This window comes from Arenibacter echinorum (assembly GCF_003259375.1).
Classification (GTDB): domain Bacteria; phylum Bacteroidota; class Bacteroidia; order Flavobacteriales; family Flavobacteriaceae; genus Arenibacter; species Arenibacter echinorum.
In genome coordinates this window covers 1-230,686 of the sequence record NZ_QLLN01000005.1, presented here as the reverse complement: position 1 = coordinate 230,686, position 230,686 = coordinate 1, and the positions used below count along the sequence as shown (strand labels likewise).

Annotated in this window: 212 protein-coding genes, 1 pseudogene and 1 riboswitch (1 of these 214 cut by a window edge); of the genes and pseudogenes, 133 read left to right on the top strand and 80 right to left on the bottom strand. The window is 39.8% G+C overall.

Annotated features, from left to right (window positions below):
* The 22 genes from LV92_RS14310 to LV92_RS14200 all read left to right on the top strand — a co-directional run.
* Positions 1-533 carry the end of a HEPN domain-containing protein gene (locus LV92_RS14310; RefSeq protein ID WP_111624321.1) on the top strand. 1,558 nt of this gene lie to the left of the window's left edge, so 533 of the gene's 2,091 nt are visible here — the last part of the coding sequence; its start codon lies off the left edge, out of view; it ends in the stop codon at positions 531-533.
* A 2-nt stretch (positions 534-535) separates the two neighbouring features.
* A complete protein-coding gene (gene cobA / locus LV92_RS14305) occupies positions 536-1,369 on the top strand; it encodes a uroporphyrinogen-III C-methyltransferase (protein ID WP_111624320.1) in 834 nt (277 codons plus the stop codon).
* A gap of 78 nt (positions 1,370-1,447) precedes the next feature.
* A complete protein-coding gene (locus tag LV92_RS14300) occupies positions 1,448-2,512 on the top strand; it encodes an NAD(P)/FAD-dependent oxidoreductase (protein ID WP_111624319.1) in 1,065 nt (354 codons plus the stop codon).
* Positions 2,513-2,683: 171 nt separating this feature from the next.
* A riboswitch (SAM riboswitch) is annotated at positions 2,684-2,837 on the top strand.
* A gap of 187 nt (positions 2,838-3,024) precedes the next feature.
* Positions 3,025-4,038 (top strand): homocysteine S-methyltransferase family protein, encoded by a 1,014-nt coding sequence (locus tag LV92_RS14295; RefSeq protein WP_111624318.1) that lies wholly within the window; start codon positions 3,025-3,027, stop codon positions 4,036-4,038.
* Positions 4,035-4,976, top strand: coding sequence for a pyridoxal-phosphate dependent enzyme (locus LV92_RS14290; protein ID WP_111624317.1), 942 nt, complete (start codon positions 4,035-4,037; stop codon positions 4,974-4,976). The genes LV92_RS14295 and LV92_RS14290 overlap by 4 nt, the downstream gene beginning before the upstream one ends.
* Before the next feature lie 44 nt (positions 4,977-5,020).
* Positions 5,021-7,735, top strand: coding sequence for a methionine synthase (metH, locus tag LV92_RS14285; RefSeq protein WP_111624316.1), 2,715 nt, complete (start codon positions 5,021-5,023; stop codon positions 7,733-7,735).
* 284 nt (positions 7,736-8,019) lie between these two features.
* Positions 8,020-8,973 carry a methylenetetrahydrofolate reductase [NAD(P)H] gene (gene metF / locus LV92_RS14280; RefSeq protein WP_111624315.1) on the top strand — a complete coding sequence of 318 codons (954 nt, stop codon included), beginning with the start codon at positions 8,020-8,022 and terminating at the stop codon, positions 8,971-8,973.
* A 113-nt stretch (positions 8,974-9,086) separates the two neighbouring features.
* Positions 9,087-10,184 (top strand): acyloxyacyl hydrolase, encoded by a 1,098-nt coding sequence (locus tag LV92_RS14275; protein ID WP_111624314.1) that lies wholly within the window; start codon positions 9,087-9,089, stop codon positions 10,182-10,184.
* A gap of 44 nt (positions 10,185-10,228) precedes the next feature.
* Positions 10,229-11,038 carry a head GIN domain-containing protein gene (locus LV92_RS14270; protein ID WP_245946388.1) on the top strand — a complete coding sequence of 270 codons (810 nt, stop codon included), beginning with the start codon at positions 10,229-10,231 and terminating at the stop codon, positions 11,036-11,038.
* Between the two features lie 68 nt (positions 11,039-11,106).
* Positions 11,107-12,183, top strand: a complete 1,077-nt coding sequence (locus LV92_RS14265; protein WP_111624313.1) for a serine hydrolase domain-containing protein — start codon at positions 11,107-11,109, stop codon at positions 12,181-12,183.
* Between the two features lie 211 nt (positions 12,184-12,394).
* Entirely contained in the window at positions 12,395-12,751 is a 357-nt protein-coding gene (locus tag LV92_RS14260) for a hypothetical protein (RefSeq protein ID WP_111624312.1), read from the top strand.
* Positions 12,752-13,634: 883 nt separating this feature from the next.
* Complete coding sequence (locus tag LV92_RS14250; protein WP_111624310.1) at positions 13,635-14,099, top strand: hypothetical protein; 465 nt, start codon at positions 13,635-13,637, stop codon at positions 14,097-14,099.
* A gap of 37 nt (positions 14,100-14,136) precedes the next feature.
* Positions 14,137-14,487: a hypothetical protein gene (locus tag LV92_RS14245; protein WP_111624309.1), complete on the top strand. Its 351-nt coding sequence runs from the start codon at positions 14,137-14,139 to the stop codon at positions 14,485-14,487.
* A gap of 78 nt (positions 14,488-14,565) precedes the next feature.
* Positions 14,566-15,054: a VOC family protein gene (locus LV92_RS14240; RefSeq protein ID WP_111624308.1), complete on the top strand. Its 489-nt coding sequence runs from the start codon at positions 14,566-14,568 to the stop codon at positions 15,052-15,054.
* 89 nt (positions 15,055-15,143) lie between these two features.
* The gene (locus LV92_RS14235) at positions 15,144-15,944 is read left to right on the top strand and encodes a 3-keto-disaccharide hydrolase (RefSeq protein ID WP_111624307.1); all 801 of its coding nucleotides are present in this window, start codon (positions 15,144-15,146) and stop codon (positions 15,942-15,944) included.
* A gap of 52 nt (positions 15,945-15,996) precedes the next feature.
* Entirely contained in the window at positions 15,997-17,334 is a 1,338-nt protein-coding gene (locus tag LV92_RS14230) for a Gfo/Idh/MocA family protein (protein WP_111624306.1), read from the top strand.
* Positions 17,335-17,488: 154 nt separating this feature from the next.
* The gene (gene radC, locus LV92_RS14225) at positions 17,489-18,187 is read left to right on the top strand and encodes a RadC family protein (RefSeq protein ID WP_111624305.1); all 699 of its coding nucleotides are present in this window, start codon (positions 17,489-17,491) and stop codon (positions 18,185-18,187) included.
* 135 nt (positions 18,188-18,322) lie between these two features.
* The gene (locus LV92_RS14220) at positions 18,323-19,570 is read left to right on the top strand and encodes a polysaccharide deacetylase family protein (RefSeq protein WP_394336267.1); all 1,248 of its coding nucleotides are present in this window, start codon (positions 18,323-18,325) and stop codon (positions 19,568-19,570) included.
* Positions 19,563-20,252 (top strand): YjjG family noncanonical pyrimidine nucleotidase, encoded by a 690-nt coding sequence (locus tag LV92_RS14215; RefSeq protein ID WP_111624303.1) that lies wholly within the window; start codon positions 19,563-19,565, stop codon positions 20,250-20,252. Before LV92_RS14220 ends, LV92_RS14215 begins: the two co-directional genes overlap by 8 nt.
* A gap of 63 nt (positions 20,253-20,315) precedes the next feature.
* Positions 20,316-20,858 carry a hypothetical protein gene (locus LV92_RS14210; RefSeq protein WP_245946387.1) on the top strand — a complete coding sequence of 181 codons (543 nt, stop codon included), beginning with the start codon at positions 20,316-20,318 and terminating at the stop codon, positions 20,856-20,858.
* Entirely contained in the window at positions 20,855-22,291 is a 1,437-nt protein-coding gene (locus LV92_RS14205) for a DUF5723 family protein (RefSeq protein WP_111624301.1), read from the top strand. Before LV92_RS14210 ends, LV92_RS14205 begins: the two co-directional genes overlap by 4 nt.
* Positions 22,292-22,517: 226 nt before the next feature.
* On the top strand, positions 22,518-23,405 hold the full coding sequence (locus LV92_RS14200) for a hypothetical protein (protein WP_111624300.1): 888 nt from the start codon (positions 22,518-22,520) through the stop codon (positions 23,403-23,405).
* Here the strand turns inward: LV92_RS14200 and LV92_RS14195 are convergent.
* The gene (locus tag LV92_RS14195) at positions 23,402-24,679 is read right to left on the bottom strand and encodes a replication-associated recombination protein A (protein ID WP_111624299.1); all 1,278 of its coding nucleotides are present in this window, start codon (positions 24,677-24,679) and stop codon (positions 23,402-23,404) included. The two genes, LV92_RS14200 and LV92_RS14195, sit on opposite strands and share 4 nt — an antisense overlap.
* A 378-nt stretch (positions 24,680-25,057) precedes the next feature.
* Between LV92_RS14195 and LV92_RS14190 the strand changes: the two genes are divergently transcribed.
* Positions 25,058-25,798 (top strand): rhomboid family intramembrane serine protease, encoded by a 741-nt coding sequence (locus tag LV92_RS14190; protein WP_111624298.1) that lies wholly within the window; start codon positions 25,058-25,060, stop codon positions 25,796-25,798.
* A 107-nt stretch (positions 25,799-25,905) separates the two neighbouring features.
* On the opposite strand, the gene rlmB is transcribed toward LV92_RS14190, so the two are convergent.
* From rlmB to LV92_RS14165, 5 genes are all read right to left on the bottom strand, one after another.
* Positions 25,906-26,646 (bottom strand): 23S rRNA (guanosine(2251)-2'-O)-methyltransferase RlmB, encoded by a 741-nt coding sequence (gene rlmB, locus LV92_RS14185; RefSeq protein ID WP_111624297.1) that lies wholly within the window; start codon positions 26,644-26,646, stop codon positions 25,906-25,908.
* 61 nt (positions 26,647-26,707) lie between these two features.
* Complete coding sequence (locus tag LV92_RS14180; protein ID WP_111624296.1) at positions 26,708-28,171, bottom strand: aryl-sulfate sulfotransferase; 1,464 nt, start codon at positions 28,169-28,171, stop codon at positions 26,708-26,710.
* A gap of 116 nt (positions 28,172-28,287) precedes the next feature.
* On the bottom strand, positions 28,288-29,208 hold the full coding sequence (locus LV92_RS14175; protein ID WP_111624295.1) for a hypothetical protein: 921 nt from the start codon (positions 29,206-29,208) through the stop codon (positions 28,288-28,290).
* Between the two features lie 17 nt (positions 29,209-29,225).
* Positions 29,226-30,926, bottom strand: a complete 1,701-nt coding sequence (locus LV92_RS14170) for a SusD/RagB family nutrient-binding outer membrane lipoprotein (RefSeq protein ID WP_111624294.1) — start codon at positions 30,924-30,926, stop codon at positions 29,226-29,228.
* A gap of 11 nt (positions 30,927-30,937) precedes the next feature.
* Positions 30,938-34,099, bottom strand: a complete 3,162-nt coding sequence (locus LV92_RS14165) for a SusC/RagA family TonB-linked outer membrane protein (RefSeq protein ID WP_111624293.1) — start codon at positions 34,097-34,099, stop codon at positions 30,938-30,940.
* A 572-nt stretch (positions 34,100-34,671) separates the two neighbouring features.
* Here LV92_RS14165 and rpsL point away from each other — a divergent pair.
* The 38 genes from rpsL (at position 34,672) to ctlX (ending at position 59,670) form a co-directional block, all read left to right on the top strand.
* A complete protein-coding gene (rpsL, locus tag LV92_RS14160; RefSeq protein ID WP_031445118.1) occupies positions 34,672-35,046 on the top strand; it encodes a 30S ribosomal protein S12 in 375 nt (124 codons plus the stop codon).
* A gap of 77 nt (positions 35,047-35,123) precedes the next feature.
* The gene (rpsG, locus tag LV92_RS14155; protein WP_111624292.1) at positions 35,124-35,600 is read left to right on the top strand and encodes a 30S ribosomal protein S7; all 477 of its coding nucleotides are present in this window, start codon (positions 35,124-35,126) and stop codon (positions 35,598-35,600) included.
* A gap of 9 nt (positions 35,601-35,609) precedes the next feature.
* Positions 35,610-37,742 (top strand): elongation factor G, encoded by a 2,133-nt coding sequence (gene fusA / locus LV92_RS14150; protein WP_111624291.1) that lies wholly within the window; start codon positions 35,610-35,612, stop codon positions 37,740-37,742.
* A gap of 11 nt (positions 37,743-37,753) precedes the next feature.
* Positions 37,754-38,059 carry a 30S ribosomal protein S10 gene (gene rpsJ / locus LV92_RS14145; protein WP_010230113.1) on the top strand — a complete coding sequence of 102 codons (306 nt, stop codon included), beginning with the start codon at positions 37,754-37,756 and terminating at the stop codon, positions 38,057-38,059.
* A 159-nt stretch (positions 38,060-38,218) separates the two neighbouring features.
* Positions 38,219-38,839: a 50S ribosomal protein L3 gene (gene rplC / locus LV92_RS14140; protein WP_111624290.1), complete on the top strand. Its 621-nt coding sequence runs from the start codon at positions 38,219-38,221 to the stop codon at positions 38,837-38,839.
* Positions 38,839-39,468, top strand: coding sequence for a 50S ribosomal protein L4 (gene rplD / locus LV92_RS14135; protein WP_031445114.1), 630 nt, complete (start codon positions 38,839-38,841; stop codon positions 39,466-39,468). The genes rplC and rplD overlap by 1 nt, the downstream gene beginning before the upstream one ends.
* Positions 39,469-39,475: 7 nt before the next feature.
* Positions 39,476-39,766: a 50S ribosomal protein L23 gene (gene rplW / locus LV92_RS14130; RefSeq protein ID WP_103440715.1), complete on the top strand. Its 291-nt coding sequence runs from the start codon at positions 39,476-39,478 to the stop codon at positions 39,764-39,766.
* Between the two features lie 9 nt (positions 39,767-39,775).
* Positions 39,776-40,600 carry a 50S ribosomal protein L2 gene (gene rplB / locus LV92_RS14125; protein ID WP_111624289.1) on the top strand — a complete coding sequence of 275 codons (825 nt, stop codon included), beginning with the start codon at positions 39,776-39,778 and terminating at the stop codon, positions 40,598-40,600.
* A gap of 13 nt (positions 40,601-40,613) precedes the next feature.
* The gene (gene rpsS / locus LV92_RS14120) at positions 40,614-40,892 is read left to right on the top strand and encodes a 30S ribosomal protein S19 (protein WP_103440713.1); all 279 of its coding nucleotides are present in this window, start codon (positions 40,614-40,616) and stop codon (positions 40,890-40,892) included.
* A gap of 3 nt (positions 40,893-40,895) precedes the next feature.
* Complete coding sequence (gene rplV, locus LV92_RS14115) at positions 40,896-41,303, top strand: 50S ribosomal protein L22 (RefSeq protein ID WP_103440712.1); 408 nt, start codon at positions 40,896-40,898, stop codon at positions 41,301-41,303.
* 10 nt (positions 41,304-41,313) lie between these two features.
* Positions 41,314-42,036, top strand: coding sequence for a 30S ribosomal protein S3 (rpsC, locus tag LV92_RS14110; protein WP_031445110.1), 723 nt, complete (start codon positions 41,314-41,316; stop codon positions 42,034-42,036).
* A gap of 20 nt (positions 42,037-42,056) precedes the next feature.
* A complete protein-coding gene (gene rplP, locus LV92_RS14105) occupies positions 42,057-42,476 on the top strand; it encodes a 50S ribosomal protein L16 (protein WP_103440710.1) in 420 nt (139 codons plus the stop codon).
* 17 nt (positions 42,477-42,493) lie between these two features.
* On the top strand, positions 42,494-42,685 hold the full coding sequence (rpmC, locus tag LV92_RS14100; RefSeq protein ID WP_111624288.1) for a 50S ribosomal protein L29: 192 nt from the start codon (positions 42,494-42,496) through the stop codon (positions 42,683-42,685).
* Between the two features lie 13 nt (positions 42,686-42,698).
* Complete coding sequence (gene rpsQ / locus LV92_RS14095; protein ID WP_031445107.1) at positions 42,699-42,956, top strand: 30S ribosomal protein S17; 258 nt, start codon at positions 42,699-42,701, stop codon at positions 42,954-42,956.
* Between the two features lie 2 nt (positions 42,957-42,958).
* A complete protein-coding gene (rplN, locus tag LV92_RS14090) occupies positions 42,959-43,327 on the top strand; it encodes a 50S ribosomal protein L14 (protein WP_111624287.1) in 369 nt (122 codons plus the stop codon).
* Positions 43,328-43,340: 13 nt separating this feature from the next.
* Positions 43,341-43,655, top strand: a complete 315-nt coding sequence (gene rplX, locus LV92_RS14085) for a 50S ribosomal protein L24 (RefSeq protein WP_111624286.1) — start codon at positions 43,341-43,343, stop codon at positions 43,653-43,655.
* Positions 43,656-43,657: 2 nt separating this feature from the next.
* Positions 43,658-44,209 carry a 50S ribosomal protein L5 gene (gene rplE / locus LV92_RS14080; RefSeq protein WP_111624285.1) on the top strand — a complete coding sequence of 184 codons (552 nt, stop codon included), beginning with the start codon at positions 43,658-43,660 and terminating at the stop codon, positions 44,207-44,209.
* Position 44,210: 1 nt separating this feature from the next.
* Positions 44,211-44,480 carry a 30S ribosomal protein S14 gene (gene rpsN / locus LV92_RS14075; protein ID WP_111624284.1) on the top strand — a complete coding sequence of 90 codons (270 nt, stop codon included), beginning with the start codon at positions 44,211-44,213 and terminating at the stop codon, positions 44,478-44,480.
* A gap of 67 nt (positions 44,481-44,547) precedes the next feature.
* The gene (rpsH, locus tag LV92_RS14070) at positions 44,548-44,946 is read left to right on the top strand and encodes a 30S ribosomal protein S8 (RefSeq protein ID WP_103440704.1); all 399 of its coding nucleotides are present in this window, start codon (positions 44,548-44,550) and stop codon (positions 44,944-44,946) included.
* 20 nt (positions 44,947-44,966) lie between these two features.
* Positions 44,967-45,509, top strand: coding sequence for a 50S ribosomal protein L6 (gene rplF, locus LV92_RS14065; RefSeq protein WP_111624283.1), 543 nt, complete (start codon positions 44,967-44,969; stop codon positions 45,507-45,509).
* Between the two features lie 11 nt (positions 45,510-45,520).
* A complete protein-coding gene (rplR, locus tag LV92_RS14060) occupies positions 45,521-45,877 on the top strand; it encodes a 50S ribosomal protein L18 (RefSeq protein WP_111624282.1) in 357 nt (118 codons plus the stop codon).
* A 7-nt stretch (positions 45,878-45,884) separates the two neighbouring features.
* Positions 45,885-46,409 (top strand): 30S ribosomal protein S5, encoded by a 525-nt coding sequence (gene rpsE / locus LV92_RS14055; protein WP_031445099.1) that lies wholly within the window; start codon positions 45,885-45,887, stop codon positions 46,407-46,409.
* A gap of 13 nt (positions 46,410-46,422) precedes the next feature.
* Positions 46,423-46,602, top strand: a complete 180-nt coding sequence (rpmD, locus tag LV92_RS14050) for a 50S ribosomal protein L30 (RefSeq protein WP_031445098.1) — start codon at positions 46,423-46,425, stop codon at positions 46,600-46,602.
* Between the two features lie 15 nt (positions 46,603-46,617).
* On the top strand, positions 46,618-47,070 hold the full coding sequence (gene rplO / locus LV92_RS14045) for a 50S ribosomal protein L15 (RefSeq protein WP_111624281.1): 453 nt from the start codon (positions 46,618-46,620) through the stop codon (positions 47,068-47,070).
* Positions 47,071-47,082: 12 nt separating this feature from the next.
* On the top strand, positions 47,083-48,426 hold the full coding sequence (gene secY, locus LV92_RS14040; protein WP_031445096.1) for a preprotein translocase subunit SecY: 1,344 nt from the start codon (positions 47,083-47,085) through the stop codon (positions 48,424-48,426).
* A 3-nt stretch (positions 48,427-48,429) separates the two neighbouring features.
* Positions 48,430-48,645 (top strand): translation initiation factor IF-1, encoded by a 216-nt coding sequence (infA, locus tag LV92_RS14035; protein WP_013549436.1) that lies wholly within the window; start codon positions 48,430-48,432, stop codon positions 48,643-48,645.
* A gap of 9 nt (positions 48,646-48,654) precedes the next feature.
* On the top strand, positions 48,655-48,771 hold the full coding sequence (gene ykgO / locus LV92_RS14030) for a type B 50S ribosomal protein L36 (RefSeq protein WP_013621733.1): 117 nt from the start codon (positions 48,655-48,657) through the stop codon (positions 48,769-48,771).
* A 2-nt stretch (positions 48,772-48,773) separates the two neighbouring features.
* Positions 48,774-49,148, top strand: coding sequence for a 30S ribosomal protein S13 (gene rpsM, locus LV92_RS14025; protein WP_111624280.1), 375 nt, complete (start codon positions 48,774-48,776; stop codon positions 49,146-49,148).
* A gap of 13 nt (positions 49,149-49,161) precedes the next feature.
* On the top strand, positions 49,162-49,554 hold the full coding sequence (gene rpsK / locus LV92_RS14020; RefSeq protein WP_031445094.1) for a 30S ribosomal protein S11: 393 nt from the start codon (positions 49,162-49,164) through the stop codon (positions 49,552-49,554).
* Between the two features lie 103 nt (positions 49,555-49,657).
* Positions 49,658-50,263: a 30S ribosomal protein S4 gene (gene rpsD, locus LV92_RS14015; protein ID WP_111624279.1), complete on the top strand. Its 606-nt coding sequence runs from the start codon at positions 49,658-49,660 to the stop codon at positions 50,261-50,263.
* A gap of 18 nt (positions 50,264-50,281) precedes the next feature.
* Positions 50,282-51,274 carry a DNA-directed RNA polymerase subunit alpha gene (locus LV92_RS14010; protein WP_031445092.1) on the top strand — a complete coding sequence of 331 codons (993 nt, stop codon included), beginning with the start codon at positions 50,282-50,284 and terminating at the stop codon, positions 51,272-51,274.
* A 57-nt stretch (positions 51,275-51,331) separates the two neighbouring features.
* Positions 51,332-51,889, top strand: a complete 558-nt coding sequence (gene rplQ, locus LV92_RS14005; protein WP_111624278.1) for a 50S ribosomal protein L17 — start codon at positions 51,332-51,334, stop codon at positions 51,887-51,889.
* A gap of 97 nt (positions 51,890-51,986) precedes the next feature.
* The gene (gene carA, locus LV92_RS14000) at positions 51,987-53,099 is read left to right on the top strand and encodes a glutamine-hydrolyzing carbamoyl-phosphate synthase small subunit (protein ID WP_111624277.1); all 1,113 of its coding nucleotides are present in this window, start codon (positions 51,987-51,989) and stop codon (positions 53,097-53,099) included.
* A gap of 120 nt (positions 53,100-53,219) precedes the next feature.
* On the top strand, positions 53,220-54,512 hold the full coding sequence (gene eno, locus LV92_RS13995; RefSeq protein ID WP_031445089.1) for a phosphopyruvate hydratase: 1,293 nt from the start codon (positions 53,220-53,222) through the stop codon (positions 54,510-54,512).
* Between the two features lie 150 nt (positions 54,513-54,662).
* Positions 54,663-56,204: a glycogen synthase gene (locus LV92_RS13990; RefSeq protein WP_111624276.1), complete on the top strand. Its 1,542-nt coding sequence runs from the start codon at positions 54,663-54,665 to the stop codon at positions 56,202-56,204.
* A 126-nt stretch (positions 56,205-56,330) separates the two neighbouring features.
* The gene (locus tag LV92_RS13985) at positions 56,331-57,614 is read left to right on the top strand and encodes a citrate synthase (RefSeq protein ID WP_111624275.1); all 1,284 of its coding nucleotides are present in this window, start codon (positions 56,331-56,333) and stop codon (positions 57,612-57,614) included.
* A 101-nt stretch (positions 57,615-57,715) separates the two neighbouring features.
* On the top strand, positions 57,716-58,630 hold the full coding sequence (locus LV92_RS13980; RefSeq protein ID WP_111624514.1) for a dimethylarginine dimethylaminohydrolase family protein: 915 nt from the start codon (positions 57,716-57,718) through the stop codon (positions 58,628-58,630).
* 110 nt (positions 58,631-58,740) lie between these two features.
* The gene (ctlX, locus tag LV92_RS13975) at positions 58,741-59,670 is read left to right on the top strand and encodes a citrulline utilization hydrolase CtlX (RefSeq protein ID WP_111624274.1); all 930 of its coding nucleotides are present in this window, start codon (positions 58,741-58,743) and stop codon (positions 59,668-59,670) included.
* 7 nt (positions 59,671-59,677) lie between these two features.
* On the opposite strand, the gene LV92_RS13970 is transcribed toward ctlX, so the two are convergent.
* Together LV92_RS13970 and LV92_RS13965 are read right to left on the bottom strand one after the other, a co-directional pair.
* Positions 59,678-61,162 carry a BCCT family transporter gene (locus LV92_RS13970; protein ID WP_262511302.1) on the bottom strand — a complete coding sequence of 495 codons (1,485 nt, stop codon included), beginning with the start codon at positions 61,160-61,162 and terminating at the stop codon, positions 59,678-59,680.
* 109 nt (positions 61,163-61,271) lie between these two features.
* On the bottom strand, positions 61,272-61,697 hold the full coding sequence (locus tag LV92_RS13965; protein ID WP_111624272.1) for a hypothetical protein: 426 nt from the start codon (positions 61,695-61,697) through the stop codon (positions 61,272-61,274).
* A gap of 162 nt (positions 61,698-61,859) precedes the next feature.
* On the opposite strand from LV92_RS13965, the gene argS reads away from it, so the two are divergent.
* The 4 genes from argS (at position 61,860) to LV92_RS13945 (ending at position 70,959) form a co-directional block, all read left to right on the top strand.
* Positions 61,860-63,644 carry an arginine--tRNA ligase gene (gene argS / locus LV92_RS13960; RefSeq protein WP_111624271.1) on the top strand — a complete coding sequence of 595 codons (1,785 nt, stop codon included), beginning with the start codon at positions 61,860-61,862 and terminating at the stop codon, positions 63,642-63,644.
* Positions 63,645-63,838: 194 nt separating this feature from the next.
* Entirely contained in the window at positions 63,839-66,124 is a 2,286-nt protein-coding gene (locus tag LV92_RS13955; protein ID WP_146613550.1) for a LamG domain-containing protein, read from the top strand.
* Positions 66,125-66,268: 144 nt separating this feature from the next.
* On the top strand, positions 66,269-67,537 hold the full coding sequence (locus LV92_RS13950) for a Gfo/Idh/MocA family oxidoreductase (protein WP_111624269.1): 1,269 nt from the start codon (positions 66,269-66,271) through the stop codon (positions 67,535-67,537).
* A 20-nt stretch (positions 67,538-67,557) separates the two neighbouring features.
* Positions 67,558-70,959 (top strand): DUF1080 domain-containing protein, encoded by a 3,402-nt coding sequence (locus LV92_RS13945; protein WP_111624268.1) that lies wholly within the window; start codon positions 67,558-67,560, stop codon positions 70,957-70,959.
* Between the two features lie 140 nt (positions 70,960-71,099).
* Here the strand turns inward: LV92_RS13945 and LV92_RS13940 are convergent, their stop codons facing one another.
* The 3 genes from LV92_RS13940 to LV92_RS13930 form a co-directional block, all read right to left on the bottom strand.
* Positions 71,100-73,664 carry a TonB-dependent receptor gene (locus LV92_RS13940; protein ID WP_111624267.1) on the bottom strand — a complete coding sequence of 855 codons (2,565 nt, stop codon included), beginning with the start codon at positions 73,662-73,664 and terminating at the stop codon, positions 71,100-71,102.
* Positions 73,648-74,556, bottom strand: a complete 909-nt coding sequence (locus LV92_RS13935) for a FecR family protein (protein ID WP_111624266.1) — start codon at positions 74,554-74,556, stop codon at positions 73,648-73,650. Before LV92_RS13935 ends, LV92_RS13940 begins: the two co-directional genes overlap by 17 nt.
* A gap of 209 nt (positions 74,557-74,765) precedes the next feature.
* Positions 74,766-75,278: an RNA polymerase sigma factor gene (locus LV92_RS13930; protein WP_111624265.1), complete on the bottom strand. Its 513-nt coding sequence runs from the start codon at positions 75,276-75,278 to the stop codon at positions 74,766-74,768.
* Between the two features lie 114 nt (positions 75,279-75,392).
* On the opposite strand from LV92_RS13930, the gene LV92_RS13925 reads away from it, so the two are divergent.
* The 5 genes from LV92_RS13925 to LV92_RS13905 all read left to right on the top strand — a co-directional run bounded on the left by LV92_RS13925 (position 75,393) and on the right by LV92_RS13905 (position 81,238).
* Positions 75,393-77,147 carry a hypothetical protein gene (locus LV92_RS13925; RefSeq protein ID WP_111624264.1) on the top strand — a complete coding sequence of 585 codons (1,755 nt, stop codon included), beginning with the start codon at positions 75,393-75,395 and terminating at the stop codon, positions 77,145-77,147.
* A 138-nt stretch (positions 77,148-77,285) separates the two neighbouring features.
* Positions 77,286-78,623 carry a signal recognition particle protein gene (ffh, locus tag LV92_RS13920; RefSeq protein WP_111624263.1) on the top strand — a complete coding sequence of 446 codons (1,338 nt, stop codon included), beginning with the start codon at positions 77,286-77,288 and terminating at the stop codon, positions 78,621-78,623.
* Between the two features lie 77 nt (positions 78,624-78,700).
* Entirely contained in the window at positions 78,701-79,063 is a 363-nt protein-coding gene (locus LV92_RS13915) for a four helix bundle protein (RefSeq protein WP_111624262.1), read from the top strand.
* Positions 79,064-79,101: 38 nt separating this feature from the next.
* On the top strand, positions 79,102-79,986 hold the full coding sequence (locus LV92_RS13910) for a bifunctional 5,10-methylenetetrahydrofolate dehydrogenase/5,10-methenyltetrahydrofolate cyclohydrolase (RefSeq protein ID WP_111624261.1): 885 nt from the start codon (positions 79,102-79,104) through the stop codon (positions 79,984-79,986).
* A gap of 184 nt (positions 79,987-80,170) precedes the next feature.
* Positions 80,171-81,238 carry a sensor histidine kinase gene (locus LV92_RS13905; protein ID WP_111624260.1) on the top strand — a complete coding sequence of 356 codons (1,068 nt, stop codon included), beginning with the start codon at positions 80,171-80,173 and terminating at the stop codon, positions 81,236-81,238.
* A gap of 98 nt (positions 81,239-81,336) precedes the next feature.
* On the opposite strand, the gene LV92_RS21810 is transcribed toward LV92_RS13905, so the two are convergent.
* Positions 81,337-81,486, bottom strand: coding sequence for a hypothetical protein (locus LV92_RS21810; RefSeq protein WP_170126331.1), 150 nt, complete (start codon positions 81,484-81,486; stop codon positions 81,337-81,339).
* Between the two features lie 206 nt (positions 81,487-81,692).
* Between LV92_RS21810 and LV92_RS13900 the strand changes: the two genes are divergently transcribed.
* From LV92_RS13900 to LV92_RS13880, 5 genes are all read left to right on the top strand, one after another.
* A complete protein-coding gene (locus tag LV92_RS13900; RefSeq protein WP_111624259.1) occupies positions 81,693-82,856 on the top strand; it encodes a dipeptidase in 1,164 nt (387 codons plus the stop codon).
* 162 nt (positions 82,857-83,018) lie between these two features.
* Positions 83,019-84,206, top strand: coding sequence for an enoyl-ACP reductase FabV (fabV, locus tag LV92_RS13895; RefSeq protein WP_111624258.1), 1,188 nt, complete (start codon positions 83,019-83,021; stop codon positions 84,204-84,206).
* Between the two features lie 59 nt (positions 84,207-84,265).
* A complete protein-coding gene (locus LV92_RS13890) occupies positions 84,266-85,126 on the top strand; it encodes an alpha/beta hydrolase (RefSeq protein WP_170126330.1) in 861 nt (286 codons plus the stop codon).
* A 52-nt stretch (positions 85,127-85,178) separates the two neighbouring features.
* Entirely contained in the window at positions 85,179-86,150 is a 972-nt protein-coding gene (locus tag LV92_RS13885; RefSeq protein ID WP_111624256.1) for an aldo/keto reductase, read from the top strand.
* A gap of 15 nt (positions 86,151-86,165) precedes the next feature.
* Complete coding sequence (locus tag LV92_RS13880) at positions 86,166-87,002, top strand: sugar phosphate isomerase/epimerase family protein (RefSeq protein WP_111624255.1); 837 nt, start codon at positions 86,166-86,168, stop codon at positions 87,000-87,002.
* Between the two features lie 54 nt (positions 87,003-87,056).
* Here the strand turns inward: LV92_RS13880 and LV92_RS13875 are convergent, their stop codons facing one another.
* The 9 genes from LV92_RS13875 to LV92_RS13835 all read right to left on the bottom strand — a co-directional run bounded on the left by LV92_RS13875 (position 87,057) and on the right by LV92_RS13835 (position 95,263).
* Positions 87,057-87,482 (bottom strand): VOC family protein, encoded by a 426-nt coding sequence (locus tag LV92_RS13875; protein WP_111624254.1) that lies wholly within the window; start codon positions 87,480-87,482, stop codon positions 87,057-87,059.
* A 102-nt stretch (positions 87,483-87,584) separates the two neighbouring features.
* On the bottom strand, positions 87,585-88,424 hold the full coding sequence (locus tag LV92_RS13870) for an alpha/beta fold hydrolase (RefSeq protein WP_111624253.1): 840 nt from the start codon (positions 88,422-88,424) through the stop codon (positions 87,585-87,587).
* A gap of 13 nt (positions 88,425-88,437) precedes the next feature.
* Positions 88,438-88,986, bottom strand: coding sequence for a hypothetical protein (locus LV92_RS13865; protein ID WP_111624252.1), 549 nt, complete (start codon positions 88,984-88,986; stop codon positions 88,438-88,440).
* A 65-nt stretch (positions 88,987-89,051) separates the two neighbouring features.
* On the bottom strand, positions 89,052-90,566 hold the full coding sequence (locus LV92_RS13860) for a helicase HerA-like domain-containing protein (protein ID WP_111624251.1): 1,515 nt from the start codon (positions 90,564-90,566) through the stop codon (positions 89,052-89,054).
* Positions 90,567-90,809: 243 nt separating this feature from the next.
* Positions 90,810-93,182: a S9 family peptidase gene (locus tag LV92_RS13855; RefSeq protein WP_111624250.1), complete on the bottom strand. Its 2,373-nt coding sequence runs from the start codon at positions 93,180-93,182 to the stop codon at positions 90,810-90,812.
* A gap of 187 nt (positions 93,183-93,369) precedes the next feature.
* A complete protein-coding gene (locus tag LV92_RS13850) occupies positions 93,370-93,978 on the bottom strand; it encodes a MarR family winged helix-turn-helix transcriptional regulator (protein ID WP_111624249.1) in 609 nt (202 codons plus the stop codon).
* A gap of 54 nt (positions 93,979-94,032) precedes the next feature.
* A complete protein-coding gene (locus LV92_RS13845) occupies positions 94,033-94,296 on the bottom strand; it encodes a DUF2024 family protein (RefSeq protein ID WP_111624248.1) in 264 nt (87 codons plus the stop codon).
* Between the two features lie 58 nt (positions 94,297-94,354).
* The gene (locus LV92_RS13840; RefSeq protein WP_111624247.1) at positions 94,355-94,588 is read right to left on the bottom strand and encodes a thioredoxin domain-containing protein; all 234 of its coding nucleotides are present in this window, start codon (positions 94,586-94,588) and stop codon (positions 94,355-94,357) included.
* Positions 94,589-94,783: 195 nt separating this feature from the next.
* The gene (locus LV92_RS13835) at positions 94,784-95,263 is read right to left on the bottom strand and encodes a GNAT family N-acetyltransferase (RefSeq protein WP_111624246.1); all 480 of its coding nucleotides are present in this window, start codon (positions 95,261-95,263) and stop codon (positions 94,784-94,786) included.
* A gap of 416 nt (positions 95,264-95,679) precedes the next feature.
* Here LV92_RS13835 and LV92_RS13830 point away from each other — a divergent pair, with 416 nt between their 5' ends.
* Positions 95,680-97,017 (top strand): Gfo/Idh/MocA family protein, encoded by a 1,338-nt coding sequence (locus tag LV92_RS13830; protein ID WP_111624245.1) that lies wholly within the window; start codon positions 95,680-95,682, stop codon positions 97,015-97,017.
* Between the two features lie 138 nt (positions 97,018-97,155).
* Here LV92_RS13830 and LV92_RS13825 read toward each other — a convergent pair whose 3' ends face one another.
* The 5 genes from LV92_RS13825 to dcm all read right to left on the bottom strand — a co-directional run bounded on the left by LV92_RS13825 (position 97,156) and on the right by dcm (position 101,578).
* Positions 97,156-97,740, bottom strand: coding sequence for a YdeI/OmpD-associated family protein (locus tag LV92_RS13825; protein ID WP_111624244.1), 585 nt, complete (start codon positions 97,738-97,740; stop codon positions 97,156-97,158).
* A gap of 51 nt (positions 97,741-97,791) precedes the next feature.
* Positions 97,792-98,391 carry a DUF502 domain-containing protein gene (locus tag LV92_RS13820; RefSeq protein ID WP_111624243.1) on the bottom strand — a complete coding sequence of 200 codons (600 nt, stop codon included), beginning with the start codon at positions 98,389-98,391 and terminating at the stop codon, positions 97,792-97,794.
* A 4-nt stretch (positions 98,392-98,395) separates the two neighbouring features.
* Entirely contained in the window at positions 98,396-98,974 is a 579-nt protein-coding gene (locus tag LV92_RS13815) for a GNAT family N-acetyltransferase (protein WP_111624242.1), read from the bottom strand.
* 95 nt (positions 98,975-99,069) lie between these two features.
* Complete coding sequence (locus tag LV92_RS13810; protein WP_111624241.1) at positions 99,070-100,380, bottom strand: MvaI/BcnI family restriction endonuclease; 1,311 nt, start codon at positions 100,378-100,380, stop codon at positions 99,070-99,072.
* Entirely contained in the window at positions 100,343-101,578 is a 1,236-nt protein-coding gene (gene dcm / locus LV92_RS13805) for a DNA (cytosine-5-)-methyltransferase (RefSeq protein ID WP_111624513.1), read from the bottom strand. Before dcm ends, LV92_RS13810 begins: the two co-directional genes overlap by 38 nt.
* Positions 101,579-102,167: 589 nt before the next feature.
* Between dcm and LV92_RS13800 the strand changes: the two genes are divergently transcribed.
* Positions 102,168-102,800, top strand: coding sequence for a 7-carboxy-7-deazaguanine synthase QueE (locus LV92_RS13800; RefSeq protein WP_031445035.1), 633 nt, complete (start codon positions 102,168-102,170; stop codon positions 102,798-102,800).
* A 213-nt stretch (positions 102,801-103,013) separates the two neighbouring features.
* Here the strand turns inward: LV92_RS13800 and LV92_RS13795 are convergent, their stop codons facing one another.
* From LV92_RS13795 to LV92_RS13770, 6 genes are all read right to left on the bottom strand, one after another.
* The gene (locus LV92_RS13795) at positions 103,014-104,228 is read right to left on the bottom strand and encodes a DNA polymerase Y family protein (RefSeq protein WP_111624240.1); all 1,215 of its coding nucleotides are present in this window, start codon (positions 104,226-104,228) and stop codon (positions 103,014-103,016) included.
* A gap of 383 nt (positions 104,229-104,611) precedes the next feature.
* Positions 104,612-104,782 carry a DUF6747 family protein gene (locus LV92_RS21805; RefSeq protein ID WP_170126329.1) on the bottom strand — a complete coding sequence of 57 codons (171 nt, stop codon included), beginning with the start codon at positions 104,780-104,782 and terminating at the stop codon, positions 104,612-104,614.
* A gap of 383 nt (positions 104,783-105,165) precedes the next feature.
* Positions 105,166-106,032 carry an acyl-CoA thioesterase gene (locus tag LV92_RS13785; protein WP_111624238.1) on the bottom strand — a complete coding sequence of 289 codons (867 nt, stop codon included), beginning with the start codon at positions 106,030-106,032 and terminating at the stop codon, positions 105,166-105,168.
* Between the two features lie 44 nt (positions 106,033-106,076).
* Positions 106,077-107,618, bottom strand: coding sequence for an acyl-CoA carboxylase subunit beta (locus LV92_RS13780; RefSeq protein ID WP_111624237.1), 1,542 nt, complete (start codon positions 107,616-107,618; stop codon positions 106,077-106,079).
* 45 nt (positions 107,619-107,663) lie between these two features.
* Positions 107,664-109,142, bottom strand: a complete 1,479-nt coding sequence (gene accC, locus LV92_RS13775) for an acetyl-CoA carboxylase biotin carboxylase subunit (protein WP_111624512.1) — start codon at positions 109,140-109,142, stop codon at positions 107,664-107,666.
* Positions 109,143-109,155: 13 nt separating this feature from the next.
* On the bottom strand, positions 109,156-109,674 hold the full coding sequence (locus LV92_RS13770) for an acetyl-CoA carboxylase biotin carboxyl carrier protein subunit (protein ID WP_170126328.1): 519 nt from the start codon (positions 109,672-109,674) through the stop codon (positions 109,156-109,158).
* Positions 109,675-110,243: 569 nt separating this feature from the next.
* On the opposite strand from LV92_RS13770, the gene LV92_RS13765 reads away from it, so the two are divergent.
* The 10 genes from LV92_RS13765 (at position 110,244) to LV92_RS13720 (ending at position 118,945) form a co-directional block, all read left to right on the top strand.
* Complete coding sequence (locus LV92_RS13765; protein ID WP_111624235.1) at positions 110,244-110,750, top strand: c-type cytochrome; 507 nt, start codon at positions 110,244-110,246, stop codon at positions 110,748-110,750.
* A gap of 18 nt (positions 110,751-110,768) precedes the next feature.
* Entirely contained in the window at positions 110,769-111,350 is a 582-nt protein-coding gene (locus LV92_RS13760; RefSeq protein WP_111624234.1) for a fasciclin domain-containing protein, read from the top strand.
* Between the two features lie 34 nt (positions 111,351-111,384).
* Complete coding sequence (gene nosZ / locus LV92_RS13755; protein ID WP_111624233.1) at positions 111,385-113,346, top strand: Sec-dependent nitrous-oxide reductase; 1,962 nt, start codon at positions 111,385-111,387, stop codon at positions 113,344-113,346.
* 133 nt (positions 113,347-113,479) lie between these two features.
* On the top strand, positions 113,480-114,124 hold the full coding sequence (locus tag LV92_RS13750) for a hypothetical protein (protein WP_111624232.1): 645 nt from the start codon (positions 113,480-113,482) through the stop codon (positions 114,122-114,124).
* Between the two features lie 9 nt (positions 114,125-114,133).
* Positions 114,134-114,568 (top strand): nitrous oxide reductase accessory protein NosL, encoded by a 435-nt coding sequence (locus tag LV92_RS13745; protein ID WP_111624231.1) that lies wholly within the window; start codon positions 114,134-114,136, stop codon positions 114,566-114,568.
* Positions 114,569-114,682: 114 nt separating this feature from the next.
* A complete protein-coding gene (locus tag LV92_RS13740; protein WP_111624230.1) occupies positions 114,683-114,976 on the top strand; it encodes a cupin domain-containing protein in 294 nt (97 codons plus the stop codon).
* Positions 114,976-116,214 carry a nitrous oxide reductase family maturation protein NosD gene (locus tag LV92_RS13735; protein WP_111624229.1) on the top strand — a complete coding sequence of 413 codons (1,239 nt, stop codon included), beginning with the start codon at positions 114,976-114,978 and terminating at the stop codon, positions 116,212-116,214. The genes LV92_RS13740 and LV92_RS13735 overlap by 1 nt, the downstream gene beginning before the upstream one ends.
* The gene (locus tag LV92_RS13730; RefSeq protein ID WP_111624228.1) at positions 116,211-116,921 is read left to right on the top strand and encodes an ABC transporter ATP-binding protein; all 711 of its coding nucleotides are present in this window, start codon (positions 116,211-116,213) and stop codon (positions 116,919-116,921) included. The genes LV92_RS13735 and LV92_RS13730 overlap by 4 nt, the downstream gene beginning before the upstream one ends.
* Entirely contained in the window at positions 116,914-117,696 is a 783-nt protein-coding gene (locus LV92_RS13725; protein ID WP_111624227.1) for an ABC transporter permease, read from the top strand. The genes LV92_RS13730 and LV92_RS13725 overlap by 8 nt, the downstream gene beginning before the upstream one ends.
* A gap of 31 nt (positions 117,697-117,727) precedes the next feature.
* The gene (locus tag LV92_RS13720; RefSeq protein WP_111624226.1) at positions 117,728-118,945 is read left to right on the top strand and encodes a hypothetical protein; all 1,218 of its coding nucleotides are present in this window, start codon (positions 117,728-117,730) and stop codon (positions 118,943-118,945) included.
* Here LV92_RS13720 and LV92_RS13715 read toward each other — a convergent pair.
* The 10 genes from LV92_RS13715 to LV92_RS13670 form a co-directional block, all read right to left on the bottom strand.
* Complete coding sequence (locus LV92_RS13715; RefSeq protein WP_394336266.1) at positions 118,942-119,340, bottom strand: group III truncated hemoglobin; 399 nt, start codon at positions 119,338-119,340, stop codon at positions 118,942-118,944. The genes LV92_RS13720 and LV92_RS13715 overlap by 4 nt on opposite strands.
* Positions 119,341-119,492: 152 nt before the next feature.
* The gene (locus LV92_RS13710) at positions 119,493-119,738 is read right to left on the bottom strand and encodes a 2Fe-2S iron-sulfur cluster-binding protein (RefSeq protein ID WP_111624225.1); all 246 of its coding nucleotides are present in this window, start codon (positions 119,736-119,738) and stop codon (positions 119,493-119,495) included.
* Positions 119,739-119,834: 96 nt separating this feature from the next.
* On the bottom strand, positions 119,835-120,119 hold the full coding sequence (locus LV92_RS13705; protein WP_245946385.1) for a hypothetical protein: 285 nt from the start codon (positions 120,117-120,119) through the stop codon (positions 119,835-119,837).
* A gap of 18 nt (positions 120,120-120,137) precedes the next feature.
* The gene (locus tag LV92_RS13700) at positions 120,138-120,599 is read right to left on the bottom strand and encodes a hemerythrin domain-containing protein (RefSeq protein WP_111624223.1); all 462 of its coding nucleotides are present in this window, start codon (positions 120,597-120,599) and stop codon (positions 120,138-120,140) included.
* 187 nt (positions 120,600-120,786) lie between these two features.
* A complete protein-coding gene (ric, locus tag LV92_RS13695; protein ID WP_111624222.1) occupies positions 120,787-121,512 on the bottom strand; it encodes an iron-sulfur cluster repair di-iron protein in 726 nt (241 codons plus the stop codon).
* Between the two features lie 5 nt (positions 121,513-121,517).
* Positions 121,518-121,814, bottom strand: a complete 297-nt coding sequence (locus tag LV92_RS13690; protein WP_111624221.1) for a cupin domain-containing protein — start codon at positions 121,812-121,814, stop codon at positions 121,518-121,520.
* Positions 121,777-122,730: a tryptophan 2,3-dioxygenase family protein gene (locus tag LV92_RS13685; RefSeq protein WP_111624220.1), complete on the bottom strand. Its 954-nt coding sequence runs from the start codon at positions 122,728-122,730 to the stop codon at positions 121,777-121,779. Before LV92_RS13685 ends, LV92_RS13690 begins: the two co-directional genes overlap by 38 nt.
* Positions 122,731-122,836: 106 nt before the next feature.
* Entirely contained in the window at positions 122,837-123,271 is a 435-nt protein-coding gene (locus tag LV92_RS13680; RefSeq protein WP_111624219.1) for an RrF2 family transcriptional regulator, read from the bottom strand.
* 112 nt (positions 123,272-123,383) lie between these two features.
* The gene (gene cydB, locus LV92_RS13675) at positions 123,384-124,460 is read right to left on the bottom strand and encodes a cytochrome d ubiquinol oxidase subunit II (RefSeq protein WP_111624218.1); all 1,077 of its coding nucleotides are present in this window, start codon (positions 124,458-124,460) and stop codon (positions 123,384-123,386) included.
* A gap of 2 nt (positions 124,461-124,462) precedes the next feature.
* Complete coding sequence (locus LV92_RS13670) at positions 124,463-125,794, bottom strand: cytochrome ubiquinol oxidase subunit I (RefSeq protein ID WP_111624217.1); 1,332 nt, start codon at positions 125,792-125,794, stop codon at positions 124,463-124,465.
* Between the two features lie 221 nt (positions 125,795-126,015).
* Here LV92_RS13670 and LV92_RS13665 point away from each other — a divergent pair, with 221 nt between their 5' ends.
* The 3 genes from LV92_RS13665 (at position 126,016) to LV92_RS13655 (ending at position 129,412) form a co-directional block, all read left to right on the top strand.
* Positions 126,016-126,390 (top strand): hypothetical protein, encoded by a 375-nt coding sequence (locus tag LV92_RS13665; protein WP_146613549.1) that lies wholly within the window; start codon positions 126,016-126,018, stop codon positions 126,388-126,390.
* Between the two features lie 80 nt (positions 126,391-126,470).
* Positions 126,471-128,534 (top strand): TonB-copper family protein, encoded by a 2,064-nt coding sequence (locus LV92_RS13660; protein WP_111624215.1) that lies wholly within the window; start codon positions 126,471-126,473, stop codon positions 128,532-128,534.
* A 14-nt stretch (positions 128,535-128,548) separates the two neighbouring features.
* Entirely contained in the window at positions 128,549-129,412 is an 864-nt protein-coding gene (locus tag LV92_RS13655; RefSeq protein ID WP_111624214.1) for a hypothetical protein, read from the top strand.
* Positions 129,413-129,483: 71 nt separating this feature from the next.
* On the opposite strand, the gene nagB is transcribed toward LV92_RS13655, so the two are convergent.
* A complete protein-coding gene (gene nagB, locus LV92_RS13650; RefSeq protein WP_111624213.1) occupies positions 129,484-131,412 on the bottom strand; it encodes a glucosamine-6-phosphate deaminase in 1,929 nt (642 codons plus the stop codon).
* Positions 131,413-131,678: 266 nt separating this feature from the next.
* Here nagB and uxuA point away from each other — a divergent pair, with 266 nt between their 5' ends.
* A complete protein-coding gene (gene uxuA / locus LV92_RS13645; RefSeq protein ID WP_211322986.1) occupies positions 131,679-132,866 on the top strand; it encodes a mannonate dehydratase in 1,188 nt (395 codons plus the stop codon).
* Between the two features lie 125 nt (positions 132,867-132,991).
* On the opposite strand, the gene LV92_RS13640 is transcribed toward uxuA, so the two are convergent.
* Complete coding sequence (locus LV92_RS13640) at positions 132,992-133,660, bottom strand: bifunctional 4-hydroxy-2-oxoglutarate aldolase/2-dehydro-3-deoxy-phosphogluconate aldolase (protein WP_111624212.1); 669 nt, start codon at positions 133,658-133,660, stop codon at positions 132,992-132,994.
* Positions 133,661-133,674: 14 nt separating this feature from the next.
* A complete protein-coding gene (locus LV92_RS13635; protein WP_111624211.1) occupies positions 133,675-134,697 on the bottom strand; it encodes a sugar kinase in 1,023 nt (340 codons plus the stop codon).
* Positions 134,698-134,971: 274 nt separating this feature from the next.
* Between LV92_RS13635 and LV92_RS13630 the strand changes: the two genes are divergently transcribed.
* The 8 genes from LV92_RS13630 to LV92_RS13595 all read left to right on the top strand — a co-directional run bounded on the left by LV92_RS13630 (position 134,972) and on the right by LV92_RS13595 (position 145,097).
* The gene (locus LV92_RS13630; RefSeq protein WP_111624210.1) at positions 134,972-135,703 is read left to right on the top strand and encodes a carboxylesterase family protein; all 732 of its coding nucleotides are present in this window, start codon (positions 134,972-134,974) and stop codon (positions 135,701-135,703) included.
* Positions 135,704-135,847: 144 nt separating this feature from the next.
* A complete protein-coding gene (locus LV92_RS13625) occupies positions 135,848-137,902 on the top strand; it encodes a thioredoxin domain-containing protein (RefSeq protein WP_245946384.1) in 2,055 nt (684 codons plus the stop codon).
* Between the two features lie 219 nt (positions 137,903-138,121).
* On the top strand, positions 138,122-139,840 hold the full coding sequence (locus tag LV92_RS13620) for a GMC family oxidoreductase (protein ID WP_111624208.1): 1,719 nt from the start codon (positions 138,122-138,124) through the stop codon (positions 139,838-139,840).
* Positions 139,841-139,844: 4 nt separating this feature from the next.
* Positions 139,845-140,552 carry a gluconate 2-dehydrogenase subunit 3 family protein gene (locus LV92_RS13615; RefSeq protein WP_111624207.1) on the top strand — a complete coding sequence of 236 codons (708 nt, stop codon included), beginning with the start codon at positions 139,845-139,847 and terminating at the stop codon, positions 140,550-140,552.
* Positions 140,553-140,595: 43 nt separating this feature from the next.
* Complete coding sequence (locus LV92_RS13610; RefSeq protein ID WP_111624206.1) at positions 140,596-141,429, top strand: sugar phosphate isomerase/epimerase family protein; 834 nt, start codon at positions 140,596-140,598, stop codon at positions 141,427-141,429.
* Positions 141,430-141,744: 315 nt separating this feature from the next.
* Positions 141,745-143,466, top strand: a complete 1,722-nt coding sequence (locus tag LV92_RS13605) for a GMC family oxidoreductase (protein ID WP_111624205.1) — start codon at positions 141,745-141,747, stop codon at positions 143,464-143,466.
* Positions 143,467-143,469: 3 nt separating this feature from the next.
* Entirely contained in the window at positions 143,470-144,189 is a 720-nt protein-coding gene (locus tag LV92_RS13600) for a gluconate 2-dehydrogenase subunit 3 family protein (protein WP_111624204.1), read from the top strand.
* Between the two features lie 161 nt (positions 144,190-144,350).
* On the top strand, positions 144,351-145,097 hold the full coding sequence (locus tag LV92_RS13595; RefSeq protein WP_245946383.1) for a M15 family metallopeptidase: 747 nt from the start codon (positions 144,351-144,353) through the stop codon (positions 145,095-145,097).
* Between the two features lie 147 nt (positions 145,098-145,244).
* On the opposite strand, the gene LV92_RS13590 is transcribed toward LV92_RS13595, so the two are convergent.
* The 6 genes from LV92_RS13590 to tsaD all read right to left on the bottom strand — a co-directional run bounded on the left by LV92_RS13590 (position 145,245) and on the right by tsaD (position 150,524).
* On the bottom strand, positions 145,245-146,423 hold the full coding sequence (locus tag LV92_RS13590) for a THUMP-like domain-containing protein (protein ID WP_111624203.1): 1,179 nt from the start codon (positions 146,421-146,423) through the stop codon (positions 145,245-145,247).
* A 7-nt stretch (positions 146,424-146,430) separates the two neighbouring features.
* Entirely contained in the window at positions 146,431-147,519 is a 1,089-nt protein-coding gene (locus LV92_RS13585) for an AI-2E family transporter (RefSeq protein WP_111624202.1), read from the bottom strand.
* Between the two features lie 3 nt (positions 147,520-147,522).
* Positions 147,523-148,173, bottom strand: coding sequence for a DUF4159 domain-containing protein (locus LV92_RS13580; RefSeq protein WP_111624201.1), 651 nt, complete (start codon positions 148,171-148,173; stop codon positions 147,523-147,525).
* Positions 148,174-148,304: 131 nt separating this feature from the next.
* The gene (locus LV92_RS13575) at positions 148,305-149,009 is read right to left on the bottom strand and encodes a 16S rRNA (uracil(1498)-N(3))-methyltransferase (RefSeq protein WP_111624200.1); all 705 of its coding nucleotides are present in this window, start codon (positions 149,007-149,009) and stop codon (positions 148,305-148,307) included.
* Between the two features lie 16 nt (positions 149,010-149,025).
* Positions 149,026-149,373, bottom strand: a complete 348-nt coding sequence (locus tag LV92_RS13570) for a TfoX/Sxy family protein (RefSeq protein ID WP_111624199.1) — start codon at positions 149,371-149,373, stop codon at positions 149,026-149,028.
* 125 nt (positions 149,374-149,498) lie between these two features.
* Positions 149,499-150,524: a tRNA (adenosine(37)-N6)-threonylcarbamoyltransferase complex transferase subunit TsaD gene (gene tsaD, locus LV92_RS13565; RefSeq protein ID WP_111624198.1), complete on the bottom strand. Its 1,026-nt coding sequence runs from the start codon at positions 150,522-150,524 to the stop codon at positions 149,499-149,501.
* Between the two features lie 108 nt (positions 150,525-150,632).
* Between tsaD and LV92_RS13560 the strand changes: the two genes are divergently transcribed.
* The 4 genes from LV92_RS13560 to LV92_RS13545 all read left to right on the top strand — a co-directional run bounded on the left by LV92_RS13560 (position 150,633) and on the right by LV92_RS13545 (position 158,081).
* Positions 150,633-154,937 carry a translocation/assembly module TamB domain-containing protein gene (locus LV92_RS13560; protein WP_245946382.1) on the top strand — a complete coding sequence of 1,435 codons (4,305 nt, stop codon included), beginning with the start codon at positions 150,633-150,635 and terminating at the stop codon, positions 154,935-154,937.
* Positions 154,938-155,132: 195 nt separating this feature from the next.
* Entirely contained in the window at positions 155,133-156,119 is a 987-nt protein-coding gene (gene pfkA, locus LV92_RS13555; protein ID WP_111624197.1) for a 6-phosphofructokinase, read from the top strand.
* 24 nt (positions 156,120-156,143) lie between these two features.
* Complete coding sequence (gene gap / locus LV92_RS13550; RefSeq protein WP_093976896.1) at positions 156,144-157,145, top strand: type I glyceraldehyde-3-phosphate dehydrogenase; 1,002 nt, start codon at positions 156,144-156,146, stop codon at positions 157,143-157,145.
* 84 nt (positions 157,146-157,229) lie between these two features.
* Complete coding sequence (locus LV92_RS13545; RefSeq protein WP_111624196.1) at positions 157,230-158,081, top strand: N-acetylglucosamine kinase; 852 nt, start codon at positions 157,230-157,232, stop codon at positions 158,079-158,081.
* Here LV92_RS13545 and LV92_RS13540 read toward each other — a convergent pair.
* The 3 genes from LV92_RS13540 to LV92_RS13530 are packed head-to-tail and all read right to left on the bottom strand — an operon-like array spanning position 158,074 to position 160,035.
* The gene (locus tag LV92_RS13540; RefSeq protein ID WP_111624195.1) at positions 158,074-158,454 is read right to left on the bottom strand and encodes a RidA family protein; all 381 of its coding nucleotides are present in this window, start codon (positions 158,452-158,454) and stop codon (positions 158,074-158,076) included. The two genes, LV92_RS13545 and LV92_RS13540, sit on opposite strands and share 8 nt — an antisense overlap.
* Before the next feature lie 27 nt (positions 158,455-158,481).
* Positions 158,482-159,261 carry a hypothetical protein gene (locus LV92_RS13535; protein ID WP_111624194.1) on the bottom strand — a complete coding sequence of 260 codons (780 nt, stop codon included), beginning with the start codon at positions 159,259-159,261 and terminating at the stop codon, positions 158,482-158,484.
* A gap of 60 nt (positions 159,262-159,321) precedes the next feature.
* On the bottom strand, positions 159,322-160,035 hold the full coding sequence (locus LV92_RS13530; RefSeq protein WP_111624193.1) for a class I SAM-dependent methyltransferase: 714 nt from the start codon (positions 160,033-160,035) through the stop codon (positions 159,322-159,324).
* A gap of 62 nt (positions 160,036-160,097) precedes the next feature.
* Between LV92_RS13530 and LV92_RS13525 the strand changes: the two genes are divergently transcribed.
* Both LV92_RS13525 and LV92_RS13520 read left to right on the top strand, forming a co-directional pair.
* Positions 160,098-160,595 (top strand): YkgJ family cysteine cluster protein, encoded by a 498-nt coding sequence (locus tag LV92_RS13525; protein ID WP_111624192.1) that lies wholly within the window; start codon positions 160,098-160,100, stop codon positions 160,593-160,595.
* Positions 160,596-160,692: 97 nt separating this feature from the next.
* Positions 160,693-161,544: a sterol desaturase family protein gene (locus LV92_RS13520; RefSeq protein ID WP_111624191.1), complete on the top strand. Its 852-nt coding sequence runs from the start codon at positions 160,693-160,695 to the stop codon at positions 161,542-161,544.
* Here the strand turns inward: LV92_RS13520 and LV92_RS13515 are convergent.
* Positions 161,535-162,782, bottom strand: a complete 1,248-nt coding sequence (locus LV92_RS13515; protein WP_111624190.1) for an exo-beta-N-acetylmuramidase NamZ family protein — start codon at positions 162,780-162,782, stop codon at positions 161,535-161,537. The genes LV92_RS13520 and LV92_RS13515 overlap by 10 nt on opposite strands.
* A gap of 3 nt (positions 162,783-162,785) precedes the next feature.
* On the opposite strand from LV92_RS13515, the gene LV92_RS13510 reads away from it, so the two are divergent.
* The 4 genes from LV92_RS13510 (at position 162,786) to LV92_RS13495 (ending at position 166,775) form a co-directional block, all read left to right on the top strand.
* On the top strand, positions 162,786-164,027 hold the full coding sequence (locus LV92_RS13510; RefSeq protein ID WP_111624189.1) for an ABC transporter permease: 1,242 nt from the start codon (positions 162,786-162,788) through the stop codon (positions 164,025-164,027).
* 70 nt (positions 164,028-164,097) lie between these two features.
* Entirely contained in the window at positions 164,098-164,877 is a 780-nt protein-coding gene (locus tag LV92_RS13505; RefSeq protein ID WP_111624188.1) for an aldose epimerase family protein, read from the top strand.
* A gap of 10 nt (positions 164,878-164,887) precedes the next feature.
* Complete coding sequence (locus LV92_RS13500; RefSeq protein WP_111624187.1) at positions 164,888-165,520, top strand: Crp/Fnr family transcriptional regulator; 633 nt, start codon at positions 164,888-164,890, stop codon at positions 165,518-165,520.
* A gap of 70 nt (positions 165,521-165,590) precedes the next feature.
* Positions 165,591-166,775, top strand: a complete 1,185-nt coding sequence (locus tag LV92_RS13495; RefSeq protein ID WP_111624186.1) for a cytochrome-c peroxidase — start codon at positions 165,591-165,593, stop codon at positions 166,773-166,775.
* 18 nt (positions 166,776-166,793) lie between these two features.
* On the opposite strand, the gene LV92_RS13490 is transcribed toward LV92_RS13495, so the two are convergent.
* The gene (locus LV92_RS13490) at positions 166,794-167,672 is read right to left on the bottom strand and encodes a 3-keto-disaccharide hydrolase (protein ID WP_111624185.1); all 879 of its coding nucleotides are present in this window, start codon (positions 167,670-167,672) and stop codon (positions 166,794-166,796) included.
* 147 nt (positions 167,673-167,819) lie between these two features.
* Here LV92_RS13490 and LV92_RS13485 point away from each other — a divergent pair, with 147 nt between their 5' ends.
* The 3 genes from LV92_RS13485 (at position 167,820) to LV92_RS22085 (ending at position 171,365) form a co-directional block, all read left to right on the top strand.
* Positions 167,820-169,544, top strand: a complete 1,725-nt coding sequence (locus LV92_RS13485; protein ID WP_111624184.1) for a SulP family inorganic anion transporter — start codon at positions 167,820-167,822, stop codon at positions 169,542-169,544.
* Between the two features lie 212 nt (positions 169,545-169,756).
* Positions 169,757-171,166 carry an MBL fold metallo-hydrolase gene (locus LV92_RS13480; RefSeq protein WP_111624183.1) on the top strand — a complete coding sequence of 470 codons (1,410 nt, stop codon included), beginning with the start codon at positions 169,757-169,759 and terminating at the stop codon, positions 171,164-171,166.
* A gap of 70 nt (positions 171,167-171,236) precedes the next feature.
* On the top strand, positions 171,237-171,365 hold the full coding sequence (locus tag LV92_RS22085) for a hypothetical protein (RefSeq protein WP_258364839.1): 129 nt from the start codon (positions 171,237-171,239) through the stop codon (positions 171,363-171,365).
* A gap of 41 nt (positions 171,366-171,406) precedes the next feature.
* Here the strand turns inward: LV92_RS22085 and LV92_RS13475 are convergent, their stop codons facing one another.
* From LV92_RS13475 to LV92_RS13415, 13 genes are all read right to left on the bottom strand, one after another.
* Entirely contained in the window at positions 171,407-172,786 is a 1,380-nt protein-coding gene (locus tag LV92_RS13475) for an exonuclease domain-containing protein (protein WP_111624182.1), read from the bottom strand.
* A gap of 104 nt (positions 172,787-172,890) precedes the next feature.
* Positions 172,891-174,456 carry a hypothetical protein gene (locus tag LV92_RS13470; protein ID WP_111624181.1) on the bottom strand — a complete coding sequence of 522 codons (1,566 nt, stop codon included), beginning with the start codon at positions 174,454-174,456 and terminating at the stop codon, positions 172,891-172,893.
* An 11-nt stretch (positions 174,457-174,467) separates the two neighbouring features.
* Complete coding sequence (locus LV92_RS13465; protein WP_111624180.1) at positions 174,468-175,868, bottom strand: neutral/alkaline non-lysosomal ceramidase N-terminal domain-containing protein; 1,401 nt, start codon at positions 175,866-175,868, stop codon at positions 174,468-174,470.
* Between the two features lie 9 nt (positions 175,869-175,877).
* Entirely contained in the window at positions 175,878-176,957 is a 1,080-nt protein-coding gene (locus tag LV92_RS13460; RefSeq protein WP_211322985.1) for a sialidase family protein, read from the bottom strand.
* Positions 176,954-179,320 carry a GH92 family glycosyl hydrolase gene (locus LV92_RS13455; RefSeq protein ID WP_111624178.1) on the bottom strand — a complete coding sequence of 789 codons (2,367 nt, stop codon included), beginning with the start codon at positions 179,318-179,320 and terminating at the stop codon, positions 176,954-176,956. Before LV92_RS13455 ends, LV92_RS13460 begins: the two co-directional genes overlap by 4 nt.
* 15 nt (positions 179,321-179,335) lie before the next feature.
* Positions 179,336-180,292, bottom strand: coding sequence for an alpha/beta hydrolase (locus LV92_RS13450; RefSeq protein WP_111624177.1), 957 nt, complete (start codon positions 180,290-180,292; stop codon positions 179,336-179,338).
* Positions 180,289-181,236, bottom strand: a complete 948-nt coding sequence (locus LV92_RS13445; RefSeq protein ID WP_170126327.1) for an alpha/beta hydrolase — start codon at positions 181,234-181,236, stop codon at positions 180,289-180,291. The genes LV92_RS13450 and LV92_RS13445 overlap by 4 nt, the downstream gene beginning before the upstream one ends.
* Before the next feature lie 18 nt (positions 181,237-181,254).
* Positions 181,255-182,535, bottom strand: a complete 1,281-nt coding sequence (locus LV92_RS13440; RefSeq protein ID WP_111624175.1) for a sugar MFS transporter — start codon at positions 182,533-182,535, stop codon at positions 181,255-181,257.
* A 15-nt stretch (positions 182,536-182,550) separates the two neighbouring features.
* Positions 182,551-183,441, bottom strand: coding sequence for a bile acid:sodium symporter family protein (locus LV92_RS13435; RefSeq protein ID WP_111624174.1), 891 nt, complete (start codon positions 183,439-183,441; stop codon positions 182,551-182,553).
* Between the two features lie 307 nt (positions 183,442-183,748).
* The gene (locus LV92_RS13430; RefSeq protein WP_170126326.1) at positions 183,749-184,777 is read right to left on the bottom strand and encodes a polysaccharide deacetylase family protein; all 1,029 of its coding nucleotides are present in this window, start codon (positions 184,775-184,777) and stop codon (positions 183,749-183,751) included.
* Positions 184,778-184,796: 19 nt separating this feature from the next.
* A complete protein-coding gene (locus tag LV92_RS13425; RefSeq protein WP_111624173.1) occupies positions 184,797-185,717 on the bottom strand; it encodes an alpha/beta hydrolase in 921 nt (306 codons plus the stop codon).
* The gene (locus LV92_RS13420; protein ID WP_111624172.1) at positions 185,701-187,086 is read right to left on the bottom strand and encodes a PhoPQ-activated pathogenicity-related family protein; all 1,386 of its coding nucleotides are present in this window, start codon (positions 187,084-187,086) and stop codon (positions 185,701-185,703) included. The genes LV92_RS13425 and LV92_RS13420 overlap by 17 nt, the downstream gene beginning before the upstream one ends.
* A 33-nt stretch (positions 187,087-187,119) precedes the next feature.
* Positions 187,120-188,406 (bottom strand): hypothetical protein, encoded by a 1,287-nt coding sequence (locus LV92_RS13415; RefSeq protein ID WP_111624171.1) that lies wholly within the window; start codon positions 188,404-188,406, stop codon positions 187,120-187,122.
* Positions 188,407-188,710: 304 nt separating this feature from the next.
* On the opposite strand from LV92_RS13415, the gene LV92_RS22080 reads away from it, so the two are divergent.
* From LV92_RS22080 to LV92_RS13370, 9 genes are all read left to right on the top strand, one after another.
* A complete protein-coding gene (locus LV92_RS22080) occupies positions 188,711-189,661 on the top strand; it encodes a PKD domain-containing protein (RefSeq protein WP_111624170.1) in 951 nt (316 codons plus the stop codon).
* Positions 189,662-189,704: 43 nt separating this feature from the next.
* Positions 189,705-193,109 (top strand): SusC/RagA family TonB-linked outer membrane protein, encoded by a 3,405-nt coding sequence (locus LV92_RS13405; protein ID WP_111624506.1) that lies wholly within the window; start codon positions 189,705-189,707, stop codon positions 193,107-193,109.
* 23 nt (positions 193,110-193,132) lie between these two features.
* Positions 193,133-194,794 (top strand): SusD/RagB family nutrient-binding outer membrane lipoprotein, encoded by a 1,662-nt coding sequence (locus tag LV92_RS13400; RefSeq protein WP_111624169.1) that lies wholly within the window; start codon positions 193,133-193,135, stop codon positions 194,792-194,794.
* Positions 194,795-195,067: 273 nt separating this feature from the next.
* Positions 195,068-196,189 carry a metallophosphoesterase family protein gene (locus LV92_RS13395; protein ID WP_170126325.1) on the top strand — a complete coding sequence of 374 codons (1,122 nt, stop codon included), beginning with the start codon at positions 195,068-195,070 and terminating at the stop codon, positions 196,187-196,189.
* Positions 196,190-196,203: 14 nt separating this feature from the next.
* Positions 196,204-197,475: a hypothetical protein gene (locus LV92_RS13390; RefSeq protein ID WP_111624167.1), complete on the top strand. Its 1,272-nt coding sequence runs from the start codon at positions 196,204-196,206 to the stop codon at positions 197,473-197,475.
* A 17-nt stretch (positions 197,476-197,492) separates the two neighbouring features.
* Positions 197,493-198,152 (top strand): hypothetical protein, encoded by a 660-nt coding sequence (locus LV92_RS13385; protein ID WP_111624166.1) that lies wholly within the window; start codon positions 197,493-197,495, stop codon positions 198,150-198,152.
* 310 nt (positions 198,153-198,462) lie between these two features.
* The gene (locus LV92_RS13380) at positions 198,463-201,591 is read left to right on the top strand and encodes a SusC/RagA family TonB-linked outer membrane protein (protein ID WP_111624165.1); all 3,129 of its coding nucleotides are present in this window, start codon (positions 198,463-198,465) and stop codon (positions 201,589-201,591) included.
* Positions 201,592-201,636: 45 nt separating this feature from the next.
* On the top strand, positions 201,637-203,082 hold the full coding sequence (locus LV92_RS13375; RefSeq protein ID WP_111624164.1) for a RagB/SusD family nutrient uptake outer membrane protein: 1,446 nt from the start codon (positions 201,637-201,639) through the stop codon (positions 203,080-203,082).
* Positions 203,083-203,431: 349 nt separating this feature from the next.
* The gene (locus LV92_RS13370; protein ID WP_111624163.1) at positions 203,432-206,839 is read left to right on the top strand and encodes a VCBS repeat-containing protein; all 3,408 of its coding nucleotides are present in this window, start codon (positions 203,432-203,434) and stop codon (positions 206,837-206,839) included.
* Positions 206,840-206,987: 148 nt separating this feature from the next.
* Here LV92_RS13370 and LV92_RS13365 read toward each other — a convergent pair whose 3' ends face one another.
* The gene (locus LV92_RS13365; protein WP_111624162.1) at positions 206,988-207,836 is read right to left on the bottom strand and encodes an AraC family transcriptional regulator; all 849 of its coding nucleotides are present in this window, start codon (positions 207,834-207,836) and stop codon (positions 206,988-206,990) included.
* A 308-nt stretch (positions 207,837-208,144) separates the two neighbouring features.
* Here LV92_RS13365 and LV92_RS13360 point away from each other — a divergent pair, with 308 nt between their 5' ends.
* From LV92_RS13360 to LV92_RS13350, 3 genes are all read left to right on the top strand, one after another.
* Positions 208,145-209,068 carry a dihydrodipicolinate synthase family protein gene (locus LV92_RS13360; RefSeq protein WP_111624161.1) on the top strand — a complete coding sequence of 308 codons (924 nt, stop codon included), beginning with the start codon at positions 208,145-208,147 and terminating at the stop codon, positions 209,066-209,068.
* 86 nt (positions 209,069-209,154) lie between these two features.
* Entirely contained in the window at positions 209,155-210,603 is a 1,449-nt protein-coding gene (locus LV92_RS13355; RefSeq protein WP_111624160.1) for a PHP domain-containing protein, read from the top strand.
* Positions 210,600-212,375 carry a TIM-barrel domain-containing protein gene (locus LV92_RS13350; RefSeq protein WP_211322984.1) on the top strand — a complete coding sequence of 592 codons (1,776 nt, stop codon included), beginning with the start codon at positions 210,600-210,602 and terminating at the stop codon, positions 212,373-212,375. The genes LV92_RS13355 and LV92_RS13350 overlap by 4 nt, the downstream gene beginning before the upstream one ends.
* Positions 212,376-212,411: 36 nt before the next feature.
* On the opposite strand, the gene LV92_RS13345 is transcribed toward LV92_RS13350, so the two are convergent.
* Complete coding sequence (locus LV92_RS13345) at positions 212,412-213,287, bottom strand: glycerophosphodiester phosphodiesterase family protein (protein WP_111624159.1); 876 nt, start codon at positions 213,285-213,287, stop codon at positions 212,412-212,414.
* A gap of 226 nt (positions 213,288-213,513) precedes the next feature.
* Positions 213,514-214,758: a type IX secretion system plug protein gene (locus tag LV92_RS13340; protein WP_111624158.1), complete on the bottom strand. Its 1,245-nt coding sequence runs from the start codon at positions 214,756-214,758 to the stop codon at positions 213,514-213,516.
* A 149-nt stretch (positions 214,759-214,907) separates the two neighbouring features.
* Here LV92_RS13340 and LV92_RS13335 point away from each other — a divergent pair, with 149 nt between their 5' ends.
* The 8 genes from LV92_RS13335 (at position 214,908) to LV92_RS13300 (ending at position 222,522) form a co-directional block, all read left to right on the top strand.
* Positions 214,908-216,260, top strand: a complete 1,353-nt coding sequence (locus tag LV92_RS13335) for a Na(+)-translocating NADH-quinone reductase subunit A (RefSeq protein WP_111624157.1) — start codon at positions 214,908-214,910, stop codon at positions 216,258-216,260.
* A 3-nt stretch (positions 216,261-216,263) separates the two neighbouring features.
* Entirely contained in the window at positions 216,264-217,532 is a 1,269-nt protein-coding gene (locus LV92_RS13330; protein WP_111624156.1) for an NADH:ubiquinone reductase (Na(+)-transporting) subunit B, read from the top strand.
* 2 nt (positions 217,533-217,534) lie between these two features.
* Positions 217,535-218,287 (top strand): Na(+)-translocating NADH-quinone reductase subunit C, encoded by a 753-nt coding sequence (locus LV92_RS13325; RefSeq protein ID WP_111624155.1) that lies wholly within the window; start codon positions 217,535-217,537, stop codon positions 218,285-218,287.
* Positions 218,288-218,290: 3 nt separating this feature from the next.
* Complete coding sequence (locus LV92_RS13320) at positions 218,291-218,938, top strand: NADH:ubiquinone reductase (Na(+)-transporting) subunit D (RefSeq protein ID WP_072863479.1); 648 nt, start codon at positions 218,291-218,293, stop codon at positions 218,936-218,938.
* Positions 218,939-218,962: 24 nt separating this feature from the next.
* Complete coding sequence (nqrE, locus tag LV92_RS13315; protein ID WP_111624154.1) at positions 218,963-219,700, top strand: NADH:ubiquinone reductase (Na(+)-transporting) subunit E; 738 nt, start codon at positions 218,963-218,965, stop codon at positions 219,698-219,700.
* 2 nt (positions 219,701-219,702) lie between these two features.
* Complete coding sequence (nqrF, locus tag LV92_RS13310) at positions 219,703-221,010, top strand: NADH:ubiquinone reductase (Na(+)-transporting) subunit F (protein ID WP_111624153.1); 1,308 nt, start codon at positions 219,703-219,705, stop codon at positions 221,008-221,010.
* Between the two features lie 143 nt (positions 221,011-221,153).
* Entirely contained in the window at positions 221,154-221,513 is a 360-nt protein-coding gene (locus LV92_RS13305) for a Na(+)-translocating NADH-quinone reductase subunit F (protein ID WP_111624152.1), read from the top strand.
* A complete protein-coding gene (locus tag LV92_RS13300; protein WP_111624151.1) occupies positions 221,491-222,522 on the top strand; it encodes an FAD:protein FMN transferase in 1,032 nt (343 codons plus the stop codon). Before LV92_RS13305 ends, LV92_RS13300 begins: the two co-directional genes overlap by 23 nt.
* Here LV92_RS13300 and LV92_RS13295 read toward each other — a convergent pair whose 3' ends face one another.
* The 3 genes from LV92_RS13295 to gpmI all read right to left on the bottom strand — a co-directional run bounded on the left by LV92_RS13295 (position 222,523) and on the right by gpmI (position 225,869).
* Positions 222,523-223,287 (bottom strand): class I SAM-dependent methyltransferase, encoded by a 765-nt coding sequence (locus LV92_RS13295; RefSeq protein ID WP_111624150.1) that lies wholly within the window; start codon positions 223,285-223,287, stop codon positions 222,523-222,525.
* A gap of 168 nt (positions 223,288-223,455) precedes the next feature.
* Positions 223,456-224,274: a type I methionyl aminopeptidase gene (gene map, locus LV92_RS13290; RefSeq protein WP_111624149.1), complete on the bottom strand. Its 819-nt coding sequence runs from the start codon at positions 224,272-224,274 to the stop codon at positions 223,456-223,458.
* 77 nt (positions 224,275-224,351) lie between these two features.
* On the bottom strand, positions 224,352-225,869 hold the full coding sequence (gene gpmI, locus LV92_RS13285; protein WP_111624148.1) for a 2,3-bisphosphoglycerate-independent phosphoglycerate mutase: 1,518 nt from the start codon (positions 225,867-225,869) through the stop codon (positions 224,352-224,354).
* A 226-nt stretch (positions 225,870-226,095) separates the two neighbouring features.
* Between gpmI and LV92_RS13280 the strand changes: the two genes are divergently transcribed.
* Positions 226,096-226,494 carry an ankyrin repeat domain-containing protein gene (locus LV92_RS13280; RefSeq protein ID WP_111624147.1) on the top strand — a complete coding sequence of 133 codons (399 nt, stop codon included), beginning with the start codon at positions 226,096-226,098 and terminating at the stop codon, positions 226,492-226,494.
* 109 nt (positions 226,495-226,603) lie between these two features.
* On the opposite strand, the gene LV92_RS21800 is transcribed toward LV92_RS13280, so the two are convergent.
* The 5 genes and pseudogenes from LV92_RS21800 to LV92_RS13260 all read right to left on the bottom strand — a co-directional run.
* Positions 226,604-226,771, bottom strand: coding sequence for a DUF6747 family protein (locus tag LV92_RS21800; protein WP_170126324.1), 168 nt, complete (start codon positions 226,769-226,771; stop codon positions 226,604-226,606).
* A 125-nt stretch (positions 226,772-226,896) separates the two neighbouring features.
* Positions 226,897-227,664 (bottom strand): M48 family metalloprotease, encoded by a 768-nt coding sequence (locus tag LV92_RS13275; RefSeq protein WP_111624146.1) that lies wholly within the window; start codon positions 227,662-227,664, stop codon positions 226,897-226,899.
* A gap of 40 nt (positions 227,665-227,704) precedes the next feature.
* A complete protein-coding gene (locus tag LV92_RS13270; RefSeq protein ID WP_111624145.1) occupies positions 227,705-228,439 on the bottom strand; it encodes a M15 family metallopeptidase in 735 nt (244 codons plus the stop codon).
* A gap of 290 nt (positions 228,440-228,729) precedes the next feature.
* On the bottom strand, positions 228,730-229,884 hold the full coding sequence (locus LV92_RS13265) for a gliding motility-associated C-terminal domain-containing protein (RefSeq protein WP_245946381.1): 1,155 nt from the start codon (positions 229,882-229,884) through the stop codon (positions 228,730-228,732).
* Positions 229,885-229,986: 102 nt separating this feature from the next.
* A pseudogene (locus tag LV92_RS13260) lies at positions 229,987-230,686 on the bottom strand (hypothetical protein); the annotation flags it as partial.

Sequence of the window (230,686 nt, the reverse complement as noted above, 5' to 3'; positions counted from 1 at the left end):
GAAAGCCTTTTGTAGAATATTATGAGGAAAAGGGTCAAATGTATTTCTATGATTTTCTAAAGCCCTTGTCAGATGTGGATAACCTAACGGCATCCGATTTTATTGATTGGGGTACTTCGGAAAAATATGAACAAGCCATTGGTGTAGGAGAATGTGCCGGGGTGGTAATCGATTTAATAGCCACTTTGTTGTTTGACAGTGAGGAAAAAATCGAAACAGCAAAACTGAATTTGGAAGAGGAGAAATGGGCAGCCAGTATCTATCATTCCTATTCATCTATGGTAAATACGGCCAAGGCTTTATTGACTGCCGAAAATACCAAGGTAAATACCCATATCAGCATCATAAAGGATTTTGATGAGTTGTTTGTGGCGTCCGGAAAATTTAATTTGGATCAAAGCTTTGAGAAAATGGTGCTTCAATTAAATCAGAATGCCCCTACCGAAGCCTTTGCAAAAGCTTATGTAAAGGATGCCGAGGAGTTTTTGGCCAATGTGGAAGCTTACAGAAAATTAGAATTGACAAACGTATAATAATGATAAATAAGGTAAATGATATTCACGTTGGTGCCGCAGTGGTAATTCCTGATTCCAATCAGGAAACCATTAACCATGGACAGTTGACCGTTGTAGGAGCTGGACCTGGCGATGTGGAGTTGATAACGCTAAAGGCTATTAAAGCCTTGCAGGCGGCTGACGTGGTATTGTATGATGCCCTTGTGGACGTTGCCTTATTGGACTATGCACCTAATGCCGAACATATATTTGTTGGTAAAAGAAAAGGATGCTATGCCTATCAGCAAGAGCAAATAAACGATCTTATTGTTAGTAGGGCCAAAACCCACGGGCATGTAGTCCGATTAAAAGGCGGGGATCCCTTTGTTTTTGGAAGAGGGGCGGAAGAAATGGAATATGCGGCCAGTAAAGGCATAAAAGTAGCCATGGTTCCAGGGATTTCATCCTCCGTTGCTGTGCCGGCTTCTCAAAACATCCCAGTCACCAAAAGGGGTGCGGCGGAAAGTTTTTGGGTGATTACCGGGACCACCAAAGATCATAAATTATCTTCTGATGTAGCTTTAGCAGCTAAATCCAATGCCACCATAGTAATATTGATGGGGATGGGAAAACTAGCGGAGATAGTTGAGCTATTTAAGCAGGAAGGTAAGGCGGATATGCCCATTGCGATTATTCAAAACGGTACTCGTCAAGATGAAAAGTTGGGTATTGGTACCATAGGTACCATAGAACAAATAGTGGTCCAGTGCCAATTGAGCAACCCCGCTATTATTGTTGTAGGAGAAGTTGTTAATCACAGATCGGCAGTATTGAATTATGCCGAGATATTACAAGTACACCAGGAGGTGTTATAAATAATAAAGAAAAGTGCCTATCTAAGCTAGTTTAGGATTCAAGGGTGCAATTATAAATTAGGAATTAATCAAAGTAGTATGATAAAGACAGATATACTTATTATTGGAGCGGGTCCAACAGGGTTGTTCACGGTTTTTGAAGCGGGATTGTTGAAATTGAAGACGCATCTTATAGATGCTTTGCCTCAACCTGGGGGCCAATGTTCGGAAATTTATCCTAAGAAGCCTATTTATGATATTCCAGCATTCCCGGAAATTCTTGCCGGCGATTTGGTTAAAAATCTGATGCAACAAATTCAGCCCTTCGAACCAGGGTTCACCTTGGGAGAGAGGGCCGAAACTTTGGATAAACTGGATGATGGATCCTTCGTGGTAACTACAAATAGAGGGACAAAACATCATGCTCCGGTGGTAGTTATTGCCGGTGGATTGGGATCTTTTGAGCCTAGAAAACCATTGATTCCCAATTTGGTAGATTTTGAGGATAAGGGTGTAGCTTATATTATTAAAGATCCTGAGGTTTATAGGGATAAGAAAGTGGTTATTTCCGGAGGTGGGGATTCTGCCTTGGATTGGGCAATATTCCTTTCCGACGTGGCTGCTGAAGTATCTTTGGTACACAGAAGAAATGAATTTAGGGGAGCTTTGGATTCAGTAGAAAAAGCCGCTGACTTGGCCAAACTGGGTAAGATTAAATTGTTTACCGAAGCTGAGGTGGTCAGGTTGTACGGAGACGATAATTTGGAAGCTGTTGTGGTAAAGCATAATGATGAGACCAAAGGCGAAAGCTATGTGGAAGCGGATAATTTTATTCCATTGTTCGGACTTTCCCCAAAGTTAGGTCCAATCGGCGATTGGGGACTTGAAATAGAGAAAAATGCTATTAAAGTTAACAATGCCTACGATTATCAGACCAATATTCCTGGGGTTTATGCTATTGGGGATGTAAACACCTATCCCGGAAAGCTTAAATTAATATTGTCCGGGTTCCATGAAGCTGCTGTGATGTGTCAGAGTGCATATCAGTTGATCAATCCTGGAAAACGTTATGTAATGAAATATACCACTGTTGGTGGTGTGGAAGGATTTGACGGTAGCAAGAAGGAAGCTAAAAAAGAAGTAGTTCAAAGTATTTTGGCTTAATAACCATTTTAGACCAATCTTTATAGCCTGCCAGGTCTTAAAATCTGGCAGGTTTCATATTTACAAAAGATTCCTGAATTTCAAATTTTAGAATATTAAAATAAAGTAGTGTTTCCTTGCTTTTAAGGGCACTGATGCGTTACTTTGCAGACAGTTCATTATCAATTTGAAACGTTATCAAGAAAGGCGGAGGGACTAGACCCGATGAAGCCTTAGCAACCCTTTTTCGAAGTCGGTCACTATCGCGAAGAATAAAGAAGGTGCTACGTTCTAATCCTATGTTTTATTCTGTTTATCTGGAATTTCATTTGGGAATAGATAACATAAAGAAAGACGCAGGTCCAAAACTTTTCCTTACTTGATTTTATTTATTTTTTTGATACCGATAACTGGGTTGTTATACTTTGTTTTCGGGTGTCAATTTTCTAATTTTGTGGTCCCAAATAGTTTGGGGACATATGTGATGGTATCTTTGTTTGTTCTATAGGGAGCAAACATTTTTGAAAAGTAATATGAAGAATATTCAGGACGTACTCAAGGAAAGGATTTTGGTGTTGGATGGTGCTATGGGGACCATGCTTCAACGGCATAAGTTTACTGAGGAAGATTTTAGGGGAGATCGATTTAAGGATTGGGAACATCCCCTACAGGGAAATAATGACCTATTGTCCCTTACCCAGCCGGAAGCTATAGCCGAGGTGCACCGCCTGTATTTTGCCGCTGGGGCCGACATTGTTGAAACCAATACTTTTTCCAGTACTACCATTGCGATGGCAGACTATCATATGGAAGGTTTGGTCTACGAATTAAATTATGAGTCGGCTAAAATAGCAAAAGCGGTAGCGGACGAGTTTACTGCCAAAGAACCCAATAAGCCGCGTTTTGTAGCTGGGAGTATTGGGCCTACCAACAAAACGGCCAGTATGTCTCCGGACGTAAATGATCCGGGCTTCAGAGGGGTATCTTTTGATGAATTACGATTAGCTTATAAACAACAGGTGGAAGCCCTTGTGGACGGAGGGGTGGATATTTTGTTGGTGGAAACAGTTTTTGATACCTTGAATGCCAAGGCTGCATTATTTGCCATTGAAGAGGTGAAGGAAGAACGAAATATAGATATTCCAATTATGGTAAGCGGTACTATAACCGATGCTTCGGGTAGAACCTTATCCGGCCAAACTGCTGAAGCCTTTTTAATATCCATAAGCCATATACCCATTTTGTCCGTAGGATTCAACTGTGCCTTAGGGGCTAGTCAGTTAGTGCCACATTTAGAGGTGCTCTCCAGTAAAACGGAGCACGCCGTTTCTGCCCATCCCAATGCGGGTTTGCCCAATGCTTTTGGGGAATATGATGAAACACCGGAGGAAATGGCAGCACAGATAAAGGAATATGCCGAAAAAGGCTTGGTGAATATAGTTGGTGGATGTTGTGGGACCACTCCCGAACATATAAAGGCAATGGCCGATGTGGTTAAAGATTATTCGCCTAGAATTCTAAATAGCTTAGAAGCGTATAGCCAATGATACCTAGCAGGCAGATTGTTCTTGAGGCAGGGAACAGGGTTGCACCCTTTGTTCATAGAACACCGGTGCTCACCTCCCGTTTGCTGAATGAATTAGCTGGGGCGGAGGTTTTCTTTAAATGTGAGAACCTTCAAAAAATGGGTGCTTTTAAAATGCGGGGTGCTATCAATGCCATCCAACAATTAAGTGAGGCCCAGAAAAAGGCTGGGGTGGTAACCCATTCGTCCGGAAATTTTGGTCAGGCCTTGGCTTTGGCGGCCAAGAATTTGGGGGTGAATGCCTATATAGTAATGCCCTCAAGTGCCCCGGCCGTAAAAATTGAGGCCGTGAAAGCTTATGGAGGGTTGGTTACCATTACGGAACCTACCTTGGAAGCCAGGGAAAAATCGGCAGCAAACATTGTTGCGGAAAAAGGAGCTGTTTTTTTACATCCGTCCAATGACCTGAACGTGATTTTGGGGCAAGGTACAGCGGCCTTGGAACTTTTACAGGACCAACCTGTTCTGGAATATATTATGAGTCCGGTAGGAGGTGGTGGACTCCTTGCGGGTACGGCATTGGCCGCCCATTATTTAGGGGATAATTGCAGGGTCGTAGGTGGTGAGCCAATGGAAGTGGATGACGCCTATAGAGCCTTTAAGAGCGGGAAAATAGAGTACAATATATCAGCGAACACTATAGCGGACGGACTTAAAACTAACTTAGGGGATATAAATTTTCCCATTATCAAGGAATTGGTCTCTGATATCATTAGGGTTGAGGAGGACGAAATTATTGCTGCCATGAAATTAATTTGGGAGCGGATGAAATTGGTGATAGAGCCATCTAGTGCAGTACCCTTTGCTGCCTTGTTAAAGGAAAGGGAAAAGTTTAAAAATAAAAAGGTGGGGGTCATTCTCTCAGGAGGCAATGTGGAACTATCAAATTTGCCATTTTAAAGACGCAGTTTGGTGTTTATAATGTCTAGGTCAATATAAAAATAATGAGCAATATAACGGATAAGGAACAACATATTACAAAACGGTTTTTAAAACTCTCCGGATTGGAACCTTTGGTGATTACCCCAGAAAGCAATTTCGTAAATGTAGGGGAACGCACCAATGTGGCGGGTTCCAAAAAATTCCTTCGACTGATTAAAGAAGAGAAGTTTGAGGAGGCATTGGATATAGCTCGCGAACAGGTAGAAGGCGGAGCTCAGATCATTGATGTCAATATGGACGATGGTCTTATTGATGGAAAAGAGGTTATGGTAAAGTTCTTGAACCTTATTGTGGCCGAACCGGATATTGCTCGGGTACCTATCATGATTGATAGCTCTAAATGGGATATTATTGAGGCAGGTCTACAGGTAGTCCAAGGAAAATGTGTGGTGAATTCCATAAGTCTCAAGGAAGGGGAGGAAGAGTTTATTAAGCACGCCAAATTAATTAGGCGTTACGGGGCTGCCGTCATAGTTATGGCTTTTGACGAGGTAGGGCAGGCAGATAATTACGAAAGGCGATTGGAAATCACCAAACGCTCCTATAATATTTTGGTGGATAAGGTAGGATTTCCCCCAGAGGATATAATATTCGATTTGAATATTTTTCCCGTAGCCACGGGAATGGACGAGCATAAGTTAAACGCGCTCGACTTTATAAAGGCCACCGCATGGGTAAAGAAAAATTTGCCTTTTTGTAGTGTAAGTGGAGGGGTAAGTAATGTGTCCTTTAGTTTTAGAGGGAATAATCCCGTACGGGAAGCTATGCATTCCGTGTTTCTTTATCACGCCATAAAGGCGGGGATGAATATGGGAATTGTAAACCCGAGTATGTTGGAGGTCTATGATGATATTCCAAAAGACCTTTTAGAGCATGTAGAGGATGTAATCCTCAACCGAAGGGAAGACGCCACGGAGCGATTATTGGACTTTGCAGAAACCGTAATTGGTAAGGAGAAGGAAAATAAGATAGATCTTTCCTGGAGGGAAGAACCCTTACAAAATAGGATTACCCGTGCCTTGGTCAAGGGAATAGATCAATATATTGTAGAGGATGTAGAAGCGGCCCGTTTAAGTGTTAAAGCACCTATAGAAGTTATAGAAGGGCATTTGATGACCGGAATGAACGTGGTAGGGGATCTTTTTCAAAGTGGTAAGATGTTCTTGCCCCAGGTGGTAAAATCGGCCAGGGTCATGAAAAAGGCTGTGGCTTATCTATTGCCATTTATTGAAGAGGAGAAGCTTAAAAACCCCCAGCCGGAAGGAAGCAGCTCGTCTGCAGGTAAAATTCTAATGGCGACCGTAAAAGGAGATGTTCACGATATAGGAAAAAATATTGTTAGTGTGGTCCTGGCCTGTAACAATTACGAGATAGTAGATTTGGGAGTAATGGTACCCCCGGAGAAGATTATTAATGCCGCCAAGGAGGAAAAAGTGGATATCATAGGGCTGAGCGGTCTTATAACCCCATCCTTGGACGAGATGGTCTTTTTGGCCAAGGAAATGGAGCGACAAAATTTTACGGTTCCCTTGCTTATCGGGGGTGCCACCACCAGTAAGGCACATACAGCGGTTAAAATAGACCCTCAGTATAAGAGTGCCGTGGTGCATGTAAACGATGCTTCCAGGGCAGTTACAGTGGTGGGCGACCTTTTACAAAAGGAATCGTCCAATAGGTATAAGGAAAACATTAAATTGGACTATGCCGACTTTAGGCAAAAATTCCTGAATAGGGGCAAGCACAAGGAGTATTTAACCCTTGAGGCGGCCAGGAAAAATAAATATCAATTGGATTGGTCAAAGGCCGAAATTGTAAAGCCTAAGACCTTGGGAATTCAAATGATCGAGGATTTTGACCTGAACGAATTAGTGCCATATATAGATTGGTCTCCCTTCTTTAGAAGTTGGGAGCTGCATGGCAAGTATCCGGATATTTTAGAAGATGAGGTAGTTGGCAAACAGGCAACCGAGCTTTTTGCAGATGCCAAGGCAATGATGCAGAAGATTTTGGATGGTAAGCTATTTAAGGCAAAGGCTATTTTTGGGCTGTTTCCCGCGAATACTATTAATGATGATGATATTGCCCTTTCCCATAATGGGGAAGAGTTTATTTTTAGGACTTTGCGCCAACAGGCCAAAAAATATGTGGGGAAACCTAATTTTGCACTGTCCGATTTTATTGCCCCCAAAGAAGGTGGTTTGCAGGATTACATAGGTTGTTTTTGCGTATCCACAGGCTTTGGCACTGATGAATTGGCAGATGGTTACCGCAAAAATTTGGACGACTATAACAGTATAATGGTCAAAGCACTCGCAGACCGTTTCGCCGAGGCTTTCGCGGAATATTTACATAGGGAAGTAAGGATCAATCATTGGGGTTATGCCGCTGATGAGGGACTTAGCAATGAGGAGCTGATCAAGGAATCCTATTTAGGGATACGGCCTGCGCCCGGTTATCCTGCATGTCCGGACCACTTGGAAAAATTGACATTGTGGGAATTGATGGAGGTAAAGGAAAAGATTGGGGTAGAATTGACAGAGAGTTTGGCCATGTGGCCGGCGGCCAGTGTAAGTGGTTATTATTTTGGCAATCCAGAAGCTCGTTATTTTGGGGTAGGTAAAATAAAAGAAGACCAAGTGGCCAACTTTGCAGCGAGAAAAGGGATGCCCTTGGAAGAGGCAACAAGATGGTTGGCCCCGAATATTGCGGATGATTAGGGAAAGGGCAGGTCTAGGTCTAGACAAAAGAAGAAAGAATATGTAAAGTTGGGTTGAAGTTGGATATTTCTTGCAGCAGGGATAGGAACGATATCTTTTTTATGACTTTGGAATAAAAAAATTAAGTGTATAGCCCGGCCACAAACCGATAGAAAGGAGCGTTTGTGGGCTGCCATAATAAAAATGAAAGAGAAAATAAGATTTAAGAAAAGCCCCAGTGCAGGGAAATAAATAAAATAATCGCTAATGAGCCTTTTCTTTAAGAAAGGATATAGGGAGAAATTATGAAAGTAACGGAACATATTAAAAAAGCGGAGGGGAAGACATTGTTTTCCTTCGAAATCATACCACCGGTCAAAGGAAGAAGTATTCAGGAATTATACGATAATATTGACCCATTAATGGAGTTTAATCCCCCTTTCATTGATGTAACTACATCCAGGGAGGAGTACGTGTACATAGATAGGGATGGCTTGTTGGATAAAAGATTGACCCGTATGAGGCCTGGAACTGTGGGTATTTGCGCCTCTATACAGCACAAATACGGTGTTGATACCGTTCCACATGTACTTTGTGGAGGTTTTACCAAGGAGGAAACCGAATATGTGTTGGTAGATTGTCAATATTTGGGTATACAAAATGTGATGGCGCTTCGTGGCGATGCACGGAAAGAGGAGCAGTATTTTAATCCTACCAAGGGCGGACATGCCTATGCTTCGGAGCTGGTGAAACAGATCCACGCCTTAAATCACGGTAATTATTTACATGACAAGGTAGAGACGGTGCATAGTGCCGATTTTTGTATTGGCGTTGCTGGGTATCCGGAAAAACACTTAGAGGCACCATCCTTGATTACGGATTTGAAACGATTGCAAGAAAAGGTAGAAGCTGGAGCCGATTATGTGGTGACGCAAATGTTTTTTGATAACCAGAAGTTTTTCGAGTTTGTAGAGGCTGCAAAGAAAATGGGAATCAATGTGCCCATTATTCCTGGAATTAAGCCAATTGCTGTAAAGCGGCATTTGCAATTATTGCCACAGGTCTTTAAAATAGATCTGCCGCAGGACTTAATAGATGCGGTGGACGATTGTTCCACTAACGCGGACGTACGTCAGGTAGGTATAGAGTGGGCCATTCAGCAATCCAAGGAGCTGAAGGCGGCGGGCGTACCTGTATTGCACTATTATTCCATGGGTAAATCCGATAATATTGAGGCTATAGCCAAAGAGCTGTTCTAAAGAGATCCCTAACTTGGCTTTCCACGAATTATTTTCCAGGGTTTAGTGAAGTAAAGCTGGCATTGTTAAGTTTTAGAAAACGTATTTTTAATTTTTCATTACATTTGCTCCCCATGAACCTAAGGCTATTTCTTATAGGCTGTCTGTCGACAGCTTTTTGCTTTTCACAAAACCGGAAAGAAACCAAGAGGTACACCTTGGATGTTAGTCAATACTATGGTTCGGTGCTCTTGCACAATACTGATATTTCACATTTGATTACCAATCATCCTGGGGGTATTATCCTAGGATACAATAGGAAGACTTATGGGGATGAGGAATGGCAGCAACTCTACAATTATCCGGATACGGGTTTTTCGTTTGTTTATCAGAATATGAACAACATTACTTTGGGGGAGAATTATGGACTATATGCCCATTATAATTTCTATTTTTTTAGAAGAAACCTTCAATTTCGGTTGGGGCAGGGCATAGCCTATAATACCAATCCCTTTGATAAGAACGAAAATTTTAGGAACAACGCCTATGGTTCGCATTTCTTAAGCTCTACCTATTTGATGTTCAACTATCACAAGGAAAATTTATTTAAAGGCTTGGGGCTCAAGGCCGGGCTTTCCCTTATTCATTACTCCAATGCCAACGTTACCGCACCCAATACCTCTACCAATACCATGGCCCTAAACGTGGGGTTGACCTATGATCTGGATGGGGGCCAGGAACGGGAATATATTAGAGCCGAAAAATTGAAGGTTTCAGAACCTATTAAACTTAATCTCGCCTTTAGGTCCGGAATAAATGAGAGTGATGTAGTGGATTCTGGCCAATATGCTTTTTATATTTTTTCTGCCTATTTAGACAAGCGCTTTACTAGAAGAAGTGCCCTACAGCTAGGTACAGATGTGTATTTTTCCAACTTTTTAAAGGAACTTATACGCTATCAGTCGGTAGCATTTCCTGAATATGGGGTACAACCGGATGACGATTATAAGCGTGTTGGTGTGTTTTTGGGTCATGAACTTTTTATTAATAAAATGTCCGTTATTGCCCAGTTGGGGTATTATGTGTACTATCCTTTCGATTTTGAAGGAAAGGTCTATAATAGGATTGGCTTGAAGCGATATTTTTCGGATAAGGTCTATGGGGCCATAAGTTTAAAATCGCATGGTGCAAAAGCCGAAGCCGTAGAATTTGGGGTTGGAGTTAGGCTATAGAATCAATTAATTGAGCAGATGGTCTGCTCAAATAATATAATATAATGAACTATTTTATTTTGAAGATAAGATTAGGGTGTAAGAGCACTGCGACAATTGTTGCCAGAAACGGCATGTTATTGGCGATAATGTTGGTGCTTGTGAATTGCAATAGTGAGAATGCGCCCGATTGCTTTCAAAATGCCGGGGATATTAGCAGGGAAATCGTGGAAGTGCCTAATTTCACTACGATTACGGTCTATGAAAATGTACAATTGACCTTAAGACAGGGAAGTCCCTTGAAGGTAGAAGTGGAAACAGGGGAATATTTGCGGGACGAAGTTGAGGTAAAGGTTGTGGATGACCGACTTTTGCTACGCGATACCAATGATTGTAATTTTACACGAAAATACGGACTTACCAAGGTTTTTGTTACGGCTCCCGATATTACGGAGATTAGGAGTAGTACGGGACTCGATGTCCTGAGTGATGGCGTTTTGGCGTATCCTAGTTTAACCTTAATTTCCGAGAGCTTCAACGACCCGGATGCCGGGTATACCAGTGGGGAGTTCAATTTGAAATTGGACACCCAAAGTTTGGCCATTGTTTCCAACGGAATTTCGTTTTATAATTTAAGGGGCAAAACCATTAATTTTAGTATAGTCTTTGCTTCAGGGGATTCCCGTTTGGAGGCCGAGGCCCTAATTGCGGAAAACATTAGCTTTAACCACAGGGGATCCAACGATATGCGCTTAAGTCCACAGGAATCGCTTAAAGGTACTTTGCGTGGCACTGGGGATGTGGTTAGTTTTAATAGACCAGCCGTAGTGGAGGTAGAGCAATTGTATAAAGGAGAACTTATTTTTATTGATTAGCACCAAAGTCTACGGTCGCAGTCCAATCTCTATTTTTCATAACTTAAAAGTAGTTTACTATTAGACCGATGAATCCTATTATAAAATATCTGAAGAATTTATTTGCCTCCCAACGGGTCATTGGTGGGGATAAGGAATTATTGGGCAAGATCCAAGCGGATCAAATCTTGCAAAAGCTTATAGATGAACAGCGGGTTCCGGGCCTGGCCATTACCGTTCGCAAAAACAATGAAGTGTACTTTGAGAAAGGCTATGGATTTACAGATGTGGAAGAACAAAGCACCGTGGACCCCCAGAACACTATCTTTAGAATTGCAAGTGTGTCCAAGCCCATTGCCGCCGCCGGTTTGGCTACTATGGTGGAGGAGGGTCTGTTGGATTTGGACGCTTCCATTTATAAATATGTTCCTTATTTTCCCCAAAAAGAGTTTGATTTTACATTGAGGCAATTGGCGGGACATACCGCAGGAATTAGAGGGTATCGCGGTGGGGAATATGGCTTGAACAAGCCCTTGGGAATAAAGGAGTCGCTTGTTCTTTTCCAGGATGACGACCTTCTTTTTGAACCAGGGAAAAGATTTCAGTATACCAGTTTTGACTGGGTATTGATATCGTTGGCAATGCAGGAGGTAAGTGATATACCCTTTGCGGACTATGTTCGGGAAAAAATATTAAAACCTTATGGTTTAAAAAATACCTTCCCGGAAGTCCCGGGGAATCTTCCTCCAAACTGCACTACTTTTTATTCTAAGGGCAGATTGGGGTTTAGGAAGGCAATTCCGGTTAATAATGCTTACAAATTGGCAGGAGGGGGCTATTTGTCCACTGCCTCGGATATTGCCCGTTTTGGGCAGGTATATTTGGATTCCAAGTTTCGGGAGAATAAAATTCAGTCCCAATTTCTCACCTCTGGGATCATTAATGGTACTCCTACCTACTATGGTCTAGGTTGGCAGGTTACCCAGGATAAGTTGGGGAGGACCTATTATGGCCATGTAGGCAATGGGGTAGGGGGATATGCCGTATTCTATGTGTATCCAAAGCAGGATATGGTCTTCTCTATCTTGATGAATTGTACCAACCCTGGGGTATTGGATACTTTGGAAGAGGTAATTGGCCTTTTTCTCGGAGAGGTTGTTGCATAACCGCTTTTGAGCAAAACCCTGGTAGATTACTCAATATAATTAGGATTGATTCGTTTATACAGTACAATTTTGGAAGATGCTGAATAACTGATTTTCTACTTAATTGTTAGACCCAAAATGCCGATATTTAACACTGGGGACAAATCATGAAAGGAAGATTAGTTATTTCATAGAATCTAAAAGGAGAAATTAAATTGAAAAAACATCATCAATGAAAAAAGATATTATTCCTTTGTTGTTGGCTATAATTTTGGTTCTTATTTCAATAGGAATGAATTTATTTGTCGATATTGAACTTGACGGTGCATTATACATAGGGATTGGATGGTTAAGCGTGGCATCATTTTTTTACTTTGTGGATAAGAGGATTTATTTATTTGCTTTTGGCGCAACTTTATTGGCTGGATTATTTAGTTTGATCGATATATATTATGTTTCACTAAAGTTCCAAATTGGCTTCTTTTTGGTAAATCCAATTTTTATCCTTTTAATTTTTGGCTTTATTTTTCTCAATTGGGATGAATTAAAAACGCTATTGGCTGAGGTGCCAAAATTGAAGGGTAAGTAATACTCTTTGTAGTCCTAATATTTTCAACTGGACCTTTACTCCCTAGTATTTCTGATTGAGTGTACTAATAAGGACCCAAGTAAATTTTATAAGTTTCCGATATTGATATATGGTATTTGTTCCTGTTATTTGATACCTTTTTATTCAATTTGGATAGCCTTGAAAATTAATGGGGTCATCCTCAAAATGGGTGTAAGTTAGAAAAAGATAATATAAATTATCGCAGTATTCGTGTCCTGTTCATTTTTTGCATCGCCCAAAAAACGAACCAAAAAACGCTAGGCTGATTTTAAATTTCTTTAAATCTACGCACTTTCCACGGCCGCACCGCCCAGGCCGCTTTCACTTGGGTGAAATGCTCTATGGACGGCTTCCGCCATCCAATGCGAAAACCACTTGATTTAAGACGAAATTGAAAATAGGCCGTTCCTTTGTTACATTTATCCAATAGTGTCGATAGATCATTGTTTTTTATCGAATACCACCATAAATTTCCTTTGAAGTTTGTTGTTGGGTCGGTCTTCTTCCGTGGTGGAGATGTCATAGCCGTAAAGAATTATTGAAGCCTTGGAAATAATTTAGGCCATGGTATCGGTCCTTAAAATCTCGAGATTTTAGGGACCACATAGTGAAGAAGTGTCTTTTCTTTTGTTTCGTTTTCTTTGGACAAGCAAAGAAAATGAAAGAAGAAGGTATTCATGAATCCCTTTGGTCGATTTCATTGAACTATTAAGCATGATCCAATTAATGGGTTTCTAATAGACCTTAAATAATTTACGCAACCAAATATCATTATAAACATCTTACCATCAGTATTTTAATTGGCGATACGTCTCCAAAGGGAATTCTTTGGAACAAGCTTAATTTTTAACAGAGGTAACCAATGAAAAAGAGCGCATTTCTTTTATTTATAATCGGCCTATTGCTTTCTTGCGAAAAAAATGAAGTGAATTCATCCGATATAAAGCAGTTGGGTTATGGCACTTCCTTTGGCATGTGTGTTGGCTATTGTAAGAACGACATGTTGCTAAAGGCGGGCACTGTAATTTATTCCCGTTCAGGATGGAATAATCAGGTAGAAGCCATTGATTGTATAGAAAACTTGACCCAATTGAGTTGGGACTCTATTAAAAAAGCAGTAGATTTAAATGAATTTTTTTTGTTACCACAAATCGTGGGATGTCCGGATTGTGCAGATGGCGGGGCCGAGTGGCTGGAGATTGAAAATTTTTCCGGCAAGAAATCCAAGGTCACCTTTGAGTACGGCAAGGCGCCTGAGGAATTGGAAACTATAATTACCGCCTTAAGGACGCAAATAGAAAAGGGTATTAATTGCGAGGAGTTTTAAAGAACTTCACTTGTGTTATGCCCACAAAAAGTATAAAATGAAATATTTCACCTTTTTTTGTGCAGTATGGTTTTTAATGGGCAGTAGTTTAAATGCCCAGCAAAGCCCAATACCTTCTTTAGATAACGACGCATTGGTAACGGATTGGAGCGAGCATGAGGCCAATGCATTTAAAAGAAAGGGGAAGGGATCAACGGATTCCCTTGTTTTTGACTTTAATTATAAAGATCGGCTTAGTAGTTTGATGGACAATCATAAGTCCAATAACATTTCTTCAAAGAAAAAGACCGTGGAAATGCCCATTGTTAAGCCTTCAGGCAGTTATCCCATGACTATTTATTGCATTGACAGCAGCAACACCTACGCTGCAAGAATTTATAAGTATTGATGATATCCGTTCTAGTGGCTGCACAAAATTTCAGGGCAGTAATTAAAGATCGATTTTCACGTCGAAATCACTCCAATAATGGAAAATGAATATACTATTCCTGCACAGGCCCGAATTGGGCACGTACATTTAAAGGTGGCAGACCTGGAACGGTCGTTGGATTTTTATTGTAATCTATTGGGCTTTGAAGTGACCACTATGTACGGGAGTCAGGCCGCCTTTATCTCCGCTGGGGGGTACCACCATCATATTGGTTTAAATACATGGCATAGTAAAGGCATGTCTCCTGCACCTATTAATAGTGTGGGCCTGTTCCATACGGCAATAGTATATCCTACCAGAAAAGATCTTGCCAGCATATACCTGCGTTTGCTTAAGGCAGATTATCCATTAACAGGAGCAAGTGATCATGGTGTTTCGGAAGCTATTTATTTGGATGACCCCGACAAAAACGGAGTGGAACTTTATTGGGATCGCCCAAAAAGTCTTTGGACCTATAAGCCGGATGGATCCTTGACAATGTTTACAAAGCCATTGAATATGGAGAATTTGTTACAGGAGTTGTAATCCGTTTAAATTACACTTCACTACCTTAGGTCTGTTGTGATTTTTTTTTATCTTCATGTTTTTATAAATACTTCAGAAAAAGTAAATACATGAAACTCTTAATTGCCCTTTTTTCCTTTGCATTGGTACTATCTTCCTGCAAGACCAAAACTGATAACAAACCAGAAGCTGAAGCTAATGCTGACATTCCAGCAGAAACCGAAAATTGGATATACTTGTTCGATGGAGTAACTACCAACGGATGGAGAGCTTACAACGGGGATACATTGCCTCCGGGCTGGGTTGTTAAGGACAGCGTATTGACATTTGATACCGAGTTGGGTCTGGAGCAGGATTATACAGGTGGAAAGGATATAATCTACGGTTTGGAAGAGTTTGATAATTTTGAGTTTTATGTGGAATGGAAATTGCCCATAGGCGGCAATAGTGGAATTTTTTACCACCTAAAGGAGGATATACCCAATGCCGGGCCACCAAATATTTCTCCTGAGTATCAGTTGATCGATGATGAAAACTATGCAAAAATCCATGATCTTACGGACTACAACCTTAGTCTTGGACATAACGAAAATCCTGCGGCACTCCAACCCTTACAGCAAACCGCCTCGGATTATGCCATGCATGTGGCCGATCCCGAACAAAAAATATTGAATCCTGTTGGTGAATGGAACTCTTCTAAAATAGTATTCACACCAGAGCAGGTGGAGCACTGGCTCAACGGGAAAAAAGTACTATCTTTTGTGCCTTGGTCCAAAGATTGGTATGAAAGAAAGAATTCCGGGAAATGGAAGAATGAGGAAAATTATGGTCGCTTTAAAACTGGATATATCGGCTTTCAGGATCACTCAAGTCCCATTTGGTTCAGAAATATAAAAATTAGAAAATTATAGCACTTAATTCTTTCGGTTTAGTTTGACCGTTAAAAACAATAAAAACTTACTTATGAAAAAAAGAGACTTTCTAAAAAGTACTGCAGCCTTGGGTTTAACGGCACTACTGCCAACCTCTGTTTGGGCCTTATCCAAAAATGGACGCTTAAGAACTGCCCATATCGGCGTTAGTAATATGGGTGGGGCCGACCTTAAGTCCATATCCTCACATGAACTGGTGGATGTGGTGGCACTTTGCGATGTAGATTCCAAGGCATTGGCAGAGGCCAAAAAATTGCACCCCAATGCTGTAGTCTACAAGGATTATAGGGTGATGCTCAAAGAAATGAAGAGTGATATAGATGCTGTAATAATCTCGACCCCGGATCATACCCATGCTCCTGCTTCCATGATGGCCATGGAGATCGGTAAACCGGTATATTGTCAAAAACCCCTTACGCATCACGTGGTGGAAGCCAGAGCGATGCGCAAAATGGCCAAAGAAAAAAACTTGGTGACCCAAATGGGAATTCAGGTACATTCTTTCTATGATTACAAATTGGCCACCTTATTGATCCAATCTGGAATTATAGGGAAGGTAAGTACGGTTAGGGCATGGTCTCCCAAGAACTGGGGTTTTGATGGTCCAGAGCCTGAAGGGTCGGATCCGGTACCTGAGAATTTGGATTGGAACCTGTGGTTGGGAACTTCTGCTGAAAGACCTTATAAGGAGGGATATTACCATCCGGCCAATTGGAGAAAATTATTGGACTACGGTTGTGGTACCTTGGGCGATATGGGTGTACATATCTTTGATACCCCTTACAACGCCCTTAAATTGGACGTGCCCATGACTATAAAGAACCAATGTAGAAAACCAACAGGATTTGGATTTCCTGAAAAAAACACCGTCACCTATACCTTTCCCGGTACTGAATATACGGCCGATACCTTGAAGTGGATCTGGTACGATGGCAAAGGGGCCCCGGAGAAACATAAAGACTTGGTACTTCCCAATAAGGAGAAACTACCTGGACAAGGGGCAATGTTTATAGGCGAAAAAGGGCGACTTTTATTGCCACATTTTATGGAATTGCCAAGACTCATTGTAGATGGTAAATATCAGGAACTGGATTTGTCCATAATTAAGGATCAAGAGTCCATTGGCGAACCGGTCAGGGACTATGATTCCGAAGGAAATAAGCACTACCATCAGTTTGTGGATGCCTGTTTGGGCAAAGCCGAAACCACGGCTCCCTTTGAATATTCGGCACGACTTACAGAAACTATATTGTTGGGGGTTATAGCAGGCCGCTTTCCAAATAAGACCTTGCATTGGGACAACGCCACCGCTAGATTTTCGGAACCTGAGGCCAATAAATTCTTGGACGCACCGTATAGGGATTTCTAAAATTTAATACTCAACGTAACTCATAAGAGCCCATCGGCCATTTTTTATCGGAATGGCGGATGGGCTTTTTTTATGGATTAATTGATGTTGCTAGCCATCAGTAATATTTGAATTTGTGATTATGATAAAACCATAAGATTCTTATCTTTAGGTTATGCAACAAAAGCCATCTTCTTTCTCTATTAAAAACTGGTCCGATGATGATAAGCCTCGAGAGAAATTGGTGCAAAAAGGAAAATCCGTTCTCTCCGATGCAGAATTGATAGCCATACTAATTGGCTCAGGAAGTCGCAATGAAAGTGCCGTGGAGCTTTCGAAACGTATTTTGGCCTCGGTAAACAACAACTTGAACGAATTGGGGAAATTGTCCATTAAACAGCTAATGCAATTTAAGGGAATAGGGGAGGCCAAGGCTGTTTCTATCGCTGCTGCCCTGGAAATAGGGAGGAGACGCAGGGGAGAAGGGGCTCAAAAGATAACCAAAATCAACAGCAGTAAAAATGTCTTTGAACTTTTGCAACCCAAAATGGGCGAGCTGCCACATGAGGAATTTTGGATAGTTTTTCTCAATAATTCCAACGCGGTGCTGCACGCTGGGCAACTTAGCAAGGGAGGTATTACAGGGACATTGGTAGATGTTCGCTTGGTTTTGAAACAGGCATTGGAGTTAGGTGCAGTTGGCTTGATTTTGGCCCATAACCACCCTTCAGGTACTTTAAGGCCAAGTGAGGCCGATAAGCAGATTACAAGAAAACTAAAAGTAGCTGCAGAGGCCTTGGATATAAAAGTTTTGGACCATATCATCATCACACAGAAAGAATACTTTAGTTTTGCAGATGAAAATATCCTTTAAAATAGAGCTTGTGATCTATGGTTTTCGGCAAAGACTTCCGATATCAAAAAAATGCAGGACTTTTTTAAAAGGAATAAGTAAATAGTTATGTTGCTCATCTATACCCATAAAATTACACATCGCTTCAGTTATATTATGCGGCATATATTCACAACTATTTTGGGAATAGAGGTTACCTACACTACCAAAGTTGAGGATTTTATTAAACATACCGGGCCAAAGATAACATACACCAAACAACCTTTGCAGAACGAATTCTTTGTACGGAGCAACGACCTGTTGTTTGAACAAGGAATTAACGATATACAGATCTATTTAGCGGATTGGGAGGGTACACCTTGTTTTTTTGCTACTGGGGACCGAAGCAATCTGCCTTTCGATATTTTTTCTGCAAGTTTTTATTTGTTAAGTAGGTATGAGGAGTATTTGCCCCACGTAAAGGACATGCATGGTAGGTTTTCACCTAAGGATAGTTTGGCCTTTCAGAACGATTTTCTGGAAAAGCCACTGGTAGACATGTGGGCGCAAAAACTATTGTCCGCGCTAAAAGAAAAATTCAAGGATCTTAAACACAAGCCAAGAAATTATAGTTATACCTCCATCATAGATGTTTCCAGTTCCCATTGTTTTGCCCATAGAGGTTTTGTCCGCGGTATGTCGGGATTTCTTTTCGATTTGGCTTCCCTTAAGATCCGTAGGGTTTTTGATAGGGTTTCGGTATCGGTCAATTTAAAAAAGGACCCCTATGACAATTTTTTCGAACTAATAGAATTGCACAGGAAAAACAAGGTAAAAGGCATGTTTTTTTTCCAGTTTGCAGAGTATTCCACTTACGACAAAAATGTATCTCCCAACAATAATAAATTTAAGCACCTAATTAAATCGGTTGCGGACTATGATAAGGTTTCTTTGTCCTGTTCCTATAGTTCCTTTAATGATATAGCCTTGCTCAAGGAAGAGAAAAAAAATCTAGCCAATGTAATCAATAGGCCTGTTGGTAGTTCCCGTATGCGCTATAATAGGGTAGACATTCCTGAAACATATCGGAATTTGATCGAAGCAGGTTTTACGGACGACTATACCATGGGATATACCCATGAAATTGGATTTAGGGCAGGTACCTGTACACCTTTTTATTTTTACGATATCCCTTTGGAAGTTCAGCAGCCCATTAAGATACATCCTTTTGCGGTGCACGACTATGGCTTGTTAAAATACAGGAATAGGACGGAGGCATTTTCAGCTGTTGAAAGGCTTTATTTGGAAACAAAAAAGGTAAACGGAAAGTTTATAACCGTTTTTTCAAATGAATTGATTGGAGGTGAAAGTAAACTGAATTGGAAAAAATTATATAGTAATATCCTAAAACGAGTAAATGTTTAAGAACGTTGTTACAGATATTTTTTTTGATTTGGATCATACGCTATGGGATTTTGAAAAAAACTCCGCTCTGACATTTCAAAAAATTCTTACTGAGAACTCTGTCAGTATAGAGCTCAACGATTTTTTAAAAGTATATATTCCCATAAATTTTGAATTTTGGAAGCGTTACCGGGAAGGGAAAATAAACAAAAATGAATTGAGGTTCCAAAGATTGAAAATTACCTTTGATACGCTCGGGCATCCCATATCCAATGAATTAATTGATGTTTTATCCGATCAATATATTGAGTATTTGTCTTCCTACAACCATCTTTTCCCTAACGCAACTGAGGTTTTGGACTATTTGAAGCCCAATTATAAATTACATATCATTACTAACGGCTTTCAGGAAATACAGTACAAAAAATTACAAAGCTCCAATATTCATAATTATTTTGAGCATATAATCAATTCGGAGATGGCCGGTGTTAAAAAACCAAACCCGATTATCTTTAGATTGGCACTTGAAAAGGCCAAAGCGTTGCCCCATAAATCCTTGATGATCGGTGACAGTTTGGAGGCGGATATTTTGGGAGCAAAGTCGGTAGGGCTGCATACCCTTCATTTCAACGCCAATAATGAACCAAAGCACGAATATTGCGACATGATTCACGATTTAAGTGAAATAAAATCTTATTTATAGAGTTATAATTTAGAGTAACACTAAAGCAACACGGTACCAGTAGTTGTTCTTGGAATGTTTGGTATGAAAAATAGAATTTTGCTTCCCACCATTATTTTGCTTGCGCTCTATTCCTGTATAGAAACGCAAAACTTCGATCAATATGATGATTTGGAAATTACCCCTACAGTAGAGGCAAGTATATTGTATATAGAATCGCCGGAAAGAATCATAAATGAGGCTAGTGGGCAATATTATTACAGTCAAGATTTTAATTTTGATGGCTTAAGTGTGGATGCCTTTGCCGATAGGGTTATAGAGGGCTCTATCTTTTTTGAAATTGAAAACACAACAAGCAAGGAGTTTAAGCCTACTGTAGAATTTTTGGATGAGGGTGGCAATACAATTGATACGATAGATTTTCCGGTACAACAACCTTACCAAATCCTACCTTATTACTTACAAGTGCCTTATGGCCCAGGAAAGCAAAGAAGCATAGAAATCATAAAAAACACATCAAGTATAAAAGTCAGTGTTCTTATAGAGGACAACAGCAGTGTTTCCGACCTCCCCGATCCAAAAATAATTTTTAGGTCTAACGGTAAATTCAGGCTTCGTTTAAAATGAGGCAAGTTAAACTCGTTTTATGGATCTGGATTCTGGGCTGTGCTACTCTTACGGCACAGAACAAACAAATTCTGTACGATTTTACGGAGATCCCCCAAGCGTTGATGATCAATCCCGGAATGTCCACAGACTTTCAATGGTATGCCGGAATCCCGGTATTATCAGGAATTTCATTTCAGGCCGGAAGTAGTGGGCTTACTGTAAACGATCTGTTTGCGGACGACGGAGTGGATTTTAACGTGAAGGTCAGGGAGCGGGCCATATATGGTATGAGTACCCGTGACGAACTTAGCGGTACTTATCAGGTAGAGTTGTTCAATGGAGGATTTCGCGGCCGTAATCGTGATAATTTCTATTCTTTTGGGATTTATAATGAAGGTGATGCTATAGGTTATTGGTTTAAGGACTATGCCATTTTGGCTTTTGAGGGCAATGCAGATCAATTGGGAAGAAAGTTTGACCTCGGGCATTTAAAAACTCGTGGAGAGATGCTCAATGTGTTTCATTTCGGACTAAACAAAAGAGTAAATGGGGCCCTTACCCTTGGCGGGAGGGCAAAAATTTACTCTAGTGCCTTTAATTTTTCGTCCACTAAAAACAAGGGCTATTTTGTAACCAATCAGGGACAAAACAATATCTTAGCCAATACCATTGATGCCGACCTGGAGCTAAGGTCCTCTGGTCTTAATGAAATTGAGGATGCCATTGACAATGATAGTTCCCTATTACCTGGAATCTTGACCAGAAGACTGTTTTTTGGGGGAGATTTAGGATTTGGTATAGATCTGGGATTTACTTATAAACTTAACAAGCAAACCGTGATAACAGGAAGTTTGTTGGACTTGGGGTTCATATATAGTTCCACCGACGTTAAAAATTATACCATAAAAGGCAATGCCACAGTGGAGGGAATAGAAGTTATTTTACCTGATGCATTTTCCAATTCCAATACGGATTTTTGGCAAGATTTAATAGATGAGGTAGATGCATTGGTTCCCCATGGGACCAATAATAACAGCTATATTTATTTTAGGCCTACCAAACTGTATGGGTCCATACGTTATAACTGGGGAGAACCCTCTAATAACAATATGGATTGCGATTGTAATTATATGGTGTCCAAAAGAAAGGACTACACCAAATACGCCAATGGTGTTGGCGGACAATTGTATATGATCAATAGGCCCAGAGGGCCACAGGCCGCGCTTACTGCTTTTTATTTACGAAGATTTGGAAGGGCTTTGGCACTAAAAACAACCTACACCGTAGATAAGTTTTCCTGGAGCAATATTGGTTTGGGACTTAATCTACAGGCCGGTCCCGTAAATATCTATGTTATGGCGGACAACTTATTGGCCTATAAGAACCTAGCGGATAGTCATTACTCCTCTTTTCAATTAGGATTAAATATTATATCTTGGGGGAAGAAATAATATAGGAACTATAAAACCAACATCAATATATTTAAATGCTCCTTTTTTGGAAATATAATTCAAAGTGTTTAATGTATAAAGGGCGTATTGGTTTAGTTTTTGCTCTCATTATTATTTAAGTCTATAAATTTTCGCCCGTGAATAGGTCTTAAAAGGATGGAGTTGCCTTTTTATTTTATACAATATGAAATTCAAAGGGCACCGGGCGGCATTATCAACACTAACAATGAAATTTGAAATGATGAAAAACTTTATTTTACCCCTTATTTTAATGTGTGGCTTTTATGGCATGTCACAAGCCGAATTAAACAAATACAAGTACATTATAGTTCCGACCAAATTTGAAGCTTTTAAAAATGAAAATCAGTATCAGACTAGTACTATGATCAAATATAATCTTGTCGAAAATGGCTTTACAGCCGTTTATGACAATGATATGCCCGCGGATCTGGTTGCCAACAGATGTCTTGGCCTGCTTTTGAACCTTAAGGATGATTCATCCATGTTTACTACCAAGGTAACCCTAGTACTCAAGGATTGTCAATCTAACGTGGTTTACACTACGTTGGAAGGTAGTAGCAAGGAGAAAGATTATAAGTCTGCCTTTTCAGAGGCAATAAAGGAATGTTTTAAGTCTTTGTCGGGGGTTGGTTACAAATTTGAGCCTTCAGAAAATAATGTACCTCCCAGCGTGAGCTTTAAAAATGATGTTAAAAGAATTGAAGAGAAGGCCAGTGTAGCGCCAAAACAAAATATACCTAACCCGGTAGTGGAACAAAAGGCCACCTTGGAGGAGCAGTCCTACAAAAGCATGGAACCGGTTCAGTCCAATATTACCAAGGCAGAAAATAATCCTGCTATGGCATTGCCGAATGTAGATTATAAAACAGAAGAGGCTGGGGTGTTATATGCGCAGGTTATTGCAAACGGATTTCAATTGGTAGACAGTACACCTAAAATAACATTGAGGATGTACGCTACCTCACAGGCCAATTTCTTTATTGGCGAAGGAGATGTACACAATGGTGTGGTTTTGAAAAAGGGGGACAAATGGTACTTTGAATATTACGAAGGTGATAAATTAATGGGGCAGGAGCTGAACATTAAATTTTAGAGGTCATATTTATCTTTCCACCGTTTTTTTAGGAAATCCTTTATGGCATTTTCACGTTGATTGTTGCCTGGGCGGTAAAAGCTTGTTTTGGCTACTTCCTTGGGCATGAATTCTTCAGCTATAAAATTATTCTCATAATCATGGGCATATTTATAATCTTCCCCGTAACCCAAATCTTTCATTAGTTTGGTGGGCGCGTTGCGCAAAGCCAAGGGTACGGATAGGTCTCCTGTTTGTTTTACGGTTTGCTGGGCCTTGTTGATGGCCATATAACTGGCATTGCTTTTTGGCGATGTGGCCAGATAGATGACACACTGACTCAATATAATCCTAGCTTCAGGATATCCTATGGTAGTAACGGCTTGGAAAGTAGTATTCGCCATCACCAGGGCTGTAGGATTGGCATTGCCAATGTCTTCGGAGGCTAAAATAAGTAGGCGCCTTGCAATAAACTTTACATCCTCGCCGCCTTCTATCATCCTGGCCAACCAATATACCGCAGCATTGGGGTCGCTTCCCCTTATCGATTTTATAAAAGCAGAGATAATGTCGTAATGTTGCTCACCGGTTTTATCATAAAGAACTGTGTTCTTCTGAATTTTACTCAAAACCAGATCATCGGTAATGGTTATAGTATCCGTTTCTTCCGAATTGATGATAAGCTCAAAGATGTTTAGCAATTTTCTTCCATCACCACCAGAGAGACGCAGTAAGGCTTCGGTTTCCTTGAGTTTAATTTTTTTGGTTTTCAAATATTTATCCTCTGCCATGGCCCTATGGAGCATAGCTTCAAGATCTTCCTTTCCAAAAGGGTTTAGAATATAAACCTGACACCGGGATAGTAAGGCCGGAATTACCTCGAAGCTCGGGTTTTCGGTGGTGGCACCGATAAGGGTGACCCAACCTTTTTCCACGGCCCCCAATAGGGAATCCTGCTGTGATTTGCTAAAGCGATGTATTTCATCAATAAAAAGTATCGGGTTTTTGGTAGTGAACAGGCCTCCGCTTTGCTTCGCCTTTTCTATAACTTCCCGTACATCTTTAACACCGCTACTAATGGCACTCAGGGTATAAAAAGGACGGCCACTTGTCTCGGCAATAATATTGGCCAAAGTGGTTTTCCCCGTACCAGGAGGCCCCCATAGAATCAATGATGGTAGGATTCCTTTTTTTATTTGATGGGTCAATGACCCATTTTCTCCCACCAAATGATTTTGGCTAATATAATCCTCCAAGGTTTTGGGGCGTACCCTTTCTGCTAATGGCTCGTTCATAGGACAAAAATAAGACATTTATGGGGATGACAATTTATCCGAAAATGGATTCTTGGCCAGACTATTGAATTAAGTTTTATATTTCTATTGATTTTAATAAGGTTGAAATATAGCATCAAATAAGTTCCCCTCTTGAGAGGGGAGCTGAATGTAGCTTTATGTATTTTGTGACGGACAAGTGGGTCCTATTTTTATAAAGTCTTGGTATTGGTTATTTTGTGTTTTCACAAAGTTCCAACTAAGTACCATTGTCCATTGGTTTTAAAAATGTTGAAATGTGGCATCGAATAAGTTCCCCTCTCAAGAGGGGAGCTAAAAGTAACTTTATGTTTTAAGGAGCATTAGAAGGACTATTAAATTAAGTTTTATTTTTCAGTTATGACAGAGAGCAATTATTTCAAATTTTCAAACTGGGTAATGGTATTTCCATTGTTGGCGGTACTTTCTATCTGGACCGTGTATTGGTTTGAAATTCGGTTTCAGGTCAATTTTAATGATTATGGTATTTATCCAAGGACCTTAAAGGGACTTAGAGGTATTGTCTTTAGTCCGTTTATACATTCGTCCGTAGAACATCTTTATAATAATACCATTCCAATTGCCATACTTACGGCATCCCTTTCTTATTTCTATAGGAATATAGCCCTTGAAGTATTGTTGTGGGGAATTCTGTTATCGGGTGCTATAACCTGGCTCATAGGAAGGCCATCCTATCATATTGGAGTCAGTGGATTGATTTATGTATTGGTGAGTTTTATTTTTTTTAAAGGAATTCTATCCAAGCATTACCGCTTGGTAGCCCTATCCTTGATGGTGGTTTTTATCTATGGTAGTTTGTTGTGGTATATTTTTCCTGTTGAGGATGGTATTTCTTGGGAAGGTCATTTGGGTGGATTTCTCACGGGTATATTTTTAGCCTTTGCCATGAAGGTCCCGCTTCCAAAATTGAAAAAATATGATTGGGAGAAGGAGGATTATAATGAGGAAGAGGATGAATTTCTAAAACATTTTGATGAACACGGGAATTTTATTGAGAGCAGGCCTCCTGTCCAAGAGGAAGATATTGTAATTAAATATCATTTCAAAAAAGATTCAGGAGAAGAGAAAGAAGATTATTAGACAAATTAGTGAATTTCCCACCAAGAAAGAAATTGAACATTTTACAGTTCAGATCTTTTTGAATTTGGAATAACTTCTGAGGCTTTTGACGTGCTTATTGGTTAATTCTACAATTCCTGTCGCTGCCTTACCGCTTCGTAAAGGAAAACTCCACAAGCTACCGAGACATTAAGGGAACCTATCTCTCCCAATAAAGGTAGCTTTGCCATATGGTCCGCGGCCTTTAGAATGGATGGGGAGATGCCTACATCCTCGGAGCCCATAATAATGGCACAAGGTTCCTTAAAGGAAACCTCATATATGGTGTTATCTGTTTTTTCGGTTGCGGCAATAACCTTTATTCCGGAAGCCTGTAAATAGAATACGGCATCCTTTATGTGGTCTATCTTGGCAATAGGTACGCGAAAAGCCGCTCCTGCAGAGGTTTTAATGGTATCTGCAGTCACCGGGGCAGCCCCTTTTTTCTGAATTATGATTCCGTCTACTCCTGTACATTCTGCCGTTCTGATGATGGCTCCAAAGTTGCGCACATCTGAAAGTTGGTCCAATAATAGGAAAAGGGGAGTTGTCTTTGTCTCCAAAGTCTTTTCAACCAATTCTTCCACGGTTAAAAAAGTGATGGGGGATATATTGGCAACAACGCCCTGATGGTTACTCTTTGTAAGTCTGTTTAATTTTTCAATGGGCACATAGGAAGCGGTAATACCGTTTTTGCGGATCAGTGTTTCCATATCCTTGGACAGATCTCCCTTTAATCCTTTCTGTATAAAAACCTTGTCTATTGGTTCATTGGATTTTATGGCTTCTATTACGGCTCTGATGCCATAAATTTGTTCGGTGTTCTTCATGGGGTAAAGGTAGAAAAAAAGGACATCCTACAATGTCTTTTTGTTTTTGTAATTAGAAAATCTATTGACTACAGTTCCCAATATTAAAATTAAGCTCAATAGGATCGCCCGGTGCAATATTTTTATTTGAAAATCCAGGGAAATTCTCACTGTATTTAAGAGCCATAAATATATTGCTGATGGGTTCTTCGCCTTGATGTAATATCTGGCCCGAATTTGTTTCCGGGTTAATGTATTCCCATACAATTTCATTGTTGGAATTAATCTCAAAAATTTTACCTTTGGTTCCCTCACAAATCAAAGTGTTGCCGTTTGGTAACCTTTGTACACTAGATAATATTTTGGAAAAAAAATCCCCTTTATTGGGTGCTTTATAGGACCATTCAGGCTGTATTGGTCCAAAAGAGGATTCTTCATCATAGATGTAATTTCCAAAAGAATCAACGGGTGGTATAATGATATCAATAGACGAATGATTGGGGTTTCTACCGGTACCGTTGTTGAATAAAATAATTTTATCTTGATCTTTAAGGCCTTTGTCAATCCATTGTGCATTGTGCTGTCCAAACAATAATTGGTTCATTTCCGAACCTTGATTGTAGGCTATGGGATTCCCCCATCTATATAAAATATCTCCTCCTTTGCCCATCCTTCCTCCATTGTTTGTAGCGGCTTCTTCCTTTGAGGTAGAATGGTCAATTATATATATTTCATTCAATTTTTGTGAACTTAATATAATTTGATCCAAAGACTCGTTAAATTGTAAGGAGTTAAAATGAAGCCAATCTTTTTCTCCCGTCGAAATCCCTAAAAAATTAATATTGATCAATTGAGGATTTAATGAAATACTGCCAAAGTTTTCTTTGGTGCTATCAAGGTCTTGTATTAAATGATCCCAAGCATTCCATTCCCAAACAATATTGCCGCCGTTATTACCTTGAGGTTCTATTTCTATGACCTGTTCATTATATAATTCACCTTCGGTTATATATTGTGGGTCCCGGCCTGCTGCAATAGCCTCTTCATATGTTTTCCTTGTCGCGGCCAATAATAAGATATTGCCATTTTCCATGGGGTAAAGTCCGTGGTGTTGGCTATATAGGGAGGTAGAGTAGATATATTGCCACGTTTTGTCTCCATTCCAATCAAATTTTTCTATTATTCCGCCCAACCCGCCATAGGTGATATTTGGATTGTCGTATTTCCCTGCTCTAAGCAAGGAACCGTCCTCTAGTAAATAATAAGCACCACCTCTATCATAATCGCTGATCCAATGATTAATAACTTGCCCGCAGTTGTTTATTAAATAGGTGTCCTTGTGGATAGTGAATAAGGTGTATCCAGCGTAAACTTCAGAGCTGTATTTAATAGTTCCTAGAGTGTTATTGTTTGGAATTTTAATAGTGTCTATAGCTGTGATAGGATCTGGTTCTGGAGTATTGGTGTTAGTTGGTCCTTCATTAGAACATCCCATTATAAACAAGAAAAACACAGAAATTAGTATGGAGCCAATAAACTTTGACATTAGTGAAAATTTCGTTTTTAATAAAAATATTAATTTTTTACAGATCAATTATTTAGACAATAGGAATGAAATAAAAAAAAGCGGCCACTAAGGCCGCTTTTTAATTTTATACTGAGTTACCTGGTAAATAATTGCGGCCAATCCAATCCGCCTTCCCTAGTAATTACAACTGTGCCAGAATCTCCATAGTCATTAGTCCATGTCATGGTTAACTCAGGACCGGTTACATCCGTAATTACCCAGATGTATTCTAGACCATATTGGTCGAGGCCTCCGGAAATGATTTCACCACAAACCTCGCTAAAAGTGGCTCCACCACTTGTGGCTGGGCCATCGTTCCAGCATGATGATTCGTATTGGCCAAAACCTAGGTCGGAAGTGAGGTAAGTACCTCCACCCTGGTCGGTCCATGTAACAGTTCCAGTGACCTCTCCGGTAGGACAGGCTGTAGGACTGTTGGCTGCTTGCAGATTGGTCGTAACGTATGTATGGGTTCCTCCCAAATTTGATTTACAGGATACAACATAATCCAATTTGACTGTGAAATTCGTGTAAGCGTTGAAATCTGCAGCATAATAATTTGGTTCTCCTTTACTATTAAGAACTTCAAGTTTGGAGCCATCTTTAAAGGTATAGGATGTAAAAAATTTAAGGACATCTCCTACTTGTATGTCAGCAGCACTATTTAGTTCTGAAAAGGCACCTATTATTTGGGTCCCAGTAATTGAATACTCCTTAGGGTATTCGGTAACCCCGGCATCCAAGGTAATTGGTCCGTACAAATCACCATCTACAGTAAGGTAGTACGCCTTTAGGTCAAAGGATGTAGGTTCTCCTACACCTACACCAACTGTGAACTGTAGGTTTAGATTAGTTATTCCTGTAAGATCAATAAAATCAGGGCTTCCAGCTACCATTTTAAAATCGGGTAGGGCACCATTGGTCGTAGTGATTGCCGAAGTGCCTCCGTCATCATCACAAGACGTATTTAGCACAAATAGGGCTAAAAAAAGGCTTAATATATATATGTTTTTCATGTTATGAATTTTATCTATTAATTATCCCAAAATATTTTATAGGTCGTAGCATCCTTCTGGGCAGGTGCATTCTCATTAACGTTCAATTCGGCTTGTGGCCAGAATAGGGAAACCTGGTACGGTCTTGTCAATGTTGTTTCACTGTCATTTAATGGCCAAGCATCTCCATTGTCCAATTGGTATTCAGGAGAGGGTCCATTGGGGTTAGCCAAAATAGGGTAGCCTGTTCTTCTGTAATCATTGTACTGATCGTAGGGGTCACCAAAGGTGGACACCCATTTTTGGGTCATGATAATTTCCATTTTCTTTGCATCGGAAGCCGCATCAAATTCGACCAAAATGCCATCGATAAAATTAGATACTCCAGTAGAGCCGATAAGTTTTGGGACAGATTGACTTGTTTCTGAATTGCTGACTACCTGATCTACTTTTGCAAAAGCAGCGGTCATGGCTTCTTCCAATTTTGCCTTCGCATCCCCAGCGATCAAGCTTGCCTGAATTAATTCGGCCTGAATAAATAAAAATTCATGATATGTTAGCATTCTGTGGGGAGCAGCACCTGTCCCTGCATTGGTATCGGCGGCTCCACCTTGACCATCATCGTATTTACCCCCTGCAGGATATATTCCTGGATAGGTCGAAGAATTTCTGGAAGCAAAATCCCTATTGGCACTTACGCTACCAAATCTAATGGTATGGAATCCTGTATTTTTATCCCAATAATCGGCTTTTGGATCACCTGTTGTTGGATCCCCAACATCTGGAGGCAATTGTCCAGGGGTTAATTGATTAAAGAAATAGTAGGGCAATCTTGGATCAGCCACTCCATTGTGAATGTTTGGGTTCCACCCTTTTAAGATCTCATAGAACCAAGGACTGGCATAATGCGTAGCCTGTCCAGCCAAATAAGAATCAGTGTATAGGGGATTTCTTTCGTCAGAAGGGGATTGTGTTGTTGAATATGGATATTCAAAATCATCTGCAATTCCGGACATGAAATTATCTGCTGCGACCAAGGCGCTCAGCTTACCGGCATCAAACATGCTTGACAATCTAATTTCATTATAGAGCTTTAGTTTAAGGGTATTGGCAAACCTAGTCCATTGAGTTATGCTACCACCATAAAATAGATCTTGGGTACCAGGATTTATACCTTGGCCACTATTGATGTTCGCAATGCCTTCGTCGATCAATGTTAGGGCATTTTGGTAGATATCTTCTTGTTTATCGAATACAGGGCTCACTAAACCATCGGCTAATTGAGCCGCCTCAGTAAATGGAGCATCACCCCATATGTTTACAATAATGGTTGCGGTATATGCTTTGATAATTTTCGCCATACCTACCATGATCATTTCATTTTCCTCGGTCCCTTGGTTAATGATGATGTCTGTTTCGCCAAATACGGAATAGGCATTGTCCCATGTATTCTGTATATTGGAATTATCTTGCCTTGTTCCGTATTGATCTTGTTCTTCACGGTACGTAAATTGGTGTACATAGGCAGAAAGTATTTCTGCCGAAAAAAGTTCAAATTCAGTGATATCGTTAAAATTAGTTTCAATATTGGTCAATAACTGATCCAAGGGTGCTACCGTAGGGTTATTGGGATCTGTATTCACATCCAAATAGTCACTACAATTATAGAAAAGTAAGGATACCAATGCTGCGGCGAACATGGTACGGCCTTTCAGATTTATTTTGAATATATTTTTCATAGTTCTTTTTATTAAAATGTTACATTAATCTTAAAACCATATCTTTTGGAACTTGGCGCAGATTGAGTTTCAATGCCTTGTAGGTTGGATGCTCCATAGGCAGTTACGTCTGGGTCGTAATTGGTATACTTAGGTACGTTTGGTGCAAAATACCAAAGATTATTACCAATTAGGGCGATGGATAAAGAACCAATAAATGTTTTCTCAAGAAACCTTTTTGGTAGATCGTATGCCAAGGCAACTTCTCTTAACCTAAACACGGTACCATCATAAATGGTGCCCTCATCTACTGTGTTAATACCAAAAGTATTACCACTGGTGGTAGGCGAGAAATATAGGTTGTTCATTGTAATTTGTGTGGTGTTCGGAATTTTGTTTCCTGAACCGTCCAAAATAGGTTCTCCCGTAGTTGGGTTTCCATAAAAACCAGGTATTATAAAGGTGCGTTCCCGATCTTCGGTATCCTTGGTTACCCCTCTACCCAATAATGCAGCCAAACCTGATGAGGAAAAATCCCCTCCTTCTTTCCAATCAACCTGAGCTCTCAGGCTTAGAGTTTTATATTTAAAAGTGTTGGTGAACCCAATTTTAAAATCGGGTGTCGGGTCTCCTACAACCGCATCTGATGTAGCTTGTAGAATACCACCGCTCCCTTCTTCAATAAGATAGTTGCCCTCTTCATCCCTGGCGAAAGCCGTGCCATAAAAAACACCATATGGCTGTCCTTTTTGAACATAGGCAATCTGGTTAACATCAATGGGAAATCTTTCCAATCCATCAATCAAATCTTTAACTTCATTTTTGTTTTTGGTAAATGAAGTAAAGGACGTCCAGCTAAAGTTTTCGGTTCTTACGGGTATCAGTGTCAATCCAACTTCAACTCCCTTGTTTTCCATTTCACCTATATTGGTCAAGAATGAGGTGTAACCTGTAGATGTCGGAACATTTACTTCAGAAATCAAGTCGGTCGTCGTCTTCTGGTACCAAGTGAAATCAATCATAACACGTCTATTGAAAAACTCTAGATCAGCACCAATTTCGAATTCCTCTGTGTTTTCAGGAACCAAGTCGGGATTCCCCAAGGTGGTTGGTACAAATACAACAGGTTGTCCGGCATATACGTCGCCTAGGCCAAATACTTTGTTGATTTGGTATGCATCGGCATCACGGCCAACGTTGGCCCATCCCCCTCTAATTTTACCGTAGTTAAGTATATCGCCACCAATGTCAAAGGCATCGGTAAAAATAAATGATGAGGAAACGGATGGATATAAGAAACTGTTGCCATTTTTCGGTAAGGTTGAAGACCAGTCATTTCTGGCAGTGGCATTTAAGAATAAATAATCCTTATAGCTTAGCCCCATATCACCAAAAACACCCACTATTCTTTTTCTCGTAGTATCATTAAAGTCTGCCGTTACGTTGGCAGTATTTTTAATGGTAAATATATCATCAGCGATAAGGCCTGTACCGGTATATCCAACGTCGTGTGTGGATTTTTGGTTAACATTGTTCCCCACCAATAAGTTTAGGTTCAGATCTTGGGCCAAATCATAATTAAAGGTTAATAGGAATGTAGATTCAATTTCTTCACTGTCGTAATCTTGGGTTCTTACTTGGCCTATACCAGCAGCTGCCCTAGAACCTTTGTCAGTGATTTCAACCCTACCCAAGTCATACTTGTTTATACCTAATTGATATCTCGCATTAATGTGGTCGTTAAAATCATAAGAAAAATTCACATTGGCAACAGTTCTATTAACACTACTTATGATCTGGTTGTGTTTCCATGACCATAAAGGGTGGTCATAACCGCCATTTGGAACTACAGGTGCACCGGTCACTGGGTGCTCATAGGGTAAGTTGAAATCCCATGTCCTTCCAAGCACCATTGTTCTTGCAAAGGAGGAAGCTGCTCCGGCAAATTGATTTTCCCCAAAGAAAGCACCTACTTGTTCACTATCGGAATAACTTAAATTGGCTCCGACCCTTAAACCATTTTCCAATTTAAAATTACCCCCTGTGGAAATATTGGTCCTTTTGTATGTGTTATAAGGGATATATCCTTCTTGATCAAGATTAGAAAGTGTCAGGCTAAAATTGGAATTTTCGTTTGCCGTGCTTACGTTAATTGAATTATCACGGACAATACCGGTCCTGAACAAATCCTTCACATTGTTCGGTTGTGCTACATAGGGAACAGTTGGTCCAAATAAATCTGGGAAAGCAGCTAAAAGCGGTCCCCAGGTGGGAATAGTTTCTAGGGAGTCAAATCTAGCACCCCAAGAACCGTTGGCATTATTGTAATTGAAGTTAGTACCGTTACCGTATGTATTTTGGTATTCTGGAAGGTTGGCTATTTTTTCAAAATAAAGCCCGCTATTCAGGGAGACTTCAAATTTCTTATTTGAAAATCCGCCCGACTGACCCGATTTTGTTGTGATAACAATAACCCCGTTAACGGCTCTGGAACCGTATAGTGCCGCAGCCACAGCGCCTTTTAGCACTTCAACATTGGCAATGTCATTTGGGTCCAAAGAGGATATCCCAGATTCATAGCTACCACCACTATCGGTAACCTGATCGGAGGTTTCCAGTTCATCATTACTATAAGGAGTACCATCTACAACAAATAATGGTTGGTTTCCTCCTTGAAATGAAGTTGTTCCACGAATATTGATTTTGTTAGCAGCTCCGGCAACCCCTGTTGAAACGTTAACATCAACTCCAGGTACTTTACCGTTAAGGGAACGTATAAGATCTGGTTCGGAATTCTCTGTTATATCTTCCGATTTTACGGATGCAACCGAATACCCTAAGGATTTTGGCTTTCTTTTAATCCCGAATGCCGTAACAACCACTTCTTCCAATGCCTGTGCATCTTCCTCCATTTGCACGTCTATGGTATTGCTGGCGCCTATGGTCATTCTAACATTTTTCTGGCCTATATATGAGAATACCAAAACCTCGCCCACGCTAGCATTGATGGAATAAAGTCCATCAAAATCGGATTGGGTTCCTGTCGTCGTACCTTCTACCAGGATATTCACTCCAGGTAGAGGCAGACCGTCTTGGTCCGTAACCGTACCTGAAACCGTTTTTTCTTGTGCAAAGGATAATTGCACAATCAACGCTAGAAACAGCGTTAGGATTCCACTTAACTTTGTTTTCATTTTATGTTTATTTGAATTAGCAACTGCAAAAATCTTAAATCCCTGTTAATAAAACAACTTTTCGGATCAGTTTATTATGCACGCATAATAAAAAAGTGTTAAAAATGGCAGTTTAGGCGTTAAAGAATGCATTTTTAACACATAAATACGTGATAATTTTACATTTAAAACATTGCTCTGACTTTTTTGTAGGATTTTTTTTCAATAAATAAGTTAATATATTGACAATTTCGCAATAATCACAATTTTGGAGGGTTATTTGGGCTTTGGATTGAGTTATCTTTTATGATTAATCGATTAAGCTGATAATCTGTTAAAACATCGATAGTTTTTATGGTAAATATTCTTGGTTTTAAACGTGTTTTGATTCAAATTTCGCAATCCCAATTATTCATTTTTGGTTCTTTTGAATCTTTATTAAAAGGTGCAATTGGATCTAATTCTGAGCTAGTGAATATGTTGCGGATAAAAAATATAAAAAATAAATAGCGTAGGGTTTGAATTATTGTGAATAATTACTACATTTGCCAGCCCTTAAAAGAGGGGTTAAGTTTTTATTATACAAAAATAGTATGCCAACAATTTCACAATTAGTACGAAAAGGAAGAGTCACGATTACTAAGAAGAGTAAATCGGCTGCTTTGGATTCGTGTCCTCAAAGAAGAGGTGTATGTACACGTGTTTATACTACCACTCCTAAGAAACCAAACTCTGCAATGCGTAAAGTTGCAAGGGTAAGGTTGACCAACGGGAAGGAAGTTAACGCTTACATACCAGGTGAGGGTCACAATTTACAAGAGCACTCGATAGTATTAGTAAGAGGCGGAAGGGTAAAGGATTTGCCAGGAGTTAGGTATCATATCGTTAGAGGTGCCTTGGATACAGCAGGTGTTGCTGGAAGGACACAACGTAGATCTAAATACGGAGCAAAACGCCCTAAGAAGTAAAAATTTGTTAAAGGTTGCATATTAAATGCTAAGTGCTTTTAATATATGACTATTGACCATTAACTCAAAAAGAAGAAATGAGAAAAAAGCAGGCAAAAAAGAGACCACTTTTACCAGATCCAAGGTTTAATGACCAATTGGTGACCCGTTTTGTTAATATGATGATGTGGGATGGTAAGAAGTCCATAGCCTTTAAAGTTTTTTACGATGCTATTGATATCGTAGAAGAGAAAAAGACAGACGAAGAAAAAACCGCATTGGAACTTTGGAAAGATGCATTGTCCAATGTTATGCCTCATGTTGAGGTAAGAAGTAGAAGGGTAGGTGGTGCTACATTTCAGATTCCTATGCAGATCAGACCAGATCGTAAGATTTCAACCGCTATGAAATGGCTTATTAGTTATGCTCGTAAGAGAAACGAAAAGGCAATGTCGCAAAAATTAGCAGGAGAAATTTTGGCTGCAGCAAAAGAAGAAGGTGCTGCGGTTAAGAAAAGAACAGATACCCATAAAATGGCAGAAGCGAACAAAGCATTCTCCCACTTTAGATTTTAATAAGCAGAAATGGCAAGAGATTTAAAATTAACAAGAAATATTGGGATTGCTGCTCATATCGATGCAGGTAAAACAACTACGACAGAACGTATCTTGTTTTATACTGGTGTGAGTCATAAAATTGGTGAGGTTCATGATGGTGCTGCCACAATGGACTGGATGGAGCAAGAGCAGGAGCGTGGTATTACGATTACTTCGGCTGCTACGACTTGTGAGTGGATTTTTCCTATGGAGAATGCGGAGCCAACAGCAGATGCGCAATCCTACCACTTTAATGTAATAGATACCCCAGGTCACGTGGATTTCACGGTTGAAGTAAACCGTTCTCTGCGTGTATTGGATGGCTTGGTATTCTTGTTCAGTGCGGTTGATGGTGTTGAGCCACAATCTGAAACGAACTGGAGATTGGCCGATAATTATAAAGTTCCTCGTATTGGTTTTGTTAACAAAATGGACCGTCAGGGGGCTGACTTCCTAATGGTCAACAAACAAGTTAAGACCATGTTGGGATCCAATGCAGTGCCTATTGTTTTGCCTATCGGAGACGAGGCTGACTTTAAAGGTATTGTGGATTTGGTGAAAAACAGGGCTATTGTATGGCATGAGGATAATTTCGGAGCAACTTTTGATGTTGTTGCTATTCCGGAAGATATGAAAGAAGAGGTTAGGGCGCGCAGAGCTGAATTAATAGAAGCTGTTGCTGAGTATGACGAAACTTTAATGGAAAAATTCTTCGAAGATGAGGATTCCATTACCGAAGATGAAGTTCATGCTGCCTTGAGAGCTGCTGTTATGGATATGAGTATCATACCTATGATATGTGGTTCCTCATTTAAAAATAAAGGAGTTCAATTTTTATTGGATGCCGTTTGTCGCTATTTGCCTTCTCCATTGGATAAGGATGCGATTACAGGTACTAACCCTGACACTGAGAAACCAGAGTCTAGAAAGCCAAGTGTTAAGGAGCCGTTTGCTGCTTTGGCATTTAAGATTGCTACCGATCCATTTGTTGGTCGTTTGGCATTCTTTAGAGCATATTCAGGTAGATTGGATGCAGGTTCTTATGTGTTGAACAATCGTTCAGGTAACAAAGAGCGTATTTCCAGAATTTACCAAATGCACGCCAATAAGCAAAATGCGGTAGATTTTATTGAAGCTGGGGATATAGGTGCAGCTGTAGGTTTTAAGGATATTAAGACAGGGGATACTTTGTCGGATGAAAAACATCCAATAGTATTGGAAAGTATGAATTTTCCTGACCCGGTAATTGGTATTGCTGTTGAGCCTAAAACTAAGGTGGATGTGGATAAATTAGGTATGGCTTTGGCTAAATTGGCTGAAGAAGATCCTACTTTCCAGGTAAAAACTGATGAAGCTTCAGGCCAGACTATTATCTCTGGTATGGGTGAGCTTCACTTGGACATTATTGTTGACCGTTTAAGACGTGAGTTTAAGGTTGAGGTAAATCAAGGAGAGCCACAAGTTGAATACAAGGAGGCGTTAACGAAAACTGCTGCACATAGGGAGGTTTATAAAAAGCAATCCGGTGGTCGTGGTAAATTTGGTGATATCGTCTTTGAGATGGGGCCTGCTGATGATGATTTTGTTGGTACTGGTTTACAGTTTGTTGATGAAATTAAAGGTGGTCGTATTCCAAAAGAATTTGTAGGTCCTGTTCAAAAAGGATTTGCTGCCGCTATGAAGAATGGTCCATTGGCCGGTTTTGAAATGGATAGAATGAAGGTGATTTTAAAGGATGGATCTTTCCACCCTGTGGATTCCGATGCACTATCTTTTGAATTGGCTGCGAAAATGGGTTATAAAGCTGCTGGTAAGGCTGCTGGAGCAATAATAATGGAACCGATCATGAAAATGGAGGTTCTAACTCCAGAAGAAAACATGGGAGATATCGTAGGAGATCTTAACCGTAGAAGGGGAGTTGTTACCAATATGGATGATAGAGCCGGAGCCAAAGTAATTAAGGGTGAAGTGCCTTTATCCGAAATGTTTGGATATGTTACTTCTTTAAGAACTTTGTCTTCAGGTAGAGCAACTTCAACAATGGAATTTTCACATTATGCTGAGACTCCTTCCAATATTTCGGAAGCGGTTATCAAAAAAGCAAAAGGATTAACAGCTTAAATCGTACTAAGATGAGTCAAAAAATTAGAATTAAATTAAAGTCGTACGACCATAACTTGGTAGATAAATCTGCTGAGAAGATCGTAAAAACGGTAAAGACTACAGGTGCGGTGGTAACTGGACCAATTCCTTTGCCAACACATAAGAAAATATTTACGGTTTTGCGTTCACCGCACGTAAATAAGAAAGCAAGAGAGCAGTTCCAATTAAGTTCTTACAAAAGACTTTTGGATATTTACAGCTCTTCATCAAAGACTATCGATGCCTTAATGAAGTTGGAACTTCCTAGTGGTGTTGAGGTTGAGATCAAGGTTTAGTTCTGATTTCGGAATTCATAATTCGAAATTATGAAAGACATGTCCCGAGCGTTTCGCGAAGGAAAAACGGAAAAAAATATATTCAGGGTTGAATTATTTTTTGACCCTGTTTTTTTGTCGATAATTTAAATAGTAATTAATTAATAATCAATTATAAATATGTCTGGGTTAATAGGTAGAAAAATAGGTATGACCAGCATTTTCGATGAAAATGGAAAGAATATTCCATGTACAGTAATCGAAGCTGGACCATGCGTAGTTACCCAAGTCAGAACCGCAGAGGTCGACGGGTACAATGCCCTTCAGCTTGGTTTCGATGACAAGGCAGAAAAACGTGCTAATAAAGCGGCTACAGGTCACTTTAAAAAAGCAGGAGCTTCTCCTAAGAAAAAAGTCATGGAATTCAGGTATTTTGAAGAAGGTGCGCACAAATTAGGGGATACTCTTGGAGTAGATCTTTTTGTAGAAGGAGAATTTGTTGATGTAATCGGTACCTCAAAAGGTAAAGGTTTTCAAGGTGTTGTTAAAAGACACGGCTTTGCCGGTGTTGGTCAATCAACCCACGGTCAGCACAATAGGTTAAGAGCTCCAGGTTCCATTGGTGCTGCTTCATATCCTGCAAGAGTTTTTAAGGGAATGAAAATGGCTGGTAGAATGGGTACTGATAGAGTTACCGTTCAGAACTTGAGAGTATTGAAAATTGTTCCAGAAAAGAACCTTTTAGTAGTAAAAGGTTGTGTTCCTGGTCATAAGAACGCTTACGTAACTATTGAGAAGTAATGAAGGTAGCAGTTTTAGATATTAAGGGAAAAGAAACAGGTAGAAAGGTTGAGCTTTCGGACGCTGTATTCGCAATAGAACCAAACAATCATGCTGTTTATTTGGATGTTAAACAATATTTGGCACACCAAAGACAGGGTACGCACAAATCAAAAGAGCGTGCTGAAATAGCAGGTAGTACAAGAAAGATCAAAAAACAAAAGGGTACAGGTACTGCTCGTGCGGGTAGTATTAAGTCTCCGGTGTTTAGAGGTGGTGGACGTATATTTGGACCAAGACCAAAGGATTATAAGCAAAAATTGAACAAAAATGTTAAGCGTTTGGCCAGAAGGTCTGCCTTAACATTGAAGTCAAAAGATAATGCTATAATGGTGGTTGAGGACTTTAATTTTGAAGCCCCAAAAACTAAGGATTTTAAGCAATTTTTAAAGTCTTTGGGCTTGGAGAATAAAAAATCCTTAATTGTGTTGGGTGATTCAAATAATAACGTATATTTGTCCTCACGCAATTTAGAGCGTTCTGAGGTTATAACTAACTCAGAATTAAGCACTTACAAAATATTAAATGCTAACAACCTAGTGTTGTTGGAAGGTTCTTTGGAAGGAATCGAATCGAACTTAATTAAATAAGCGAACCATGGGTGTGTTGATAAAGCCAATTATTACGGAAAAAATGACTGCTGATAGCGAGTTACACAATCGTTATGGTTTTCTTGTTGATCCAAAAGCCAACAAGATTCAGGTCAAGGAAGCGGTAGAAGCTACTTATGGTGTTTCTGTTGAGAAAGTTCGAACAATGAATTATGGTCCTTCGCGCAAGTCGCGTTACACCAAGACCGGTGTACAGCACGGAAAGACAAGTGGTTTCAAAAAAGCCATTGTTGATGTAGCAGAAGGAGATATTATTGATTTTTACAGTAATCTATAAAGACAAAAAATGTCAGTTAGAAAATTAAAACCAATCACTCCTGGGCAGCGTTTTAGAGTAGTAAACGGATTTGACGCCATTACTACTGATAAGCCGGAAAAAAGCTTGCTTGCTCCGTTAAAAAAGTCGGGAGGTAGAAACAGTCAAGGAAAAATGACCATACGCCAAAAAGGTGGAGGTCATAAAAGAAGGTATCGTGTAATTGATTTCAAAAGGGATAAGCAAGATGTTGCTGCCACTGTCGAATCAATTCAGTACGATCCCAACAGAACAGCTTTTATAGCTTTATTGGCGTATGCTGATGGTGAAAAGAGATATATTATTGCTCCTAATGGTTTACAAGTAGGGCAAGAAGTATCTTCTGGTGCCGGGGTTGCTCCAGAAATCGGGAATGCACTTCCTTTGAGTGAAATACCTTTGGGTACTATCATATCTGGAATTGAATTACGTCCTGGTCAGGGAGCTGTAATGGCAAGAAGTGCTGGTACATTTGCCCAGTTAATGGCGAAGGACGGTAAGTTTGTTACCATTAAATTGCCATCGGGTGAAACCAGATTGGTTTTAGCGGATTGTTTGGCCACTATAGGTGCCGTATCTAACTCTGATCACCAATTATTGGTGTCAGGTAAGGCTGGTAGAAGTAGATGGTTGGGAAGAAGGCCAAGAACAAGACCAGTTGCAATGAACCCTGTTGATCACCCCATGGGTGGTGGAGAAGGTAGGGCTTCTGGAGGTCATCCTAGATCTAGAAACGGAATTCCTGCTAAAGGATATAGGACCCGTTCCAAGACCAAGAGTACCAACAAATATATTTTAGAACGTAGAAAGAAATAAAAAGTAGAAAGAAATGGCACGTTCATTAAAGAAAGGACCTTACGTTCACTATAGTTTGGATAAAAAAGTCCAAAACAACGTTGAATCTGGTAAAAAGGCAGTCATTAAGACATGGTCTAGAGCTTCTATGATTACTCCTGATTTTGTAGGTCAGACAATAGCGGTTCACAATGGAAAGCAATTTGTACCTGTTTTTGTAACAGAAAACATGGTGGGTCACAAATTAGGTGAATTTTCTCCAACAAGATCTTTTAGGGGTCATGCCGGAGCAAAAAATAAAGGTAAAAAGTAAGCTATGGGAGTTCGTAAAAAACAAATGGCCGAAAGAATTAAGGCAGAAAAACAGCAAATAGCGTTTGCAAAATTGAATAATTGCCCTACTTCCCCTAGAAAAATGCGCTTGGTAGCGGATTTGGTTAGAGGTGTAAAAGTGGAAAAAGCGCTTGCTATTTTGAAATTCAACTCAAAGGAATCATCACGTAGATTGGAGAAGTTATTGTTATCTGCAATAGCCAACTGGCAAGCTAAGAATGAGGATGCAAGTGTTGAGGAAGCTGAACTTTTTGTTAAGGAAATCAGAGTGGATGGTGGAAGTATGTTGAAAAGACTACGTCCTGCTCCACAAGGAAGAGCACATAGAATTAGAAAACGTTCCAACCACGTTACCTTGGTTTTGGGATCTAACAATAACACACAAAGCTAGAGCATTTAGTATGGGACAGAAAACAAATCCAATCGGAAATCGTCTAGGAATTATCAGAGGATGGGAATCTAACTGGTACGGTGGAAACGATTATGGTGATAAACTTGCCGAAGACGATAAGATCAGAAAATATGTTCATGCACGTTTGGCGAAAGCAAGTGTGTCTAGAATTATTATTGAGCGTACTCTAAAGTTGATTACGGTTACCATTACTACTGCTAGACCAGGTATTATCATTGGTAAAGGTGGTCAAGAGGTAGATAAATTAAAAGAGGAGCTTAAAAAGATTACGGACAAGGAAGTTCAGATCAATATTTTTGAGATAAAAAGACCTGAATTGGACGCTAATCTTGTTGCTGCCAGTGTAGCGCGTCAGATTGAAAGTAGAATTTCTTTTAGAAGAGCTATAAAAATGGCAATCGCAGCGGCCATGAGAATGAACGCTGAGGGAATTAAAATTCAGATATCTGGACGTTTGAACGGAGCTGAAATGGCAAGATCCGAATCTTATAAAGATGGTAGGATTCCCTTGTCTACTTTTAGAGCTGATATAGATTATGCTTTGCATGAAGCTCATACTACCTACGGAAGATTAGGGATAAAGGTGTGGATCATGAAAGGTGAGGTTTATGGAAAGAGAGAGCTTTCTCCATTGGTTGGTATGGCTAAGAGCCAGGCGCCAGGTAAAGGTGGTAAGCAAGAAGGACCGAAGAAACAACGTCGTAGAAAGTAATTTTTTAAAGAAGTAAAGAAATGTTACAGCCAAAAAGGACTAAGTTCCGAAAAATGCAGAAAGGTCGTATGAAAGGGATCTCTGGAAGGGGTCATCAGCTTTCAAACGGTATGTTCGGTATTAAATCAATGGATACCTCTTTTATAACATCGCGCCAAATTGAAGCAGCTCGTATTGCGGCAACTAGGTACATGAAGAGAGAAGGCCAATTATGGATCAAAATATTCCCGGACAAGCCTATCACCAAGAAACCTTTGGAGGTACGTATGGGTAAAGGTAAAGGTGCTCCAGAGTATTTCGTAGCTGTGGTATTACCAGGAAGGGTTATGTTCGAGATTGCCGGTGTGTCTCTTGATATTGCAAAAGAGGCTTTGCGTCTTGCGGCACAGAAACTACCAGTAAAAACGAAATTTATTATTGCTAGGGACTATTCTGCTTAATATAATTGCAAGGTATCATGAAACAATCAGAAATAAAAGAATTATCAGTTGAGGGGTTAAAGGAAAAGAGTGCTGAATTTAAAAAGCAGCATTCTGATTTAAAATTGGCTCATTCGGTTACACCATTGGAAAACCCTTTACTTATAAGAAAAGTGAGAAGAACGGTGGCTAGATTGGCAACTGAATTAACTAAAAGGGAATTACAATAATTGGTTCTGCTTTATGGAAAAAAGGAATTTAAGAAAAGAGAGAATAGGAGTTGTCACTAGCAACAAAATGGAGAAATCAGTAGTGGTTTCAGAAGTTAAACGTGTTAAGCACCCTATGTACGGTAAGTTCGTGTTGAAGACTAAGAAATATGTTGCGCACGATGAAAAGAACGATTGCAATATTGGCGATACGGTTAAGATAATGGAGACTCGTCCATTGAGTAAGACCAAATGTTGGAGATTAGTGGAAATCATTGAAAGAGCTAAATAATTATGTTACAGCAAGAATCTAGACTAAAAGTAGCGGACAATACGGGGGCAAAAGAAGTTTTGACCATTCGTGTGTTGGGAGGTACAAAAAGAAGATATGCTTCTGTTGGGGATAAAATTGTAGTTGCCGTTAAGGAAGCTACTCCAAACGGAGCTATTAAAAAAGGTGCGGTTTCCACAGCAGTTGTTGTAAGAACAAAGAAAGAAGTTAGAAGACCTGATGGTTCTTATATTCGTTTCGATGATAATGCCTGTGTACTTTTGAACCCAACCGGGGAAATGAGAGGTACACGTGTTTTTGGACCGGTGGCCAGGGAACTTCGTGATAAGCAGTTCATGAAAATTGTATCATTGGCTCCAGAGGTGCTTTAATAAAAATAGCAAAATGGGAAAATTAAAAATCAAAACAGGGGATACTGTTAGAATTATTGCCGGAGACCACAAAGGGGTAGAGGGTAAGGTTGTAACTGTAGACCGTGAAAAAAACAAGGCGATCGTTGAAGGAGCCAATATGGTGTCCAAACACGAAAAGCCAAGTGCTAGCAATCCTCAAGGAGGGATTGTTAAGAAAGAGGCTCCCTTACAGATATCCAATCTGTCTTTGATCGATCCAAAATCTGGAGAGACCACTAGAGTTGGATTTGAGGTAAGAGATGGTAAGAAAGTAAGATTTTCTAAGAAATCTAAAGAAGTAATTTAGTTATGGCTTACGTTCCAAGATTAAAACAGGAATATAAAGAAAGAGTTGTTAAGGCTCTTAAGGAGGAGTTTGGTTACAAAAATGTAATGCAGGTTCCTAAATTAGAAAAAATTGTTGTTAGTAGAGGTGTTGGTGCCGCTGTAGCGGATAAGAAACTTATAGACCATGCGGTAGATGAGTTGACCAATATCACTGGCCAAAGAGCAATTTCAACGATGTCTAAAAAGGATGTTGCTGCATTTAAATTACGTAAAGGAATGCCAATTGGGGCAAAAGTAACCTTACGTGGAGAGAGAATGTACGAATTCTTGGATAGATTGGTGACAACTGCATTACCTAGGGTAAGGGATTTCCAAGGAATTAAGGCCACTGGTTTTGATGGAAGAGGGAATTATAATCTTGGTATTACGGAACAAATCATATTTCCGGAAATAAACATTGATAAAATTAACAGAATCAATGGGATGGATATTACATTTGTAACCTCTGCGGAGACAGATAAAGAAGCTCAATCATTATTAACCGAATTAGGACTACCTTTTAAAAAGAATTAGTATGGCTAAAGAATCCATGAAGGCCCGTGAGGTCAAAAGAGAAAAGACTGTAGCTAAATATGCTGAGAAGAGAAAGGCCTTGAAAGAGGCTGGTGATTATGAGGCGTTACAGAAATTACCTAAAAATGCTTCTCCTGTTCGTTTGCACAACCGTTGCAAGCTAACTGGTAGACCAAAGGGTTACATGAGAACTTTCGGTATATCTAGGGTTACCTTTAGGGAAATGGCCAATAATGGTCTTATACCTGGAGTAAGAAAAGCTAGCTGGTAATAAAAGAGTATAAACTGGTTTCAGGTTTAACAATTGTGTTAAAAACCGTTACCGTAAATCAATAATTATGTTTACAGATCCAATTGCGGATTATTTAACGAGAATTAGAAATGCAAGTAGCGCCGGCCACAGGGTGGTTGAGATTCCTGCCTCTAATTTAAAGAAAGAAATTACTAAAATATTATTCGATCAAGGATATATTTTAAGCTACAAATTTGAAGATAACGCGGTTCAAGGGACTATTAAAATAGCCTTGAAATATGACAAATTCACAAAAGAGCCGGTTATAAAGAAAATTAAAAGAGTTAGTACACCAGGACTTAGAAAATATGCTAACTCAGAGGAGTTGCCAAGAGTATTAAACGGTCTTGGTATTGCTATTATTTCTACTTCCCATGGTGTAATGACCAGTAAGCAAGCAAAGCTTGAAAATGCAGGTGGGGAAGTATTATGTTATGTTTATTAATACTATAAAGATTTAGAATAATGTCTAGAACAGGTAATAATCCAATAGCAATTCCAGAAGGAGTAACCGTAGAGGTTAAGGAAGATGTTATTACCGTAAAAGGTAAGTTGGGAGAACTCTCCCAAGAATTTTCTGGTGCTGCTGTTAAGGTTGAGGATGGTCAAGTTTTTGTTACAAGACCTTCAGATTCCAAGGAGCATAAAGCGAAACATGGTCTTTATAGATCATTGTTCTTTAATATGATCGAAGGAGTTTCTAAAGGATGGGTAAAGGAATTGGAATTGGTAGGGGTAGGATATCGTGCCAGCAACCAAGGACAAACATTGGACCTAGCTTTAGGGTTTTCACACAACATCGTTTTGGATGTGGCTTCAGAGGTAAAAGTGGAGACTGTATCCGAAAAAGGAAAGAATCCAATTATAAAGCTAAGTTCGCATGATAAGCAATTAGTGGGGCAGATTGCTGCTAAGATTAGATCTTTCCGTAAGCCAGAGCCTTACAAAGGAAAAGGAATTAAGTTCGTTGGTGAACAATTAAGAAGAAAAGCTGGTAAATCGGCTTAATAATTAGCATTATGGGATTAACGAAGACTGAAAGAAGACTACGTATCAGAAGGAGGATTAGAAAAATATCCTCAGGTACTGCAGAAAGGCCAAGGCTTGCTGTTTTTAGAAGCAATACTGGGATATACGCTCAAATTATTGATGATGTGGCCGGAACAACTTTAGTGTCCGCTTCCTCAAGGGATAAGGCGTTGGCTAAGGCTAAAGGGACTAAAACAGAAGTGGCTAACCTAGTAGGGAAGGCTATTGCCGAAAAGGCAAAGGAAGCTGGAATAGAAGCTGTTGCTTTTGATAGAGGTGGTAATTTATACCATGGAAGAGTTAAATCATTAGCCGAGGGCGCTAGGGAAGCAGGATTAAAATTCTAAGAATATTATGTATCAGAAATACAAAAACGTAGAGACTGTTAAGCCGGGAGGTTTAGAATTAAAAGATAGATTGGTTGGGGTACAACGTGTTACCAAAGTTACGAAAGGTGGTAGAGCGTTCGGTTTCTCTGCTATCGTTGTGGTAGGTGATGAAAATGGTGTTGTAGGTCATGGTCTAGGTAAGTCTAAGGAAGTTGCTACGGCAATTGCCAAGGCTATAGAAGATGCTAAAAAGAATCTTATTAGAATTCCTTTGAACAAAGGTACTTTGCCTCATGAACAAAAAGGTAAATTCGGTGGAGCTAGAGTTTATATCCAGCCAGCATCACACGGTACCGGAGTAATTGCAGGAGGTGCGGTTAGAGCGGTATTGGAAGCAGTAGGTGTTCATGATGTATTATCCAAATCACAAGGTTCTTCCAACCCTCACAACGTAGTAAAAGCTACTTTTGATGCGCTTTTACAACTTAGAGGTGCAAAGACAGTTGCAAACCAAAGAGGTATTTCTTTAGAAAAAGTTTTTAAAGGATAAAACCAAGAATATAATGGGAAAGATTAAAGTTAAACAGGTAAAGAGCAGTATTAAAAGAGCTCAAAATCAAAAGAGAACATTAGAGGCTCTTGGTTTACGAAGAATAGGACAGGTTGTAGAACATGATGCTACCTCAAGTATTCTTGGAATGATAAATAAAGTTAAACACTTAGTTTCCACAGAGGAGGCTTAATATAATTTTAGTGTTATGAATTTAAGTAATTTAAAACCAGCGGAAGGTGCTGTCCAAAAAGCCGGTAAAGTCATAGGTAGAGGTCAGGGTTCCGGTAAGGGAGGTACTGCTACCAGAGGGCATAAAGGTGCTAAATCCAGATCTGGTTATTCTAAGAAAATTGGTTTCGAAGGTGGACAAATGCCATTGCAGAGACGTGTGCCAAAATTTGGTTTCACGAATATCAATAGAAAGGATTACGCTGGGATCAATCTAGAAAAATTGCAGGAATTGGTAGATAAAGGAGCCGTTAAGGATACGGTTACTTTGGATATGCTTGTAGAAAACGGATTGGTTGGTAAAAACGATTTGGTTAAGATTCTTGGTAATGGAGAGCTAAAAGCCTCCCTTAAAGTTTCTGTACATAAATTTACAGCTACCGCAAAGGCCGCAATTGAGGCTGCAGGTGGTGAAGCTATAAGTTTATAAGCAAAGAATACTATGAAGAAATTTTTCGAGACATTATCAAATATTTGGAAGATTGAAGAACTAAAGGGTAGGATAATCGTTACCCTTGGTTTGCTTTTGGTGTATCGTTTTGGTGCGCAGGTAGTTCTTCCAGGTATTGATTCTACCCAGTTAGCTGGTTTGGCCTCCAGTACTGATAGTGGTATTTTGGGTATATTGAATGCCTTTACCGGAGGAGCATTGTCCAATGCCTCGGTTTTTGCGTTGGGAATTATGCCCTATATTTCTGCTTCTATTGTAGTGCAGTTAATGGGTATAGCCATTCCTTATCTTCAAAAATTACAAAAGGAAGGAGAAAGCGGAAGAAAAACAATCAATCAAATTACCAGATGGCTTACTATCGGTATTTGTATTGTTCAGGCTCCTGCTTATTTGTACAGTTTGGGAGCTTTGGGAGTTCCTGACAGTGCCTTCGTTTTTGGTAAGGGACTTGATTTTGTGATCCCATCGGTAATAATTTTGGTTGCAGGAACTATTTTTGCAATGTGGTTGGGAGAAAAAATTACCGATAAAGGTATCGGAAATGGTATATCCCTTCTGATCATGATCGGGATTATAGCTACGATGCCTCAGAATTTTGTACAGGAATTTATATCGAGGACAGCAAATAATAATGGTGGACTTATGTTCATGCTTATTGAAGTTATTATTTGGTTTATTGTGATTTTGCTATGTGTATTGTTGGTAATGGCTACTCGCCAGATACCGGTTCAATATGCTAGAAGGACTGCTTCCGGTGGATATGAAAAGAATATCATGGGATCTAGACAGTATATTCCCTTAAAGTTGAATGCTTCTGGAGTAATGCCTATTATATTTGCACAGGCCATTATGTTTGCACCTGGATTGTTGGGCAAAACCTTTAACAATACCGCGGTAGGACAGTGGATGGAAGTTCAATTCCAAGATATATTTGGATTGGCCTATAATCTTTTGTTCGGGTTCTTGATTATTGTTTTCACCTATTTTTATACGGCGATTACAGTACCTACCAATAAAATGGCCGATGATCTGAAAAGAAGTGGTGGTTTTATTCCTGGAATTAGACCTGGAAAGGAAACTGGGGATTTTTTGGATAAAATAATGTCATTGATTACATTACCTGGATCTGTTTTCCTTGCTTTATTGGCGGTATTGCCGGCAGTTATTGTGAAGATTATGGATGTACAGGCTGGTTGGGCATTATTTTACGGAGGAACATCATTGTTGATCATGGTAGGTGTAGCGATCGATACAGTGCAACAAGTAAATTCTTATTTGTTGAACAGACATTATGACGGTTTGATGAAATCAGGAAAAAATAGAAAGGTAGCATAGATTATGGCTAAACAATCAGCAATAGAGCAAGATGGAAGCATAATTGAGGCATTGTCAAATGCCATGTTTCGCGTGGAGTTGGAAAACGGTCACGTGGTAACGGCGCATATCTCTGGAAAAATGCGTATGCATTATATTAAGTTACTTCCAGGGGATAAGGTTAAGCTCGAAATGAGCCCTTACGATTTAAGTAAAGCAAGAATTACATATAGATATTAAGTAAATAGGATGAAAGTTAGAGCATCAATTAAGAAAAGAAGTGCCGAGTGCAAGATTGTGCGTAGAAAAGGCAGATTGTACGTAATTAATAAAAAGAATCCTAGATTTAAACAAAGACAAGGGTAATTATGGCAAGAATTGCAGGTGTAGACATACCAAAACAGAAAAGAGGGGTAATAGCCCTGACCTATATCTTTGGTATAGGTAAAAGTAGGGCAAAGGAGATTTTATCTACGGCCCAAGTAAGTGAGGATACCAAAGTATCTGAATGGAACGATGATGAGATTGGTCGTATTCGTGAGGCAGTTTCTTCTTTGACTATTGAAGGGGAATTGCGTTCTGAAAACCAATTGAACATTAAGCGTTTAATGGATATAGGTTGTTATAGAGGTATTCGCCATAGATCTGGTCTGCCTTTAAGAGGTCAGCGTACCAAAAACAACTCTAGGACAAGAAAAGGTAAGAGGAAAACAGTTGCTAACAAGAAGAAGGCAACTAAATAATAATTAGGATATTATGGCAAAGGCAAATGCAAAAGCGGCAAAGAAGCGTAAAGTTATAGTAGAGTCTGTGGGCGAAGCCCATGTTACTGCTTCTTTTAATAATATTATTATTTCTTTAACCAACAAGAAGGGTGATGTAATTTCTTGGTCTTCAGCGGGTAAAATGGGTTTCAGAGGTTCTAAAAAGAACACTCCTTATGCAGCTCAAATAGCTTCTGAGGATTGTGCTAAAGTTGCTCATGAAGCTGGTTTAAGAAAAGTAAAGGTTTATGTAAAAGGACCGGGAAATGGTAGGGAATCTGCTATCCGTTCTATACATAACTCAGGAATTGAGGTTACAGAGATTATCGATGTAACTCCAATGCCGCACAATGGTTGTAGACCACCAAAAAGAAGAAGAGTATAATTAATAGTAATCAATTGCCCCAATGGGGTGTTTCAAGGAAATGTAGTTACGATTATCGAAGGATAAGCCTTAATTCATGATCACGTTTCCAAACTAAAAGAAAATGGCAAGATATACAGGACCAAAAACAAAGATCGCCCGTAAATTCGGTGAAGCGATTTTCGGAGATGATAAATCTTTTGAGAAAAGAAATTATCCTCCAGGACAACACGGTAATAACAGACGTCGTGGTAAAAAGTCTGAATATGCTATCCAGTTAATGGAAAAGCAAAAAGCGAAATACACATACGGTATTTTGGAAAAACAATTCCGAAACATATTTGCAAAAGCAAATAGAAGTAAAGGAGTAACCGGTGAGGTATTACTTCAATTGTGTGAATCGCGTCTAGACAACGTTGTTTACAGAATGGGTATTTCCCCTTCTAGAAGTGGAGCAAGACAATTGGTTTCACATAGACATATTACGGTAAACGGAGAGTTGGTTAACATTCCATCCTATTCCTTGAAAGCTGGTGATGTTGTTGGCGTAAGGGAAAAATCAAAGTCTTTAAAAGCGATCGATGACGCTCTTTCTGCAAATAGCAGTGTGTACGAGTGGATCACTTGGAATTCAGAAAAAATGGAAGGGAATTTTGTTTCCGTTCCAGAAAGAATGCAAATTCCAGAGAATATCAAAGAACAATTAATAGTCGAGTTATACTCTAAATAAAACAACACTGATCCAATTATGGCATTATTAAATTTTCAGAAGCCCGATAAAGTTATAATGATTGATTCCTCCGATTTCGAAGGCAAATTCGAATTTCGTCCGTTGGAACCAGGTTATGGCTTAACTGTTGGGAACGCATTAAGAAGAGTTTTGCTTTCGTCCTTGGAAGGTTTTGCTATCACTTCTGTTAGAATTGATAAGGTGGAACATGAGTTCTCTGTAATTTCCGGTGTTGTGGAAGATGTTACCGAAATCATTCTAAATCTTAAACAAGTTCGATTCAAAAGACAGATAGACGATGTTGATAGTGAGACAGTATCTATCTCTGTTAGCGGAAAGGAACAATTGACTGCAGGTGATTTTCAAAAATTTATTTCTGGTTACCAAGTATTGAACCCAGATTTAGTTATTTGTAACATGGATCCCAAGGTTAGCATTAATATGGAGATTACCATAGATAAAGGTAGGGGATATGTGCCTGCTGAGGAGAATAAAAAATCCAATGCACCACTAGGTACCATAGCCGTAGATTCTATCTTTACTCCTATTAAAAATGTAAAGTACAGTATAGAAAACTTTCGTGTAGAGCAAAAGACCGATTATGAAAAATTGGTTTTTGAAATCGCAACCGATGGTTCAATTCATCCAAAAGAGGCATTGACCGAAGGTGCAAAGGTTCTAATACACCACTTTATGTTGTTCTCCGATGAGCGTATTACCTTAGAGGCGGACGAGATTGCACAGACAGAGACCTATGATGAGGAATCATTACATATGCGTCAGCTATTGAAGACCAAATTGGTCGATATGGATCTTTCTGTAAGAGCATTGAACTGTTTGAAAGCTGCGGAAGTTGATACACTTGGAGATCTGGTTTCTTTTAACAAGAACGATTTGATGAAGTTTAGAAACTTTGGTAAAAAATCCTTGACCGAATTGGAAGAATTGGTCATCAACAAAGGTTTGAGCTTTGGAATGGATTTGTCAAAATATAAATTGGATAAAGATTAATTGAACTTTCATGGGAATTGGGAATACCAAAACCAGGAAAGACTATAGAAAAGAACAATGAGACACGGTAAGAAAGTTAATCATTTAGGAAGAAAGGCGGCCCATAGAAAATCTATGTTGGCAAACATGGCCTGTTCATTAATAGAGCACAAGAGAATTAATACAACTGTTGCAAAAGCAAAAGCTTTAAAGCAGTTTGTAGAGCCTTTGATTACCAAATCAAAAACTGAGAATAATCAAACAGTTGAGAAGGGTACTCATAACAGACGTATTGTTTTTAAAAGCCTTCGAGACAAGTATGCGGTTACCGAGCTTTTCAGCAGTGTTGCTGAAAAGGTAGCTGACAGACCAGGAGGATATACCAGAATTATCAAATTAGGTAATCGTCTTGGGGATAATGCTGACATGGCAATGATAGAGCTAGTAGATTTCAATGAAATTTACAATGCTGGCAAGCCTAAGAAGCAAAAGACTACAAGAAGGGGTAGAACCAAAAAAGCAGATGATGCTACCGCGGTTGTTGAAGAAACACCAAAAGCAGAAAGTGCAAAGGCCGAAGAACCGAAAGTAGAAGAGCCAAAGGCAGAAAAAAAAGCAGATGATGCTCAAGAGTAAAATTGTTATTAAATATTAATAATTGTAAAAGGATAAGCCTAAAAGCTTATCCTTTTTTTATGTTATTTTGCAAAACGAAAAATTGTAACGCCAAAAAATGAAGTATCAAACAAGAAAAAAAGCAATATTGCTGCTTGCCGATGGGACTATTTTTCACGGTAAGGCTGTAGGGGACAAAGAAGGAACTGCCTTTGGAGAGGCTTGTTTTAACACCGGAATGACCGGTTATCAGGAGATATTTACAGATCCGTCCTATTTTGGACAAATCATGGTAACCACAAATGCCCATATTGGGAATTATGGGGCAAATGATGAAGAAGTTGAATCTGATTCTGTGAAGATATCAGGCTTGGTTTGTAAAAATTTTAGTTACCATTATTCCAGGCCCAATGCCGACTTAAGTTTACAGGAATTTTTGGATAAAAATAATCTGTTGGCCATTTCCGACGTGGATACTAGGGCCTTGGTGGGGTACATCCGGGATAATGGGGCCATGAATGCTGTAATATCTACAGATGTGGATAATATTGAGGAATTAAAAAAGAAATTGGCAGAAGTGCCAAGCATGGAAGGCTTGGAGCTTTCTTCCAAAGTTTCTACAAAAGAAGCCTATTACTATGGGGATAAGGATGCAAAATATAAAGTATCTGCCCTGGATATAGGAATCAAGAAAAATATTCTTCGAAACTTGGCCAAAAGGGGTGCCTACATAAAGGTATTTCCGTACAATGCGACTTTTGAGGAAATGAGCTCTTGGAATCCTGATGGATATTTTATTTCCAATGGCCCAGGGGATCCGGACCCATTGCATGAGGCAATAGCATCTGCCAAGGAAATGATAAAATCGGACAAACCATTGTTCGGTATATGTCTAGGGCATCAGGTGTTGGCTTTGGCCAACGGGGTTTCTACCTATAAAATGCACAATGGGCATAGGGGTATAAATCACCCTGTAATGAATTTAATTACGGGAAAAGGTGAGATCACTTCCCAAAATCACGGTTTTGCCATTAATAGGGAAGAGACCGAAGCTAATCCCGATTTGGAGATAACCCATCTTCATCTTAATGACAATACGGTGGCCGGAATTAGAATGAAGGATAAGAATGTGTTTTCTGTTCAATACCATCCAGAAGCAAGTCCGGGACCACATGATGCAGAGTATCTGTTCGACCAATTTTTCGAAATGATCCAATCCACGGTAAACTAAAACGTTATAGTTTTATTTTATTGTTATCAAAGGGTCATTAAAGCCAATAATAGTGGGGTTGAAAGCGCTTCCTTTGCTATATTTGCATAATAAATTAACTAAAAAATAAAAGATAGACATATGAGTATCATCCTAAGTGTTCATGCACGACAAATTTTGGATTCAAGAGGTAATCCAACAGTAGAGGTAGACGTAATTACCGAAAATGGAGTAATGGGGAGGGCAGCAGTTCCTTCAGGAGCTTCTACAGGTGAGCATGAGGCAGTTGAGCTTCGTGATGGAGGAAAAACCTTCATGGGTAAAGGAGTAGGAAAGGCCGTTAACAACGTAAATACAGTTATTGCCGAGGAGATTCTGGGTATGTCCGTTTTTGAACAAAATTTGGTTGATCAAACTATGATAGATTTGGATGGTACGCCCAATAAATCGAAATTGGGTGCCAATGCCATTTTAGGTGTTTCCCTGGCAGTTGCCAAGGCTGCTGCCAATGAATTGGGATTGTCCCTGTTCAGGTATGTGGGCGGTGTTAGTGCCAATACCTTGCCAGTACCAATGATGAATATTATTAATGGAGGTTCGCATTCCGATGCTCCCATTGCCTTTCAAGAATTTATGGTGATGCCGGTAAAGGCTAATAATTTTTCGCATGCCATGCAAATGGGAACGGAAATATTCCATAACCTGAAGAAAGTATTGCACGATAGGGGGCTAAGTACAGCTGTTGGGGATGAAGGTGGATTTGCTCCAAATCTTGCAGGCGGTACAGAGGATGCATTGGATACCATTGCAAAAGCTGTTGAAAAGGCAGGTTACAAATTAGGGGACGATGTAATGATTGCCCTGGATTGTGCTGCTGCAGAGTTTTATGTGAATGGAAAATACGATTATACCAAATTTGAAGGAGATAAAGGAGTAGTTAGAACTTCTGAGGAACAGGCTCAATATTTGGCAGATTTAAGTGCCAAATATCCTATTATTTCCATTGAGGATGGAATGGATGAAAACGATTGGAAAGGCTGGAAAGCTTTGACAGATAAAATTGGGGATAAAGTTCAATTGGTAGGTGACGATTTATTTGTGACCAATGTTGAACGTTTGTCCAGAGGAATAAAAGAGGGTATTGCCAATTCCATCTTGATCAAAGTTAACCAGATAGGAACTCTAACGGAAACAATAGCAGCTGTTAATATGGCCAAAAATGCGGGATATACATCTGTTATGTCGCACCGTTCTGGAGAAACTGAGGATAACACCATTGCCGATTTGGCAGTTGCCCTAAATACGGGTCAAATTAAAACCGGCTCGGCTTCCAGATCTGATAGGATGGCGAAATATAACCAATTGTTAAGGATAGAAGAAGAATTGGGGAGCACTGCATATTACCCCGGAGTACAAGCCTTCAAAATAAAATAATACAAAATTACAGTCCTAAAAAAAGCCATTCTATGTAGAATGGCTTTTTTTTTTAAATATCATGGAGGTTTGTTTACTTATCAGAAATAAATAATTATATTATCCTACTTTTATCAATATACCAATATATATAATAAAATTCTAGATTAAATGAATAACTTTCTATTTGTTGCTGCTGAGAATGACGGTATTCCAAAGTGTAAGGCCGGCGGGATGGGTGATGTGGTTAGGGATGTTCCTCGGCAGATTTCCGAGAGGGGGGACATGGCGCACGTAGTAGTGCCCTCCTATTCAAGATTACATCAAAATGGAACCTTCATTACCAATCTTAATCTTAACCTAAGGGGAACGGTCTATGTTGCCGAGCTGTATGAAGTGGCTCCCAAAAAGGAGTTTGCAAATTTACATCATTATGTAATACATCATCCGGAGATTACAGCTGGGGAAATAGGACATATATACCACGACGATCCTGAAGAAGCTTTTTATACGGATAACATTAAGTTTACCATTTTTTGTACCGGTGTAGCTGAGGCTATTAAAGTTGGGGCTTTCGGCGATTTGGATATTGTACATATGCACGATTGGCATTCCAGCCTATTGTTGTTTTTAAAGACGTACCATCCAGAGTACCAGTCTTTAAAGAAAATGCGCTTTGTATATACCATCCATAATCTGGCCATTCAAGGGATACGTCCGTTTTACAATAATTACTCATCAATTGGGAATTGGTTTCCCACTGTGCCTATAGATACGCAGAGGTTAATGGACAAGAGGTATCAGGATTGTATTAACCTTATGGCCGTTGGTATAAGGTTAGCAGATGCCGTTCATACAGTTTCCCCTTCCTATAAGGAAGATGTTTTAAGGCCCAGTACTCCACCTGAATTCATAGGCGGGGAGAGTTTGGAATTGGACCTGCAGGAAGCCAATAATCAAGGGCGATTGTTTGGGATACTTAATGGCTCCAATTATAAGAATATTAGAGTTGCAGAAAAAGGCCTATTGTATCGTAATACCGTAAAGGCCTTATTCAGATGGTTACAAGAGGAATCCAAGAAATATAAGGCCGATTTTCTGGCGCATACCGGGGAAAAGGTGATGGAATATGTTACCGATAGACCTAAATTCATAGTTTCCAGTGTGGCCCGTTTAACGGAGCAAAAGTTCTATTTCTTTAAACGATCACCGGAAGCATTTGTAGAAATATTGAACCGACTTAAGAAAGTCGATGGAATTTTTATGCTCTTGGGCACGGGTGCACCTGAGTACGAGGAACTTTTTCGTCAATTGAGCTATGAGCATAAAAACTTTATTTTCACCAACGGTCAATCTGAGGATTTGATCGATTCCATATATTTGGAGACCGACCTGTATTTTATGCCCAGTTTATTTGAACCCTGTGGCATTAGCCAAATGTTGGCCATGCGAAACGGCAACCCATGTCTGGTGCACAATACGGGAGGCTTAAGAGATACTGTGGAGCATATGAAAACTGGATTCAGTTTTGATGGCAAGACCTATGACGATAAAATTAAAAATATGATCCTGGTACTTGACCAAGCTTTGGATGTTTTTGTAAATGACAAGCCAAAGTGGAAGGAAATTCAGGATAATGCCAAAAAGATGAGGTTCACTTGGGAAAAATCGGTAGATGATTACTACAAATATCTATATTCCATTAACCAGTAGAAATATATTTATTTCAGGTTTTCAAAATATTTCATAATTATTCTATAAATAACAAAATCTTCAATTGTTAACCTTAGGTGTTTTTAGTATTTTTACGAACAATCGAATAAAACAGGAATTTAAGAAATGGCGAATAAGGCAACAATAGAATACAACGGAAAGAAATTTGAATTTCCAGTTATAGAAGGTACCGAAAATGAATTGGCTATAGATATTAAAACTATGAGGGCCGATTCAGGAATGATAACGATAGACCCTGGGTTTAAGAATACCGGCTCCTGCGAGAGTGCCATTACTTTTTTGGATGGTGAAAAAGGAGTTTTAAGGTATCGAGGATATTCTATTGAGGAATTGGCAGAAAAGGCCGAATTCTTGGAAGTTGCCTATTTGTTGATTTTTGGAGCCTTGCCAAATAAAGGGCAATTGGATAAATTCCATCAGGATATAAAAGCTGAGTCCCATGTAGATGAGGAGATGAAGAAGATTTTGGATGGTTTTCCAAAATCAGCACATCCAATGGGTGTACTGTCAAGTTTAACCAGTGCACTTATAGCCTTTAATCCAACTTCTGTAAACGTGTCCTCAGAAAAGGAAATGTATTGGGCCATTGTTAGGATCTTGGCTAAATTTCCTGTTTTAGTGGCATGGACCTTAAGAAAGAAAAAGGGATTGCCCTTGGATTATGGTGACGACTCTTTAGGTTATGTTGAGAATATTCATAAAATGATGTTCAAAAAGCCCAACCAGGAATACAAAAAGAATAAGATCGTTATAGAGGCCTTGGATAAATTATTGATCTTGCATGCAGATCATGAACAAAACTGTTCTACTTCTACCGTTCGTATTGTAGGTTCTTCGCATGCTGGTTTATTTGCATCTATTTCTGCAGGTATCTGTGCGCTTTGGGGACCTCTACATGGAGGAGCCAATCAGGCCGTTTTGGAAATGCTGGAGGCTATTGAGGCCGATGGTGGGGATACCAAAAAATACATGGCCAAGGCCAAAGACAAGAGTGATCCTTTTCGCTTAATGGGCTTTGGGCACAGGGTGTACAAGAATTTTGATCCCAGGGCAAAGATTATTAAGCAGGCGGCAGAGGAAGTTTTGGGAGATCTGGGTATAGATGATCCAATTTTGGATATAGCAAAGGGCTTGGCTAAGGAGGCCTTGGAGGATAAATATTTTGTAGACAGAAAATTATATCCCAACGTAGATTTTTACTCAGGAATAATATATAGGGCATTGGGTATACCTACCGAAATGTTCACCGTTATGTTTGCTTTGGGACGCCTACCGGGCTGGATTGCCCAATGGAGGGAAATGAGATTGAAAAATGAGCCTATCGGTAGACCAAGACAGGTATATATAGGGGAAACTAGTAGATCTTTTGTTCCTTTGGACAAGAGATAGATATAAAATGAATAATTTTTGACTGCCCTTTGTATTTAATATACAAAGGGCAGTTTTTATTTATCAAAATAAGTATTTCTATCTTTACCCAAAAAGCAGCCATGCTAAAGTTGAATGTACAGGATGAAACTTCAAGGTTAAGATCGGTGGTTCTGGGAACAGCCAAAAGCTGTGGACCTATTCCAAAACCTGAAGAGGCCTATGATCCCAAATCATTGGAACATATATTGGCCGGTACCTATCCAATCGAGGCGGATATGGTAAGGGAAATGGACGGGTTTGCCAAAGTATTTGCCAAATACGATGTTCAAGTCTTCAGACCAAGGGTCTTAAAGGATTGTAATCAAATATTTTCTAGGGATATTGCTTTTGTCATAGGGGATAAACTCGTGAAAGCGAATATTCTTCCGGATAGAGAAAAGGAATTTCAGGCTATTAAATATGTCCTTAGTAAAATAGATGAAGATCAGATAATTTACCCTCCAAAAGAGGTTCATATAGAAGGGGGAGATGTTATGCCTTGGGGAGAGTATATTTTTATGGGAACTTATACGGGGGCGGACTACGCCGATTATATTACGGCCCGTACCAATCAGGAGGCAGTAGATTTTATTGCTGATCAATTCCCAAATAAAAAGGTTAAGGCTTTTGAGCTTAGAAAGTCGAATACCAATGCCAAGGAAAATGCCTTGCATTTGGATTGTTGTTTTCAGCCAGTTGGGACAAATAAAGCCATTTTGCATAAGAATGGATTCTTAAGGGAAGAGGAGTATCAATGGTTTTTGGATTATTTTGGGAGCGACAATGTTTTTGAGATCAGCAAGGAAGAGATGTATAATATGGTGAGCAATGTTTTTTCCATATCCCCCAATGTAGTGGTCTCCGAGCGTAATTTTACCAGATTGAACAACTGGTTGCGGGAACACGGTTTTACGGTAGAGGAAATAGCCTATGCCGAGATAGCTAAACAAGAAGGTCTTTTAAGGTGTAGTACCTTGCCCTTGGTAAGGGACTAATGTATTTCTAATTTTTCCATTTGTCTGTACCAAGAAATAAATGAACTAATTTTGCTCAAATTTAAAGCGGGAACGCTTTGTAATACACAATTTGAAAAGTGACTAATAAGATGCAAATTACCAATACAATTTTGATGGTGCGCCCAGTGAATTTTCGAATGAACGAGCAAACCGCAGTAAATAACTATTTTCAGGAGGACCTTGATCTAAAAAACCAGGTAATTAATGTGAAGGCACAGGAGGAGTTTGATGCTTTTGTACTGGTATTAAGGGAAAAGGGTATAAATGTTATCGTTGTTGATGACAAGAAGGATTTGGATACCCCAGATTCCATTTTCCCCAATAATTGGGTTTCCTTCCATGCCGATGGAACAGTGGGGCTTTATCCTATGTTCGCCGAGAATAGACGAAATGAACGAAGAGAAGACATTCTTGCCCTGTTGGAGCAGAGGGGGTTTGTTATAGAAAATGTAATGGATTATACCTCGGCAGAGGAAGAGGGCTTTTTTTTGGAAGGCACAGGTAGTGTTGTGTTGGATAGGGTAAATGAGAAAGCCTATTGTGCCCTTTCGGATAGGGCGGATGAGGATTTGTTTATAGAATTTTGTGAAGATTTTGAATATACTCCTATTGTATTCACGGCCAATCAATCCGTGGCAGGCACCCGAAAACCTATTTATCATACCAATGTAATGATGTGCTTGGCAGAAACTTTTGTAGTAATCTGTTTGGATTCGATCGACGATAAAAAGGAAAAAAAGAATGTAGTGAACCACTTAAAACAGGATGGTAAGGAGATTATAGCTATTTCTGAAAAGCAAATGCACCATTTTGCCGGGAATATGCTACAAGTCTTGGGAATGGGTGAAAAACGATATTTGGTAATGAGTACAGCGGCATACAATAGTTTAAAACCACAACAGATTCAAACTATAGAGAAGCATTGTGCCATTATCCATAGTTCTTTGGATACCATTGAAACCTGTGGTGGTGGAAGTGCACGTTGCATGATGGCCGAGGTATTTCTGCCTAAAAACTAATAGTTTTTTATTTTTTGTCGATCTCAGGATAACTCTTATTGTACCTCAATAGCTCCTTGAGAAATACTATGGCCATAAATACCATGAAAAAGGCAAAGGGCAGCGATGTAATAATCAATAACTTTTGGGCGGCAACCAATATATCTACCTCTGGTTTGGCATTGCCCAATAGAATTAGGGCAATTGTGGCCAGAAAGATAAACAGGGACCAAATTAAGCGATGCTTTTTGCTGGGGTCTTTTTTGCCTCTGTCAGAGAACATGCTCAGTACAAAAACAGCCGAGTCCACGGAGGTTACCAAAAACCCTATAAGCAATAGTATGGTAGTTATATTTAGGAAAGTGGCGAAGGGGTAGTTTCCAAAAAACACAAAGATGGAGGAAAACACTCCGTTAAATTCGTTGTTATAGCTTCCCCATCCCTCAATAAGTTGGAAGGCCGAGGTGCCAAATACTGAAAACCAAAAAAAGGTGCCCAAACTGGGGATGATAAGTACTCCCAATAGTAACTGCCTTAGGCTACGCCCTTTGGAAATCCTTGCAATAAAAATCCCGGTAAAGGGAGCCCATGCCAACCAAAAGGCCCAATAGTAGAAAGTCCAATCGGTAAGAAAAGTTATTCCCGGGTCGTAACTGCCATAGGCCAGGCTCATGGGTATGAAGTCCACTATATAATGAAGGGTGGCATATAGAAAATTACCGACTACCTTAAGAATATCACTTTGGAAAAAAGTAAAAAATAATACGGCCAGGGTAATAAGGATATTGATTTTTGAAAGTACCTGAATACCTTTGTCAACTCCTTTCCATGCAGAATAAAATGCCAATGCCGAAATAAGGGTAGTTAGAAATAAAGTAGTGGCCAGGCCAAAATTGGAGGAAGTAATGTGGATAAGGCCGCCGTTAATTTGGGTTGTCCCTAGGCCAATTGCCGCAACCAAGCCAAAAACCGTGGTCATAATAGTAAGCACATCAATACCTGTTCTAGCTGCTTTATTGTGCAATATATTTTCAATAGTTGAGCTGATCAATACTTTTTTCTTTCTAATAAAAAGATAATAACCTATGGTCATGGCAAAAAGTCCATAAAAAGCCCAAGCCGTAAACCCCCATTGATAAAAGGTAAATTCCAAGGCAAGGATATCTGAAGGTAAATCTGAAAAGTAGGGAGGATTTTGCTGCATAAAAACGGGTTCCTGTACTGCTCGGAGTAAAATTCCTGCTCCCATTCCTGCACTATAGAGCATGGCTGTCCATGCCCAAATTGTAAATTCGGGTTTTTCATTTTTTGTGCCCAGCTTTATTTTTCCTAAAGGGGATAATGCAATGGCCAACAAAAAAAGAACACATCCCAGTCCAAGATACAAATAGAAATATCCAAAATAGTTCCTTACCCAAATGGAGGCCATTTCAATAGCGTCATAGGTTTCCTCTGTAGCGAAAAAAACAATCAATGTGGATATCAAAAGGATTCCGATAGAAACGGAAAGCAATGGATTTTTACGATAAGAATTAAATATTTTGATAATACCGATTTTAAAACAAGGTAACGAAAAGCTTCATAGTTTTATGGGTGCCGGTGGGTAATTATACCGTAACCTATTATAGGTCCTCTATATTGGTAGGGGCATTGTCTGCCCTATACCCCAATAATTTTGTGAAAAATTTCTGAATGGCCTTGGTGTCCGATTTTATTTTGATAAAATACTGGTCCCTGTATATAGTATATAGGCCTAGATCGGTCTTGTATAGGGTAAACTTGTAGTATGGAATAATAAGTCCAAAGGTTTCCAGTAGGGATCTAAAACGAATTATGATGCCTTTTGGCCGTAATTCAATATTACAAGTGTTGGTATTATTGTCCAAGATCAATAAATTTTTAATTTCTACACTACTGTCAACAATGAATAATTTTGGAGATCCAATTCCGTCCAAGGCAAAGCGTTCCTTTAAGGTAAAAGGCTTGCCAACTTCTTCATCTATTTTTCTTGTAATTTCTTTATTGTTATAGGAAACGTTCAGCAACATAATTTTTATGGATATCCAGATTAAATCATCATACTAGGGCACTTCGTACCACATTGGATTATAAAGTTAAAAAAATCTTCCTTCTTTGTGGTCTACTTATCCCTAACAATAAGGGGAAAGAATAAAAAATGCTTAATTTTGCAGCCGTAAACACCGAAATTAATGAACATTCAAGAAGTCCTCGCGCAAAAGGTAAAAGAAGCCGTTACCTCTATTTTTAAAGTTGAATTGCCAACGGTAGAATTTCAACCTACACGAAAAGATTTTGCGGGCGATATTACTGCGGTTATCTTTCCTATGTTGCGATATGTAAAGGGAAATCCGGTACAAATAGGTGGGCAAATAGGGCAGTTCCTAAAAGAGGAAGTAGATGATGTGACCGATTTCAATGTGGTCAAAGGATTTTTGAATATTACCATTAGCAATGAATATTACCTCGATTTTTTTGAAGGAATAAGGAATCTGCAAGATTTTGGTTTTGTTTCCCAAAGTTCTAAGGATGCCATAATGGTGGAATATTCGTCACCTAATACCAATAAACCTCTGCATTTGGGCCATGTCCGAAACAATTTGTTGGGCTATTCAGTAGCAGAAATACTAAAGGCTTCCGGGAAGAAGGTCTATAAGACCCAGATTATTAACGACAGGGGGATACACATTTGTAAAAGCATGCTTGCTTGGCAACGTTTTGGTAATGGGGAAACACCAGAGAGTACAGGGCTTAAGGGTGATAAATTAGTGGGGAATTATTACGTAGCTTTTGATAAGGCATATAAGGCCGAAATTGCTACTTTGGTTTCTAATGGGATAGATGAAAAAGTAGCAGAAAAAGAGGCGCCAATCCTATTGGAAGCTCAGGAAATGCTTAGAAAATGGGAGGCCGGCGATGAAGAGGTGGTAGGTCTTTGGAAGACCATGAACCAATGGGTTTATGATGGTTTTGAGATAACCTACAAAAACATGGGGGTCGACTTTGATCAACTCTATTACGAAAGCAATACCTATTTGTTGGGAAAGGATTTTGTAGAGGACGGATTGCAAAGGGGGGTCTTTTATAAAAAGGAAGATGGTAGTGTGTGGATAGACCTAACGGACGATGGTCTGGATGAGAAAATTGTTCTCCGTTCAGATGGTACTGCAGTGTATATGACCCAAGATATTGGCACGGCCATACAAAGGGTAAAAGATAATCCTGATGTTAAAGGCATGGTCTATACAGTTGGCAATGAACAGGATTATCACTTTAAGGTATTGTTCCTCATATTGCAAAAGTTGGGCTTTGCCTGGGCAGAAAGACTGTATCACTTAAGTTATGGAATGGTGGACCTGCCCAGTGGGAAAATGAAGAGTAGGGAAGGTACCGTAGTGGATGCCGATGAATTAATGGATGATATGACCCAAACTGCTGCTGATATTTCCGAGGAATTGGGCAAGCTGGAAGATTACTCTCAAGAAGAGAAACAAGAGCTGTATAAGATTATAGGACTGGGAGCCCTAAAGTATTACATCCTTAAGGTGGATCCAAAAAAGAGAATCCTGTTCAATCCGGAGGAGTCCGTAGATTTTCAAGGAAATACCGGGCCTTTTATTCAGTATACTTATGCCAGGATCCAATCTATTTTGAGAAAGGCGGAAGAATTGGAGCAGAACCTGAACAGTTCTCAAAAGTTGACGGATTTACATGAGAAGGAGAAAGAGTTGCTAAAACAATTGCAGTTGTTTCCAGAAACTATCCAATTGGCGGCCGAAAACTATAGTCCGGCATTAATTGCCAATTACACGTATGATTTGGTTAAGGAATTCAATTCCTTTTATCAAAATGTTTCCATATTAGGGGAGCAGGATCAGAACAAAAAAATATTCAGGGTGCAATTGGCAAAAAAGGTTAGCGAGGTTATAAAGTCGGCCTTTGAACTTTTGGGGATACAGGTGCCAGATAGGATGTAGGCAAATCTTAGCCTTTCTCAGGGATAGCATTTCCAGGCGTTAAATTCAATTGTTTGGTACAGATATACTTCAGGTAATATCCGCCTGCGAAATTTTATTTATTCTTAGTAAATTGCGTAGTTAATAGAAATGCCCTATGCGGGATTATTAAGTATATATTGCTAAGAAGAATTCCATTTTCTAAATTTTGTTTGTTGTTTTTGCTTCTATTGTTGAAAGTAGGAACCGCACAGGAATTTCGACTTCTTTCTGAAGAGGATAAATGGGATATACGTCTACAGTCCCATGTTTTAATAGATATTGATCAAATAACAAGTAGTAATTTACCTGTTCTTCTTAATGGTAGAACTTCAATAGCCCTCTATATTTTAGACTATCAGGAAAATTACGATACTATTTTGGAGCAATTAATGGTAAAAAATGATTCGCTCATCCTGGTGACCGAAAACATTTTTAGCAAAGATCTTTTGTCCCAATCCTGGGTTCCACAGATATCTATGCAAAAGATAGAGGCTATTACATTGGATGCCTTGCCCAATGGTGAGGATGCCCTCGAATTTGATACTGTCAGGGAATTCGGCGTAGTTCGTGTGTTGGATAAGGAATTTCTTAATGATAGTGTTTTTGTAGATATTTGGAGGCGTTCTGGGAAAATGCCCAATTTCATTCAAATTGATCCCGAGTTGTTCCCTAAAGCAGATAGCCTTGTCTTCGACCTAAATATGGAGAGCAGGGTATTTGGAACAGTAAGGTCCAAATCTGGATTGTTGAACGGGGTAAGCTTCAAAAACCATCGGAACCTTATTGTAAACGGACATTTTAGTCTTCCAATAGATCCAATGGAAAGCTTACCGGTATTTATTCCGCACAAGGCCGGTTATTATTTCTCTCCCGATATTATCTATACAACCCCGGAAAATAGAGGTAATCTTAAAGAGTTTATTGGCTTTCCCTTAGATTTTGAATACGGTCTAACAGATCATTTTACTTTTGGCCCTACCATTAAAAATGCTATTAGAAAAAACGATAAGGAGCTTATCGTTAATAGCGTAAAGATTCAACAAGATGAGGTGCATGGAAAGGTGGGCCATTTTGATAAGGGGGCTTATGTAGATGCCGGATTGGATAGTAGAACGGCCTTGGAGGGAAGTTTTACCATCTCGTCATGGGTTAGGCCTACCGTCCTAACCAGTAACAACAGTATACTGGGAAAAGGGGATAATTTTGTCCTAAAGTTGCACGAAGGATTACTGACCTTTACCATGGCCGATATTAAGGACTACATATCACAGACGTCCCCAGTGCCATTAAATGAATGGACCCATGTGGCTTTAGTACATTCCAAGGTGAACAACGAACTGTTATTTTTTGTGAATGGGGTACAGACGGATAAGATTAAACTCATTGAGAACTATGATACCTCCGACTATAATATTGTAATAGGAAGTAATTTGTGGCAAGAATTTTTTATCGGATACTTGACAAATATTAAAATATGGAAACGTGAACTTAATGCTAATGAAATTGCCAAGGAATACCAAAAAATAGAAGTGAACGATGCGGACGTATCATCCCTTTATATAAAAATAGGAATAGCCATTGCTGCATTTTTGCTTATTTTCTTGGCGTTTAAGTTTTGGAAGAAAGGAACAATCAGGGCAAAGTTGTCGCCGGCACCAGAAAGACCGGTAAAGAAGTATCCCAGCAGGGACCAAAAGAGTTTAATCAATGCAGCTGAAAAAATACTTTGTTTTGGGTCTCTGCGAATCATAAATTCTGAAGGTTTTGATATTGCCAAAAAATTGTCCCCCAAGTTAAAACAGCTATTTGTTATTGTCTTGTTGCACAGCATTGGTGATAAGGATGGGATTAGCACCAAAAAACTTACCGAGGCACTTTGGCCTGGGATGAGCCCAAAGAATGCAAAGAATACGAGAGGGACCAATATACAGAACCTTAGGGCTATTTTGTCCGAAGCCAAGGAAATGAATTTGATTTTTCTGGACAAAAGTTGGTTTCTGGAAATCGGAAATAATTGTTTTTGTGATTATCAGGAGGTTTTAAATTATTTGAATGATTTGGGCAGAAGTGGTGTAACGGTCGCTTATTTGGAAGAACAATTGCCCCAACTGTTCTCTATTTTAAAGGCAGATCGGTTTTTTGTGAATATGAGCGATTCATGGTTGGATCCCATTGTTGAAAATATGAGCAATAGGATTATAGAATTCTGTTATGATATTTCAAAAATACTGGACATGGATAAGCATAGCGTTTTAATGTACGACTTGGCATCCGTCATGAATATCTACGATGATTTAAATGAACATGCGCTACAGATCAAATTGCAAATTCTTATAAGGCAGGGAAAATTAAGTTTGGCGCATACGGCCTACGACAATTTTGCCAAGCTTTATGAAAAAATTTATGGTGAGATGTATACCGTTAAATTTGAGGATATGGCGGTAAGTAATCCCCTATAGTAGCCATCAATATTTGAAAAAATTTATGCAAAACACTTTTTTTCAATATTGTTACCCCAAATATTACCCCTTTTTTTACGCATTACAGTTTTACTTTGTGGGTTTAAATATTGAAACTTCAATTAATTAATAGAATAAGTATAGATGGAGAAAAAATCAACCAGCCGTAGGGATTTTGTTAGAAAGTCACTAGTGGCAGCTGCAGGAATCAGTATAATTCCAAGACATGTCATGGGAGGGACGAATTTTATTCCGCCAAGTGATCAATTGACCAAGGCCGTAATTGGTGTTGGGGGCATGGGCCAAGGACATTTGGATTATGAAGGAACTAGACTTTTAGCTATTTGTGACGCTGATGCCAATCATCTGTCCAGCACCCTTCAAAAAGTGGGAAGTGGTGTAAAGGGATACCGTGACTTTAGGGAAGTTTTGCAGAGACCTGATGTGGATATTGTGCATATAGCCACTCCACCACATTGGCATGGTCTTATGTCTATTATGGCTGCGGAAGCAGGTAAGGATGTTTGGTGCGAAAAGCCAATGACAAGGACAATAGGTGAAGGTAAAAAAGTAGTGGAGGCTATGCAGCAGCACGGGAAAATGTTCCGCTTAAATACATGGTTCCGTTTTAAGGATAATTTTTACGGGATGGGTACTCCGGTAAAGAAGTTGAAAAAGGTAGTGGATAGTGGTGCTCTGGGATGGCCGTTAAAGGTCACCATTAGTGGGGTTACTGGATTTAACTGGAAATTTTACTGGGTGGGCAAGGAAAATCTTGCGCCACAACCTGTACCAGGAGAGTTGGATTATAATATGTGGCTAGGGCCAGCCCCGGAAAAGCCTTATCATCCACATAGGGTTCACGGTACCTTTAGGGGATATTGGGATTACGATGGCGGTGGATTGGGTGATATGGGCCAGCACTATATTGATCCTGTACAATACTTTTTAGGAAAGGATAACACCAGTCCAGTTAAGGTTGAGGTGGATGCACCAGAGCAACACTATGATGCCATAGGTACCTGGAGAAGAATTACCTATACCTATGCAGATGGTTGTCAAATTATCTTGGATGGCGAAAACAGGGATAAGGATGCTGCTTATATTGAAGGGCCTAATGGGAAAATATATAACGGATTTAAATCTACCATCCCCAATATAGAGGGCTTAATCAATAGTATACCAGATCCCGAGGAGCAGATTACCGTATTCTCGGAATCGGTAAAAACCAGACAGAAATTTGCCCTTAACGAGGAGAACGGTCACCGTTCCGCCACCGTTGTGAACATGGGCATTATCGCTTTGAGATTGGGGCGTACATTGGAGTTTGATCCGGTAAAACAGGAGTTTATCAATGATGAGGAAGCCAATAGATTAATAGATCAACCAATGAGGTCCTCTTGGGCTTATTAACCAAATACTAGAATTATAAAATGAATACATTATATAAAAACATAGGTGTGCTAATGCTATTTGTGGGCACACTTGCCATTAGCGCACAGGACAATAGAACCTTGGACACCAAGGTAGCCGATATTTTGATGCAATTGCCAACGGAAGACCTGGGTCATTCAGATCGCTTAATGCAGGAAATAATCGACTTGGGTGAGGATGGGATCCTAAAAATTACTGATAAGCTAGTTCCTCTAGGAACTGGGGATGATACCAAGGCAAGGTATGCCATACAGAGTGTGGCTATCTATAGTGGAGGGGAAGAATCCAAAATACAGAACGGTGTAGTTGAAAATGCCCTGTTAAATGCACTGGGGTCGGCCTCCAACAATGAGGTAAAGACCTTTTTAATGGATCGACTAATTTATGTTGGAACAGATGTAAGCGTTCCGGCATTAAGCAAGTATCTTTCCAATAACGACCTGTTTAAGCCTGCATTGGCCGCTTTAACGGCCATAGGTACAACTGATGCTTCATTGGCTATTCTAGAGGCTACAGAGGTAGGGGACGTAAATAAACAAGCTGCTTTTATAGAGGCTTTGGGAGCCTTACAATTTATTCCTGCAGAAGAAGTTTTGAAAGCTAGGGTAAATTCATCCTCAAAAATCGTTCAACAAAGAGCCTTGATGGCGTTGGCCGAAATAGGGAGTCCAACTTCTTATGAGGTATTGGAAAAGGCAGTTGAGAGCTCCAATTATCAAATGGATGATACTAAAAGTATTATAGCCTTTATCCACTATGGCAATAAACTGCAAAAGAAAGGCAATAAAGGCTTGAGTAACACTGTGGCCAACGCTTTGCTTAAGAATTGCAGGATGGACGACCAATTGCATTATCGCTCTGCAGGAATACATATATTGAGTGCCAATGAAGGCACTGCCTTTACCAAGACTTTGTTAAAGGAATCCAAGAACAGCAATAAGAATTATGTTGGAGCCGTATTGGATGCAGCCGGTTCCGACCTTTCGTCCACTGAGGTTGCGCTTTGGGCAAAACAGTATAAGAAGTCATCTTCTGAAATTAAGCCACTTATAATTCGAATGCTTGGCAAAAGCGATGAAACGGTTGTTTTTGATAAGGTTATTTTGAACGCGGTGGAAGACAAGGATGTTTCTGTGCGTGAAGCCGGAATAAAATCTTTGTCTTATCAAGATAAGAACAAGGCCTTGCCGGTATTGTTCAACAATTTAAAATTGGCTACTACCCCTGAGGAATATAGTGCCATTGAGGAAACCTTGTTGAGATTGTGCGATGCCAAGGATAGTGGGTTATTAGCTGGCCAGCTCCCCAATGTAAATGAGGCGGGCAAGGAAGTGTTGGTAAATGTCTTGGCGGCCAGGAATGCTACGGATCAATTTGATACCCTAGTGGGCTATATTGGTTCAGGAAGTGAAAATGTTACTGCTGTGGTCTACAAGGCTTTGCCGTCTATTTCATTGGACAAGGATTTTTCAACATTAATAAATCTATTGAACAAGACCGATAAGTCGGACAACATGAAAAATGCACAGCTGGCCATTTTAAACATTCTTGACGAAAGTAATGGCACATTTGCGGACGCGGTGTTAAAGGAATATAAGGAGGCTGCGGATAAGTCAAAATTATTGCCGGTGTTAGCTTCATTAAGTAACCAAGAAGCGTTGGAATTGGTATCCCAAATACTTTCTACAGGTAATGATAAAGAGAAAATGATTGCCTTGGATGCCTTGTCCAGTTGGAAAAACAATGATGCTTTGCCATCTCTTTTTAAAACGGCAACAACTAGCTCTGATGATGCCATAAGAAAAAATGCTTTTGATAACTATCTTTCCAAGGTAAGAGGATCGGATTATCCAGATGATCAGAAGTTGTTACTAGTCAGGAAATTAATGCCGGAGGCCAAAACCCTAGCTGAAAAGAAGCAGGTGCTTTCTGCAACAAGGAATGTAAAAACCTTTCTTTCCTTAATTTTTGTTTCCGAATATTTAAATGACAAGGACCTTTTGACAACAGCTTCAAATGTAGCAATTGCCATTGCCTTGCCAACTCCAGGTAAGCAGGATGGTCTAAGTGGTGAATTGGTCAGGGATATAGTCTCTAGAAGTATCGATAATCTTACAGGGCCGGATAGTCAGTATATTAAAATTGATGTAAAGGAGTTTTTAGATAAAATGCCCACAGATAAAGGCTTTGAATCGATCTTTAATGGCAAGGACTTCACAGGATGGGAAGGATTGGTGCAAAACCCAATTGCACGTTCCAAAATGTCCGCAAGAAAATTGGCGGCCGAACAGGCCAAAGCCAATGAGCAAATGATGAAGGATTGGTATATTGAAAACGGTGTTATCGGTTTTAAAGGAGAAGGTTATAATAATATCTGTACCGTTAAGGATTATGGCGATTTTGAAATGTTAGTGGATTGGAAGATTACCAATGGTGGTGACAGTGGTATTTATTTGAGGGGCACACCTCAGGTTCAAATTTGGGACATTGCCCGGGTAGATGCTGGTGCCCAAGTGGGTTCAGGCGGATTGTACAACAATCAGAAGCATGAGAGCAAGCCGTTACAAGTGGCGGATAACCCTATTGATGAATGGAATACCTTTAGAATAAAAATGGTGGGTGAACGTGTTACCGTACACTTAAATGGAGTTTTGGTTACAGACAATGTGGTCCTGGAGAACTATTGGGATCGCAAACAGGCTATTTTTGCCAAAGAGGCTATTGAGCTGCAGGCCCATGGGGAAGATTTGGGCTTTAGGAATATTTATGTGAGGGAAATTGGTTCTGGTGATGACCAGTTGACGGAAGAAGAAAAAAAGGAGGGTTTTAAATCCTTGTTGAATGGAAAGGATCTTGACCATTGGGTAGGAAATAAGACCGACTATATCATGGAAAATAATGAGCTTTTGGTACGACCTAAAAGAGGTGGACATGGCAACTTGTTTACAGCTGAGGAATATTCGGATTTCATTTTTAGGTTCGATTTTAAATTGACACCTGGCGCCAATAATGGTTTGGGTATCCATGCACCATTGGAAGGGGATGCTGCCTATGAGGGTAAGGAATTGCAGATTTTGGACGATACGGCCGAGATTTATGCCAATTTACAACCTTACCAGTACCATGGGTCCGTATACGGAATTATTGCTGCCAAAAGAGGGGCTCTGAACCCGGTAGGGGAGTGGAATTCACAAGAGGTAATCGTTAAGGGGAATCACGTTAAAATTACCTTGAATGGCACCGTCATTGTGGATGGAGATTGGAAAGAAGCATCCAAGAACGGGACGGCGGACCATAAGGAACACCCAGGATTGGAAAGGAATACAGGTCATATTGGTTTCTTGGGACATGGTGCCGAACTGGCCTTTAGGAATATTAGGATTAAGGATTTGAGCAACTAATTTGATTGATTATTTATTTATATGCCGGGAGTTTTGGATAGGTTCTATCATAAAGCTTCCGGTTTTTTATGACATATATCCAAGGCCATTATTTTTAGGTAAGTTGGTTGGTGATAATAGTGAAAATAGCTTGAGATCCACTAGAAGCTCATTCGGAAACTAAAGTTGGGGGTAATGCCTAGGGAAACCCTTTCTATGGTTTCAATTTCGTTCTGTTCATTTATCCTGTAATATATGTTCAGGATATTTTTTTTGTTCAATAGGTTCAAAACGGAAGCCCCTAACGAGGATTTTATACCTTGGCCAATCTTGAAGTTATAGATAAACGAGGCATCTGCCCTTAAGTATGCCGGGAGTCTACTGCTGTTGGGTTCCTCGTAATTGATTTGGTTGGGGAAAACATTCAGGATTATAGAATTGTTGCCCTCCTGTGGCTTGGTGTATGGTCTTCCCGTATGATAATTGGCGCCAAGTCCCATTCTAAAACTCTTATAAGTATAGGTGCCTGCAAAGGTTATAGTGTGCCTAATGTCCAAATTGTTGGGGAATTGGTTGGGTGTTATATTCTCAAAAGTGTAATTATTGGTGTTATAAGCATAACTGAACCATGTGCTATAGGTTGCTGTTTTTTTGTTGATCAAGAATTCTATTCCCGATACATCGTACTTACCTATTTCGCCGCTAAATTGATCTTGGTTTTGGAATCCCTGTGTAGCTGTACTTATACCGTCCACTTTTTTATAGAACCCTTCCACACCTACATAAAGCGTATTTTTATCATAGTTTAGCCCAAGGGAAATTTGTTTACTTTTTGTAATGGGCAATAAATCGTTGTCCGAAAGTATCCATCGCCTTTTCTCAATCCCCAGAAAATTTTGTTCCAGATCGATGATTTGATTGGTGGTCTGACTTTTAAATTCTCCCAGTAATTCGGTCTTAAGTCCGTCTGTCAAAGTATAATTTAAGTTTAATCTAGGTTCTAGAATAACCTCATCAAAAGTTTTAAAGGTCTTTAAGTTTTTGATGTAATTCAGTCTAAGTCCGCCTCTGGCATTGAATTTTTCATTTTTCGAGCTGTAATCCAATTCGGAAAATAGGGAATGGGTCATTATTACCCCTTTTATATTGCTTTTATAGGCGGGTTGGGTAACTTGTGTAAAGTTGGTAATGCCTACCTCATTAAGTTGATATCCATTCAACCAATTAAGGTGCTGTCCCAAATTGTAATTGGTGTTCAGCTTTATTGCCTTTTCCAGTACCTGGTTGCTTTGAAAAAGCTGTTGGGATTGGGATGGGATGTTTTGGGAATCCAAATTATAACGGGTGTAATACAGGTTTAAATGGGTGCTCCATTTGCGGGTCCATTTACTTTCCAAGCTCCCGCCGAAGGAAAGATTGGTCTGGTCCAATAAACTGTTGGCAGTGCCATCCTCTGTTTTTTCAGTGTATTTAAGGTGGTTGTTGGTATTGATAAAACTTAATCGGGCCTTTTGGTTTTTATTGATGTCGTAAAGCAGTTTGCCCGTAAAGTCATAAAAATAAAAATTTTCGTCCCTAACTGTGTTTTCGGGATTGGAGGAGTTACCATTTTCCTTTACCTCACTGTCCTGAAACACTTTATCAAAATACCGATTGTAAGTTGGGGTATTTATAAAATCCGTGGTGGATCGCCTTCCTGAAAACTGAACGGAAACTTTCTCCGAGAGAGGTAGCTGTCCAAAAACATCGCCACTTAATAAATTAAATCCTGCCCCTCCCGCAAATGAATCGCTGATCTTGTTTCTGGTATTTATATTTATTACACTGCTCACTCCATCGCCATATTGTACGCTGGTCCCATTTTTTATAATGTTCACATTTTCGATTAAATAGGGATTAAAGGCGGAAATCAAACCAAAAAAATGTCCGGAATGATACATTTTTATACCATCCCATAAGACTAAATTTTGATCGTTGGTGCCACCCCTGACATTAATATCGGACACGGTCTCATCTACACTCTTAATTCCAGGCAATGCCTGTATGGTCTGTAGAACATCGGGTTCTATAAGTCCGGGCAAAATCCCGAATTTGTCCGTATTGAGCTCAATGCTGGCATCTGGTTCTTTGGTAATACCAGTGGTAAGAAATTGATATACAACAACTTCTTCCAGTTCCTGGTAATTTGGAGATAATAAAATAGTCTTGCAGGGATTGTTGCCAGTTAGTTCTTCCGCGCTAAAATATTTGGTCTTAAAGCCCAGGTGTTTGATCGCGATATTGGCATTTCTTGGCACTTCCTTTAAGGAGAACTGTCCTTCCAAATCGGTAATCTGGGATATATTGCTGCCCAAAACCTCCACAGTTGCATTCATGATGGTACTGTTCTCAAAGTTGTCTACCACATTGGCGCAGATATCCACATACTTGCTTTTGGATATGGCAAAATAGCGGTCATTGAGTTTAGTAATGTCCAATAGGGTCTGTTTGTGGAGCTCTTCCAGTATTTGGGGTAGTGAATCGGTATCCGGAATAGAAAACTGTAACTGCCCCAAGTCCTCATCCACATATGAGAACTTAATGTTATGCTCCCGTTCCAGTTCTTCCAAATAGCTAATTAAATTTACTTTTTGAGCACCATTTTCTTGTGCCCAATTGGAATAAGGAACTAGTAGAAATACATATAGGGCAATAAGAAATACAATGTATTTATGGTGTTTCAGCATAGAATAGCACTTTATTCCCCTCTAATTTAAACTTGATCTGAGAAGGAGTACTTATACTTTGCAACGCTAATTCCTTGTTGGTATTGCTAAAGGATCCTGTAAATAATTGATTGGTATCTATATTTTCGGTAGCGACCTCAATATTAAATTGTCTTTGAAATTCATCCAAAACAAATTTCAATGGAATACTCTTAAAGCTACTTTCATTCCTAATCCAGGATGGTTCCTTGGTATTTGGTATTTTCAAGGCCTGTAATTCACCATTTATAACCACCAAAGAATTACCAGCGGGAAGTTTAACCTCCTCCTTGTTGTAGATGACACTTACTAAACCCTCGTAACAGGCTACTTCGAAATAGCCTTTTCTATTTTCTACATTAAATTGAGTACCCAGAACGGTTACGGTTCCATTTTCTGTTGTTACGGTAAAACGCTTGCCCTTGGCAACCTTAAAAAAAGCTTCTCCGTTCAGTGCTATATCTCTTTTTTTTGCCCAATTTTTTTTGCTGTACGAAATTTGGGAATCGGCATTTAGTTGAACCTCCGATGCATCCGGGAGCACTATTTGGGCCCTTTCGGCATATTGCGTACTTATTTCTTCGTTTAAATTGCCATAGTACAAAAAGGAGGCAACAAAAATCAAGGCTATAGCAGCAGCGATGCCCATGTATTTTTTATAGGGATTAAGTTTAATTACTTTGCTCTTAGTGGAAGCCTTGTGTTTGTTGAGGTCTTCAAAAGCCTTGGCCATGTCAAAGTCTGGCGCTGCCAAATTATTGGTGGCTTCCCGTAGTTTTAAATACGAGGCATACTCTTTGGTCTCCTTAAATTTAACCAACTCCTCTTTCGTGAGTTCGTTATTGAGCCATTTTGCCAAATAATTTTCTTGCATGGTTTCTAGCTTTATATAGGTATAACAATCAAAAAAGAAAATACCCTACTTTTTAATTAAATATTTAATATTGGTACTGAGATCCTAGTATTGAGTATTGGGATTGGGACTGCCGAATAAGCAGAATAAAATGAAAATTTTATAACCTTAAACAGCATAAAACAATCCAATAGCTCATTTACTCATTACTATATACTCAATTCTTTGTCTTATATACCTTCAATCTGTTCCCTAAGTGTTTTTAGGGCCAGATGCATTCTTTTTTCAATGGCTTTTACACTTACACCTTCCATCTCCGCTATTTCTGCATATTTCTTTCCATCGATCCTATTCAATAAAAAGGTAGTACGTTGGTTTTCGGGTAAAGCCGCCAACGCCCGTTCCAATTTTTCTTTATATTCCTGTTCTTCCAATAAAAAGTCCGGTGACTCATTTACAACAGTATTGGTCTCCGGCGCGTATTTTAATCTTACTTTTTCCGCCTTTAAAACATTCAGGTATAAATTGTTGGCAATGGTATATACATATGACTTTGCTTTATCCGGAGCAACCTTGGAACAATTTTCCCATAATTTTATAAATGCTTCCTGTACAACGTCATACGCTTTTTCCTCGTTGCCAAACTTATAATATATATAGTTAAAGACCGTTTTGGAATAAGTGCTGAAGATTGTGGCGTAAACGTCATCCTTGCATACATGTTCTTCTTTGATAGCTTTCAACCCTGGTCGTTTTTAATTTTTTCAAAGATATTTTAAAAAAAACGAAAAATTGGGTAGGGTATTTTAAAAGTGAGTTGTTTTAGAGATATACGAACAAATAAAAACCAAATCGTTATGAAAAAGTTTATGTCATATTTAATGTTCTCGAGCCTACTTCTTGTGGCATTAAGTTTTACTTCCTGCCAGGAAGAATTTGAAGAATTGCCTGGTGAGGATAGTCAGGAAGCCATATTGGCAAGTTCCAGTACGGCACAATTAATAAAAAGAACTTCCTCTAAAGATGGTTCCTATGACAATATTGTGGATGGGGCAAGTTGTTTTGCAATCAACTTTCCTTATGTGGTAAACGTAAATGGCCTAGATATTAATATAGATGCTGTTGAAGATTTAAAGTTGATTAAGCAACTTTTTAATGAGGTAGAAGTAGATGATGATATTTTGGAAATTATTTTTCCCATACAGATAACCTTGTCGGATTATACGGAAATAACTATAAGCAACAAGGAACAACTTCGTGAAAAGGTCGAGCAATGTATTGAAGGTGGGGATGACGATGATATAGAATGTATAGATTTTGTGTATCCAATAGTGGTATATTCCTTTGATATTAATCTGCAGCAAACCGGTAATGTAACCGTAGAAAATGATATGCAGCTAAGACGCTATTTTGCGGAACGTGGTGATGATGACCTACTGAGTTTTGATTTCCCCATTACATTGGAGCTATATGATGATACCACGGTTAGCGTAAGTAATAATGCCGAATTGGCCAATGCTATTGAAACTGCCAAAAGTAAATGTGATGACGATGATGATGACGATTATGACGATGACTTTACACAAGAGCGTTTGGAAGAATATCTTGTTGCCTGTCCTTGGTTGGTAAATGAAGTAATAAGGGCCAATGTAGACAATACAGGTCAGTATTTTGACTACGTAATGAATTTTACCGAAGACGGAAACGTAGTAATGAAAGATAGGGTAGGTAACAGTTTAATGGGTACTTGGAGCACCAGAATTGGAGAGAACAGGGTGTTGTTGAAGTTAGAGTTTGAAGCCTTGGCCGATTTTGATCTGGAGTGGTTTGTTTATGATCTGGAAGATGGTAAAATTAAATTGTATGCCGGTGAAGGAGAGAGGATAATAATGAAAAAGGCATGTGGTATCGTAGATAATACACCAGATACCTTGAGGGAAATTTTGAAGGAATGTAGCTGGGTCATAAAAAAAGTGAAGTTGAACAACGAAGATGTTGATAGGCTGTTGGGATACGAGTTTAGTTTTCAAGCTGAAGGAGTGGTAACTTTAAGTAACGAGTCCACTATTTCCGAAGGAACATGGGCCATTACTACCAATGCCCAAGGACGTTTGGTAATGGCCATTACCATGGGAGACGAGCCAGGGGTTAGCTTTGAATGGTTGTTGTCCGACCTTAGGGACAAACGCTTAGGGTTTAGTATTGAGGATTCCAACTATGAGCTTATTTTGGAAAGGGTTTGTGATAATAATTCCGATGATGACGATGTTGCCGAGATTAGAAATATTATGATGGGTGGCGAATGGATGATTGCAAAATATATGGAGGGTGATAATGATGAAACCCAAAATTATGCCGCATTTACCTTTGCCTTTCAGGCCGAACTTGCCGTTAATGTTACAACAGGGGAAACCGGACCTACCTACCCAGGACTTTGGAGAATAATCAGGGATAGCGAAGGGGAATTGAAATGTTATCTTAATTTTGGCTTGGCGACTGCTATGCAAGTTTTAATGGATGACTGGAAAATTGTCTCCATTACCAATGAACGTATAGAGTTGAAGATGATTAATGAGAACAGCCTAGAGGTTTTGGTCTTCGAAAAGAAATAAAAATTTTGCCCCAATTTTTGGAAAAGGGTGGCTTCTTACGGAAGCTGCCCTTTTTTTACATTTATATTTTTCATCCCAAGCTTCACACTTACGGCAGTTATTCTTAAATTTGCGCTTTCCTGATAATACAGTAAGACTATGTTTGATAATTTAAGTGAAAAGTTGGATAAGGCGTTACATGTTCTAAAAGGACATGGGCAAATTACAGAGATCAATGTTGCGGAAACCTTAAAGGAAGTGCGAAGGGCACTTTTGGATGCGGATGTCAACTTTAAAATTGCCAAGGAGTTTACCAATAAGGTTAAGGAAAAGGCAATGGGACAGGATGTGTTGACCTCCCTTCAACCTGGCCAGTTAATGGTAAAATTGGTGAAGGACGAGCTTACGGAGCTTATGGGCGGAGACGCAGAGGGCATCAATTTGTCCGGTGCGCCTTCCATAATCCTAATGTCCGGTTTACAAGGTTCCGGTAAAACTACCTTTTCAGGAAAATTAGCCAATTATCTTAAAACCAAAAAGACAAAGAAGCCATTGTTGGTGGCTTGTGATGTATATAGACCTGCGGCAATAGACCAACTTCATGTTGTAGGGGAACAGATCGGGGTTGAGGTTTTTTCGGACCGGGGAAATAATGATCCCGTTGCCATCTCAAAAGCGGGTATTGCCCATGCAAAGGCCAATGGTTTTAATGTAGTTATTATAGATACGGCAGGTCGTTTGGCTGTGGATGAGCAAATGATGAAAGAAATTGCCAATATCCATAAAGCTATTCAGCCTCAGGAAACCCTGTTTGTGGTCGATTCCATGACTGGGCAGGATGCTGTTAATACTGCCAAATCATTTAACGACATTCTTAATTTTGACGGGGTTATACTCACAAAATTGGATGGGGATACCCGTGGTGGTGCAGCTATTTCCATTAAGTCGGTCGTAAACAAACCCATTAAGTTTATAGGAACCGGAGAAAAGATGGATGCCATAGATGTCTTTTATCCTTCGCGCATGGCCGAGAGAATTCTTGGTATGGGTGATGTGGTTTCTTTGGTGGAAAGGGCCCAGGAACAGTTTGATGAGGAAGAGGCCAGGAAAATCCAGAAGAAGATAGCCAAGAACAAATTTGGTTTCGATGACTTCTTAAGCCAGATCCAGCAGATTAAAAAAATGGGTAGCCTTAAAGACCTTATGGGAATGATTCCAGGAGCAGGAAAGGCTTTAAAGGGATTGGATATAGATGATGACGCCTTTAAACATATAGAGGCCATAATACATTCCATGACCCCTGATGAACGTTCTACCCCGGCCAAATTAAATGCTAGCCGTAAAAAACGAATAGCCAAAGGCAGTGGTACCAGCATTCAGGAAATAAACCAATTGTTAAAGCAGTTTGATCAAATGAGCAAAATGATGAAAATGATGCAAGGCGGTGGCGGTAAAAAGATGATGCAAATGATGGGGGCCATGAAGGGGATGAAATAATATTATCCTTAAATGGTTGACAGTTTTCAGTGACAGTTGGCAGTTAATTTAAGAAGCAGGATTGCAAATTATAGGGCATGGGATACAAAAAATTGTTGGCCTATCAAAAAGGATTTCATTTGGCAATGGATATTTTTGAAGTGTCAAAATCCTTTCCTAAAGAAGAAACCTATGCTTTGACCGACCAAATTAGAAGATCATCCCGTTCTGTATGTGCCAATATTGGGGAGGCCTACAGAAAAAGGAGATATGAAAAACATTTTATTAGCAAGTTGACAGATGCTGATAGTGAAAACTCGGAAACTCAGGTTTGGTTGGAATTTGCCGAATCTTGTCAATACATATCAGCGGATGACAAACGGGACCTTATTGAAGGAAGTTTGGAAATAGGAAGATTATTACAATACATGATTAACAACCCGGGCAAGTTTGGTGTGTAAGGGACTGCCAACTGCCACAGGGAACTGAATACTAAAAAATGGAATTACTGGACGGTAAAAAAGTATCGAATCAAATTAAGGAGGAAATAGCCGCTGAGGTGGCTAAAATGAGGGAGCGTGGAGAAAAAGTGCCACATTTGGCAGCGGTTATCGTTGGGAACGACGGTGCCAGTCTTACCTATGTAGGCAGCAAGGTAAGATCTTGTGAGAAAGTAGGATTCGAGTCTACCTTGGTACAGTTGCCGAGTACTACCTCGGAACAGGAGTTGTTGAACAAGATAGAAGAGCTTAACCAAAATGATGATATAGACGGATTTATTGTTCAATTGCCTTTGCCTGAGCAGATCAATACACAACGTGTTCTGTTGGCGGTGGATCCCGATAAGGATGTGGACGGATTTCATCCTACCAATTTTGGAAAAATGGCCTTGGATATGAGTACTTTTATTCCTGCCACACCTTTTGGTATATTGGAGCTTCTGGAAAGGTATAAGGTAGAGACCAAAGGGAAACATACTGTTGTTATAGGTCGTAGCCATATAGTGGGTAGGCCTATGAGCATACTCATGGGAAGAAAAGGTTGGCCTGGAAATTCCACGGTAACCCTTACCCATAGCCATACCAAAAACATTACCCAGATAATTTCACAGGCCGATATAGTTATTTCTGCATTAGGGGTACCCAACTTTTTAAAAGCCGAAATGGTGAAGGATGATGCCGTAATCATCGATGTGGGCATTACCAGAGTGCCGGATGACACCAAGGAAAAGGGTTATTATATCACCGGGGATGTGGATTTTGAAAATGTGAGCAAGAAGGCCTCTTATATTACTCCGGTTCCTGGAGGTGTGGGACCAATGACTATTGCCATGTTGCTAAAAAATACCTTGTTGGCAAGGGAAAGGCATAGAAGCCAAAAATAATATTGAAAGACCGCAGATTAAACGATTTGCGGTTTTTTTATTTTTTCTAAGTTTTGATATGATATATACTGTATAAATTTATGTTTAACTTTAAATACATTTGTGTCCGGTTTTGGGAGGTTTAGGTTGATCGTAAACAGCTTTTTGATTAAAAACCGTATATTACCCTTATCTTATCAGCAGTATGCAAAAAACAAAAAACCTTAGCCTGGAACCCTTTTTTAATCTTTCTATGGATTTATTATGTATAGCCGGTTATGATGGCTATTTCAAAAAAGTAAATCCCGCTGTGGTGAAACTTTTGGGCTACTCGGAAGAAGAATTATTTTCCAAGCCAATTAGAGAATTTATCCATGTGGAAGACAGGGATCTAACGGCTAGATACAGGGAAAATTTGAAGAATAATGTTCCTTTGGTGAATTATGAAAACAGATACGTCTGTAAATCAGGAGAGATTATTTGGTTGCACTGGACTTCCATACCCTTGGAAGATGAGAAATTAGTATATGCTATTGCCAAAAATATTACCCACAAAAAGAAATTGGAAAAAGAGCGGATAGAACATCTGATAAACTTAGTGGATAAAAACCAAGAATTAAAACAGCTCAATTATACCACATCCCATGATTTAAGATCTCCAGTAAACAATTTACTGTCCATATTCGGGTTTTTGGATTTTAGTAAAATTGATGACGATGAAGTATTGGAAACCTTGGATTATATGAAGTTGGCCACCGAGGGGCTCAATAAATCCCTAAACAACTATGTGGACCTTTTAAGCAAGAAAGACCAATTGAACATTGAGTTGGAAGAAGTAGATTTTGAAATAACACTTAAACTGGTCAAGTCATCTATCAGTTCTCTTTTAGGTAATGCCAATGTTACTTTTAAGATCGATTTTTCCGCCTTAAGGGGTGTAAGGCATAATACCAATAATATGGAAAGTATTTTTCTGAACCTGTTGACCAATTCCATTAAATACGCCAGGCCAGATGTTCCACCTGTAATTTCTATAAAATCACAAGTTGAAGGGGAAAAAAAACAGCTGATATATTCAGATAATGGTCTTGGTTTTGACATGGAAAAATTTGGGAGTAAAATTTTTGGACTCAATCAAAAATTCCATATTAAGGGAGATAGTAAAGGGGTTGGACTTTACCTGGTATATAATCATATTAATAGTCTAGGGGGTACTATTGCGGTGGAAAGTGAAGTTAATAAAGGGGCAACCTTTACCATTACCTTTAAATGATTGGGAGGCAACTTTGAAAGGGCTTGTTAAGGAAGTAAAATGATAATATAAAGGTCGGTTTAGAGCATGATATTCTCCAAACCGACCTTTTTTTATGCCTATTCCGTTGGTTCAAAAATCTCTAGAGATTTTTGGGTACTGTCGGTAGGCGTTAGAACATCAATTTTTTCCTCATCTTCGTCGTTGGTACAACTGCTGATGGTTAGCGAGCAAAATAGGAATGTGGCTAAGTAGATTATTTTTTTCATGAGTTCAGATTTTAGTAGGTTTGTCCAAATTCAATTTAATGTAATAACGTTTAATTTTCATTTTTGTTTTGTGACCTTTATGTTTTTGGGGAACACCAAAAAGATACCTGCTCAATTGGGGTTTTAAAATTTATAAATCAATATACTTTATAGCGGTTTTTAATTTATTTTGATTAATTTTTAGCTCGTTAAACAGGCGAAATTGCATGAAAAAATTTCTTAGGTACGCTTTGGCCATTGTCCTCCTACTATATTTCTTGGCAACGTTTATTGTGTCTCCCATCTTGGATAAGCAGATGAACCTTGTTGAATATAGCGATCCCAGGCAACTGGGAGCCGAAGCAAAAGAATTGTATAGGTCACTGGAGTTTATTGCTGATTTGCACTGCGACGCCTTGTTATGGGATAGGGACTTGACAAAAAAACTGGATTATGCACATTTGGATTTTCCGCGAATGCAGCAGGCAAATATGAGCTTGCAGGCTTTTACCATTGTAACCAAATCTCCCAAAGGACAGAATTTTAAGCAGAATAGTGCGGACGCCTTCGATAAAATTACCATGTTGAATTTCGTACAAGGCCGACTACCGGATAAGTGGTTTGGTTTGTATAAACGGGCCGAGTACCAGGCAAGAGCTTTACAGGACTACCAAAAGAAGTTTGCCGGTAAATTCTTATTGGTGAAATCGCGCCAAGATTTAAAAAATTTGATAAAATTAAAGAAAACAGACCCAGAGGTAATTGGTGGTTTCTTGGGAATTGAAGGTGCACATTGCTTGGAGGGGAATTTGGATAATGTGCAGAATCTTTATTACGAAGGGGTTAGAATGATGGCCCCCACGCATTTTTTCGATAATGAACTTGGTGGGTCTGCACATGGTATTTCGGGGGCAGGGCTTACCGATTTCGGTAGGGAGGTAATCCATGAGATGAACCGTTTGGGAATCATAATCGATTTGGCACATGTCTCCCCAAAAATGATAGATGAAATTCTTGACCAAACCACCCGCCCAGTCCTGGTTTCGCACACTGGGGTCAAGGGGACCAAGGATAGCCCCCGGAACATATCGGATCGTCATATAAACAGAATTGCAGCATCGGGCGGACTAATTGGTATAGGGTTTTTTAGGGGAGCCATTAAAGGGGAGATCAAGCACATTGTGGAAGCTATGAAGTATGTCCGTGATTTGGTCGGCATTGAGCATGTGGCGCTAGGCTCCGATTTTGATGGGGCGGCCACGACTCCTATAGATGTAACAGGCCTGCCCTTTATTGTTCAGGAATTAATGAACCAAGGATTTTCGGAAATGGAGATCAGAGCCGTTATGGGCGAGAATGTCAAGCGGTTTTTAATGGAACAATTGCCTTAGCATTGGGATAGTTTTATCTAAATCCGGATTATAGGGTGCAATTTTGTCCACTTCAACTTTATCTTTTGAATCTTTTATATATCTTCGATAATTGGGAAAATTATAAATAAAATGCACCGTTATACAACCCATATTGGGAAAGTGCAGAAAATAAATTAAGAAATGATAATAGAGCCTAGAACACGCGGATTTATATGCCTTACCTCCCATCCTAAAGGATGTGAACAAAATGTTATTGATCAAATTGAATATATAAAGTCCAAGGGAGCCATCGATGGAGCAAAAAAAGTGCTCGTAATAGGAGCTTCTACTGGATTTGGTTTGGCTTCCAGAATTACCAGTGCCTTTGGTTCAGGAGCTTCTACAATAGGGGTGTTTTTTGAAAAACCACCTTCCGAGGGACGACCGGCCTCACCGGGCTGGTACAACAGTGCGGCCTTTGAAAAAGAGGCGCATAAGGCAGGATTGTACGCTAAAAGCATCAACGGGGACGCCTTTTCCAATGAAATTAAAAAACAAACCTTAGACTTGATCAAAGCCGATTTGGCCCAAATAGATATGGTTATTTACAGTTTGGCTTCACCAGTAAGGACGCATCCGGATACTGGGGTAAAATATAAATCGGTATTAAAACCAATAGGAGCCAAATTTCAAAACAAAACAGTGGACTTTCATACCGGGGTAGTATCCGAAGTATCCATAGAACCGGCCGAAGGTGATGATATTGAGAATACAGTGGCCGTCATGGGAGGTGAAGATTGGAAAATGTGGATAGATGATTTGAAAAGTGAAGGATTGCTTTCAGAAGGATTTACTACTATAGCCTACTCCTATATTGGCCCGTCACTTACAGAAGCAGTTTATAGAAAAGGAACCATTGGTCGTGCCAAGGATGATTTGGAAGCTACTGCTTTTACTATATCGGACAGTTTAAAAGCATTAAAAGGAAAGGCTTATGTTTCGGTTAATAAGGCATTGGTAACCCAGGCAAGCTCTGCAATACCGGTAATTCCACTATATATATCCCTATTGTACAAGGTAATGAAAGCGGAAGGAATACACGAAGGGTGTATAGAGCAAATTCAACGCTTGTTCCAAGATCGTTTGTATTCAGCTAAGACACCTATAGATGATAAAGGGAGAATACGTATAGATGATTGGGAAATGCGCGCCGATGTGCAGGCCAGGGTAGCGGAACTTTGGAAGGAGGCCACTACGGAAACTTTGCCAAAGATTGGAGATCTTAAGGGCTATGAGAAAGATTTCTTCAATCTGTTCGGCTTTATGGTAGAAGGGGTGGACTATGATAAGGACGTTAACGAAATAGTGGAAATTCCTGGGCTACAATAAATAAAGTCAGCCCATTCCGAATCAAAAATTTATGCCGCCATCGGTAAAACCTCATATATATGCGAATCAATCTATTGTTACTATGCGCGCTAGTGTGTCTGGCAACTGCTAATGCGCAGACCGGAAAGGTATTTGACGCACTCAGCATGAAGAGTGAAATCCTAAAGAGTGAAAGGAAATTTGCGGTATACCTTCCGCCGGATTATGAAACTTCCAATAGGAGTTACCCAGTGTTGTATTTGCTTCATGGCGCTGGTGACGATCAAACGGGTTGGGTGCAATTTGGTGAGGTGTTGCGTATTACGGATAATGCTATTAAAGAAGGTAAGGCTACTCCAATGATTATTGTTATGCCAGATGCCAATACGGGAACTAGGGGTTATTTTAATTCCGTAAAAGGGGACTGGAGGTATGAGGATTTCTTTTTTCAGGAATTAATGCCCTATGTAGAGAAGAAGTATCGCATTAAGGGAGAGAAGCGCTACAGGGCCATAGCTGGACTTTCCATGGGTGGCGGTGGAACGTTCATGTATGCCTTACGCCACCCTGAGCTGTTTTCATCGGCCTGTCCTTTAAGTGCCTATATAGGAGCCCTAAGTTTGGACGATTTTAAACAAAGACTAAAAGGTAATAATGAGAGCTATGAAGATAGCCTTGTAAGTGCCTATTATGAAAAGCACAATGCCCTATCCCTTATCCAGGCTTCATCCCTTGAAGATATGAAATCGGTTAGATGGTTCATAGACTGTGGGGACGATGATTTTCTTTATGAAGGAAATAGTTTAGTGCATATTGCCATGAAAAAGAAAGAGGTGCCCCATGAATATAGGGTAAGGGAAGGTCGCCATAGCTGGACCTATTGGCGGGAATCCCTGCCCGTGGTATTGGAGTTTGTTTCCGATGCTTTCCATCAGTATTGATCAATAAATAGGGTCCGGGATTTTTAAGAGTGAAAAGTATTAGGTTAGAGTTATGGTTATAAGAAAATTTGGTAGAACCCAGTGGGATGTTAGTGAAATAGGATACGGAATGTGGGGCATGGGAGGATGGACCGAGTCCGACGACCTATTGTCTGCCAAGTCACTGGATCTGGCTGTGGAAAATGGAGTTAATTTTTTCGATACCGCTTGGGCCTATGGTCATGGGCACAGTGAAAAATTACTGGGCGATCTATTGCGAAGGTTTCCCAATAAAAAGCTATTTACCGCCAGCAAGATCCCAGCTAAAAATTTTAAATGGCCGGCAAAACCGGAATATAGTTTAGAGGAATCCTATCCTATGTCCCATATTGTGGATTATACGGAAAAGACCCTGAAGAATTTACGCTCGGAGCAATTGGATTTAATGCAGTTCCATACTTGGGACGACAGTTGGTCCGATCGTGAGGAGTGGCAAAGGGCGGTTGAAGATTTAAAAAAGTCAGGGAAGGTAGCGGCCATGGGTATCAGTGTAAACCGTTGGGAGCCAGAAAATGGTATTAAGGCCCTTAAGACAGGAGCGTTCGATGCGGTACAGGTTATTTACAATATTTTTGACCAAGCTCCGGAGGATGTCCTTTTTCCATTATGTGAAGAGTTGGATATTGCTGTCATTGCAAGGGTGCCTTTTGACGAAGGCACCTTGACCGGGAATATAACCAAAGAGACCAAGTTTCCGGAAGGGGATTGGAGGGGGACGTATTTTGTGCCCGAGAATTTAATTGCCAGTGCGGAAAGGGCAGACCTATTGAGACCAGTGGTTCCGGAAGGTATGACCATGGCGGAAATGGCTTTGCGCTTTATTACTATGAACAAAACGGTAAGTACCATAATTCCTGGAATGCGCAAGGAAAGGAACGTTTTAATGAATACGGCCTTAAGTGATGGCAAAGGCTTGCCAATGGAGTTATATCAAGAATTAAAAGGCCATAGATGGGATAGAAAACCAACCTCATGGTCACAATAATCTAAAGGATAGAAAATGACAACGAGAAAAGAATTTTTAATGCAGTCAGGAATGTTGGCAGCAGGAGTGGTTTTATTGCCATCCTTTACTTTGCCCTATAAGAATCCAAAAAAGAATTTAGGGGTTCAATTGTATACCTTTCGCAAGGAGATGTTGGAAGATGCTGTTGGTACTTTAAAGAGAATAGCGGCCTTGGGAATTAAACAAATTGAATCGGCAAGAAGTACCAAGGGACTATATTACGGTCTGAAGCCGAAAGAAATGAAAGATGTTTGTGAAGATCTTGGGATGACCCTCAGGAGCGGACATGTAGCCCTGGACGAACATTGGAAAGAGACTATGGATCAGGCGGCCGAGGCCGGACAGGAATATCTAATTTGTTCCTCCATGCCTACGGAAGGACAAACAGCGGACAACTATAAGGCCGTAGCCGAGGCCTTTAATAAGGCGGGGGAAGAATGTAAGGCTAGAAATATAAAATTCGGATACCATAATCACGAATATGAATTTGAATCCGAAAACGGGGAGGTGTTTTATGATACCCTATTGAAAAATACCCAAGCGGACCTGGTGCATATGGAACTTGATCTGGGTTGGGTAGTGGTTGCCGGGAAGGATCCTTTGGATTATTTTAGAAAATATGAAGGAAGGTTTCCATTATGGCATTTGAAGGATATGGACATGGCGAAAAAGGAAAGCACCGAGTTTGGAAAAGGAGGTTTGGACATAGCCCAAATGCTGAAATATAAAAAAGAATCCGGACTTAAGTATATATTTATAGAACAAGAGGAGTATGCCAGTACCCCTTTTGAGAGTATGACGCACAATATGAAGTTCATGAAAAACCTATAAAGGTTTTCATGAACCTAAAGTTAAGGGTTGGTTGAAGTTTAGGTATTGGATTGGTTATTTGGCAAACAATTGTCCCATATCCTTAAAGGCCTTGAATTCTAGGGCATTCCCTGCAGGGTCCAGAAAGAACATGGTGGCCTGTTCGCCAACCTCTCCCTTAAAACGGATATAGGGCTCAATAACAAAGCGTACCCCTTTTGCAATAAGTTCTTCGGAAAAGGATTTAAAGGTGTCCCAAGGGAGCACAACACCGTAATGAGGTACTGGAACATCCTTGCCATCTACTGGGTTAACGTGCAATTCTTCGTCCTTGGCCTTGGGTTTGTAATGGATTACCAATTGGTGACCGAACAGATTAAAGTCTACCCAATGATCACTGCTTCTTCCTTCTTCACAATTTAATATCTCTCCGTAAAAAGTACGGCATTCAGCCAAATTATGGACAGGAATGGCAATATGGAAGGGGGTAATTTCAGGCATAGTTCTAAATTTTTAATTTACGGAATACAGGACAGAAAACTTTCTAAAAATAAGCATATTTTAAAAAGGAAATAGGTTGGGGTATAAAATAGCGCTAAAAATTTAAGACAATAGAAAGTCCACTATCTGCAAGTTGATCTCTTCTTGGTGAAGGGAGTGGCCAAGTCCGGTGGTTTTTATTAAGCTGCTGTTTTTCCAGTTTTGGTGAAGACGTTCGGAAGCGTTGAACGGGGTTATTGTATCCCATTCGTCATGTATGATCAGCCCTTTCTGGGTAATATTTTTGGCAAACTTAGGGGTAGAGATGTCGTGAATTCGAAAGTTGAAATTTTCATACACGTGCCTATCCAAGGCCTCAAGTACCTTCTTGTTGAACCTTACCAGGTTTTGGTAATGTGCCATTAGCTCGGAGAGTTCGGCCGGAGCTCCCAAAGTCACTATTTTTTCAATGGAAGTGTTTGGATTTTGATATTGATTATGAAGGGTAGCGAGTCCCCCCATGGAATGCCCAATAATATGTTTGGGTCGGTATAGGTCTATGAGCTGCCGAGCACTGTCCGCATAGGTGACCACATTTAACCTATTTCCTTCTGAATGTCCATGGCCCGGCGCATCAAAGGCAATGATATTGAATTCCTTTTCCTGTAATTTTTCAATGAGATATCGCCACCTAAAAGCATTACTTTCCCAACCGTGCATCAAAAGAACGGTTTCCCCAGTTCCAGGCCATTCATAGGTCTGCAGCCCAGTGTTGTTCACTGTAATCCTTTTGCCCAAATACTCTTGTAGATATTCTTGTTGAACCGGTAATATCCTGCCCTTTCTTGGGGTAGTAAAGGTTTTGAACGCCTTTTTTCCCGCTTCCTTTTCAGAGAAAAGAGCGGTGGAATTAAAGTAGGCACCGTAGGATAGTGCTAAAGTGCGGTATAATAGTTTTCGCATAGAATCGTTGCTGTTATTCCCAGCCCACCATCATGTATTTAATCTTTGCCTTGTCCGGTATCTGAACAGCTTCAATATCACTGTTGTTGCCATATTGAAGGTTGCTGGGAAGTTCGGTCTTGGCAATGGTGAAATAGGCGTCGGAGTCCTTTAGGAAGATCACCACATTGTTGAGAGCGGTTATAATTTTTTTAATACTGTGTTTGTCCTTGATATCCTTAAAGGTACTATTGAGTCCAACGCCTTTTTCAGTTGCATATCTTGGATCGTAAATACGGATAATTTCTATTTTGGGAATACTGTCCATATTAGGGGTGAGGGTAAGTAAATGCTTGCCTCCCTTTTCATAAATGTTGATTTTTTTTACTGCTGCACCAATTCTGGTAATTGCCGTATCCCTAACTATGGAATCACTGGCAAACACAGTTTCAATGTCATCAATGGTGTTGGATTTCATCAATTTGCCTACTTGGTCCTTGGCAATTACAAAATCTGTATTGGTGTTACATTGTATAAAGAGTAGCGCGCTTAATACTACGGCAAAAATCGATTTTCTTATCATTTTAAAAGTAAAAGTTATTTTTAAAAATTAATTTTTTTGGTCCTGTTTTGTAATAATCCAAAGGACTATCTCATAACTTTCTTCAATACGCCCAGGACTCCCCTTATAAAAGTTGCACTGGTCAATACTTTTATTACAGGATTTTGGCGTGTACTGGTCCTTCTGGAGCTAGATCGGGTTGATCTGCTGCTGGAAGAGGCCTTTTCCTCTTCAGCCAGTTTTTCCGCCCGTTCAATCTTATCGTTCAGAAGTTCATAGGCGCTTTCCCTATCTATGGTTTCGTTGTATTTTCCAACCAATTTGGATTTGTCTATTACCTCCTTAAGTTCACTATCGGTAAGTATATCCATCCGGCTCATAGGAGCCCTTAACATAGTGGCCGCAAGGGGGGTTGGTCTTCCTTTTTCATCAAGGGCGCTGATCAATGCTTCCCCTATTCCCAGGGAAGTTAAAACTTCCTTGGTATCATAAAATTCTGAAATGGGGTAGTTTTCCGCAGTAAGTTTTATCGCCTTCCTGTCTTTTGCCGTAAATGCACGTAAAGCATGTTGCACTTTCAGACCCAATTGGGAAAGGACGGCATCTGGCACGTCGGTAGGATTTTGGGTTACAAAATACACCCCAATTCCTTTGGAACGTATCAACTTTACGATATTCTCAATCTGATTCAATAGTGCTTTTGAAGCCTCGTTGAAAATAAGGTGTGCCTCGTCTATAAAAAGAACTAATTCCGGTCTCCCGGTATCACCTTGCTCAGGAAAAGTATCGTAAATTTCTGCCAATAGGCTCAGCATAAAGGTTGAAAACAATTTAGGTCTGTCCTGTATATCCGTTAAGCGAAGAATATTGATATAACCCCTGCCATTTTCATCGATACGGGTAAGGTCCTCCACATCAAAAGATTTTTCCCCGAAAAACAGTTCGGCACCTTGCTGTTCAAGTTCTATTATTTTTCTAAGAATGGTCCCGGTAGAACTGGTCGAGATACGGCCATAGGAATCGGAAAATTCTTTTTTGCCCTCTTCCGTAGCGTATTGTAGTACTTTTTTAAAATCTTTAAGATCTAACAACGGAAGCTTATTGTCATCACAATATTTGAAAACTACCGCTACAATGCCCTCTTGGGTTACGGAAAGGTCTAAGATCCGGCTTAAAAGAACCGGTCCAAATTCTGAAACCGTAGCCCTCAATTTTACACCATCCTGCTCGGAGAGCGAAAGTATTTCCACCGGAAAAGCGCTAGGTGCAAATGGTATACCTATTTTGGCGTGCCGTTCATCAATTTTTGGATGCCCAGGACTGGGTTGTGCCAAACCACTGAGGTCACCTTTAAGGTCCATCAGCAAAACAGGAATACCTTTGTCCGATAAATTTTCGGCTATTATCTGTAGCGTTTTGGTTTTACCTGTACCGGTGGCCCCGGCGATCAAACCATGTCTGTTAAGGGTCTTTAATGGGATTTTTACGAGCGCATTGGTTATGGTCTCCCCATTTAGCATGGCTGCTCCCATAGTGATAAAGTCCCCTTTTGTGGTATATCCTTCCTCTATATGTGCAAAGAATTTGTCTTTGATGTCCATTGGGCTAATTTTTGATAAAAATAGGCTAATTTTAGTCAAAAGAAAAGTTGTTGATTTTTAAGTTATTCATTAAAACCTAAAACCTATCTGCTTATTTCAAATGAAACTTCATGTCGTTTTGAATGGAAGTAAGTTATAAAAGGGTCTATGATTAGGCAGCCGTATGGTATAATTATTTTACATGTCCTTTATAAGCTAGCCTATTTATAGGGATAACTCTCTTAAAGTGAAAGTCCTCTGGAGCTACTTCTTATCCAACAAACTTTTTTGGAACAACTTAAAGATCCGGGTGTATTCATCTGTCCAACTACTGGGTTCCTCAAAGCTGTGCCGTTCTAAGGGGTAGACTGCCATTTCCCAATTGTGTTTCTCCAATTCTATCAAGCGTTGGGATAATCGCACCATATCCTGAAAATGCACATTGTCGTCTATCATCCCGTGCAATATCAACAGGTCGCCCTTTAAGCCTTCGGCAAAATAAATGGGGGAGCTTCTTCGGTAGGCCAAGCTATCGGTAACCGGGGTGTTTAGTATACGGGCCGTATAACCATGGCTGTAAGCGGCCCAATCGCCCACAGATCTGATGGCGGCACCCGCCTTAAAGATGTCAGGGGCGTTGAACATTGCCATTAGGGTTATAAATCCACCATAGGAGCCACCATAGATGCCAATTTTATCCTGATCTATGCCAAGTTCATTTATAAGATAATTAGCCCCGTCCACTTGGTCGGACAAGTCCTTTCCACCCATGTGTCGGTATATTCCGGTTCTCCAGTCCCTGCCGTAACCGGCACTGCCCCTATAATCTATGTCCAATACGGTGAAACCATTGTCCACTAAGAGATTGTGGAACATATACTCTCTAAAATAGGTACTCCACCATTTATGTGCGTTTTGCAAATATCCCGCTCCATGTACAAAAATAACGGCAGCCTTATTTTTTATGTCGGAATTGGGTTTGTATAGCCGAGCGTGTACTGCCTCGCCATCTTCGGCCTTGAAAGTAATTATTTGAGGATCGCGCCACTGGTACCCATCAAAATCTTTGGTGGTGGAAAAGGTTATGCGTTTTGCATCGGCCTTGGATTTTCCCCAAATAGGATTGTCCTGTAGGTAAAGTTCCGTAGGCTTGTTGGTGTACGAATGCAAAATGGCCATTTTGCGCTCATCAGGGGACAGGGTAACCTCATTGGCTCCGGTCATCTGGGTAAGTTGCTGTAGTTGCCCACCGCCAATGGGCATGCTAAAGAACTGTCGGTCCCCAGGATGGTTTTTGTTGGCCGTGAAATACCAGCGTTTTTTATCCTTTGAAATTTGTGGGTCGTAAATTTCAAATTCGCCCGAAGTCAGTGTCTTTGTTTTTTTGGTAGTTACATCAATGAGATAGAGATGTGAATAGCCTGTTTTTTCGGATTGGAACCAGATACTTTTTCCATCGGGCATCCAGCCCTTTTCGCCACCATCGTACTCTCCAATGCCTGGGCCGGCTATCCAAGCTTCGTCATGCTGATGGTCCAAAAGCGAAACACTGCCGTCTTTGGGATCAAGGAGTACAATCCACCGGTCCTTATAGTCGTTGCTATATATGTCCAGCACCGCATATTTACCATCCTCGCTCCAAAGTGGCCCATCAATATAGCCTAGCCTGTTTTTATTTTCATAAGTCTTATCCGGATAGTCCTTGGTGTACTCAGGTACGTAATCCAACCCCTCCAGACTGTCCAAAACCACTGGATAGGCCTTTTTGTTGGCAATGTCGTAAACGAACAATTCATATTCGTAAGGTTCGTTGCCTACCTTGGATCTTGTATCTTCATCTTCGGTATACCCGGACTCTGTAACATAATGGGGAACAATAGTGGCCTTATTGGTAGGCGATTCTGTAGCTAAGTAAGTAATGTAATTTCCAATGGGATTTATCCTTGGATTGTATATTGATTTGCCTTCAGGGTCAATAGGGAGGGGTCCCATGGCCTCAAATAGTTTTTTGGCTTGCTCTGTTTTGTCCTTTTTGTCCTTACGTTCGCGAAGTACCTCAAATAGTCCCAATTGATCTTCGAATAGCCATTGGTCTTTCTTGCTTTTTTCATCATCTTTTTTAGCAGACTTAATTTTGGTTAGCTGTACCGTACTCCCGGTGGCTATATCCCAGCTAAAAAGATTGTTGCCCTGCCTGTAGGCTACCTTGGTGCCATTATCGGTAAAATGGGGAGCACTTTCGTATTCTTCTGTCCTGGTTATTTGAATTAAGGCTTGGGTCTTAAGGTTTAATAGAAATATGTCGCCCCGTTTGGAATATAATTTTAAGGTTCTATCCTGGTTAAAAACTCCTCTGTTACTGGGAAGGGAGTAGGAGGTTTCAAAATCGGTTTTGATAGTTTTGGCCGATTTTAAATGGTAGGCATACAGGGAATCGTTTTGGGCTTGTTCCGGATTCCAATCAAAATACAGGGTCTGGCTGTCCAAGGACCATTGGGGATTGGAAGGAAGATGGCCCACAAAGTCATCGCCCTGCATAATTTCTTTGATAGATAAGCTGGATTTATTCCCTTGCTGGGCAGAGCTAATGGAAAGGGACAATAGAAATGCACCATAGAGAAGCCAATTGTTTTTCATGTTCTATTTTTTATATGCACTAAGCGATCTTAGTTTTGGTTTGCCTGTGTTCTCCAAATATTGAAGTGGTAAATATCCAAAAACTTAATAACTCTCCCAAGATTGAGGGTAAAAGATGTAATGTGCATGTATTTTTATGGAAAGACTGTTCTCGCATATGGACAGTTGTGTTGTCCTAAGGAACTCATTAGGTGTGCTTTACTTCAAATTCTGGACAGTCCAAACGGATGTCCTTATTCAGCAATTCTTTGTTGAGCAAGTTGCAATAATCCTGGTTACTTTCTTTGCTGTAGAATTTACAGCCATAGCAGGTTCTTTGTACACTAAGGATCCCACTTGTGTTCAGTTGATAGATGAGTTTGCTCAAAGTACCAAAAAGCGATTCCAATTCGGAATCCCCAACGGTATTAAGCTGCATCTTTAAGGGGTTGGCAAAATCTGAAATTTGTCCTATGGTCTCTGTTCCAGTTTCCGAGAGGCCAATGGAATAGCTTCTACTATCGCTGGAAGAATATTCCTTGGTGATCAGCCCTTTTTTGTCCAAGACCCTGATAGCATCGCTTATGGTGGGCTTGGTTATATTGAATTCTTTGGCCAAGTGGCTAACATTGCAAATTTCATTTTTATGGTAAGCAATGAATATTAGGATTTGGATTTGGATGGGACTTAAACCCAACAATTTGGCCTTATCCCAAAGCAGGACCTTGAAGGCTTCGGAAACGCGCTCAAGTCCGGCTATAATTTTGCTGGTAACATCTTTTTCTTGATGGTCCGGGTTAAAAATACTCTTGTCCATATAAAAAGCCTGCCGGGAATTGCCCGACAGGCAAAGTTAGTTATCCTAATTAAATTATTCGCAATTTTCCATTTCTATGATGTAATACCCTTTTTTACTGATAATGTCCGCTACGGCATCCGGAGCCTGTTCCATATGGCAGAACTTGCATTCCTTGGAAGATAGCTCATCTGTTTGGAACGGTTTTGTGGATAGAAATTCACGACCATAGCCAAAAATGGTGTCTATAACCTTCAAGTTATTGGGTACCAGTATATCGAAATGCATGGTCTTGCCGTCTTCACGGGCCACATAGGTGTCCCAAACCGATATTTTCATGGCGTTCACTGTTGAAATTATAAAATATTAGGAATCCTAACTTTTAGGGTTGAATTTTTTAACCCTTTACATCTGCCATGGAGGCGCCAAAGTTAATGTGCAGTACATTTCCAGTAGGGGTAACCAAAGCTGGAACCGATTTAACGCCGGCTTTTTCGGCCTCGGGAATGCGCGATTTGCTGGTTCCGAAATGTACAATTTCCACATTGTCCTTTCCTACTAGTTCTAAGATCTCATGTTCCGCGCTAAGGCATACGGGACATCCTGCGTGATAAAAAACAGATTTTTTCATTGTTCTAAAATTTAGGTTATAGCACTATTGCCATACAAATATAGTAAGGAATCCTAACTAAACAAATTATTATGAATATTTTAATATGAAATAGACCTAATTTGAAAGGGGTATTGGTTCTAGTTGGATTAGATTTTTCTTGAGAGCTGTTCCTGAATGCACCTGTAAAACCGGGCTTCCGGTTTCTTAAAACGATTACTCTTTAAGGTTTAATTCAAAATACTTGGCCGATTCGTGGGGATTATGGCGATAGGCAGAAATTTCTTTAAAACCATGATCAGTATATAATTTTATGGCCGATTTCATAAAGTCGGCCGTGTCCAATTTTACACTGTCGTATTGTAGTTTTCTGGCGGTATCCAGGCATTGCTTCAATAACAGTTGCCCTATGCCCAAGCCTCTGCTATTGGGTTTTACATACATTCTTTTAACTTCGCAATCCTGCTGGTTGAATCTACGTATCCCAGCGATGCCAACAGCCTCCCCGTTTATATAGGCAATATATAATCCCCCATCCTCAGGATTGTACATTTGGGGCAGACCCGCCATTTCCTTATCAAAATTTTGAAAGGACAGATCAATGCCCAACCAGGCTACATATTCCAAAATCAACTCTTTTGCCGCTAAATAGTCGGTCGTTGTTTGGGCCAGTTTTATTTCAATCTTGTTTTTCATGCGGGATTAAATTACAATAATTTTTTAAGTGTGAGCTTTGCTAATTTTGAGTTGTGCAAATAATCAATTGACCTTGTGATCGGTCTTTAGCCGCAAACTTGTCGGGACCTACAATTTGAATAGGGACAAGTAATGGATAAATGAAATTAATCCAAAAAAAGTATGATATATGTTGTAAACAACAACTAAAGTTGAAAAATTAACAAAAAACTACCGCTGTTAACGTTAACGAATAAAAAAATAATGCTAACTTTCATTGCAAAAGTGGATAAGGTGTCTTTTACATGAATTGTAAAGGTTGGTCCCCAACGCAAAAATGACCAGTAGGCAGTTGGTTGCTTAAAGGATTAAATAGAGAAAATGGAGTTTTAGTAAAACTAGCGTATAATTATAGTTAATGTAAATATAAAGTCAAAATGAAATCAACGAGAAGATCTTTTATTAAAAGAACGGGTTTGGCCAGTTCCGCTGTTATTGCGGCACCGACCATTATATCTTCTACCGTCTTTGGGGCCAACGACCGAATCAATGCGGCAGTTTTGGGCGTCAATGGACGTGGGAAAAGCCATATTAAAAGCCTAATGGTTCAAAAGAATGTTCAGGTTACCACCTTGTGTGACCCGGATATGAACCTGCTACGAGAGCGCCAAAAATCCTTTAAGGAAACCTATAATAAAGATGTGGCCTTGGAGCAGGATCTTCGTAGGGTAATGGATAATAAGGATATAGACGTTGTTAGTATTGCAACTCCAAACCATTGGCATGCCCTTTCCGTAATTTGGGCCTGTCAGGCTGGGAAGGATGTCTATGTAGAAAAACCAGGGTCTCATAATATCTGGGAAGGTCGTAAAATGGTTGAGGCCGCTGAAAAATACAATCGTATTGTACAACACGGGGTACAGTTAAGAAGTTCCCCTGCGGTTAATGAAGCTATCAATTTAATGCGCGATGGATACATAGGAAGGGTTTATATGGCCAGAGGTATTGTTTTTCGTTGGAGAGGTGATATCGGGGACAAAGGTTTCTCTCCAGTGCCAGCAGGAATTGACTATGATATGTGGACAGGACCAGCTCCTAAGCGTCCATTTACAAGAAATTTAGTGCACTACAATTGGCACTGGCATTGGGATTATGGCAATGGGGATGTGGGCAACCAAGGTATTCATGAAACCGATCTATGTATGTGGGGATTGGATGTAGGGCTTCCAACAAAGATTACCTCCATGGGCGGTAAGTTCCTTTGGGACGATTGCAAGGAAGTACCAGAAGTACTTACCTCTGTATATAACTACCCAGAAGAAAGAAAGATCATACAGTTTGAAGTGCGACCTTGGTGCACCAATACCGAAGAAGGTGCCACTGTAGGTAATATTTTCTATGGCGATAAGGGTATTTTGGTCGTAGATGGTTATGATAAGTATAAAACATATTTGGGACAGGATAGGACCCCAGGTAAATCTGGCGAAGATGGTGGTAAATCAGGGTCGGAAATGGACCGCGGAGACGGTGGTACTGACGGACATTTTGCCAATTTTATAGAGGCAGTGCGCAAGCGTGATAAAACTATTTTGAACGGCCCAGTGGAAACAGCACACCTTTCCTCTGGTTTGGCACATTTGGGCAATATAGCCTATAGATTGGATCGTGTTCTGACCTTCAATCCTAAATCCGAGTCGTTCGTAAACGATGCGGAAGCCGATAAAATGTTAAGACGGGATTATCGTGAAGGATTTGAAGTTCCTGAAAATGTATAAAAGGAGGTAGCTCCAGATAATAGCCATTATAACCAAATGGTTCGTTGGAGTAAAAGCAATGCCCAGAGTCTTGGATTCTGGGCATTGTTTATTTATAATAAGTTTTACGTTGTAGGGATATGTTAATTTTCCTCACTTTCACAGGTCATTTAACCCTTTGCTCTCGAGAATTTTAGGGGTATATTTTTCAACTCTGTTGGCTCTTGTGGCCGATTGCTTGGCTTGTGAGAAATACAGCAAATACCCCCTTTGTCTTCCCGGTGTTAAGCCTTGGAAGGCAGCTTTTAAATCGGGGTCATTATCCAAGGCCACTTTAAATTCATCTGGCATTTTAAATTCGGAAGTCTTTTTCATGGGCACTTCCAATCCCGCTTTTTCTACTTCAATGGCCTCAAAAATATAGGCTTTAATGGTAGATTTTAGATCAAGGATTTCCTGCAAGCCTGTAAATCGTATTTGACGAGCGGATTGTACGTTCTCTGTCTGTTGGATTAAAATCTTGTCACTGTCCTTTAGCAAAACTCCTTTATGAAAAAGAAGGGCACAATATTCTTTAAAATCATGAATTAAAACAACATTTTTCCCTTGAAACGTATAACAAGGGTGCATCCATTTAAATTCCTCGGTGAGGCCACAATCCAGACAGATTTCCCTTAATAATTTCATTTCCTGGTTCCATTTTTTGGCCCTGTCTAAAAATCTATCTACAACTTTTGGGTTCATAAGGTATGATTTTGTAGCCTTCCAAAAAGTGGAGACTTACGTCAAATTTTTCTATTCAATATCATTGCCGATTTCTCTTTCTTCATAGATACCGGAAACACCACCTGATATAATAAATTTCATAACGTCCGAAGGATTTACATCGATTAACCTTACTTGGTTTTTAGGTACTATGAACAACTCTCCGGAAAAATTATAGGAATGTGGGAAATAGACGGCCACTTTTTCCTTTTCATCAAGTATGCTTAAATCTTCTTCGGTCAAGAAACCTAACTTCTCTAAATTCGATATAGGGTTCACCAAAACAATAACAGGTTGGTTAAACTTCTTTTCCTTGCCAACAAAAGCTGAAAAAAGGTCATTCAAAGCCGAAAATATCAGCTTAAGCAAAGGAGCTTTTTCAATAATTCGTTTAAAAAGTATTTTAAATGGTCGGGCAAATATACTTTGTCCGATTATCCCAACTAAAACGAGAAATATAAAAATTATTGCCAATCCCAATCCAGGAATATCAATATTAAAAATTTTCTCAAGTTTATCAGCCAATATATTATCTATAAAATTGAATATTAAATAAACAATGTAAGCCGTGATTCCCAAGGGGGCTATATATAATAAGCCTTGTAGAAAGTAATTAACTAATCTTTTCATCTATTTAAAAATTTTTATTTATCCGAATGTAACCTTCCCCTTTTTGGGACAACTGTGAGTTTTGGGATCCATATTCTAGGTACATAATGTGATTGGGGTTGGAGTGAGTTTCCGATATTTTAAAATTATACTCCCCCACAATCTTAAACCCTGATTTCGTATAAAAACGTATGGCTTTTTGGTTCTCTTTCCAAACCGCCAACCAAATACCGTTCTCATGGTTTTGTTTAGATAATTCGATAATAAGATCGACTAGCTTTGCACCTAAATTTTTTCCATAAAATTCTTTTAAAAGATAAAGCCTGTCCAGTTTTGTTATGTTTGAATCCTTAATATTAATGTTGGAAGTGTTTAATTCTATTTTTGAAAACCCTGCAATTTTATCATTGAAAGAGACCAGATGGTATAGGATATTTGTATTCTCAAATTCCTTATTAATGGCCGCCTTGTTATAGGTTTTAGCAATAAAGCTGTTAATATCTTCTTTTGAAGCGCTGTGCCCGTGAGATTCCCAAAAGGCCTGTTTTCCTAATTCGGCAATTAATTGGGAGTGCTCCCTATTTGCCTGTGTTATTTTAATCATTGGGTTTGCTTACTTTTTTTTGGAGGTAACGCAATACTCTAAGTGTCTCGCTTGTCTGTCGAATAAGGCAGGTTGGCGCCAGCATGTGTTTGAAATTATTCAGTCAGATTTATTATTTCATTCTTTTTGTACAAATTAGATAGGAATTTTGATTTAATTCTAAACTGACTTCTTTTTTTGATCTTTGGATTATGTGACATATTTTCTAATTTAATTCCTGGGTCGTAATAAATATTTCCATTAGCCATTTGTCCGAGAAAAAGCTGAAAGTCAGTCCCAGTACCTAAAATTACGTTGTTCCCATATTTGTATTTTCTATCTCCTTTCGTGTCTGACAATGACGGAACGTAGCAAGCCTTGTCATGTTTTCTGTTCCAATGTAAAAGCATTGATGAAAAACTCCAAGAAGCAGCTTCATTTCCTTGTTGGTCAATTAATGAAATACTCCCATTTGAATTTCTGATTTTTCCGCTTTCTTGGTCAAAACCGATTATTTTCATTTCCAGTTTAGTTGTTGGGTGTAATTCTCCAGCTTTATGAACTCCTCCAAAATTCATTCTGTCTGGACGACCTAATTTGTCTGGATAACCGTAAGTTTTTATAAAATATTCCGTTCCTTCAGATTTGTAAAGCCCATCTGTTGGTTCAGGTGTCATTAGTGTTATTACAGACGAATTTATGTTCTCGAAATTTTTCACACCAAATTGCTTTATTTCCCAACCCATAAAATCGGGTTCGGAATATCCATTTGGTTTTACGCCTAATTCTGCTTCAAGTGTATAACCACCACAATTTGATGCACGACAAGGTAAAATATTACTGCCTGAATCTAAACGTTTCGAATTTATCCAACCTAGATTATGTATTCGTGCTAGTTCTTGCAATAATATTAAACGATTATTAGCTGTTTGAGGTAATTCAATAACAGAAAATACACCATATTCTTCCAAGTTCTTTTCTTGAGCAAATTCTTTTGCTATTTCAGAATTTGGATGGGTAGCATAGCCTAAAACGGTCCCACTTTTACTTACACCTATAAATAATAGTCTATTTGCGAGTCTTTGGGTCATTAATTTTGAAGGGGCTCCCTTAGACCCAAGTAAAAAACCTGAAAACCTTATTTCTGGGTATTTTGGATAAAGTATAAGTTGAGAATGAGGAGCGGGAAAAATATTACCATCATCTGATATCCAAGAAAAATCAATCTTTGCTTTAAAACGTTCCTTTTCCCATTCTCCAGCTTCGTCTACAGTTATTTCTTTAATGGGGAGTATATTCAATAATTCCCAACTTCCATAAGCGAGATACACTTGATTCTTGGAATTATCATTGGGAGAAAGTTTTTTTACATAAATTTCATCACAACCATTATTGATGAACAGCGTCTTTAGATTTTTTAGGTTCATTGATTTTTAAAAGTTCTTTTACAATGTTCTTTCCGACAGCTTGTATTAATGGCATTGCTACAGAATTGCCAAATTGTTTATATGCTTGATTGTTAGAAACAGGAATAATGAAATTGTCAGGAAAACCTTGAATTCTTGCACATTCTCTTGGCGTAAGTCTTCTTGGGCTTTTTCCTCTTTGTGGTATTAATATTTCGGCACCATCTTTGTAATATCTTGCACTCAAAGTACGTGATACGCCGTTTAAGTCAGTTAAGCCAAAACCAAATCCGTTTCCTTTAGCTTGATGTTTTTTCTTGTATTCTTGAAGATAATTCCAAAGCTTATCGGATAAAGTGTATTTGTCATCAACTTTCTTTTCCAAAATCTCTCTTAATGCAAGTTCAACATCTGGTGGTTTTGGGAACTCAAAATTTTCTTGTTCGTTGAAAACAGATTTATTAAACCCAACAATTATTATTCTTTCTCTGTGTTGAGGGACATAATATTTTGCATCCAAAACTTTGTAATGAAGCGAATAACCTAATTCGGTTAAGGTTTCGGTAATTACTTTGAAAGTTTTTTTCTTATCGTGAGAAACAAGATTTTTTACATTTTCTAACATAAAAACCTTTGGTTTTTTATGTTCTATTATTCTTGCAATATCAAAAAATAATGTTCCTTGAGTTTTGTCTAAAAATCCATGTTGTCTTCCCAATGAATTTTTCTTTGAAACTCCAGCAATTGAAAATGGTTGGCAAGGAAAACCACCAAGCAAAATATCATGGTCTGGAATTTCTTTTTCTGATATTTCGGTTATATCTCCAAATGGAACTTCTCCAAAGTTGGCTTCATAGGTTTTTTTTGCAAAGGAATCCCATTCGCTTGTAAAAACACATTTTCCTCCATTGTTTTGAAATGCAAGTCGAATTCCACCAATTCCAGCGAATAAGTCAATAAATTTAAATTTAGGATTTTCAAGTGGTGGAAATGGTACGTCCCATTTTATTGGTAGATAATATTGAAAATCTGGCTCTTGAACTATTTCCAAATTTTCATGCAATTCCGCTAAATATTCTTTCGCGGTTGGTCCATAATATTGAGAAACTCCGTTTTTATAATTTTGAAAATAGTGTGTTAAATGAGCCATTTCGTTGGTAGTTTTCTTGTCTACAACGATTTTTAATTTTTCTCTTATGTCCGAATAATTTTTGCTCATTTTCATATGTCAAATATCCGAAGAATATAGCTTTTTTTGTTCAATTTTTGTTTAATTTCTTAACAATTTTTTTAACGAGTTGAGATTTCAGCCTTAGCAAAAAATAGCACATTTGGGTCTTTCAGCGCCTGATTTTGTTGTTATAGAAAACCAAATGTGCTGTTTGTGTAACTGGATTCAACTTGGTGGTAACCTATTTGTTTTGGATTAATGGCAATATTCAAGCGCCTAATTTAGCAATTACAAACCGAATAGAAAATCCGTCCTGCCACCTATTTTGCCACTAGGGAATTTTCTTAAGTAAGCTTGCCTGGCAATTAGGTTTAATTGTTATTGTAGTACGCTATTTTTTTAAACAAATTTTGGATTCACTTTAATTTGTCCCTCAATTGCTTTTGCTATAGCACAATTGCGTTGATTACATCAGCATTATCTCCTTCTTTTTACAAACGCAAACCTAAGGTTCATTCTTCGGGCAGTTATAAAAATTTAATTTACAATTTTATTGGAAAAGCAGGGATTAGGGCTTGCCGAAATATCTTTTTCTTAATTAGTAGTGCCAGAGCGGGGTATTTTCTATCTTTGCGCCATGGTAAAAGAAGATGTTTTAGCGTTGGTAGATCAAGGCCTTATGCTGCCTTTAATGGAGGAGTTTTACACTATTCAGGGCGAAGGTTTCCATAAGGGGACCGCGGCTTATTTTATTCGTGTGGGTGGTTGCGATGTGGGTTGCCATTGGTGCGATGTAAAGGAAAGTTGGAATGCGGAAACCCACCCTCCAACAGGAATAGACCATATTGTAACCAATGCGGCCAAATATTCCGATACCATAGTCATTACTGGGGGAGAACCCCTTACCTGGGATATGGGGCCCCTAACGGAAGCCCTAAAGGCCAAGAACCTAAAGACCCATATAGAGACTTCCGGAGCCTATCCGCTTTCCGGAACCTGGGACTGGATCTGTCTTTCCCCTAAAAAGAACAAGTTGCCAGAAGGGATTATCTATGATAAGGCGCACGAACTAAAGATGATCGTGTACAATAAGCACGACTTTATTTTTGCAGAGGAACAGGCGGCCAAGACCAATAAGGATTGTATTTTGTACCTGCAGCCGGAATGGAGCGTAAGGGACAAGGTAGTTCCCTGGATCGTAGAGTATGTAATGCAAAATCCCAAGTGGAAAGTGTCTCTACAGACCCATAAGTATTTGAATATTCCCTAAACGTAAGTTGAATGTTCAAAGTTGGAAAGTTTAAAGTTAAAGATCTTTGAATGCTGGATGTTAACTGCTCAATACTGATTGCCAATAACTGTGTACGGGAGCCACTATAATAAACAGATTGCCACAATTTGCCTAGCTGTCGTTAGCAAATCTCGCAATGACGGAAACGACTTTGAACCTTGAACTTTCCAACTTTGAACTTTAGGCACAGCCTCACTGTTTCCTATGAGCCAATACAATAGGGGGTTGTCCGTTGAACGGATTCTGCATTCTGCCAATGGTCTTGGCGTCCATGCCGGAGGCCCTTATAACGCTCTTGTCCCCATAGCGTTCCCTAATCTTGTCCAAGGCGTTGTATAGGTTTAATATTTCCTCGGTATCATCAAATAGATCTATCTGGTAGTTGCCCTGAACCAGATGACTGAAACGAATGCCGATAAGCCTAATCAACAGCCTTTTGTTGTACAATGTGTTGAAGAGGTCCAAAATCTTGGGAATCAGGATATGGTCCGCACTGGTATACGGAATCTTTAATTGTTTGGAATAGGTATTAAAATCCGAATAGCGAATTTTTACGGCAATGCAGGCGGTTAGTTTTTTCCCCCTCCGCAACTGATAGGCCAGATTCTCGGTCATGGCAATAAGGATCCCCCTTAGTTTAATGACATCTATGGTATCCCTCTCAAAAGTACGTTCGGTGGAAATGGATTTACGTTCGGAAAAGGGGATAACAGGGGTGTTGTCTATACCATTGGCCCGTTTCCATATTACGCCCCCATTGGCACCCAATACCCGCTGCATCATATCCATGGGCATTTCTTGGATGGTTTTTATTTGCCGCAACCCCAAATTTCTTAGGGTCTGATAGGTCTTGTCACCTACCATAGGTATTTTTTTTATGGATAAGGGCGCTAAAAAAGGTTTCTCGTGGCCTATATCTATCTTCAGTTCATTGTTGGGTTTGGCCTCATTGGTGGCTACTTTGGATACTACCTTGTTTACCGACATGCCAAAGGAAATGGGAAGTCCGGTTTCCTTGATAATTTTATGGCGCAGTTCGGTGGAGAATTGGTGACAACCATAAAAACGGTCCATTCCCGTAAGATCTGCATAAAATTCATCTATGCTGGATTTTTCGAAGACCGGTACCTGCTCTTTGATAATATCGGTTACGATATCCGAATGTTTGCTGTAGGTTCCTGCGTTCCCTTTTATGATAATGGCTTCCGGACAGAGTTCCTTGGCCATTTTCATAGGCATGCCGGAATGCACTCCAAAACCTCTGGTCTCGTAGCTACATGCGGCCACCACGCCTCTGTCGCTAACGCCACCAACGAGTATGGGCCTATGCTCCAATTTACTGTCCTGAAGTCGCTCTACGGATACAAAAAAGGTATCCAAATCCAAATGAAGTATTGTCTTGTTCATTGCACACCAAAAAAAGGTATGCTAAATTATGGAATATTTCCAATATTTTGGATAATATCCATAATTTATTTAAAAGCAACTTATCATTGGATCAACATCAAAAAAACATCTGTCAAGGTTATATTGTTCAAGTGGGGGAACTACATAACATTAAAAAAAATAGTGTAAAATTGAAAGTTTGCAGAACCTAATGTTTTTGCAACAAAATAATACTATTCAAAGGTATATAGCAGGATCGAGAACAAGGCAAGGAAAAAGCAAAGGAAGACCAAGATCAATAACAATTTTAGTGTCATTGGAACCTCGATTCCATCACTTTTTCCTACCAATAATTCCCTTAAATACTGCATGCCTTTCATATTAATTAATGCATTTCTTCTTAATTAGTCCCAAGCAAATCCGGTTACCAGTCTAAAAATGAAAGCGTACAATACTACGGCAAACATAGCTACACTGAACCATAAGAAAGCTTTGAAATAATTTCTGACAATAATGCTTCCTAGGTTTTTGAATCCTTCGGCATAAATTTCTTTAACGAGTAATAATGTCTTCATATCTTTTATTTAATGTTATAGGGCAAAATTCGACCAGCCTTGCCCTAAACAGAAATTTAGTAGTCAAAAGGGAAAAAAATTGGTCAAAAAACGAGAGGAATATTTTTGCGAGGACAAACGGTAATTTACAGGGGATAAACCGCAGTTGGCATCCTAAACGCAAATAGTATTTCAAGGATGTTAATGGTAGTTTGGCAGATTGCAGTTGGTCTATCCTAGTCCGAAAATAATTGGCCTAAGCAAGATTGGTCCAAGATCTAACCCATGGAGAAAGTAAGGGTGTTGATTTGTCCGGTACTGGGCAGTCCTAAGAATTTAATACAACAAAGCACTTTTAAATTAGGTGAAAAGTGCTTTGTAATTATAGGAGCCCATTAATAGTATTAACCTAGCTGAGTGTTGCGCATTAAACCTTCCTGTGCCACAGAGGCTACCAGAACACCATTTCTGTCAAAAATACTGCCCCTGGAAAAACCTCTGGAATTACATGCGCTGGGACTGTCCATAGTGTATAAAAGCCATTCGTCTATTTTAAAATTCCTGTGGAACCATATGGCATGGTCTATACTGGCATAAAAAGTTTTTCCTTTCCTAAGTTCTTCACGATGGGGAAGGGAGGCGGTGGTTAGGATGTTGTAGTCGGAGGCATAGGCCAATAATTGTTGCTGCAAGGGTAAATCGGCCTTTACCTTTTCCGTAGCCCGCATCCACATATGGTTAAATGGTGGGCCATCTTTGGCAAGCAGGGCGGTTAGCCGTTCCACAGGTTTAAATTCGAATACCTTTGGATGGGTAAGCTTGATAAGGTTATAGGAATCCGGATCTGTTTTTTTCATTTCCTCAATTTGCTCCAAGCTGTTCATTAACTTTTTGGGGGTAATTAAATTGGGCATGGTAATCTGGTGCTCCACACCATCTTCTTTGACCTGAAAGGATGCTGCCATATTAAATATGGCCTTGCCGTTTTGTTTTGCTACCACTCTACGTGTGGTAAAACTACGGCCGTCCCTCAGACAATCTACTTCATAGGTGATGGGAATGCTCAGGTCTCCCCCCAGAATAAAATAGCCGTGCATGGAGTGGGCCATCTTATCACTGGATACTGTTTGGTAGGCGGCATGCAATGACTGGCCCAAAACCTGTCCCCCAAAAACCCTGCCCCAAGGAGCCTGATAGTTTTGTCCCACAAAGGTATTGTCATTGATTCTTTCCAATGTTAATAATTGTATAAGTTCTTCTAAGTTGCTCATGTTCTGTTATCGATTCAAAATTACGCTAAGTGATCAGCAATAGATTACAAAGGTATATTACCGTGTTTTTTTTTGGGCAGATGCACCACTTTATTTTCCAGCAGCGCAAAGGCTCTTATCAATTTCCTGCGGGTATCCTTGGGAAGGATTACTTCATCTATAAACCCTCTTTCCGCTGCGCTATACGGATTGGCAAACTTATCGGCATATTCCTCCTCTTTTTCCTTTAGTTTGGCCTCTGGATACTCTGCAGAATCTATTTCTTTCCTAAAGATGATCTCACTGGCTCCCTTGGCACCCATTACCGCAATTTCGGCACCGGGCCATGCATAGTTAAGGTCGGCCCCAATATGTTTGGAGTTCATAACATCATAGGCGCCACCGTAGGCCTTTCGGGTAATAACGGTTACTTTGGGAACCGTGGCCTCACTAAGGGCATAGAGCAGCTTGGCACCATTGGTTATTATGCCGTTCCATTCCTGATCGGTACCTGGCAGGAATCCGGGAACATCTACCAATACCAAAAGGGGAATATTGAAACAATCACAAAAACGGGTAAATCGCGCCGCTTTTTTGGAACTGTTTACATCCAAGACCCCGGCCAGACTCATGGGCTGATTGGCAACGATCCCGATACTTTTTCCCGCCAATCTGGCAAAGCCCACGACTATATTTTCGGCATAATGCTTATGGACCTCAAAGAATGGGGAATCGTCTATGATTTCATTGATGATGTGCCTCATATCATAGGGCTGATTGGCATTTTCTGGTATAATGGTTTCCAACTTTTCCCGGATCTCGGTATTTAGGGAATAGGGGAGTGGCTGTGGCACTTCCTCACAATTTTGGGGTAAGAAACCAATGAGTTCCTTAATCTGCGCAATGCACTCCAAGTCGTTTTCCGCTGTAAAATGGGTGACCCCGGATTTGGTGGCATGGGTCATTGCCCCGCCCAATTCTTCGGAACTAACGGCTTCATTGGTCACGGTTTTAACCACATTGGGTCCGGTGACGAACATATAGCTCGAATTTTCCACCATCAGGGTAAAGTCGGTCATAGCCGGCGAGTAGACTGCTCCCCCGGCACAAGGGCCCATAATGGCGGATATTTGCGGAATAACCCCGGAGGCCATTACATTCCGGTGAAAGATATCGGCATAACCGCCAAGCGATCTTACCCCTTCCTGTATTCTTGCGCCGCCGCTATCGTTCAATCCAATAATGGGCACTCCTATTTTCATGGCCATATCCATTACCTTGCATATTTTTTCGGCATGGGTCTCGGAAAGAGAACCTCCAAATACGGTAAAATCCTGGGCAAAAACACAGACCTGTCTACCAGCAATTGTTCCATAACCCGTGACTACCCCATCTCCATAAAATATTTGTTTGCCCATGCCAAAGTCTTTGGTCCTATGGGTTACCAGGGTACCCAATTCTTCAAACGAACCTTCGTCCAACAGAAAATGAATTCGTTCACGAGCAGTAAGCTTGCCTTTCGAATGTTGGGTTTCAATACGTTTTTGGCCGCCACCCAATTTTGCTTTGGCAATTTTATCTTCCAGTTTTTTTATGTTTTCCTTCATTAGGTAATACTTTTTGCCATTTAAAAATTTTGGTCCATGTGGCGTTTATCTCTTGGTTCTTTTTAAGGACCAATTGGAGTTTTTATAAGCGGGAAGCTTTAGTTGCTCCTGGTGCTCCAAGAACAGTTTTAACCCTACCATAGCCGCAATTTCACGCTCTTCTGTATATTGTTGGTGCAGCAGTTCCGGAGTATAGAAATTCTTAACAAAATGGGTGTCGAAATTCCCGGAGGTAAAGGCTTCATGTTCACAGACAAACTTCCCAAAGGCTAGGGTAGTGGATATTCCCTTAATCTTATATTGTGAAATAGCGCTGATCATTAGTTGAATGGCTTCTGCCCTGTCTTTACCATAGGTAATTAATTTGGCCAACATGGGGTCGTAATAAATGGGTATGGTCATGCCTTCCTCAAAACCGTCATCCAACCTTATTCCTTTGCCCTCCGGACGCCTATAGGTTTCCAAAGTACCTATGCTCGGTAGAAAATTGTCCAATGGATCTTCGGCATAGACCCTAACTTCCAGGGCATGTCCCTTTATACTTAAATTTTCCTGTGAAAATGCCAGTTTTTCATTTCTGGCAATTCTGATCTGTTGTTCCACCAAATCTATGCCGGTAATTAGTTCTGTTACAGGATGTTCTACCTGTAGGCGGGTATTCATTTCCAAAAAATAGAAATTTTTATCGCTGTCCAAGAGGAATTCCACCGTTCCTGCCCCTACATAATCACAGGCCTTGGCTACTTTTATGGCAGCTTCTCCCATGGCGGCTCTTATTTTTGGGGTCAATATGGCCGATGGAGCTTCTTCTACTACCTTTTGATGTCTTCTTTGTATACTGCATTCCCTTTCAAAAAGATGTATAATATGGCCAAAATTATCGGCCAATATCTGGATTTCTATATGTCTGGGAGATTCAATGTATTTCTCCAAAAAGACGGCACCGTCTCCAAAGGCTGCCTTGGCCTCGCTAATGGCACGTTCCATTTGCTCCTCTAATTCCGATGGTTGTTGCACCACCCTCATTCCTTTACCGCCACCACCGGCGGAGGCTTTTATTAAAATGGGGAACCCGATCTCTTCGGAAACTTTCCGGGCCAGGGTAATATCGGTAATGGATTCTTCAATTCCAGGTACCATGGGAATATTGTAGGCCTTTACAGCCTCCTTGGCTGCCAATTTATTGCCCATAACCTTTATGGCATGGGGTTTAGGGCCTATAAAGGTAATTCCGTTATCGGCTACCAGTTGGGCAAAAACGGCGTTCTCACTTAAAAACCCATAACCTGGATGGATAGCTTGGGCCTTGGTCTGTAAGGCTGCCTCCACAATTTTGTCCATGTTCAAATAGGATTCTGAGGAAGGCGAATTGCCCAAGTGGACCGCTTCATCGGCAAATCGTACATGGGGAGCCTCCCTATCGGCATCAGAATAGACCGCTACTGTTTTTATACCCATATTTTGTGCCGTCCGCATGATGCGCAGCGCTATTTCTCCCCGGTTGGCTACCAATATTTTTTTCATCTCCATATTAAGGCTATTCCATTTCAATGATTAACTGTCCTTTGTCAACAGTATCGTTCACCTTGACATTTATACTTTTTATAACGCCTTCCCCCGGGGAAGTGATGATATTTTCCATTTTCATGGCCGATAGCACAATTAGTGGGGTGCCCGCTTCTACTTTTTGTCCTACCGTGGCCATGACATCTATAATTAGCCCGGGCATGGGGGCCTTAATATTGTTTATTTTATGAGTTTTGGTAGTCAACAATCCCATTTTGTGGACCATTTGATCATACTCATCTGCTAGGACCATTGCATAACTATTCCCATTTACCTCTATGGTCATAGTTTTGTTGGCAAAATCGGTATTCAAGATTTTGATCTTATAAGACCGGTTTTGCCTTAGGGCATGAAATTGCTGATTGCCTATGGGAACAATATCCAAGGATGCTATATCCGTTGGATTTAAAATGAATTTTTCATTGTCGATAGTAATATCGTAGTTGGCCATAAAATACGGGTTCACAATTGGGCCCAGGCTTATTTTCATATGACCATGGCCGCGATTAATAATCAAAAAATATAGGATCAAAAAGTTGCGGCTAAATGTAAAATGGCTATAAACCATTCCATATTGTTCCAAACCTTATTTATCCCAAACTTGGCCTTCAATTTTAAGATTGAAAGTAAATTGAAATGGCCCTAAAAATTTTCGGGACCAATAGCACCAATGTTTCTGTTTAACTGCTTTTACTAAGATATGTAAAAGATTTAAAAGACAGATACTACCGAGCCAATTCCCAGTTTCCGAGAATTATTTGGTCTATGGAATGGAAGGGGTAGTGTTTTGGAAAACAATTGTTTAAGGTCTATTTCAGCTAATTTTTTTGAAATAAGGGTCCTATTGTAGGCTTCATCACGGTAAATAAATCAAAAAAAGGACATTTTTATCCTTAATATGATTTTTATCATGTTTTTTGTTTCAATGGCAACCTAATTTTGTCCCAATAAATTGTTAAAAATCGCAAATTATGTATTAAATCTTTTCCAGTAACAACGTTCAAATCAGAAGTACAAATAGTTAAAAACGACCTATAAACAACAATTAAAAATAAAGTGATGAAAATAATTTTAAAAAGTAGCGCAGTTCTTTTTTCAGTGTTGATGATGAGCTGTGGAGGTAAGGAAGAAAAGAAAAAAGAAGGCTTTAGTGTAGACAGGGCAAAAACCACAACGGAACAACCTGCACCGGCTCCTACGCCAACAGATGCGAAACCCTCTGAGACCGTGGATTTGACCAACAAGGGAGTAGGACCCATAACATCATTAGCCTTGGCGGCCGAAGTAGATCAAGAGATGGCTAAAAAAGGTGAAGAAATTTACAACCAAATGTGTTTGGCCTGTCATAGGGTAGATAAAAAATTCATAGGGCCGGCCCCAAAAGGTGTTTTGGAAAGACGTAGCCCTGAATGGGTCATGAACATGATCCTGAATCCTGAAGGTATGGTTAAGGAAGATCCATTGGCAAAAGCTTTGTTGGCTGAATTCAACGGTGCTCCTATGGCCAATCAAGGTCTGACCGAAGAACAGGCCAGAGCAGTATTGGAATATTTTAGAACCTTATAATCTTAAATACATAGCACTATGTTCCCGACAACCAATTTAAAATCATTGATACTATCGTTTCTGATGCTGGGCGTTTTGTTCAGTTGTAAAAACGAACCGAAGACAGCAACGTCCCCTACTCAGAACAAAGCTGGGACGGAGGAAGTTGAAAAACAGGGCCAGGCCTTTATCGACGATGATGGTTCCACGCCCAATGTTCTACAGATTGCCATAGGTTCCCCTGACCATACTACTTTGGTGGCAGCGGTTCAGGCCGCAGGATTGGAAAACGCCTTGGTTAATGCAGGTCCCCTAATGGTATTTGCCCCTACCAATGAGGCTTTTGCCGCACTACCGGCAGGTACTGTGGAGGATCTTTTAAAACCGGAGAACAAAGATGCTTTGGCCAATATTCTAAAATATCATGTTACCGCGGGTAATTATAGCAAGGAATTTTTAATGAAGTTTAAAAAATTGGGGCAGGCCAATGATCAGAACGTTACCGTTGAGGTAGTAGGAGACGATGTGTTGGTCGGTGGTGCCAAAATTTTGGCCAGTGTACCTGCGGGCAACGGAATTGTACATGTGGTAGACAAAGTAATGTTGCCCCCAACAGAATAATTATAGAACTCAATAATCAATTAAATCAAAAACAATGAAAAAGCATACCTATTTAGTATTAGGACTCTTGGGCTTTGCCGCCCTATTGACTAGTTGCGGTAACGGCAACCAGGGCAAAGGTTCTTCCGGAGCATTGAATTCGAGCAATGCCGAAAAAGTCTATGTAGCCCCTGGGGAACATGACGAGTTTTACGCTTTTATGTCCGGGGGATATAGTGGCAACCTAACAGTTTATGGCCTACCATCTGGCCGAATGTTCAAGGAAATCCCTGTATTCTCTCAGTTTGCCACCTCAGGCTACGGCTATTCAGAGGAGACCAAGCCAATGTTGAACACCTCTTTTGGTTTTGTGCCATGGGATGACTCCCACCACCCGGATATTAGCCAAACCAATGGTGAATTGGATGGAAGATGGATATTCATAAACGGAAACAACACGCCAAGGATTGCAAGGATAAGCCTTACGACCTTTGAAACAGAGGAAATCATTGAGGTACCTAATAGTGCCGGTAATCACAGTTCGTCTTTCATTACCGAAAACACCGAATATGTAGTTGCAGGAACCCGTTTTTCGGTACCAGTTCCCCAAGCCGATATGCCAATTAAGGAATACAAGGGCAATTTTAAAGGAGCCCTGTCCTTTATTAGTGTAGATCCGGAACATGGCCATATGGATATTAAATTCCAAATACTTATGCCTGGGTTTAACTATGATCTATCACATCCTGGACGTGGAAAATCTCATGGTTGGTTCTTCTTCACCACTTATAATACGGAAGAGGCCAACTCACTTTTAGAGGTTAACGCATCTCAAAATGACAAGGATTTTATTGCAGCTATAAACTGGAAAAAAATCGAAGAATACGTAAACAATGGAGGTGGTACAAAAATGCCAGCAAATTATGCTCATAACGTATATGATGAGCATACCCATACTGCAACCTCTGTTATGAGAAAAGAAGTCCTTACGGTAGATCCTACTAAAATACCTGGAGCGGTGTTTTTCTTGCCCACTCCAAAATCTCCCCACGGTTGTGATGTAGATCCTTCCGGTGAATATATTATTGGTAACGGAAAGTTGTCGGCAGATTTAACAGTACACTCTTTTGATAAAATGATCGCTGCCATTGAGGGTAAAAAGTTTGATGGAGAAGCCTATGGTATTCCTATCCTAAAATTTGAGGATGTACTTGCCGGAACTGTAAAAAGTGGTGGTCTTGGACCATTGCATACCGAGTTTGATGGCGAAGGTAATGCCTATACTACCTTCTTTATCTCTTCGGAGGTGGTGATGTGGAAACTGGGAACTTGGGAAGTTATCGATAGAAAACCTACCTACTATTCTGTTGGCCACTTAATGATACCTGGTGGTAATTCCAGAAAGCCTTTTGGTAAATATGTGGTAGCTATGAACAAGATTACCAAGGATAGATATCTGCCCACAGGTCCAGAGTTGGAACATTCTGCTCAATTATATGATATTTCTGGGGATAAAATGGAACTTATTTATGATTTTCCTACCCATGGGGAGCCACATTATGCCGCAGGAATCCCTGCTGAACTCTTAGCCCCTAAATCGCAAAAGATCTATAAATTGGCAGAAAACAAACACCCATACGCTACTTTGAGTCCTGCTGATGCCAGGGTTGTTCGCGATGGAAAGGATGTACATATTTATATGTCTACCATACGAAGTCATTTTACCCCGGATAATATTGAAGGTGTCAAGGTTGGCGACAAGGTATATTTCCATATAACGAACCAAGAACAGGATTTTGATGTACCACACGGTTTTGCTGTGATAGGTGCCAACACCTCGGAATTGTTGGTTATGCCAGGTCAGACCAAGACAATAATTTGGGAGCCTAAGCAAGTTGGGGTATGGCCGTTCTACTGTACCGATTTCTGTTCCGCGCTTCACCAAGAGATGCAGGGCTATGTTAGGGTTTCACCAGCAGATTCCAATTTGGAACTTTCCTGGTCCCTAGGCGAATAAGGTTACTTATTATTAGTTTTTAAGATAAAAGCGGGTCTGGTTTAAGAAACTGCCCGCTTTTTTAACAAGTTGAAGAGAAGGACAACCATCCAATACATTGTTCAATTTGTAAATAATAAAATGACGATAAGAAATGAAAAATGCAAGTATAATAATGATCATTGGCCCATTATTTTTATTGGGATTGTTTGCCTTTCCCTTGTGGAACATTATGCTGGGGGCACCTCAATATCCAGAACCATTGGGCATGAATATTCATATTTCGGGAATAGAGGGGGTCTCTGAATTTGATTTACAGAATATAGACGGATTAAATCACTATATTGGAATGAAAACCATACCAAAATCCGGGGAAATGTGGGAATTTGATATTTTTCCCAAGGTGATTATTGGAATGGTGGTCCTTGGAGTACTGATAGGGCTATTGGGATTTTTTGGAAAAGTGGATTTTAAATGGTTTCTAGGCTGGTTTTTACTGATGTCCGTTTTAGGAGTATTGGGGATGTACGACTTTAATGAATGGCTTACCGATTATGGCTCCAATCTGGATCCTCATGCCATTATTAAAGTGACCAATGCGGATGGAACCCCTATGACTTATAAACCACCCTTGTTGGGATATCAAAAAATGTTGAATTTTGATGTAACCTCCCTTCCAAGTATTGGTGCCTATATGATGTTTATTGGAATGTCACTTACATTGCTAGCATCCTATCTTGGCTGGAAGGGCAAGAGATTAAGGGTAAAACAGCTGTCAAAAAAAACGGTAGCTGCATAATTTTTAGATATGGTAAACTACAGAATAGTTGTGTTTTTGTTTTTATTGTTGGCATCTTCTTGCAATGTTGGTCCTCAGCCCATTGCCTATGGAACCGATGGATGTCATTTTTGTAGTATGACCATTGTGGACAGGCAGCATGGCGCTGAAATTGTTACGGACAAGGGCAAGGCCTTTAAGTTCGACTCAAGTGAATGTATGATGAATCACCTTAAGGATATAGATAAGAAACAAGTTGCTCTTTTTTTGGTAAACGATTACAATCAACCAGGGGAATTAATCGATGCAACTGCGGCAACCTATCTGATCAGCGATCGTATTCCCAGCCCCATGGGAGAGTTTTTAACCGCTTTTAAGACGGAGCAGGCGGCAGTGGATGCACTATTGACGTATGAGGGTGACCTATTGACTTGGGAACAGTTAAAACTGAGATTTAACTTATAGACATCCAAAAACAAGCCTAAGGGCTTGTCCTCTAAGGTAATCAAGAACAGGGTAATTTTATTCTTCTGACATGCAGATGTGTTCGGAAATAATTAGCCTAAAATAACAATGACTATGTACACTATTAACGATCAGATAAAAAATCAGGAATATAATAAGCTTCAAGTAAATAAATTGGTAAAAACAGAAGCCTTGGAAATATTGAACATTAGCTTGGAAAAGGATGCCATTTTTCCGGAACATACGGCCCCTACGGACGCCCAATTGATTGTTTTGGAAGGAAGGATAATCTTTCATATCAATGGTAAATCCTATTTCATAAGTGGGCAACAACACTTTAGTTTTCCCAAAAACGTGCCGCATTGGGTATCGGCCGAAGAAAATTCCAAATTTCTGATCATTAGATAATGGGAAGGATAAGGGTACTTTTCTGCTTTCTATTATTGCTGTTTGCTAATCATTTACGGGCTGGGACCATCACGGTCTGCGGATCCTGTGAGGTGAAAACTATAAAGGAGGGCGTAGCCTTGGCAGCCGATTTTGATACACTGTTGATCAAAAAAGGAACCTATAAGGAATTCAATATCCAAATAACCAAACCCTTGACCATTATTGGGGAAAACTATCCTGTAATTGATGGTGAGGATCAAGGGGAGATCATAACCATAGTCTCGGACAATGTTACCATAGACGGCCTGTTCATCATAAATGTTGGCACCAGTTATACGGCAGATTATGCCGCTATCAGGGTGGTGCAGAGCGAAAACTTTTTAATTCAGAATGTGGTGCTGGAAAAGCTATTTTTCGGTATTTATTTGGAGAAGAGCAAGAACGGAAGGGTATATCACAATAAGATAATCGGGGATGCCGTGGACGAATACAATTCGGGGAATGGCATACAGTTATGGTATTCACAGAATATAGTTGTGGAGCGCAATATTGTTCAACACGTAAGGGACGGTATCTACCTAGAGTTCTCGGACAATATCACTATAGAGAACAATATCAGTTCGGACAACCTTCGTTATGGGCTGCACTTTATGTTCTCCAATGATGACATTTATAAGGACAATACCTTTGAGAACAACGGGGCAGGGGTAGCGGTCATGTTTTCCAAAAGGATAAAAATGTTGGGAAATACCTTTAAAAAGAATTGGGGAACCACTTCCTTTGGTGTGTTGTTAAAAGAGATCAATGATGCGGAAATTACAGGCAATACTTTTGAGGAAAATACAGTGGGTATTAGTATTGAAGGCTCCAATAGGATAAATTATTCAAAAAATAATTTCATAAAAAATGGATGGGCCATAAAAGTACGTGGAGCCTGTTATTCCAATACCTTTATCCATAATAACTTTATGTACAACTCCTTTGATCTGGCCTACAACAGCAATTTGAACGATAATATTTTCGACGAAAACTATTGGAGCGATTATACAGGTTACGATCTGGACAGGAACGGTACTGGTGATATTCCCTACAGGCCGGTAAAATTATTTTCTTATATCGTAAACAGAACCCCCGAAACTATTATATTACTTCGCAGTTTATTTATGGATATTATCGATTTTTCAGAAAAAGTATCCCCTGTTTTTACCCCGGACGAATTAGTTGATGCAAAACCCTTAATGAAAAAAATTAAATGATACACGTTGAAACCCTACATAAGAAATTTGGTAAAAATGTGGTATTGGCAGGATTGGAACTCAATATAGACCATGGCGGTATTTTTGCTATCCTGGGACCTAATGGTTCCGGTAAAACAACTTTGATCAAAACAGTGCTGGGGATGGTAATTCCCAATAAAGGAACTATATCCGTAATGGATTCACTTGTTAGAAATAAGTGGAAGTATCGCCAAGACATAAATTACCTTCCGCAAATTGCCAATTTTCCAGGAAACCTCAAGGTAAAGGAATTAATAGCAATGATAAAGGATATTAGGCAAAAACCGAGTGACGAACAAAAGTTGATCGCCCTATTTGGTTTGGAGCCATTCTTGGATAAAAAATTGAGCAACCTTTCCGGGGGAACCAAACAAAAGGTAAATATTGTACTGACCTTTATGTTCGACAGTCCCTTGATTATTTTGGACGAACCCACCAATGGTTTGGATCCCTTATCGTTGATCCGTCTCAAGGAGCTTATTTTTGAGGAAAAGGAAAAAGGAAAGACTTTCTTGATAACCTCCCATATTATGCAGTTTGTAGAAGAGGTTTCGGACCAGATCGTATACCTGCTTGAAGGCAAAATTTACTTTAAGGGCAGCATTGCGGAATTAAAGACCAAAACCGGACAAAGCAATTTTGAACATGCCATTGCGGCAATATCAACCCACAGCAACCATGATTAAGATATTAAAATATAGTTTTTACGACCTTATGCGTAGCCGTTGGAGTTACGTTTATTTTCTGTTCTATCTGTTGTTGGGCTTTGTATTGTTGTTTTTGAACAATGAGCTTTCCAAGGCCGTTATTACATTAATGAACGTTATCATTATTCTGGTACCCCTTATAGGGACCATATTTGGCGTAATGTATTTCTACAATTCCAAGGAATTTACAGAACTCCTTTTGGCACAGCCTATTAAAAGGTCGTCCATTTTTCTGGGCCAATATTTTGGGGTTGCCGGTTCGTTGACGCTGAGCTTGGTTTTGGGCCTGGGCATTCCTTTTACATTATACGGACTGTTCCAAAGTAATGCCATTTGGGATTTTTCGCTACTATTGATAACGGGTGCGTTTTTAACGCTGATCTTTACTGCAGTCGCCTTTAATATTGCCCTTTCAAATGAAAATAAGATAAAAGGTTTTGGGTATGCCGTCCTGGCCTGGTTGTTTTTGGCGGTAATTTATGACGGACTCTTTCTAATGTCATTGATTGTTTTTGAGGAGTACCCCTTGGATAACCTTTCCTTGATTGCGACCATGTTTAATCCTATAGACCTATCCAGGACCTTAATTCTGCTAAAACTCGATATTTCGGCTCTTTTGGGGTACACAGGAGCTATTTTTAAGCAGTTTTTTGGGACTAATATGGGACTATTTATGTCAATTTTTATGCTGTTCCTTTGGACGGTTATCCCTGTTTGGCGCTTGGCCTATGTAGCCAAAAGAAAAGATTTTTAATAGTACCTTTAGCTGAATTCCATGATATTGCGTGATAGTTGTCAAAACCCATATTAAAGTATCCCTAGGCTATTTTTTATTGGCTGCCCTACTCGGTGTTTTATTGCGGACCTTTGTGGTTGCTCCAATGCCCATCAATTATCGGTTTATAGTGCATACACATTCCCATATAGCACTTTTGGGCTGGGTGTATTTTGCACTTACCACCTTGTTGTACCATTTTTTTTTGGACAAGCAGCTTTTGGAAAAGAGTTATCGTAGGATTTTCTGGTTTACACAGCTCTGTTTGCTAGGGATGTTGTTGTCCTTTCCGTTTCAAGGGTATGCCCTGTTTTCCATAATATTCTCCACTTTATTCCTTTTGGCTTCCTATTGGTTTTCCGCTTTTTTTATAAAGCACGCGCCCCAGGCATTCAAAGGAACCAAGGCTTATATCTGTGTGAAATATGCCCTGTGGTTCATGATAGGTTCTAGTATCGGTCCATGGGCTTTGGGGGGTATTATGACGGTTTTAGGACCCGAATCCATATGGTATAGATTGGCTATTTACTTCTACTTGCACTTTCAGTACAACGGATGGATGATATTGGTACTTATGGGGCTCTTTTTTTATTTGTTGGAATACCTTAAAATTAATATTTCCACTAAAACATTTAAGTGCTTTTTCCTGACTACGGTCCCAGGTATCGTCCTCAGCTTTTTTCTGTCTACCCTTTGGACAGGACCTGCATTGATTTATTATATTTTGGGCGGATTGGGCGCTGTATTACAACTAATAGGCTATGGTATTCTAATAAACATCTGCCGTGGAAATAGGGTGGTATTGAAATCGACCCTTTCCCAATTTCAGTTTAATACTTTAAAGTTGGTAGCCTTCCTATTACTGGTTAAAATGATTTTGCAATGGCTTACCGCTTGGCCCTACTTTGCAAATTTGGCCGCAGCGGTTTTGGATTTTACTATTGGCTATTTGCATTGGACCTTTTTGGGAGTCATTAGTACGGCCTTATTTTTCTTTTTGGAATTTTTTGGATTGATAAAACTGACCAGGATGGCCATTGCAATGTATTTGGGTGGTTTTCTCCTTACGGAAGGTCTTATATTTTATAGGGGGATGGCCGCATGGTTGGGATGGCCCTTGTTCGAAGATTATTCAATACTCCTGGCGGGTGGAAGTTTATTGATACCAATTGCGCTGATGTTGGTCCTATGGTCCAACAAAGGCAATGAAATTAAGATACAAGCTTAACTGGTCCTAGCCCTGTGTTGATAAATGTTCATGTAAAGCATTGTGGACATTTTCTGGGCCCTATTTTTTGCAATCGATGCCACTTCCCCTTCAAAAAGCTCATCAATAGTGGCAAACCATTCGTTCAGCCAAAGTCCAAAATGTTCCGGGGTAATATTATGGTTCATTTTCTTGTCCACCTCTTGGTGAACAGCAATGGGGTTGCCTAAATATTTTCGTTTTAAGAGCAATTGACTCTCCCAAAAATCGGTCAGTAATTCCAAATGACTGTCCCAGTCTTTGATTATGCCATTAAAAATGGGCCCCAATATTTGGTGCTCCCTAATCTTGGCATAAAAACTAACCACCAATAGGTTCACATCCTTTCTCTCCTTTATTTCTGATTTTAACAACATAAGTTTAAACTAATAGCTCAGGGAATACTGTAAAGGTAGTCCGTTGAATTTGTATTTTATAATAATTGGCCGTTTAGTATAGGTGTTTGCAACCCTTCTTGCTCACACATGCAGGCCATTATATCTTTTGCTTACATGTTTCCGGATTATTTTTATCCAAAATCATTATCCGTTATTATTTTAAAAACCAAATTATGTAACTCGGCATTTACTGGAATTTGGCATGCCAATCTACTTTGAGGGGAGGCAACCTCTAGTCGGCATAAGGTCTGTTTTTCATCACGCAGCATTTTGGAACTTAAAGTGCCTTTAAGAATTTGAATATGACATGTTCCGCACCATGCCCTACCTTTGCAATCTCCCCATTCCTCCAAATATTTGTCAAAAAGAAGTTCCATTAGGCTGTGGTATTCATTTGGCCTACAAGTGGCAGAATTGGTGTCCCCAAATTCGTCAATATAAGTAAAAGTGTAGGGTTCCTACTTCATTTATTATTAAATAAGAATCCCTACAATGGTCAAGACACTGAAAAGGACGCTCAAAACTAATAGGTTAAACATAGTTTTGGCACTTAATCTGGCCAAAACGGCACTGTTATAGGCCATACAAAAAATAGTTACCAGAAAAAGCAAGGTCAATTTGATTCCGGCAGGCATCTGGTTCATAAGTACTACCATGGCGGCAACAGATCCAATACAACTTTGGCCAATAATGGCAATGGTGGAATACCCTGTTTGTTGCCTTTTAAATTCGCTTAATAATTGATTGTAAAGTCTCATAATCATCATATTTTAGTGTTATTCCCAAAACCTATCTGTGGTGTTTTCCAAAAATTTGGTTTCCTTATGATGTTCTAAAATAAATTGCAATTGCTGTTCGTTGGCCACCTTCTGAATTTCATTGAACAATACCCTTTCCTCAAAACGTATATGTTGCTCCAGTTCTTCCTCTATGTGGTTTAGCGACTTTTTTAATTCGGTGGTGCTATGGAAAAGGCGATCCAGTCTCCGGTGTTGTGCAATGGCCTTTTTTACCAAGATGTTGTCATTTCCGAGTATTGGGAAGAGGTGTTTTTCTTCCTCTTCAAAATGGGGGATCAAATAGGTTTTGTAAAACCAATCAGCGTAGGTCTTTATCCGATCTGTAGATACTCCTTTGGAAAGACCGGTCCTAATTTTCCATGACAACAACAAACCTTGATGGTGTTCCCTGCTCAAAGGTTGTATGGCTTTATGTCTTTTTATAGGTTTAACTTTCATATCAACTTGTTTTTGTATGGTTAAGGCCAATTGTAGGGTCGTTATATTATGTCATATACTTAATAGGTAAGTGGCCTAGTAGGCCAATGAGGCACGGCGGGGGGAGATTCTTTAAATATTATGCCGTACCTTATTGCCTACAAAATTTGGCCTCCCGGGGATAGGGTTGCAGGTTTTGTGGTAACCTTTAAGCGCTTAATTCTTTTTCCAAAGCAATGGCTTTTGGGAAGAGAATGTTGTTCTCCAAATGTATATGCCTATGTAGATCCTCCTCAAACTCCTGGAGCAGGGAAAACGTTACTCTATAGGTATTGCAGGCATCGGCAGGTGGATTATAGTTATTGCTCAACTCCTCTATAAGTCTAAATCGATCCCCTTCGTTTTCATGCTCCATCATCATCATTTGTATGGGATTTTGAATAGTGCCAAAATGTTGTTCTGCCAATGCATTACCGTATTGTTTGCTCTGTATCATTTTGCGTACGGCAGGGAAGACGATGAGTTCCTCTTTTTTCATGTGCATGGCGAGTTCTCCAGCACTTTTATTGAAATGCTCCGTAATCTCATAAAGCTCCGGATGCCGATCTCCATGTACTCTGCATAGTTTGGCCAGATATTGATTTAGAATAGGTATTTGTGCCTCAACATATCTATGATGTTTTTTCTCTATATAATCTGCCAATAGGTCCAAGGGCCAGGTTTTAAAATCGATATTGCCATCATTGGTCTGATGCTTCACTGTTTCAATTTCTTGTAAAAGTAGATTGGCGTCCAGCTTATTTTTTTCGGCCACTTCTACAATACTCCGGTTGCCCTTACAACAAAAATCTATTTTATGATTTTTGAATACTTGAGCCGTACGGTAGTTTTCTGCTACTATTTCACCAATATTTTTGGTCATTAAGTTTTCCATAGTGATTAATTTTTAAAATTTATAATTGAATCGGTCGCCATAACGGCAACTGCTTTAAAATCCTTTAATACGGTTAGACTATGTTCCAATCCTGCCGGAATCAACATAGTAGACCCTTTTTTCAATACATATTCTGTATCCTTGGTCTTAAGTATTGCCTTACCTTCTTGGACAACAATGACCGCTTCATGTGAACTGCTGTGTTCTGGCATACCCATGTTTGCCAAGGCCTTAATTTGTAGTATTTTAAGTTTTTCACCTACCTCAAGGTGCGTCAATTGTGGCTTGTTCAATACTTCCATAATGTTCATTTTTATGATTTATTCCCCAATTTTGTTTTTCGGTTTCTGTCCATAAACTTGGAAAGAATTTACGTTGCTGATATTTTGGATGGAGGTATTTTTTCCAATCAGAACCACCAGTGGCCTGCTTGTTTTCACCTTTTTTATCCAAATAGTGTTCAGCAGTGCTCAAATGGACCATGGGCCAATCTATATTGTAAAGCTTGTCGAAGGTCCGAAGTCTGTTTCTGAGTGCATCTGGGACATAGGGCAGTTGGTCCAACTTGTCTTCCAGGGTGTTGCCCATTACTGTTTTGGCTGTTTCAGTCAATGTTGAGAGATATTTTTCCTCAAACAGTTGAAGTGTCAAGGTCTTTTTGCCAGTTTTGGGGTCTGTTCCGGCGTCTTTCCAATATATATGTTCAAAACATTCCCTTAAATCTGGATTGTTGGAACTTTCTTTTTTAAATCTATGGCCAATTAAGTTTACCAAGGAGGTACAATGCAGTTCAATAAACCGGAATTGCGCGGATTGAAAACCACTGGCAGGGGTTAATGTTTTGCGAAAGGTATTGTAATCCTCATAGTCCATTCCTACCTTCATGATATCAAAGGAATTGATTAGCATGGAGGTGTAATGTATAAGTCGGTCCACTTTATTAATGAGAAAGGCCGTAGTAGGTATTTTTTCATCTACTATCTGCTTTAATTCATGTAGCATCATCTTTAGGTACAATTCGGTTACCTGATGGTACATGATAAAAATGGACTCATCTTTAAAATTGGTCCGAGGTCTTTGAAGAGATAGCAGGGTGTCTACTTCTACATAATCCCAATAGGTAATGGGTTTTGCATGAAGTAGACCTTCCAGATAGGTGTCGGGATTTTCCCCAAGGGATTGGTATTTTTCGACTAATTTGTTGGTAATGTTTAACATGGACGGATTATTATTTATTTGATCTTACTAAAGAATACGGGGTTCGTTTGTTATTCATTTTAGTTAAGGAGTTTAATACCTTTTTATCTTTTATCATTTTAAATTTTTATCTTTTCAGATGGGTTAGACCAATTTCCAAGCCTGTGGCCAATTCATAAAGGCTTGTATTTTCCAGCATAATCTTTAGATTGTCCCTGATTCCCACAAATTTATCGTGGACAGGACAGGGTTGACTGGCATCACATTGCTCTAGACCCAGACCACAGCCAACGAATATTTTGTCACCGTCTATGGCATGTACTATATCGTGCAATTTAATGGTATCTATTTTAGATTCATCGATCTGGAATCCCCCTGTTGGACCCTTATGGGAATCTATGATTCCACTCTTTGCCAATGATTGTAATATTTTTGCGGTAAATGCCACAGGAGAATCTACCTCTTCAGCTATCTCTTTAAGGCTTACGCGCTCTTGCCGCATAGATTTAACAGCTATGTATATAGTTGCTTTAATTCCGTACTCGCAGGCCTTTGAAAACATATTGATTTTATATTTAAATCGTTACAAATATAATGCTTATTCTTATTTCGGACAAATTTATCCTAAATAAATAATTATTACAGTTTTTAATGGAGGTATATGGTTCTTAATACTAATGCTCCCCGTAGCCTATATCGTCCATTTTTCCTTTGAATACCCTATATTGAATAAATATATAGGCAATTAGAAGGATAACGGCAATTATAAACCAATTTATGCCTACTGAAAGGCCGTATTCATCTGCCGCTACATTGTAAACCGTCAAGGATGGATTTACAGAATTGGTAGATGGCAGGAGCTTTGGAAAAATAGATGCTGCGGTGGACGCAAAACCTCCAAGGATAAATAGGGAGGAGAATATAAATCCTACCCCATCCTTTTTAAAGGTCTTTATTAGGAAAAGTCCGAATAGGCCTATTAGGGTCAACAATGGAAAAATCCACAGCCATGGTGTTTCAATAAAATTATGAAAGGGTCTTGGAGCTATAACATGCCAAACCACAAGCGAGAGGATTACCAAAGCGAGTAGGACGAAATTGAGTCTAAAAATAACGGTCCTTAATTGGTTGTTGAGGTCCGAATTGGTCTTGTAGATTATCCAATTGGCGCCATGGATGGTTAGGGTGACCACTCCGACTAGCCCAAGTAAAATGGTAAACCAATCAATAATTCCTAGATGTTCTGCAGTTGGACTAAAAGTGGGATTCCATAAGGGGAGAAAAAAATAATGGGCTTCGTGGGCAGAGATGCCATTTTCTACCATGCCCAAATTTACGCCTCTGACCACATTGCCAAAAGCAATTCCGAAGAACAAGGCCAAGAGGAAACTGGCTATCCCAAAGGCCTTGTCCCAGACCGTCTCCCATAATCTGTTATGGATCTGACCTCTGAGTTCCAAACCTATCGCCCTAAAGATCAGTAGCCAAAGAATCATGATCAGCGGCAGATAAAAGCCACTGAACGAAGAGGCATATAAGGTAGGAAAGGCAAAGAAAAGAACACCTCCCGAAGCGATGAGCCAGACCTCATTGGCATCCCAAAAAGGGCCAATGGCATTGGTAATGGCCTTCTTGTCCTTTTCTTTTTTTGCGAAAAATAAATGTACTATTCCCGCGCCAAAATCATAACCATCCAAAATTACATAGATGGCCAACATACTCATTAAAACAACGTACCAGAATAATTCCATATTTAAGCTTCAGCGGTTACAGGTCCTTTATTTATAATTTTACCTACGAGTATCAAAAATAGCATTCCCAACAGAAGATATAATCCAATAAATCCTAATAGGGTGAACAAAGTATTTCCAGAGGATACCGTGGGGGATATTCCTTCCGAGGTGCGCAATAGGTTATACACCAGCCAGGGTTGTCTCCCCAATTCTGCAGTATACCAACCAGTGGTATTGGCAATATAAGGAAAGGGCAGTAAGAACAGTAGGGACCACAAAATCCATTTGGTGGCGTATAATTTTTTGCGCCATAACTGAAAGGCTCCCACCGCCATTATCCCTATAAACAGAGTACCTAGACCTACCATAATGTGATAGGCATAATATAATCCAGGAATATTGGTGGGGTAATTTTCCGGTTCAAATTCGTTCAATCCTTTTACTTTGGCATCCCATTTCTTGTAGGTTAAAAAACTAAGTATATTGGGTACCGCAATTTTATTGTCCAATTTTTTGTCGACCACATTGGGCTGCCCAATTAACACAATCTCCGATCCACCATCCTGGGTTTCAAATAGTCCTTCCATGGCAGCAAAAGTAACAGGCTGATGTTCCACTACATTTTTTGCTGCCCAATCGCCCGTTGGGAAGGCTACCAATACGGAGGACACTAGTCCAAATATTACCCCAGTCTTAACAAAAAGCTTACCGAAACTACTGTGCTTATTGTTCAAAATATAAAAGGCCCCTATGGAAGCCATTACAAAAGATGCGGTTACCAAACTGGCCAACTGATTGTGTAAATAGGAGGGCAAGAGCCAAGGGTTGGAGAATAAGGCACCAAAATTAGTCAATACAAATTTGCCATTGCTCAATATTTCATATCCTACAGGATGCTGCATCCAGGAATGTGTGGCTATAATTAAATAACCACTGGCCCAAGAACCTAAAAAAACCAAGAAACCTGTTACAAAGTGTAATTTGTGTCCCAATAATTTCTCGCCGAACAAAAATAGGCCTAAAAACGAGGATTCCAGAAAAAAGGAGAACATCCCTTCCATGGCCAAGGTCTGCCCGATAATTCCACCGGTCAATTCGGAAAATTTGGCCCAATTGGTCCCAAATTGAAATTCCATTGGTATTCCCGTTACAACACCCATGGCAAAATTAAGGGCAAAGATCCGCATCCAGAATTTGGCGGCATCATTATAATGATCAATTCGGGTTCTAAGAAATTTCCATTTAAAATAAACGATGATCAAGGAGAGGCCCATGGTAAGTTGTGGAAACAAATAGTGGAAGGTGATAGTAAAGGCAAATTGCATTCTATCGTAAAAGAGCATATCCTCCATGAAAAAAACTTAAGATTTATTTTGGTTTAAAATTAAATAACAAAAAATTAAATTAGGTAACAGAGGTTACATAATTACTTATTTAAATTGAATAAAAACAAATTAGTTTAATACCTGACAATTGTCATCTTTTTATGTTTTAAATATGCATTATATTTGTGCTGTATTTTAAATATTGCAGTCTTTTGTCATGGAAGCTTGCATCAATTTGAAAATTAATAATGAAACATTTAATCTTATTTGTCGCTATAATTATGCTGATAAAGCCACTTTGGCCTATAGCTGAATATGCGGTAAATTACGATTATATTGTTGAGAATCTTTGCGAAAACAGGGCTACCCCTTCCTTACATTGCGATGGTAAATGTTACCTGGCAAAACAATTGGCCAAAGAATCGGAGGGAAGCGATAAAAATCCGTTTGAGGGCAAACGATTCAATTTGGAAATCCAGTACATTTCTTCATTCGACCCATTATTCGTTCTTGGCTCGGCCAATGAATGGGGTGTTACCGTTCAAAACAATTATAAGGGAATCCAAACTTTGATTTCCGGCCTATACACTACAGATATTGCACAGCCACCTGAGCTGGGATAATTCAATTATCGCCAATGGATAGCTAATTTTTATGCTAAACCATGGCGTCTTCAAGAAATTGTATTATCTAAATAAATCAAATGAACATTATTAAATGTGCCCATAAGGTATGCACAATACTTATGGAAACAAGCAGACCTATATACATTTGGGTGTTGTTGTTGGGGATATTTATTTTTCCCATTAACATTGGTGCACAGGAATTGGTTTTGCCAAAGGATTCGATCATAACGATCAATCTGGACGAAGTTATCCTTATTTCGGCCAGAAAGACTTTGGATTACCACCGTCAGCCCAAACCCCTCTCTACCTTGGACGAGTATCTGGAATCCTCTAAAAAGGTAGATATGGTGAAACGTGGAGCTTATGCCTGGGAACCAACTCTGAACAATATGTTTTCGGAACGTCTTTCGGTAACTATTGATGGAATGAGGATTTTTGGTGCATGCACCGACAAGATGGATCCCGTAACTTCCTATGTGGATGTGTCCAATTTATCACGGGCTCATATTGCTTCGGGCCAGCAGGGCACCGAACACGGAAACACCATTGGTGGGGCCATTAATTTGGAGCTAGACCGGGGTAATTTTAAGGAAACGGGATTATATGGTGGAGTGGAAACAGGTTTCGAGAGCAACAACCAAATGAGTGTTGTTGGTGCCGAATTTAATTATTCGGATTCCAATTTCTATGTGGATACTGATATTATTTATCGCAAGGCAGAAAATTATGTTGCCGGGGGTGATGAAGAAGTTGAGTTCTCCCAATTTGAAAAATATAATGTTTCGGCCAATGGCGGATACAAACTTGCGGAAGATCGGGCCTTTACGGCCAGTCTTATTTATGATGAGGCCAGGGATGTGGGCTATCCTGCATTGACTATGGATGTTTCCTTGGCTAGGGCCATTATTGCATCTGTAGGTTTTGAGCAGGATGCTTTATGGGGTAGTTTAACTAACTGGAAATCCAAGATGTATTTTAATAAGGTGACCCATGTCATGGACGATACCAAACGGCCAGATGTACCCATACACATGGATATGCCGGGTTGGAGCGATACCTATGGCTTTTACTCCCAAGCAGCACTAAAGGCCAAAAGGCATCAATTTTTATTTAAGCTAGATGGGTATTACAACAAATCCTTGGCTGAAATGACAATGTATCCCAATGACCCGAACGAGTTGCCCATGTTTATGCTCACCTGGCCCGATGTACGTACCGCCAACGGTGGGGTCTATGCGGAGGATGAGCTGGATCTAAATGGTAGTTTACTTAAGTTAGCGACCAGGCTGACAGTTCAGAACCAGAATGTTGCGGACGAATTTGGATTGAATAGTCTAAAGATTTTTTATCCTGAGATGGAGAAATCCAAAACTCGGTTCCTAAAAAGTATTTCAGGGCAATGGCATAAAATGTGGATGCCGTGGCATTTTAATGCGGGACTTTCTTATGGTGATAGGGCACCTTCCGTGACCGAGGGTTATGGATTTTATTTGTTCAACAGTTTTGATAACCACGACTATATTGGGGATCCCGGACTTGACAACGAAAAATCCATGGAGGCCAATACCAAAATCTCTTGGGAAAAATCCAAGTTTAAGCTAAGTGCAGAGGCCAATTTTTTCCACATCGCCGATTATATTATTGGAGAAATTGACCCTTCCCTTAGTGTAATGACCATAGGGGCGGAAGGGGTAAAGATCTACAGGAACCTGGATTACACCAATTTGTTCAACACTTCCTTGGATATGGAATACGCCATTTTGCCAGAACTGAAATGGTCCGGGTTGATTTCCTATCATCGTGGTACGGACAACAATGGTGGCAACTTACCTTTTATAAGTCCATTTTCTTACCGCTCAGGTTTTCAATTTGATAATAGGTCATTTTCAGCTGCCCTAAGGATAACCGGAGCGGGAAAACAAGTGAACTATAACCCGGATTTCGGAGAAGATCAAACACAGGCCTATACGGTTTGTTCCTTGACCTTTGGCAAGACTTTTAAATTTAATAACGATTCCATGTACGCGAAGTTTGGGGTAGAGAATATTTTTGATGAATACTACTCCACCTATACCGATTGGAAAAACATCCCAAGAATGGGACGAAACTTTTTTTTAACACTTTCTTATTCCATTAATTAATTAAAATAAACATAATGAAAACAATAAAACTAATTCTAGTAACTTTTGTAGCCGCTTTAGGATTATCATCCTGTTCATCTGATGGGGACGACACACCAAAAATTGATGTAAATCCTATGGCCGAATTTAATTTGGTAACAAATATTGAGGCCAACGGCCATAGTTTGGAACTGTATTCCGAAGGTAAAACAGGTTTTACCACAGGATACAATGAACTTTATGTACGTATAAAAAATAATGCCGATGATACTTATTTTGCCAATCCTGAAATTACTTGGATGCCCGTAATGCATATGATGAGTATTAACCATTCATGTCCAATATCCGAACTTGCTATTTCCAATGATTATAACACGGTGACAAAGGGATACGTCATATTTCAAATGCCTGGAAATGCCGATGAATATTGGGACATAACCTTTACCTATGAGGTAGAGGGGCAGGAATATTCAGTGACAGAAACCATAGATGTTACTGCTCCAAGCGATGGTAAACAAACAGTTTCTGCATTTATGGGAAGTGATGATGTCAGGTATATCTTGGCCATGGTTGAACCAACCGATCCAGAAGTTGCCGTTAACGATATGCAGGCCATGCTGTTTAAAATGGAAAATATGATGAGCTTTCCCAGTGTGGAAAACTATTCCGTAACACTTGATCCTCGTATGCCCGGGATGGGTAACCATAGTTCCCCCAACAATGAAGATTTAACCTATGATGCGGCTACCAAATCTTATAAGGGGAAATTATCCTTGACCATGACGGGGTATTGGAAACTTAATCTAAAACTGTTGAACAGTACAGGAGAGGTATTAAAAGGTGAAGATATCACCGAAGAAATTGAAGCAAGTAGTTTATACTTCGAATTAGAATTTTAAATAGTACTTATGTACGCTATAAAAAAGGCTGCCCAATGGGCAGCCTTTTTGTATTGTAATATATTGGGCACTTAGTAATGGTAGCGAACAAATGCTTCCATCGCAGCATAATGCGCCAATCCCAATTCATCGTATTTGGTCGCTGTTTCCTTGTTTCTGTCCTCTGCTCGTTGCCAAAATTCCCTTGAATCCGATCCTTGGAATACCACTCCGTCTTTTTGGGATTGGTGTTTGAAAATTCCGTAGCGCTTTGCCAAAACCTGACTTGGACTCATAGGTACGGCCATTTCAATATCCTCTATATCCCATTCTTGCCATGCTCCACGGTACAACCATAACCAACAATCCTTCATGTAGGATTTGGTCTTAAGTCGCTTTAGGGACTCAAAAATAATGTCCAAACACACCTTATGGGTACCATGTGGATCTGCCAAATCGCCCGCAGCATATATTTGGTGCGGTTTAATTTTTTCGATCAAATCCATGGTTATTTTGATATCTTCCTCTCCCGGAGGATTTTTCTCAATGGTACCGGTTTCATAGAACGGCAGATCGTTAAAATGTATCTGCTCGTCCGTAAGTCCAACGTAATAACTCGTTGCCCTAGCCTCACTTCTACGTATAAGACCCTTTATGTTTCTTACTTCTTCAATGTCTATTTCACTGGTCTTTTTGTTCTTAATGAACTCCGTAGCCTTTTTGTAGATCTCAACAGATTTTCTGTTGTCCAGTCCAAAGGAACGGTTGTAATCGATCACGAAATCCGAGAATCGCAGGGCTTCGTCATCGGCTACAGCTATATTTCCGGAAGTCTGATATGCTACATGCACTTCATGGCCTTGGTTTTGAAGACGCATGAAAGTGCCCCCCATGCTGATGATATCATCATCTGGGTGTGGACTAAAAATAAGTACGCGTTTTTTGGCAGGATTTGCTCTTTCCGGTCTATTGCTGTCGTCTGCGTTTGGCTTACCTCCTGGCCAGCCGGTAATGGTGTGCTGTAGTTTGTTGAAAATCCTAATATTAATGTCGTAGGCATCCCCAACTTCAGTCAACAAATCACTCATACCGTTTTCAATATAGTCCGCCTCCGTAAGCATAAGAACTGCTTTCTCCAGTCTAAGTGCTAGTCCAACAACGGCTTTCTTGATCATTTTCTCGTCCCACTCTACTTTCTCTACGATCCATGGGGTGCTTACCCTGGTAAGTTTTGAAGAAGAACCTTTGTCAAGGATAAAAACACTGTTTGGATGCTCCTGTAGGTAAGATGCCGGTACCTGTTCTGTAATAGGCCCTTCTACTGAAGCTTTAATGATAGAGGATTTACCTTCTCCCCAGGCCATAAGAACAACTTGCTTGGCCTGCATTATTTGCTTTATACCAAGTGTAATAGCTGTTTTTGGCGTGTTGTACAATCCTTGGAAATCCTTACTGGCCGCCACTCTTGTAATATGGTCCAAGGTAACAAGTCTGGTTTTGGAATTCGGCAGGGATCCGGATTCGTTAAAACCTATATGCCCGTTGCCACCAATACCCAAGATTTGTAGATCGATGCCACCCAAAGCGTCTATTTTGGCCTCATATTCCTTACAATAGCTGGCAATATCTTTTTTTGCCAAGGTTCCGTCCGGAATATGAAAATTTCCAGGTTCTATATCCACATGGTTAAAGAGCAATTCCTTCATGAATCGCACATAACTCTGTATGGCATCCGGTTCCATTGGATAATATTCGTCCAAATTGAAGGCTATGACATTTTTAAAACTAAGGCCTTCCTCTCTGTGCAGGCGAACTAGTTCCGCATACAGTCGTTTTGGAGTGGACCCTGTAGCAAGTCCAAGGACGCACATCTCCTTGGCCTTTTGTTTTTTCTTAATTAATGTCGCAATTTCAGCTGCAGCAGCCTTGGACGCAACCTCTGAAGATTCGAAGATGACCGTGTTGATTTTTTCAAATCGTTTTTCAAAACTGGTAACCTTGTCGATTTTACTTTTAATCATGGAGAGCTAGATTTTTTGTTCATTTTTGGTTGAATCGATAAAAGTAGTACAAAGTATTTAAATGCCTAAAAAAGATAAGGAATTTTAATCAAGTTTAAGAATAAAATATATTTTGTGATACTTTTTTAATCTTTCCAAAAATGGTCGGTGCAATACTTTTAAAATTGATATCTTGGTAAATTATTTACTTTGAAGACCAAGTGTTTTAAAAAATATTGTCGCACTACCGCCAATAAAGTAATGTTTTATTTATAAAAATAATATTAATGAGTTTGACTTTAGAAAATACATGGAGATGGTACGGGCCCAAAGATCCTGTTTCCTTAATGGATATTAAACAGTCCGGAGCTACAGGAGTGGTTACTGCCTTACATCATATTCCCAATGGGGAAGTTTGGCCGTTGGAGGAAATTAAAAAGAGAAAGGCAGAGATCGAGGCGGTGGGCTTGACCTGGTCTGTTGTAGAAAGCGTTCCCATTCATGAAAGTATTAAGACACAACAGGGCGATTTTCAGAAGTATGTGGAAAACTATAAGACCACTATTTCCAATTTGGGATCCTGTGGAATAGATACTATTTGTTACAATTTTATGCCAGTTTTGGATTGGACGCGCACCAATCTTGACTATGAACTGGAGGATGGGTCTACGGCCTTGAGGTTTGAAAAGGCCGCCTTTGCGGCTTTTGAACTCTTTCTATTAAAACGTCCAGGTGCAGAAAAATCATATACTGAGGAAGATCAGAAGGCAGCCAAGGAATATTTGGAAAAAACTTCGGAAAAGGATCAAAAGAAATTGGTGCAGAATATTATAGCAGGTCTACCTGGGGCCGAAGAAGGATATAGTTTGAAGGAGTTTAATCAAATTTTGGCAACATATGACCAAATTGGTGCTAAGGAACTTAAGCAACATCTGTTCTCCTTTTTACAGAGCATAATTCCAATTGCCGAAAAAGAAGGGGTGCGTATGTGTATACATCCCGATGATCCACCTTATCCAATTTTGGGATTGCCAAGGGTAGTAAGTACGGAGCAGGATATTCTTGATCTATATAATGCCGTGGATAGTCCCAATAACGGACTAACCTTTTGTACCGGGTCTTTTGGGGTTAGAGCGGACAATGATTTGGTGGGTATGGTAAAGCGCTTGGGGCATCGAATACATTTCATGCACCTTAGAAGTACAGAGCGGGATGACAAAGGTAATTTTCACGAGGCCGATCATTTGACAGGGGATGTAGATATGTTCGGGGTGTTAAAAGCCTTGGTAGAGGAGCAACAAAAGAGAAGTGCTGTAGGAAGAAAAGATTTGAGGATGCCAATGAGGCCAGATCACGGTCATAAAATGTTGGACGACCTTAGGAAAAAAACAAACCCGGGATATTCTGCCATAGGAAGGCTTAGGGGTCTTGCAGAATTAAGGGGACTGGAATTGGGAATAAGAAGATCCCTGTAAAATAAATCAACTTTCCTTGGCAAGGAAAACAGTATTTAGAGTTAAAAAAACCTCTGATTTTCATAAAATCAGAGGTTTTACTTTTATAATACCAAAAGTAGGTAGGCAAATGATGGGTCTTATCACTAGCTCCGTATTCTTTTGATAAGGGCCAATGTTTCCCTTACCGATTGCTCTAGACCACTGTAATCCCTTTTTTCCACTACCGTTTTACTAATTAGGTTGGAACCCATACCTACACAGGTAACCCCGGCATTGAACCATCCTTTTAAATTGGATTCCTCCAAGGTTACACCGCCTGTTGGCATGACACTGGTCCACGGTTGTGGTCCTTTAATGGCTTTAACAAAGTCTGGTCCGAAATTGGCGCCAGGGAATAATTTTATAATTTCGCAGCCCAATTCTTCAGCTTTGTTTATTTCTGTCAGGGAGCCACACCCTGGACTCCATAATACTTTTCTTCTATTACAGACCATGGCAATATCTTCGCGCAAGGAAGGGGTTACAATGAAATTGGCACCCATTTGCATATAAAGGGAAGCTGCTGCAGCATCGGTTACCGATCCTACACCTACCGCCATTTCCGGCAATTCCTTAATGACGAATTTATTTAGTTCGGCAAAGACTTCATGGGCGAAATCCCCACGTGCCGTAAATTCAATTAATCGCGCACCACCATTGTAGCATGCTTTTAAAATTTTCTTTCCCAATTCCACATCCGGATGATAGAACAAGGGCACGAGTCCCGTTTCTTTCATTAGTGCAGCTACTTCAATTCTCGAAAACTGTGACATAAGGTTTAGTTATTTTACCTACTTACTTTTCCAGAGGAATTTCCTCCTGCCAATTGCTCAATTTCTTCAAGGGTGGCCAAGTTGAAATCGCCTGTAATCGTATGCTTGATACAGCAGGCAGCCGCTGCAAAATCGATTGTTTGTTGATTATCTATTTTATCTTGTAAGAGCCCATATATCAAGCCCCCCATAAAGGCATCGCCACTCCCTACCCGGTCAACTACAGGGGTTACCTCCCTAATTTTTGCATAGTGTATTTTTTTTCCGTCATATAAAATTCCGCCTATTTTTTGATGCGAAGCATTTACGGAATAACGCAAAGTTGTGGCCACATAACTTAAATCCGGAGAGCCTTTGTAAAGAAGGTCGTACAGTTCCGGTAAGGAGTCCATATCTTGATAGTCCGGGTCCTGTGGTTCTTGCCCTGTCATAAAAAAAGCCGTGTCTAAATCCCCTAAAATAACATTGCTGTACTTTAAGAGTTCGGGCATAATATCTTTTGGCTCTTTCCCGTATTTCCATAATTTGGAACGATAATTCAAATCCGATGAAATGGTAACACCCATTTTATGGGCGGCCTTAACCGCCTCTAAGCATACAGCCGCAGCCTTGCTTGAAATTGCTGGGGTAACCCCGCTCCAGTGAAACCAATCTGCATGCTTAAATACTGCTTTCCAATCTATAGAGTTCGGTTCTATTTCTGCAATTGAACTGTTCGCCCTATCATAGACTACCTTGCTTCCCCGTGTTCCGGCGCCTGTTTCCAAAAAATAAATGCCGAGACGGTCTCCCCCAAACTGTATATTGTTGGTGCCCACATTATGCTTTCTAATTTCCTGTAGGGCACATTGGCCTATGTCGTTTTTTGGCAAACATGTAACGAATTCAGCATCAAACCCATAATTGGCTAGGGATACCGCTACGTTAAACTCTCCGCCTCCATAGGTGGCGTTGAAATTGGTGGCCTGTGAAAACCGAAGGTGTCTTTCGGTAGACAGTCTTAGGAGGATCTCCCCGAAAGTGATGACTTTCTTCATACTAAATTTTTTGATTGCTCGATAAATGTACCAAAGTAAAACGAAAACCCGAAATGAAAATACATTTAGACATTTATAACTATTATCTTATTTTTTGTTTAAGGAATAATCTTGAATGTTAAATAAAAGTATAAACAGCGGGTATGTTAAATAAAAATGCATCAATTTGCGGATTTTCAACCAATTTGGAATACTGATTGATAACCATGATAATTCTAGGATATGGCCTTATACAAATATAGGTGGTCCTAAATCAAACAATATATTTGAACAAATGAAAACATTAGTTTTAATTTTTTGCTGCCTTTTTATTTTTGAAGGCTGTGCCTCCCAGTCCTCTCCTGAACTTATCAATTCAGAAATGGAGGTCGTTACCACCGAAAACTTGAGGTATTACCTATATTACCCAGGGAATTATGAGGTAAATCCAGAGGAAAAATTTCCCCTATTGCTCTTTTTACATGGCGGGGGAGAATCCGGCGGGAATTTAAAATCTGTAAAGCGAAATGGCCCCCCAAAACTTATTTCAGGGGGCAAGAAATTTCCTTTTCTAATCTTGGCTCCACAGAATCCCCAAGAAAAAATGTGGTGGAACACCAGGGCAGTTAATCAACTCTTGGATAGTATTATTGCTACCAATAAAGTGGACGAAAATAGAATATACCTTACCGGCCTCAGTAGGGGAGGTGGTGCAGCCTGGGAAATGGCCGTACAATATCCGGATAAATTTGCGGCCTTGGCCGTGGTTTGTGGCATGACTCCTGTGCCCTATGCTTCCTGGATCAATAAAAATATGCCAATTCGTGTTTATCATGGTGATCAGGATAAGTCGATTTCCATTTCGGAATCTATTGAAATGGTTGCCAAATTAAAGGAAATGGGATACAATGTGGATTTTACGATTTACAAGGGTGTAGGTCATAACGCATGGGACAAGGCCTATGAAAACAATGAGCTTTACGATTGGTTTTTGTTGCAAAAAAAGCTGGGTCCTGTAGAAAATTAACAATTTTATGGGCATAGAACTTTATTTTATTCTACTGTAATTGAAATGATTTGTTGTATTTTTCAAAACTGAACAATATTCGCATTTATGACCCGAAATATGTGCCTTAGGCTTTCTTTTTGTAATCTATTTTTATTGTTGATAATGATCTTATTTTCCTGTTCCGATATTAAAGGTCAGAAAAACGACCATAAATATACCAATGACCTTATTCATGAAACTAGTCCGTATTTGTTACAACATGCCCATAACCCGGTAAATTGGAGACCGTGGAGTACAAGTGCTTTGGAAGAAGCCAAAAAGGAGGACAAGTTGGTATTGGTAAGTGTTGGTTATTCATCCTGTCATTGGTGCCATGTAATGGAAGAGGAGACCTTTGAAGATGAGGAAGTGGCCAAATTGATGAATGAAAACTTTATAAGTATTAAAGTAGATAGGGAGGAAAGACCAGATGTAGATCATGTGTATATGACTGCCTTACAGCTAATCAATGGTAATGGAGGCTGGCCTTTGAACGTGATTACCCTGCCCAATGGAAAACCCATTTATGGGGGTACCTACCATACCAAGGAACAATGGAGCAAAGTTTTGGCCGAGGTTAGCAAGCTTTATAAGAACGACCCCAAAAAAGCCAACGAGTATGCCGATATGGTGGCCCAAGGCATACAGGAAGTAAATATAATACAGCCGGTCTCAGATTTGGGGATGTTGACTCCAGAGGTCCTAAAAAATAGCGTTGAAAAATGGAAGGATAACTGGGACTTAAAATGGGGAGGAAATAGAGGGTCACAGAAATTTATGATTCCTATTAATCTTGATTTTCTGTTGGATTATGCCGTTTTAACGGAGGATAAGGATGCTATGGATTTTGTTAAAACCACTTTGGACAGAATTGCTTGGGGAGGCGTTTACGATCATGTAGCCGGCGGATTTTACAGGTATAGTACCGATGCCCAATGGAAAGTGCCGCATTTTGAGAAAATGCTATATGACAATGCCCAATTATTAAGTCTTTATTCCAAGGCCTATAAGTTGTTTAATGAGCCTATGTACAAAAAGGTAGTGGAAGAGACTATTGCTTTTTTGGATAGGGAAATGAAAAATCCGGGAGGCGGCTATTATGCGGCCATTGATGCCGATAGTGAAGGCGAGGAAGGTAAATATTACGTTTGGAAAGAAGAGGAATTAAAGGCGGTTTTGGGATCCGATTATGACTTATTTGCCAAATACTACAATATAAAGCGTTCCAATATTTGGGAAAACGATTCCTATGTTCTTTTCAGGAACTCAGGTGATGAGGAATTCATTAAGGAAAATGATATTGATGCAGAAGATTGGGACGGTGTACAGGAAAGATGGCAAAACAAAATTTTAACTGCTAGGAATAAAAGAATTAGGCCAAATACCGATGATAAGATCATTACCTCTTGGAATGCCTTGTTGATCAATGGATTTGTAGATGCCTATAATGTTTTTAACGAAACTGCTTATTTGGAAAAAGCAGAGGACGTCTTTAATTTTATTAAAAAAAATAGTCTGAATAAAGATCAGTTGATACATACTTATAAAAAGGGAAGTAAAAAAAGTGATGGTTTTCTGGAGGATTATTCCTTTTTGGCCAATGCCTCTTTAAAATTGTATAGTACCACAATGACAGATTCCTATTTGGACTTTGCCAAAGAAATGAATCAAATAGCAAAGGACAAATTTGCTGATGAAAATTCTGGGATGTACAGTTTTAACTCCGATGACGAATTAATTGCGCAAATAATTAAAACCGATGATGGGGTATTGCCTTCGCCCAATGCGGTTATGGCAGAAAATCTGTTTCTATTGGGACATATAGACTATGATAAGGAAGCTACGTTAAAAGCAAGGTCCATGCTTTCCTCTATGATTTCGGTATTGGAGGAAAATGCCTATAATTATTCCAAATGGAATTCCCTTCTGTTGAAAACGGCATATCCCTTTTACGAAATTGCAGTTGTGGGCAATGATGCTAAGCAATTATTAGCTGAATTACAGCAACAAAATTTGCCCAACACCTTAATTCTTGGTAGTAATAAAGAAAGTGAAATGCCTTTGTTTAAAGGGCGTTATGCGGATGATGGGACCTATATTTATGTTTGTCAGGATCATACCTGTAAGCTTCCGGTAGCTACGGCTAAGGAAGCTTTGGAGCAATTGAAGAATTTTTAAGGCTTTGGATTTCCTTAATTAAGGGAAGTACTTAATGTAACTGTTCCGTTCATTGATCCGGACTCCATATTTACTGCCAAATGTCCCAGTTAATAATATTTCATCAATTATCCATGGTTTTGTGTCAAATTACATGAATTTTAAGGTTGTTCGGATAAAAAATTTTAATTTAATATCGATTTAAACTTATATTGAGCTTCAAAATTAATTCTTTATAGTATGCAGATAAAAGAAACATCAACTATTTATGATGTCATCATAGTTGGGTCCGGTGCCGGTGGTGGTATGGCCACAAAAGTGTTGTCCGAGGCGGGACTAAAAGTGGCCGTAGTAGAAGCGGGTCCGTTTTTTGATCCCAAAAATCCGGAACAGATTACACAATTGAAATGGCCGTATGAATCTCCACGTAGAGGTGCAAGTACAACTAGGGCGTTTGGGGAATATGATGCTGCATATGGCGGTTGGGAAATTGAAGGAGAACCTTATACCCAAAAAAATGGTTCAAGATTTAATTGGTTTAGATCACGTATGTTGGGCGGTAGAACAAATCACTGGGGACGTATCTCCTTGCGTTTCAGTCAGCGCGATTTTAAGCACAAGGATATTGATGGTCTAGGGGAAAACTGGCCTATTGGCTATGAAGATGTAAAACCGTACTATGATAAAGTAGACAAGTTAATTGGTGTTTTTGGGTCTAAAGAAGGTATGGAAAATGAACCGGACGGGTTTTTCCTTCCTGCGCCAAAGCCGAGATTGCACGAACTGTATTATATAGATGGAGCCAGGAAATCCAATATTCCGGTCATTCCTTCAAGGATGTCCATGGTCACCAAAAAAATAAATGAGGATCGCGGGGTCTGTTTTTATTGCGGACAATGTAGTAGGTCATGCCAGATATATGCCGATTTCTCATCGGGAAGTTGTTTGATATTCCCTGCGCAGAAGAATGGAGGCCAAATAGATCTTTTTGTGAACGCCATGGTACGCGAGGTAACCACTAATGAGGAAGGTAAGGCCACCGGAGTACTTTATGTAAATAAGGAAGATCGTAAGGAATATGGATTAAAGGGGAAAATAGTAGTACTGGCCGCATCGGCCTGTAGTACCGCAAGAATCCTGTTAAATTCCAAAAGTAAGCAACATCCGGCCGGACTGGGCAACAGTAGCGGTGTGGTAGGGAAGTACCTTCACGATTCCACAGGGGGCGGAATGACAGGATTTGTCCCTGAACTGATGAATAGAAAGACATACAACGAAGATGGTGTAGGAGGGATGCATGTCTATACCCCTTGGTGGTTGGACAATAAGAAGCTCGATTTTGCCAGAGGTTACCATATAGAAATATGGGGAGGAATGGGGATGCCAAGCTACGGTTTCGGATTTAACCCAAATGCCATGAATGAGTTCTTTGGTGAAAAAGTTGGGGGCTACGGCAATGTCCTTAGGGAGGATGTCAAGAAATATTACGGAGCAATGATCGGTTTTGCCGGCCGTGGCGAATCTATAGCTTTGGAAAGTAACTATTGTGAAATTGACCCGGGAAAGGTTGATGAATTTGGTATTCCAGTATTGCGCTTTAACTACCAATGGTCCGATCACGAACGTCTTCAGGCCAAGCATATGCAAGAAACCTTTTCGGAAATAATCCACAATATGGGCGGACAGGTCATTGGTAAGCCGGCAGGAAAAGATAGCGATTATGGTTTACTTAACCCTGGTGAAATTATCCATGAGGTGGGTACCACAAGGATGGGGGACAATCCTAGAACTTCTGTGGTCAATAAATGGGAACAAATGCACGATGTGGATAATGTTTTTATTGTTGATGCGGGACCCTTTGTTTCCCAAGCTGATAAGAACCCTACATGGACCATCTTGGCCCTGGCCTGGAGAACGTCAGATTATATAGTTGAGCAATTGAAAAAACAAAATATCTAGTATTATGGATAGAAGAAAAAGTATAAAGTCCATTATTCTTGGAGGTGTAGCAGGCGGATTGGCAATTAATGGATGTAAGCCGGGAACAGAAGGGGAGGCAGCAGCTGCAGAGGCCCTGGTACAGGAAGAAAAGCATTTCGGGAGAACCCCGGAGGAAAAAGAGTTGCTGCAAAAACTTTACGCAGAACAGTTTTTTAATGAACATGAGATGGCCACTTTGGGGGTGTTATGTGCTTTGATTTTACCTGCCAATGGAACCAATGGTAGCGCTACCGATGCCGGAGTGCCCGATTTTATTGAATTTATGGCCAAGGATATCCCTGCTTATCAAACTCCGTTGCAAGGAGGTCTAATGTGGTTGGATCACAAGAGCAATAAGGATTATGGGGTGGAATTTAAAACCGCCACCGAGGCACAGCAAAAGGAGATTTTGGATGCCATTGCCTTTCCGGACAAGGAAAATCCTACGTACGAGCAACAATTCTTTTCCCTTGTTCGCAATCTAACCGTAACGGGATATTATACCTCCAAGGAAGGTATTGAAGATTTGGGGTATAAAGGTAATTCCCCCAACGTTTGGGACGGCGTACCGGAAGATATATTGGCCAAACATGGGAAATCCTATGATCCCGAATGGATTGCCAAATGTGTGGATCAAAGTAAGCGAAATGATATGGCAGAATGGGATGACGAAGGTAATTTGTTGACCTAGAAGGTATTAAGTTGTTCAAGGGATATAAGTAATTCTATACACGATGAAAAAATTACAACTACTATGTCTATTTTTAATGGCCATAGTTTTTTTTGGAACTACAAATGTTACGGCCCAAGAGGTGGGATTACAATTGTATAGTCTTAGAAATCAGTTTAAGGAAGATATTCCCAGTACCTTAAAATTGATAAACGACTGGGGTATTACCGTTCTGGAAGGTGGAGATAGCTACGGGATGCCCGAGGAGGAGTTTAAGGGGTTACTTGCCAAAAATAACTTAAAGGTGGTCAGTATTGGTGCCGGGTTCAACGATTTGGCCAATGCGCCGGAGGAGGTTGTAAAAAAGGCAAAAAGTTATGGTGCCACCTATGTGATGTGCGCCTGGATCCCTCACGATGGCAATAATTTTGATATTTCGGATACGCAAAAGGCTGTGGAGGTATTTAACAAGGCCGGAAAGATTTTAAGGGATAATGGATTAAAATTGGCGTATCACGCCCATGGTTTTGAATTTAGGCCCTATAAGGACGGGACCCTATTTGATTATATGGCACAGAATGCCAAATATTTCGATTTTGAAATGGATGTTTATTGGGTGCATCATGGAGGTGAGGATCCCTTGAAATTGCTTAAAAAGTATCCTTCTAAATTCATTTTATTGCATTTGAAAGATATGGAAAAAGGTACTAAAAAAGATGATACCGGCCATGCCGATGTAGAAACCAATGTGGTTTTGGGAACCGGGGAAGTTGATATAGCCGGTGTTGTTGCCGAAGCCAAGAAGTTGGGCATCAAGTATATGTTTATAGAAGACGAGTGTTCCAGGGTTGTGGAACAGGTACCCAAGAGTTTAAAGTATTTGGAAGGAATAAAATAATCTCGATTCCATTTATTGAAATTAACTTAAAAAGGCCTCCGAAAGGAGGCCTTTTTGTTTATTGGCCATTGGGAGGCAGATGGCTGGGAATAACAATCGATAGTTATGATATTTTTATTCCTTGGGGTGCTAAACAAAAGAATTGGGCTGTAACCCTAAATGAAAACTACAAGGATTTGTCCCTTCTAATGACATATTATCAATTATTGATGGTTTTATATCAAAATACATGAATTTTCAGGTTGTTTGGATAAAAAATTCTAATTTAATTTCGTTTTAAATCTATATTGAAGTTCATAATTAATTCATTCCAAAATGCAGATAAAAGAATCCTCAGAAATTTATGATGTAATAATCGTCGGTTCGGGTGCAGGTGGCGGTATGGCTACAAAGCAGTTGGCCGATGCCGGCCTTAATGTTGCGGTTGTAGAGGCTGGGCCATTTTTTGATCCGGCAGACCCAAAAACAATGAACCAGCTAAAATGGAATTACGAATCTCCTAGAAGGGGAGCTGGTACCACTAGGGCATTTGGAGAATTTGATGCTGCTTATGGCGGTTGGGAGATAGAAGGGGAACCTTATACCCGTGAACCTGGTACCGAATTTGATTGGTTCCGATCTCATATGTTAGGGGGGCGTACCAACCACTGGGGAAGGATTTCCCTGCGTTTTGGGCCAAAGGATTTTAAGGGAAAGACCAGGGACGGGCATGGTGAGGACTGGCCTATAGGTTATGAGGATGTAAAACCGTATTACGACAAGGTAGATAAGCTAATAGGAGTATTTGGCACCAATGAAGGCTTGGAAAACGACCCGGATGGTTTTTTTCTTCCTCCTCCAAAACCGAGGTTACATGAGGTTTTCTATATAAATGGCGCCAAAAAGGCGGGTATACCTACTATTCCAGGTAGACTTTCCATGCTGACAAAAAGAATTAATACAGAACGTGGTGTTTGTTTTTACTGTGGGCAATGTTCCCGTTCCTGTTCCATTTATGCCGATTTCTCTTCGGGAAGTTGTCTTATATTTCCAGCTCAAAAAAACGGCGGCCGAATAAAATTGTTCGTCAATTGTGTTGTGCGGGAAGTAACCACCAATGAAGAGGGTAAGGCAACAGGCGTGTCCTACATCAGTAAGGACGATAGAAAAGAGTACAAATTGAGGGGCAAGGTTGTGGTTTTGGCGGCTTCCGCCTGTAGTTCTGCCCGTATTCTTTTAAATTCTAAAAGTAAACAACATCCTAACGGATTGGGAAATAGCAGTGACCTTGTTGGTAAATATTTACACGATTCTACCGGTGCAAGTAGAGCCGCATTTGTTCCTGCATTGATGAATAGAAAAGTATCCTATAATGAAGATGGGGTGGGTAGTAACCACGTGTATTCTCCTTGGTGGGGGGATAACTCCAAGTTGGATTTTCCAAGGGGGTATCATATCGAAGTAGGCGGCGGTATGAGGATGCCAGGCTACGGTTTCAGTTTTAACCCTAATGAGTTCAATAAGTTTTTTGGGCTTAAAGTAGGGGGTTATGGAGATAGCTTACGGGATGATGTAAAAAAGTATTACGGATCTGTATTAGGGGTTGCCGGAAGGGGCGAAGGTATTGCCCGCAAGGATAATTACTGTGAAATAGACCCTACAACAGTGGATCAATTTGGTATTCCAGTATTGAAGTTTAATTACAAATGGTCCGATTTTGAAAAAAACCAGGCCAAGCATATGCAGGACACCTTCGAGGAGATTTTTCACAATTTAGGGGCAGAGCCCTTAGGGGAAAAGCCGGGTAAGGACCGTGATTATGGGTTGGAAGCCCCTGGGCGTATTATCCATGAAGTAGGAACCACCAGAATGGGCAATGATCCCAAAACATCCGTCACTAATAAATTCAATCAATTGCACGATGTGGACAATGTCTTTATAGTTGATGCGGGACCCTTTACCTCCCAGGCGGACAAGAACTGTACTTGGACAATTTTGGCATTATCTTGGCGCGCCAGTGATTATATTATTGAACAATTAAAACAGCAAAATATCTAGATCATGGATAGAAGAAAGAGTATACAGACAATAATTCTAGGTGCAGGCGCATCTGCTTTGGCCTTTCATGGCTGTAAGACAGATGGTCCTGATACAGCAAAGGACGCCGTAGCCGCGGCCGAAAACACCCATTATTTTGGTCGTACCCCCGAGGAGTTGGAGCTGATTGAAAAGTTGAATGCAGAACAGCTATTTACTGAACATGAGATGGAAACCATAGCCATATTGAGCACGGTGATACTTCCTCCCAGAGAACCTAATGGAGGGCCTATTGAGGCAGAGGTCCCGGAATTTATAGAGTTCATGGGCAAGGACATCCCCGAGTTGCAGCTGACACTTAAAGGGGGGCTTATGTGGTTGGACCATAAGAGCAATACCGATTTTGGAACCGAATTTAAATTGGCCACCTTGGATCAGCAAAAGCAGATATTGGATACCATTTGCTATCATGATATAGAAAAACCATTGGACGTGCAACCGCTCGAAATACAGTTTTTCTATTTGATGCGCGGATTAACTGTTTGTGGCTATTATTCCTCCAAAGTAGGAGTTGCCGAATTGGGCTATAAGGGAAATACGCCCAGCGTATGGGATGGTGTTCCAGAAGATGTGTTGGAACAGCATGGGGTATCCTACGATCCCGAATGGGTAGCCAAATGTATCGATCAGAGTACCAGGAACGAAATCGCTACTTGGGACGAAAAGGGCAACCTTTTAACTTAGCTCCATCAAAAATTGGTAATAATAAGGAAGGATCATTAATTATTTGTAATTCCTACTTAGAGATATAAAAAGCCCTAGTTTCGGGGCTTTTTTGTTTATTTGTTGTGGAGAAGCTGATGAACAGAGGAGAATGATTGGAATAACAATTGGCAATATAATATATGAATAGGAAGCGCACTGTTTTTAAGGGAATGTCACTGTTGGCATTGATACTTTCTTTTGGTTGTAAGGAGGTTGTGGTGAACAAGAATCCAAAGGAAGATGTTGAAAAGTTAATTGAGATAAAGGATTCCGTAAAAATTCTAAAAGCGAAGAAAGAGGAAGTTCCCAAATCCAATCTTAAATCCTTGGACGGTCTGGCCGATACTCTGTTTGTAAGGTTGGCCGATTATAGTGATGATTTTGTGTACGACCTGCGCTATGCTACAGAAAATAATTTTTTAAAGGCCAAGGTTTACGATTGCGCTGAATGTTATACTAGGGTTAAGACGGCCAGGGCACTGCTTTTGGCCAATAAGGAATTTATGGACAAAGGATTTAAAATTAAGTTTTTCGACTGTTATAGACCCAATGATGTACAATATAAAATGTGGGCCATAGTTCCCAATCCCCAATATGTAGCTAATCCCGTTAAAGGATCAATCCATAATAAAGGCGGTGCTGTCGATATTACTTTGACCACCTTGGATGGGGAAGAATTGGATATGGGAACCGATTTTGATTTTTTTGGAAAAAGGGCCTACCATGACAATTGGGATTTGCCCAAGAATATCTTGGATAATAGGCTGCTGTTAAAGGAAACCATGGAAAAACATGGATTTTGGTCCATTAGAACGGAGTGGTGGCATTACAATTTGGGCGCTGCATCCAATGACAAAGTGGCCAATTTTAAATGGGATTGTGATTGAAATTGTTTAAGTGATTCCAAGATCTTTTATGTAACTCCATGTGAAATCTAGACTATAATAGTCACTTCGACAGAGCGAAGAATGAGCGACGAGAAGTCTCAAATATTAGGCTACTTAACTGTAGCTATAACATGCTGCGTACTGCTCTTATAATTTATGACAATAAACAACAATTTTTTCACCTTCCGAATTAGTGGTAAAAAACAGATACGCTTCCCCTCCATCCTTAATTTTAAACCTTTTCCTTATTTCTGCCACGCTTATCGGAAAATTCCTAATGGTAATATTTGCTTTTTTTACGTCCAGTTTTTGTAATTCTTTTTTATTGAAGGGAATGGACCTTACAACTTTGAACCTCCTGCCGGGAAAATCCAATAATTGATCGTGGGTGTATAAATGAGAGTGATCATGTAATTTAGACATATTGAATTTATCGCCTACGGTTTTAAAAGCTCCAGACTTTAGGATGGCCGAATTGGGCTCGTATAAATACTCCAAGGGATCGGAGTATTTGGAGATCGCTAATTTTTCATCTTCAAGGGAAAAGCTGAACTGTTCCATTGCTGAGCCGTTTAGGTTTACCGTTTTTACCACTACCTCTTTTTTATAGCCCCGTTCCAATATCCATAGGATTTCCTTTACTTCATTTTTAACCGCAACAATATGAATTTCCTTAACGGACTTCAACTCTCTAAGGCCGGCCGACAGGTCCAGTAGAGGGGAGGTTTTTATCATTATTTTTTTCACCTTGGCCAAAATAGCACTTAGATTACCGGGGACATTCGGAATACAATCGGACAACAAAAAAACCTTTCCTTTGGCATCATGTCTACGGGAGGGGTCAATAAATACCCAATCGAAATCGATTTCTGAACTTTTTAAAAAATCTATGCCATCCATGGCATGGGTATGGATATTGGTCCTGCCCAAAGTCTTAAAATTATGTGCCGCTACTTGGGATAGATCCCTGTTAATTTCACAATGATATACCTGTCCTATATTGTTGCTGAAAAAATAACTGTCCACCCCAAAGCCGCCGGTCATGTCCAACAAAGCTGTCCCACTCATTATCCCAGCCTTGTAATGTGCGGTGTTTTCTGAGGATGTCTGTTCAATATTTAGTTTGTTGGGGTAGTAGATATTGTGGGTGCCGTACCAAGTTGGGAGCTTGTCCTTGCACCTGTTCTTGGCTTCAATTTGTTCTGCGATTTCCTTGTTGGTAACACCTTCAAAATTCAATGGCTTCAACAAAATGGCAATAAGCTCCGTCCTTAAATTTTTGTTTATAAAATCTTGGATTTCGGATGTTAGAATATTTTTGTTCAAGGTGGGATTATAAATTTTTTGTAAGGGATTTTACAATTTTATTCTCGTTAAAAAATTCCTTTAAGATTACTTTTATGGCCGTATAGCCAGGTACCGCTATAATCATTCCGGTTACTCCCAGGAGTAAGCCTCCAATAATGATGATCAGGAAAATTTCCAAGGGGTGCGACTTTACGCTGTTGGAAAAGATAAAAGGCTGGGAGAAAAAGTTGTCTACCAATTGGCCAATGATGAACCCAATCATTACATAGCCTGTTTTGGGCAAAATAACGCTACTAAAATCGGCTCCCACATTACTGGTCATGGTTAAAACCGCCATTAATATCCCTCCAATAATGGGGCCTATATAGGGAATAAGGTTGAGAAGGGCACAGAGAAAGGCTATTACTACGGCATTTTCGATACCAAAAACGAAAAGGACAATGGAATAAATGACAAAGAGGATCAAGATTTGGAACACTAGGCCTACAAAGTACCGGGAAAGCAAATTTTTGATGGTTTCCATGGAATGTTGAAATCTATTTTCTTTGTTATCAGGGATTAGGGTGAGTAAGGATTCCTCGAAAAGTTTACTGTCCTTTAAAAAGAAGAAGGCTATAAAGAGTACAGAAAAGAGTCCTACGCTAAAACTCCCCAATATGCCGATTATGGAGTTTAGGAAATCTGGAAGTATCCCAAAGTTTAGGTTGGAAAACAAATGTGAATCTTTAATGCTTTGTTCCAAATCCTCGGATTTAACTCCGATATATTGCAGTAACTGGCGGTACAAGTCCTCCAGATTGGTCTGTAAGGCATCTATGTTGAGAAGGGATAGGTTCTGTCCCTGTTGAATAAGTAAAGGCACAAATAGGGCAATGACTCCTGCAACTACCCCAACAAGGAATATCATAGTTATTATAACAGCCACGGTATTGTTGAATTTTAACTTCTGACGAAAAAATAAAACAATGGGCCGTCCTATCAAGCTGGCAACTCCCGCTATAGCTATGTATATAAGAACCGCGCTGATCTTGTATAGAAAAGCCAGCAGGATTACAATGGCTACTATAACTCCAAGAGCCCTTAAAATACCTTCTGCAATGGTCTTTGATGTCATATTTTAACTTTTAAAAACATAGGAGATTATATTGGCCCCCATTTGTAAAGCCTTAAGGCGTACATCTTGGGGGTCGTTATGCACTTCTGGGTCTTCCCATCCGTCCCCAAGGTCACTTTCAAATGTAAAAAGAAGGATAAGGCGGTTTTGCTCAAAGATGCCAAACGCTTGTGGCCGTTTGCCATCATGTTCATGTATCTTGGGCAATCCTTTTGGAAATTGGAACTGTTGACGAAAAATAGGGTGGTCTGCACCTAATTCCGTGAGTTCCTTGTCCGGAAATACTTTGGCTAGTTCTTTGCGCAGGTAGGGTTCCATTCCATAATTGTCATCTATGTGCAAAAACCCGCCTGCCAATAAATAGGTTCTTAAATTTTCTGCTTCTTCCTCGGAAAAAAAAATGTTTCCATGCCCCGTCATATGTAAAAAGGGATATTGAAAAATATTAGGGCTGCCTACTTCCACTGTTTGCGGCTTGGGGTCAATGGTAGTCCTAAGTTGTTGGTTGCAGAATTTTATTAGGTTAGGAAGTCCTGTAGGGTTGGCGTACCAATCACCTCCACCTCCATATTTTAAAATGGCAATTTCCTGCGCATGTAAATTTTCGGCCAAATAAAAATTGAATATTAATAATATTGCAACTAGTTGCTTCATATGCACTTGGATAATTACGATATTCAAATTTAAGAATATTAACCAGTTAAAAAACTAAAAGGGCTACCTATAACCTTAATGGGTTTGTAGCCAAAAACTAATTTTTATTAATAGTATGCCTTAAAGGAGCATTACAAGTTAACTAGGGCAATGGTGGTACAGGCCACAATGGCTGCAGTTTCTGTACGCAACCTGGTGTTTCCCAAAGCAACCGCTTGAAATCCGTTGTCCAAGGCCAATTTTATCTCTTCAGGAGAGAAATCACCTTCCGGGCCAATTAATACGGTACTATTTCTTTTGGCCGCTGCACAATGAGCTAGTTCCTTTTTTTTATCTTCCTCGCAATGTGCTATGTACAGTTCCCCATTTTTGGGTTGGGTAATGAATTCTTTAAAGGAAATGGCTGGATTTAATTGTGGCAAATAGGATTGTAGGGACTGTTTCATGGCGGCTTGGATAACCTTCTCCATTCTGTCCATTTTAATGACCTTTCTTTCGGAATGATCGCAAATAATGGGAGTAATTTGATGAACTCCAATTTCTGTAGCTTTTTCCAAAAACCACTCGAAACGATCGTTAAGTTTTGTTGGAGCCACAGCCATATGGAGTTCATACGGTTTTGGCGGTAAATGAGTTTGGGAAATTATTTTTGCCCTACATTTTTTATGGTCCGGAACAAGTATTTCGGCTTCAAACCAAAGACCTTTGCCGTTGGTGATTTGCAAAATATCGCCCGAACTTTTCCGCAATACTTTGGAAATATGTCGACTTTCATCGGGAGGAAAAATAAATTGGTCCGTGTTGTTTTCTAATTCGGGATGGTAGAAAAGTTGCATGAGGTAGTAGTGAAGTTTACAGTTCGTTCAATTTTTGTTTGGCGTGTTCAAGTCCTAATTCAATGTAATTTAATAACTGTTCCTCAGTAGCAATACCCTCGTGGGAAACATAGACGAATTCTTTCATGGGACGTTTTGCAAAATCCATGAGTCTTACGTGTTCGGAACTCAGAACTCCCTCCATTTTATTGGATATGACCCTGACCATAAGATTGTCTTTTATAATACCTACGGTCATTTTTCCATGATACAAAAAGGCAATTCCTCCAAACATTTTCTTTTCGGTTATATTCGATCGGACGGCTTGTGGCTGTATTTCAAAACTTGCCCTAATACGTTGTGCAAATTGTTCGTTGTATGCCATAATATTTTAAAGTTCCAAGATACGAATTCAAAAAAAATGATTTGCCCTAGTAATGGACTATCTAGGAACGGGGAACACAAGTATTCAGTATACCTTGAACCATGAACCTTGAACTTTTCACCTTGTTATTGGATCACATATCTTGCCTTGGCGGTAACACTTTGATCTACAAAGTCCATTTCTTTATATTTTAAATATCCTACAATACCTATCATGGCGGCATTGTCCGTGCAATATTCAAATTTAGGGATATACGAGGTCCATCCCCATTTTTCCTCTGCTTTCTTAAGGGCCTGTCTAATGCCCGAATTTGCAGACACTCCACCGCCAATGGCTATTTGTGTAATACCGGTCTGCTTTACGGCCTTCTTCATTTTATCCATTAGAATATTGATGATGGTATATTGGATGGATGCACAGATATCGTTCAAATTTTCAGCGATAAAATTGGGATTATTTTTTGTTTCCCGCTGTATAAAATACAGAATACTGGTCTTTAGACCACTAAAACTAAAGTTTAATCCGTCTACCTTGGGCTTGGGAAAAGGGAAAGCTTTTGGGTTTCCCAACTGCGCATATTTGTCTACCAAAGGTCCACCTGGATACGGAAGTCCCAATATTTTTGCGCTCTTGTCATAGGCTTCCCCTACCGCGTCATCCAAGGACTCGCCTAAAATTTCCATGTCAAAGTAATCCTTTACCAGTACTATTTGCGTATGTCCTCCACTAATGGTCATTGCCAAAAAGGGGAAGGAAGGCATTTTGTAATTTTCTTCCTCAATAAAATGCGATAAAATATGGGCTTGCATATGGTTTACCTCAATTAATGGAATGCCCAACCCCAAGGATAGGGATTTGGCAAAAGAGGTTCCTACCAATAAAGATCCCATAAGTCCTGGTCCGCGTGTAAAAGCTATGGCGGATAACTGTTTTTTATCGATATTTGCTTTGGCTAATGCTTGGTGCACCACAGGCACAATATTTTGTTGGTGTGCCCTTGAGGCGAGTTCGGGAACAACCCCCCCATACTCCTCATGAATTTTTTGCGTGGCCACAATATTGCTTAGTGTCCTATTGCCGCACAATACAGCGGCAGAAGTGTCATCGCACGAGGATTCAATGGCTAAAATATAAATAGTTTTATTATCCACTTTGTTTGGAATAAAATTTGAATGTACAAAGGTAAAACATAAAGCCCTATCAAAAAATTAAGAAAAATTCTGGTCAGAGTATTTTTGGTGCTCGTTCTTATTTGCGTTTTGGGCAGTGTAATACTTTCCTTGCCATTTGTCCAGACCCGTTTTGCCAAGTATGCCACTACCGAAATCAATAAAGAATTTGGTACCAATATAAATATTGAACGCTTAAGGATATCCCTTATTTCCTGGGATACCTCACTTAAAGGTGTTTATATTGAGGATTACAAGCAGGATACCCTGTTCTATATAGACAATTTAAGTACCTCCATCCTTAATGTACGGAATTTGGTGAACGGTAAATTGGAATTTGGCGACATAGCAATTGAAAGACTAAATTTTAAACTTAGGACCTACCAGGACGACAAGAGCACCAATCTTGAGGTGTTTATTGATAAGTTGGACGATAAAAAACCCCGTGCCCCGGGTACACCTCCCTTTTATTTTTCTTCCTCCGATGTAGAAATAAGCGATAGTAAATTTAAGCTCATAGACGAAAATAGGGAAACAACGGAGATGTTGAATTTTGTGGATCTTAATATCTCCGCTTCCGATTTTACCATTGTTGGTCCCGATGTTACGGCCAATATTCAAAAGATGTCCTTTAATAGCAAAAGGGGAGTGGTGGTCAATGAAATGGCAACCGAATTCAAGTATACAAAACAGCAGATGCGTTTTGACTCCCTAAGTATCAAGACCCCACAATCCCATTTAATGGGCAAGGTAATATTCGATTATGAAAGGGAGGATTTTAAGGACTTTTTGAACAAAGTGAAAATTGATGCCGAATTCATAGAATCTACCGTGGCCTTAAATGAAGTGAACTTATTATATAATGAATTTGGAAGTGATATCATTGTTTCATTCTCCACTATTGTTGATGGGGTATTGAACGATTTGAATACCAACGATCTGTTTTTAACAACGGATAATACGGGAATCCGTGGGGATTTTAATTTCAAGAATCTTTTTACGAAGGATGCCGGTTTTGTGCTTGAAGCGAATATGAAGAATGTAACCTCCAGTTACTATGAATTAAGGGCCTTACTGCCGAATATTTTGGATGTACTACCGTCTTCGATCCAGAAATTGGGCCAGTTTACGGTTAGGGGAGATGCCCTCATCACGGAATCTTCAATAAATACCAAAGCCAACATCAATACCCTTATAGGAAGTAGTTATGTTGATCTTGAACTTACCGATATTGATCATATAGACGATGCCTCTTACAAGGGTTTTGTGTCGTTGATCGATTTTGATCTTGGAAATTTAATCGAATCCGATAAGGTAGGGATTACAACTCTGGATTTTAATGTGGAAGGCAAGGGGATGGTCATGGAATATTTAAACACCGAGGTAATAGGGCAGGTTTATTCCATAAATTTTAATGGCTACGACTATAAGAATATCAATGTATCGGGTATACTTAAAGAGCAGCTATTTGATGGTTCCCTGTTATGTAGTGATGAAAATATTCAATTTAGTTTTAAGGGCTTGGCGGATTTTGCGGAAAACAGGAATAATTTCAATTTTATTGCCTCGGTAGATTATGCCGACCTTAAAAAGATAAACTTTATAAATGATAGTGTATCCATTTTTAAGGGGGATATTAATATGGATATTACTGGTAATTCCTTGGACAACATTGTAGGGGATATAAAATTTACCAAAACAAATTACCAGAACAAGAACGAAACCTACTACTTTGAGGATTTTAAGGTCTCGTCTACCTTTGAAAATGACAGCACCCGAATTATCGATATTAATTCACCGGATATTATTACCGGTTACTTGAAGGGTAACTTTAAAGTTAAGGAACTAGGCAGGTTACTGCAAAATTCCTTGGGAAGTATTTACACCAATTATAGACCTTTCAATATATCGGCAAATCAGAGATTGGCATTTAATTTCAAAATCTACAACAAGATTGTGGACGTGTTTTTTCCGGAGGTAAAGTTTGATCCCAATACCTTTATTAGGGGAAATATTATTGCCGATGAAGGGGATTTTAAACTAACGTTTAAATCGCCCAGTATAGTTGCCTACGGTAATGAATTGGATAACATAGACGTTAAGATTGATAATAAGAACCCCTTATTCAATACCTACGTCTCTATCGGTGATCTGGCAACCCCCTACTATGATGTAAAGGATTTTAATCTGATCAATACGACCTTAAAGGATACCCTGTTTTTTAGAACGGAATTTAAGGGGGGGAGCGAATATAATGATAGTTACAACCTCAATTTCTATCATACCTTCAACAAGGAGAACAAGTCTGTTATTGGTCTAAAAACTTCCGATGTTAGTTTTAAAGGAAATAAATGGATACTCAACAAGGATGGAAACAATAAGAATAAGGTAATAATCAACAAAACGCTCGATAGCATTTCCATTGAGGAAGTGGTAATGAACAATAATGAACAGGAACAAATTAGGTTACGGGGACAGCTTGCAGATTCAACCTATAAGGATATCGAGCTTCAGTTTAAGATTGTTACCCTAGGAAAGATTACACCGGCCATAGACAGTCTTAAGTTGCATGGGGAGGTGAACGGTACCTTGAACGTTCTGCAGAAGGACAATGTTTATCTGCCTTCCTCCAATTTGAATATTAAAAATTTTGGAATCAACAATATTACCTTGGGAGATTTGGCCATTGGTATAGTAGGCAATAGGGATTTGACCGATTTTGTGGTGAACACTTCCTTGGTGGACAAGGGGTCTGAGAAGCTTAGTGTGGTCGGGAATATTTCCAATAGGGAGGAGATTCCGCAGGCAAATCTCATAGTAGACTTCAATAATTTTAATTTAGAGCCTTTTAGTCCCTTGGGAGAGGGCGTTATTACCAATATTCGGGGCTTGCTACAGGGCAGTGCCATTTTAAAGGGACCTATAAATAATCCCAATTGGAGCGGTGTACTGTCTTTAAATGAAGCGGGTATTGCCATTCCCTATTTAAATGTGGATTATAGTTTTGCTCCGTACTCTAGGGTAAAGTTATCGGACCAGACCTTTCATTTTCAGAAGATCAAACTTACCGATGTGGCCATGAATACCAAGGCAACCTTGGATGGCACCATAACCCATAGATTATTTAAGGATTGGAGCTTGGACTTGGATGTAGATACCAATAATGACCGTTTTTTAATACTTAATACACCGTTCAAGGAAGAGGTATTGTACTATGGAGCTGGGTATTTAAATGGTACGGGAAGAATTTTCGGACCAACCAATGCCCTTACCATCAATGTTGATGGAGAAACGGCAAGGGGCACTTCCTTAAAAATTCCAATTAGTGATGTAGTTAGCGTTGGGGATTTTTCATTCATCAATTTTGTGGGTAAGAAAGTGGAGGATACGGAAAAGGGACAAAGGGTTTTAAAGGAGGTAGAAGGGCTTGAGTTGGCCTTTAACCTAGATGTAACTCCTGATGCGGAAGTTGAAATTGTTGTAGATACCAAAACAGGCAGTTCCTTAAGGGGTACAGGTGCGGGAATTTTGTTTATTGAAATCAATACCAACGGTAAATTTAATATGTACGGGGATTTCGTGGTAGTGACGGGGCAGTTTCGCTATAAGTTCGGCGGTATTGTGGATAAGACCTTTAAAGTAAAACCGGGAGGTAATATTACCTGGGAAAGGGAACCCTTGGCGGCGCAATTAAATATGGAGGCCGTATATGCCTTAAATGCAAATCCTGCTCCGCTCTTGGATAATCCTGGCTATACAAGACGTATACCTACCGATGTGGTGGTAAGGCTGACCGGGGAGTTGGAAAGTCCCGTTATAGATTGGAGGATAGAATTTCCAGGTACCAATTCCATAGTTAAATCCGAATTGGAATACAGATTGCAGGATCCCACAATTGCAGAAAAAAATGCTCTTTTCCTATTGGCACAAGGCTCTTTCGTAAATGAACAAACAGGAATAAATCAACAGGCTGTTACAGGGAATCTGCTTCAATCTGCCTCGGGAATACTCAATTCCCTATTGGCGGGCGACAACGACAAACTAAATTTTGGATTGTCTTATGAACAAGGTATTTTGGATAGAACCACAGATATTCAGACAGAGAATAGATTAGGGGTAACCTTGTCTACCCAGATCAGTGAAAGGGTACTACTTAATGGAAGGGTTGGGGTCCCGGTAGGCGGAGTATCGGAAACCGTTGTTGCCGGAGACGTGGAAGTTCAGATTTTATTGAACGAAGAAGGGACCCTTAGTGCCAAAATATTCAATCGGGAAAATGAAATACAGCAATTTCTGGCGGATCGTCAGGGATATACCCAAGGTGTTGGACTTTCCTATCAAGTAGACTTCGACAGTTTTAAAGAGCTATTGCGTAAAATATTAAGGAGTAATTAATGCTATTTTTAATCCTTTTTAGTTGTTTTGGGCAATTTCTAAATAATCACTTTTCCTGAAGAATTGATTATGAATTTAACAATTTCCAAGAAATTATTCAACGAAAACGTTGGAGTGGTCCGTTGTTGTCAAATTAAAGCCAAAGTCGGGTAATTATTGAAATAAGTTTGCTAGTTTTGTTTTTTTAAAATTTTTATGGCTTCAGCAATAAAAAAGATTGGTGTTTTTACATCAGGAGGAGACTCACCGGGAATGAATGCTGCTATTAGGGCAGTAGTACGTACATGTGCCTATTTGAAGGTTGAATGCGTTGGTATCTATAGAGGATATGAAGGTATGATGGAAGGTGATTTTAAGGTAATGGATGCCCGTAGTGTGAACAACATAATAAACAAGGGAGGTACAATCCTTAAATCTGCCCGTTGTTTGCCTTTCAGGACCAAGGAAGGCCGTCAAATAGCTTACGATCAATTAAAAAAGGCGGGTATAGATGCATTTGTAGTTATTGGGGGAGATGGAAGCTTTACAGGTGCCTTGACCTTTAATAAGGAATTTGATTTTCCAGTAATCGGAATCCCTGGTACTATAGACAATGATATATTTGGAACCACTTATACCTTGGGATTTGACACGGCATTGAATACCGCCGTTGAATGTATCGATAAAATTAGGGATACGGCCAGTTCGCACAATAGACTGTTTTTTGTAGAAGTTATGGGACGGGATGTTGGCCATATCGCCTTAAATGCAGGTGTTGGTGCTGGAGCGGAAGAGATTTTGATTCCTGAGGAAAACTTGGGACTCGAAAGATTGTTGGAATCTTTGAAACGCAGTAAGCAATCCGGAAAATCATCAAGTATTGTTGTGGTAGCGGAAGGTGATAAAACAGGTAAAAATGTTTTTGAACTAAAAGAGTACGTAGAAGAACATCTTCCCATATACGATGTGCGTGTATCCGTTTTGGGACATATGCAAAGAGGTGGGGCACCATCCTGTTTTGACCGTGTTTTGGCAAGTAGAATGGGTGTTAAGGCAGTAGAAGCATTGTTGGAAGGGAAAACAAACTTAATGGTGGGAATACAGGATAATACAATTACCCTGACCCCAATCAGTAAGGCAATAAAAGGACATACAAAAATTGATAAGGAGCTTATGAGGGTTTCCGATATCATGACAACATAATTTTAAACATTAAAAACAAAAGAAATGTCAAACTTGAAAATAGGGATTAACGGTTTCGGTAGAATTGGGAGATTGGTCTTCAGGGCTACTGTAGAAAGAGATAATGTGGATGTAGTTGCTATTAACGATTTGCTGGATGTAGAACATCTTGCTTATTTGTTGGAATATGATTCGGTTCATGGAAAATTTAATGGTACTGTTGAAGTAAAAGATGGTAATTTGGTAGTAAACGGTAAAACGGTTAGGATTACTGCTGAAAGAGATCCAAAGAATTTGAAGTGGGATGAGGTTGGTGCCGATATCGTTGCTGAATGTACCGGTATTTTTACTACTTTGGAAACTGCACAATATCATATAGATGGTGGTGCTAAAAAAGTGGTTATTTCAGCTCCTTCCAGCAATGCTCCTATGTTTGTAATGGGTGTTAACCATAAGGAAGTTAAAGCATCCGATACAATTGTTTCAAATGCTTCTTGTACTACCAACTGTTTGGCTCCTTTAGCAAAAGTATTGAACGATAGTTTTGGTATAGAAGAGGCTTTAATGACAACTGTACACGCCACAACAGCTACTCAAATGACAGTTGATGGTCCTTCCAGAAAAGATTGGAGAGGTGGTAGAAGTGCTCTATTGAACATTATTCCAGCTTCAACAGGTGCTGCCAAGGCGGTAACCAAGGTTATTCCATCCTTGTTGGGTAAACTAACAGGTATGGCCTTTAGAGTACCAACTGCCGATGTTTCCGTAGTGGATTTAACGGTACGTTTGGAGAAGGAGACTTCTTATGAGGAGATCAAGAAGGCATTTAAAAAGGCTTCTGAAGGAGAATTGAAAGGTATTTTGGGTTATACTGAAGAAGCAGTTGTTTCCCAAGATTTTATTGGGGATGCTAGAACCAGTATTTTTGATGCTGGAGCTGGAATTGAATTGAATTCTAAATTCTTCAAAGTTGTTTCTTGGTATGATAACGAGTCTGGATATTCCAATAAATTGGTTGACTTAGCGCAATACATCCATAAATTATAGTCTATTAGGGTAATAATTAGAAGAATCCTGAGATTAAGCGATATTTTGCTTATTTTCAGGATTCTTTATTAATAATCTTGTTATATGATATTGATTGTAGATAGTGGTGCAACAAAATCGGATTGGATTGCCTTGGATGAGAAGGGCAACCAGTTGTTCATGACCCAAACCTTAGGATTAAGTCCTGAAGTATTGACGCGTCCTGTAATCGAAGACCGTTTGGCCAATAATTTTGAACTTTCCAAGAATAGGTCGGAAGTTACCCACTTGTACTTTTATGGTGCGGGTTGTGGAACCGATAGGATGAAAAAGTTTTTAACAGAGATTTTTAATGATTTTTTTCCAAATGCCCAGGCAGAGGTAAAGGAAGATACCTATGCGGCCATATTTGCCACCACAAAAATAGGACAGCACGGAATTGTATGTATTTTAGGTACGGGTTCCAATTGCAGCTATTATGACGGTGAGAAATTACATCAAAAGGTTACCTCTTTGGGATACATTCCTATGGATGATGGTAGTGGTAACTTTTTTGGAAGGAAATTGATAAGGGATTATTACTTTAATAAGATCCCAATGGATTTGGCAACCAAGTTTGCGAAGGAATACAATTTGGATGCAGATGTAATCAAGGAGAATCTTTACAAACAGCCCAATCCAAATACGTATTTGGCCACTTTCGCCAGATTTATAGTGGAAAACAAAAACCACCCTTATTGCAGAGGGGTAATTGATAAGGGCTTTCAGCAGTTTGTGAACAACTACATTATGCAGTTTGAATTGGCCACTAAGGTACCAGTAAGTTTTGTAGGCAGTATAGCCTATTACCTGCGGGAAGAACTTGCCACAGTCGTAGAAAGAAACGATCTGATCCTAGGTGTTATAAGACAAAGACCCATTGAAGGTCTGGTTGAATTTCACAAAAGCTCTATTTAATAGCTATCATAGATATTTCAACATTTACAAATTTGGGAAGATTGGCAACTTCTACAGTTTCCCTAGCTGGTGCGGTATCCGCATCAAAATAGGCGCCATAGACTTCATTTATTTGTGAAAACTGGTGCATATCCTTTACGAAAATCGATGATTTAACAACATTTTCAAAAGTCATTCCTGCTTCTGTAAGAATGGCTTTTAAGTTTTGCATGGATTGCTCGGTTTCCTTTTTAATATCCCCTGACACCAAATCCCCGGTTTTTGGGTCTATGGGAATTTGCCCTGAGATATACAGTGTATTTCCTGCTAGGACAGCTTGGTTGTAAGGCCCTATTGGGGCAGGTGCGTTTGTGGTAGTAACTATTTTTTTCATTTGCTATAATAGGTTTTCGTGTAAGAGTTATTTGCCTCCATAAGCTTGAAGATCTAGAAGGCACTCTGGACCAAAACTGGGGATTGCCCCATTTTTGGCCGTTAACATTTTGGCCATCCCCCATCCAAATTGGAGCTCTGCCCGCATTAGGCAATTCTGTTCGGTACAATGGCTTTTGGCATCAGGGTCCTCATGATCGTTTACAGACTCTGTTCCCAAGTTTACCAAACCAAATAAATGTCCTGCCTCGTGGTTTAAGGTAGCTGTTTCTACGGTAGCAGTACTGATCAAAGAACTCTTCGAGGCCAAATTTCTTATGGTAGCTTCGTAAATGACCATAGAGGTATTCCGGTAAACGGCGCCAAGAGTTACTAGATCTTCATCGGGATTGTCATCACTGGCAGTGGCATCGGTAAAATAGATATACAGTCCCAAGGTGTCACCACTATTGTATACGGTTCTATTTTCTTTTTCCAAATCAAATACTTCGTCAATGGACAGACTATCCTTTTTGGGAGAGTCCAATTCCTTGTAAATAATGCTTATGTTATCCTTATAGGTACGCTCGTTTAGAAGGTCTACAAAATTGGAAACGGCCGTTTCTGTAGGCGCAAAATTCGTTACATAAGCAATTTCGATGACCAAGTTTTTAAAATTGGTGTCGGAAAGCAAGTCGTTTGCAGAATCGCCCGGACCTTTTAGGTTGGCCGTTTTATCTACCTTTAGGGTATCGCTGTCGGTGGAGTCCTTGGAACAACCTAGGAATAGGGTAAAGGTCAACAAAAACACTAAGGATAATTTCTTCATTATTGTCAGTTTTTATTAAAGGACTGTCACTTTTAGGGTAACGAAAAATATCGCTCCGTATTACCCCATTACGGTAAGTTTGGCTAAATAGTCGTAATGTTTTCCTTTGCTTACAAGCTCACAAGTTAAGTTATTTGCATTTGCCGCACGTTGCAAAGTGTTATAATCCAAATATAACCAATCCAAGGCTTCGCTTTTCTCACCTTGATATTCCATTTCAAAGGTGACTTCCCCGTAGTAATTTTGATCATCGGGAATCCAATAGCCCCCATCTTCATCTTCATCGTACATATAAATGATATCGCTGGAATCCAAAAGTATCTGACCCTTAGGTTTTAAGAGCGACTTTAAATGTGAAAAGAACTGGTCTATGTTTTTTAATTTCCCCACTATCCCAATGCCGTTCATAAGCATTAAGAGGGTATCGTATTTTTGAAGATTAAAATCCTGAATATCTTGTAATACGGTATGCTCAATGCCCCTTAGTTTGCAGGTTTCAATGGCTCCGGGAGATTGGTCCAGAGCTGTAACGGCAAGACCTTTTTTTTGTAAATACAGGCTATGGCTGCCTGCTCCACAACCTATATCCAAGATATTGCCGTTGCAAAGCTTTAATGCTTTTTGTTCTAAGGGGGGCATTTTCTTAAAGTCCCGAAATAGGTATGGAATGGGTATTATATCCTCCTCATCCAATGACGAATAGGTCTTGATATCTTCAGAATAATTACCAGATTGGTAATCTAAAAGCGCCTTGCCCAGAATGTCCTTAGCCATTAAATTTGTTATTTACATGCAAATGTGGGACTTTTAACCAACTTTTAAAAGTTTATTCCATAATGGATGAGGTAATTAAGCAACTTCCTAAGCTGGCTCAGGAAAAACATAATGAGAATAAGAAATTCTTTGGCAAACTACGGAAAAAACCCCCGAAGGATTTGGACTATATCATGCAGGACCTGCACGAGGCGGAGTTTAGAAAAACCGATTGTTTAAACTGTGCCAATTGTTGCAAGACCACGGGTCCCCTTTTTACCAATGCGGATATAGAGCGTATTGCCAAACATTTTCGTATGAAACCCCAAAAATTTATTGATCAATTTTTGAGGTTGGACGAGGAGAATGATTATGTGCTACAAAGTGTTCCCTGTACTTTTTTAGGAGCCGATAATTATTGCTCCATTTATGAGGTAAGGCCTAAGGCTTGCCGCGAATTTCCACATACCGACAGGAAAAAATTTCACCAAATAAGTAATCTTACCTTAAAGAATGTGGCTATTTGTCCGGCGGCTTATAATATAGTGGAAGAAATGAAAAAAATAATTAAGCTAAAGTAGCCTAATTCCTAAATATTCCCCGATTGTCAACTGGTAACTCCGAATTACTTTGTTGAAGGGTAATTATTTAAATACAACTATTTTGTAAATTTAGACTATGGAAGCCATTTACAATTATTTTGAAACTATCCCTCCTGCACACCGAAGTATCATATTGGTTTCAGGAATTGCCTTTTTTTGGATTTTGGAGTATGTTATTCCCCTGTTTCAGTTAAAATATAGCAAGCTAAGACATGCGGGTATCAATATTTTTTTCACCCTAACCACCATCTTGGTAAATTTTCCATTGGCCTTTTTGTTGTTAAAAACCAGTGATTGGACCATAGCTAATAATTTTGGGATCCTGCAGTGGTTGCCGGTCATGCCCTTATGGCTAAAGGTATTGTTGGGGGTAATGATGCTGGACTTTCTCAGTGCCTGGTTGGCCCATTGGGTAGAACACAAGGTAAAGGTGCTTTGGGGCTTTCATCTAATTCATCATACAGATCATGAGGTAGATACCACAACTGCCAACCGGCATCATCCGGGAGAAAGTGTAGTGCGATTTATTTTTACTTGTTTTGGAACTTTTGTGGTAGGGGCACCTGTTGCCATCATTATGATATATCAGGCTCTTTCGGTTATATTGTCGCAATTTAACCATGCCAATATTTCACTGCCCAAAACGGTGGATGATGTGTTGAGCTGGGTCATTGTTTCTCCAGATATGCACAAAGTACACCATCATTATAAATTACCCTATACGGATAGTAATTATGGCAATATATTTTCTATTTGGGATAGACTACTTGGGACCTTTATGAAATTGCCCAATAGTGAGATTATATATGGTGTTGATACCTATCCCAATGAAAAGGAAAATTCTGATCTGGGCGCTTTATTGAAAATTCCCTTTAAACCTTATAAATCCCCGGAAAAAATGGATGTAAAATCTACTGGTCAATTGTAAATTAAATATTTGACCCTTATTTTCTGGAATTGATCAATATCTTCCTGCCAGGTTTTCTTTATTTCCTCCTGGGAAAGTCCGGCTTCGATCTGCTTTTGTAATTCTTTAGTGCCGGCATGCCTAGTAAAGCCACTTGTGTTAAAAAATAGGCTCTTGTCCTTGGTGTTTTTGTAAGCGTCCAATATATAATCCAAATTCACCGTATTTGTTTTAGGGGTCTGGGAGAGATCCTTTCCAAAACAAATTTTGCCATTCTCTTTTGGGTCCTTAGAGCCAAAATTGGGTGCAGGGGTATATTTGAAATTGTATTTGGTGCTGTCCAAAAAGGAGGCGCCGTAACGTTGAAACTGAAACTCTGTTCCACGACCTGCATTTACATTGGTACCTTCAAATAATCCCAAACTAGGGTAGAGGTAAATAGAAGTATTATTGGGAAGGTTGGGGGAAGGCCTAATAGGTAAAATGTAATCTTTCTGGTGATTGTAATTTTCCATTGGGATTACGGTCAGGTCGGATACAACTTTGTTTTCCATCCAGCCTTCTTTGTTGATCATATTGGCATATTCCCCAATGGTCATCCCGTAAACCAAGGGAATATTGGTCATTCCCAAAAAGCCCCTGTGTTCGGTTTCCATGGTAGGACCATCTACGTAATGTCCGTTCGGATTGGGTCTGTCCAATACAATTACTGGAATATTGTTTTCTGCACAAGCCTCCATGACCAATTGCATGGTCGCAATATAGGTATAGAAACGTACCCCTACATCCTGAATATCGAACAGTATAACATCAATATGCTGCAATTGTTCTTTGGATGGCTTACGGTTTTTTCCGTATAGGGAAATTATGGGAAGTCCAGTTTTTTCGTCCTTTCCATCGCTTACCTTTTCCCCGGCATCGGCTTCTCCCCGAAACCCGTGTTCTGGAGCAAATACTTGTTTAATATTGATGTCCTTGGCCAAAAGGGAATCCACAATATGAGTATAGGACAAGGGGTGGGTATCCTTAAAGATGACACTGGTCTGATTGGCTACAATTCCAACTCTTTTTCCTTTGAGCAAAGGCAGGTAAGCTTCCGTTCTGTTGGCTGCTATGATTATGGGAAGATCGGTTGCAAGGGTATCCCGTGCTACTGCGGAATTTAGTTCTTTATTATGCGTTTTGGTGTGGTTTCCACAAGCAGAAAGTGTAAAAAACAATAATAAAACTGTATTTTTGAAAATGGAAAAAACTGCCATAAATTGAATTTAGAATTTTTTATTGCCAAACGCCTTGTTACAGGTAAAGAGCATAAAATTAGTATATCTGCACCAATAATAAAAATAGCTATTGCGGCAATTGCATTGGGTGTGATAATGATGTTGGTGGCCATTTCTACCGGGGTTGGTCTAAAATATAAAATACGGGAAAAGATAGCAGCCTTTAACGGCCACATCCAGATATATAACTACGACAACAACACTTCGGATGTTTCCATGGTTCCTGTTTCCCTTGATCAGGAATTTTATCCGGAATTTAAATCCGTCAGCGGCATACAGCATATTCAGGGAGTAGCCACCAAGGCGGGGATAATAAGAACCGAAGAGACTTTTGAAGGCATTCTGGCAAAAGGTGTTGGGGCAGATTATAATTGGGATGTATTTAAAGAGTTTTTGGTGGATGGGGAACTACCTAATTTTGAAGGGGAAATTAATAATGAAACATTGATATCCCAGGTTTTGTCCAATCGTTTAAATTTGAAAACCGGGGACTCTTTCGTTGCTATATTCTTTAAGGAAGATGATGCATCCAAGATGCCCAATCAAAGGAAATTTACTATAACGGGTATTTACGACAGTGGTTTTGAAGAACTGGATGGCTCATATATTTTTATTGATCTGCGCCACATTCAACATATGAATAAATGGGCGGATAATGAAGTGGGAAACTTTGAAATTTTTGTTGATGATTTTGATGAAATGGACAATAAGGCCAAGGAAATTTATGGGAAGACCTTATCGAATTTGGATACACAGACCATAAAGGACAAGTATTATAGGATTTTTGAATGGCTTGGACTTTTCGATTTTAACATAGCATTGATCATTGGTATAATGATCATCGTAGGAGGTATCAATATGATAACCGCCCTGCTCGTTTTAATATTGGAGAGGACGCAAATGATTGGGATCTTAAAGGCCTTGGGGTCGTCCAATTGGAGTATACGCAAGATATTTTTATATAATGCCGCTTATTTGATAGGTGTTGGACTCTTGTTGGGCAATATCGTTGGATTGGGTATTATAGGGTTGCAGTATAAATTTCGGATGTTCAAATTTCCCAACCCCAAGGAGTATTATATAGATTATATTCCTGTACACCTTGATGTGATGACGGTAGTTTTACTCAATATTGGTGTTTTAATTTTATGTTTGTTGATGTTGCTTTTGCCTTCCTATATAATAACTAAAATTTCTCCGGTAAAGGCCATACAGTTCGAATAGCATGTTGTAATTTTTTTAAGTCTTGAATCAATAACAAAGTAATAACTTTCCTCTTTAAAAGTAAAAGTAGATGGTGAAGCTAAAACTACATAATCAAATAGTGAAAATATATGAAGGGGAACTGGTAGGCTACTCAGCGGATGGCCACGAGTATATTCACCAAAAAGGTAGCCCAGGATGGCGAAACTCGGATACCGAAATGTTTCCAATAATAGGACCCACCAATGAGGCAAATTTTAGGGTCACGACCCCCAGAGGTACAGCTGTGCAGGATCAACACGGCCTATTGAGGGAAATGGCATACCAACTTGTTTCCCAAACCAATACCAAAGCCATCTTTAGAAAGCTATATGTTTCCAGTACCCCAATAACGAACTCTAAATATCCCTCTAAATCCACGGAGGAATATTTGTCATGGCCATATAATTTTGAATTTACGAAGTCCTACGAGATTTTGGAAAACGGATTAAAAATTCAATTCACAATTACAGGAGAAGAAGGAATGCCCTTTATGTTGGGATATCATCCTGCATTTAAGCTATATTCGGAAAATGTCTCCATAAGAACGGCTGATCGTAACATTTCCCTACAGGAGGTACTCGATGTGGGCAGTAGGGCCTTAGCGGTTATGGACTGCAATTTCCTTACCTTAGTGGATGTTGGAGAGCTTAGTATAAAAACCGAAGGCTTTGGGAATTTTATGTTGTGGACAGAGGTTCCCAATATGCTGTGTATAGAACCAATTTCCTTTTATCCCTATGCGGTAAGCCAGGAGAAATTACACAGTGGATTTCATACGGTAAATATGTCTGAAAGTATTTTTTCGGTAATAATACAACCTAACATTTGATACGATAAGAATGACAGAAGCATTACAATTACATTATGGTTATCTTTTTGAACCAGAGTTGTTAGAGGAAATTAGGACGGTGGGCAGCTATAAAAAAGTTAGTCAAGGCCAAACTCTAATGGAAATTGGAGATAATATTAAGTCTATGCCCTTGTTGCTAAGCGGAGCCATTAAGGTTTTACGGGAAGATGATGATGGCAATGAACTGTTGTTGTACTTCGTAGAAAAAGGAGATACTTGCGCCATGACTTTTTCTTGTTGTATGGGGAACAAAACAAGTGGAATTAGGGCCGTGGCCGAAACGGATACCGAATTATTGATGATCCCGGTGAGTTACCTGGAGACATGGATGGGAAAATACAAATCATGGCAGAGATTTATCTTGGACAGTTATAATGCCCGTATGATGGAGCTTATGGAGACCATAGATACACTTGCTTTTCTACGAATGGATGAGCGGTTATTGAAGCACTTGCAGGATAAGGCCAAAGTAACCCACGACGATGTATTATATGCTACCCATCAAGAGATAGCCTACGACCTTCACACTTCACGAGTGGTGGTGTCCAGGCTATTGAAAAAAATGGAAAATGATGGTAAGATAGAACTTTATCGAAACCAGATAAAGGTGTTGGATCTATAATTTTTTAATGTTTAGGACTTGTTATTGAGAAGTTTAAGTGTTAATCTTGTCTTGGTAAAAGTAAAGATGTATGAGGTTTGGTTTATGTAATTATGTTATAGCCATAGTCCTGTGCGTAATTTTAGCGGGTTGTGGCAATTCTACCAAAAAAGGGGAAATAGATATGCCCCGTCCCAAGGAGATTGCCAAGGTTGCGGCCCTACCTCAGATTATAAAAACACCGATAGGAAATCCAAATTCCAAGGAGAAGGAACTTTTAGGGAAACTTCTTTTCTATGACCCTATTCTTTCAGGTGGTAAAGATATTGCATGTGCCAGTTGTCATCATCCCGCTACCGGATATGCCGAGTTTTTGGATCTGTCCATAGGTGCAAATGGTCAAGGGTTGGGAAGTAAAAGGGCGTTTAAGGAGCCCAACGAAATTCCCCTTATGAAACGCAATTCCCCCACCATTTTAAACACGGCATATAATGGAATACACGGGAAAGATGATTATGATCCGGAAAATGCCCCCATGTTTTGGGACGACCGTGTAAAAAGTTTGGAAAAACAGGCTTTGGAGCCCATCAAGACCTTGGAAGAAATGAAAGGTGTCCATTTTTCAAAGTCTCAAATTCTTACTGAAGTGGCAGCAAGACTTCAATCCATTCCTGAATACAAAAATCTTTTTGCAGAAGCTTTTGGTATGGATGCACCAATAGATAGTATTCATATTGGCATGGCCATTGCCTCTTTTGAAAGAACTTTAGTGGCCAATAATTCCCGATTTGATCAATATATGGCGGGAGATGTAAACGCCATATCCCATTCGGAAAAGGAAGGCTTGGAACTTTTTAAATCGGTAGGTTGCATCAATTGCCATAACGGGCCTATGTTTTCTGACTATAAGTTACACGTACTGGGAGTTCCGGAAAACAAGAAGGTTCCAGAACCGGATAGTGGATTCCAGGAAAGTTTTGCATTTAGGACCGCTTCTCTTAGGAATTTGCGTTTTACTGCACCCTATATGCATAATGGTGCCTTTCAAAATTTAAAACAGGTACTGGAATTCTATGAGGATATTTCCTTTGGAAAATCACGAAATCCCTCGGTATCCAAGGAAATGTTCGATCCCTTTGTAAGAGAGCTGCAACTAAGTGTTAAGGATATGTCCTTGATTATTTCTTTTTTGAATACCCTTAACGATGAAAATTTTGACAAGGAAATCCCAGAAAAGGTCCCTAGTGGATTGCCTGTAGGCGGAAATATTCAATAAGTGGTTGTTCCAGTGTAATTAGTTGTATTTACAATCCTCGGGGTCAGATTTAATAAAGTACTTACGATAATTGGAGGCTTTGGGGTCCATACAACCCTTTAGGTTTTTTAATTCCACTTTTCTAAAGTCTATGGGCTGTCCTTCTGCCTGTAAGGCTATAAAACCTTCCTTTAATAATTTACCGTCTATTTTTATCGCCGGATCATACCTGTTGGCTACACCACCCCCTATTTGTGGCTTGGTGTATTGCAATACCTCTTCTCCATTAATAATGTGGGTCACAATGGAATCTCCCAAGACAATAGCCTCTGCGCGTACCCATTGGTCTCCAAAATAGGTCTTGGAAGTAGAATTGATACAATGTCTTGGGTCAATTTTTCCTTCGAATACCACATCGGTTCCAGGAGAACACATATTTCCTGTGGGCCGCGATTTTCCTTCTTCCAAACCGGCCAATAACTGCAATTCTACCGAAATGGGCCAATCTTGTTCCTTGGGCATGGTCCTTGGGTCTTGGGAATGGAACATTACTCCACTATTCTTTATAGTATAACTTGGAGCCCCTGGGTGTAATTCGCCTACAAAACGATATTCTACCACAAAATGGTAGTAGGAATATGGGGTGTTGTAATACAGGTGGCCATAACGTTCATTAAAATCGCCCTCATATTTGTCATAGCGCACTTTTATGATACTGTCTTCTACCCTAAAGGTGTCTCCATAATTGTCCCCAACTTCATAATGGTGAATCTTGGTGGTCCAATCATTTATATCCTTTTTATTGAACATGGAAATCCAACCGTCGTTTTTTTCTTCTGAAACAGATTTTACCGTGCTGCACTGGCAAAGAAGTAAAGCAGCTGTTAAACAACTTATGAATAAGAGGATTTTATGCATATTCCAAGAATTTATATGAATTGAGAGCACAAGATAAAATATTTAATGTTAGTTAGTACCAACTTCAATTGAAGTAATGTGGGTAAAGGCTTAAATTCTGTAACCTTCGTTACATAGGAATAAGGTATTTAATACTAAATTTGGTGAATGAGGAGATTTTTACCTTTTTTGGATTGGCTTCCAAAATATAACAAAAACCTTTTTGGAAAAGATTTGGTGGCGGGCATAACCGTGGGTATAATTTTAATTCCCCAAGGTATGGCTTACGCTATGATTGCCGGACTACCACCGGTTTATGGTTTATATGCCTCATTGTTCCCCATTACGGTATATGCCTTTTTGGGTACGTCCAGGCAAATTGCCGTAGGTCCCGTGGCCATGGATTCGCTATTGGTGGCTGCTGGATTGGGGACCTTGGCCATAACAGGAGTGCAAAACTATATTTTAATGGCATTGTTCCTGTCTTTTATGGTAGGGGCATTTCAGTTGATATTTGGGTTTTTGCGCATGGGTTTTCTCGTAAACTTTATGTCAAGGCCTGTAATTAGTGGGTTTACCTCTGCTGCGGCCGTTATCATTATTTTTAGTCAATTAAAGCACTTACTGGGAGCGGATATCATTAATAGCAATAAATTTCACGAGCTGGTTATTAATGCTTTTCAGCATTTATCAGAAACCAATATTTATGATTTCTCAATTGGGATAATAGGAATTCTGATCATTGTTTCCTTTAAAAAATGGTTTGATAGATTTCCGGCCATATTGTTGGTTGTTGTGCTAAGTACACTTGTAGTTTACTTTTTCGATTTGGAAGCCTTTGATGTGCAGGTAGTTGGTGAAGTACCGGCAGGCCTTCCATCTTTTAATATTCATAGTTTTAGCATGGAAAAGGTAAGGGAAATATGGCCTATTGCCCTTACCGTGGCATTGGTTGGATATTTGGAGGCTATTTCCATTGGCAGGGCATTTGAAGAAAAAAATAAAGTGGAAACCATAGACCCCAACCAAGAGTTGATAGCATTGGGGGCTTCAAATATGATAGGTTCATTTTTTCAGTCCTATTCGGTTACTGCAAGTTTTTCCCGTTCTGCTATAAATTACGAGGCCGGTGCCAAGTCTACTGTGGCTTCGTTGATAAGTGTTGTTATGGTAGCTCTGACACTATTATTTCTTACCCCATTATTCTATAATTTGCCAAAGGCGGCACTGGCTTCCATAATTATGGTTTCCGTTTTTGGATTAATAGATCTTTCATATCCCAAAAAATTATGGAACCAAAGCAGGGATGAGTTTCTGGTTCTTTTGATAACTTTCTTAATTACCCTTGCAGTTGGAATTGTTGAGGGTATTTTAATAGGGGTGTTATTGTCTTTGCTCCTAATGGTATACAGGACCTCCAAACCCCATTTTGCAGTGTTGGGAAGTATTAAAGGGTCCGATTATTATAAAAATATTAGTCGTTTTGGTGATGAGGCCGAGGTTCGTCCTGACCTTTTGATCGTCAGGTTCGATTCCCAACTTTATTTTGGGAATTCAGGCTATTTTAAAAGTGAACTTTTCAAATTCATCAATGTTAAGGGCCGTTCTTTGAAGGCCGTGATTTTAAATGCTGAAGCCATTAATTATATAGATGCTAGCGCATCTACCATGTTGATGAATGTTATTGAAGAAATCCACAACCGGAACATCGAGTTTTATATCGCAGGCGCTACGGGACCCATTAGGGACATAATATTCAAGAGCGGAATTATCAACTGTCTACATAAAGAGTATCTTTTTGTAAAGATAAAGGAAGCCGTAGCCTACCATGATGATCCCAATACCATTCCCTTGCTTAGGGAAAGGGTAGCACATCAAAATCAAAGTAACTAATGTTGCATTTGGGGAGGTCTATATTATTTACCTTTGTAAATAATGGTGATTTTCTATAAAAAAATGTTTTGATTAAATTTTAATCACCCCGCAAAAAAAATAAGAGTAAGAAATGAGCCATAATAATCTTGGATACCAAAAGTAATATTATAAGGTAAATTAATCCCAATTGTTCTTGGGAGGGCTTATTAAAAACCAATAAATTTATACAGATGAAAATAGAACAGATTTATACAGGATGTTTGGCGCAGGGTGCGTATTATATAGAAAGTAAAGGTGAAGTGGCCATTATTGACCCCTTACGTGAGGTTGAACCTTATATAAAACGGGCCAAAGACGATGATGCCTCCATAAAATATATTTTTGAAACACATTTTCATGCAGATTTTGTGAGCGGGCACATTACCCTGTCCAAAGAAACAGGTGCCCCTATAGTGTATGGTCCCACAGCCAATCCTTCTTTTGACGCCATAATAGCTGAAGATGGTCAGGAGTTTAAGCTTGGGGATATCACTATCAAGGCCTTGCATACCCCAGGGCATACCATGGAAAGTACCACATATTTATTAAGGGATGAAAAGGGTAAGGATTATGCCATATTTTCTGGGGATACCTTGTTTTTAGGTGATGTAGGTCGACCAGATTTGGCGCAGAAGGCGGCCAATATGACCCAGGAGGATTTGGCCGGTTTATTGTTCAATAGTCTTAGAAACAAAATTATGCCTTTGGCAGATGATGTGGTGGTTTATCCCGCGCATGGTGCTGGTTCCGCCTGTGGAAAGAATATGATGAAAGAAACCGTGGATACCTTGGGCAATCAAAAGAAAATGAATTATGCCCTACGTGCCAATATGACCAAGGAGGAATTTGTTAAGGAGGTTACAGAAGGACTATTGCCACCTCCAAAATATTTTCCGCTCAATGTAAAGATGAACAAAGAGGGATATGAGGATATTGGGGAAGTATTGGAAAGGGGTACTACTGCTTTGTCCCCCGATGCATTTGAGGAGGCTGCCAATGCCACGGACGCAGTTATTTTGGATGTTAGACATCAGGACGAATTTGTAAAGGGATTTGTTCCGCGATCTATTTTTATAGGATTGGATGGGAGTTTTGCCCCTTGGGTAGGGGCCCTAATTGCTGATACCAAGCAGTCTATCTTACTGGTGGCTCCCGAAGGTAGGGAGGAAGAAACCATCATAAGACTGTCTAGGGTTGGCTTTGATGCCACTATAGGCTATTTAAAGGGAAGTTTCAAGGCATGGAAAAATTCAGGAAAGGAATATGATACCATTACTTCCATTGCTGCCAAAGACTTGAAAGAAACTCTCGATAATAAAGAAGTTCCTGTTTTTGATGTTAGGAAAGAATCGGAATACCTTTCCGAACATATGGAGAATGCGAACAACACTCCTTTGGATTTTTTAAATGACCATATGGCAGAATTTCCTAAGGAGGATACCTTTTATGTACATTGTGCGGGAGGATATAGGTCGGTTATAGCGGCATCCATTTTAAAAAGTAGGGGCATCCATAACCTAGTGGATATAGGAGGAGGCTTTGATCAGATAAAAGATTCTGGCTATAAGGTAACCGACTATGTTTGTCCTACTACGCTTTAAAAGTGATATTTATCATATTTTAAAATTCTGTTTGTATATATTTTAGCCAACTGAAATTAAAATTAGTAATATGATTTTACAATACTTGCCATTAGTAAACTGGAGTAATGGAATAGTAATGATTGCTGTTTTTGGCGCTGTTTGTGTTGGTCTGGTTACCGCCGTATTGATGTTGATGAACAGTGGTAAGAAAAAATAGGCTGGGTATTTCAAAAGTGTGATATACCCAACTATGTTTCTTCAAAAGGAAAGAGTGGTGAAAGAAATGGCCTTGTTGGGGTTTTTTCTTAAATACCAAGACAGAATCCGTTTGGTATCCATATTTTCTTTTTGGAGTTCCAAAAAATTTTCCAAGGAGTCAATACTATCTACCTGCTCGTGCCGTGGTATGAAACCATAACCCTTGTATTTGTTGTTGACCACTAATACAAAGGCTTCTTCCTTTGTGTGTCTGCCCTTTTCCTTGATTACTAAATTCTGGTTTTTGTCCATCAATTCATCAATGGCCATTTTTACTTTGGAATTATAGTCCATAGGCGATTCCGTTCCCCTACATATTCCAGTGCAGTTGGTGATACTATAATGGGAGCAGCTGCTAATATTTTCCTGTAGATGACAGAATTTAGGACATAAGCCGTAGTTTTTGCATAGTTCTTCCAAGAACAACCTGCAATCCGTGATGGTATTAAAAGTGGAAATTGGGTTGGGCGTCAATTTTAATTTGTTGTACGCCAGGTGTTGTATTCCGTTTCTATCTTCATAGGAAAATATGGCATACTCCGTTGGGGTGCGTTTCTGACTTTGATTGTAAAATGGGAAATGTTGTTTTATAGCTGCCGATTCCATTAAAAGAGCAATTAGCTCGTTCCCGGATAATTCAAAATCAATGTCGTGCGTGGCCTTGCACATCAAAATTTCTTTATTGGCCTTGTCATAAAAATGCCCAAGCACCCGTTTTTTGATATCAACGGCTTTACCCACATATATTATTGTTCCCTTTGCATCCTTAAAATAATAAATACCGGGGGAATTGGGCAGTCTTTCAAAAATTTCCTTAGGTAACAACGGTGGTAAGGTGGCTTCCTGGGAGCGTGCATTAAGAAATGATTTAAATACCTTTTCCGCACCATCGGACCTTAGTAATTTTTTAAATAAAATTACCGTGGCCTGGGCGTCCCCTTTGGCTCTGTGGCGGTCCGTTAAAGGAATATTCAAAGACGTGCATAATTTCCCCAAACTATAGGAGTTTAAGCCGGGAATAAGTTTTCTTGACAATCGTACCGTACATAATTTCTTGCGGGAAAAATTAATTCCGATATTCTGAAATTCATTTTTGATGACATTGTAGTCAAAATTTACGCTATGGGCTACAAATACAGTGTCCTGCGTTATTTCCAGTACCTTTGAAGCTATTTCTTCCCAAGTCGGGGCATTGCGCACCAGATTGTTGTCGATTCCCGTCAATCCCGTAATAAAGTAGGGAATTTCACATTCAGGGTTTACCAGGGAGGTATATTCATCAATGATTTCATAACCGTCGAATTTGAAAATGGAGATTTCAGTAATCTTATTTCCTTTTATCCCGTTTCCGGTAGTTTCTATATCAATGATGGTGTACATGTAATAAGGTGCTGGACGTAACAGAACCTTAAAGTTATAGGAAATTGATTAAAAAATGAGCCCCAACAGGTTAAATTTAATTAAGGGTGTCTAATTCCTTAGGCTTAATTCAAATCCTTGATTACCTCTGATAAGGCTTTATAAATGATCGGCCCTGTTTCTGGTCCCAAGGAATTTTCTTCCCCATAGGTGTCACCTTCGTCATTGTAGAGGTACGGTTTTCCAGTATCCCATTCACTTTTTGGTATAATGTATCCAATTTCATCATTGGAAAGGCCCAAATAAAACTTGTACTTGTCGGAAATCAATTCTTGGAGTGGCGGTATCTCCATGGGCTGTATGTCAAACTCACGCCCTTCGGGAGCTTCTATGCCACCATAAACAATTTCGGGGTATATTTCTCCGGGGATACTTAAAAATAGGGCAGGGCCTATTCTAATGGCGCCCACTTCTGTTCTGGATTTAAAATATTCCGGCATGCCCATCTTGATCAGGCCAATACCACTGGCAATCTTAAAGGTAGTATTGTCCAATGGTGCGAAAATAGTCTTCGCCCTCAGCGAAATATTGGAACTCGACAAAGTATCCCCTTTTTGTTTTAGGGCTGCCAAGGACATTATGGCAATTTGGTCGCCCAAGGCCTTTGTTTTTTCAAAAGTAGGTTCAAAATATTCTTCCCCAGTAAAGGGGTCTGGAATGCCCAAGGAGGGGTGTGGAGCCATTAGTCCGCCAATGGCTCCTGAAAAATAAATGGCCACTCCGCCAAGTCCTTCATGTACCAATTCCTCTCCATTATATACACCATTTTCCATAGCTTCCCTTATATAATGGGGAAAATCCGAACTGATCAATAAATTTTGAGACCATAGCGTTTCCGGGTGGTTGGCCCAATTGATGATGGTTCCCAAGGTAGTATCGTTTTCGGCGTCCAGTACCTGCATTAAATGTATTCCGGTTGCCTTAACAATGGGTTTTCGGGTGTCTTTGATTAGTTTGTCATCTTCCCCTGTTAGATCCTCGGCAAATACCAGCTTTGCCGGGCGTAAATTGTTGGCAGCCTCTATAACGGCAGCAACAGTTTGAGATTTTACATATTCCATCATTTCGGGATTTACTCCGGAATTGAAGATGTTTTCTCCCCAAATCCCTACAAGGTCATTACTTTCGTGGGTGTGGGTGGAGGATAATAAGGTGTAATCTATTCCCAACTCGGCAGGTATTCGTTTTCTGATGTCGATTACATCGCCATGTAAAAAACCAATGGCGTCCATAGAAATCATGGCTATTCTAGTATTGCCATCATCGATCACCATTACCCGTGACCAAACTTCATCATGTACCCCCTGGGCAGGTTTGGCATTGCTCATCCCCGCTATCCAATACGCATCAAATTTCCCGTTGTTATTGTTGTCGTTATAGGTGTCACCTTCATCCTTGCTGTATTTGTTGTTTCCATTGGCATCGTTCCAAGTGTCCACAATGGTAGGGGTAATGGGTTTTTTAGCAAATCCGGCAGTTATGGGTTGAGGGGTCTTGTTCTCTATTTTAAGATCGATGGAATAATCAGGATGGCGGTCGCGCCAGTTGTACATTACTACGGATGCCCCGACCAATAAGAGTAATAGGATACCTATCCCTAATATTTTTAACCCTTTTTTTAAAGTTTTCATTGTTTATGATTTTATAGCTTGGTATGCGTTAATTCATTGGCCATTTTATAATTGAGCTCCATTAGATAATCGCCCATACTTGGCCCGTACCACCCCATTAGTCGAGCTTCATAGGTATCAAAATAATAATATTTTTGTGGTACGATATAGCCTAGATATTGGCCGTTAAAACTACTGAGAACGGAATTGTATCCTTGAAGTTCCAAGGCATTTTTTAAATCCAGACCGTATTCCCCACTTAACTCATACGGCAGGGCAAGCCAGATGAGGTTGTTTAGTTTAAGACCCTGTACCTGTATAGGGTTCATTTTGGGCATCAGTTTGCTTCCAAGATATGGGGACAGGCGTAAGCGGTTCGATATGTAAAGGAACTGCAGATTTGGAATTTCAATTTCCGAAGATATCGCTGTTAAATCCATATTTGCCAGATATTCCATTTTGTCCAAGGCGGATCGGGCCGAATCGGCAAGGGTTTCCCCGATGTATTTGGCTTTTTCAAATTTCTCCCCAATTCCTTTATTACTGTGGCTTCCGACTGTACCGGCAAAGAATAGGGCCAGGTCAACTCCATTTTCTTCCAAATGACGTTGGAAGTACCCTGGATAATCCCCGGTATATTGTTCGTTATCGGTGCCAATTACCGTAGCATGTGCGGAAAAAGCACCAATAGTAGCTCTTATGCCGTTTTCTTGAATAAATGATAAAAGATCCAATTTGTCATTAAGACGCCCGGATTCGCCTATAATCCTATTGCGAACCAAATTGGGAACCTTAACATAGCCTGAAGAAAATTGGGCAGGTTGTTTGTCTTCCAAGGCCTGTAATATGAGGGCGGAAAATTTCTGACCTAGCCATTCTACCACCTCTGGTTGATACTCCCCACCAAAACTTTTGCCCACATAACCAGGCATACAATTGCCAATACTGGAATGGGTATGGGTAGCTCCAAAAAAAAGCTGCTCTCTGGATATTTTCCCCTTTAAATTTTCGGTAACCTTTATAACAACGTCTTCCGGTATTGCCACTAGATCGGCATTGATCAAAACAACGGTTTCATTATCGACTTCAACAGCGATTGCTTTTGCAAAAATGGAATCGTGAACACTGGTAGCAATTTTGCCGCTACCGTAACCGGCCATTTTTATATTGTTGAATTCACCTTTGGTGGGGTCTGGAGTTCCGTTTACGATTTTGGGGGTGATATTTGTCCTTGCGAAACCAGCAAGCAACTGGCCCTTGGCCTCAGTTTTATTTTTGACCGCTTCCTCTATATTTTCAATAGTATTCCTGTAATACTGCGTTTCAAAATATGGTGTGGTATCTATAGTACTGGTGGCTAAAAAGAAAAGAATAATTAGGAGCACGACAAGTACTCCAAAAACTTTAGCCAGGATTTTTAACCATTTTTTCATTATTGTTTTTTAATTAAGTTTTTGTGGATCCAATACGATATACTTCACTGTTTTTCTGTTCCAAGTATATACAATATGCACTTTCCCATCAGGAGCCTGTATCATGGTAGGATAGGAATATTCTTCCCCTTCCTTATCCGTATTTTCCCTTAAGGGCTCCAAATCCAGAACACGTTTCCAATTAGTGCCGTCATTGGACAGGGCCAGGCTCAATGGCACACGATCTCCCCAATTTTTCCCGGTTGGATTGTATACCAATAATTGGCGCCCGTCTTTTAAGCTTACGCCATCAATGCCAGAATTTGGATTGGGTAAGGCAGTGGTGGTCATTTTGCTCCAAGTATTGCCGTAATCCGAAGACCAATTTTGTGTAACAACTTCGTTTTCGGTTCTGCTCAAAAGCTGTAATTTACCATTTCCATAATTTAGGACCACGGGTTGAATGGCGCCAAATTCCTTACCATCATTAAGGGGCTGGGTTTTGGACCAAGTTTTTCCATTATCAGTACTAAGTTCTAGATGTATTTTCCATCCTTCAGTTTCGTCTTCCGTGCTGGATGGAGACAGTATTTCACCACTTGCCAATTGTATAGGTTGATTTTTTATAGGTCCTAAAATGCCATCAGGAAGTTGTACAGGCTCGGACCAGGTTTTTCCATCATCATTAGAGGTCATATACAGCCCCCACCATTCCGTAGGACTAGGTCCTACCTTGTAAAATAAAAATAGTGGTTGGTCTTTGGGTTTAAACAATACCGGGTTCCAACATGGGTATCGACTACCATCTTCCTGCACACCGTTCACTACTTCTATTGGGGTAGACCATGAACCACTTGTCTTTCGGGATACCCAAATGCCAACATCATCATTTTTTTCTTCGGTACCACCAAACCAAGAGGCTATTGCGGTGCCATTACTTACTTCTACTGTGGAGGCATGGCATTCTGGAGTAAGTGCATCTTCCAATTCATAAATAAATTCTTGTTCCACAATGGCAGGATGGTCCAATGGAACTAATTCCGGTAATTTTTCCATTTTTCCTTTACACGATACTACTAACAAGGTACACAATAAAAATAAAAGTCTCATAATGTAGATTTAGATGATTGTTGATTAATTAAAAATTGTGGCTCTTTGGCCATAATAAAGGTTAGTTGGCCACCATTGGCAATTTCTTCGTGTTTTATCCAAGTGCGGTCCAAGGGCTTACTGTTCAGCAATATTTTTTTTACATAGATGTTATTGGGGTCATAGTTTTCCGTCCCAATGTTCAATTGATGTTCGCCCATTTGTAGAACAGCACTCTTAAATAATGGTGCGCCCAGTTGATAAATGTCCGTTCCGGCAATAGGGTAAAAACCGAGGGAGCTGAAAATATACCAAGCAGATAGTGTACCTGCATCATCATTGCCGTCTATGCCCACATAGGAATTATCGTATTTATTGACCAGTATCCAACGGACCCATTTTTGGGTCAAATCGGGTCGTTCCACAGCATTGAAAAGATAGGCCGCATGGATATCCGGTTCATTTCCATGCCAGTAGTAGGAGCCTGGGGTCCAAGTCGCCTTTTTTGGATCGGCTTTGGCAAAAAAGTTGTTCAGTTCACTCACAAAATAATCCTTGTCCTTAAAAAGGGATACCAAGCCGTCTGTATCAAAGGGTACTGCCCACCGCCATTGCAAGGCACTTCCTTCGGTATAATCCTTGGTATACTCATCGTCCCAATCCGTATAGGTAAGTTGCAAGGGCTTAAATTTTTCGACAAATCCTCCATCCTTATGTCTGGGTTGAAAATATTGGGTATCTGGATTCCATACATTTTTATAAAATGTGGAATGTCTTTCAAAAAGGGCTTGGTCTTTGGGGAGTTGTAATTCTTTGGCCAAAAGGCTGATGGAATGGTCGGCCCAGGCATATTCCAGGGTCTTGCTTACAGCTTCATCCCCAAATTCTGTAGGGCAATAGCCATACTGAAGGTATCCTTCAATCTCTTCCCGGCCAGCAGCGGAACTGTCTTTGGGTATGGGCCCCAGGGCCACTTGTCTCATTTTTTTATAGGCAAGCTGCACATCAAAATTGCGTATACCCTTTAGGTATGATTCCGCAATGACCATATCGGCAGGGGAACCCAGCATGGAGTTGCTATATCCGTATCCCGAGGGCCAGCGCGGCAGGCTTCCACCTTGTTTGGACATTTCCACCAAGGAAACCAACATATCCCTTTGCTCGTCCTTTGCTATTAGATTGAATAGTGGATGCACAGTGCGGAAAGTGTCCCATAAGGACAGATCCGTGTAGTAGCTGAAATCGGTAGCCTGGTGGATTTTTTTGTCGAAGCCCATGTATTCCCCATTAACATCATTAAAGATGGTCGGCATTTGAAAACTCCGATATAAAGCGCTGTAAAAAACTTTTTTTTCTTCCAAGGTGCCGCCATCGATCTTAATTAATGCCAGTTTGCTTTCCCATTTATCCTTGGCCATTTGAAGTATTTTCGTGAAATTAAGATGGTCCACTTCCTTCTTCAGGTTTAAACGGGCATTTTCAATACTTATATACGAAATACCAACTTTGGCATTTATACTTTCTTGGGTAAATCCGAGATAAATTTTTAGACTATCACTTTTTTTACTTAGGCCTTTTTTGTCCAATGATTGTCCATCCCAGATGACATAGTCAGAAAAGGATTGGTCAAATTTTGCCACGAAGTATACCTTTACTCCACCGAATCGACTTGCAAAGCTGCCAAATGTTCTAACCGAACCTTCAATTTCATTGTTCTTGGGAAGGATATGGACAAATCCTTCCTTTGCGGGACGGTTTCCAGTGGTATTGGTAATATGGATAATTAAATTTTTACCGCCTTCTTTTGGAAAGGTATATCGGTGAAGGCCGCTACGTTCTGTGGTCGTAAGTTCGGCAACAATGTCCTCTTTTTTTAGGGCTACACTGTAATAACCGGGAAATGCGATTTCATCGTTATGGGAAAATTTATGGGCATAATCTAATTGGAAATCTATTTTGTCACTGGGTGTAGTTGTAGGGGTAAATAGAAAATGGCCTCCATCAGTAGCTCCGGTACCGGCCAAGCGGGTATGGCTAAAGCCAAGTATTTGGTTGTCGCCATAGTAATATCCCGAGGTGCTAAAATCTTTGGTGTTATTGTAGAAGGACATGGTTTCCGGACTTAGTCGCACCATGCCGAAGGGTACCGTTGCGCCTGGAAAGTTAAATCCACAAACCCAGGAAGGAAATCCACCTGTGCCAATAAAGGTGTTAACATATTTCCCTAATTGTCCAGGGCCTAAGCTTTCTGTTTGGTTCTTTGGTGTTGCCCTTACAATACTATTGTATTTAAAGCTAGCTATAAAAATAGCAAGAAGCACTAGGCCTATGACCATTCCAATGGCATAGGCAGTGATCTTCGCTATTTTTTTAAGCAACTTCATTTGGTTTCCTATTATTTAGTTTAAGGGGATGTACTTTTGAAAAAACTCATCCATGTAGTATTGACAATAGGCATTCACTTTTACTGAGGCATCCATAGTATGGGGCCATCCTTTTAGTTTGTGGTAATACGAAATGGCTTCAGCTTTTTGGAGGGTAGCATGCAAGATATCCGATTGTTCATAGGGCACCAACTCGTCCAAAGTGCCTTGAAAAGTAAGGGTAGGAGGTACGTTTTTTGAAATTAGAAATAAGGGAGACGCATTTTTATACAATTCTGGGGCCTCTTCAAAAGACTTGCCTATTAAATATTGCACCGAGGAGGCATTAATTGCGGTTTCATCTGTTAGGTTGGAAGGGCCATAAAAATTTACAAGGGCCTGAACATTAGCAGAAATTCCGTTGGCATCCACATCTTCGGGAGTATTGGAGTAAGCACCCATCATTGCTAAATGCCCGCCTGCCGAACCACCGACCAAAGCCACTTTACTGGCATCTATATGATAATCGGCCGCATTAAATTTAAGCCATCTTACCGCATCTTCCACATCGTGGAGCTGGGCCGGGTATTTAGCAAGGTCTGTTAGTCTATATTGGATGGTAGCGGTAACATAGCCTTTTTTCGCGAAACTGGCTAGATACACCAAGTAATCGTGTTTGTTTCCTTTTTTCCATGCACCACCATGGATGAAAATTATTAGAGGCGCATCTTTCTTTATATCCTTGGAATGGTAAATGTCCAATTTAAGCTGTATAGAGTCCACGGTTTTGTAGACAACATCTTTGTATTCCTTTATGTCCTCTGGAATGGGGAAGTCGGTTTCTATTATTTTTAAGGCCCCGGTTGCATAGGCTATCTTTAAAGTTGTATTGTTGGAGTATCCCTTTGGGGGGATGGACACATCATATTGTTTGGCCTTACAGCCCAACAATAAGGTCAGAGCAAATATGGGAATGAATATATTTCTAATCATAATTTTAAATGTTTTTCCAAAAATATATCTGTGTGATATTGAATATATGAGAACACCTTTGCAGAAAGGTCCATAGCATGTGGCCAACCCTTTAATTCGTGATTGTAACTGGGAACCCCATAAGATTGCAGTGTTTCATGAAGTTTTTTGGACTGGCCATAAGGGACCAGTTCATCCAAAGTGCCATGAAAGGAAATAGTTGGTGGGGAGTCTTTATTTACATATAAAATTGGTGATGCCTGTTTGTACATTTCAGGGGCTTCCTCATATGTCTTTCCAAATAATCGATGTACCCTTTTTTCCTTTTTTGCAATTTCGGTTGTTAAATCGGAAGGCCCATAAATATTTATAACGGCCTGTACATTGGTGGGTATGCCATTGTCGTCCATAGTATTGGAAGAATGGGAATAAGCATACTGCATGGCCAAATGTGCCCCTGCAGAACCACCAGCGATGGCGACCTTATTTACATTGATATTGTAATCTTTTGCATGGGATTTCAACCATTGAATGGCGTCCGCAACATCCAGGATTTGTGCAGGATATTTAGCCACGCCGCTTAATCTATATTGTATGGTCGCTGTTACATATCCTTTCTGTGCATAGCTGATCAAATAGTGTAACACATTGCTTTTCTTTCCTTTTTCCCACGCGCCACCATGTATAAAAATAATAAGGGGAGCATCTTTTTTTATGGCTTTATGTTGATAGATGTCTAGTTTTAATGATGTGGAGTCAATGGTCTTATAAACCAGATCCTTATATTCCTGGATGGTTTCCGGAATTACTACCTTGGTTATGGTGGGCTCAATGGCGCCTAGAGTATATGCTATTTTGAGACTGATGTTATTTGCAAAGCCTTTGGGTGGCTGCGAAGGATCGTATTGATTTGGCTTACAGCCAACAATCAATAGAAACATCCAAATGACAAATACTATTCTCATGACCATAATTTATTATCCTTAAGGTTCAGATTTTTTATTATTGCCGAAAAATTCTTTAAGTTTTATTGTTTTGTTATTTACTAAGGGGCTTGCCCAAAATCCGATACTAAAAATAAAACCAAGTGTGATATACAAAAAGAACATGCCACCTTTTAGTCCAACCAAATCACCTAAAGCCCCAACAATAAGTGGAACAATGGCCCCACCTACAATTCCGGAACACAATATACCCGCCAGGGCTCCATGGTTTTCCTTAACGGAGTTCAACGCTAGGGAAAAAATAACGGACCACATTACAGAGGCAAAAAAACCTACTAGGGGGAACGCCAAAACCGCTATATGGGCAGGACCGAAAAGTGCAGCTGACAAACATAGAATGGCAGCTCCAGAAAATATTTTAAGTACCAATTTGCTATCCATAAATTTTAGAAGTAGTAATCCTAAGATACAGCCCACCGTCAGTAATCCCCAAAACAAGGATATGGCATTGGCTCCCTCTATTCTAGGGTCCATACCATGATATTCCGATAAAAATTGTGACATCCAGTTGGCGACACCCTGTTCTGTGCCAACATAGGCGAACAAGCCCATAAAGAACAGGATTACTTTTTTGTTTTTTAGTAATTCTTTGTTGGTGGCCCAAGTTCCTGCTTTTTCATCTTCTTTCCTTTCAACCTTGGGCAATTTTATGGGATATATGAAGATGACCATGAACAACGAGATAATTGCGAATATCCAGTATAGGGAAACCCAAGGCAAATTCTCCGGTACTATGTCGTGAAAAGTATTGATGATAAAATTGGCATTGTCTGGACCAGAGTAATTTTCCAAATTAAGTACTAGATAGGAGAATAAAAATGGACTCATAAAGGAGGCCATTCCAAATGCCAATTGACCCATAACTGAATTAAAGGCAAATTGCTCCTCACCGCCTGCCACTCTCAGCAAGGGGTTTATAGCTACCTGCAACATGGCCATTCCCGAACCAATTAAAAATAGGGATAACAGTGCAATGGGAAAATTGGAAAAAATTGAAAATAAAATGGCTCCAATAAATGATACTAAAAATGCGGACAAGATCACCTGTTTTTCACCGTAGCGTTCTACCGCAACTCCAGAGGGTATGGAAAATACACCATAAGCAGCAAAAAAGGCGAATGGCAATAGGGCGGCCATGGTTAAACTAACCTTAAAATCCGATATGATATCCGGGATTAAGGGGCCTAAAATATTTGTAAGAAAGGAAACGACAAAAAAGATGAATAAAATAAGGGCAACAATAAACTGATTTTTTCCCATCTTATATTTGCAGGATTAATTGGCGGCATCTTTTTCCAGGCTTAATTCATCTTTTACCCCAAGTGGTTTCCTTATAAAAATAATTACAGTGGCCGTAATGAACATTAACAGGCCATAAATGGCGGGCACAATAGAATATTCGGGATTGTTCAGGGCAATGGTAGCCAATGTTATGGCCAAGGTTCCATTTTGGATTCCCGTTTCAATGGAAATGCTTATAGCCTGTGGTCTTGTAAGTTTAAAAAGTACAGCCATTAAAAATCCTATGGTCATAGTACTCACATTGAGCAGTATGGCCGGTAGCCCTGCCTCACTTAAATAGCTCATAAAAACATCTTTGACGCTAATGGTCACCCCAATGATTACCAATACAAATATGATGGCAGAAGCTATTTTCACAGGTTTCTCCATCTTGTTCGCAAAGGCTTCAAATTTATTTTTTATTAGCATGCCAATTCCTACGGGTATGATAACTATTACTAACAATTGTTTTATCATGGTTATGGCATCGACCGAAATGGCCATACTTTCATTGGAAAATTCTTCCATTGCAAATTGCACAATGAATGGGATGGTTAAAATGGAAATTATACTGGATACGGCTGTTAGGGAAACGGACAAGGCCAAATCACCTTTGGCCAAATAAGTTAACATGTTGGATGTTGGTCCCCCAGGGCAGGCTGCCAACAACATAATGCCTATAGCAGTGGTGGGCGACAAGCTTAGGGAAATGGCAATAAAATATCCTATCATTGGCAACAACAACATCTGGCAGATAAGACCTATGATCATAGCCTTTGGATAGGTAACTACCCTTTTAAAATCGGAAAGGGTCAATGATAGGCCCATCCCGAACATAATAATGATCAATGAAATGGCAAGGATAATTCCAGAGGTAGAATTCATGACAAATAGGTTTTAAAGTAAATCACTATCATTTTCCCATAATTGGGATATACACAAATAAAACTTTTTAAAAATTATTTTACTTATTATATTTTATTGTATTTGCATTATAATTTACCAAAAAATCGCATATCTGTTAATTTTTATGTTAAAAGGGTTAGGATATTTTAGATTTTCGTTTGATTTGGTTTTAAATTTAAAAGAAAAGACCGGTAAGGTCTTTTGGCCTTTGCCGGTCTTAAAATGGGCCTGTTATCATGTAAGTATTACCTGTTCTTCCTTATTGATAGACATCCTATATGGATGTTTATTTCATGGAGTTGAAGCGGGTCATGATTTCTTTCCAATTGGTAAAAATTATCCCTTCTTCTTTGAAGAAATTGATCAGATCGGGATCGGCAAAAATTTGTGACTCCCAAACCCTTTGTTGCCATGATCCGGTAATGTCCCTTAGGTTATCGGTTTCTACGGACGGGTGAAAAATGATTTCCGTAAGTCCAGGTTGCAGGGATTTTATCAAGGACTTAAAACTTTCCACTTTTTCCTCATAGGAATCCGCCTTTGGTGCACTGGTAAAAAAGTCCAATTTGGGCAAAGTGTATTCTTCCGACATTTTCACTACGGAATCATCCATAGGATAGCCTTTAGACCTAAATTCCGCCAAAACCGCTGGTACCGATATATCAATAATATTTGCCGGAATACCGTATTCCTGGGCCACTTTCATGTAGGCCTTTACATAACTGGGATCACCGAACAGGGTGCCCATATGGGTGTCTATATGGTCTGGTCTATAGCCCCAGGCAATGGATTGTTCAATTTGAGCCCGTATTTCTTTTTCCACTTCCTCGGCCGTAGCATGTTGTACTACTTCCGGAACGCTCCTCCATAGTTTGTCTTCCGGATCCAATAGTCCAGGGACTTCCGCATCTGGGGTAATTGGGCCCCAACGATGCTTTTTCCATTCACTGGTCAGCGTAAGGTGTAAACCAATATCCATAGCAGGGTTTTCCTTGGCCCAATTGATGAATTCTTCGGCGTTGGGACAGGGTATCATCACGGCGGCGGATTGTATTTCCCCCTTGGTCAATTGGTCCTTGGCAGCAATGTTCGCCTCTGGACACATCCCAATGTCATCTGCGTGCAGCATAATTACCTTTTTTCCGGCAGACCATCCTAATTTTTCGGCCCAATTTTTCGTCTCTAGAGTTGTTTCTAGTTCCGTGGAGGTATTGTTAATGGCTTCATCGGCATTTTTCTTCTTTTCCCCGCAGCCACTTAAGAAGAGGGCCATGCAAAAGCTTAATGACAAGGTAAATAGATATGACTTTTTCATTTTTTTTTGATGTTTTAATTTATAAATATTTTTTAAACCAGTTGAGGCCATCTCCGTAAATAATGTCCAACGGAGCATCCCTATGTTTGGCATCGTACCATATAATCTCTTTTGGTTCTTGTGCTGCCTTAAAAAGCAGGGTGCTCATTATAGGAGGTACTATTTCATCGTTTTTAGCATTTAACATGAGGAAGGGACGGGGAGCAATCTGCTTTACAAAGTTTAATGGCTCAATAAAGCTTACAAAATTTTTAGCCTCCTCGGTAAGAGCGTCTTTTTCATACAATAAATTCATTTGACCACCGGCCAATGCCACTATAGGAACTTTGATCCGATCTTCTACACCGCAAAAAACAGTTCCTGTTATTCCACCAAGGCTGATACCGTAATAGCCTATTCTGGAGGCGTCCAGTTCATTTCGCGTTTCAATAAAATCGACTGCTCGTCTAAGGTCAAAAACGGTCTGGCTAATGATGTTCCTGCTCCAGTATTTGTATTTCCCGGTAAGGCTAAAGTCATAAACTTCCCCTTTTCGTTCCCCGTGCCCGCTAAAATCGATCCTTAACACCGCATAGCCATTTTTGAGAAAAAGGTCGTTGCCGTAGGATAAATAATCCACGTTCTTGTTGTCTCCAAGACCATGCATCAAAATAACCACGGGTATGGGAGTGGAGATGTTTTTGGGCAGGCTTAACAGGCCGGTCACTTTTTTATCATGTACACTATTGTATGTTATATGATAAAGGGTAAAGTCGGTGGTGTCCTTTAACAGGTTAATGGAATCCCTAAGTGGTATAGCCTTGTCATAACCATAATATTCACCTACCGGTAGGGTCTCGCTAGTGTCACTTGCATAAATGACTGTGAAGGCCAATAACAGAAATACGGCGATTATTCCGGTGAACCAATATGCTTGTTTTTTTCTAAAGTATTTCATCATCGTCCGCTACATACATTCTGGTACTCTTAGTGTATTTTCCACCATTAGGGTCGGCGTATTCCAAATCAATATAAAAAGCCTTAAAGCCACTTTTTGGAAATTTCACTTGTTGAAGTATATGCTCTTGGTCCTTGGAATCCAATTTCTCTGAGGTCCAATTTTCGTCCCTAAAATCCCTGTCCGTTGAATCTGCAGACCATATATAGGCATTTTCAAGTTCATCGGAAGTGGTTTTGACCGTTAGGGTAGCCGATGTTTTGTCCGTGGTAAGGTCATAGGATAAGGAGGTCTGAGGGGTTTTCGACAACGATTTTCCCCAAAAGGCACTTAAGGCCCTCATAGCCTGTTCTCCATTACCAAGGTCATGACCGGCATTGGGTACATAGTGAACGTAATTTTCCCCAGGAATATCATTGATGTAATTTTTAATGGCATCCACTGGCCAATATTCATCATTGGTTCCGATAAATATTAATTTTGGCATAGTTAAACTGGCCCTATAGGAATAAGGATCCACCATTTGGGTAATAGCTTTACCGTCCTCAGTCCCTACAGTTTGAGGGATTTCCAATTTTATGTAATCATTGATCTGTATGCTATATTCGTTCCAAGCTGTAATTTGATAATCCAAACTTACCGGCATGTTTAAAACGTCTATTACCATTGGGGCTATGGTCTCCACCCTCTTGTCGTTTGCCCCAGTGAGCCAGGTAGTCCACCCTCTTTTGGAAGCTCCGGTAACCGTAAAGCGTGTAACCTCCATTTGAAGATTTTTGCTCGTGAATTCCTGAACGGCATCCATGGCCCTTGTAGCACTCTTTACCATAGGAAATAGTAGGGGCCATGTTGGATCCTTGTCATTTTTATAATTGTGAAGGGTAAAGGAAATAAGTTCATCTTCAGTAAGGCCATCATAAAGAGGTTGGTTGGGAACCTGTCGTACAATAGCGACTATGGCTTTGTTCTTTTCGGCTACCTGGGCAAAGCTGATGGACTTTTTATCTTCTTCATTATTTGACCAATTGGGTATCCCTTCTTTTATGCTTCCGCCAGTAATCAATAAAAGTGCCCCGTCATGGGCAACTTCTTTGGGGACTAATACGGTGAGTTCATGGGTCCAAACGTGTTCCCTCCATTTTTGGGAGGTCAGCATAAGCTCATAGGCGGTTACATCCCCTATGGCATAATTCTCTTTCACTTCCCATTTATACGTTTGATCTTCATTGTTTAAATAGCTTTGCAATGCGTTGGAAGGAGTTACTTTAGTTGCGGCCGGAGCAACATTTTCCGCCAGTTTTTTTGGACTGTCCTTACAGGAAAATATACAAAATAAGGACATCGATAAAAAAATAGAAACCAACTTTTTCATTTGGAACTTGTGTTAAAAAGGTTAAGAATTGTTTTATTTATTAGGTTTTGGACTGTTTTGGATAAGGGTCAATAGATCATTGATTAGGATTTCTCCTGTTTGTTCCCCTAGACTAGTGCGACTTACATACATATATCTTTTAAAACTGTTGAAATCCTCTTTGGTCAGGATATACCCAAAGGCATCGTTGGTCAATCCAAAAAGAAAAGGATGTTCCGTGGGCATATTTCTTTTTAAATAGTATCCTATATTGGGTAGGGCTTCACCTGGTATGGTGAGTATTTGGGCAGATCCAATATTTAATAGGTTTAGGGTTGTAGTGATATTTTGGTCAGAGTCGCCCATTTTTAATGGCGAATTGTTTAATATATACCGCATCATTTCCGAATCTATTGGGAATTCGGCCTGCGTGGAGGTACAAAAGAGTTTTGGATCTTCTTGGATTTTGGCCTCCGATAGAATCCTCAAGGCCTCGTCTGCCAAAAGGTTCCCTATTCGCTTACATTCTTCCCAATTGTTTGCTTCCGTATTATCATCCTGTCTATTGTCTGCCGTTACCATTCCTCCTTGGGCGCCGTTCATAAACAGGGCCATCCCACCTGCCTTGGCTTCAATCCTGTCATACAGGGGTCCTATTAGATCCGGACTCAATATTCCCTGATCGCTGCCTATAACCTCTGGATGAATGGCGTAGTTTACCAAAGTTACTATGGGTAGGTCCTTATTTTTGCCTTTCGTGCCCAAGGCCTGTATTACCCCGCATCTTGGGTCGTACAAATCAGGGGCGTAATAATTGTAGGCTATTTTACCTTGGGCTTCGCCAACTGCAATTTTTAATTTGGCGGGTTCCAAATTTGCTGAAGCCTCGTTAACCGCATCCGCAATTTGGGTTACGCACCATTCAAGATACTTTAAATCGGCCGAATAATTTCCCTTTTCGTCAGGGAAAGCATACGCATCAGGAGCGCTATGGGTATGTGTGGCACCGATTAATATGTTGTTGAACGGAATGTCCATGATCAATTTTCTTGCTCTATTGCCCAACGCTGCCGGCCATCCCAGATTGTCGATATTAACGATGGCTATTTTTTCTGTTCCCTTTTCCAGTACCATGGCCCTGACAAAAAGTTCCCCTTTTTTTTCGGTTGTGGGTTTAGGGGTGCCAACACCCCCAGAAACGGAAATTAAAGGGTTAGGGGTAATTATTCGTTTGGCCGCACCCACTTTTAATTGTTGGGAATGGATATTAAAAGAAACTAAAAGGATAGAGAATTGTATCGCCCATCTTGACTTACAAAGTTTGTAAGAAATATTTTTCATAAATCTTCACATTTAAATGTTAAAAATGCTCCTATTATGCATGCATAAAACTTAATAAGAATATTGACTTATTTTACAAAAATATATTTAATTTCTTAAATCGTGGGGTAATATTTAATGCATATTTAATAATATATCTGAATTGTTTTGAAAAATTTAAATATATTTTTGGTAATAGTGTAATCAAAAGGTTCTAATATTAACATATCGTTAACTAGAGGTTATCAAGTTGGGAACAAGATTTTGGTAATTGTTAATTTTTGATCTTTGGCTGCAAAAAAAAACTAACTAAAAACTTTTATTTATGACTAAAAAAAATCTAATACTGTTGTATGGAGTTTTATTTTCGATGGTACTATCCCTGTTCTCTTGTAGTTCGGATGATAGTAGCAGTTCTGAAGATATTCCTCTTTCCGCTGATATTTTTCAGAGCACAGTTGGGAAGAAAGTAGCCTTCCAAGGGTTGACCAACAGCGCCACTTCATGGGCGTGGGATTTTGGGGATGGAACTACAAGCAGTGAGAAAAACCCGGTACATGTTTATTCCGATGGGGGGTACTACACAGCTAAGTTAACGGCAACTTCTGCAGATGGAGGTTCAATTACCAAGGAAGTGAATTTGGCCTTGGATATTACACCTTATGTATTGTTGACAGGAGGTGCCACGGCGGAAAGTGGTAAAACCTGGAGGATTTCTTCCGGAAGTTCCGCTAATGATTACTTTGCCTATGCCAATGCAGAGCTCACTCCGTTTCCAGGAGCTCCATATCCCTTGCCTGCCGGTATTTTTGGATCTGGGTTGGGTATGGGAGAGATTTACGAGGACGAGTTTACCTTTTATTTTGATGGAAACTATAGCCATGATGTAAAAGCGGATGGTGCTGCTTTTAGCGGGTATCTTTATCAGTATGTAACTACTGGGGGTGCTGGTATCGTTAATGGTGGAGGGGTTGATTTTGGACTCTGTACGGGTGTTTTTACACCTGAATCGGGTGCTACTTTCACATATGTAGAGAGTGATAATTTTGAAACTTCTTCAGCGATTGAGTCAAGTGGAACAGTGTCCTTTAATGGAGTGAGTACACTAAGTTTTTCTGGGACCGAATTTATCGGCTTATTGGATTTTGAACGCAGAGTCATCATTCAGAATATCACAGATAAATCCATGCGTTTGGTCATGTTTTTGGCAGCCTCCCAGGATGCAATTGGGGTAAATACGAATGCTGTTATATTGACCTTTGAAGCCGTTGAATAATTTTAATAGATTACATATAGATAACCAATTATATACATTAAATATGGAGATACACTATTCTATAAAAGACCATGTAAGGCAATTTATTTGTTCCTTACTTTTTCTGACCCTGCTATTGTCTGGTCACGCCGTATCGGCCCAGAATACATTACTTAAGGTTTCGGGTACGGTCACTTCTTCAGAAGATGGTATACCCTTGCCAGGGGTAAGTATTATTTTAAAGGGAACCAATACAGGTAAGATAACCGATTTTGATGGTACTTACAGTTTGGATGTGCCCAACGGTACTGGTTCTCTTGTTTTTTCTTATTTGGGATTCGAGACCCAGGAGATTGGTGTTAATGGCCAAGCGACAATAAATGTTGTCATGAATCCCAGCGCACAAGAGCTTGATGAGGTGGTGGTTACTGCCTTGGGAATAAAGCGTGAGGATAAGTCATTGGGGTATTCCGTGGAAAAGGTAGTTGGTCAAGAGTTGACCCGTGTTGCGAACCCTAACGTTGTGAATTCCTTGTCAGGTAAAGTGTCAGGGGTCACTATTAACAGTACAGGAGGCACGGGGTCTTCGGTAAGTATGGTAATTAGGGGTGCAATTTCCCTAAGTTCCGATAACCAGCCATTGTTTGTAATCGATGGTGTTCCGGTAGAGAATTCCCTTAATAATATTGGAGGCTTCGGCGATAGAAACCCAGTTGATTACGGAAATGCCATTTCCGATCTTGATCCTGAGAGCGTAGCAAACGTTACTATATTAAAAGGAGCCAGTGCTGCGGCACTTTATGGTACTCGTGCGGGGAACGGAGTTGTGCTGATTACTACAAAAAGAGCCAAAGCGGGTGAAAAAATGAAGATTGAATTTACATCTAATACTGTTTTTGACATTCCTTACAAATTTATTGATACTCAATCCCGTTTTGCAACTGGTTATTTGTCATATTCACCTGAATCTGAAGGTGGAAGTATGATAATGCCCGCCGCGATTCCTGCAGGTGGAAACGGTGGCCCGGAATTGGATAAGGGTTATTTTGCGGTACAATGGAATTCCCCGTTGGACGCGAATGGGGTTCCCATCCCAACGGAATTAAAATCATATCCAAATAATATTGAGAATTTTGTCAACACGGGGATCACAACTACCAATAGTCTGGCAATTACTAATAGCTCCCAGTGGTTAAATCTTAGGTTTGGGGTCTCTAATATGGACAATACAGGGATTATTCCTAATTCCGATATGCAGCGGAATAGTTATAATTTATCCGCAACTTCCAATTTAAATAATAAACTCACGTTTAGTACCAATTTGAATTTTGTACACAGTTATGCCAAAAATAGGCCTGCTTCCAATAGGGGCACCAATCCTCTAGAGAATGCATATTATGTGCCGCCCAGTATTGATATTATGGCGATAAAAGACTACAAACTACCAGGTAACGAGGTGTACAATTTTTCCGACGATTACCCTAATCCATGGTTTATGGCCAATGAAATTAACAATGGATATTCTAGATACAGACTCTACGGAAATATGGCAATGGAATGGAACGTATCACCGGAATTTACCATTAAGAGTAGCTATAATATTAACAATTTCAATCAGACCCAGGATACAAAAATGGCACCGGGTTATAGTAGGGAGCCAAACAATGGAACCTATGGTATCGCCAAATCCGATGGTTTGGAGACGAACGTAGATTTGTTGGCAACCTATACCAAAAAATTTGAAGGCTTTGATTTGTCTGTCTCAGGAGGAGGAAACTTAATGTATCAGAAACAAACAGGTATCAGTAATTCATCAGCTAACCAGGCTGGACTTATAGTGCCTAACTTATTCACTATAGATAACATTGCCCCAACATCTTTACGATATTCCAGCTATTCTCACGAACGGGGTATAAACAGTATTTATGGATTGGCCAATTTTGGATTTTGGGATATGTTGTATTTGGATATTACGGCTAGGAATGATTGGTCCAGTACGCTACCGGTAGAAAATAGATCTTATTTTTACCCCTCTGGATCCTTGAGCTTTTTGCTCAGCGAGTTGATAGATATTCCAAAAGTCGATCTTTTGAAACTTAGGGGCGGTTATGCCGAGGTTGGAAACGATACCGATCCTTATCAATTGGATACCTATTATAATAATGGCGGTTATTGGGGAGATGCTATAATGTACGGGGCAGGTTCCCTGAATACTCCGAACCTTGAGCCGGAAAGAGCCCGTTCTTGGGAATTGGGTATGGATATGGCTATGTTTAAAAACAGGGTGCGCTTTTCTGGAACCTATTACATTGTTGAAAATAAGAATCAGATCATTCGTGTTCCTATATCGCCTTCTTCGGGAAGTTCTAGTGTGGGCATCAATGCAGGTACCTTGGAAAGCAAGGGATATGAACTTTCCCTTGGCCTGACCCCTATAAGAACTGAGGACTGGAATTTGGATCTCAACTTCAATTTCACTACTAACGAATCAAAAATTACTGCCTTAGCGGATGGAGTCGATTATATTCAATTTTGGGATGAAAACAAGAGTGTTTCCAGAGGATATGTGGCCGATCCGGCAACTGGTGAGGATGGATTGGTCGGTAATATCTATTCCCCCATGATCAGAAGGGTAACCGATGTAAATTCTCCTTATTATAATTATCCAATTCTCGGAAGTGGGGAAGATGCTGAGTGGACGGCCTCAGAAGATAGGGTGAAAGTGGGAAACTACAACCCAGATTTTATCATGGGGTTGCAAACAACACTATCCTATAAGAATTTTACACTTAACATGACCTTTGATTGGCGTTCGGGAGGACAGTACATGTCACAAACCTCTAGATATTTAGGAGATGATGGCTATATTAATAGGACTCTGAACAGTTTGGTGAATCCCGGGATTTCAGAACCTGGACCCGAACTAAAACAGTGGGTCCTAGATCATGCGGATGAATTAATTTTTGGTGAAAATTTTCTATCTGTAGGAGGAACTCCAGGGAATGGAGGATTCGCGGAAAATTTGAGTGGACGCACCGTTTATGATGGTATTTTTAGTCCTGGTGTTCAAGGGACTTACGATGCTCAAGGCAACTTTATATTGGAAAATGAAAACCTTGGAGATGTGGGCACCTCGTTTATACCATTCTCCGTTCAGAATCCATGGGATTTGGGGACACCAAATATGTTCGATGCGGATTATATAAAACTTCGTGAGGTTTCATTGAGCTATAATCTACCCAATGAATTTGTAGATAGAATTGGGGTAAGTAATGTAATCTTTTCACTGTACAGTAGAAATATAATGCTCTGGACCAAGGATTCTAATTTTGGTATAGACCCGGAAAGAGCATTTCAGGCAGAAACGGGTAAGGACAGTAGAGGTACTCAGTTTAAACAGGGTATAGAGCGTTACAACGTGGAGCCTTGGTTAGCTCCTATTGGAATCAAGATTGGAGTGACATTTTAATAAAAATTTAAACAGAAATTGAGATGTATCAAATAAAAAGCAAACTTACAATACTGATATTGGGTGTTATATTAACTGTATCATGCCATGGTCTGGAAGATTTGAATGTAAACCCGGACAAGATCGGCGGGGAAAATGTAGATCCCAATCTTTTGGTACCTACAGTAATTAATGGGGTAGGAAAGACTGTTGTTAATTTGGGTTTTGGGGATTTGGCTGGAGTAATGCAACACACCCAAAAAGATGGTTGGTCTAGTGGCCACAATGCTTATGATTGGAACAATCGTTCCCAGAGTTGGGCAGGATATTACCAGATTATGTATAATAACAAAACCTTGATCCAAAAGGCAGAGGACAGTAACTTGGATTTTCATCGTGCAGTGGGGCTAATAATGAAATCCTACATGTTTGGACTTATCACCGACCTATGGGGAGATGCCCCATATACGGAGGCACTGCGTGGTGACGAAGGACCCGAGTACTTTGATTCTGAGTTTGATGATCAGCAGACGATTTATGAGGGAATTCAATCCGACTTAAAAACTGCAAACAGCTTGTTGTCGGGAAGTCAAAGTTCCTATGCTGGTATAGACGCTAGCCAGGATATACTGTATGGTGGGGATGTTGCCAAATGGCGAAAATTTGCCAATTCCATTTCCCTGCGATATTATATGCGGCTTTCGGCCAAAAATCCTTCTTGGGCCGAGCAAGGGATCAAAGGCATAGTTAACAATCCTCAGCAATTTCCACTGATATTGCAGGCCTCCGATGATGCCAATATGGCCTATATAGGTAATACAAGTTCTGATGCATGGCCATCGAACGTTAATTTTGATGCAAGTCCACAAGGAAGCTATTTTAGGCTAAAAATGGGAAAACCTTTAGTTGATAAACTACAGGATTTAAATGACCCGAGATTGGGGGTTTGGGCAGCTAAAATTGCTGTTCCCATCGTATTGGTATCCGATGCCCCGGATGGAACCGATAATACCGTGGATGGAATAAGATATGTTTCCCAAGATATTGTGGATACTTATGAGGATCCAGTGGACGGGGTAGGTTATCCGGTAGATTATGACATGGAATACGTAGGTTACCCTCCGGGAATGACTTTTGGTATGGCTTATAATTTAAGTAAAAACACCAATCAAGGTGCTACCAACTTGCACGCTTCCCAATTAAACGAAATTTATAAGGAAGCAAGTGGCCCATTACTTCAGTCCCGATTGATTTCGGCTGCTGAAGTCAACCTTATCCTTGCTGAAGCAGCATTTAATGGTTGGATAGGAGGAACAGCAGTGCAATATTATAATGAGGGGGTCAGACAATCCCTTACTGCTTGGGGTGTGGGAGGTGATTATACTTCATATATTTCCGGTCCTGCTGCCTTTACCGGTTATGCCGATATTATTAATCAAAAATGGATTGCCAGTTGGACTGCTGCTTCCGAGTCTTGGTTCGATTATAGAAGAACAGGTCTTCCCGACCTACAATCTGGGCCTGCATCCAAACGACAAGCTTTGCCGTTGCGATTTTATTATAATATAGATGAGATAGATAACAATCCAAACGTTGAGACCGCTATTGACCAATTGGAACCCACGCCATTTAAGGGGGACGATGCCAGTAATAATAGTGCCTGGTCCAAAATGTGGTTGTTGCAAGGTACTGGAGAACCGTACTAAATTATTTGTTTGAATTAGTTTAGCAGCTATTTTAAAGGAGGCATTCCGTAAGGGCTGCCTCTTTTTATTCATGAGACCAGTATCTCAAAAACTGCAGGTTCAATGTAATGCCAAATTCTAACGAATCCCGCCTTATGAACGGGGTCAAGGGTTTATTGCCCCGATCCGAGGGTGGGAACCTTATTGGAACGGAACGTGCCCTAGGGTTTAAACCTTTATTAATGTTTTTTTCTAATGTCGGATTTATTGTTCCGAAATTTTAAAACCAAAATCATGCAAAAAGTTTTAGTCTTATTTCTCTTATGTAGCAGTGTCATAGGTATAGCACAAGTAAAAGAAAAAATTGCCTTTGGCCCTTATATTCAGCAAATGGGAACCAAGGATGCAACCATATGTTGGTCAACCCTGGAAAGTTCACCCACTCTTACGGATAAGGATGGAAATGTAAAGACCATTGGGGAATATAAACACCATAAAATTCATCTTGGTGACCTGGAGCCCAATACAGAATATAAATATGATGTACTCAACGATGGCTCAGATGAAGGAAAGGGTACACTGACTACTTATCCTGATGAAATAATCCCTTTTAATTTTGCGGTTACCGGTGACTCCCGTAACAGGCACGATGTGCATGCCAAAATAGTGGCGAAAATCATGGAGACCAATCCAAGGTTCATAATCAATTCAGGGGATTTGGTGGCAAACGGGCGCTCTATTAGCGATTGGGAAGCCTTTTTTGGGGTGAACAAGGAGCTTATGAAAAATACACCTTACTATCCTGTTTTGGGCAACCATGAAAAGGATTCGCCCTATTACTATGATCTGTTCGATTTGCCCAATAATGAAAAATACTACTATTTCACCGTTGGGGATGCGCTTTTTATTGTTCTGGACAGTGAGGGCAAACAAATTTCGGAACCGGATTTTGTCTCGGAAAAAAATAGCGATGCCTTCTGGCAAAGTGCCTTCTCGGAATATTTTAATACCCAGAAAAATTGGTTGGAAAATGTTTTGGAATTAAATAAGGAAGCGGGATTTGTGTTCATTTTTCAACACAAACCCTTGTACAGTGCCATGAAAAATAGAAAAGCAGAAGCAGAACAGACCCGTAAATTTTGGGGTGACATTTTTGAAAGGCATAAAGTGCAGGTGTTTTTAAACGGTCATGATCACCATTATCACCGTGCCACTAAAAATGGAGTCCATTATATAACCTCTGCCGGAGCAGGAGCTCCATTGTATGATATTGAGCTTACCTTGCCGGAAACCAAAAAATCTAGCAAAATAGAACATTTTGTCAATGTTCAGATCAATAAGAAAAATGCCTTTTTGTATGTGACGGATATAAACGGCGACGAAATTGAAACCGTTGAAATAAAAAGAAGAAAATAATCTTGGGTAAGGTCATGAAAACTAATAAAATAGGAATTCAAGTTTTGATAGTGGCAATGTCTCTGGCCACAGCTTGGGCCATTCGTGGTCAGTTTGGACATGAACAGGGTGCTGCTTGGGCAGGGGCAATAGGAGGCCTTGCCCTGGTGCTCGTTTCCGGCAGAAAGGATTGGTATAGCAAAATGATGTTGGTTGCGCTGGCATCGGCCGTAGGTTGGGGAGCTGGTGGAATGATCAGTTATGGCATGGTAGTAGGCTATGGTTTTGCGGATAACTTCGTCAATGCCTATTACGGCTTGGGGATGCTTTTCGTTATCGGTGGTTTATTCGGCTTATTGGGCGGGGGTCTAGTAGGTTTAACCCTGGATTCAACTAAGGAAAATAGGGTAAGATGGGGGGCGTTGTTTTCTGAAATGACAGTAGGTGGAATTATCAGTTATTATTTTCTTATAGAGCAGATCGGCTTTAAAATGACACCACCTAGATCAGAGGCTTGGGCCGTGTGTTTTGGTGCCGGATTGGCCATGTTGTGGTATATGGCCAGGGAAAAGAGAAACTCGGCCATTAGGGTAGCCTTCTACGCAATGCTGGGCGGTGGTTTTGGTTTTGGCTTTGGTAATTTTTTACAAGTTCTTGGCAATACATGGGAAGTCCCGTTCAACATGTGGAACGTTATGGAGTACAGTATTGGATTTTTTGGTGGATCGGGTATGGCCTATGGAGTGTACAGTTCCAAGTGGCCAAAAGAAACTCCAAGTGCCACAAAATGGGAAAACTGGTCCGCCCTATTTATTGTGGTGCTTTTTATTCCATTGATCGTTTACAGGGAGTCATTGACCTATGACCATATTGCAAGACGTTTGGAGAATTTACCCAATATAGAATCCGTTGCCTCTACGAGTACCTTAATGGTCCTTTTGGTGTTATTGGCAATGGTGATATCTATCTTTTGGAGATTTAAAAAAGAACAATTTTTGCCAAAAGATGTTTCGATTACATTTTTCACCATGCTCATAGCTTACACGTTTATGAGCTATGCTGTAACGGGGATTTTTGGGGGAGAAATGCACCTTAACCATCATCTGTATGTAGTGAACATAATATTGATCTTCGCTTTGCTACGATTCAATAATTTGCAGTTCAACTATACGGAAATGGATAAGGTAGATCTTAAAAAATGGTTCTTTTACTTTCTAATCGTACTTGGAGTTCTGGCAATTCTGGCTTTGATAGCCATAAGTGTCCACGGAGACTTGGGAGACAGGGATAGATTTCCTATGAATTAAATTGAGGATTGATTTTAATGGAGGAAGGCGTACAAAGAAAATACCTGAAGACTATTTGGACTGTTTTAATTATTTCTTTGGGCTATGCGGTCTTAAGATATAATGTGGTGGGAACCGTTGAATGGAAAGATTTGCCAATATTTATTCTGAATAAAGGCGTGTCCTTGGCCGCAATAGTATTGCTTACTTTTAGTTTTACTATTAGGCCACTTCTAAATTTGGGAATTCCAGCTTTTTATTTTGGGTTGGAAGGCAGAAAAATCTTGGGAATATCAGGTCTTTTGTTGACAATATTTCATGTGGGTCTTAGCTTTTTGATTTTTAATCCCCAATACTATCCCAAATTTTTTGACAGCGATAATAGTCTATCTGTCATAGGGAATTTCAGCCTGCTCGCCGGCATGGCCAGTTTCATGATATTGGGACTCTATCACTGGTGCTTTAGAAATCGCTCTAAAAATAAAGAAATGCTTATAAATATTATTACTTCAAAGGAATTCCTTTTGGGGCTCCTCTTCATATTGGGGATACATCTTGTTTTTATGGGATATTCTACTTGGAGCAGCCCTTCAAAATGGCAGGGAGGCCTGCCTCCAATAAGTTTAATTTCTTTTGTCGTTGTACTTTTTGGTTTCGTTATCAATGGATTTGCACGCACTTCAGTTAGAAAAGTATAGGCCGTATGTTCTCGGCGAACAGCATATAACTAAGTAGCGCCAACCAAATGCAACACTTGGAAACTTTCTTCCTATAGGCAGAAAGCTGGAAGATTGAAAAATTTAACAATATGCACTTGGGGTTTCAATGCTTCTTTTTATTACCTTAGATTTATACTATTTGTACAACTGTTGTATTATAACTCAATGTAAGTTTTATGTTATGAATAGGTGAAATTACAAGGTTTGAGGACATTTCTTCAGCAATGTGCTTAAACGTTTTACTACATTAGTATCCGTGAATCAATTTAACCAACTAATTAAACTTTAGATGAAAAAACTAGAACACTTGGTATTTTCCTTCTATTTGCAAAAATGGAGGGAATTATGTTTTTTGCCAAAATTTGAAATTAAGCACTTTTTTGTGCTTTGCACCTTTCTTTTTGGTTTGGGTGCCCACGAAGTAAGGGCCAATGCATCGACTTCTATTGATGCTATAATTCAAGATCCCATAACGGTGAGGGGGAATATCACCGATTCCCAAGGTACGCCCCTTTCAGGAGCCTCCATTCAAGAAAAAAACACCAGTAATGGCGCTGTTGCCGATTTTGACGGTAATTACACCATAGAGGTAAGTTCCAGTAATGCCATATTGGTGTTTTCTTATTTAGGTATGCAGACTGTGGAAAGAACAGTTGGACAGAATACCTCGATCAATGTGCAACTGGAAGAGGATGCCAATTTCCTGGATGAGGTAGTTGTTGTTGGTTATGGTACAACTGCAAAAAAGGATGTTACCGGTGCTATTTCCTCTATAAAAGGGGACGACTTCAAGAACCTGCCCATATCTGGAATAGATAAGGCCCTTCAAGGAAGAATGGCTGGAGTCCAGGTAGTGCCCAATGGAGGAGCCCCTGGAGGCTCAGTCGCCATTAGAATTCGTGGAACGGGTACAGTAAACAACTCGGAACCTTTATATGTAGTCGATGGTATACCAACAGCTAATATTGATGGTGTAAATCCAAACGATATTGAGTCTATCCAAGTTTTAAAGGATGCTTCAGCCTCTGCAATTTATGGTACAAGGGCTGCCAACGGGGTAGTTATTGTAACTACTAGAAAGGGAAAATCGGGGAAGTTGAATATGAGCATTGATGCCTACACTGGTTTCTCCAATGTGGGCAAAACTTTGGATGTTTTGGATGCACCTACCTTGGCGGAAATTAAGAGGGAGCGTTATGCCAATGATGGTATTCCAGTAAACCCTATTTGGCAAGATGCACAGTATCAGACACAACTTACCAACTGGCAGGATGCCCTTTTTGTAACAGGTAAGACGCAAAATGTGGATCTTAACCTTAGTGGAGGAAATGATTATTCTACTTATCTTTTTGGTTTGGGGTATTACAATGAAGAAGGGATCATAGAGAAATCTGCGGCAGACAGGGTAAGCTTAAGAATCAATTCGGACCACAAGATTAAGGAATGGTTGAAAATTGGGCAGACCATGTCTTTATCTTCAAGGACCAGTAATGGCTTTAATACTACTTCCGCCCAAAACGGATTAATTTGGAGTGCCATACGTTTCCACCCTGGACTTCCTATCAAGGACAGCGATGGTAATTATAGTTCCAATCAAATTAGTGGTGAATTTGGTGACATCAACAATCCACTTTTCGAAGTAGATATTCAAGATGCTGATAGAAGGGATACCAGGCTTTTGGCAAACATAACTCCGGAAATAAGCATTACGCCAGATTTGAAGTTCAAGGCCAATTTTGGCGTTGATTATACCATTATAGACCAAAGGAGTTTTAGACCACAGGTATTGAATCAAATTAGGACTACCAATGTAAACAATGCCAACCGTAGTTACGATGAACAGTTTTCGTTTTTGATGGAATACTTCCTTACTTATGACAAAATATTTGGGGACCATAGAATTGGTGTTGTAGGGGGGTACACTCAACAATCTTTTGATTATCAAGGCTTTAGTGCAAGTGCAAGAAATTTGCCTGATGAAGACCCCAGCCAACGTCTACTTGGTACCGGGGAATTGAATAATATGGGTGAATACAAGGCCCACGATGGGTTGGAATCTATCTTCGGAAGGGTCAATTATTCCTTTATGGACAAATATCTCCTGACCGCTACGGTAAGGTCGGATGAATCCTCAAAATTTGCCGAAGGAAATAGGACGGGCGTTTTTCCTGCTTTTTCACTGGGCTGGAGGGTTTCTGACGAGTCCTTTTTTGATGTGCCCTTTATGGATAATTTAAAAGTTACCGGTGGTTGGGGAGAACTTGGAAACCAAAACATAGACAGATTACAATATCTGGCAAGAATTAGTCGGGGACAAAGATACTCCCTAGGTTTGGATGGAAGTGTTGATGTGGTCGGTGCCAATCAATCCAGTTTCGCAAATACAGACATTTCTTGGGAAACGGTACGAATGACCAACTTTGGTGTTGACATGGGGTTCTTGGACAACAGATTAACATCAAACTTTAATTACTTTATAAAGGATACCGACGATATGTTGCTTAGGCCACCGGTTATTGGATCCCAAGGAAGTAACCCGTCACCTTACCTAAACATTGGAAAAGTAAGGAACAAAGGTTTGGAAATGGAATTGAATTGGCAAGATATCAAAGGAGACTTTGGGTATAGTGTAGGGGCCAATGCTTCCTTTGTAAAAAATGAAGTGGTGAAATTGGTCAGTGGTACTTTTTTGGGTTCTAGTTTTTATGGAAGACCCAACCAAGAGATTAGCCGTACTTATGAAGGCAATCCAATAGGTACCTTTTACGGATGGCGCGCAGACGGTCTTTTTCAGACCCAAGCAGATATAGATGCCCATGCCGATCAACCAGGAGCCGTACCTGGCGATGTTCGGTTTATCGACATAAACAACGATAACGTAATTGATGATAAGGACAGAGAGATTATAGGAAGTCCCCATCCTAAAATGACTTATGGTATAAATGCTAGCGCAAATTACAAAGGTTTTGATCTAACCATGTTCTTTTTAGGGGTTGCCGGAGTGGAAATTTATAACGCGGACAGAATGCAGGGCTTAGATGCCAGTTACCCTTTTAATCTCTACTCGGATATCACTGGTCGTTGGACCGGGCCGGGTACTAGTAATGAGATTCCAAGGGTTTCTACCCTGCGTACCAACTTAAATCATAGAACATCCGATTTGTTTATTGAAAAAGGAGATTTTTTAAGGTTGAAAAATCTTACTGTTGGCTATACTATTCCTTCGGACATAACCGATAAAATTGGATTGTCACGATTAAGGTTCTATGTAACCGGACAGAATGTCTTTACCATAACTGGATATTCAGGCTTTGACCCTGAATTGGGATTAACCGATGGTAACTTACAGCAGAATGTAGATTTTGCCCAGTTTCCACAGGCAAGAACGTATTTGTTGGGTGCTAATATTGGTTTTTAATATATTGGTATAGATTCAATTTAATAAATAGAAAACTTAAAAATCATGATAAACATTATAAAAAACAGATACCTACTCCCCATAGCGTGCTTATCGTTTTTGGTTAGTAGCTGTGATAAGAATATTCTGGACACTACGGCATATGGCGAATCTACTTCGGCCACGTTCTGGCGCAATGGGGAAGACGCAGTAGCGGCCGCCAACGCCATGTATACCCTTCTTCGGGAAGAGGATTCCTATGGGCACAATGAAAATGTTTTCGACAATTGTGCCGATGATATTTTTAGGGCAGGAGATCACGGTTATGAAGAAGCCATGGAGAATTTTACCATGGATGCCAGTAACTATGGTGTCAGGGCCGGTTGGAAAAACAAGTACGAAATGATCAATAGGGCCAATGCAGTTTTGATTAATGTTCCGGGAATTGAGGATATGGACGAAACATTAAAGAATAGAGTGTTGGGAGAAGCACACTTTATAAGGGCATTTGGGTATTGGAGGTTTTCAGTGATTTATGGTGGGGTACCATTGATACTGGAGGACAATATCATAGAAAGTAATTTCAACATTCCTAAGGCTACTCTTGCAGAAGTACAGGCGCAGATCGAAACAGACCTAATTGCTGCCGTAAGTTTGTTGCCTGCAACCCACACAAGTGAAAATATAGGTAGACCCAATAAGGGATCAGCCAATGGATTATTGGCCAAGTTATATCTTTATCAGGAAGACTTTGATGGTACTATCGCTGCTGGAACGGAAGTTATTAATGGCCCTTATCCTTTGGCCGATAACTTCAGGGATAATTTTACCCCGGCAACAGAGAATAATCCTGAGATGCTTTTTGCGGCACAGGGCTCTGATTGGGTGGATAATCCTCAATATTTTGTAACTCCAAGACCATGGGGTGGTTGGGATTTTCATAACCCCGTACAAAATGTGGTGGACGAATTTGAAGATGGTGATCCGCGTTTGGAATATTCTCTTTATAAACCGGGCGATATGGTGCAAAGAGGGCCGGAGTTATCAGAATTTACCGCAGACTTGACCCAAACTGGATTTAGTTTGAACAAGTATACCACCTTTAATGATGATGGGAGTTTAAGCAACCAAGCCAATGTACCTATCCTAAGATCGGCAGACGTTTATTTATTGGTTGCAGAAGCCAAGATTAGAAAAAGCGGCCTTGGAGCAGGGGATGATGAAATCAATGCTGTTCGAGATAGGGTTGGATTACCTTTTGTCTCCAATGCAGGCATGCCAGAATTGATACATGAACGAAGGGTAGAACTGTTAGGTGAAAACCAGCGTCATCAAGATCTTATGAGATGGGATAAGGCAGGAATTGTAGATATAGTGGAGATTTATGGTGAAGATAGAGGTCAATTTGATCCTGTAAGAGTCTTTGTTAGGCCTAAAAATTACTATTTTCCAATCCCTCAGAACGAAATTGATCTTAGCAATGGGGTCCTAATTCAAAATCCAGGTTATTAAACTCCCTGGGTATTGCATTTAGCATACGGATGATTTTCATATATATATAGATCAGGGAGTGCCTGAACTTATAAATTAGAGCTAACCTTGTACTGACAGATTTTCTTGAAGAGGTATTACCTTTTGAAGATTATCTGTCAGTATTTTTTAATGGGGGAAAGGTCTAATGAGGTGGAAATGGGAATCTAAATCTATTTTTGGATTTCTTTGTTGATTTTGATTCTTGGATATTATTCTTAACCTTAGGTCTAATTTAAGTAAATTGTAATTTTTTTAGCGGTTGAAGCCTAGGTTTGCCAAATGGTCATTACTTAGGTAAAAACGCATTTTAAGATAATACTTGTAGATAATGAACAAGACTAGTATCATTTTAGGTATGAGCTTTTTATTCCTTAGTTGCGGGGAAAATAAAGGGAAACAGGAGACCATAAATGCAGGCCAAGAAGATACCGAAGCTCTTTTTACCTTAATGAGTCCCAATGAAACCAAATTGAATTTTATAAATGTCATTAACGAAAGCCCAACGGTAAATGGGGTACTTTATGAATATCTTTATAATGGTGGTGGTGTGGCCGTAGGGGATTTAAACAATGATGAACTTCCTGATATTTACTTTATTTCCAATCTTTATTCCAACAAACTATTTATTAATAGAGGTAATCTATCTTTTGAGGAAACCACATTGGTATCGAAAGTGAAGGGTGTAAACGGTTTTCCGACCGGTGTTACCATGGTGGATATAAATGCAGATGGTCTATTGGATATCTATGTCTGTAAATCCGGTGATTATAATAACTTGGATCAAAGGAGGAACGAGCTCTATGTAAATAAGGGAAACAATAAGGATGGAATACCGGTATTTGAGGAGGAAGCCTCGAAGTATGGATTGGATCTTCCCCATTACTCTACCCAGGCTGCATTTTTGGATTATGATAAGGACGGGGATTTGGACATGTTCCTGATAAATCATGGTATTGAACCCGCGGATGTTGAACCCAATATAAGCACTCTTTTGAATAAAAAGTCGGACTACAGTAGTGAACGATTATTTAGGAACGACAATGGAAAGTTTGTAGATGTCTCCGAAGACAGTGGTATTATAAATAATTCCATAGGTTTTGGTTTGGGTATTGCCGTAGGGGATTTAAACAATGACCAATGGCCCGATATATTGGTGGGCCACGATTATTCGGAAAAGGACCATCTTTATTTAAACCAAAAAAATGGCACTTTTAAGGAGGTAATACTTCAAGCTACCAACCATATTTCGAATTTTTCCATGGGCAACGATATTGGTGATATAAATAATGATGGTTTGCTCGATTTTATATCGGTGGACATGGTGTCCAATAATAACTATGACCTTAAGACAAGTATGAGCGGAATGAGCATAAAGAGGTTTCAGGATATCGTGGACCAGGGCCTTCACCATCAGTATATGTTCAATACTTTACAGTTAAACAATGGGAATTTTAAAGAAAACAATATTCCTGCATTTTCTGAAATTGGCAAGTATGCTGGAATATCCAACACCAATTGGAGTTGGGCTCCTCTTTTATTTGATATGGATAACGATGGTTGGCAAGATGTTTTTGTTTCCAATGGTATATTACGGTCGTTTAGAAATAACGATTTTGTAATTTATAAGCGCAAAAGAGTAGAACGGTTATATAAGGATCTGGAAATTTACAAGAATAGGGATTCCCTCATAAAGACCTATTATGACGATATTTTGGCTAGAATGCCCGAAAAGAAGGAAGTAAATCTACTATATCTCAACAATAAGGATTTTACATTTTCCTTAATGAACGAAGCTTGGCAATTAAGTACTCCCAGCTGCACCAATGGTGCTGTTTATGCAGATTTGGACAACGATGGTGATTTGGATATCATCGGAAATAATATTAATGATCCTGCCTTTGTTTACAGGAATAATGCCCGGGAGTTGGCATCCAAAAACAATTATCTAAAGATAAAATTAAAAGGACCAGAACGCAATACCCTTGGAATTGGTGCCAGGATAACCGTTGAAACCAACGAAGAAAAGCAGACCAAAGAGCAGTATTTGTCAAGGGGATTTCAATCCTCGGTTAGCGAAATTTTACATTTTGGACTGGGGTCATCGGAAAAAATAAAAAGTTTGAAAATTCTGTGGCCCGATGGTAAAATCCAGTCGATTAGTGGGGTAAGTGCCAATCAGCAGTTGAATTTGAATTATGCGGACGCTTCTATTCCCGGCGGTCCGATAAAGGAAATTTCCAAGCCTATTTTTAATGATGTAACAAATATTGTACAGGCCGATTATAAGCATGTAGAGAATAAATTTGACGATTTTGAGAGGGAAAGTTTATTGCCACATAAATTTTCAGAAAACGGACCATCATTGGCTGTTGGAGATGTTAATAATGATGACTTGGACGATTTTTATGTAGGAGGGGCAAAGGGTAAAATGGGAGAATTGTTTCTTCAACAACAAAACGGAAGCTTTAAATCCGTGCAACAGGAGCTTTGGGCAAAGGATAAAAATCATGAGGATATTTCCTCGGTGTTTTTCGATGCCGATGGGGATGGGGATCTTGATTTATATGTAGTATCGGGAGGTAATGAAGAAATGGAACAAGGCGAATATTATCGGGATCGCTTATACGAAAATTTAGGTAATGGCCAGTTTGCTAAAAAGGAGAATGCTTTGCCCAATGATCTTATAAGTGGTTCTTGTGTTAAAACCGCGGATTTTGACAATGACGGGGATATTGATCTATTTATTGGCGGTAAATTGATCCCGGGCAAATATCCACTTCCTGCCAGTAGTTATCTCTTGAGAAATGAGAGCAGTGACGGAAATTTGAAGTTTGTCAACGTAACCGAGGAATTAGCTCCTTTTATGGATCAATTGGGGATGGTTTCTGATGCGGAATGGTTGGATCTGGACAATGATAAGAATCTAGACCTAATAATTGTCGGAGAATGGACGCCCATAATGATTGTTAAAAATACTGGAAGCGAGTTTGTTGATGTTACCGGCCAGTCTGGATTGGAAAATAATACCGGCTGGTGGTTTAGTGTTGCTTCGGCCGACTTTGATAAAGATGGCGATAGGGATTTTATTGTTGGAAATTTAGGTCTAAACTATAAATATAAGGCTTCTCCAGAAGCACCTTTTGAGGTTTATGCCAGTGATTTTGATAAAAATGGCAGTTTGGATATAGTACTTAGTTATCAAGAAAAGGGCGTTGCGTATCCGTTAAGGGGAAGGGAATGTACCTCTAATCAAATGCCTTTTATTAAAGAAAAATTTCCCAGTTATCATGATTTTGGAATGGCGGATCTATCTACTGTATATGGGGCAGAAGAATTAAGGAAGGCTACGCATTATAAAGCCACGACATTTGAGACGACCTATGTTGAGAATTTAGGGAATTTCAAGTTCAAAACGCATAATCTGAAAGGATTGCCACAGTTCTCCTCTGTAAATAGTATTTTGATCGAGGACTTTGATAGGGATGGTAATTTGGATGCCTTATTATCTGGCAATTTGTATCAATCAGAAGTGGAAACTCCCAGGAACGATGCCGGTTACGGAGTTTTTCTAAAAGGAAATGGACAAGGACAGTTTTCAACACTTAATCCAAATGAAAGCGGTTTGTTGGTAAGGGGGGATGTGAAAAACACTGGAATAATAAATTCCAATAGTGGAATTGGCAAACGTGTTGTTTTTGCAATAAATGGAGAGGAATTACAATTCCTAGGGTATTAGAGCGGTAGAAGAAAAAAGAACTGATTTTTTTTCAATTTGGTAAATTAACGAAAAAGTAACCTAGGACTTAGGTGGTTGGCCGTTTCAAGGAAAATTGCACTTATGGCAATAATTTATTGAAGAGGCCAATGTTGGGGTGAAAAAGTAATCACCTAAACGTCTTTCTATAATCAGAGGGAGTTTTGCCCATAATATGCTTAAAGTAGTGGTTAAAATTGGCCAGATTGTTGTAGCCACTTTCAAAACATATCTGTGTTATCTGCTTATCGGTTTCCGCCAGCAATTTGGCAGCTATACCTACTCTAACGCTTTTTACATATTCCATAAAGGTCAGATCTGTCTTCTTTTTGAAATATCTACAAAAGGAACTGGGTGCCATATTCAATACAGCAGCGGCTTCTTCCAATTTAACGCCTTCCTGTATGTTTTGAAAAACATACTCGTAGACCTTATTTATTTTATCAAGATTCTTGGAAAAAACCGCCGAACTATTATTGGGATTGGATAGGTTTTCACGTTCATTTACCTGTAATAGAAAATTAAATATTTTAAGCATTTCAATATAATACTCCAAACCCTCCAACTGTGTCATTCGTTCCAGGCTTTGTCTAATGTGGCTATCATTGTCCAGTTTAAAACGGAGCCCGGTGCTCGATTGTTTTAAAAGATCTACCACCTGTTCCAGCTCCGGCATCCTAAAAAAGTCCGAGTTGATAATATCTTCCGAAAAGTGGGTAACAATGCAAAAAGGGTCATTTCCCTTTTCAAAATCCAAGGCTTCCCAGCAGTGGGGCAAATTAGGCCCAAGGAGAACAAGATCGCCTTTTTCAAATCCAGAGATATTGTCGCCAACAATTCGTCTGCCCGATCCCGAAGTAATAAAGTTCAATTCAAAATTCCTGTGGGAATGTATTCTGGCATTTGATGCCAAGGGTAATTTTCTTGATATAAATGAATGTTTGTTGGGTACAAATATTTTTTCAAAAATAAATTCCATGGCTTGGTATATTGACAATATTGGACTAATATAATTAAATTATTCAGAATTAAGGTTAAAATTTAATGCAATTAAAACAATATTGTAGTGGCAGGGGTTTTTTAATTGAGTTTATTTTGTTAGAGCAGCAAATCGAGTTTTATATAATTAATTAGCAGTAGGTCCGATTATCGGATTTACAGATTTGTTGATCAAATATAAATTCATAAACAACCTAAAAGACCAACCATTATGAAATTAATAATTACAACTATTTGTCCATCGGTAGGTATTGCCATTATTTAATCTAATCCTTTAAATATACAATCATGAAATTGGCTATAAAAGGAATAATACCACCCATGGTTACCCCTTTACTCGAGAATAAGGAGTTAGACCTTGTGGGGTTAGAAAATTTATTGAACCATTTAATAAATGGCGGCGTCCACGGCATTTTTATTTTAGGCACTACAGGGGAAGGCCCTAGTCTTAGTTATGCAGTTCGGAAGCAGCTTATATCCGAAACCTGTAGAATCGTTAATAAAAAGGTTCCAGTATTGGTCGGGATTACCGATACCTCTATTGATGGGACGCTGGAAATAGCAAACCATGCCAAAAAAGTTGGCGCGGACGCCCTGGTAGTGGCGCCTCCTTATTATTTCCCAATTGCCCAGGAAGAAATGGGGGATTATCTGGAAAGTTTAGTGCCCATGCTACCATTGCCATTTATGTTATATAACATGCCAAGTTGTACAAAACTGCATATGTCCATAGATGTTGTTAAGAGGGCAAAGGAATTAGGAGCTATCGGCATCAAGGATAGTTCGGGAGATCTTTCTTATCTGTATATGCTGATAGAAGAGTTTAAGAGCGATCCTTCGTTTTCCATAATTGCAGGAACCGAGCTGTTTTTGCCAGAGACTATAATGAACGGCGGTCACGGTTCCGTTGCCGGGGGGGCTAATTTTTTCCCTAGACTATTTGTAGATTTGTACGAGGCCGCAATGGATAAAAATTTAGAAAAAATAAAATTCTTGCGGGAAAAGGTGATTTTGGTCCATCAGACCATTTATGAGGTTGGGGAATATTCTTCAAGACACATAAAGGGTACCAAATCCGCCTTAATGGCCATGGGTATTTGTCAAGATCATAATGCGGAACCCTTGGATCGATTCACGGAGGAACAGCGTAATAAGGTTAAAAAGTATATAGCTCAATTTAACTATAAGAATGCTCATAATGTAGTACATTAAAAAGTCCGTTCAGGAGTCTTTATTATACCTCCTAGTTAAATGTTTCCCTTTTGTTTTAAAGAGGTTTATCTGGAAGTCCTCAATAAATGGATAATATTAAAATGTTGAAAAAGTCTTTTGTTGCAATTCCGATTTTAGTTATCGCTTTTTTGGCACTTTTTTTTCATTTGGATATACATATTATCGATGCCCTTAGCCTGAAAGGCGTTCCCGAATACGATATACATATCCCAATATTGAGAATTATTTTTGAACCAATATTGGGGTTGTTGCTATATTTGAATCGGGCTATTTATCCTCTACAGGAATTACCGATTACCTTATTATGGATATTGGTTTTTTATATATGCCTAAGTCTAATCAAGATCTTTAAAGTTGCTGCAGCTCCTAACAGAAGGCAAACAGCATTGCGGTTTTTGGGAAACTTGCCTTTGTTGATCGGTATTTGTTTTTCAGTTTTTATAGTTATTCTTTTCATTCGCCTGCCTAATAATACCATTGTAAATAATACTTCGGATGAAATACTGGTAACTAGCCACGCCCATACCGAATTTAGTCATGATGGGTTGATTTCCCAGGAAAAAATGTGGGCATGGCATAAAAGAAACGGGTTCGATGCCTTTTTTATAACAGATCATGCCAATCATAAAAAAACATTAGACTTCTCAACCCAACAAAGAAATAACCAATTTCCTATAGACCCTCTCATCATGGTGGGTCAAGAACATTCTGGTTCCAATCATATGAGTTTATTGGGACTGAATGGAGCATTTGAAACCAAGGACAAACCGGATTCCCTAATTGTAAATTTGGTACATAAGCATGGAGGGGCCGTTATAATTAATCATTGGTTTGACGGGAAGGGAAATGATATGGAGTTTTATAAAGATCTTGGTGCGGATGGTTTTGAAATTGAAAATGTGGGCAAGGAACTATATTATGACCGAACCATATTTAATGATCTTAAAAGATTCTGTGAAGATAATAAGCTTCTCATGATCGGCGGACTTGATTTTCATGGTTACGGCAGGGCATGCGGCATATGGAATGCTTTCCAAATTCCGAATTGGCATCAAATGGATCCGGATAAAAAGGAAAAATCCATTTTGGAAATAATAAGAAGTAGGAATCAAAATAGGGTAAAGGTACTTATGTACCAGGACCGACCCTTTTATAGCGGACAAAATTTGTTGTTCCAGCCCTTTGTTACTTTAGTGAATTATTTTAGGACATTGAATTTTTGGCAAATACTATCTTGGGCTATATGGTTGGTTTTATTCCAATTGCTTTGGAATTATAGAAGGGAGAATTTTATCCCGATGCATAAAAGAATGGCCCTGGTGGGAATGCTAAGTTCCCTGTTTTTAATTGTCTTGGGTCTGTATTATATGGTTCGGGGCAATGCTGTTAAGGGCTATAGTAAAGTGTTTGCCGAATACAGTTCCTTGCTGCTTACCATTGGTTCTATTTTTATGGTCTATTCGCTTGTGACCATCTATTTTAGATTCTTTAAAAAAATGAAGAAAATAAATTGAAAAAAAAGGCATTAAGGATTGGTATTTGGGTTTTGGCGACTTTAGCTATAGTCTCATATTTTTATTGGATATTCCCTGTATGGGGAATACCGTTCAATAGTCAAAGGCATGGAAATCCGCCTTTAACCCCTCCCTGGGCATTGGAATGTTGGCTTTGGGAAGATGATGTCAATACTTCAGATTATGTGGACGAATTGTTGGCAGGGTATAAGGAAAATGATATTCCGGTTAGAACCATTATTTTGGATAGTCCCTGGTCTTTGCGCTATAATGATTTTGAAATTGATACAAGTCTTTATAAAAAGCCGGTCCAATGGTTTAAAAATCTTCAGGACAATGATTATAGGGTAGTACTTTGGATGACCTCCATGGTGGATAGTTACAGTAAGGATACATATATTAAGGATTCCAAGGATTGGCATCAGGAAGCAATGGATAATGGCTTCTTGGTTAAATCCTACAACCCAAATAAATGGTGGAAAGGTGAGGGTGGTTTTATAGATTATACCAATGACAAGGCCATGGATTGGTGGCGGGGGTTACAACAGAATGTTTTTGATCTGGGTATAGATGGATGGAAGTTGGATGGCACGGCAACCCTTTTTTGGAGCCAACTAGGTCCAATACCAATATTTTATAAGAGGACATCCAAGGGAATTATGACCACTAGAACCTATATGGACCACTATTACAGGGACGAATACAAACATGGCCTTACCCAGAACCCGGAGTTTGTCACCCTTTCGAGGTCTATGGATCGTGGGTTTCATCCCGAAGGTTTTTCTCCCATTGATGCTTCCCCGGTAAATTGGGTAGGCGATCAGGAACACAAATGGGTTACGGATGAAATGATATTGGAAGAGGGGGATGAAAAAGTGGATATAGCCCTGAAAGGTATTCAAGGTTTTGAGTCGGCTATTAAGAGTATTCTAAAAAGCGCCAAGCTGGGATATAATATTGTAGGGTCTGATGTGGCCGGATTTTCCGGGAAAACGATACCTCCAAGACTGTATATGCGTTGGACGCAATTCTCTACTTTTTGCGGTCTGTTCATGAACGGCGGCCATGGGGAAAGGCGACTTTGGAAGAGAACAGGGGAGGAGCTGGAGGTAATACGAAAGTTTTCCTGGTTGCATACGGAATTGGTGCCCTATATGTACCACTATGTGGTAACGTCCCATAATGGGGGACGAAAGTTGCAGACCCCTCTAAAACATGGTAAATATCAGTATATGTTCGGGGATGACTTTCTGGTGGCGCCAATTTATATGGATTCCAAAAAGAGGGCTATTACCCTGCCCAAGGGTCAATGGAGATACTTTTTTGACGATAATGAACGCATTGATGGGGAGGTAGATATTGAGCGGGAATTTCCAATGGACGAATTTCCAGTATTTATAAAGGAAGGGGCCATTGTTCCTATGGATATTAAGCGCTCCTATACCGGATTGGGAAATGAAGATTCAGAGGGTTTTACTACCATCTTAGTGTATCCCAAGAATGAAAATAGTTTTGTTTATTATCATACGGATACCGAGGGGAAAACTACAATTTCTTATGAAAGTAAAGCAGGTTCTTTGAAACTTTCACTGGAAGGAACAAAATTCTCCCATATTTTAAGGATCCATTCCAATAGTGGGCCTCAATCGGTTACACTGGACGGAAAGCTATTGGAACAGGAGGTGTTTTGGAATTACAACGACCAAGACCATAAACTTTTGATCAAGAATGGCATTGGGTATGGGAAAGGAGTATATGAAATAAAATATTGATCCTCCCCCTTCATAGATTTCATACCTGAGGACACCTTATCGGTGTAGGTTCTTGGATCTAAGATAGCTCAAAAGTTCTTCCGGTAAATCGGTTTGAATTACGTTGACGTACTTATGGGACAATAGGGCGTCAAAACCTGAATTCTTTTCTTGGGCTTCCATGCTATCATACGTGCCCAAAGCATTGATCCAGACCCTGTATCCAGATTTTATAAGTCGGCGCATGGTTCCATCTCTATAATAGCTCTTATCTATATGAATAATGGAAATATCCTCCAATTTCTTTATGGCCCTAATATCCTTTCTGGAATAGGCCCTTGGCATTATTTTAATGTCCTTGTTCAATTTTTGATATTGAGTGGTTTCCGGAAAATCATACAGAAAAAATAATATCTGGTTTTCCATACCGTATTTTTCTATCAAGTCAAAAGTTTGTCTTACTGCCACCTCTCCCTCCAGCTTAAAATCCACATCCAATAGCATCTTGCCCTTGGTTAATTGTAGAACCTCTTCAAAGGTTGGTATCTGCTCATCGGTAATGTCATTTCCGAACTTAAGTCTGAACTCCTTGAGCTCGGCAAGGGTAAAATCATCCACTTTTCCTGTACCATTGGTCGTTCTGTCAATAGTTTTGTCGTGCATAATTACCAGTGCGCCGTCCTTACTTTTTCTAATATCAATCTCCACGATATCTACCCCTATACGAATACTTTCACTTATGGCAGCTAAGGAATTTTCCGGGTAGTTTGGATTGGTTGCTCTGTGGGCTGCAACGAGGACCTGTTCCGGTTGGTTGTGGTAATCATTAAGGATACTATCCAGTTTGGTTTCTTGAGCTAAGGAGCTTAGGCTTAAGAAAAGAAGAAGGGTAAAAATGATTTTGTGCCAAGTTAGTTGAAGACTGCTGTTCATTATCACTTATTGATTTGGGGTTGTGTTGTAATTCCCGTAATTATTTTGGTGCAATATAATAAGACTTTTTGTTTACACGTTTAAGCAAATGTTAATATCTACTTAGTCGCTACTTTTTTGTTGAATTAAATCGTTGTGGCTAGCGTATTCCTCGGTCTCCATATCATTAATGGCTTAAGGCCACTTAAGGAAATATGGAATTTAAGGAACCCGTTTAAAGCAATAGTTAATTGGTAATGGAACGTGAATTTGCCGATCCTACCCCAATAATGCTGTCGTAGATATCACCAAAATTCCTGTAATAGACCAGGATGAGGTAGTTGTTTTCCGTAAAATGAAAATCTCCTGAAATGGTGTTCATGTCGATATCACCTTCCTTGTTTTTCATTACATACTTGTAGTTGTAAAATCCTTGTTTCATTTTTATAACCGCCTCCATATTGCCAGTAGCTTCATTATAGGTCATTTTATTTTCCTCATCAAGGGCGTAATTATTGTATTTTCCAAATACATATACATCGTTCAAGCCAATTTTTTCTGTGTAAGGCAGAGTAAAATGTATAAAGCTATATTCGGCTTCCCTGGAGCTGTCGTCTCCCTGCAAGGTTCTGACCACAAAATCGCCATTAACATCGGGATAGTAGGTATAAGGCCGATCGTACCTATAATAATCCATAAATAAGTAATGGTTGTAAAGGTCTGTAAGTTCTATCCTGGAAATGGAAGAACTTGGCGCCCTAAGGTCTTTGGTGTCAAAATTAAAATATTCATTTCCGCCAAAAAAACTGGTTTCCTTATCATATTTATACACCAGTTCGTTCCCTAATATAAATTGTGGGCTTATGTTGGTAATAGTAGTAGGCCAAAGGTGGTTTTGTATTATTGCAACTTTTACTTCCTTATTGGGGTTTACCAATTTCACTTGATTGGCGTTAATTGTAAACTGAACAACCTGTTTTTCATTTAAATATTTGAAATCCCTAGAACGTTTTACTACGCCGCCTACTGTAACCCTATCTTCATATACTATAAATCTTCTGGAAAATTGAAGCTCATTATAACTGTTGTAAATTTCCAAAACGTAATTGCCGCTAACTTTTAATCGAGTATTGTCATTGGGTATCGTAAGCTTGTAGTTGGAATAAGATTGCAGGGTCGAGTAACTGTTTTCGTAATCTACTATCCGTTCGTTGTCCATTCCGTTTAAATATTGCGATTTTAAAAGGGAAGACGGGGTCCAGTCATAATCGCAGTGTACTATCTTGTAATAATAGTCCTGTTCGTTGGCCAGAAGGTCATCAAATTCCAAATAAATGGGATTTCCTAGGCTTACGACCGGAAACTGGTCATCGGTGTCACCTTTAAAGACAATAGTTTTGATATTTGTAGGAGGGTTAATTTCCATTTGCACCTGGGCAAAAGCAAAATGGCAGGAAATGAACAGTATAAGCGCAAAAAAATTCAATCTCATTTGGTAATATTTTCACGTAAAGGTAAGCAAAAAGCAAGCCTAAATGGATAAGCGTAGTTTAATCTCTAAATTTATAAGTAATAATTATGAAAACTTTTTATTAAGTATTAAATTTGCTCGAAATTTTGATAACCTAAGGTCTACTAAATATGTCTAAAGACATCCGAATTAAAAAAGGCTTGAACATTAATCTTATTGGTGATGCGGAAAAGATTACTTCCAAAGCTGTTTTAAGTAATGTTTATGCGATTAATCTTCAGGATTTTCACGGAATTACACCTAAATTATTAGTTAAGCAAGGCGCTGAAGTAAAGGCGGGAGAACCACTTTTTTACAATAAAAATGTGGAAGACATGCTTTTTGTTTCTCCGGTTAGCGGAGAATTGATCGAGGTAGTGAGAGGTGCTAGAAGAAAAATTTTAACCTTGAAAATATTGGCGGATAAAAGCCAAGAATTTGTATCGCACACGCCTTTATCCCCTAAAAGCGCCAAAGCTGAGGAGATTAAAGCGTTGCTTTTAAAATCTGGGTGTTGGCCTTTCATTAAGCAAAGACCTTATGATATTATTGCGAACCCAAGTGCTACCCCAAAGTCCATATTCATCTCTGCTTATGTGACCAGTCCTATGGCGGCCGATTTGGATTATGCATTAAAAGGAAAAGAAAATGAAATTCAGGCAGCAATCACCATTCTAGGGAAATTAACTCCTGGAAAGGTACATGTCTCTGTAGGTAAAGGCGGTCAGTCTATTTTTTCCAAAATAGAGGGTGCTGAAATACATAATGTTTCCGGTCCACATCCAGCTGGTTTGGTAGGTACCCAGATCAATAAAATAGATCCAATCAACAAAGGCGAAGTAGTTTGGACAATTACTCCGCAGGACCTTGTTATTATTGGGGAGCTTTTGCTAACGGGCAGGTATAATCCTGAAAGGGTTGTGGCCCTGGTCGGGTCCAGCGTTAAGTCTCCTAAATATTACACTACTAAAATTGGTTCTGAAATAGCTACCTTTCTATATGCAAGTGGCGTAAATACAGAAAATTTTAGGGTGATCAATGGGGATGTACTTACAGGGTCCAAAACAAAACCTGATGGGTATTTAGGGTATTATAACAATACCGTAACCGCTATACCGGAAGGTGATGATTATGAATTCTTTGGATGGAACAAGCCGGTTTTCAATAAAATATCTTCCACTAGGGCCTTGACCTTCTCTTGGTTGCAACCCAAAAAGAAATACGATTTGGATACCAATACCAATGGTGAACACAGGGCATTTGTGGTTACTGGATTGTATGAGGAGGTTTTTCCAATGGACATCTATCCATTACAGCTTCTAAAGGCATGTATGGTTAAGGACTTGGATGAAATGGAGCAGTTGGGTCTTTATGAAGTTGCTCCCGAAGATTTTTCACTTACAGAATTTATTTGCATCTCTAAACAACCCCATCAGCAGATTATTAGGGAAGGGTTGGATTTATTATATAAAGAAATAGGATAAAAGATGAGCTTAAAAAGTAATTTACATAATCTAAAGGAGAAGTACAAGGGCAAGAAAATGGCTCCTGCATTCAATGCAATCCATACCTTTTTGTACGCTCCCAACGAAACTACACATTCTGGTTCCCATGTACGTGCAGTAGATGATTTGAAGCGTACGATGAACACGGTAATCATGGCTTTGGTGCCCGTGCTTATTTTTGGGATTTTCAATGCCGGTTATCAGCACTATGCAGCAGTTGATGCTGCCAACGGTGTTATTAGGCAAGCTTCTCTTTTTGGAAACTTCCTAACCTGGGAGAATTTCATTATGGGAGCATGGACCGTGCTGCCTTTGGTAATTGTTTCCTATGCTGTAGGACTTGCGGTAGAATTTTTGTTTGCAGTAATTAAGGGACATGAGGTTGAGGAAGGATATCTGGTGACAGGTATGTTGGTTCCCTTAATAGTCCCAATTGATACCCCCTTGTGGATGTTGGCCGTGGCCGTAGTATTTGGAGTGGTTATCGGGAAGGAAGTGTTTGGAGGTACGGGAATGAATATTTTGAACCCTGCACTTACTATTAGGGCATTTTTATTCTTTGCCTATCCTACTTGGATGAGTGGGGATAAGGTTTGGGTACATCAGGCTGTTGACTTGGCCGGTGGTCCAGACGCTATTTCTGGAGAAACCATATTAGGTTATTTGGCACAAGGCAAGGGAGCCGAAATGTCTTATTCTGTTTCAGATATGTTTTTTGGATTTATTCCTGGATCTGTTGGGGAAACCTCAACAATACTAATTTTGTTGGGCGGACTATTCTTGATCTATAGTAAGATAGCCAGTTGGAGAATCATGGTGAGTGCTGTAATAGGGGCCTTGGTTATGGGAGTTATCTTTAATGGAGTGGTCGATGCAGGTTGGATAACCGAGACAAGCAAGTTCTATGGATTAATGAGTTTTGCCTTTTGGCAACATTTGATCGTTGGTGGTTTGGCCTTTGGTATTGTGTATATGGCAACCGATCCGGTTACTGGTGCGCAGACCAATAGAGGAAAATGGTTTTATGGATTCTTTATAGGGTTTATTTCGGTATTGATCAGGGTGTTCAACCCTGCTTACCCAGAAGGCGTGTTCTTGGCCATTTTGTTGATGAACGTTTTTGCCCCAACTATTGATCACTATGTGATTAGAGGAAATATAAAAAGAAGATTGAAGCGTGCTAAGAACGCTACTATTTTGCCTAGGGACGGTGAAGGAAAAGCACAGGAATTAAAAGCAGAAACAGTATAATCATGGCAGTTAATACAGATAAAAATAGTTACACCGTTATTTTCGCCGCCGTTATGGTGGTCATTGTAGGGTCTCTTTTGGCATTCTTTGCCTCCTCCTTAAGTGAAAAGATTCAGGAGAACCAAAGATTGGAAAAACAACAGAATATTCTTTATGCCATGGGCGTAAACGAAAATGAGGACGAAGGAAGTGTAAATTTTGTTTCTACCGATAAGGTTGCCGGTGAATTTGAAAAATACATCAAGGAACAATTGGTTATTGAAGGGGATCAGATTACAAAAGACGACAACGCCTATCTAATAGATCTTCAGAAACAGGAAACTGAGGCCAAGGCAGGTAAAACAAGGAAGTTGCCATTATTTATTGGTGAAAAGGACGGATCAAAGTATTATATCATTCCTATGAGGGGCAAAGGTCTTTGGGATGCTATATGGGGATTCGTTGCCTTGGATAATAATTTGGTTGTTCAAGGGGTTTATTTTGACCATAAGGGGGAGACCCCAGGTTTGGGAGCAAATATCAAGCAAAGGTACTTCATGGACGATTTTACGGGAGAATCCATTCTAAAAGGTACGCAATATGCAGGAATTGCTGTTGCCAAGGGAAATAACGACCCAACCAATCAAATTAAGGATGACAATGAAGTTGATGCATTGGCGGGAGCTACCATTACTGGTAATGGCCTGTCCGCAATGATAAAGGAAAGCGTTAACCTATATAAGTCCTACTTGGAATCAATAAGAGCTAAAAATTAAACTATGGCACTACTTTCAAAAAAAGATACAAGTCTAATATTAGACCCACTGGCGGATAATAACCCAATTACTATTCAGGTATTGGGAATTTGTTCAGCATTGGCAATTACGGCAGAACTAAAGGCGTCCATAGTAATGGCCCTTTCGGTTATGTTCGTATTGGGCATGGGAAATGTTGTTATTTCCTTAATGCGGAACATTATACCGTCCAAAATTAGAATTATTGTACAATTGGTGGTTGTTGCCGCCCTTGTTATTATGGTGGATCAGGTTCTTAAGGCCTTTGCTTATGAATTGAGCAAAACGCTTTCTGTTTTCGTAGGGCTAATCATTACCAACTGTATCATCATGGGGCGTTTTGAAGCCTTTGCCTTGGCCAACGGACCTTGGAGGTCATTCCTTGATGGTATAGGGAATTCGGCCGGATATGGTTTAATATTGATCATTATCGGATTCTTTAGGGAACTATTGGGTTCTGGTACATTACTTGGTTTTAAAGTCTTGGGAGACCCCATAGAAAAAACCGGTTTATATGCAATTGGCTATGAGAACAACGGATTCATGTTGTTGTCTCCCATGGCCTTGATCGTTGTTGGTCTCATTATATGGGTACAACGTTCACGCAACAAAGCTTTAATAGAAGAAAACTAGTAGTCATCATAAGAATAGAATGTTATGTTAGAACATGTAGAATTATTTTTTAAATCCATATTTATAGATAATATGGTATTTGCCACGTTCTTAGGAATGTGTTCTTACCTTGCCGTTTCTAAAAAAGTGACTACTGCAGTTGGTCTTGGAGCAGCTGTGATCTTTGTATTGGCAGTAACGGTACCCCTAAACTGGTTGTTGGATCAGTATCTTTTAAGGGATGGGGCCTTAGCTTGGTTAGGACCTGAGTATGCAGATTATAACCTAAGCTTTTTATCTTTTATTCTCTTTATTGCTACCATAGCAACTATGGTACAATTGGTAGAGATCGTTGTTGAAAAATTTTCTCCTGCACTTTATAATTCGTTGGGTATATTTTTGCCGCTTATTGCGGTGAACTGTGCCATTTTGGGAGGTTCGTTATTTATGCAGTCCAGAGATATTCAAACACTTGGATTGGCCTTTAACTATGGACTTAGTTCTGGAATTGGCTGGTTTTTGGCTATTTTGGCTATTGCTGCCATACGTGAGAAAATTAGATATTCCAATGTTCCACCACCACTTAGAGGTCTTGGGATAACTTTTATAATCACCGGACTTATGGCTATAGGATTTATGAGTTTTGGAGGTATGTTGACAGGTGGTGATGAAGCTCCAAAAGAAGTAGAGCAGAATACTGCCCAAAAGGTGGAGGAAGATAAAATAATTAAGGAAACCAAAGAAAATACGGTTTCTTATAACAACGCTGTAATAAACGAGTAAAAATGATCTTAGCTACAAGTACAATTGGAACAATACTGATAACCGTAGTTGCTTTTTTAATACTACTGTTATTGTTGGTGGCACTCTTACTGTTTACCAAGGAAAAATTATCCCCATCAGGGCCGGTAACTATAACCATTAACGGTGAAAAGAAAATTGAAGTAGGTTCGGGGGGGTCCTTATTGTCTACTTTGGGAAACCAAAAAATATTTCTTCCTTCTGCCTGTGGAGGTGGGGGAACATGTATTCAGTGTGAATGTCATGTGCTTTCAGGTGGGGGAGAAGCACTTCCTACAGAAACACCACATTTTTCCAAAAAAGAATTGAACCATGGCGCTCGTTTGGCCTGCCAGGTGAAGGTGAAACAGGATATGGAAATCACTATTCCTGAGGAAGTTTTCGGAATTAAAAAATGGCAGGGAACCGTTGTACGTAATTACAACGTGGCTTCATTTATTAAGGAATTTGTAGTTGAAATTCCTGAAGATATGGGGTATAAGGCCGGTGGATATATACAGATCGAGATTCCTCCCTGTGAGGTGAAATTCTCTGAAATGGATATCACTGCGCATCCTGAAGAACACGAAACCCCTGATAAGTTTCAAGCAGAATGGGATAAGTTTAACCTATGGCCGTTGGTTATGAAGAACCCTGAGACTGTGGAAAGAGCCTATTCTATGGCCTCTTATCCTGCTGAAGGAAGGGAGATTATGTTGAACGTTCGTATTGCTACTCCGCCTTGGGATAGATCCAAAAATGGATGGATGGAAGTTAATCCTGGAATTGCATCTTCCTTTATCTTCAATTTGAAAAAAGGAGACCCAGTTACCATTTCTGGACCTTACGGTGAGTTCTTTATCAACGAATCGGATTCTGAGATGTTATATGTTGGTGGTGGTGCAGGAATGGCTCCAATGCGTTCACATTTATATCACTTGTTCAACACTTTGAAGACCAAAAGAAAAGTTACCTATTGGTATGGTGGTAGATCTAAACGTGAATTGTTTTATTTGGATCATTTTTACAGACTTGAAAAAGAATTCCCAAACTTCAAATTCTATTTGGCACTATCTGAGCCCTTACCAGAGGATAACTGGAAAGTGAAGGAGAATATTGATGCACCGGGTGACGGTTTCGTAGGATTTATACACAACTGTGTAATTGAAAATTATTTGAACCATCACGAATCACCGGAAGATATAGAACTATACTTTTGTGGACCGCCATTGATGAACAAGGCAGTTCAAAAAATGGGAGAAGATTTCGGTATCCCTGATGAACATATTAGATTTGATGATTTTGGAGGTTAATTTATAACCTTCTGGATTTCCAAGACCTTGATGGTCTAATTATAGACCTGTCAGGTTTTCAAAACTTGACAGGTCTTTTTTTGTTAACATTGTTATGGGAATGCCAAGATTTATTTTTGGCTTAGGAATTTAAAGTTTAGATGATGAGTACGCCTTTAACGGAACAGGAATTGCACAATTTGGCCATGAATATTGTAGGGAAACAATTGGAAGCCGAGGGATTCGAATTTATGGGGGTTAATAGTAAACCCAAAAGAAATCCTCAATTTGTTTGTCTTAAGGAGAAAAAATTATTTTTTATTGTGGTGCGCTATGTTCTGCATCCGCAGGATCCAAGGGAATACGATATGCCCCTAATGCAGAAAATTAAAGATCATGCCATTACCCAAAACGGGGAGGCCTATTATGCCGGTGTTGGTCTGTACAATGCAGAGGATAGAAATCTACCGGTTTATCTTAATGAAGCTTATATATTGGAGTATGATGGACTTATTAAAATATAGTGGCATCCGTTTAGGGTTAATTTTTTTAATTCTTTTTCTTGCTGGATGTGGGACAAATGAGTCAAAATGGGTAAAGAATGTAAGTTCTGGGTCAGCCTTGGGAACTTCCTATAACATTACTTATTTGGCTACGATGGAATTGAATTTTGAAAGTGAAATTGATTCCCTTTTTCAAGTTTTAAACCAGTCTATGTCTACTTACATCCCTACATCCGATATCTCAAAAATAAATGCGGGGGATTCTACTATTGTTGTAGACGGAATGTTTAGGGAGGTATTTGAACTTTCAGGTAAGATTTTTGAAGCTACGGATGGTTATTTTGATCCTACCGTTGGCGTTTTGGTTAACGCCTGGGGTTTCGGACCGGGAACAGAGTTGAAAATGGATAGTATTAAGGTAGATAGCCTTTTGGATTACGTGGGGTTTAACAAGGTGGCCATTAATTCGGATAATAAAATCAAAAAGGCGGATCCGGCCATATATTTCGATTTTAATGCCATAGCAAAAGGATATGCTGTAGATCGTCTGGCAGTTTTGTTGAGGGATAAAGGTATTACCGATTTTTTAATTGAAGTAGGGGGGGAGCTGGTGGCTCAAGGAGAAAACAGGATTAAGGAGAAAAGATGGGTAGTGGCCATTGATGATCCAATGATGGAGGAAAGCAGAACTTACAAGAGAACCTTGTATATGAAAGACATAGCAATGGCATCCTCAGGGAATTATAGAAAATATAAAATTGATGCCGAAACTGGTGCCAAGTATGTCCATACTATAGATCCTAAAACTGGTTATACCAGGAATTCAAATATCTTGGCGGCTAGTGTTATGGCAAATGATTGTGCCACTGCTGACGCTTTTGCCACTTCTTTTATGGCCATGGATTTGGCAAAAACAAAGACAATATTGGCCGAACATAAAGAATTGGAGGGCTATATTATTTATTTGGATCCTGAGGGGAATGTTTTGGAATATATGACGGACGGATTCAAGGAGAATATCCTGGAGTAGTTATTTGGAAACCAAGGGAATTATCTCTCCTTTTGCCAAACGATAATTGTCCACTTCGGTATCGGATAGCTTTTTGGTGTAATCCACTTCTTCTACCTTAAAGCCCATATATCTTAGCTTTGCAAAATAATCCCGTCCATAAATACGGACATGGTCGTACTGTCCAAATATTTTTGCCCTTTCCTTTTTGTCTGTAATACTATTATCCTCGTAGGTATCGGCCCTGTTAAGGTCTTGTGGGATTTGAAAAACGCCCCATCCTCCAGGTTTTAGTACCCTGTACAATTCTTGCATCGCCTTGGTATCGTCGGGAATGTGTTCCAGAACATGGTTGCAAAATATGACATCAAAGGAATTTTCAGTGAAAGGCAGGTTGCATATATCCGCTTTTACATCCGCTAGGGGCGAATTAAGATCGGTAGTGGTATAGTCCAGGTTTTTCTGGTTTCTAAACCTTTTGTAAAAGGCCTGTTCAGGAGCAAAATGTAAGACCTTGAGGTTGTCCGTAAAAAAATTGGTCTCATTCTTTAAATAAAGCCACAATAATCGGTGCCGCTCCAAGGATAGGGTAGAGGGTGATAACACATTTTCCCTAGGATGTTCGTAACCATAAGGGAGAAAACTTTTGAATTTTTTTCCATCTATGGGGTCGGTGAAACGATCGCCCCGCATGCTAAGTGCCATAATGGGACGCACCCAATAACTTAGTTTAATAAGAATTGGCCTGGGGATGGTATTTAAGATGTATTTAAATAATTTTTTCAAAGTGCTTTACTGGATTGACCATAGAAATAAAGGAAATTCACCAAGAGTTCTCAAGACGTAATTGTTAATGCTTTATAAGTATGTGGTGCGGTTGCAAACTTTGATCTAGAAAGTTGGAAAAGCAATAAACCACTAAACAGGATCCAAGTAAGATAAACTATCTTAATGCTATAGTACCAATGCTTTTTGGCGAAACTCCGCTTCCTCGTCACTTTCTATCCCCAATGCCTCATAAACATAGGCAAAGGTTGACAATATTTCGGGCTTCCCATCTATGATGGCAACATCATGCTCAAAATGTGCGCTAGGTTTATTATCTGCCGTTAGAATGGTCCAACCATCCTTTAATTGTTTTATTCTCCTGGTTCCTAGATTAATCATGGGCTCTATGGCCACTACCATACCTTCCACAAATTTCTTGCCCCGTCCACGCTTACCATAGTTGGGCATTTCTGGGTCTTCGTGCATTTCCCTTCCCAATCCGTGACCGACCAACTCCCTTACCACGCCATAACCTTGGCTTTCGGTATATTGTTGAATGGCATAGCCAACGTCTCCAACACGGTTACCCACTTTAAATTCACGAATCCCAACATATAGGGATTCTTTGGTGACCTGTAACAGTTTTTTAGTTTCGGCATCAACTTCCCCCACCTCAAAGGTGTAGGCGTGATCCCCATGAAATCCGTTTTTAAAGGCTCCACAATCTATAGAGATAATATCACCTTCAACCAAAGGAGTGTTGTTGGGAATTCCATGCACCACTTGGGCATTGGGACTCATGCACAAGGAATTCGGAAAATCGTACAATCCCAAGAAGCCAGGAACTGCGCCGTGATCCCTTATGAATGTTTCGGCCATGCCGTCCAACTGCAGGGTGGTAACCCCAGGCTTTACTTCACTGGCCAACATTCCCAAGGTTTTGCTCACGATCAATGCACTTTCGCGCATTAATTCTATCTCTTCTAAAGTCTTGATCTTAATCATAGAATGCAAAGGTAAAACAATACTTTTAAAACTGCACGTTTGCAGGTATTTGCAAATTCATTGAAAGGTGAAAACAGCTATACCAGGGGTTTTCTTGTCATTAAGGCTGGTTGCGGAACACCCATTAGCTTTAGAATGGTTGGTGCAATATCACCTAAAACACCATCTTTTATACTCTTCAATTCCTTATCTACCAAAATCAAGGGGACTGGATTTGTAGTATGTGCCGTATTTGGGCTACCATCTGGATTTATCATGGTCTCGCAATTCCCGTGGTCGGCAATGACCAAAGTAGTATATCCATTTTCCAGAGCTGTGTTAATAACGGACTCCGCACAACTATCCACAGTTTCACAAGCCTTTATTGCAGCTTGCATATCTCCGGTATGGCCTACCATATCAGGGTTGGCAAAATTAAGGCATACAAAATCTACTTCTCCTTTTTTTAATTCTGGAATTATGGCATCCCTTATCTCGTAGGCGCTCATCTCCGGTTTCAAATCATAGGTAGCTACCTTGGGTGACGGACATAGAATTCGTTCTTCCCCCTCAAAAGGAATTTCCCGTCCACCGTTAAAGAAGAAGGTAACATGTGGATATTTTTCGGTCTCCGCAATCCTAATTTGTTTTTTATGGGCTTTGGCCAAGGTTTCTCCCAAGGTTTCTCTAATATTATCCTTATCATAAACCACCTTCACTCCCTTGTACGAATCATCGTAGTTGGTCATGGTTACATAATAGAGGTCCAATTTGTGCATGTTGAGTTCGTGCATATCTTCCTGACTTAGCACTTGGGTAAGCTCTCTCCCTCGGTCTGTCCTAAAATTGAAAAAGATAACGACATCACCATTTTTAATTAGGGATAAAGGGGCTCCTTGCTCATCAGTAACCAATAAAGGTTTTAGGAATTCATCCGTAATACCGGATTCGTAGCTGGTCAATATGGCTTCTTCAACATTGTTTGTTTTTTGGCCCTCGCCATTCACCAATAGGTCATAGGCCAATTTTACCCTTTCCCATCTTTTATCCCTGTCCATGGCATAGTACCGGCCAATAACACTGGCCAGCTTTGCATTCTTATCGGAACAATAATTATTTAATGCTTCTACATATCCTATTCCACTTTTAGGGTCTACATCCCTTCCATCGGTAAAGGCATGGATATAAGTGTTTTTAAGGCCGTAGCTTTCACTGGCGTCAATAAGTCCTCTTAGGTGTGAGGTGTGGCTATGTACGCCCCCGTCACTTAACAATCCCAAAAAATGGACTGGTTTGTTATTATTTTTGGCATATAGCAGTGCATCTTTTAGCACCTGCTCATCTTTTAAGGTATCCTGATCAATGGCCAGGTTTATTTTTGCCAAATCTTGGTATACTATTCGGCCGGCCCCAAGGTTCATATGGCCTACCTCACTATTGCCCATTTGTCCTTCCGGTAAACCTACATTCATTCCATCGGTCAATAGATTGGAATTGGCATATTTGGTATAAAGTGAGTCTATAAAAGGCGTGTTGGCATTTTCTATGGCGGAGACCTTGGGGTCTGGGGACTTGCCCCATCCATCCAAGATCATCAAAATTACTTTCTTGTTCATGTTATGTTTGTTGTTAGTGTCAAAAATAAAACTATTGTATATGGATTGCTAGAATTTGGGACAGCTTTTTCGAAAATTTTAAATCCCTCGAAGGATTTTATGTAGGTGATGCGCCGTAAGACGGCTTTTTGTTAAAATTTTGTTATTTAAGGGAGAAAAGTGAAACAAATTTAACGGAATAGAGTCTGTTAGGGTAATCAATAATCACTAATTAATCTTATTCATCATGAGAAAAACAATTTTAACAGTCGCCATGGCATTATTGTTTATGGTTGCAGGCGTTCGTGCCGAGAGTAGTAATAACATTTACACCCCAAATGAATCGGTATTTATGGTTAAACCAGGAGATTTAAGCTCCTTCTGCAAGGCTATTGTAGAAGGGGATTTGGAAACCGTAAAGCGACTAATTGAGTTAGGGGAAGATGTTAATCAAAAATCTTTGGGAAAAACACCTGCCATTTTTGCTGCACGTTACAACAAAGTTGAAATTTTGGAGCTCCTTATCGCTAACGGTGCCGATCTTAAAATTAGGTGCGATAAAGGTTACAACGCGAAAAAACATGCGGAACTATCCAATGCCACCGAGGCCCTGGAAGTAATCAACGCCAGTCTACAGAAGAAGTAATTGTTGCGATTGCATTTTTAAAAAAAACCTATCGAAAATTTTCGATAGGTTTTTTTTATTGCTTCAATTTGCTTTTATAGTGTTCAGGTAAAAGAGCAAATCCAATTTTCTAGAATTCAAATCCAGTAAAGGCCCTAAATAAAAATGCATAAAGTGCCATGGATAACATTGCCACACAGAAAACAGAGTAGATCTTTAAAAATACTACCACATATTCTGGTTTACAATTTTCGAATGCCGCTAAATAAATGTTCTTAAAATGTAATAAAGTTCCCATATAGTCTCATTTAAATGATTGTAAATCAAAGCTATAAGGGTTAAATTTGTGTGGGTAATAAGATTTGGTTCTGGTGCAATATACTAATAATACCTTTAAATACTAATCTACTAAAAGAAAAATGGTTATTGTTGGCCCTTAAATCGGTCAATGGCTTCTTTTATCCGTTCAATGCGATTATCGGGGTCCGGATGTGTACTCTGAAATTCTGGAACTCTATTTGGCCCGCCTGCGGCCTTTAATATTTCCATCACTTTTATCATTTCATAGGGGTCGTAACCGGATTGTATCATAAAAAGCACTCCTAATTCATCGCTTTCCAATTCATCGTCCCGACCGTTGGTCAATAAGGTATTTTGGCCAATGCTATTGACAATTCCGCCAGCATCTGCACCGACTGAAGCTCCCATGCTTATCGTCTGCCAAAAGTTGCTGTCTGCAATCCTCTCCGCGGAGTGTCTTCCAATTACATGTCCAATCTCATGTCCCAATACTCCTGCCAGCTGCGCTTCGTTCAATTGTGAGAAGAGGGCATAGGTTACAAATACCGGCCCACCTGGCAGAGCAAAGGCGTTGATGGTCTGCTCATCTGCCAATAAATGAAAGTCATATTTATATGGTGTTTCCCTAGCAATGCTGTTATTCACCAATTTATTGCCCAACTGATCAACAAAAGACTGTAATCGTTCATCAGGATATAGGCCGCCGTATTGCTGGGCCACTTCAGGAGCACTTTGCAGGCCAATGGCCACTTCTTGCTCCGTACTCATATTAATGTTCTGGACCCTGCCGGTATAGGGGTTTTCCTCCTTGTTATTGCAGCGCTGTACAAAAGCAAAGGCTACAATTGCCAAGCCTATGAATATCCTAATTTTCCAACTACCTCTTCTCATCTGTATTTTTATGGCATAGTTATGAAATTACAAAAACTAATTATAGGAGGTCTGGATTTATATCTAAAATATTGTTCTGAATATAGCTTTTTAGAAATCCTGAAGTGAAGTTTTCCTTCCCAATGATGTCTTCCTCCAACAGAAGTTTAAAAATATTCTTTCGTCTAAAGGTCTTTAGCATGGGAATGGAAATAGGAGCATAACTATAATGCCATGGTTCGTATTTAAATCCCTTTCTTTTGGGATTGTCGGTATATACCAAATAGAAACCATATTTGTTGGCATTGTCGTCCATCCATTTTTTTAAAAGGGCGAAAGGACCACCTTCTTCAAATTTTTCTGGTACCAAAACATCTCCTGTGGTTTTTGGATAGCCGTCAATTATGTCTATATCGGTTCCCCAATGATGTCTGCTGGTGCCAGGGATAGTAGAATATTCTATAATTTTTTCAATGGCACCCAATTTGGTCATCCCTTTTTCTTCGGTATACTGTAAATATTTACGTTCCCAAATACCTTCCTGACGATAAAAATTACGATAGCTGGATACAATTTTTAGATCCATTCCCTCACTATAGGCTGCCCTTTTCATCTCTACAAAGGCGTCATGGGCTTCTTTTCTTAGGTTTATATCCTTGCCAAAAAGTTCAATATCCACTTTGCCCATTAATTCGGCTACGGAATATTCTGTTTCCTGGGATAGAGTAAGGCCCGGTACTAGTGAAAGGGCGAGACCGGTATAGCTACTTTTTTTTATAAAAGATCTTCTTTGCATAGGGTACTAATTATTTATTTATAGGCAATCCAATATATCCAATTACCCCAAAAATACTGCCACGTTTTACATTGTATGGGTATTTATCCAAATAACATGGGACATATGAATAAAATTTAAACTATAAAGTTACTTAATTTCTATAAGAATTGGTTCCGCTCTGAGAGGAATTACTGTTAAGGATAGAGGGTAGTAGGGTGGTAAGTTTCCTAGAGCAAGTATAAAATGCTGTTGTATGAACCACAGTTAAAGTAGGTAACAAATAAAAGGATGGAAGTGTATGATTTAAATTAGTTCTGCGAATTTTGGGATAGGTACAAATAGCCCTGATGTTTTAATTTAATATCGTTTAGGGTTATAATGTAAAAATACACTCCAGAGGACAGACCTATATCTCCCTTGACCAACATGTTTCTGTTGGAGATACCTTCAAATTCATCCCTATAGTTTTCTTTGTAGTATACCAACACACCGTATCTATTAAAGATTTGAAGTAGATTGTTGGGAGATTGCTCTATACCATCAATTACAAGATAATCGTTGGTGCCATCGCCATTCGGCGTTAAAAAATAATTGCCCAATTCTATAGTGGTTAGGCTTTCATTTAGATCAAGGGCCCCACCGATTGTAATTATCTCGTAATCATTGGGAACAAAGGTATCCGAACTTAATGTTCCAAAGGAAAATTCCCCTTCCAATGCGGAATTCCCTAGGTTGACCCATTTCTGTTGACTTTTACTCCAGCCTACTACTATTAGGTCACTAATATACTCCCCAAGATTACCAATATTGCTCCTTTCATCCCAGCTGAGAGTAACTGTGCTAGGTGAGTCCCCCTCTAAACGCCAAAATTCCTGGTTGCTTACGGCGGCCACATTAAAGTCCTTTGCGCCCGTATTGAAATTTTCATTGAAACTAGTTTGGTTATCCGGGGCTACAAAGAAATAGGCACATTTGGCCAGTACGTTAATGCTTTCTGAACTTATGGTCAAAGGCCTCATACGGTCACCGTCCCCAATGGGAAAGGTAAAGGTATCCTTATTTGTAATAGCCCCATAACCATCAATTTTGGTATTGTTTCCCTCGCCGACATAAAATGAATCATCAGAAAAGTTAAGGAAAACATTGGAGCGATTCCTGGGCGTAAATACGTTGCCCTGTATAAAGTTGAAATTATTCCGTATCCCCACGCTTGTTTCCAGATAAAGTCCGTCATTTACAGCTACCTCGGAATCATAAAAAACAGGGGTAAAGGCCCCGGAAATGGTCAAGGGGTTGTTGTCGTTATAAAAACCTACCAATCCTAAATTTTCATCAAAGGTGCCATCGTTAATGACATCCATATGGAAACCTACCATAGCAGTTTCATGGATCTGAATATTACCATAATTATGTACAGCGTCCTGCGCATGCATTTGCAATACAGCTCCGAATATGGAGTACATAATTATGTGTTTAATAATATTCATATTTAGAAAAATGCTTTCTGTTCGAATTTTAATTTAGTTTACCCAATAAGTTTAACTTCTTGTAAATATTGTTGTGTCCTAATCTTTGCTAATTTGTTGCCAATTGGTGCCGTCATATTGGAACCAGTAGGTTTGTTTATCATCCAGTTTATTTGTACTCTTTCCGTCTTCATCAATATAATCTATATTGGTTGTATTTTTATCCGCCTTATCCATAACTTTTACAACATAGACCTGTCCAAGTTTTGAGGATGCAGTGGAAGGGAATGAAATTACATCGTTATCACCATATACAATTAAAGTAAAATCATTGGCTCCTAAGGTGGTGCTTGTACTGGTACTTCTGATTCCTCGAGTAAGGGAACCACCTTGTACGTCTTGTCCAGCCGCACCCGTGGCTCCAGTTGCCCCGGTTGCTCCAGTGTCACCCTTGGCACCAGTTGCGCCAGTGTCGCCCTTGGCACCGGTGGCACCAGTGGCTCCGGTTGCACCTGTCGCACCAGTTGCTCCTTGAATACCTTGAGCTCCGGTTGCACCTGTCGCACCAGTATCACCCTTGATTCCTTTACAATCAAGGGTATTAAAATTACCGTCCCCATTTATATCTTCACTCGGATCATTTATTCGATTACCATTCGTATCCCAACAATGAATTCCAGCACTGCCTGGGTCACCGTTTGCACCCTTGTCACCAGTTGCTCCTTTGTCACCAGTGGTTCCGGTAGCACCAGTATCCCCTGTTAAACCTTTGTCACCGGTCTGACCTTTATCACCAGTT

Bases quoted from the DNA above. Each gene is read 5' to 3' on its own strand.
- cobA (WP_111624320.1), top strand. From the start codon at position 536: ATGATAAATAAGGTAAATGATATTCACGTTGGTGCCGCAGTGGTAATT.
- LV92_RS14300 (WP_111624319.1), top strand. From the start codon at position 1,448: ATGATAAAGACAGATATACTTATTATTGGAGCGGGTCCAACAGGGTTG.
- LV92_RS14295 (WP_111624318.1), top strand. From the start codon at position 3,025: ATGAAGAATATTCAGGACGTACTCAAGGAAAGGATTTTGGTGTTGGAT.
- LV92_RS14290 (WP_111624317.1), top strand. From the start codon at position 4,035: ATGATACCTAGCAGGCAGATTGTTCTTGAGGCAGGGAACAGGGTTGCA.
- metH (WP_111624316.1), top strand. From the start codon at position 5,021: ATGAGCAATATAACGGATAAGGAACAACATATTACAAAACGGTTTTTA.
- metF (WP_111624315.1), top strand. From the start codon at position 8,020: ATGAAAGTAACGGAACATATTAAAAAAGCGGAGGGGAAGACATTGTTT.
- LV92_RS14275 (WP_111624314.1), top strand. From the start codon at position 9,087: ATGAACCTAAGGCTATTTCTTATAGGCTGTCTGTCGACAGCTTTTTGC.
- LV92_RS14270 (WP_245946388.1), top strand. From the start codon at position 10,229: ATGAACTATTTTATTTTGAAGATAAGATTAGGGTGTAAGAGCACTGCG.
- LV92_RS14265 (WP_111624313.1), top strand. From the start codon at position 11,107: ATGAATCCTATTATAAAATATCTGAAGAATTTATTTGCCTCCCAACGG.
- LV92_RS14260 (WP_111624312.1), top strand. From the start codon at position 12,395: ATGAAAAAAGATATTATTCCTTTGTTGTTGGCTATAATTTTGGTTCTT.
- LV92_RS14250 (WP_111624310.1), top strand. From the start codon at position 13,635: ATGAAAAAGAGCGCATTTCTTTTATTTATAATCGGCCTATTGCTTTCT.
- LV92_RS14245 (WP_111624309.1), top strand. From the start codon at position 14,137: ATGAAATATTTCACCTTTTTTTGTGCAGTATGGTTTTTAATGGGCAGT.
- LV92_RS14240 (WP_111624308.1), top strand. From the start codon at position 14,566: ATGGAAAATGAATATACTATTCCTGCACAGGCCCGAATTGGGCACGTA.
- LV92_RS14235 (WP_111624307.1), top strand. From the start codon at position 15,144: ATGAAACTCTTAATTGCCCTTTTTTCCTTTGCATTGGTACTATCTTCC.
- LV92_RS14230 (WP_111624306.1), top strand. From the start codon at position 15,997: ATGAAAAAAAGAGACTTTCTAAAAAGTACTGCAGCCTTGGGTTTAACG.
- radC (WP_111624305.1), top strand. From the start codon at position 17,489: ATGCAACAAAAGCCATCTTCTTTCTCTATTAAAAACTGGTCCGATGAT.
- LV92_RS14220 (WP_394336267.1), top strand. From the start codon at position 18,323: ATGCGGCATATATTCACAACTATTTTGGGAATAGAGGTTACCTACACT.
- LV92_RS14215 (WP_111624303.1), top strand. From the start codon at position 19,563: ATGTTTAAGAACGTTGTTACAGATATTTTTTTTGATTTGGATCATACG.
- LV92_RS14210 (WP_245946387.1), top strand. From the start codon at position 20,316: ATGAAAAATAGAATTTTGCTTCCCACCATTATTTTGCTTGCGCTCTAT.
- LV92_RS14205 (WP_111624301.1), top strand. From the start codon at position 20,855: ATGAGGCAAGTTAAACTCGTTTTATGGATCTGGATTCTGGGCTGTGCT.
- LV92_RS14200 (WP_111624300.1), top strand. From the start codon at position 22,518: ATGAAATTTGAAATGATGAAAAACTTTATTTTACCCCTTATTTTAATG.
- LV92_RS14195 (WP_111624299.1), bottom strand. From the start codon at position 24,679: ATGAACGAGCCATTAGCAGAAAGGGTACGCCCCAAAACCTTGGAGGAT.
- LV92_RS14190 (WP_111624298.1), top strand. From the start codon at position 25,058: ATGACAGAGAGCAATTATTTCAAATTTTCAAACTGGGTAATGGTATTT.
- rlmB (WP_111624297.1), bottom strand. From the start codon at position 26,646: ATGAAGAACACCGAACAAATTTATGGCATCAGAGCCGTAATAGAAGCC.
- LV92_RS14180 (WP_111624296.1), bottom strand. From the start codon at position 28,171: ATGTCAAAGTTTATTGGCTCCATACTAATTTCTGTGTTTTTCTTGTTT.
- LV92_RS14175 (WP_111624295.1), bottom strand. From the start codon at position 29,208: ATGAAAAACATATATATATTAAGCCTTTTTTTAGCCCTATTTGTGCTA.
- LV92_RS14170 (WP_111624294.1), bottom strand. From the start codon at position 30,926: ATGAAAAATATATTCAAAATAAATCTGAAAGGCCGTACCATGTTCGCC.
- LV92_RS14165 (WP_111624293.1), bottom strand. From the start codon at position 34,099: ATGAAAACAAAGTTAAGTGGAATCCTAACGCTGTTTCTAGCGTTGATT.
- rpsL (WP_031445118.1), top strand. From the start codon at position 34,672: ATGCCAACAATTTCACAATTAGTACGAAAAGGAAGAGTCACGATTACT.
- rpsG (WP_111624292.1), top strand. From the start codon at position 35,124: ATGAGAAAAAAGCAGGCAAAAAAGAGACCACTTTTACCAGATCCAAGG.
- fusA (WP_111624291.1), top strand. From the start codon at position 35,610: ATGGCAAGAGATTTAAAATTAACAAGAAATATTGGGATTGCTGCTCAT.
- rpsJ (WP_010230113.1), top strand. From the start codon at position 37,754: ATGAGTCAAAAAATTAGAATTAAATTAAAGTCGTACGACCATAACTTG.
- rplC (WP_111624290.1), top strand. From the start codon at position 38,219: ATGTCTGGGTTAATAGGTAGAAAAATAGGTATGACCAGCATTTTCGAT.
- rplD (WP_031445114.1), top strand. From the start codon at position 38,839: ATGAAGGTAGCAGTTTTAGATATTAAGGGAAAAGAAACAGGTAGAAAG.
- rplW (WP_103440715.1), top strand. From the start codon at position 39,476: ATGGGTGTGTTGATAAAGCCAATTATTACGGAAAAAATGACTGCTGAT.
- rplB (WP_111624289.1), top strand. From the start codon at position 39,776: ATGTCAGTTAGAAAATTAAAACCAATCACTCCTGGGCAGCGTTTTAGA.
- rpsS (WP_103440713.1), top strand. From the start codon at position 40,614: ATGGCACGTTCATTAAAGAAAGGACCTTACGTTCACTATAGTTTGGAT.
- rplV (WP_103440712.1), top strand. From the start codon at position 40,896: ATGGGAGTTCGTAAAAAACAAATGGCCGAAAGAATTAAGGCAGAAAAA.
- rpsC (WP_031445110.1), top strand. From the start codon at position 41,314: ATGGGACAGAAAACAAATCCAATCGGAAATCGTCTAGGAATTATCAGA.
- rplP (WP_103440710.1), top strand. From the start codon at position 42,057: ATGTTACAGCCAAAAAGGACTAAGTTCCGAAAAATGCAGAAAGGTCGT.
- rpmC (WP_111624288.1), top strand. From the start codon at position 42,494: ATGAAACAATCAGAAATAAAAGAATTATCAGTTGAGGGGTTAAAGGAA.
- rpsQ (WP_031445107.1), top strand. From the start codon at position 42,699: ATGGAAAAAAGGAATTTAAGAAAAGAGAGAATAGGAGTTGTCACTAGC.
- rplN (WP_111624287.1), top strand. From the start codon at position 42,959: ATGTTACAGCAAGAATCTAGACTAAAAGTAGCGGACAATACGGGGGCA.
- rplX (WP_111624286.1), top strand. From the start codon at position 43,341: ATGGGAAAATTAAAAATCAAAACAGGGGATACTGTTAGAATTATTGCC.
- rplE (WP_111624285.1), top strand. From the start codon at position 43,658: ATGGCTTACGTTCCAAGATTAAAACAGGAATATAAAGAAAGAGTTGTT.
- rpsN (WP_111624284.1), top strand. From the start codon at position 44,211: ATGGCTAAAGAATCCATGAAGGCCCGTGAGGTCAAAAGAGAAAAGACT.
- rpsH (WP_103440704.1), top strand. From the start codon at position 44,548: ATGTTTACAGATCCAATTGCGGATTATTTAACGAGAATTAGAAATGCA.
- rplF (WP_111624283.1), top strand. From the start codon at position 44,967: ATGTCTAGAACAGGTAATAATCCAATAGCAATTCCAGAAGGAGTAACC.
- rplR (WP_111624282.1), top strand. From the start codon at position 45,521: ATGGGATTAACGAAGACTGAAAGAAGACTACGTATCAGAAGGAGGATT.
- rpsE (WP_031445099.1), top strand. From the start codon at position 45,885: ATGTATCAGAAATACAAAAACGTAGAGACTGTTAAGCCGGGAGGTTTA.
- rpmD (WP_031445098.1), top strand. From the start codon at position 46,423: ATGGGAAAGATTAAAGTTAAACAGGTAAAGAGCAGTATTAAAAGAGCT.
- rplO (WP_111624281.1), top strand. From the start codon at position 46,618: ATGAATTTAAGTAATTTAAAACCAGCGGAAGGTGCTGTCCAAAAAGCC.
- secY (WP_031445096.1), top strand. From the start codon at position 47,083: ATGAAGAAATTTTTCGAGACATTATCAAATATTTGGAAGATTGAAGAA.
- infA (WP_013549436.1), top strand. From the start codon at position 48,430: ATGGCTAAACAATCAGCAATAGAGCAAGATGGAAGCATAATTGAGGCA.
- ykgO (WP_013621733.1), top strand. From the start codon at position 48,655: ATGAAAGTTAGAGCATCAATTAAGAAAAGAAGTGCCGAGTGCAAGATT.
- rpsM (WP_111624280.1), top strand. From the start codon at position 48,774: ATGGCAAGAATTGCAGGTGTAGACATACCAAAACAGAAAAGAGGGGTA.
- rpsK (WP_031445094.1), top strand. From the start codon at position 49,162: ATGGCAAAGGCAAATGCAAAAGCGGCAAAGAAGCGTAAAGTTATAGTA.
- rpsD (WP_111624279.1), top strand. From the start codon at position 49,658: ATGGCAAGATATACAGGACCAAAAACAAAGATCGCCCGTAAATTCGGT.
- LV92_RS14010 (WP_031445092.1), top strand. From the start codon at position 50,282: ATGGCATTATTAAATTTTCAGAAGCCCGATAAAGTTATAATGATTGAT.
- rplQ (WP_111624278.1), top strand. From the start codon at position 51,332: ATGAGACACGGTAAGAAAGTTAATCATTTAGGAAGAAAGGCGGCCCAT.
- carA (WP_111624277.1), top strand. From the start codon at position 51,987: ATGAAGTATCAAACAAGAAAAAAAGCAATATTGCTGCTTGCCGATGGG.
- eno (WP_031445089.1), top strand. From the start codon at position 53,220: ATGAGTATCATCCTAAGTGTTCATGCACGACAAATTTTGGATTCAAGA.
- LV92_RS13990 (WP_111624276.1), top strand. From the start codon at position 54,663: ATGAATAACTTTCTATTTGTTGCTGCTGAGAATGACGGTATTCCAAAG.
- LV92_RS13985 (WP_111624275.1), top strand. From the start codon at position 56,331: ATGGCGAATAAGGCAACAATAGAATACAACGGAAAGAAATTTGAATTT.
- LV92_RS13980 (WP_111624514.1), top strand. From the start codon at position 57,716: ATGCTAAAGTTGAATGTACAGGATGAAACTTCAAGGTTAAGATCGGTG.
- ctlX (WP_111624274.1), top strand. From the start codon at position 58,741: ATGCAAATTACCAATACAATTTTGATGGTGCGCCCAGTGAATTTTCGA.
- LV92_RS13965 (WP_111624272.1), bottom strand. From the start codon at position 61,697: ATGTTGCTGAACGTTTCCTATAACAATAAAGAAATTACAAGAAAAATA.
- argS (WP_111624271.1), top strand. From the start codon at position 61,860: ATGAACATTCAAGAAGTCCTCGCGCAAAAGGTAAAAGAAGCCGTTACC.
- LV92_RS13950 (WP_111624269.1), top strand. From the start codon at position 66,269: ATGGAGAAAAAATCAACCAGCCGTAGGGATTTTGTTAGAAAGTCACTA.
- LV92_RS13945 (WP_111624268.1), top strand. From the start codon at position 67,558: ATGAATACATTATATAAAAACATAGGTGTGCTAATGCTATTTGTGGGC.
- LV92_RS13940 (WP_111624267.1), bottom strand. From the start codon at position 73,664: ATGCTGAAACACCATAAATACATTGTATTTCTTATTGCCCTATATGTA.
- LV92_RS13935 (WP_111624266.1), bottom strand. From the start codon at position 74,556: ATGCAAGAAAATTATTTGGCAAAATGGCTCAATAACGAACTCACGAAA.
- LV92_RS13925 (WP_111624264.1), top strand. From the start codon at position 75,393: ATGAAAAAGTTTATGTCATATTTAATGTTCTCGAGCCTACTTCTTGTG.
- ffh (WP_111624263.1), top strand. From the start codon at position 77,286: ATGTTTGATAATTTAAGTGAAAAGTTGGATAAGGCGTTACATGTTCTA.
- LV92_RS13915 (WP_111624262.1), top strand. From the start codon at position 78,701: ATGGGATACAAAAAATTGTTGGCCTATCAAAAAGGATTTCATTTGGCA.
- LV92_RS13910 (WP_111624261.1), top strand. From the start codon at position 79,102: ATGGAATTACTGGACGGTAAAAAAGTATCGAATCAAATTAAGGAGGAA.
- LV92_RS13905 (WP_111624260.1), top strand. From the start codon at position 80,171: ATGCAAAAAACAAAAAACCTTAGCCTGGAACCCTTTTTTAATCTTTCT.
- LV92_RS21810 (WP_170126331.1), bottom strand. From the start codon at position 81,486: ATGAAAAAAATAATCTACTTAGCCACATTCCTATTTTGCTCGCTAACC.
- LV92_RS13900 (WP_111624259.1), top strand. From the start codon at position 81,693: ATGAAAAAATTTCTTAGGTACGCTTTGGCCATTGTCCTCCTACTATAT.
- fabV (WP_111624258.1), top strand. From the start codon at position 83,019: ATGATAATAGAGCCTAGAACACGCGGATTTATATGCCTTACCTCCCAT.
- LV92_RS13890 (WP_170126330.1), top strand. From the start codon at position 84,266: ATGCGAATCAATCTATTGTTACTATGCGCGCTAGTGTGTCTGGCAACT.
- LV92_RS13885 (WP_111624256.1), top strand. From the start codon at position 85,179: ATGGTTATAAGAAAATTTGGTAGAACCCAGTGGGATGTTAGTGAAATA.
- LV92_RS13880 (WP_111624255.1), top strand. From the start codon at position 86,166: ATGACAACGAGAAAAGAATTTTTAATGCAGTCAGGAATGTTGGCAGCA.
- LV92_RS13875 (WP_111624254.1), bottom strand. From the start codon at position 87,482: ATGCCTGAAATTACCCCCTTCCATATTGCCATTCCTGTCCATAATTTG.
- LV92_RS13870 (WP_111624253.1), bottom strand. From the start codon at position 88,424: ATGCGAAAACTATTATACCGCACTTTAGCACTATCCTACGGTGCCTAC.
- LV92_RS13865 (WP_111624252.1), bottom strand. From the start codon at position 88,986: ATGATAAGAAAATCGATTTTTGCCGTAGTATTAAGCGCGCTACTCTTT.
- LV92_RS13860 (WP_111624251.1), bottom strand. From the start codon at position 90,566: ATGGACATCAAAGACAAATTCTTTGCACATATAGAGGAAGGATATACC.
- LV92_RS13855 (WP_111624250.1), bottom strand. From the start codon at position 93,182: ATGAAAAACAATTGGCTTCTCTATGGTGCATTTCTATTGTCCCTTTCC.
- LV92_RS13850 (WP_111624249.1), bottom strand. From the start codon at position 93,978: ATGGACAAGAGTATTTTTAACCCGGACCATCAAGAAAAAGATGTTACC.
- LV92_RS13845 (WP_111624248.1), bottom strand. From the start codon at position 94,296: ATGAAAATATCGGTTTGGGACACCTATGTGGCCCGTGAAGACGGCAAG.
- LV92_RS13840 (WP_111624247.1), bottom strand. From the start codon at position 94,588: ATGAAAAAATCTGTTTTTTATCACGCAGGATGTCCCGTATGCCTTAGC.
- LV92_RS13835 (WP_111624246.1), bottom strand. From the start codon at position 95,263: ATGAAAAACAAGATTGAAATAAAACTGGCCCAAACAACGACCGACTAT.
- LV92_RS13830 (WP_111624245.1), top strand. From the start codon at position 95,680: ATGAAATCAACGAGAAGATCTTTTATTAAAAGAACGGGTTTGGCCAGT.
- LV92_RS13825 (WP_111624244.1), bottom strand. From the start codon at position 97,740: ATGAACCCAAAAGTTGTAGATAGATTTTTAGACAGGGCCAAAAAATGG.
- LV92_RS13820 (WP_111624243.1), bottom strand. From the start codon at position 98,391: ATGAAAAGATTAGTTAATTACTTTCTACAAGGCTTATTATATATAGCC.
- LV92_RS13815 (WP_111624242.1), bottom strand. From the start codon at position 98,974: ATGATTAAAATAACACAGGCAAATAGGGAGCACTCCCAATTAATTGCC.
- LV92_RS13810 (WP_111624241.1), bottom strand. From the start codon at position 100,380: ATGAACCTAAAAAATCTAAAGACGCTGTTCATCAATAATGGTTGTGAT.
- dcm (WP_111624513.1), bottom strand. From the start codon at position 101,578: ATGAGCAAAAATTATTCGGACATAAGAGAAAAATTAAAAATCGTTGTA.
- LV92_RS13800 (WP_031445035.1), top strand. From the start codon at position 102,168: ATGGTAAAAGAAGATGTTTTAGCGTTGGTAGATCAAGGCCTTATGCTG.
- LV92_RS13795 (WP_111624240.1), bottom strand. From the start codon at position 104,228: ATGAACAAGACAATACTTCATTTGGATTTGGATACCTTTTTTGTATCC.
- LV92_RS21805 (WP_170126329.1), bottom strand. From the start codon at position 104,782: ATGAAGACATTATTACTCGTTAAAGAAATTTATGCCGAAGGATTCAAA.
- LV92_RS13785 (WP_111624238.1), bottom strand. From the start codon at position 106,032: ATGAGCAACTTAGAAGAACTTATACAATTATTAACATTGGAAAGAATC.
- LV92_RS13780 (WP_111624237.1), bottom strand. From the start codon at position 107,618: ATGAAGGAAAACATAAAAAAACTGGAAGATAAAATTGCCAAAGCAAAA.
- accC (WP_111624512.1), bottom strand. From the start codon at position 109,142: ATGAAAAAAATATTGGTAGCCAACCGGGGAGAAATAGCGCTGCGCATC.
- LV92_RS13770 (WP_170126328.1), bottom strand. From the start codon at position 109,674: ATGAAAATAAGCCTGGGCCCAATTGTGAACCCGTATTTTATGGCCAAC.
- LV92_RS13765 (WP_111624235.1), top strand. From the start codon at position 110,244: ATGAAAATAATTTTAAAAAGTAGCGCAGTTCTTTTTTCAGTGTTGATG.
- LV92_RS13760 (WP_111624234.1), top strand. From the start codon at position 110,769: ATGTTCCCGACAACCAATTTAAAATCATTGATACTATCGTTTCTGATG.
- nosZ (WP_111624233.1), top strand. From the start codon at position 111,385: ATGAAAAAGCATACCTATTTAGTATTAGGACTCTTGGGCTTTGCCGCC.
- LV92_RS13750 (WP_111624232.1), top strand. From the start codon at position 113,480: ATGAAAAATGCAAGTATAATAATGATCATTGGCCCATTATTTTTATTG.
- LV92_RS13745 (WP_111624231.1), top strand. From the start codon at position 114,134: ATGGTAAACTACAGAATAGTTGTGTTTTTGTTTTTATTGTTGGCATCT.
- LV92_RS13740 (WP_111624230.1), top strand. From the start codon at position 114,683: ATGTACACTATTAACGATCAGATAAAAAATCAGGAATATAATAAGCTT.
- LV92_RS13735 (WP_111624229.1), top strand. From the start codon at position 114,976: ATGGGAAGGATAAGGGTACTTTTCTGCTTTCTATTATTGCTGTTTGCT.
- LV92_RS13730 (WP_111624228.1), top strand. From the start codon at position 116,211: ATGATACACGTTGAAACCCTACATAAGAAATTTGGTAAAAATGTGGTA.
- LV92_RS13725 (WP_111624227.1), top strand. From the start codon at position 116,914: ATGATTAAGATATTAAAATATAGTTTTTACGACCTTATGCGTAGCCGT.
- LV92_RS13715 (WP_394336266.1), bottom strand. From the start codon at position 119,340: ATGTTGTTAAAATCAGAAATAAAGGAGAGAAAGGATGTGAACCTATTG.
- LV92_RS13710 (WP_111624225.1), bottom strand. From the start codon at position 119,738: ATGGAACTTCTTTTTGACAAATATTTGGAGGAATGGGGAGATTGCAAA.
- LV92_RS13705 (WP_245946385.1), bottom strand. From the start codon at position 120,119: ATGAGACTTTACAATCAATTATTAAGCGAATTTAAAAGGCAACAAACA.
- LV92_RS13700 (WP_111624223.1), bottom strand. From the start codon at position 120,599: ATGAAAGTTAAACCTATAAAAAGACATAAAGCCATACAACCTTTGAGC.
- ric (WP_111624222.1), bottom strand. From the start codon at position 121,512: ATGGAAAACTTAATGACCAAAAATATTGGTGAAATAGTAGCAGAAAAC.
- LV92_RS13690 (WP_111624221.1), bottom strand. From the start codon at position 121,814: ATGGAAGTATTGAACAAGCCACAATTGACGCACCTTGAGGTAGGTGAA.
- LV92_RS13685 (WP_111624220.1), bottom strand. From the start codon at position 122,730: ATGTTAAACATTACCAACAAATTAGTCGAAAAATACCAATCCCTTGGG.
- LV92_RS13680 (WP_111624219.1), bottom strand. From the start codon at position 123,271: ATGTTTTCAAAGGCCTGCGAGTACGGAATTAAAGCAACTATATACATA.
- cydB (WP_111624218.1), bottom strand. From the start codon at position 124,460: ATGGAATTATTCTGGTACGTTGTTTTAATGAGTATGTTGGCCATCTAT.
- LV92_RS13670 (WP_111624217.1), bottom strand. From the start codon at position 125,794: ATGGAGGATATGCTCTTTTACGATAGAATGCAATTTGCCTTTACTATC.
- LV92_RS13665 (WP_146613549.1), top strand. From the start codon at position 126,016: ATGAAACATTTAATCTTATTTGTCGCTATAATTATGCTGATAAAGCCA.
- LV92_RS13660 (WP_111624215.1), top strand. From the start codon at position 126,471: ATGAACATTATTAAATGTGCCCATAAGGTATGCACAATACTTATGGAA.
- LV92_RS13655 (WP_111624214.1), top strand. From the start codon at position 128,549: ATGAAAACAATAAAACTAATTCTAGTAACTTTTGTAGCCGCTTTAGGA.
- nagB (WP_111624213.1), bottom strand. From the start codon at position 131,412: ATGATTAAAAGTAAAATCGACAAGGTTACCAGTTTTGAAAAACGATTT.
- uxuA (WP_211322986.1), top strand. From the start codon at position 131,679: ATGAGTTTGACTTTAGAAAATACATGGAGATGGTACGGGCCCAAAGAT.
- LV92_RS13640 (WP_111624212.1), bottom strand. From the start codon at position 133,660: ATGTCACAGTTTTCGAGAATTGAAGTAGCTGCACTAATGAAAGAAACG.
- LV92_RS13635 (WP_111624211.1), bottom strand. From the start codon at position 134,697: ATGAAGAAAGTCATCACTTTCGGGGAGATCCTCCTAAGACTGTCTACC.
- LV92_RS13630 (WP_111624210.1), top strand. From the start codon at position 134,972: ATGAAAACATTAGTTTTAATTTTTTGCTGCCTTTTTATTTTTGAAGGC.
- LV92_RS13625 (WP_245946384.1), top strand. From the start codon at position 135,848: ATGATCTTATTTTCCTGTTCCGATATTAAAGGTCAGAAAAACGACCAT.
- LV92_RS13620 (WP_111624208.1), top strand. From the start codon at position 138,122: ATGCAGATAAAAGAAACATCAACTATTTATGATGTCATCATAGTTGGG.
- LV92_RS13615 (WP_111624207.1), top strand. From the start codon at position 139,845: ATGGATAGAAGAAAAAGTATAAAGTCCATTATTCTTGGAGGTGTAGCA.
- LV92_RS13610 (WP_111624206.1), top strand. From the start codon at position 140,596: ATGAAAAAATTACAACTACTATGTCTATTTTTAATGGCCATAGTTTTT.
- LV92_RS13605 (WP_111624205.1), top strand. From the start codon at position 141,745: ATGCAGATAAAAGAATCCTCAGAAATTTATGATGTAATAATCGTCGGT.
- LV92_RS13600 (WP_111624204.1), top strand. From the start codon at position 143,470: ATGGATAGAAGAAAGAGTATACAGACAATAATTCTAGGTGCAGGCGCA.
- LV92_RS13595 (WP_245946383.1), top strand. From the start codon at position 144,351: ATGAATAGGAAGCGCACTGTTTTTAAGGGAATGTCACTGTTGGCATTG.
- LV92_RS13585 (WP_111624202.1), bottom strand. From the start codon at position 147,519: ATGACATCAAAGACCATTGCAGAAGGTATTTTAAGGGCTCTTGGAGTT.
- LV92_RS13580 (WP_111624201.1), bottom strand. From the start codon at position 148,173: ATGAAGCAACTAGTTGCAATATTATTAATATTCAATTTTTATTTGGCC.
- LV92_RS13575 (WP_111624200.1), bottom strand. From the start codon at position 149,009: ATGCAACTTTTCTACCATCCCGAATTAGAAAACAACACGGACCAATTT.
- LV92_RS13570 (WP_111624199.1), bottom strand. From the start codon at position 149,373: ATGGCATACAACGAACAATTTGCACAACGTATTAGGGCAAGTTTTGAA.
- pfkA (WP_111624197.1), top strand. From the start codon at position 155,133: ATGGCTTCAGCAATAAAAAAGATTGGTGTTTTTACATCAGGAGGAGAC.
- gap (WP_093976896.1), top strand. From the start codon at position 156,144: ATGTCAAACTTGAAAATAGGGATTAACGGTTTCGGTAGAATTGGGAGA.
- LV92_RS13545 (WP_111624196.1), top strand. From the start codon at position 157,230: ATGATATTGATTGTAGATAGTGGTGCAACAAAATCGGATTGGATTGCC.
- LV92_RS13540 (WP_111624195.1), bottom strand. From the start codon at position 158,454: ATGAAAAAAATAGTTACTACCACAAACGCACCTGCCCCAATAGGGCCT.
- LV92_RS13535 (WP_111624194.1), bottom strand. From the start codon at position 159,261: ATGAAGAAATTATCCTTAGTGTTTTTGTTGACCTTTACCCTATTCCTA.
- LV92_RS13530 (WP_111624193.1), bottom strand. From the start codon at position 160,035: ATGGCTAAGGACATTCTGGGCAAGGCGCTTTTAGATTACCAATCTGGT.
- LV92_RS13525 (WP_111624192.1), top strand. From the start codon at position 160,098: ATGGATGAGGTAATTAAGCAACTTCCTAAGCTGGCTCAGGAAAAACAT.
- LV92_RS13520 (WP_111624191.1), top strand. From the start codon at position 160,693: ATGGAAGCCATTTACAATTATTTTGAAACTATCCCTCCTGCACACCGA.
- LV92_RS13515 (WP_111624190.1), bottom strand. From the start codon at position 162,782: ATGGCAGTTTTTTCCATTTTCAAAAATACAGTTTTATTATTGTTTTTT.
- LV92_RS13505 (WP_111624188.1), top strand. From the start codon at position 164,098: ATGGTGAAGCTAAAACTACATAATCAAATAGTGAAAATATATGAAGGG.
- LV92_RS13500 (WP_111624187.1), top strand. From the start codon at position 164,888: ATGACAGAAGCATTACAATTACATTATGGTTATCTTTTTGAACCAGAG.
- LV92_RS13495 (WP_111624186.1), top strand. From the start codon at position 165,591: ATGAGGTTTGGTTTATGTAATTATGTTATAGCCATAGTCCTGTGCGTA.
- LV92_RS13490 (WP_111624185.1), bottom strand. From the start codon at position 167,672: ATGCATAAAATCCTCTTATTCATAAGTTGTTTAACAGCTGCTTTACTT.
- LV92_RS13485 (WP_111624184.1), top strand. From the start codon at position 167,820: ATGAGGAGATTTTTACCTTTTTTGGATTGGCTTCCAAAATATAACAAA.
- LV92_RS13480 (WP_111624183.1), top strand. From the start codon at position 169,757: ATGAAAATAGAACAGATTTATACAGGATGTTTGGCGCAGGGTGCGTAT.
- LV92_RS22085 (WP_258364839.1), top strand. From the start codon at position 171,237: ATGATTTTACAATACTTGCCATTAGTAAACTGGAGTAATGGAATAGTA.
- LV92_RS13475 (WP_111624182.1), bottom strand. From the start codon at position 172,786: ATGTACACCATCATTGATATAGAAACTACCGGAAACGGGATAAAAGGA.
- LV92_RS13470 (WP_111624181.1), bottom strand. From the start codon at position 174,456: ATGAAAACTTTAAAAAAAGGGTTAAAAATATTAGGGATAGGTATCCTA.
- LV92_RS13465 (WP_111624180.1), bottom strand. From the start codon at position 175,868: ATGAAAAAATGGTTAAAAATCCTGGCTAAAGTTTTTGGAGTACTTGTC.
- LV92_RS13460 (WP_211322985.1), bottom strand. From the start codon at position 176,957: ATGAGACTTTTATTTTTATTGTGTACCTTGTTAGTAGTATCGTGTAAA.
- LV92_RS13455 (WP_111624178.1), bottom strand. From the start codon at position 179,320: ATGAAGTTGCTTAAAAAAATAGCGAAGATCACTGCCTATGCCATTGGA.
- LV92_RS13450 (WP_111624177.1), bottom strand. From the start codon at position 180,292: ATGATTAGAAATATATTCATTCCCATATTTGCTCTGACCTTATTGTTG.
- LV92_RS13445 (WP_170126327.1), bottom strand. From the start codon at position 181,236: ATGAGAATAGTATTTGTCATTTGGATGTTTCTATTGATTGTTGGCTGT.
- LV92_RS13440 (WP_111624175.1), bottom strand. From the start codon at position 182,535: ATGGGAAAAAATCAGTTTATTGTTGCCCTTATTTTATTCATCTTTTTT.
- LV92_RS13435 (WP_111624174.1), bottom strand. From the start codon at position 183,441: ATGAATTCTACCTCTGGAATTATCCTTGCCATTTCATTGATCATTATT.
- LV92_RS13430 (WP_170126326.1), bottom strand. From the start codon at position 184,777: ATGAAAAAGTCATATCTATTTACCTTGTCATTAAGCTTTTGCATGGCC.
- LV92_RS13425 (WP_111624173.1), bottom strand. From the start codon at position 185,717: ATGATGAAATACTTTAGAAAAAAACAAGCATATTGGTTCACCGGAATA.
- LV92_RS13420 (WP_111624172.1), bottom strand. From the start codon at position 187,086: ATGAAAAAGTTGGTTTCTATTTTTTTATCGATGTCCTTATTTTGTATA.
- LV92_RS13415 (WP_111624171.1), bottom strand. From the start codon at position 188,406: ATGAAAAATATTTCTTACAAACTTTGTAAGTCAAGATGGGCGATACAA.
- LV92_RS22080 (WP_111624170.1), top strand. From the start codon at position 188,711: ATGACTAAAAAAAATCTAATACTGTTGTATGGAGTTTTATTTTCGATG.
- LV92_RS13405 (WP_111624506.1), top strand. From the start codon at position 189,705: ATGGAGATACACTATTCTATAAAAGACCATGTAAGGCAATTTATTTGT.
- LV92_RS13400 (WP_111624169.1), top strand. From the start codon at position 193,133: ATGTATCAAATAAAAAGCAAACTTACAATACTGATATTGGGTGTTATA.
- LV92_RS13395 (WP_170126325.1), top strand. From the start codon at position 195,068: ATGCAAAAAGTTTTAGTCTTATTTCTCTTATGTAGCAGTGTCATAGGT.
- LV92_RS13390 (WP_111624167.1), top strand. From the start codon at position 196,204: ATGAAAACTAATAAAATAGGAATTCAAGTTTTGATAGTGGCAATGTCT.
- LV92_RS13385 (WP_111624166.1), top strand. From the start codon at position 197,493: ATGGAGGAAGGCGTACAAAGAAAATACCTGAAGACTATTTGGACTGTT.
- LV92_RS13380 (WP_111624165.1), top strand. From the start codon at position 198,463: ATGAAAAAACTAGAACACTTGGTATTTTCCTTCTATTTGCAAAAATGG.
- LV92_RS13375 (WP_111624164.1), top strand. From the start codon at position 201,637: ATGATAAACATTATAAAAAACAGATACCTACTCCCCATAGCGTGCTTA.
- LV92_RS13370 (WP_111624163.1), top strand. From the start codon at position 203,432: ATGAACAAGACTAGTATCATTTTAGGTATGAGCTTTTTATTCCTTAGT.
- LV92_RS13365 (WP_111624162.1), bottom strand. From the start codon at position 207,836: ATGGAATTTATTTTTGAAAAAATATTTGTACCCAACAAACATTCATTT.
- LV92_RS13360 (WP_111624161.1), top strand. From the start codon at position 208,145: ATGAAATTGGCTATAAAAGGAATAATACCACCCATGGTTACCCCTTTA.
- LV92_RS13355 (WP_111624160.1), top strand. From the start codon at position 209,155: ATGGATAATATTAAAATGTTGAAAAAGTCTTTTGTTGCAATTCCGATT.
- LV92_RS13345 (WP_111624159.1), bottom strand. From the start codon at position 213,287: ATGAACAGCAGTCTTCAACTAACTTGGCACAAAATCATTTTTACCCTT.
- LV92_RS13340 (WP_111624158.1), bottom strand. From the start codon at position 214,758: ATGAGATTGAATTTTTTTGCGCTTATACTGTTCATTTCCTGCCATTTT.
- LV92_RS13335 (WP_111624157.1), top strand. From the start codon at position 214,908: ATGTCTAAAGACATCCGAATTAAAAAAGGCTTGAACATTAATCTTATT.
- LV92_RS13330 (WP_111624156.1), top strand. From the start codon at position 216,264: ATGAGCTTAAAAAGTAATTTACATAATCTAAAGGAGAAGTACAAGGGC.
- LV92_RS13325 (WP_111624155.1), top strand. From the start codon at position 217,535: ATGGCAGTTAATACAGATAAAAATAGTTACACCGTTATTTTCGCCGCC.
- LV92_RS13320 (WP_072863479.1), top strand. From the start codon at position 218,291: ATGGCACTACTTTCAAAAAAAGATACAAGTCTAATATTAGACCCACTG.
- nqrE (WP_111624154.1), top strand. From the start codon at position 218,963: ATGTTAGAACATGTAGAATTATTTTTTAAATCCATATTTATAGATAAT.
- nqrF (WP_111624153.1), top strand. From the start codon at position 219,703: ATGATCTTAGCTACAAGTACAATTGGAACAATACTGATAACCGTAGTT.
- LV92_RS13305 (WP_111624152.1), top strand. From the start codon at position 221,154: ATGAGTACGCCTTTAACGGAACAGGAATTGCACAATTTGGCCATGAAT.
- LV92_RS13300 (WP_111624151.1), top strand. From the start codon at position 221,491: ATGATGGACTTATTAAAATATAGTGGCATCCGTTTAGGGTTAATTTTT.
- map (WP_111624149.1), bottom strand. From the start codon at position 224,274: ATGATTAAGATCAAGACTTTAGAAGAGATAGAATTAATGCGCGAAAGT.
- gpmI (WP_111624148.1), bottom strand. From the start codon at position 225,869: ATGAACAAGAAAGTAATTTTGATGATCTTGGATGGATGGGGCAAGTCC.
- LV92_RS13280 (WP_111624147.1), top strand. From the start codon at position 226,096: ATGAGAAAAACAATTTTAACAGTCGCCATGGCATTATTGTTTATGGTT.
- LV92_RS21800 (WP_170126324.1), bottom strand. From the start codon at position 226,771: ATGGGAACTTTATTACATTTTAAGAACATTTATTTAGCGGCATTCGAA.
- LV92_RS13275 (WP_111624146.1), bottom strand. From the start codon at position 227,664: ATGAGAAGAGGTAGTTGGAAAATTAGGATATTCATAGGCTTGGCAATT.
- LV92_RS13270 (WP_111624145.1), bottom strand. From the start codon at position 228,439: ATGCAAAGAAGATCTTTTATAAAAAAAAGTAGCTATACCGGTCTCGCC.
- LV92_RS13265 (WP_245946381.1), bottom strand. From the start codon at position 229,884: ATGTACTCCATATTCGGAGCTGTATTGCAAATGCATGCGCAGGACGCT.